The sequence below is a fragment of the Cohnella sp. SGD-V74 genome, from assembly GCF_003001675.1.
In the GTDB taxonomy this organism is placed as follows: Bacteria; Bacillota; Bacilli; order Paenibacillales; family Paenibacillaceae; genus Cohnella.
In genome coordinates, this window is sequence record NZ_PVYW01000020.1 from 1 (window position 1) to 181,377 (window position 181,377).

Sequence of the window (181,377 nt, forward strand, 5' to 3'; positions counted from 1 at the left end):
GGATTTTTTATATAATCGCCATGAAAAACACTTATATTATTACATATATAGCTAATTGTAGTTATTTTCGCGTGAAGTTTTATGCAACGCTAGTGGCGTATTCCCCGCTATGCCCGATGGCGGACGAAATCGCGTCTGCCGCCTCTTCCAGGCGCCCGCTCTCCAGCGCAATGTCGAGCCGCTCGCGCTGCCGGGACAGCAGCGTCGGCAACCTCTCTCCGGTTGGTCTCGGGCCGCTTCCCCCGCAGCTCAGCAGCTGCATGTTCTCCCCCTGGCCGATTCCGACGACCAGCTTGCGCCTCATCCGATAATACGCGACCGCGAGTCCGTCCCAGGAGACGAACGCAAGGCTGCAAATGACGGAGACCGGAAGACGAAGAAGCCGCGTGCAAATGGATTGCGCCGTCTCGAGCGTCCCGGTGACGTAGCCGGACATCGCCTCTTCGTCCCGAAACGGCCCGGACGGTTCCGAACCGTCCGGCCGCTGAAGCAGCAGCATCGTGTAATGCTCGTCCACGAACACGGTTTGCAGCTTCGCCCCTTCGAGCAGTTCGGCCATAATGTTCTCGAAGGCGAACTGGAGCAGCGTCCGATCGCTGCCGTTCATCTCCTCCGGCCATCGATCGACCCTCGCGAGTACGGGCAGCAGCTTCGAATCGGCATCCAGCGGGCATTCCAGCTCCGCAAGACGGGCCGCCGACAAGCCGGCATCCTCGGCGCCGTGCAGCAGCAGCCGGCGGAACCAGCCGTTGCGCAGCGAAGGCATCGCCTGACGGACTCTCGCCTGCGCATCCAGGACGAATTGATCGCGCCGCCATTCTTCCTGCAGCGCTTCGATCGCGCTGCCGATCGCGCGCACGATCGGCTCGTCGCCCTCCGTCTTCAGAATGTAGTCGATGCTGCCGTCCCGCAGCGCCTGGCGAACGCAGCTCATCTCGTTCATTCCCGTCAGGAAGATCACTTTGCAGCGCGGCCATCTGGACCGGATCTCCTTCAGCAGCCGCAGCCCGTCCATGCCCGGCATGCGGATGTCGCTCAGAACGATGTCGATCTTCACGCGGTTCAGCCATTCGATGGCCTCGATCGCGGAATACGCCCGGTACAGATCCATCTCGGGCAGATCGGCCTCCTGAAGCATCTCGTGAAGCCCGTCTACCGTATACGGTTCGTCATCTACGATTAACAGACGATGCATCGTCAACAACCTCCTTCGCGATCGGCAGCCGAAGCTCCGCCAACAGTCCGCCGCTATGGCCCCGTGACAGGACAAGACCGCTCCCCTGCCCGAATTTGATCTGGACGCGGCGGTGAACGTTGATCAGCCCGGTGCTCTCCGCCTGCTTGTCCGGGTCGAGCAGCCGCTGGCGAAGCTCCTGCAGCTTGCTCTCGTCCAGCTCTTCTCCGTTGTCTTCGACGGAGACGACAAGCGTGTCCGGCTCCAATCGGAAGCCGATACCGATCCAGCCGTCCTTCATCTTATTTTCCAACCCGTAATTGTAGGCGTTCTCGATCAGCGGCTGCAGGATCAGCCTGGGCACGAGACAGGTTGCCAAACCGGGCGGAAGCTCCCCGAATTCGCTGCGAATCCGGCTGCCGAAGCGAAACGACTGAATCTCCGTATACGTACGGGCGTACTTGACCTCCAGCTCCAGCGGAATTTCGTCCATCCCGTCCCGGGTAATGAACTGGAAGTAATCGCCCAAATACTTGGTAAACCTCACGATGTTGTCATGATCCTGCAAATTCGCCATCCGGTGCAAAATAAAGAAGCTGTTGTACAGAAAATGGGGGTTGATCTGCGATTGCAGATGTCTGAGCTCGGCGAGGCGGACGCGGTACTTGTGCTCGTACACTTCATGGACGAGCACGTTCAATTGCCTGACCATTGCGTTGAATCGATTAAACAGAAAGCCAAACTCGTCCTTCAGCGGGTACTGGACGACGAGATTCAGGTTCCCTTGCTCCACTTTGTTAAAAGAGCGCATCAGCGTCCGAAGCGGCCGCTGAATGATCCGATAGAGACTGAGCGAGAAGGAGACGACGACCACGACCGACATCAGCGTAAGCAGCAGCATCCACCAACGATAGCGCTCCAGCGGGCCGAACGCCGCGCTCTCCGGCATCAGAATCGTCAGAGTCGTATCCAGCTTGTCCGACGACTTGTCGATGACGAGGTAGTTTTCGCCGCCCACGGCAAGCGTCTGGCTCTGCACGGAACCGCTGTGTCTTTGTAGAACCGCCTCCCCTGCTCCGGGCAAACCGGTGTCGGCCGCGATGCTCCACGGCAGCCGATTGCCCGTCAGAATGGCCGTCTCCCCGTTGTTCGTGAACTGGCGCAAAGCGTCTCTGAGCGCCGGCTTCGACACTTCCACCGTCAGCAGAAACACCGGCTCCTTCCTGCCGGGTGCGGGCGGTTCCGGATAGGGGACGCTGATGAACAAGCGGTCCTGCCATAACAAGTAAGGCGACTCGTAACGGTTCGTCGTCGCGGACAGCGCCTTGAAAGCTTGCTCGTCGAAGGCGCTGATCGCATCGTCGTTGGACGTGACACTGCGGTTCAGAAGCGGAATGAAGGCGGTTACATTATGAACGAAGCTGTTGGACGATTTGACCAGATCGAGCTTGCTCTTCAGCGCCAGGATAGCGTCCGTTCGCTCGATGTCGGACATAACGTCGACGGCCGTGCTCAGCTTCATCAGGTCGACGTCGTTGACGTAAGCTTCGATCAGCTTGATGACCCGCTGGAAATCCGACTCGATCAGACTGACGTACAGCTCCACCTTGGCGTTCATCGAGCCTACGATCTCCTTGCGGACCGTCTCCTGCCCCGATTCGTTCATGTACAGGTTCAGCGCGTACAGCGGAATCAGCAGAGCGAGAAACGTCAGCACGATTTTCAGAAAGATGGAGCTTCGGGGCGCTCGCGTAATGACCTTCATGCCGTGCGGCCTCCTTTTAGGTGCGTAGAAGGTTGTATTCTTCCCTGCCTGTGCAACCTCCTGCCTTCGTCGACTGGCAAAAAAAACGAAAGACTGCCGGAAAACTTCCGGCAGTCCGTCCGTTACCACTCCGCTACGCTGCCGTCCTCGTGGCGCCAGAGCGGATTTTTCCAATTGTGTCCGATCGCCGCCATCTTGCGTACATGCTCCTCGTCGATCTCGATGCCCAGCCCCGGTCCGTTCGGAATGGCGACGAAGCCGTTCGTGTAGGCGAATACGGAAGGATCGACGATGTAGTCCAACAAATCGTTGCCCTGGTTATAATGAATGCCCAAGCTCTGCTCTTGAATGAAGGCGTTATGGCAAGTCGCGTCCACCTGCAAGCAGGCGGCCAGCGCAATCGGTCCGAGCGGACAGTGCGGCGCGAGCGCCACGTCGTAAGCCTCTGCCATACTCGCGATTTTCTTGCATTCCGTAATTCCGCCCGCGTGGGAGACGTCCGGCTGGATGATATCGACGTACCCGTCCGAGAGCAAGCCCTTGAAATCCCAGCGCGAAAACATTCTCTCTCCCGTCGCGATCGGGATTTGCGCGGCGCGGGCGATCTCCCGAAGCGCCTCGTTGTTTTCCGGCAGGACGGGCTCTTCGATGAACATCGGGCGGAAAGCTTCCAGCTCCTTCGCCAGCACTTTCGCCATCGGCTTGTGCACCCTGCCGTGAAAGTCGATGCCGATGCCGAAATGGGAACCGACAGCCGAACGAACCGCGGCTACCCGTTCGAGCACCTGATCGATTTTCTCGTGCGTATCGACGTATTGCAGTTCCTCGGTTCCGTTCATTTTGACGGCCGTGAAGCCTTGCGCCTTCGCCCGTGCTGCCGCCTCGCCGACATCGGACGGACGGTCGCCGCCGATCCAGGAATACACCTTGATCTTGCTGCGGCAAGCTCCGCCCATCAATTGATAGACGGGCGCTTGGTGGAACTTGCCCTTGATGTCCCACAGCGCCTGGTCGATTCCGGCGATCGCGCTCATCAGAATCGGTCCCCCGCGATAGAAGCCTCCCCGGTACATCGCTTGCCAGTGGTCTTCGATGTCCAGCGGGTTTTTCCCGATCAGATACCCGCTCAGTTCCTCAACCGCCGCTTTTACCGTATGCGCCTTGCCTTCGACGATCGGCTCTCCCCAACCCGTTATGCCTTCGTCGGTCTCGATTTTCAAAAACAGCCATCTCGGCGGTACGACGAACGTTTCCATTTTCGTGATTTTCATCATTCGCTTCCTCTCGTTTGTATGGCGTTCAGCATGTCTTGAATGTGCGCTTTCATCAACGCGCGCGCTTGCTCCGGCTGCCGCTCCTCGATCGCGATGGCGATCAGCCGGTGATACCCGGCCGCCTTCTCCCGCATGCGGGGGAGCTTATCCGTCTCTCTTCTGCCCTGCGCGGACAAATCCGCCACGACGCTCAGCATCTGCGCCAGCAGCGGATTGCCCGCTCCGTCGGCGATCTCCTGATGGAAGCTCACGTCGGTCGCGAAATGATCCTCACCGGCATTCATCTGCGCCTCCATCCGATCGCACAGTTCGCGGATGGAACGGGCCTGCGCGACGGAACATCGAACCGCGCAATAAGCCGCCAGCTCCGGCTCGATCGTCAGGCGAGCCTCCAACAGCTGGATCAGCGATCGCGTCTCCATCCCCCTCAGCCGGTCCACCGGATCGGCCAACAGCTCCGGATCGTTCGTAATGAAAATTCCCCGTCCGTGCTCAATGCTGACGATTCTCCGGCTCTCCAGCACGCGCAGCGCCTCGCGGACCGCCGTCAGGCTGTAGCCGTAGCGCGACGCCAGCTGCTGCATCGTCGGCAGCCGCTCTCCCGGCTTCCACTCCCCGGTGCGAATTCTCTCTTCCATCTGCTTCAGAATTTCTTCGTGAGCCAGCTTCTTCATCTCGGCCTCGCTTTTTCTTTGCTTTAATAAGATAATAACTTTATGTTTAAAAGATAATATCTATTTACCCTTTGTGTCAATCGGATTTATATATAAACTATGTCTGACCAATTGACTCCTATCCGCTTCAACGGAGGTGCCGACAACAAGCGGGCTTTTCGGGAGGGATTAACCGATTTTGTCGAGCATCTCCGGTCAGGCGGCGGCTTTTGGGAAGGGGAATAACCGGTTTCTTAGACTAACGCCTTCCTTCCAGGAGCGCTGACCGAGAGCAAAGTGTCCACAAGCGTGAATTAATCCCTAGGGCGTGTATGCAACCTCCGAGGAAAGCAGATGTTGCCGAATTTTCGTTCCATGCAAGGAACTTTTGTGAAGGCGTACCAGGGGTACGTCAAGCAAAAGTGACGCAACAGGGGATGATAGATGCCTCTGAGCGGGTTTGCATACACGCCCTAGTAGAGCATTCCAGAAGTAAAATGCGATTGCGCTCGAAGCCGATGCAATCTTACTCTCCAACCCGACTCCGCACGGTTGCAGCTACTCTGACGTCCCATTCGATGTTCCAACCCGACACAGCGCGGTTGCAGCTACTTTACCAGCTCATTCGATGCTCCAACCCGACTCCGCACGGTTGCAGCTACTCTACCAGCTCATTCGATGCTCCAACCCGACTCAGCGCGGTTGCAGCTACTCTGCCGCCCCATTCGATGCTCCAACCCGACTCAGCGCGGTTGCAGCTACTCTACCGGCCCTTTCGTCGCTCCAACCCGACTCCGCACGGTTGCAGCTACTCTACCGGCCCTTTCGCTGCTCCAACCCGACTCCGCACGGTTGCAGCTACTCTACCGGCCCTTTCGCCGCTCCAACCCGACTCCGCACGGTTGCAGCTACTCTGACGCCCCATTCGATGCTCCAACCCGACTCAGCGCGGTTGCAGCTACTCTACCAGCTCATTCGCTGCTCCAACCCGACTCCGCACGGTTGCAGCTACTCTGACATCCCATTCGATGTTCCAACCCGACTCAGCACGGTTGCAGCTACTCTTACATCCCATTCGATGCTCCAACCCGACTCAGCGCGGTTGCAGCTACTCTACCGGCCCTTTCGCCGCTCCAACCCGACTCCGCACGGTTGCAGCTACTCTACCAGTTCAATCGCTGCTCCAACCCGACTCCGCACGGTTGCAGCTACTCTACCGGCCCTTTCGCCGCTCCAACCCGACTCCGCACGGTTGCAGCTACTCTGACGCCCCATTCGATGCTCCAACCCGACTCAGCGCGGTTGCAGCTACTCTACTAGCAGGAAAAAACCGCCGTTGCTTGACGGCGGTCCCTTGCATCAGCCTTGTTCACTTTTTGTAGTAGTATCAATCTTCTCATAAACATGGAAATAGTAAATGTACGGATTTCTATCATTCGCAACAATCAATGAAATTTCCAAAATAAAACGTCCCAGCTCGCACACAGATCAATCCGTATATTCTGCTTCCCATGACGATTCGAATAGGCGAATAAGCGGAAGACACCTTCTTCCGCTACTCGACGTCCCCCTCCAAGTACCGCTTCAGCACGACCGCCTGATTGTGAAGCTCGTCCCTGGCGGCGTAGAGCAGCGTGACGTCCTGCTCCTTGGCCCACGACCGCAGGCGCTCTACGTGTGGTTGGACGGCTTCGCTCTTCAACTCCGCGATGTAGCTCGCCTGAAACTCCCCGAAACGCTCAGGTTTATGCCCGAACCAGCGGCAGAGCTCGGTACTGGGCGCGACATCCTTCAGCCAGACCACCGCGCCGACGCGCTCCTTGGTCATTCCTCGCGGCCATAGCCTGTCCACCAGCACCCGGAAGCCGTCGGCCTCGTTGGCCTCTTCATAGACCCGTTTTATTTTATATTGTCCCATTTCCGCACCTCCAGCGTTCTGTCATGCCGACTTCCCTTTTCGTCCAGATGTTCTAATTATAGCTGACCAGCTTTCATTTCGCAGTCCGGATGCTTGCCCTTCGATTGTGAACGCCGCAAAAAAACGGTATATTATTCATAAACATTTTTGTTAATCCCTATGCGAGCTAATCGATCCCGGAGGTCTCCTCATGAAATTGGACATATCGGAGAACGCGCTGCCCGTCTACGAAGCGCTGGCCAGTGACGTGCGGCTGCGGATCATCCATCTGTTGGCCAAAGAACCGATGAACGTCAAAGAGCTGGCGGAAGCCGTCGGCCTGAGCAGCGCGATCATGACGATGCACACGAAAAAGCTGGAAAAGGCCAAGCTGATCCGCACCGAGATGGTCCGGGGCCGAGGCGGCGTCCAAAAGCTGTGCAGGCTGTGCGTGGATAAAATAGAAATCGATTTTCCCGCGAAAGAGGAAACGAACAGGGAGAGCCATCGTACAGAGCTTTCCGTCGGTCATTATACCGATTTCGAGATTCATCCGACGTGCGGTCTGGCAACTCCGCGCAAGCTGATCGGCGAATTCGACGAACCGAGATATTTCTGGGATTCCGAGAGAGTCGACGCCAAAATATTGTGGTTCGGCAAAGGCTTCATCGAATATAAGGTTCCGAACTTCCTGCTGCCGAGCCAGGTTCCCGACGAATTGGTCATTTCAATGGAGCTTGCTTCCGAAGCGCCGGCCACGAACAACAACTGGCCCTCGGACATCGCTTTCCGCCTCAACGACGAAGAGCTGGGGACATGGACGAGCCCGGGCGATTTCGGAGACAATCGCGGGAAGTATACGCCAGCCTGGTGGCCCGACGCGATCAACCAGTACGGATTGCTTAAGCACCTGAGAATTACGAAAGACGGAACCTACATGGACGGCAACAAAATGTCCAACGTGACGCTAAGCGATATTCAAGTCCGGAACAAGCAGTGGACGTTCCGAATCTCCTGCACGGACGAAGCCAAGCATATCGGCGGAGTGACGCTGTTCGGAACGGGATTCGGCAACTATAATCAGGACATCGTGTTCCAGCTGTATTATACGAAAACCGAGCAGCCCGCATCGGGCTAGACTTCCCGTTAAGCAGGCGTCGCGGTTGCCCAATTGTTGTTCGTAAGAACGGCATGCCCCGGGCGCACTACGGCAAAAGGACCTCAACTTTCACCGCCCAAGCGGAAGTTGAGGTCCTTTGCTATCAGATTATCCGCGGCCGACTCGGCTTAGCGTGAATTCGAAGGCAAGCTCTTCGTCCGCCCCAATTTGATACTCCTCGTGCACGGGCGCTCCCCAGCTATCGTCTCCGCCTACGCCCATCTGCCGCCCGGCTACGGTCACGACCGTATAATGCGGCTGCGGCAGCTCCCACGGATGAGCCGCGTTCTCCAGCTCCAGCGCCGTATAATGGGATACGTTGCACTCCACTGGCGCAGACGGCGAAGCTTGCAGCTCCAGTCCGATTCCCGCGGCATCGGTAATCCGCACGCGGCGAACCCCTGTACGGTTGCCCGACTCCTGAGGGACGAGGTAACGGGACGCCAGCTCGTCCACCTTGCGCCGGAACGTGCACAGCCGCGCACCGTGCACGCGGTCGATATAGTTTTCCTTCGGCCCCATCGCGTACCAGTCAGTTTCTCCGTAATCGGCGGACAGCTTGAAGGACAAGCCGAACATCGGCAAGTTCGGCAATCCCGCTGCGCCGCGATACTCAGAACGTACCCGAACGCTTCCGTCGGCGAACACCGTATAGGCGACGCCAACCCGCACATCCGAGCTGATGCTGAAGGCGTAATCGAACACGACGGTTGCGCTCCCCTTCTCCTCGATCAGACGCACGCTGTCGCACTTTCGAGCCGCAGTTGCAGCAAGCCACGCCCCAGCTGTAAAAGCCTGAGATACGCCTTTGTCGTTGTCGGTCGTCGCTCTCCAGAACTGCGGATACGGAGGCGCAGCGATCATCTCCCGGCTTCCGTAGCGGAGAGAAACAAGCGTGCCCGCTTGCTTGGAGAACAGAACAGTAAACCCATCCCCGATCACTCCGATGTTCACATCGCCTTCGACGACGCGAATCGCCCCTTCCGGCGCGGACTTCTCCGCTCCGGCCAAGAGGAATATCGTCTGGCCGAAGGCGATCTCGAAGCCGGCATCCGCCCACGCGTTCGCTTCCGCAAGCACGAGCGACGCGTCGATCCAATATTCTCCAGGCTTGTCCGAAGCGTCCGGCAGCTCGATCGGTACGAAAGCCGAAGTTTGCGCCGCGACCGATACATCTGCTTGGCCGGAGGCGATCTCCGTTCCTTCATAATAAAGGCGGTAGATTAAGCTTAAGCCGTCCGTTCCCGCGAACAGGCTTTCGTTGACGATGTTGACACCGGTCGCCGACGGCTCGAGCTTATAGTTCTGATACAGGAATTTGACTTCCTGCATTTTCGGCGTGACGGTCCGATCCGCGTATACGATGCCGTTGCCGCAGAAGCTGTAATCGGTCGGGCGATCTTCGAAATCTCCTCCGTATGCCAGAAACTCCTTGCCGAAGCGATCTTTCTTCGCCAGCGCCTGATCGATGTAATCCCAAATGAAGCCGCCCTGATACATCGGATATTTGGCTTCCAGCTCCGTATATTTGTGCAGCCCGCCGACCGAGTTGCCCATTGCGTGCATGTACTCGCAGCTGATATACGGCTTGGCCGGGTCGGCTTGCAAATACGCTTCGATATCGGCCGGCTTGGCGTACATCCGGCTCTCCATATCGCTCGTCTCGTCATACTCGCGGTTGTGGAACACGCCTTCGTAGTGCACGAGACGGCCAGGATCGGCTTCGCGGAAGTAGTTCGACACCTGCAAAATGACTTCCCCGGCGTACGATTCGTTGCCGCAGGACCAGATGAGGATCGACGGGTGGTTTTTATCCCGCTCCAGCATCGAACGCGCCCGATCCATGACGATATCCCTCCATTCCGGGCGGTTGCCGGGAACGTTCCAGGAAGGCTCGACCGCCCCCATCTTCTGCCACGACCCGTGGGTTTCCAAGTTCATCTCGTCGATGACGTAAACGCCGTACTCGTCGCACAGCTCGTACCAGAGCGTCTGGTTCGGGTAGTGGGAAGTCCGCACCGCGTTGATGTTATTCCGCTTCAGCGTCGCGATATCCCACAGCATATCCTCCCGCGTGATCGACCGGCCGGTTCTGCAATTGAACTCGTGGCGGTTAACTCCCTTGAACACGATGCGTTCGCCGTTTAAGCACATGATCTTGTTCTTCATCTCGAAACGCCGGAAGCCGACCTTCTGGACGATGGCCTCCGCCAACGTTCCCCGCTCGTTATAGATCGAGATGCATGCCTTGTATAAGTAGGGGTTTTCCGCACTCCATCGCTCCACGGTTCCGGCGTCCAGCGACAGCCTTAGCCTGCCGTCTGCGAATTCGCCCTCCCCTGTCGCCACGACGGCTCCCGCAGCGTCTTTCAATTCCAGCTTGGCCGAAGCGCGAGCGGCGTTGTCCAAGCGGAGATCCGCGCTCAGCAAGCCCAGCTCGTACGAATCGTCCAGATCGGCGCGCACGAACAGATCCCTCACATGAACGTCCGGAATCGTATAGAGATACACGTCGCGGAAAATGCCGGAGAATCGCCAGAAGTCCTGATCCTCCAGCCAGCTCCCCGTGCTGCGTTGATACACTTCCACCGCCAGCTTGTTGTCGCCTTCCCGTACGTAAGGAGTCAGGTCGAATTCGGACGGAGTGAAGCTGTCCTCGCCGTAGCCGACGAACTCCCCGTTCAGCCACACGTAGAAAGCCGACTCCACTCCTTGAAAAGAAATAAACACGGGACGGTCCTTCATGTTCGCGGGAAGCCGGAACGTCGTCGCATAGCTTCCGACCGGATTGGAAGCTTGCGGAATCTCCGGAGGACGGACCCCGTCCAATCCGTCCCACGGATACATCGTATTGACGTATTGCGGGCGCCCCCAGCCTTGAAGCTGAATATGGCCCGGCACCACGATGTCGTCCCACCCGCTGCAGTCGAAGTCGGCCCGATAGAACGATTCGGCACGGCTCGCCGGATTCGCGGCGTAGCTGAATTTCCACGACCCATTCAGCGAATGGCGCATCGGCATCGCGCCGCCCGCTTCCGCTTCCTCCATCGTTGCGTAATAGCGATGATCGGAATGGGCGTCGAGCCGGTTGACGCGAAACACGCCGACATCGCTCAGCCACTCCGGACCAGGTTTATTTTCTCTCACTCGTTATCCCTCATTTTTCTGCGAAATGTACTTATCCCTTACCAAAAAAGCTCCTCGTAACCGTTCAGTTGGGCGACGCCCTCAGCGAAATAATAATCGCCGTAAATAAGCGGCACGTCGATGTTGCGGCCCTCCGGATAATGGCTGGTTCCGTGCAGAATCAGCCCTTCCTCGTCTTCACGGTCCCACGCTCCGTAATTGCGGTACAGCGACCATAGAATTCGTTCCCCGGCTCGCCGGTACAGAAGCCGCTCCTCCTCCCCGACAAGACGCGACAGCAATAACAGGCCCGAAGCGGCGCAAGCTCCAGCCGAAGAATCCCGATGCTTCGCAACGCGCTCCGGCAATCGGAAGTCCCAATAAGGAACATGATCGTCGGGAAGATTCGCCAGGAAGAAATGGGCTGCCCGCTTGGACGCTTCCAAATACCGCTTGTCTCCGACGTAACGATAAGCAAGCGCCATTCCGTAAAGCGCCCATGCGGTGCCGCGCGACCAGGCGGAGTCCGGGGCATAGCCTTGTCCGCCGAGCACTTCGGCTTGCTCCCCGGTTTGCGGATCGAAGCGGACGATATGGTTCACCGAGCCGTCCGGCCGAATGAAATGCGCGAGAACCGTGTCCGTATGCTCGACCGCTATATGCTTGTACCGGGGATCTCCGCTGACCTGAGAAGCCCAATGCAATAAGGGCAGGTTCATCATGCAATCGATAATCGCGAGTCCGGAATTGTCTTCACCGGGCTGCCACGGATTCCATGCGCGAATATACCTTCCTCTCGTATTATAACGCCCGCAAAGCAAATTTGCTGCAAGCAGCCCCCTTCGCTTCGCCGTTTCATCGCCTGTCAGCCTGTATCTTGCCACGCTCGTCAGCGTCCACATGAAGCCGATATCGTGATCGAGCTTGACGTAGTCCGTAATGACCCGGTCAAGCTGCTCCTCACAGGATTCCGCCCAATGACGCAGCTGTTCATCGTTCGTATCCCGATAAACGAGCCAGAGCAGCCCCGGCCAGAACCCGGCCGTCCACCAGGAAGCCGGCTCCAATTGGTAGCTTCCCCCCACGCTGGCATGGGGAAATGCATCGCGAATTCTCAATCCCGTTCGCCCGACTTTGTCCTTAATCTTCGACCACGCTTCACTGCGCCAATCGCCGCCGAGTCCCCTCATAGCCATTTCTCCACGTCTACTGCCGGTACGCCGCCCGCATTGAACCGCACCTTGCTGATGCACGTCTCCCGAAGCAGCGAACGAGCGGGATCGATGAGACGATGATAACAAAGCACCCATCCGTCCCCGTGCTTCGCCATGCTTGCATGACCCGTACCGAAATAACGCTCGGACGGACGAGTAACGCGATTATCCTTAGGAGCGATATAAGGACCGTAAATAGAGTCACTGGCTGCATAGCAGATCTGATATCTCGGATCCCGAGTATCGTAATTGCTCCAGGTAAGCACGTATTTGCCGTTGATTTTCTGCAGATGCGGCCCTTCATTGTATATCCCTTTATCCTCGATGTCCGGACTCCGGCCTTGCTGGCGATAGAACTCGTCCGACAGAGAGATCGGCTCTGACTTAAAGGAGACCATATCATCCGCCAGAGGAGCGATCCAGCACTTCCCCTGCCCCCATAGCAGATAAGGCTGGTTGTCGCGTCAATGAACAAGTCCGCGTCGATGCTCTGGCAGCCGTATTGATTCGCCGCAATCAAAGGTTCTCCCAGAAGGTCCCGGAAAGGGCCGAGCGGAGATTCCGAGACGGCAGCGCCGATCTGGGCTTCCGCTGAAAAGTACATATAGTAAAGACCGTTGTGCTTGTTTACTCCCGGCGCCCACGCTCTTGTCTCGGCCCATGCGACGTCAGCCAGGTCCAGCGCCAGGTACGGACCGTCCCAGTTAACGAGGTCCTTGCTGCGGAATACATGGAACTTGTCGTACAGCCAGCCATCGCTGTCTCTCGTTGGGTACAGGTAGTAATCTTCGCCGTCCTGGAGCAGGAACGGATCAGCCCATTCCCCGCTTAATGTCGGTCCAACCTTCTGCATGTCTCTCGCCTCCGTATCTGTATGCAACCGAAGTATAGAACATATGGAAGAGCGCATCCAGATTAACCTCTTGCTTTAAGTGAACATTACGGGTATATCGGCATGAACGATTATGCGATCCGTTACTGCCGCGCGTTCCGCCGGCTCTCCGGCGCCTGTCCCGAAGAAACGCAAATAAGATCACCAATCGCAAATTTGTTCATATCCAAAAGCGCTGATAATTCACATCTACCTTATCGTTCCACTGTTGTTCACATATCGGATCAAGCTATAATGAAGCGAAATCGTACCGTTAAATCTCGATTATCATCGAATAAGGGTGAATCTTCATGAATCTGAAAAAAATGAGCCGAAACCGAAAGTTATTCACGCGAATATTGATCGGGATCACACTCTGTATTTTCGTGGCGCTCATTATCTCCTCTTATGTGTACTATTACGCGTTCGCCCGAATATTGCAGAAGGAAACGTTCCAGTCCGATCTGAATCATTTACGACAAACGAGCCAGACGGTCGCCCGGACGAGCGACAACGCGCTGACGGTTTCCTCCCAGATTTACCGCAACGGTACGATTGCGAAGCTGCTCTATTATAAAGAACCGAATGCCTTCGATATTCAGGCGGCCATGCTCGACTTGGACGGTTATTTGGCCACCATGCCCTTCATCCAATCCATCTATGTTTACAATCCAGGTACAGGCTACTATATCGTCTCGCGCGAAGGACCTCAGCGCGGCCTTACTCCCGAAAACATGGTCGACGAGTCGGGAATTAACGAAATTTTGGAGAACTTCAATGAATATAAGCCTTTTACGCCGATTCCGAGAACTTTCCATTACGGCAATGAAGAACAGACGCCGAGAGGCGCTTTCACCTATCTTCTATACGATGCTATAGGATTCGACCGGCAGATCAATTCGGCGATTATCGTCAACGTATCCGCGGAGTGGGTAAACTATGAATTGGGAATCAACAATTATGAAGGCGCGGGCAAAAATTACTTCGTGGACGACCAGGACAATATCTTGTCCGTCAGCGAATTAACGGAGGTTCGGTGGAGTTCGGCAGAACGGCTTCTTATAAAGGAAACGATCCAGCACCAACGGTCCGGCTATACGATCGCCGATTTCGAAGGCGTCAAATCGCTCATTACGTACACTTCGCCGGATAAATACGGATGGCAGTACGTACGGATTACGCCTTATGAAGCGATAACCGCCGCCGTTAAGAACGTACGCTCCATGACGTTGCAGATCGCTACGGTCATTCTGGGAGTCGGTCTGCTGCTTTCCTGGCTGCTCTCCCGGTTCCTGTACGTTCCGATTCATAAAATCGAAAGCCGGGTCGAAGCCCTGGAATCGGAACGCCGCAACAGCAGTTACACCGTTCGCCAGAACATGCTGCGGAAGCTTATTCAGATGAAAGACTTCAATCCGGAGTATCAATTGGACAAGTTGAAGAGTTTGAACATCTCCTTCGACTTTACCCAACCCTATATGCTGGCCCATATTCGTATTGACGGGTTTAATGGATTAAAGGAGCAGGGACACAACGATCTGCTTACTTATAAATTCGCCATTATGAATATCGCTTCGGAGATCTGCTCCAAGTTCGTGCGGGTGGAAGCCGTCGACTTGGAAGAAGAAAGCCTTCTGCTCATGATAAACGTCTTGACCGATGAGCTGTCCGACTCCGAGCTGAAACTGATGTTTAGCGAGATGCAGCATGCCTGCAAGGAATACTTAAACCTAAGCATAACCGTTGCCTATTCGTCTTACGACAGCGATCCTCTCCAGCTGTATTACATGTTCAAGCAGGTGCACTTGGCATCTCAGCAGCGTTTTTTTGCAGGCAGGAACACGCTCATTGCGGCTTCCCAGCTGAATCTGTTCGACAGCACCGCATACGCGTTTCCGATCGGCAAGGAGAAGAAAATGATCGACGCGCTCATCGGCGGCAAGACCGACGAAGCCAAAGCGCTGATCGATGAAATCATGCGGGAGACCGCCCAGTATCCATCTGTAGTCGCGCATACGGCGGCCAAGCACCTAACGGTGTCCCTCACCAATATGATCGCGGAAATCGAGCGGAACGGATCTTTGCAGCTCGGCCTGGGGCCGGACGACTTGCCGGATATAGCGGAATACGAAACCTTGGATGAACTGACGGAACGGTATTATGCGCTATTCGATGCGTTAAAGCTCAAGCTTGTCGAGAAGCGAAGCAACAAGCAGGAGGATCTCATCCGCCGAATTACCGAGCTGATCGAAACTCGTTACGGCGACCCGAACTTAAGCCTGAATTTCATTGCGGAAGAGCTCAAGATGTCTCCTTATCACATCAGCAGAGTGTACCGCCAGCAGACGCTGAACAACATCGTCGATCGAATCAACCAGGTACGAATGGACAAAGCGAAAGAGCTTCTGATCCAGTCGGAGCATTCGGTTGCGGAGATCGCCGAATTGACAGGGTACACGAACAGCTCGTATTTCCACCGCATCTTCAAAAAGATAAACGGCGTAACGCCGTCCGAATTCCGCAAAGCGGCGCGGTAATCGAAGCAAACAAGAGCAGGTTCCAGGGAAGCTGACCCCGGAACCTGCTCTTGTTCACTTAAATCCAACTCAGATTAATATTACTGAATTCCCGATTCTTGAAGATACGCCAGCCATTGCTTCGTGTAGCCTTGCTGCACTTTCTCGAGCCCCGCTTGCTTCGCTTTGTCCATAAACGTGGCAAGCCCTTTCTCGACGTCCGCGACCTGACCCGCCAGCAGCGGGAACAGATATTGCTTCTCTACTTGCTCCAGAGCCGCGCGTTCCGCTTGATACTCCGTGTAATCCTCGGCAAAACCGGTGTAGATATCCGGCTTCTGAATCTTGTCCAGCTCGTCGAAGATGGCTTTGACTCCGTCATAGCTCGGTTCGAACAGCATGAATTCCGGATTGCGCCATGCCCAGCCCTGCATATTCTCTCTCAGGAAGCCGTTCGTGTCGGCGTTGCCGATCAGCTTGTAATAGCCGTTGTCCACTTCGTAGTTGACACCTTCGAAGCCGTATTGCGTCAAATGGTTGTAACGTTTGTCGGTAACCATCTTCTCGTAGAAGGCAAGCGCGCGTTCCGCGTTGTCGCTGTGCGCCGGAATCGCGAATCCGTTATGAATCGGATGCACCGGCGTCGCATAGCCCTTGGTCAAGCCATACGGATGATAGCCGAGCTCCCAATCCGGATGAAGAGACTTCATATTGTTAAGCGTTTGATTGTACCGGGTCGGGTTGTCGCCAAGCAAAGCCGCCGCAGTTCCATTTACGATCTTGTCCTGGTTCGTATCCTTCACGTTCAGCTCGTTTTTCGAAATGTAGCCTTTTTCCGCCCAGCTTCTGTACAGCTTCAGATCCTCGAGGTGCTCCGCGGACCCCCAATAGTTCGTCATTTGCGACGGATTGCTGTAAGGCGCGAATACTCCGTAAGGCATAGGGCCGACAATGTCGCGCGCGATGTCCAGATGAGCGTCGGACAAGGCCGCGGCTACATCCGCGCCGATCGCCACCGGCTGAAGGTTCGGCTCGTTCTTCTTAATGCCTTCCAGGTAAGCTTCGAAGGTCGCCATATCGACCGGCTTAGGCAGGTCGTACTTCTGGCGCAGATCTTCGCGCCATACGAATCCGCCTGTTACATACTCCTTGTAAGTGGCAGGTACGGTGTAAATTTTACCGTCGATCTTGACCGCTTCCCACATATCCTGAGGCACGAATTGATTCAGGACCGGAGCGGCCTTCGGAAGAAGATCGTCCAGCGGCAGGAACGCCTTTTTCTTCGCATACTGCTGATATTGCGTCCATTCGGCGGTGAAGATCAGGTCAACCTTCTGGCCCGTGGACAGCAGCAGCTTGTACTTCTGATCCCAGTCCGTCCACGTCGTGAAGTTGAACTTGACCGTTGCGTTCAAATCTTCGAGAGCCATCTTGTTGATTTCCGCCTCGACCTTCGCCAGATCCTTCGGCGCGTTGCCGAGCATGTAGAACTGAAGCTCAACCTTCTTCGAGGTGTCGATCCCTGCTGGCTCTGAGGATGGCGATTCTGACGTCTCGGCCGACGGCGAATTGGACGCTTGCGGCGAAGACGCGCTCTCCGCGGGTTTATTGTTCTTGCTGCTGCAAGCGGTAATGAGCGACAACAACAGAACAACGGATAATAACAGGCCTACTGACTTTTTCAACTTCCCTGGCATGTGAATCCTCCCTTTTGTGTTCCTTCTGAGTATATATGTTAGCCGACTCCAGGTCTCCCTGAGATCGGTTCTAACCTTTGACGGCTCCGATCGTCAGCCCCTTGACAAAATAGCGCTGAATGAACGGATAGAGCAGCAGGATCGGTCCGGTAACGACGATCGCCATCGCCATCTTCATCGATTCGGTAGGCACGCCTTCCGTTAAGACGATCCCCGTTCCGGCTCCGATGTTCCTTAAGAAATCGGAGGTGTTAATGATGTTGTACAGGTAGAACTGCAGCTGGTATTTCTCCGGACTGTTAATGTACATCGCCGACGAGAACCAGTCGTTCCAGTAGTGCAGCGCCAGAAACAACCCTACCGTCGCAAGGCCGGGTATGGCGAGCGGAAGCACAATCCGATAGTAGATCAGGAAATCGTTGGCGCCGTCGATTTTGGCCGATTCCGTCACTTCGTCGGGAACTGCGGAGCTGATGAAGCTTCTCATCAGAATGATCAGGAACGGCGTCATCAGCGACGGCCAGATCAACGCATTCATGCTGTCCGTAAACTCTAGATACTCGGTAATCAGGATATAATAGGGTACAAGTCCTCCTCCGAACAGCGTCGTGAAATAGATCACGAAGGAGAAAAAGTTACGGTATTTGAAATCTTTGCGCTGCAGCACGTATCCGGCCATTGTCATCAAGAACAAGCCAAGCGCCGTACCGACCACAGTGACAAGCGTTGTCACGCCGTAAGCCCTCAAGACTTCATCCGGAACCTGAAAAATAATCCGATAGCCTTCCAGCGAAAAATCGCGAGGTATAATATTGTAGCCTTCCCGGATGATCGACTCGTTGCTCGACAGAGACGCCGAAACGATGAGTATGAACGGCAGGATACACAACACGCTCCCCCCGATCACGACGGTATAAGCGAGCAAGCGGAACCATATGGCGGCGCTGTCTTCTCTGATTTTCATCGGTTGCCTCCCCCTAGAACAAAGCGTAATCTTTGTTGACCTTGCGAATGATGCCGTTGACGACCATGATCAGCGCAAAACCGAACAGCGACTGGTACACGCCGGCAGCTGTCGCCATTCCCATATCGAACGTGACCTTGAGCGAACGGTAGACGTAGGTGTCGAGAATGTCGGTCGTGCTGTACAGGAGGCCGTTATTCCCTACCATCTGATAGAACAGGTCGAATTGGCCTTTCATAATCGTGCCGAGCGAGAACAGCAGCAGAATGACGAAGGTACTCTTCAGCATCGGAACGGTAATGTGCCATGCTCTTTGGAAGGTGTTCGCGCCGTCTATTCGCGCCGCTTCGTAGTATTCCTCGCTAATGCCGGTAATCGCTGCAAGGTAGATCACCATGCTGTACCCGAAATTTTTCCACAGATAGAAGAAGATAATGAAGAAGATCCACAGCGCAGGCTTGTTATAGACGTCCAAGGGTTCGGCTCCGAGCCGCTCCAGCACCGTATTCAGCACCCCTTGCTCGTAGTTGAACAAGTTGAACACGATGACGCTCAGAATGACGAACGAGACGAAGTACGGCAGGAACAAGACGGATTGCGTAATTTTCTTGAACCACTTGCCTTTAAGCTCGCTGAGCAGAACCGCGACGGAGATCGACAACACGTTCCCGAGAACGATGAACGCCAGATTGTACCCGATCGTATTCACGGTCAGTTCGATCAGCTTCCCGGACTTCCATAGGAATTCGAAGTTTTTCAGTCCGACGAAGTTCATATTGAACATGCTTGTATTGAACTCGAACTGTACGAACGCGTAGTAGATTCCGATCATCGGCGCATAGTTGTTGATCAGAAAGTAGACGAGCACGGGAAGCAGCATGAGAAATAAAATTCGATTTGCGTACAGCTCATGCCAGAGCCCTTTTCTTTTCGTTTTCATGTTTCCCCTCTTTCCTCCTGTTGACTGATTAGCTTCTCCTTGGTGTTCGGTTCAGCTGCGTTGTTTGTCCGCCGCCTGAATTCAATATAGAAGAACGACAAAATCCGGTATAGTGAAAATCCGCTTCATCGTTGACCTTTTCGGCGTTTGACGGCATGAACAAATCTGACTTTCCTGTACTTGAGCAGCTTTGTTCACTATTCCGGAACGGTTATTCCACCGCTTCCGAATCGGATTTGTTCAACGTAAAACGGTTGAGCGCCTCCTTCAAAGACAAAGACAATTCCGATAAATGATCTGAAATTTCGACAAGACCGGCCCCCGCATGCTGTTGCTGCGACGCCAACGAGGCCACCTCTTGGGAAGCGGCTGAAGCCTGCTCGGACACCGCGCCGACATTGCCCATCGCTTCCGTGAGCATTCGCTCGCAGAGATGCAGCTCATGCACCGAACGGATCGTTTCGTCCAGCTTGTCCGCAAATTCGTTCATGTGCTTCTTCACATCGCCGAAGGTCGCTTCCGTGTCATGGACGGAATTTAACTGCTCCCGGAACAGAGGGGCCGCTTTCGATAGCACTCCGACAGTCTCTTCAATCTCCGACTGGATCGAGTGAGTAATCTGGCCGACGACTTCAATATTTTGCTTGGATTGGTCCGCCAGCTTCCTGATTTCGTCCGCTACGACCATGAATCCCTTGCCTGCCGCCCCGGCCCGCGCCGCTTCGATCGTAGCGTTAAGCGATAAAATGTTCGTTTGCTTCGTCATCGATTCCAATACGTCCAGAATGCTCCGAATCGATAAAGTGCTTGTTTTCAACTGCTCGATCTTCTCGACCATGGAACGGGTTATTTCTTCCGTCGCCATCGTTCTGGCTATCAGTTCCTTCATGGACGCCGTTCCCGTATCGCTGGCCCGCTGCACTTCGTCGGCTATTTTTCCCATCTGCGCGTTCAGCTCGATCACTTCGCCCATCTGCTCGCCGATCGCGGCGGTTGCTCCGCTTCCTCTCTCTGCCTCGGCGGCAAGGGTTGCCGCCCCTCCCGCGATTTCCTCGGTAGCCGTCGATACTTCCTTGGCGGACAATGCTATCGACTTGGATGCATCCGATAACGAGGTCGAGGTGTCGAATACTTGCCGAGCGGTGTTATGCGTCTGCCGAACCAGTTGATCGAGCTGTTCCATCATCTGATTAAAGCTTTCCCCCAGCTGCCCGATCTCGTCCTGGCTGCCCGGGCGAATTCGCACCGCCAAATTGCCGGTCGCCCCTTCGTTCATCAGATTCCTAAGTTGAATAAGCGGGGATGCGATCATACGCACAATGACAAGAGACAGCGCAATCGCCACGAGCGCGGAGATCGCCAGAGCTCCTATCGTAAAGTCGCGAATCTGCTTCGTATTTTTAACCAAATCGTCGACCGGGAAGCTGCCCACAACGTACCATCCGGTATGCTCCGACCGGCTGAATACGACCAACTGGCTTTGTCCCTGCTCGTCGACGACCTCCTCGCTCCCCGACAGCAGAGGGGCGCCGCTGTCGTCCGCCGGAATATGAACAAAGGATTTCGACCCGATAAGCTCGTAATCGGAATGATACTGCAGCTCCTCTTGGACGGAGAGGATCATGAATTGTCCGCTGCCGCCGACTTCCAGATCGTCCAGTTGGGATTGAATCGCCTTGATGTTCAATTCCAAGAGAACGACGGCTCTCTGTTCGACCAAGTATTTAATCACACCGAAGGTTGGAGTCGTTGACGGATCGTGAATCCCCGTGCGGCTCATATCGATCCAATAGACTTGCTCCTCTCTCTCCAGCGCTTCTTTGAACCAGACCTTGTCGCCTGCTTGCTCGATGTTTTTAACCGTCCCCGCCTTGGAGATTTTGGATAAAGTTCCGCCATTCAGATCGAACAGCGTGATCCCGACGAGATTGTCGTCCGTGTATACCATGTGCTTGATTTGATCCTCATAGGCCGTTAAGGATTCCGGATCCACTTCTTGATCGGTAGAATTCAATACGATGCCGATAATCGCCAGCGACAGCTCCCTGTCCGCCATAAAACTCGTGGCCAGATCGTCGTATTGCTTGAACAGCATATCCAGCCTGGCTCTCGTCTGAACGATCGTGCCTTGACTGGCTTGCGACACCTCTTCCTTCACGATCTCTTTCGACTTGACGTAGGACGATACGCCAACAACCGCTACCATCAGAAGAACGAAAACGAAGAAAAACAAAAACAGCTTTATCCCTACCTTGCGTGCCGGGTTTAGCTTGGACAGAGCAATGCCGTTCTTCAAAAAACGCTTCATTCTAGATGCCCCGCTTTCTTCGTAGTATGTGATTCCGTTTACCCGCTATTGTCGACACCCTTCGATTCCCGTAACAGTGAACGATTATGAGATTCGTGAACAAAGGACTAACTTCCCGATATACGGGAGTGCAGATTGTTGCTTCCGTTGAACTTTCTTTACCGAACGTAAAAAAAGCGACAGCCATGAACGCGAATCTTCGCGTCCTTGACTGTCGCATGTTCGGGCAGCGCTTAGCCGCCGAAAACGGTCTTGATCCTGTCGTATTCTTCCGCCGTAATCGGCAGCACGGTTCCGTGCTTAAATCCATACGGGAAGCTGAAGCTCTCGTCCGAGCGAACGAAGCGGCCGCTCTCCAGCGAATCGGAGACGAACGGCACATAACCCTGCCCCTCGCCCTCCACGCCGTAGAAATCGAGCATGAGACACCATTTTCCGTCTTTCAGCCGGAATGCGGTCGGCGCTTCATATACGCCCTGTCTCAGCTTGGCCATCTCCTCGTCGAACGCTTCGCTTCGAACGTAATCGCTCCCCGCAATCGAGCTTCCCTTCTCCAATATGATCGTCTCGGGATTGTTCTCGCTCTTGAGGAAACGATAGAAGCTGCCGTTCTCCTCGTAGACTGCGGAGTCGATGATCCCGCTGTCCTCCTTGCGGCATAGCAGCTCCGGAACGGTGAAGTTCTCGAAATCGCGGGTTCGCGAATAATAGATGGCTTTGGGACCGTAGTCGTTCGAAGCGTGCGACGAAGACCAGTGAAGAACGTAGTCATCTTGCCGGGGATCATAGATGACGTCCGGCGCCCACAAGCAGCCGAACCGCCCGTCTCCGAGCTGAACGAGCCGCTGCTCCGACCAGTTCGTCAAGTCGTCCGATTCCCATAGCGCCAAGCTCTTGCTGCCTTCGATCCCGATGTTCTTCCAGCTGCCCCGGTATTTGCCGTGAAAGCTGTTAGCCAGACTGAGATCGGTAGATATAATGTAAAACTTCCCGTTGTTCGCTCTGACGATCGTATGATCGCGCACGCCTTTCTCTCCAAGCCGGCTTTCCAGAACCGGGTTCCCCCCGTTCACCTGCTCCCAGCGGAAGCCGTCCGTGCTTAGCGCAAAATAGACCTGTTCCCCGTCCGGCGTTCTCTTCTCCTTAAAATGAACGAACAAATAAGCTTCCATCGCTCCGGCCTCCTCGTCGATTTCTCTTTCCCCCATTCAATCGCCCCATCGGCTCAGTATGGCCTCGTATTCGCTTCTTGTAAGAGGCAGAATCGAGCCGTGACGCTTCTTCAAGCATGATGACCTCCGTTGGAGTATCGTCGCCAGCCGATTCCTCCCGGCGCAGGACAGCTTTTATCCTTGAATTTTGCGGCGATTCTGACGAAGCATCCGCATAACGCGCACGTATGCCCTCCGACGAGCTTCGAGCAATCGCGACACAGGGTCAGCCTCTCATGATAGACGTCGTCCGGGACGCATATTCCGCTGTCGGAATGAAACATCGGCGCAGCCAGCATCCGGTCGATCCGATCCTCGGACACCTGATAATCGTCCCGGCAGCCCTTGCACGGCAGAGCGCTTCCCGTCTCCGTTCTCATTACCGCGATTGGAGCTCGAGAACCGCGACGGACATCGGCGGCAGGCCAACCGTCAGCAGCTTGTCCGCGATGGTGAAATCGGTAAACGCCGCCGGCGCGACCCGGTCGGGGCCGTCGAACGTATTGTGGCCGTCCGTCCGATCGGAGGCGAGAATCGAACCTTTGACCTCCACGTCGCCTTCAGCCCATCCGCGAAGCTCGACTTGCACGCTGGCCCCGGAAAGGTGATCCAGATTGCACAGGCTCAAGTGAATGCGGCCTTCGGCGTCGCGGGAAGCGGATGCGGAAATTTGCGGCAAAGCTTCTTGGCCGCTTCCGATCTGCTCGACGCTCTCGTGCAGGTCCAGCAATTCCGCGTCCTGATGGACTTTGAACAGATCGAACACATGGTAAGTCGGCGTCAGCAGCATGCGCTCGCCCTCCGTCAGAACGACGGACTGCAATACGTTGACTAATTGCGCGATATTCGCCATGCGGACTCGGTCGCTGTGCCGGTGGAATATGTGCAGCGTGATCCCGGCGACGAGCGCGTCGCGAATCGTATTTTGCTGATACAGGAAGCCCGGATTCGTGCCCGGCTCGACATCGTACCACGTTCCCCACTCGTCCACGATCAGCCCGATGCGCTTGTCTGGATCATACTGGTCCATGATGGAAGAGTGCCTGGAGATCAACTCCTCCATATGCAGCGCCTTGCGCAGCGTGATGGCCCACTCGGATTCCGGGAATCCGGTGGCGGCGCCTTTGTTCGACCAGGACCCCGGTATCGTATAGTAGTGCAGCGTGATGGAATCCATATAACGATGTGCCTGCTTCATCAGCGTTTCCATCCAATAATAGTCCGCCTCGTTCGGTCCGCATGCGATTTTGTGAATACGGTTGTCGCCATAGCTGCGGACATAGGTTTGGAATTGACGGTAGAGATCTGCGTAATATTCCGGGCGCATATTGCCGCCGCAGCCCCAGTTCTCGTTGCCGACGCCGAAATACTTTACCTTCCAGGGCTGCTCCCGCCCGTTGGTCTTGCGCCACTCGGCCATCGGCGACACGCCGTCGAACGTCAAATACTCGACCCATTCGGACATTTCCTGCACAGTGCCGCTGCCTACATTGCCGTTAATGTACGGCTCGCATTCGAGCAATTCGCATAGTCTCATAAACTCGTGCGTGCCGAAATGGTTATTTTCCACGACGCCGCCCCAGTGCGTGTTGACCATGCGCTTGCGGTTCTCCCTCGGACCGACTCCGTCCTTCCAATGATATTCATCCGCAAAGCAGCCTCCCGGCCATCTCAGCACGGGAATTTGGAGCTGCTTTAAAGCCTGCAGCACATCGTTGCGGATGCCGTTCGTATTCGGAATCGGAGAGTCCTCCCCAACCCATAGCCCTTCATAAATACAGCGCCCGAGGTGTTCCGAGAAATGTCCGTAAATGTTGCGGTTGATCGTGCCTTTCGCCCGATCCGCGTGAATGACAATCCGATTGGCCATGTTCGCACTCTCTCCTTAAATTAATATTTTTATTAATTACATACTAAATTCATTAACTACAATTCCTATAATAAAAGCGGATTCATAAAATCGCAAACCTTTTTTATTTAGTAAACAGACTCCTGCTCTATCGTGACGACAATTCTCAATATCCGATCATCGGGATAGATTTAGGCAGCCTGTCATAGGGCTTCATCTCTCCGTTCTTGACCTTATAGAGCACCTGTGAAGTTTCGTAAGCCGCCTCCATCAGTTCTTCGTAAGGCTGCATACAAATGTCCACCATGCCGATCTGATAATTTTCTCCGTCATATCTGCCCAGACAGAACTGGTCGTTGTATTGGAACCAGTGCGCGCCCACGCCATAGGGATGGGCTGCGACTTTCTCTACGAAATGCCTCCACATTACCCCTCGTTCCTCTTGATTGGGAACGCCCTTCAGGCCTGTGGCTGGCAGCCCTCTGTCCAACGCGCCGCAGTGGTACTCTCCAAGCAATATAGGCAGGTTCACGCCTGCATTCTTAACGAAGTCCATATCGCGAGCAGGATCGAAATCATAGCAATTGATCGAGAATACGTCGAAGTATTCCCATCCCGCCATCATGTCAAGATTGTAGGCTTTCGACCACCTTAGTCCGAGATTCAAATGGTTGGGATCAATCGTTCTGCAGGCCAGGGACGGTATCTTAATATATTCGCGAATGAGATGTACAGAGAAGTTTCGAATATCGGGTTTGGATTTAGGATAAATCGCGGAGCAATCCTTTATGGGTCGTTCAAAATCCGAGAAGCTTTCGAATTGAGAATCCCAAGCTTTATTGAGCTGATCGATCGTCTCGTAACGGTTTATCAAGTATTGAATAAAGCCCAGCCGACAATGCGTTTGAGCGGGATTGCGCAATACTTCGTCGGCAATGGCCAAGCCCTCCACGAAGTTAAACTCCGGTTCATTTCTGAGAAAATATCCGATCAGCCATACGTCATCCTTCCATGCCGCTAACTGTTGCGCATATTGCTCCGACTTTTCTTGATACTCCGGAGATAACACATCCGGGAAATCCCTGAAAATAAGCGTGTCGGTTGTCGGAAAGTTGGGCAATTCCCGAACGTAGGGCAGCTTCGCCCTGCCATTGTTGACGCCTAACCCGGGGAAATTTCCTTGCGAATTGATTCCGTTTTTCATCAAAATACGGTGAGAGATTTCTTCCCATTTTTCCAGCCACTCTTCACCATAAACTTTTTTCATATTCAGGGCAGTGAAACTAACGATTTTATATTGATCCGGGGGCATATAAGCAGCGCGCCTCATTGTCCCCATTCTGTAAAACTCCTTATACTCCGGATCTTCCGGATCCGGCAGCCAGTCGCACAGCTCTTCCAGACTGTCGACGCGGCAGCGGTCGCCCGGATTCGTGCCGCAAGGACCTAACGAGAAATAGTCGCAGCCGTCCGGGTCTACCAAATGCCATCGTCCATCCTCTGACTTGAAGGTCGAGAAAAAACCTGTGCCCGTTTTAAGCTTCCGGGTCTGATCTCCTCCCCATATGTTCCATTCGGGAAACGGATATTCCGCTCGGCCCTCGTTGGCTTTCAGTTTCTCCTTTAACTCCGCCAAGGAATGTATTTTGTTCGGCCAGTCTTTTTCCTTCCATTGACCGAATTCGTCAACCATTTTTTTCCGAGGAATCGGAAAATGAGTCGGCTGTTCGTCTGTTAAGCAGAAATTTTCGAACCGTACTTTGACGTCATGAAAAGTCTTTTCTATCCCCAGTTCAAACCGATCGACGGCGTCCAATTCGGTACGCTGCCCGTGCACGACCAATTTTAGCGTTCCTGGCGTACGGTTCGTGAAGATCGTGCTATTGTCCAAAAGATAAAGATCCAGGCAAATCCTTGTTTTAAGCTTCGGCAGCAATCCGAAACGCATGAATATCCTTTCATCGTCTTCTCCGGGGACAAAACATCGAAACATCATCGCTGCGGAGTGTTCCTCCAGCACTTCTATGTCGCCGACTATATATCGTTTTCCTGAATGTTTGACTTGATCCAGCGTAATTCCCCCGCCGTCCGCACCAAGCGCAACCACGCAACTGTCTGTATCGAGCGTAACGAATGTCGCATCCCTGGCTACCGAATTCGTAAAGTTAATCTTCATCCTATAACCTCCCAAGTATAAAAGTTAGAACTATCTTGATTCTTAAATCAAAGAGAGGATATAGCAATGCAAGATCCCATTATCTTTGTAAAATAGCGACTTTTTTTCGATATCGCGCAGAACATATCGCCCCGAAATCGGTATAATTAAAATCCCCTATTATGCGATGCTTGGAGTCGATCACTATGAACGCTATATTGCACTATCGGGTGAACGGCAGCCGATTGCCCAAAATCATTTTTATGGAGAAAGTGACGGTAACCCCTCCTCATATTCATATCCGAAGAAAAACGGAGGAGTTCATTTTGTACTTCGTGCTTGCAGGAGAAATGTATTTGAATGAAGGAGATCGCCGCTATGCGTTAAAAGCCAACGACTTGCTGATTCTTGATCCTCATCAGGAACATTACGGAACGAAAGCCGCAGCGTGCACTTACTTTTACATTCACTTTGCGCACGATCAAATGGAGGAACTGGCTAAGCATGAGGAAATTGTGAAAAATGAATTAATCATTGAGAGGCTAACCGCGTTAAAAACACATGAATGCAAGTCCGGAGAGAACGCATCTTCACACCTTGCGGTCCCAAAACTCTTTCACTCCAAGCCGAACAGTACCGTTGTAAGCCTTCTCCATAAGCTCAGAGAAGCGCACCATAACCGTCTGGAGCACTTTCAATTGATGACCGGAACCCTTCTTCTAGAATTGCTGATTACGTTGTCCAGGGAGTTTACCGCCAGCTTCCTGTTCAGTGAGCATTCCGTTTCGAAGACCCGCTCCACTCGCATGATCCATGATCTATTGTCCTATTTTCAAAACGACTATGCCTCGGACATTCGCGGAGCGACCATTGAAGACAGATACAACTGTAATTTTGATTACTTAAATCGCATGTTTAAGAAGGCAACGGATACAACCATTTTTGCTTATTTGAATGAACTTCGAATTTCAAAAGCGAAGCAAATGCTGTACGACGGGTCGGGAACTCTATCCGAAATATCGGAAAAATGCGGCTTTAAGGACGTCTACTACTTCTCTAAAGTATTTAAGAAATATACGGGGCTTACTCCTGGGGTATATTCTAAAAACAGGCGTTGGTAAAGGGGAAGAATCGTCAACGATTCGTAATGGACGAAGCTCGGCGACAAGCTCGAAGCCGCATTAAACATTGTTCAACCGGGTTCTCGTGAACGCCTCCCGATAAGCCGTCGGAGTGACGCCGGAGTGACGCTTGAACCACTTGGCGAACTGCTTCTCGTCCGAGAACCCGACCCGATCGGCCACCTCTTTGACGTACAGCTTGCTGCCCGCCAGCTGCTGCTTGGCGGCTTCAAGCTTGACGGAATGGACGTAATCCAGCAGACCGCAGCCGAAATTGCGCTTGAACAGCCGGGTCAAATACTGCTTGTTATAGCCGCTGTACGCAGCGATTCGTTCAACCGTGCATTGCTTTTCAAGGGCATGGAGTCGAATCCATTCTCGCAGCTCGGCAAGCTTAGGGTCCGGGCTGGAATTTCTCCCCTGCTCCGCCAATTCGATCAGCAGGCAAGAAAGAAAGTAATCTCCCGCGTGCGGCAGACTGTAACCGCCGCTTGCCGCATGCAGCAGCTGCCGCGCCAGAATGTGAAGCCGGTTCGGATTCGCGCACTTCGCATATAACGGCAGCCAGCTGTCGGGCTCGCGATCGTCCGCTTCAGGCTGCATGAAATGGAACCAATAGAACGATACGCCGGGCAGCGAAGGCTTGAACCCCCGATGAAACTGCCCCGGCTTAAGGATCATCGCGTCCCCCGGTTTGATTTCGAACGGCTCTCCATCAACCTCCAAGTAGACGACTTCGGACACTCCGAGCAGCAGCTCGTAATCCGCTATTTTTCTTGCCATATGGGACCAAGGTTCCTTGGCCAGAAAGTGGCCTCCCATGTGCAAGCGATAAGGCCGATGCGTATAAAACGGAAGCAATCGTCGCAGCCCCCCGTCCGGAAGATAATAAGTCACTTTTTGACACCTATTCTATCGAAACGCCTACCGACAAAGCCCGATCGCTTCGATAAGATGAAATTGCGCCCATTCCATCTTAACGGAGAGTGACTCATGAATACAACGAACAACCGGTCGGCTGCCAGCCGCCCTGTCGATCTCAAGAACATCAAAATTTCCGACCGCTACTGGCAATCGTACGTAGATCTTGTCAACAATACGATCCTTCCTTACCAGTGGGAAGCGTTGAACGATAGAGTGCCCGATGCGGAGCCCAGCTACTGCATCCGCAACTTCCGAATCGCCGCCAGGCTGGAGACTGGTGACTTCTCCGGATTCGTCTTCCAGGATACCGACCTCTACAAATGGCTGGAAGCGGTGGGCTACTCACTGGCGAACAAACCGAACGGCGATCTGGAGAAGCTGGCGGATGAAGCGGTCGAACTGCTGGCGTCCGCTCAGCTGGAAGACGGGTATTTGAATACGTACTTTACGATTCGCAATCCGCAACAACGCTGGACGAACCTGACGGATTGCCACGAAATGTATTCGGCCGGCCATCTGATCGAAGCGGCCGTTGCCTACTATCACGGAACCGGCAAGACGAAGCTGCTCGACGTCGCCCGGCGCGTCGCCGATCATATCGATCTGCGGTTCGGTCCAGGCACAGACCAGATTCAAGGCTATGACGGCCATCAAGAGATCGAGCTGGCTCTGGTGAAGCTGTACGAGGCAACGGGCGAACCTCGGTACTTGAATCTCGCCTGCTTCCTGATCGACGAGCGCGGCAAGGAACCGTATTTCTTCCATCAGGAATGGGAAGCACGGGGCCGGACTTCTTACTGGAATCCCGGCGTCGTTCAGTCCAAGCCCCCTGCGCCGGAATACCACCAAGCCCATAAGCCGGTTCGCGAGCAAGCGGAGGCCGTCGGACATGCCGTTCGTGCGGTTTACATGTATACGGCCATGGCGGACCTGGCGCTTCATAACAACGATACCGAGCTTCTGGAAGCTTGCAGAAGGTTATGGAGCAATATGGTCGACAAGCAGATGTACGTAACTGGCAGCATAGGTTCCACCCATCACGGCGAAGCGTTCACATTCGATTACGACTTACCAAACGATACGAACTACTCCGAAACGTGCGCGTCGATCGGCATGATCTTTTTCGCCCGGCGTATGCTGCAGATCGAACCCAAAGGAGAGTACGCCGACGTCATGGAACGCTCTCTCTACAACACCGTAACAGCGGGGATCGGACTGGACGGCAAACACTATTTCTACGTCAACCCGATGGAAGTATGGCCCGCGGCGAGCAGCGGCAATCCAGGCAAACATCATATTAAGGCGACAAGGCAAAAATGGTACGGCTGCGCCTGCTGCCCGCCCAACGCCGCAAGGCTGCTCGTATCCGCGGGGCAATACGTGTATACGACAAACTCGGATACCCTCTACACCCATCTCTACATCGGCAACGAGACCGATCTCGAGCTTTCCGGCCGCAACGTGCGCATCCGCCTGGAGAGCGGTTTGCCGTGGAACGGGAATGCGTCGCTGGAGATCGCAAACGCCGATGGGTCCGGCAGCTTTACGCTCGCCTTACGTGTTCCTTCGTGGTCGCCTGCGACGGTATTTCGCGTTAACGGCGCCCAGCGCGAACCGATTATTCGTGACGGATACGCCTACTTTACGGGCGATTGGCGCAGCGGCGACCGCATTGACGTTCAGTTCGATATGACCCCGCGACGAATCTATGCCCACCCGCAAGTCCGAGCCAATGCCGGACGGGTTGCCCTGCAGCGCGGGCCGTTCGTCTATTGCTTCGAAGAGACCGACAACGGCTCTCCCCTCGCTTCGCTGGCGCTGCCCGAGAACGCGGAGTTGACGAGCGCCTGGGAAGAAACCTTGGGCGGCATCTTCGTCATCGAAGCGGAGGGAGTTCGGACCGAGGCTCCCGGGGAAGAGAGCGCCGCGCCTCTGTACCGAACCTCCCCGCCCGTTCGGACGCCAACGCGCCTGCGAGCCGTCCCTTACACGATGTGGGGCAATCGGGAGCATGGAGAGATGCAGGTTTGGATCAGGGAAGATTAACTTCTGACAAGCGCGCAACAGACGGACGCCGTTCATGGCGTCCGTCTGTTCTGCTTCTCCGCTTAGGTTCCCGCGGGATCATCCCCCGCTGTTCATTGCAGGCTAAAGGTCGCGTCGTTCCTCTCCAGCGCGGTGCCGATCGGATCGATCCGCAGATTAAAGCCGGAATGACGGATGTACCTGGTCGGATAGTTGTAGGACTGGAATGAAGATTTGCCGCCGTCCGCCAAGCCCGGCACCTGGTAGAAGGTCGCGTCCGCCGCGAATACGCCGCCCGAATTAGTCTGCGCGTACAGCACGTAGTTGGCATGTCTCAAGTACACGTTCGGATTGCTCTTCAGCCGGAAAGATACGCCCGCCGAATCGGCCAGCCCCGGGACCATGATCCATTCCGAATTGGCCGCGGTCGGATTTTCCACAATCTTCGCCGTGCCGTTGTCGTTCGCGATATACCTGGCCGGATAGTTGTGAGACTGCCATCTGACGGCGTCGGTCGCCTGTCCGAACACCTTGACCTCCCACAATCTTGGCGTATACCAGTTGCCCGGATTGTTGTGAAGCTTGGCATTGACCATGTTGATTCTTACATATCTTCCGGTAGCCGAGAACGTATCGGAGGTAAAACCGTAAGTCGTATTGCCCGTTCGGTCGAGCGCCACCGTCCAGTTGACGTTATCGTTGCTCGTTTCGATTTTGTACTGGTAGTACCCTTCGGAACCGTTCATCATCCACCACGAGATTTGCACGTTACTGATTTGTCTGACCGCGCCGAGGTCGACCTTCCACCAATGCGGCCACGATACGCTAGTGCCGACCCATTCCGTCTGATAGTTGCCGTCGTTGGCGTACCCTGCGGGATTTGCGCCCAGCGCAGACTGGGCCGTTGCCGGCTTGCCCTGGGACAGCAGCGTGCCGTTCGACACGCCGTTGACGACGCCCGTTGCGGCGTCGACGGAGATCGTATCGTAATAGTCCAGCGACGCGGATGTGCCGTTCAGCGTGAGAGGAAGCCAGACATATCTGGAATCGCTTAATTGGCTCGGATTCCATCGGTCGCCAACATAGATATGGGAGGTTGCCGTACTGCCCTGAACGGTCAGAATGAACGCCGGCTGCGAGTAAAAGGTGGATTTGTTGCCGAGCGGCTGCAGAGCCGACCATGGACCGTTAATGTTGGTTGCCGTCGAATACATCGCTTGATTGGGATACCAGCCCGAGGCGCCGGATGTAATCAGATAGTACAGATTGCCTTGCTTCACGATAGCCGGCGCTTCCCGATGGGAGCCGTCGTAGATCATGTTGAGCTCGGTATCGATCCCCAAGTAATCGGATGTCAATCTGTACAGCCTTAAATTGTAGTTGTTATCCGAAGACGAGATGAGATACGCTTTGCCGTCGGTGTCCTTGAACACGGTCATATCCCTCGACTGATTGTTGTTCGGTCTGAAACTTCCATGATAGGTGAATGGGCCGGTCGGCGTGTCGGACGTGGCGACCGCGACTCTCGCAAGCGTGTAGCCCGCTCCGTCCTCGTAATGTCCCCACAGCACGTATTTGCCCGTCGATTCGTTGTACAGAACTTTCGGACGCTCGATCTTGGCGGATTGCAGCTCCGAATGCGAAGCCTGCGTCAGAGCGTAGCTTCTCCATGTCCACGTCTTCAAATCTGTGGAGGAATATACGGTAACAGCCTTGAAGTTGGCGCTGTTGTGAATCTTATCCTCCCCGTACCAATAGTAAGTAGAATCGACCTTAATAATATGACCGCCATGAGCCTGCAGCGAGGCATTGTTGACATCCTTCCACGGCGTCCCGTTGGCGATCGTTTGAGGCGCGGCCTCGGCGGCAGGAGTTTCTCCCAACACGAGAACCGATACCGCGAGAGCGACAGACAGCAACATTTTCAACATCTTTTTCATCACAAAATCTCCTCTCTTTCGATGATTACTGCATTCTCCGTTCCGAATTGCGTTCCCCGTCCCGACGCGCATGCCACTAAGTCGCGTACCTCCTCCTTCCAGAAAACACTATATTGAAAGCGCTTTATTACACTCCTATTACTAACACGAACGAACCGTTCGCGCATAGTGCACAATTCGGTACATGATTGCACTATTCGCGCATAAGGAATTGGATAAATAAAACATGATTGTAGAAAAACCAAGATTCAGATACGAAGGGAAACAAAAACCCAAAAGAAAAGAGCCGCCACCAGGCAGCTCCCTTCTCTCTCTATTATTTTTTCGCCGCCGCGGCCGCAGCCGCGTATTCGCCGGCTTTCTTCAACAGCTCTTCGTAAGCTTGCTCCGGCGTGGAGGAGCCGAACTGGATCTTCTCGACAATCAGCTTGTAATCGTTCTTGAAGTTGCCGTAACCGACCGGATCGTTCACGAACTTCTGCGCGTCGGGAGCGACCTGGTTCATGAATTCGACGCCTTTCTTGTCGCCTTCGCTGTATTCCGGGCTCAGAGCGGCGACAATCTCGCCCGATACGGGCGTACCGCGAGTCAGCCCGAGCGTCTTGCCCGCTTCCAGATCGTTGATGAACCAGTCGATGAACGCCTTCGCTTCTTCCTGATGCTTCGATTGCGCGTTGACGCTCCAGAACATGCTCGGCTTGAGCCAACCGCCGGCTTCGGAGCCTTTCGGCAACGAGGCGTACTCGTACGTCCCCGGCTTCAATGCGTCGATGGCGCCAACCTGATTGGAGAACAGGTGACGGACGATCGCGTTGCCGTTGACGACGTTGTCGAGCTGCGGATCAAGCTCCTTGTCCGTCGTCGTCAAATCCGGAGGCGTCAGAATGCCGGCGTCCCGCAGCTCCTTCTGCTTCGTCTGATACTCGATCCACGTTGCCTTATCGATGGCCAGATTGCCTTCGGCATCGTAGATATAGCCTTTGCCCATGCTGTATTGGTAAGCGGTGTAGTCGACGAGGTCGGCGCTTTGGTCGGCATAGACGTACTTGTCGTTGCCGAGCTTGGCTTTCGCTTCTTGGCCGAACGCGTAGTAATCGTCCCACGTCCAATTGAAATCGGGCGCCTTCAGGCCGAGCTTGTCGACGACGGTTTTATCGTACACCATTCCGATCGCCGCGACGCCGAGCGGCTGGGCGTACAAGACGCCGTTCACCTTGCCGGATTCCATCAGGCTCGGATCGACGTCTGCGGTATTGATGCTTCCGATATCGGCAAGCAGTCCTCTGGAGACGTAATCGTTGACATAGGCCGCGTCCATCTGAATGATGTCCGGCGCGCTGCCCGCCGAGTACTGGACCGCGAGCTTGTCGAAGTAGCCGTCCCATCCCGAAAACGTGCTCTCGAACGTCACGTTCGGATGCAGCGCCGTATACTGTTCGAGCGCTTTCTGCGTCGCGTCGTGCCGGGCCTGCGAGCCCCACCAGGCGATCGTCAGCTTGACCGGCTCACCCGCTCCTCCGGAGGCCGAAGGGCTTGCGGAGGTCGAGGCCGACGGCGAAGCGCCAGGGCTCGCCGAGCTCGCGTCTTTCGAATTATTGCTGTTGCCGCATGCCGTAACCGTTGCCAAAACCAGTAATGAAGCGACTGCGATCGACCATTTTCTTGCCATGTATGAGGTCCCCCTTCAAATTGTCGACTTGCAACTTCATACTAGCACCGGTCTCCGCGAGCGTGTAGAAGAGCATCGAACACAAATCTTTCACAATCCACCGAAAGGCCGTCATTTCGCTTTGTTTTTGAACAGATCGCTCGGGCTGACGCCGCAGTATTTCTTGAACAGCGTGCTGAAGTAAGGAACGTTCTGGTAGCCGACCATTTCGGACACTTCGTAGATCAAGTATTTCCCTTCCGAGAGCAGCGCTTTCGCCTTCTCGATCCGAACGCGGATGACATAGTTGGTGAACGTCTCGCCGGTCGTCTTTTTGAACAGCTGGTTCAAATAGTTTTTGGAGATGAACAGCTGGCTCGCCAAATCTTCGAGCGTAATGTCTTCCGCGTAATTCTCGTGCACGTATTCGATCATGAACTCGATCGCCTTGCGATGCTTCTGGTGCAAGACCGGCACCGGAGCCTCTTCCTGCCCCGCCCCGTTCGATTCGTCCTCCGTCAGCAGCCGTTTCAGCGCTTCGTCCGCGGATTCCCGTATGCCGCGCCATGAGCTCTTGGCCTCGCCCAGGGAGTAGCGGAGCTTCAAGTCCAAATATCGACCGATCTCCTCGACGAGGGCATGGCCGATCCTGCGGCATTCCTCCAGCCGCTCCGATTCGGCCATCCCGTGATCGGGATCGAGAACGACCGCCGCATGATTGCCGTACAGCCAGGCGAAGCCATGGTTCGGAACGTCCCGCTCCAAAATCTCGCAGGCGATATTGGTAATGGCAAATTTGAACAGGTTCCAGTCGGCGACGGAGATGCCTTTGACGCGTTCGGTCTTCGTCAGCTCCAGGACGAGAACGATCGGCCGGCTGTCCCGCCAGTCTTCGGGCGCCGGCTGCAGGCTGTCCATGGAGCCGGCGCCGACGATGACCGACTTCAGCCAATCTTCCTCGCTCGCAGGCTCTCCGGCGTTATCCCGGCGGCTCAGCTTCGTCTGCTCGATGCTGTTCAAGTACGAGTCCTCCAGCTTCTCAATCGTCGCAGCCAGCACCTGATGAACCTGCTCGACCGTCACCGGCTTCGTCAAATAATCTTCGACGCCCATCCGGATCGCCGAACGGGCGAATTCAAAGTCGTTGTATCCGCTAAGAATAATGAAACGTCCAGGAAACTTGCGGGCGCGCAGCCGTTCAATCATCTCGATCCCGTTCATCATCGGCATGTAAATATCCGTAATGACGATGTCCGGATTAACCTCCTCAATCAATTTCAGTCCTTCTTCACCGTCGATGGCGTCGCCGGCAAACTCCGCGTCCAGCTCCTCCCACGGAATGATGCTGCGCAAACCGTCCAGCACTTGAAAGTCGTCGTCGACGAGCGCGATTTTCCACATTAGGCGTCCTCCTCCTGCGTCTGCTCTTCGATGATCGGCAATCGAACGATCGCCCGCGTACCGCCCGTCTCCCCCGGAACCAGCTCGAAGCCGTAGGACGGACCGAACAGCGCCTCGATTCGTTCCTTCACGTTGCGCAGTCCGTATCCTCCCTTGGCGCTCCGGCTCTCGGATGCCGCGGCGCGCAAGCCGCGGCCGTCATCGGCGATCGCGATCTCAAGATGCCCGTCCGCCGGTCGAATCGCGACCGTAAGCTTGGCGCTGCGTCTGCCATGAAAACCGTGCACGAAGGCGTTCTCGATGAACGGCTGCAAAATAATTTTCGGAACGCGCAGGCGCAGCGCCTCTTCGTCGGCTTCGATCCGGTACTCCAGCCGATCCTCCCACCTGACCTTCTGGAATTGCAGATAACACTCAATATGCGCCAGTTCCTCGGAGAGGGGCACAAGCCTTCCCGTGTTCGACAGCGCCAGCCGGAACAGCTGCCCGAGCTGCGACAGCATCGCGCTGATCTTCGACTGCCCCGCCGTGATCGCCACCCAATTGACCTGATCGAGCGAGTTGTACAGGAAATGCGGGTTAATCATCACCTGCAGGCTTTTGATTTCCGCTTCTCTACGCTTCTCGTATTGAACCTCCAGATTTCCGTACAGCTCTTCGATTCGCTGCATCAGCTTCTGATACCCCTGGAACAGCCTGCCGAATTCGTTCTTGTAATCATCGGGCAGCGCATCCTGCTTCTGCGGCGAGTAGTTGCTCATCGCCTTGAGCAGCAGCCCGATCGGCTTCATGAATTGCCTGGCTACGAGCACCCCCAGCAGCAGGATCAGGAAAATTGCGGCAATGCCGAGCAGCAGAAACAGGCGGGTAATTTGCAGGCTGCTCGCGGTCATGTCCTTCCACGACGTACGCTCGATCAGCGTCCATTTGGAATCGATCGACTTCGACCACACGAGGAATTCGTCGCCCGTCCGCTTGGAGCCGGCGGCGTTCCGCTCGATCTCTGCGGCGATCCCGTCAAGCTGCTCCTGACTGAACGCTTCGTTCACCGTCTGCGTGATCAACTGGCCCGTCTCATCCAGCAGAGCGACGCTGGAGCGGCCGCCCTCGGTCTCGATCAAAGCTTGAAACACAGGCACTTTAATATTCAAAACCATTAAGGCGTAGTACTGGTTCAGGTTGTTGTACACTTTCCTCGCGAAGCTGATTACCGGGATGTCCCCGCTGTTCGTCCGGATCGTATGCTCGCTGATCCATGCGTCGTCCGTCTTGTCGATGAGCGGATACCACGTTTCTTCCTTCATCTGTTCGAACGGCAGAAACTGAACGTACTCCTGAAGGCTGTAGTTCAGCGGAAGCACGGAATAGACGTGAATCGAATGCAGAATCGGCGTGTTGAAAACGTAATTGTTGAGCTGAGAGCGGATCTCCGCCTGAGCGCGCACTTTATCGTACTTCGTCCCTGCCTGGAACCGGTTGTACGTCACGTCGAAGTTTTTGGACGCGGTGTTCGAGCTTTGTTCGATGCCAACGAGGCTCGTCGTCAGCTTCTTGTTCAGCTCGCCCAGCAGCTTCTGCTGATAATGCGACGTGTTGGACGCAATTTCCTTGGAACTGCTCGAATAGCTGATCCATACGACGACGCCGACGAGCAGCGTGACGATAAAAGCGAATCCGAAGAAAAAGACGAAATCGATTCGCAGCGTTTTGAACGGATTCCTCATGCCGACATCTCTCCCTGCCGCAAAAATGCAAAGAAAGCCGCGAGCCTCGCAGCTTTTTTGACTATTCCAAAACTGTCTGTATTCTATCCTTTCACCGCGCCCGAGGCAATTCCTTCGACAAAGTGCTTCTGCGCGAAGAAAAACACGAGGACGGACGGAACGACGGAGAGCAGCGACATCGCCAGCAGTTGCCCCCAAGGAACGGAGCCTTGGGAATCGATGAACAGCTTGAGCGCGAGGTTCATCGTATATTTGTCGACCGTGTTCAGATAGAGCATCTGCCCGAAGAAATCGTCCCAGTTCCAGAGAAAGCAGTAGATTCCCACCGTCACCAGCGCCGGCTTGATCAGAGGCAGCATAATTCTCCAATAGATGCCGAACCAGGAGCAACCATCGATCTTGGCCGATTCGTCCAGCTCCTTCGGAATCGAGCGGATGAACTGCACGAGCAAATAGATGAAGAACGGTCCGCCGACGCCCCCGGCGAGAATGTGAGGAACGTAGAACGGCAAGTAAGTGTTCAGCCAATTCAGTTCGTTGAACATAACATACTGCGGCACGATCGTCACTTGGGTCGGCAGCATCAGCGTCACGAGCATAATCGCGAACCATACGTTGCGCAGCGGGAAGTCGAGCCGACCGAAGGCGAAGGCGACCAGGCTGCAGGAGACGATGCTCGTGAACAGCACGCCCAGCACGAGCTCGAACGTGTTCATGTAGAAATGCGTGAAGGCGTAGTTCGGCACAGCGTTCCAGCCTTCCGAGAAGTTGGACCAATTCAGTTTTTTCGGGAACAAGGAGGCCGAGCTCATCTCCGCGTTCGTCTTGAGCGAGGCGCCCAGCCACCAGAACACAGGATACATCATGATCAGGCTGACGGCCAGCATGGAGCCGTGCAGGCCAAGTCGTTTCATCGTTGCGGTCATCCCCGTTTGCCTCCTTGCGTTTCATAGAATACCCAGTATCGCGACGTGGCGAACAGAACCGCGGTAAAGGCGCCGATCAGGAAGAGCAGAATCCAAGCCAGCGCGGAAGCGTAACCCATCTGGAACTTTGTGAACGCCGTCTGGTACAAGTACATGACGTACACGTACGTGGAATGGACGGGGCCTCCGTTCGTGACGACGAACGCCTGCGTGAACATCTGAAACGAGTTGATCAAAGACTGCACGGCGTTGAACAGAATGATCGGAGACAGCATCGGCAGCGTGATCCTCACAAATTGCCGCCACTTGCTCGCGCCGTCCACGGAGGCGGCCTCGTACAAATCGCGCGGAATCTGCTTCAAGCCCGCGAGGAAGATGATCATCGAGGAGCCGAATTGCCATACCATCATCAGAATCAGCGTGCCGAGCGCGTATTTCGGGTCGGCAATCCACGATTTGCCCGAGATGCCGAAGAAGCCGAGCACATCGTTCACGAAGCCGTTGCGGCCGAAAATGTTCTTCCACAAAATCGACACCGCGATGCTCGTCCCGATCAGGGACGGGAAGTAGACCATCGTGCGGTAGTAGGCAATCCCTCTGATCGGCCTGTTCAGCATCATCGCGATCAGCAGAGCGAACGCCAAGCGAAGCGGCACGGTAAGAAGAACGAACAAAATCGTAATTTTGAGCGTATGCGGGAACGTATCGTCGGTGGTGAAAATTTTGCGGTAGTTGTCCAGCCCGACCCAGTTCGGCGCGGACAGCAGCGAATAGTCGGTGAACGAGTAATACAGGGACATGCAGATCGGCCCGAGCGTCAGCAAAATAAAACCGAGGAGCCACGGCGATAAAAACAAGTAGCCCGCGAGGGGCGATTCCCAGCGCTTCTGTCTAACCTTCGTTTGCATTGATTTCCACTCCTGTCGTCTATCCGGTAGCCTGGCTTTCTTTGCGTACCCTCATTATATAGGCGCTTTCCGGCGGCGATAAGGAGAGGATCGAATGCGATTCTTTCACTATTCAACAAAAACCGGACGCCTCTCGGGCGTCCGAATTATCCGGTTACTTGGCCGGGGAAGTTGTTCCTTGGGACGTAAACAGCGCATCCAGCCGCGCGGCAAGCTCCTCATCCGGGAGCACCCGGCGGTGCGTATTCTCCAAGTAAATATACTTCTCCGTCTCGGGCATCAAATACTGCTTATACCATTGGAAGAAGTCCGGACTGTCGCCGTGCAGACGTATCCACCGCACGACCGTCTCGACGTTCTGGACCGTGCTGGCCACGTTCGTTAAGTAGTCCGCCGAATAGAAGCACTCCCATTTGCCATGCTCCGCCCGCCGCAGCTCGGCAATCCCTTCGCGATAGGCGTCAAGCGATCGCGCCGCGTACACGAACGCCGCCGGAGCGTCTCCTTCCCGGAACGCGCGATACGCCCGGCATAAGAAATAGAAGCCGCGGCAGCCGGAAGCGTGCAGGCGAATATGGAAGAGTAAGTGATCCTCGAATCTCGTCTTCTCGGCTTCCTCCATGCGGCCCAGCGTCTCGGCCGCCCGCGCCGCAAGCGACGCCCAAGCCGGAATCGCCTGCTCGCACAGCCGCTCGAAATGCTCGATTTGCCGGTCGAAGCCGGCTTCCCCGGTCGCCCACAGCAAGCCCTCGTCCGGTTTCGCCGCCTCCCCGCGGAGCCAATGGCCGACGATCCGGCGCGCCGGATGGTGATAGAACTCGTCACCGGCCTTATCTTCTTCGTGCGGGCCGTAGCGAATCGTCGTCTCCGCGTAATCGGCGAGCAGGCGCTCGATTGCCGCCCGCTGCGCCTCCGATTGCGGAAACAGCCTCGCGACGAACCGCTTCCTGTGCTCCTCGACGCCGGGGACGCCGGAGCCCCACAGCTCCGCAATCAGATCGAGCGTATAGAGATGCTGCCGGATATTGCCGCTGTTGATCAGCCAGTAATTGTGAGCACCTGCGCCAAGAGCCGCTTCAAGCTCGCCGCGGATCAGCTTGGCGGGCGACGGAAACAAGGTCAGATGATTGGAAGCCTGAAGATCGTGGAACGTCACATGGTAATAGATGCCGTGCGACTCCCCTTCCTTCGGAGCCGGCAGCGCCGGCACCCGGAGATTGACGTTGCCGTGGCGGCGGGACACCATCTTGCCGTAGCCGTTGTCCGCCCAGACGAGAATGACGCCCTCGGGCACTTGAATGTGGCCCTGCTTGTACAATTCGGCGATTTCGCCGTACATCGCCATACAGCATACCGGGTCGGCGACTTGCTCCCGGATCATCTCGTATTGCTTGCGGACAGCAAGCCCGATCAGATTGCCCCGCTTGTGCGGCGTGTCGAACGACGGATCGTTCTCCCAGAAAGGCGTGTCTCCTTGGCCGCGAAACGACAGCACCCAGACGACATTCCGATCCTTCTGCTTCTCGATCGCTTCCTCCCACAGCTTCTCGAATAGCCGGGGGTGCTCATGATAGCTCGCCGTAAAGCCTTCATAGGCGCGCAGGAACATTTCCGCTCCGAGCGGCTCCGCATGGTGATGCGTAATCCACAGTCCCATTTCAGAGGCAAGTTCGGCATGGATGCCCGACTTCGGAAGATCGGTGCCCGGAATGACCATATTGCCCCCGCAGCGCAGCAGCGCCTCGAACACCGGCTGCCATACCTCCGCCGTTGGCGGATAGGTCGGCTTCCAGCCGATCAGACACACCTCGTCGTTCACGAACCAGCCTCTGAAGCGCGTCCTCGGCCGCTTGGAGACGTAATCTCCGGCAGGCATCTCGATAACGTCCCTGGCTTGCGGCGGCAGATCCGCCCAGAACCAGAATGGGTCGACCCCCAGCACATGACGGCTGAAGTGCAGAATGCCGTAAACCAAGCCAAGATCGTCGCGGCCGACAATCTCCACGCTGCAGTCATTCACCGCGCTTATCGTGTACGCTTCCGGCCATTCCGGACATGCATCGCCGCCTGCCGCACAGCGAATACGGACGAGCGTTCCGCCTTCGGGCGCGGCTCGTCCCGTCAATGCGGGAGCTTGAAATACAGTCTCATGATCGCGATACAGCATCGCAAGCGCATGCCGCACAGCGCTCTTCGGGCGATCAGGCTCGCTGTATGTCGTCATTGCGTCAATTATAGGCATAAACTTTTTCTCCCCTGTCCGTCGTTAAGCGATCTTACCCTCTTCATTATAGAAAATAGGATAGACGCGCTTATGGGGGGAATGAACGCAGATCTTTCAGTATGTAACGAGCTTGGCTGAATGTCCGGCTCTCAGACTTAGACGGGCTTATCCCCGATGAGTTCTCTTCCTGATCCAAGTAACCGCCAGCAATATTAATGGGAAAATAAGCCCGTACAGCAATTCATATTCGAATAAATAGCGCCGATCCCACTCGATGTTCTCGACGACGTTCTCGTTCGACAAAGCCAAGCCGGCGACGATGACGGCGAGCGGAACGGCCACCCACGTTCTATCCCTCAATCCGAACAACTGGCATATGCCGCTGACCGCGCCGTGAAACGTAATCGTAATTTTCAGGAAGATGGCGGCCAATAAGATGACCGTAACCGACGCTTCCAAATTTTCGATGAGCGGGCCGATCCGGATGTCCTGCACCAGAATAAATAAAGGATAGGTTTCATGCGATGCCCGCGTCACACCAAGACAAGCGACCAAGAAAACCGTAATACAGCTCAGCAGCAGCGTCGAACTGATAATCCCCCAAACAAAGCCCCTTTTCTGCCTATTGCGGACATAGGGAACCACCATCAAGAGCACAACGCTCTCCATATAGGGAAATCCGATGATGTTCCTCGTTTCTTTCACGGTTGTCCAGAGATCGAGACGGAACGCCGGCTGCAAGCGCTCCGAGTCCCAGATCGGCAGCATAAAAACGAACATGAGGACAAACGTCAGCTTGATGATCGGAATCAGAATCTCGTTGGAGCGGGCGATCGTCTCCACTCCCTTGATGGAGGCATAGCACACGATGATCAAAATCATAATGTGAAAAACGGATATCGGCGTTCGATGCATAAACGTCGACTTCATGAAGTCGCCGAGATTGCGAACGACCCAAGCCGCCAATTGCACGAAAAAAACGACATAGCAAAAAGCGATCGCTCCGCCGACCCATCTGCCTCCCGCCTTCATGCAAATCTGGACCAAGCTTAACCCGGGATATTGCTCGGCCAGCTTCAGCCACAGGAGAGCGAGGACGATGCCGGCGGCCCCGGTCCAGAGCCAGATCATCCATGCATCCTGTTTGGCTACCGCGATCATCCCTTGAGGCCGCAGAAAAAAGGTGGTGCCCAGCAGTTGGATAAACGTCAACAAATAAAATTGCCACCCGCTGATCTGCGCTTTCTCCATGCCCTCCCGCCTTTCCTTTTCGCCGCGCGGCACCCTATAGTCCGGTCCTGTCGATGACCCAACCGATCCACAAGCTGATCTTAAACGGCCGTTCGAGGAGCGCCAGAATCCAGACGACGAATCCCAACAGCGCCAGTGTGACGAATACGGCGATTTCGTTCGGACGTTTTTTCAATCTCAGCATTAAGCCGACTGCGATCGCGAAAGAGACGAAGAAGATGACGTTAAACAAGATCATCGAATGCCCCTCCCCCTTCTATGGGTTGCCGCCCTTATACGGATCGATGATCGCGCCCATGTCCGTTACTTTGCAGCGAACCTCCGGCTCAAGCTTTGCCCGTTTCCACGCCTCCTGTTCGTTCAACGCCTCCCTCCACATCTCGCCTCTCTTTTTCCCCATCTGGTCCTCTATGCTCAGCAAGTCCCACCCCTTAGATCGGGACCATTCGAAAAAGCCGATTGCTTTATCCGCCACCTGGACGTTAAACGCCTGCTTGATTTGGTCCAAGCTGTCCATGGACAAGGCTTCGTTCTGTTCGGTATTGAGCAGCTTCAGCTCGGCATAGACGTTCAAGTGCAGGACGGGCCTGCCGCCCTCCATAGAAAGTTTCCTTCGCACTTTGAGCTTGCTCGCGCCGACATCCACGTTCTTCCCGTTGACCCTGATTCTGTCGTAGTACACTTTGGCTTCGTTTTTCATGAGATTGTACAGAGGGATTTGATCCAGCGACAGCTTCCCGATCATCCGATCCTTCTTGATGACGGCTCCGCCGCTTAACACCAGGCTTCCCTTATTGGCGTCGATATGCTCGTAGCGTCCCGTAGTAGAGGCTTGACCCGCGCCGCGCAGGGAAATGACGGGGAGAACGGTTAGGACGGAGGATTCCATATGCTCGACGACGTCTTTGATTCGTGATTTCGGATTGACTCTTCCGGATACTTTGTATTGCAGTTCGAACAAAGCGCGCAAGGAGCGCCCCGGTATCCTCTCAAACAGCGTATACGTATTCATGACATCCGCTATCGACGAATCCGTGATGACCAGGTCCAGATCGGTCCGACGATTCGTCTGCCGCTCGAGAAAGTTAAGATAAGAGTGCAGCCCGCGCCTCGCCATGCGTTCCGTCATCAAATACACTTGAAAATGATCCGGGAACAGATCCCGGGGCAGCACGTCCGTAGCCCCCAGCGCCAGCTCGGCAAGCGTCGGAGCCTCGACGCGGTAGGTGTATACCGGCGACTTGATGCCGGCGCCTTTTTGAGCGGCGAGCGCCGAAGGATTGACGATCTGATAATAGACGATCTGGTTGCCCGTCTCCGGATCGATATCCCCGCCGGCCAAGTTGCCGATCGCCAATTGGTTGATTTCCGTCATATCCCAACAGCCGGTTACCCCAAGCAAGCTGATCAACGACAGGATCAAGGCCGCTGCCTTCCCGCGCACGTCGTTCACCTTCTCCTTCTTCCCACCCGGTTCATTCGCGGGTAAGTTTTCATCCACGGCTGGGGCACACGCACCAAGATATCCTTCCAGTCCGAAAAAAAGGTCGGCGCGAGCGGAGCCAAATACGGGACGCCGAACGATTTCATTGAGGCCAAATGCACGATCGTAAACAGCACGCCGCACATAACGCCGTACAGCCCCATGAAGCCCGCCAGCGCCATATAGGAAAATTGCAGCAGACGTTGGGCGATCCCGAAGCTGTAGGAGGGCGACACGAAATTGGAGATGGCCGTCACAGCCACGACGATAACCATCGCCGCCGTGACCAAGCCGGCCTGAACGGCGGCTTCTCCGAGCACGAGCGCTCCCACGATCGAGATCGCTTGACCGGCTATGCGCGGCATGCGCAGACCGGCCTCCCGCAGCACCTCGAACGTGGTCAGCATCATGATGGCCTCCAGGAAGACCGGGAAAGGGACGCCCTCCCGCTGGGCGGCGATGTTGATCAGCAAGGGATTGGGAAGCAGTTCGTGATGATAGAGCACGATCGCGATGAACAGCGACGGCACGAAAATAGCCAACAAGAACGATAGAACGCGCAGCCAGCGCAGCAGCGTGGCGATATCCGCCCGTTGATAGTAGTCTTCCGGAGCGATAAAAAACTGAAAAAAGGTAATGGGAGCAATGAGCGCGAACGGGCTCCCATCCACCAGCACGGCGACTCTGCCTTCCAGAAGGTGCGATGTCACGACGTCGGGACGCTCGGTTCCGAGCAGCGTCGGAAAGGGGGTCAGAACTTTGTCTTGTATCCATTCCTCCACGTAGGAGCTGTCGATAATGCCGTCGGTCCGGATCGCTTGCAGTCGGTCGTTTAACGTCGACACGACCTTCTCGGGAGCAAGGTCCTGCAAGTACGCAACGATGACCTTCGTGCGCGTATTCGTCCCGATCTCGTATTGCTCGATGCGGAAGCCGGGATTTTTAAGTCTTTTGCGCAGCAGGGCTATATTCTGCCTGACGTCTTCCGTAAAGCCCTCGTGAGGACCTCGGACGGTCGTTTCCGTCTTCGGTTCGGACACTTCCCGGCGAACGAAATGGACGGCGTCCAAGAGCAGCGCCTTGTCCTCACGCGGAATCAACAATACGCAATAGCCTTCCAGAAGCGCCTTCACGCAATCGTCGAAATTCGAGGCCGATTTCGTGGGAATGGCCGACATGCTGCCGATCAAGGCTTGGGCCCGCTCCTTCGCATCGATCGAGCCGGGAAGGCTCTTGCCCTCGATTGCGAGGAAGGCCAGCCCCTTCTCGATTTTCTCTTTGTCGGCGATCGTTTCGAGGAACAGGTAATGGCCGAATAATTCGGAGGATATCGCAAAAGATTGACTCACCAGGTCAGGCGGACGATGAAGCCGCTCGGCCAGCTTGTCCGCCAACGCCTGCGGTTGAATATCCGATAACGCCTCCATGACGCGCACCCCCGATTATCCCGAATTCGTATTGGTTATCATCCCCAATTGCATTGGGGCTATGCGAATTGGCCTTCTGCAGAGTCTCTCCGGGCAGGATAATATGATCGGCTCACGAATACTTCATAAACACTATATTTGCATTGCGGCAGCAGTGAATCCAATATGGATTCATCCGCCAGTGTAAAAAATCAAATTACAGAAACCGAAAATGAAGAAAAAGCTCTAGTCGATAAATTCATGGGAAGATGGTTCAGTATTGATGATCCGCAAACATTCATAGAGCTAAAAGATAATATAGAGATCGTGGGAATAGAAGAATCAATCAAATACTCCCAAGGTGAATTTACTATTGAAGAAGTTAATATCCCAAATCAGTACATTGTTATACACATTTTCACAGAAGATTTTTCAGAAGAAAATAAAGATCATCATAAAGAAGAATATAGAAATAAACTTGAACTTCTAGATAATGACAAAAAGCTTAGATACAATTTTGACTACCTAAATAAGAATACTCAAACTGAATGGATAAGAATGTAAGGGAGGCCATCCAATGAACCTTGCTAATAAAATCACAATAGCTCGGATTTTATTAATTCCATTTCTACTCGTGTTTCTACAGCCGTATCCTGAATGGTTGGTAGACAACTCTCTTATTTTTGCTCACTTAAATCATTATGGGATTTATTATGCGGCAGTTTTGTTTGTACTAACGGCAGCCACGGATAAGTTAGATGGGCACATTGCAAGGAAGTACAACATGGTCACGAATCTTGGGAAGCTCCTCGATCCGCTTGCCGATAAGTTACTAATCTCAGCAGCTCTTATTATGCTTGTGTTTCTACATATGGTACCCGGATGGGTAGCCATAATTATCATAGGAAGAGAGTTGGTCATTACCGCAATCAGGTCAGTTGCATCTTCACAGGGAATTGCTTTGGCGGCTGATAACTACGGGAAGATCAAAATGGTATTTCAAGTGATCGCAATAACGGCAATTCTACTCAATAATTATCCTTTTGCATTTCTAACCGATGTTCCAGTTGATAACATATTGATGCTTATAGCTGTGGTACTAACTATTTACTCAGGGCTGAACTACATCATCAAGAACTTCAAAAAGCTTCAATTGATTTCTTAAAAGCATCACAGAATTGTAGTAATACCTCCTCCTGCCTATCCTAATTTGATATAATTAATTTAATATACGTCCCTCGTGCCTCCGGGACCAGGTTCGCAGGTCGGCATTGATACGTTGCTCGGAAAGGAATCGTTGATTCGGTATCCCAATCCTGGAGGAGGAGAAGTATTCAATGAGCCAAGCAACGCTGGAATTGATTCTTGATGAGCTGCGGAATTTCAGGTCGGAAGTCAATCAAGAGTTTGAGGCAGTCAGGTCGGAGATTGAGTCAGTTAGATCGGAGTTCCGTCAAGAGATTGAGACAGTTAGGTCGGATTTTAAAGCGGAGATTCAGAGTGTCAAGAAGGACCAGCAAACCATATTAACCCGGCTGAACAGCCACGAGAAAATGTATGCCCAATTGATCGGCATGGTCAAATCTGTCAAAGAAACGGTAGTGGACATCGCGAACCGGCAAGATACCTTGGAACGGAAGTTCACGTTTCAGTTCAACACGCACGCTGCAAGCATCGAAGTTCTCAATCGCGAACAGTTAATGATAAAGACAGAAGTCGAAATGTTAAAAAACCAATATTAAACGCAACCGGCAAAATCCGCTCAGGGATTTTGCCGGTTGTTTGTTTACCAGCTTCTACTGACGCAGATTCTCCGGAAAAATAGCGGAGAGGTCGATGCCCAGGCAGGGGACAGTCGGGGAGGTCAGCGTATCCCCTTCCGACAACGTCGCCGCCAGTTCGTAACGTCCTTCCCGCAGAACGAATTGGTCGACAGTCCGATAGATCGGATCGGCAAGCCAATACTCCTTGACGCCGAACTGCTCATACAGCGCTTTTTTCACCTTTTTGTCATGGCGGCCCGTGCTCTCGGACAGAATCTCTACCAGCAAATCCGGCACACCGAAGATGAATCCATCATGGATCATATCCAACCGCTCGCTCGCAATGTAGATGACGTCGGGCTGCACGATATTGTTTTCATCAAAATGCACGTCCATCGGCGCCAGCAGAATCTCTCCCTCTTGGCTGCACGAACTGTGGAAGGCAAGATAGAAATTCGTCAGCATTTTCTGATGCGCGTACTTGGGTGAGGACAGAAAATCATAACGTACCCCTCCGATGATTTCATAGCGCTCTTCAATCAGAGAGTAGGATTCCTGCTGTTCTTTTACCTTATCATTCCGAGAGCGTGCCGGGGGCTTGGATCGATTCATCGCCGCATCACTCCATCTTAGTTTCAGGAATCTGTCAAGCAGGCTCTTTTTACTGGTCACTTTCTAAAGTAAAAAGCCATATTTTCTCTTTCCGTGCAGAACTCTACGAATTTCAATAAATTCAAGATAAACAACGTAAAAGACTAAATAATTGTCAACTACTAGCATTCGGTAATTCAACAGCTGTAATCTTTTATCATTTGGAATCGGCCCACTGTGAGGAAAGTATGCAAGGGTTGATATTTTTTCATCAAACAGATTAAGGAGGTTTAGGGCAGCTGGAGGGTTATCAACGGAGATATACTCGATGATATCGGTAATATCTTGTGAAGCCGAAGGCAGGTATTTAATCGGCAACTTTTTCTCCATTAATACGACTCCTTAAAGTTTTCATAAGATCATCATGATCAATTTTCTCAACTGATGAATCTGCACTTTCTGTCTCGGCGACAGCCAGCTTTTGATACAGTTCAATAATTGCTTGCTGCTTCTCATACAATGCATGGCTCATTACTACCAGATCCTCATGTCCATTTTTTGTAATGAATACAGGCTCACCTTCAGAATGGCAAACTTCAGAAATGTAATTGAAATTATTTCTCAGATCAGAGATGGGCTTGATAATCGGCAATGAAATCACTCCCAGATGGTTTGTGTGCTGAATTTATTTTATCATAATTATGATAACCAATAAATATCGGGACAATCGCCTCTAATCGTATCGCTGCTGCTCCTACTGACGCAGATTCTCCGGGAAAATAGCGGAGAGGTCGATGCCCAGGCAGGGGACAGTCGGGGAGGTTAGCGTATCCCCTTCCGACAACGTCGCCGCCAGTTCGTAACGTCCTTCCCGCAGAACGAATTGGTCGACGGTCCGATAGATCGGGTCGGCAAGCCAATACTCCTTGACGCCGAACTGCTCGTACAGCGCTTTTTTCACCTTTTTGTCATGGCGGCCCGTGCTCTCGGACAGAATCTCTACCAGCAAATCCGGCACTCCGAAGACAAATCCGTCATGGATCATATCCAGCCGTTCGCTCGCAATGTAGATGACGTCGGGCTGCACGATATTGTTTTCATCAAAATGCACGTCCATCGGCGCCAGCAGAATCTCTCCCTCTTGGCTGCATGCACTGTGGAACGCCAGATGGAAATTCGTCAGCATTTTCTGATGCGCGTACTTGGGCGAGGACAGAAAATCATAGCGTACCCCTCCGATGATTTCATAGCGCTCTTCAATCAGAGAGTAGGTTTCCTGCTGCTCTTTCACCTTATCATTCCGAGGACGTGCCGGGGGCTTGGATCGATTCATCGCCGCATCACTCCATCTTAGTTTCAGGAATCTGTCAAGCAGGCTCTCTTTACCGGTCACATTGCAAGAGGATACACCATGGTAACGAATCTCTGGAAGCTTCTCAATGTAACTTTTTAATCATTTTAAAGTTAACTAACTTAGTACCCTTTCGTTCCACACACTGCGACTTAACTAATTTATATCCGTGATGTTCAAAAAATGATTTTGCTGTGATACTTGCGTCAGTATCCAGTTCAGTAAGACCCAATCTGCTTGCCTCGGATTCAAGTGCGTTTATTAATGATGAAGCAATTCCTTGCCTTTGAAAATCTTTGTGGACATACAGTCTATCCAAGTGTCCTTTTTGGGTCATATCAGAAAAGCCGACGATTTTGCCGTCGATTAGGGCAACAAATGTGACATTGTTACTCATAGAATCTTTCCAAGATTCCATTCTAAGCTCCTCATCATATTTGGATGCCCATGCATCAAGTTGCTCTTGCGTATAATCTTTCTTGTTTACAGAATGAACTGTTTCATAGAACAACATGACAATCTGACTAATATCCGATACATGGAACTTTCTGATTTCCACCATATATCCTCCATTGAAGTTATTTCTCAGATTAGAAATGGGGACGTTCACAAATCTTAAGAACACTTGCTGTAACCGCAGTTGCCGCAAGTTTTGCAACCCTCGACGTTCAGCAGAGAGGCCGAGCCGCAGGATGGGCACAGATCCTTCGAGGTGTAGGCGGCTATCGGCTTCTCCGATACGTAACCCGCCGAAGCGGTCGACGTCTCGGCCGCGGCTGCTTGCTCGTGATCCGAAGCAATCCCAGCATGCGCCTCCAGCGCTTGAGCGACGGCATCGGCGATCGACTCGACGCGGTTCGGACCGAAGCCGACAGCGCCGGAGCCTCCGATACCTTTCAAGTGCTTGACCAGCAATTGAACCTTGTCGCCATGATCCCCGTAGCGCAGGAACAACGAGCAGACACGTCCCAGCGCTTCCGCCATCGCGAACACGTCGGAGCCGGCTTTGCCCACGTTTAGGAAGATCTCTCCCGGCGTACCGTCCATGTCGTTAACCGTAATATAGGCCATGCCGAACGGCGTGTTGTATTTGTAGGTCGCCCCGCGAAGAATTTTCGGACGACTCTTGTACTGCTTGTCGAACACCTGTCTCTGCTGCGGAGTGACGCTCGAGTTCAGCGCAGTATCCAACGTCGCGGCCGGACCAGCTTCGGTTTGGGCGTCCGCTGCTGGCGCCTCTTCCGCCTTCTCCTCTTCCTTCTTCTCATCCTTCGCTGTGCTCAGCACTTGCACGTCCCGGCTGCCGTCGCGGTAGATCGTAACGCCTTTACAGCCAAGCTCGAACGCAAGCTCATATAATTCGGCCGTCTCTTCCACCGTAAAGTCCGAAGGACAATTCGCCGTCTTCGAGATCGAGCTGTCCACCCAGCGCTGAATGGCCGCCTGTACGCGAATATGATCCTTCGCAGACAAATCCATCGCCGTAACAAACCACTCGGGAAGTTCTTCTCCCGGGTGCGCATCCTTCCATTTCTGAGCGATTGGGACAAGCTGCTTGTCGAAGCCAAGTCGACTCTGACGGTAAAACTCAAAAGCAAAGTACGGCTCAATCCCTGTAGAAGTGCCGACCATCGTGCCGGTAGAACCGGTCGGAGCCTGCGTAAGAACGGTGACGTTGCGAATGCCGCGCTTGGCAACCGCCTCGCCCACTTCCGGGTAAGTTGCGACCATATTTTTCATAAACCCGCTTTGCAGGAATGGATCGGCCTCGAACGCCGGGAACGAACCTTTCTCCGCAGCGATCTCCGTTGAAGCGAGATACGCCTCGCGTGCCATAAAGCCATACAACTTGTCAAGAAACTCCAAGCTTTCCGGACTGCCGTAGCGGATTTCCAACTGGATCATCAATTCCGCGAGCCCCATTGTGCCGAGACCGACGCGGCGCTCGTTCTGTTGGTTTTTCTGATTTTCCGGGAAGTGATAAGGCGTCTTGTCGATCACGTTGTCCAGGAAACGAGTCGAGTAACGAACGACCTTGGACAGTTCGTCCCAGGCAACATCGTGCGCCGCAGCATCGTAAAACTTGGACAGATTAACGGCGGACAAGTTGCATACTCCCCATGCGGGCAAGCCTTGTTCCATTTTAAGTGTTATCCTACCGGCTTTTTATCCGATAGTTCTAACGGTTCGTGTTCCCGTTAGGTCGGCATATCTTTTCGCATCGCCAGCGCGATGCGTCGCGGCCTCGTGGACGGATTATATTCTGCATATCGCAGGTTCACCGTCTATGCTCTGCCCCTGACCGGACTTTTGGATTTCCGGCCTTCGGTTCGGATTAGCTTCTCAGCCTTCCCGCTTCATTCCGCGATTTTTAACGTGAGGCAAACTAGGCAACCTTACCACACGGATTCGTACAAATAATCGGGTTAAAGTACCAACTGTTGGACATCTGGTTGTAGTATTCCATGAACACGACGCCAGGCTCGGCGGACTTCCATGCGCTTTCGATGATTGTGTTCCAGACGTCGCGCGCACGAACCGTGCGATAATGTACGACTTTTTTGCCGCGCTGCTTCCATTTATCCAGATCGCCATCCCAGAGAATGTCGTACTCGGGGTCCTGCGAATCCGGGAACACCAGCTCCCAATCCGAGTCTTCCTTGACTGCCTTCATGAACGCGTTGCTTACGCAGACGGACAGGTTGGCGTTGGTCACCTGCCCCATCGTCTGCTTCACGGTAATGAAGTCTTCGACGTCCGGGTGCCAATCGTTGATCATTAGCATTAAGGCGCCGCGCCGACTATTTGATGTATAGAACCCGTTGCCGCAAAGCATGTGGACTTCATCAACCTCGAAGTCGTATACTTCGCTCATCCCTATTGGTTCGATCGACACAATGCGGTCGGGCATCGTAGTCAACATTTGTTCTACACGTTCCGCCAATGCAACCTGGCCATCCTCGTGAAGGCGATCTTTCACCCGAGTTAGCGCTCGAAATGAAATACGCGATTTCGTCGAATCCCATATCCCTTGATAATAACGCCCAGGAATGCGAAGCTGTCCCCAAACTTCACGAGGGTAACTATTGCCGTGATTGCGTAAGCCTGCATTTTTCTTGTCTTTATGGGACAACTCGATAAATTGGCTCATTCTCTCTTTGAACTCGGCCCCTGTTACGCAAAGGCGATGAATGGTTTTCCATTCTTGAGGGCTTCGATCGGTCGAATTAATATGCGACATGATGCCATTGGCAGCCAGCAATTGCTGGACGTCACGAAGCATTTCAAGACTGATACTATCGAATCCGTATCCTCCCTTGGAGCCGCGATCGCATCCATCCGCATCGAAGTATCCTGCTACGAAAGCTCCCATCACGCTCGACCGGGAGCGAAAGATCAGTTCGGGCACTCTAATGTCTTGGCTGCGGGCCTTCAACATTCGATTTTGCTCGAGCCAGTCCACCACGATTCGGGAATATACAGCTATATTTTTACAGGCTCCATCTCCTGCCTCTACAACCGGCTCAATTCCAAACAGTTCCCGTACCAATTCCACGAGGAAATCGCGAATGCCGGGACGATCGTCGGCAGTTGCGAGTTTGATCGCTTTCGGCGCCTCCCAATTGACTTTGCGCCCCCAATGTACGTATCCGTCCCCATAAAAGTAACCCATCAAGTAAGCCAAGCGTTCGTCAAGCAGCTTGGGCAATCTCACCGATTCGTTCAACATCGTGCTCATCTCGGAACGCGGGTACGATTCGGCCTGCAGCTGTACATAGGGAACTTCCTGCAAACCGTCTGCCAGCAAAGTCAAGGTTTCCGAGTCTACGGCCAAATCCCGCAATGGAATCGTCGTAACGGAACCGTTGCGGATAACTCCCATTTTGTGATCCTTTGTCACATCGACGGTAAAGCCGCGTTCCGTGGTCACCCGGAACAAAGGTTTGACGCCATTGCGAAAAGAGCAGGTAATCCGGCGCGGACCCAGATGGGTCAATGCATAAAAGCTCTCTCCATGATCCATGCGATCCGCAAGCTCTTTGGCAGGAATCAGACCGCGGTTCGTTGCGATACGCTCATTCGGTCCGAAGCACCCACCCTGCTCAATCAATCCCGTCGTATAGCTGAACAGTCCGCCCCAGGATACCGCGCCGCTGGAGGCGCCGTTCACGCCCTTGACGATTGAGCGGCGAGGACGAAGCGAGCTCAGGTTGATGCCTACGCCGCCTCCGCGGGCCATAATCTCCGTCATCTCCGCCAGCGTCTGCATAATACCGCCGCGGCTGTCATGAGGGGAAGGGATAACGTAGCAGTTAAACAGCGTCAGCTCCTCGCTGGCTCCTGCCCCCGCCGCGATCCGGCCCCCGGGAACGAGCTTCCAATCGTCGAGCAGCCAGCGGAACTTCTCCGCCCATACCTTTTGCTTCTCCGGCGTTTCTTCGACGGACGCCATCGCGTTCGCAAGCCGCGCCCACATCTCCTCCGGCGTCTTCTCGATCGTCAGCGTCAGCTTCTCGATCGTCGATTCGACCAATTCGCCGCTGCGAAGCTTGACGGTAACGTTCTTGCCCTCGCGCTTGACGACTTCCCCGACATCCTTGGAAGGAAACTTCGGGTCGTCCTTCGTCAGTACGAGCACGACGTCGCCCGCCTTCGTCTCCCCCGTGTCCGCGTTTTTCCAGGCGTAGCGATCAAGAAATATTTTCTCGCTCAGCCCCTCGAGACGTCTTTCCTGCATCGTTGACACTGCGACCAACTCCTCCAAAACGTAGTAGGCAGGGCACAATCCATGTGCAATCAGAAGGAAATGAAAATCCAGCGCTATATGTAAATTGTACAATATATTGTGCTCTCACGCCATTATACTCTCCTATATGTTGTATTTCCACTGACTTTACGACTACAAAATTTCTACCCCGGCGATCATTGCCAGACCAGCAAAGAGCCATCCGCGGAGCAGAAGACTGCCTGCCGGGATGGCTCCGAAAGCGTATTTGTTCTTACGGCGCAACGACTCTATTCCAACCTTTTTTACATCCGCGCCTCTCTGGAAATTCTCTTACTTCGACGACTGCAGCTCCTCCACATGAGCCTCGTAGGCCTCAAAAAGCTTGGCCAGTGCGCCCCGGATCGCTTCGGCATCCTTCGACTCGGCGACTTTGGCCAATTCGATCCGTCCCTGCAGCACGTCCCCCGAAGCGAACGTCGCCGCCGCAAGCGTTACGCTTCCCGTCTTGCCGGCGATCGCATGCTCGGCGTCGACAAGCTTGATCAGCGCCGGAGCGCCGGATTCGGCGGAGACCGCCTCGGTCGATACCGTGAACGCCGGCACGGAGACGCCCTGGATCGGAAGCGCTTGCGCCGTGCCGATATCCTTAATGTCGAACAGGACATCTCCTTCGACAGCTTCAAGCGTGATCGTTCCGGCTTCCGTTGCCTTGATGTTACCGGACAGGCGCCCTTCTGCGACCGCCCCCGCTTTCTCCAGCTTAATACTGACGACCGCCGGTTTCAGCGTTGCCTGCAGCGAATCGTACTTCGCCAGCAAGCTCTCCCACGCCTCGACCGTATCCGGCGCGTACTGCTTGGCAAGCTCCAGCGGATCCGGCAGCTTTACCGCCGCCAATGTTTCCGTCACGGCCGCTGCCTTAACCGAGCTCGCAGCGGTAACAACCGGCGCGGCATTCGAAGCGGGGTTAGAAGCGGCATTCGCCGCAACGGGACCGGCGGCGATCGCCGACAACATCAGTGCGGACAGGGCGACTCTTGGGACAATGCGTTTTTTTCTGCTGTTCATAGTGTAGAACACGCTCCTTGACGTTGAATTTGTTTTACAAGTACGAGTCTACCTGCCAACTGTGGCAGGACGTTGGTGAAATTGTGGAAAAACGATGGCACGAACCGCAAGCGAAAAACCGGTTGCTATAATGAAGTAACGAAAGGGGATCAGGATGATGGAAGATTATTTTATCGCCGTCGTGGACGACGACCTGCATATTCGCAATCTCGTAGAGGCTTACCTGGCCAAGGAAAACTTCCGCACGCTCGGACTGTCCTCCGCTGAGGAAGCCTGGATGCTCTGGCGCAACAATCCGCCCGATTTGTGGGTGCTCGATATTATGCTGCCCGGAATGGACGGCTACGAGCTGTGCCGCCGCATTCGGGAGGAAGGCGACGTGCCTATCGTCATCATCTCCGCCAAAGACGGCGAAGTCGATAAAATCATGGGACTGGAGCTGGGCAGCGACGATTACCTGGTCAAGCCGTTCAGCCCCAGGGAGCTGGTCGCGCGGGTGAAAAGGCTCCTGCACCGCTGGTACAAGCCGCGCCGGTCGGAAAGATCCGAAGAAGCCGTCTCCGCCCAGCCGGTCGTGGGGATCGGCCCGCTGCAGCTCCTGCCGGAAGAACGCCGCGCTTTCTGGGACAAGCAGGAGATCGATCTGACCTTCAAGGAATTTGCGCTGCTGCAGGTGTTCGCGGAGCATCCTAACCGCGCCTTCGCGCGCGAAGAGCTGCTCGTGCTCGTCTGGGGCGACGACTACTTCGGCAGCGACCGCGCGGTCGACCATCTGATCAAGCGCCTGCGCAAAAAAATCGAGCAATTGCCCGTAGAAGCGGTATGGGGACACGGTTATCGCCTGCGGACGGAAGGAGGAGGAGAAGCGTCATGAAACTGGTCCATCAGATCAACCTGGCATTCGGCCTGCTGCTCGTCGTTATTCTCGGCGCAACCGCGGTCATGATCCATTATGTGCTGCTCGATCATCTGATCGTCGCCCAGAAGAACGAGATGAAGACGCTCGGCGCCAGCGTGGCGACCACCCTGCGAACGCAAGCCGCGCCTTTGGGCGCAGCCGGCGCAATCGACGGCGTCGACGTCTTCGAGGCGACGGCCGTGCAGCTTACGGCGGGAGTGCAAGCCATCGTCGCGGACGAGCACGGCAACGTCTTGTCGCGGACGCTTCCGTTTCAGCCCGTGCTGACGGAGGCAGACGCGTCATTCTCCGCTTCGGAAGTCAAGGAAGGACTTCCAGCGATCAGCACCGAGAGCCTGCAGGCGCTGCAGTCCGGCCAGGATGACCGCTATATCGTCGAAGTCAGTGCGGTCCCGCAAGGCACGCTGACGCTCGTGACGCCGATGAGCAAAGTAAACGCGCTCGAACAGGCGCTGTTCGGGCGGCTGCTCGTCGTATTGGGCGCAGGCGGCATTCTGGTGCTGCTGCTAAGTCTCGTCATTACGAGAAAGCTGATCCGCCCTCTCATGAAGCTTCGGGAAGAGCTGAAGAAAGTGAAGGAACGCCGGTTCGCGGACGTTCGCAAAGTCCGGGCCGGCGGCGAGATCGGAGCGGTGGCGCAAACCGTATACGAGCTGGCCGGCGAACTGGACCGGTACGTCCGCGTGCAGAAGCTGTTTTTCCAGAACGCCTCGCATGAGCTGAAAACCCCGCTTATGTCGATCGCCGGCTACGCGGAAGGCATTCGCGACGGCGTATTCGAGGGCGACAGCGTGCACAAAGGGCTCGACGTCATCTTGAGCGAGAGCGGCCGGCTGAAGAAAATCGTCTCCGAGATGACGCTCCTCGCCAAGCTGGACAGCGAGGAGGACGTGTTCCATCCCGCATCCGTCCCCCTCAAGGAGCTGCTGGACGACACGATCGAGCGGGTAAATCCGATGTTGGCCTCCAGAGAACTGAGTCTGAAAGTACTGTACGAGGAGGAGGAGACGCCCGAACTCCTTACCGTACAGGCCGATCGGGACAAACTGCTGCAAGCGCTGCTGAACGTCGTCGCGAACGCCGCCAGACATGCCCGACGCTCGATCGAAGTGCGCGTCGGAACGAACAAAGACCAAGTTGTCATCGCGATCGCCGACGACGGAGGAGGCATACCGGAAGAGCTGCTCCCCCATCTGTTCCACCGGTTCGTCAAAGGAAAGGACGGCGAGAACGGCCTCGGGCTGGCCATCTCGAGAGCGATCGTCGAGCGCTGCGGCGGACGCATCGAAGCCGGCAACCGGGATGAAGGCGGCGCGATATTCTCTCTCCGTTTCCCCTCGCCGACAATGACCGCTGCCGGATAATCTCTTCCTCAAAGGTTCGGGGAGCCGCCCCGCGGCTCCCCGAACGGCTTCGGCCATCCCCGGCATCCTGTCTTCCCGAACGAATGGCAAGCCATTCCCCTCTCTCCCCGTTTCGAATCCCTCCCGGTTGCTCATACTAGAAAGTGGATACCAGCCGAGATCGCCGAGGAGGACTGCCGATTGAATACCTCTATTCCATCCGATACCGCCCCCCGCAAGCTTCACCCGCTCGTGGACATGCACGTAGACCGGAGCGCTTTCGAAGATTTGGAGCGGCGGGCGGAACGCAACGGCCCATGGGATGACTGGCCTTTGTACCAGCTTGCGTTGGAGGCGGAGGAAGCCAACCTCGTCACCGATTTCCACGCTTTGCGCTGCCTGTCGCTGCTCCCTCATTTCGAGCCGATGCCCCACCAGATCGACACTGCCCGCCGCGTGCTGCACGAGATGAGAGGCCGGGCGATCCTCGCCGACGAGGTCGGCCTGGGCAAGACGATCGAAGCCGGATTGATTCTTAAGGAATACATGATCCGCGGCCTCGTGAGGAAAGCGCTCGTGCTCGTCCCCGCCTCCCTCGTGCTGCAATGGGTGCGCGAGCTGAACGGCAAGTTCGACATTCCCGCCGTCGCCCAGCGCAAAGCCTATTCATGGGACAACGACATCGTCGTCGCCTCGATGGATACGGCCAAGCGCGACCCGCACCGGCAGACGCTGCTCGACGGCGAATACGATCTGATCATCGTGGACGAGGCGCACAAGCTGAAGAACAAGCGCACGGGCAACTATCAATTCATCAACGAGCTTCGCAAAAAGTACTGCCTCCTGCTCACCGCCACGCCGGTGCAGAACGATCTGTCCGAGCTGTACAACCTGATTACGCTGCTGAAGCCCGGCCAGCTCGGGGGCGAGGGCGACTTCGCCGCGAACTTCGTCGCGGATCGCCGCGTGCCGAAGAACGAATCCAAGCTTCATGAAGCGCTCGGCCAGGTCATGATCCGCAATCGCCGCAGCGACGGAGGCGTCGAATTCACGAAGCGGGTCGTCACCAACGTGCCGCTCCGCCTGTCCGCGGAAGAGATGGCGCTCTATGAAGGCGTAACCGACTACGTTCGCAAGCATGCCGCCTCGGAGAGCGGAGACATGGCCAGCATGCTGTCCCTTGTCACCTTGCAGAGAGAAGTCTGCTCCAGCCGCGACGCCGTATTTTTGACGCTGATCAACCTGTTCAAGAAGACGGCCGAGGACTCCCCGCTGCGCGCCCGAATCTGGGAGCTCGTCGAGCTGATCAAGCAGATCAAGTCGAACACGAAAGCCGAGAAGGCGATGGAGCTTGTCCGCAGCCTGAACGACAAGGCGATCATCTTCACCGAATACCGGGCGACTCAAGAATATTTGCTGAAGTTTTTCAGAGAGCACGATCTCGCCGCCGTCCCTTACCGGGGCGGGATGAACCGGGGCAAGAAAGACTGGATGATGGAGCTGTTCCGCAGGCGCGCGCAGGTGATGATCGCTACCGAAGCCGGCGGTGAAGGCATCAACTTGCAATTTTGCCACCACGTCATCAACTTCGACCTGCCTTGGAACCCGATGCGGGTCGAGCAGCGGATCGGCCGGGTGCACCGGCTCGGGCAGACGGAGGACGTCCAGATTTTCAACCTGTGCACGCTCGGCACGATTGAAGAGCACATCGTCCATCTGCTGCACGAGAAAATCAACATGTTCGAGTTGGTCATCGGAGAACTCGACGAGATCATTCAGCAGTTCGAGAAGGAAGACAATCTTGAGCGCCGTCTCGCCCAGCTCGTGCTGGAAACCGCAGACGGCGAGGAGTTGCGCAGAAAAATCGACGGACTCGGGGATACGCTGCTCGAGACGAAAAAACGGATGCAACTGGAGAACGCGACATGAATTCGAAACAGATCCATCGCTTCGTCGTTTCCTATCTGGAATCGAAAGAATGCCACTTTATCGAGAAGAGCCCCGGCGGGGTCACCGTTAAGCTGTCCCCCGACGCGGACCGTGCGCTGTCGAACCGGCCGTATTATTGGAGCTTCGTCGACCGGACCGGCACGCCCCCGGAGACGATGACCTATCGCTGGTCGTTCGAGAATCCGGCGATGTCCGACCGCATGAACGCTTCGCCGGTGTCCTACGTCATGACGGAATCCGGACGGATCATCCAGGAGGACGTCTACTTCGGCTCCAGGCGGCTGCACCAGCTGTTCGGCGTCGTCCAACAATCCGGGCGCTGCGTGACCTTGTTCGAGGAGCCTCCCCGCGGCCGGCTCGACCCGCTCGCTTCCCAAGCTTACACCGCTTGGCTCGGCGTCAATTTCAAAGTCGGCTACGAGTGCGACATGAAGCGGGAAGAGCTGTACCAGTGGGGCATCTCGCTGGCCACCGGCGTCATCGACGAGAGGTTCATGGATAAGCTGCGGGAGCGCAGGCTGACGCCGCGGCTTCCGGCCAACGTCCATCTGCTGAAGAACGGTCTGTCTCTGAGAAAAGGGATGGCCCAGCTCGAAGCGGCGCTCGAACGCAGGCTGCGCGCCGCCGATTTCTCCTGGGCCATGGAAGCCGAAGCGCGGAGGCAAGACGAACTGGAGAGAATTCGGCAATATTATGTTCCCATGCTGGAGCATATGAATCATCCCGACCAGAGCGAGCAGAAGGAAGCCGTCACCGCCAGATTCAATCAGCGGGAAGCCGAAATCGACTGGCAATACCGACCGCGCGTGAGCGTCTCGGTTCTGAACTGCGGCATCTTCCACCTGCCCGGCATCGATTAAGCGACGATACGCCGCAAATCGGCAAAATTAGAACCGCCGAGCACGGCGCATGCTGACACGTTCCAACACCTTCGGCGCCGCCCGTCGGCTACAATGGACAAGCGGCGCCAAGATCCAACCGGACGAACGTACACTATGAAACAGCGGGTGATAACATGATTTTCCTGAAAAGCCGTAACGGAAGTCGACTCAGATCAAGCCTTCGGTTCGCGGCGACGGTGGCCTTGTCGGCCCTCCTCTGGTCGAGCGCGATCGCGCTGCCCGCCTCCGCGGAAGTCGCGGCCGCCGAGCCGCAATCCAAGCTGGAGCGTCAAGTCGAGAGCTGGGTGGCGACGCTGTCCAAGCAGAAGCCGTTCCAGGATTGGCAGGCCGCGGATCCCCAGATTGCGGCGCTCGGCCCCGGCACCCATAGCTGGCTCGTCCTGTTCACGAAGGAAGGGCGCGACATCGGCTATATGGTCGTGCATGCGGTCACGGACGGCTCTTTCCAGCTCGGCGAGTACGGAATCGGTCCCTATTCCTTGTATTCCCTTCAGCAGCTCAAGCGCTCGCTGGTCTACAGCGGACTCCTATCCGAAGACGAGGTTGGCCTGATCGCCGCCGCCAAACAGTACGTGCACCCCTTCGCCGCCGCATGGGAAGTCCGCGTGGGAGAGCATGTCTATTGGCTCGACGCCAAAACGGCGGAGCAGCTTCCGGTGGACAAGCCCCAATGGACTTCCTTGTTCAGCGACGCTTCGCCCTTCCTTGGACAAGCCGCGTCGCCCGCCGTCGATGAGTTGAAGCTGAACGAACTGTTCGACGCATATGAGAGATTGCCTTGGCTCACAAAAGAGGCGCCATTCCCTGCGGAAGACGCCAAAAAGCTGCAGAAGCGCCTCGACAGCGGGAAGCCTCTGCGTTATGTAACGGAACCGTTCGGGGACGCGATGTTGTACGCGGCGCCGGTTATCGGCTACCAACGCTGGTCGAACGGCCGTATCGATATTGCGCTGGACATGGAAGGAACGCGCTTCATCCCTCTTGACGCTTTGCTCGAGGGCGGTCTCTTTTATCGTTAATTCGCGGACGAATTCGTTGAACGCGCCTCATGGCGCGTTTTGTTTTTCTTCTCCGCGCGATTTCCCCACCAGATCATCAGCCCCATCGGCGCCATGCCGAACCATTTGGTCAGCCACGGTTCTTTGATCCGCGGGGCGCTGATCTTCTTCTCGGCCTCTTCATCCTTGGGACGTTCCATGTAACTGACGACCCGCTCCGTTACGTATCGCAAATATTCCGATCCGTCCATTCATCTCGCCTCCTCCTCTCTAGCATGCCCGTTTCGGGATGCACTCAACCGTTCTGCATGGGGAACGGCAATTTGTGTCACGCTATAGAGCGGAGAAGCTTCGCATCGAGAACGGAGGAGACGGAATTTGTTATTTGCCATGCGTATCGTTATCATTGCCTGCAGCCTGCTGTTAATCGCGGGGGGGGCCGGACCCGGAACCGCGGAAGCCCATGATCCGCCCAACGTCAAACGCGCGCTTCCTACCGCCGACGTGCTGATCGATGCGGGACACGGCGGAATCGACGGAGGCACCCACTGGAACGGCATTCTTGAGAAAGACATCAATCTGGCCATCTCCAGGAAGCTCTACCTGCTTCTTCGCGCGCGCGGGCTTAAGGTCATCCTTAACCGAACGGGCGACTACGCGCTCAGCGACGACAACCGCTGGCACTTGAGCCGTTCGCGCCATCGGCGCGACCTGTCCCAGCGCCGCGGCTTGTCCGACGAGATCGGAGCGGCCCTGTTCGTCAGCGTTCACGTCAACTGGTCGCCCAAAGGAAGCAAGAGAGGTCCTCTGGTCATCCATCAGGCGGAAGGAGGCAGCGCACTGCTGGCCAAATTCATTCAGGACAGCTTGAACAGGCAGCAGAATAAATTCCGGCTGCCCCAAGTGGCCAATCAATATTACTTGCTGAATCGGGTTCAAGTGCCGAGCGTCATCGTCGAGACGGCTTTCCTCAGCGATCCGGCAGACCGGGCGATGCTGACTTCGATTCCCGGTCAGAACCGCATCGCCGCAGCGATCGCCAGCGGCATTATCGCCTACCGGCTGTGCAGTCCGTGAGCGGCGAAGGGCTCCGGAATCTTAAGCAATGCGGTCAGCGGCACGAAAGCCGCCTTGCCCTTCAGTTCGGGAATGGCGGAGCGCAAGGCGTCGGAGGTAGACATCCCTGAAGGTCCGACATGGCCGATGGCGATGCAGCGTTCGTTCTTGGCGAGCAGCTTCTTCACTTCCGCAAGCTGCTTCAGCACGTGATGCCGCGTATAGACGTCATCGAGGAACACGTCGTTGTGGAGCGTTTCCACGCCGACCTCCTTCGCCACCGTCGGCACGACCGTGCGATAAGACGTTCGACTGTCGAGAAAGATCAAGCCCTTCTCCTTGCACGTCTGGAGCACGATTCGCATCACCCGTTTGTCGGCGGTCGCCTTCGAGCCCATGTGGTTGTTCATGCCGATCGCATGAGGCACTTCGGCGATCGCCGCCTCCACCCTCCTGCGAATTTCCGCATCCGGCAAATCCGTCGTAATCGCTCCCGGACCGAGCCAGTTCCGCTGCCCTCTCATCGGCTCCATCGGCATGTGCACGATCACGTCGTGCCCAAGACGATGGGCTTCTTCCGCGTCCTTCTTCGTCGTCGGCAAGAACGGCATGACGGCCACCGTCAGCTTGATCGGCAAATTCAGCATTTGCTCCGTCCCCTTCATGCCGTTGCCGAAATCGTCGATTACGACGGCGATTTGACGCAGGCTCTCCCCCGATGCTCCGGGTTCGGGCGGCGCTGCGGACAGCGAATCGGACGCCGCCCCGTTCCATCCTCCCAGCAAGGCGATTCCAAGCGTAAGCTTACCGAGAAACATCTTTCTCATCCTCATGCGGCATTCTCCTTTGGCAGCTGCTGCTTCATTAGATCACTACCGCTTTAGTATGGGATGTTCTGGAAACGAATATTACATCAAAATCCCCGCCGGGCTCGGGATAGCCGGGCGGGGATCATCGTGATTCGTCGTTTACCGGGCGTCTTCGCGGCTGCGGCTGCGCATCCCCGCCAGACCGAACAGGCCGAGCAGACCGAGCCAGCCCCAGCTGAAGCCGGTTCTTGTCGTCGTCTCCATTCTTCTGACCGTGTTGTTCGCGCGAGTCGTCATGTTCGTCGTGTTGTTGTAAGGACGATACGCGTTCATTCGGGTCGAATCGTACGTGCCGTTATAGTTGCCGTTGAGGCCGAAGTTGCCGTTCGTATTATAAGTGCCGTAATTGCCGTTGTTCGCGCGATCGAATACGCCGTCCGTTCTTCCCGCGTTCGGGAAGTAAGTTCTCGTCGGCACGGGCGCGCCGTTCAGCGTCCTGCTGTCGCCGGAAGTCCCCGTCGTCCCCGTCGTATTCTCCGCGAATGCGGGAACGACGCACGCCAACGCAATACACATGCTCAATGCCAAACTAGCCGCCATTTTTTTCAAACCTGAACCCCTCCTTAAGCGATTTGATTGCCCTAATAAGGTGTCCCCGGCCTTTCAAAATATGCGATGAGGATCGTCGGCTGTCCAGCCATAAGCAGGAAACTCCGCGCGGCGCAAGCGATTGGAGCCCACTCGGGACGATCCGGCATGTGCTTTCGCCTGTTTTTGCCAAGATGGGTGAATGTACTGACCGTATCTTTATCCCGACATAAGCTACATACGTGACGATTGTCATAATAAACCGCAAGGTGGTGATAGACATGGGATATCCTGTTGCAGGTGATGTTTGCGGTCCTAAAGGCGGAGTTGCGGGAGCCGCGGCTTTCGCACTTGTACTCTTCGTCCTCTTGGTAATCATCTTGCGCGCCGGCTACTGATCGAAGAGAACAAATTCTCCCGCTGTCTTCGGTGTCGCGCCTACCGCGGCGGACCAAGGCGGCGGGCCTTGTTCTTCTTCTCGCCCGAGCCTTCTTCCTTGGACGCCAGCCATCTCAAGGAATCCGCGTAGCGCTTGGGCGAAAGGCCTTCCGTTTTTTTGAACAGCTTGCTGAAATAGTACATATCCCCGATGCCGACCAGGTCGGCGATCGCTTCGATCGAATGGGCGTTTTCCCTGAGCAGCCGTTTGGCCTCCCCGATCCGGATTCCCGTCAAGTACTGGGGCGCCGACAGCCCGGTCGCTTGCTTGAACAGCGTGCCGAAATATTTCGGCGACAAATTCGCCCGGCTCGCCAGCTTCTTCAAGTCGATCTCGGACGCATAGTTTTCCTTCATATATTGAATGGCGTCCAGCATCATATCGGCATGCGGGTGGCTGACCCGAATGCCTTCCTCGGTCGTCAGCTCGCCGTGAATGAGCCCGATCAGCTTGAGCATCGCCGCCTTCAGCCAGATTTGCGCGTCGGCTCTCGACTCCTCGAACACGCGGCACAGCTCTTTGAACGCCTCGAAGAAGTCGTGAACCCGCGCCGGATTCATCCTCTCCGGAATGTCCATGTCCGCCAGCTCGGCGTCGGGCCTCGCGCGAAGCCAATTCGCATCCGGTGTCCCCTCCTCGGATTTGCTGCCCAAATAAACCGCATAAGGGGAAAATTCCGCCGCCTCCCCCAGGAAGACGTAGTCGAAATGTACGGCAAAGCAATGCATCGGCTCCGACTGGGAGACGAGCATTTCGTTGGCGACGTGGGGCCGAATGTACAGCAGGTCGCCCGGTCCCATCGGGTGCGTTCTGTCCTCGATGCGCAGCGTCCCGGTTCCCTTCACGACGTAAATGAACTCGTGATCGTAAATGTAACGCTCAGGATTGCGCGAGCCCGGAGCAATGATGACCTCGTGCACGAAACGGACGTAAGGAGAGATCGTCCGATAATCCACTCTCGTCGACATAGCCATGCGCCGTTCCCTCCTACTTTTCGACCAATTCGCTTTTTTAACCAGTATAACATCTTGCATTCCGCGATCTATAAAGATTATTTCAATTCGACTTTTTTACAAAAATCTCGGAATTCTCTCCATCCTCACCTTCGGCTTCCGGCTGTAGGATAGAAGCATACCACCGCCGAGGAGGAATCACCCATGACAACGCCGATTACGCAAGACCATATCGATTTTTATCGTGAAAACGGATTCGTGAAAGTCGACAATATGCTGACCGAGGAAGAGCTGGAGCTGCTGCGGGAGTACTTGGAGGAAGCGATGCAGACGACGAGCGACCGCTCGGTGCAGACGGACAAGCAAGGCGGGCTCTACTACCGCGTCCTGAACCAGAAGGTCAATACGTGGCGGGATCATGCCGGAATGGGCAAATTCAGCTTCCACGAACGATTCGCCCAATCCGCGCTGCAGCTTGCCGGAGCCGGTCAAATCCGCCTCTTCCACGACCACGGTCTCTGGAAAATGCCGAACGATTCCAAGCCGACGCCTTGGCATCAGGATACGCCGTATTGGCCGATTAACGAAGCCGACCAGGGCATGCTGTCGATCTGGATCGCGCTGGACGACGTCAACGAGAAGAACGGCTGCATGGCGTTCATTCCGAAGTCGCAGAAGCTCGGCAAGCTGCACGGCATCGATTTCCTCGATCCGCAGAACATCTTCGACTACGTCGAGGGCGGACAGCTGGACGACCGCAAGCCCGTCGTCGTGCCGCTGAAAGCCGGAAGCTGCACGTTCCACAACGGCCTGACGTTCCACTACGCCCATGCCAACGAGACCGATCGGCCGCGCCGGGCGCTGGCGATCATCTACATGCCGGACGATATCACGTTCAGCGGCGCTTCCCATCCGATCACGAATGGGCTGAACCTGGAGAAGGGCGACGTGCTCAAAGGGCCGCTGTTCCCTGTGCTGGCCGTTCGCGGCTCCGACTGACCTCTTCTCCTCTGCAAAACAAAGGCTATCCCTTAGCGTCAGTGACTCGACACCTAAGGGATAGCCTTCTTTTCACGTCGACTGGACAGCTCGCTTACTTCGCTCTGTCTTCCTTACGAACGCAGCGGCGAACTCTCGCTTACTTCGCGCCGGCTTTCGTCAACGCCGCGATCATCTCGCCGTAGCCCCGGCTCCTGGCGTGTTGGAGCGGAGTTACCCCGTCGTGGTCGGCCAGATTCACGTTGGCTCCGTGCTTAATGAGCAAGTCGACGATTTCCTGATGAGCTTTGCCTCCGTCTCCGAGGATGACGGCTTCCAGCAACGCGGTCCAACCCAAGTTGTTGACATGGTCGACATCCACGTCCGAGTGTTCCAGCAGTTCGCGTACGATTTCGACGTGGCCCCGATCGGCGGCCGGAATGAGCGCCGTTCCTCCGAAACGGTTCGTAATCGTCGTATCCGCTCCGGCAGCAAGAGAAGCCTTCAGGAAGTCCATCTTGCCCTCCGCGCCCGAATACAGCAGCGGATTGTCCAAGCGGTCGTCCCGAATATTCAGGTTGGCTCCGCGCTCCGCGAGCAGGTTGAACAGATCGAGCCGATCGTTATGCACCGCGACCATCGCGGAAGTGCGGCCTCGGCCGTCCGTGGCGTCGATGTCGGCCCCTTGCTCCAGCAGCCGTTCGACGGCTTGCCGGTCTCCTTCGACGACCGCTTGCAGCAAATCCCGGTTTAACTTGTCCATCTCTCGGTTCACCTCTTGAGTCGCTTTTTGATCCCCGTCGGTCAGCAAGGAATCCACTCTTACTTCGCAGCCCGCCAGAGCCGCGGCCAGAATGATCAGTCCCAATCCGCGCAGCATCGCGAACCGCCGCCTTCCCAATAGCTTCATCGGCATCACCCGCAATTTTACAGTTTAAGCTCCGCTTGCGATTGTCCGGCCCAGTCTCCGACAGGCGCGACCGTATAAGCAACGCGCGGCGTCAGCTTCGTTCCGGCGGCCAGATCGAATACGCCTGTTGCGCCTTGGCGGCTGGAGTAACGATAAGTCGCGGTCAAGCGATTGCCGTTCCCGTCGGTCAGCTGCACGCTGCGACCGGAGAACAGCTCGTCTCCCGGGTCGCCCGCCAGAACGACTTGAATGGAGGTTTCGCCTACGGCTTCCGCGCCGGCAATTTGCAGAGGAGCGATCTCCTTCGCGGTGAATGTCGGATTGGCGATTCGCGCCCAATCCGAGGTCACCGTGTATTTCACGCCCGGCTTCAACGTCTCGCCTTCCGGCAGACGGAACTTGGGCTCCTGCTTGCCGTCCGTCGACTGCGTGAACGGCACGTACTTGGCGATTATCGGCTGTCCGCCTTCCGGCGTAATCGTCACTTCCCGCGCCTGGCCGGAGGAGATGATCTGATAGGCTTTGCCGCTCTCGTCCTTGTCGTTCTCGTCCAGCACGAAAGCGTTGGCGCCCCGGCCGCCGCTGTACGCGGCGATGATGTAGCCGTAGTCGACCACTCCGTTTGCCTTCAGCGCTTCCAACTCTAACGTATCGTTCGCCACCTGCCTCGCTTCGGTCATGTCCAGCTTCGCTGCGTTGCCCGTGAACGTGCCTGCGGCTTGGCCTTTGTAGGTCAGCGTATACGCCGCGCCGGGCTTCTGTACGGTCGTCGGGACGATGTACGTCGCCGCGGAGCCCGTCTTCAGCCGCGGCATGTTGCTGATGGCAAGCCCGTCGTTAAAGGCGAAATCCTCCTTAGCCTGTGCGAACGCTTCGTTGTCCGCTGTCAGCGGTTTGTCGAAGTCGACGATCAGCGTAATGGCGTTTAACGCGCGGATGCTCACGATGCGGGCATCCGAGGAGGGAATCGCCTCGCGGGCGGTCGAGAGCAAGTAAGCCGCTTCGCCGCGCGTCGCGCTGCTGCCCTGCGCATAGAAGTCCTCCGCCCAGTACTGAACCGATTTGACATCCCGCTTCAATGCCTTGGTTACCGTCCGGATCAGCTCGTCGTCCGTCACGACGGCTTGCGGCTCGAAGCGGCCGTCCGCCGTCTCCATCACTTGCTGCTCCACCAGTCCGGCCGCATAGTCAGCATACCATGCCTGCGGTTTGACGTCCGCGAGGCTGATCCCCGAGCCGCCTTGAATGCCGAACGCCAGGGAGACCAGCTTGGCCAGCTCCGCGCGGGTAATCGGATTGTTCTCCCTCATGCTGCCGTCCTCGTACCCGTTCATCACTTGCAGGTCGGCAAGACGGTTGACGGCTTCCTGAATGGCCTGCGCGGACAGCGGCGCGGCTGCGGCGGATTGTGCCATGAGCGGCAGCGTTCCGGTTCCAAGCGCGGCCGCCAGCGTCATAACGGCCAATTTCTTCGAATATTTGTTCATCGATAATTCCTCCTTGTAGTCGATAGGCGTTAAGGTGTTGTCTGCCTTATCCCTAGCATAAAGGAGAGAGTTAAACGGCCTAGAAACCCGGGATTAACGGATTCGAAATAAATGATAAACAAATTCTAAACTGCGTTAGGGCGTGTTTTCATACTCCGAGGACAGCAGATATGGCCGAATTTTCGTTCCATGCAAGGAACTTTTGTGAAGGCGTACCGGAGGTACGTCGAGCAAAAGTGACGAAGCAGGGGGCGAAAAGGCGGTGATAGATGCCCCTGAGCGGGTTTGAAGACACGCCCTAGACGGAAAAGCGATATCCCGCTCCCCAGACGGTCTCGATGTACTGCGGAGCGGACGGATCGACCTCGACTTTCTCCCGCAGCCTGCGAATGTGCACGGTTACGGTGGCGATGTCCCCGTTCGAATCCATGCCCCAAATGCGCTCGAACAGCTCCTCCTTGCTGAAGACACGGTTCGGATGGCTCGCCAGAAACTCCAGCAGGCCGAATTCCCGGGTCGTGAACGCGACCTCGCGGCTGCGCACCTGCACCCGGCGGGCGGCCTTGTCGATGACGAGTCCCCGGAAGCGCATTTCCGAGCCAGGTCCGGCCTCCCGCTTGCCTATCAGCCGCTCATAGCGGGTGATGTGAGCCTTGGCTCTCGCGACCAGTTCGCTCGGACTGAACGGCTTCGTAATATAGTCGTCGGCCCCCTGGTTGAAAGCCCGGATTTTATCGATCTCCTCCTTCTTCGCCGAGACGATCAGAATCGGAACCTCCTTCTCCTGCCGGATGCGGCTGCACAGCTCGAAGCCGCTCATTCCGGGAAGCTGCAGATCGACGATCACCAGATCGTAATCGCCGCCAAGAGCGAGCTGCAGCCCTTCGCTCCCCGTATGGCACAAGTCGACGCGAAAGCCGTTCAGCTCGAAGTAGTCCCGCTCCAGCTCCGCGATCGACTCCTCGTCTTCAATGATCAGAATGCTTGTCGTCATCGTCCGCCGCTCCTTCCTCTTTCGTTGCCCGCTTCAGCGTAAAAAACAGGCTCGTGCCGACGCCCGGCTCGCTGCTTGCCCATATGGTCCCTCCGTGTCCTTCGACGATCTGCCTGGCGATCGCGAGTCCCAATCCGCTGCCTCCCGTCGAGGAGTTGCGCGATCGTTCCGCGCGATAGAAACGGTCGAAAATGTACGGTATGTCCTCCCGGGGAATGCCGATTCCGTTATCCCGGATTTCGACGGCGACCCGGTCCTCGGCCGCGCGGACGGAGACGCGGATCGTTTTGTCCGCCTTGTCGGTAAACTTCTGCGCGTTGCCGATGATGTTCAGCACGGCCCGCTTCAGCTTCTCCAGATCGGCGAACACCGCAATGCCGCTCTCCGGACGGTCGTCCCACTCCAGATCGATGCCTTTCTCCTTCATTACGAAGCGCAGTTCGTCGAGGCAAGCGTCTAGGAAGCCGACAATGTCCGCATGCTCGAACTGAAACGAAACCTGCTTCAAATCGAGCTTGGAGTACAGGAACAGCTCGTCCACCAGCCTGTCCAGGTCGTTCGCCTTGGAGTAAATAATGTTGACGTACTTGTCCATCTTCTCCGGTGTATCCGCCACTCCGTCGCGAATGCCTTCGATATAGCCTTTAATGTTCGTGATCGGCGTGCGCAAATCGTGCGAGATGTTCGAGACAAGCTCCTTGCGGCTCTCCTCGTCCCGCAGACGCAGCTGGACCGATTCGTGCAGCCGCTTGCGCATATTCTCGAACGTCTCGTTCAGTTGACCGATCTCGTCCTTGGAGCGCAAGTCGAGCGAGACCTGAAGATTGCCTTCCTTGATCCGTTCGGCCGAGCCGCGCAGCAGCTCAAGCGGCTTGACGACGCTGCGGGTAATCCACCTGTACAGCAGCGCGTTGGCCGCGACGATGACGGCGACGAGCAGAATGACGAGGACGGGCAGCAGCTTGCGAACGACTTCGCCGAACGGGCTTCGCTCGCGAATGACGAAGACGCTCCCTTTGGCCCCGTCCGTGAACCGGAAGTCGAACTTCGCATAGGCGTAAAACCGTTCGCCGATGTTAAACGTATGGCGAATCTGGTTGTTGTCCAGATCGTAAGCGGGCAGATAGCCTTCCAGCTCCGGCTGGTTAAACGTGTTCGATTCGAACACCTGATTGCTCTCCCTGCGGACGTAGAGGCCGGCGCGCACCGTTCGCAGCTTGAAATCGTACTCGGTCAGCAGTTCCCTTTCCTGCAGCCGATCCGGCTCGTTTTTGGCCAAATACTTCAATTCGAGGAAGATCGACTCTTCCTCCTCCGTCAGCGGATTAAGCTGGTAGTGAACCTTATAAAAATCGCGGAAGCTGCGAACGTCCCCCGTCGCCGTAATCGCGAACAGACCGGCGGTCAGCGCAACGACGAGCAGGCTGACGACCAGCATACCCGTATAGGACAGCAGCAGCTTGATGCGGATAGACATGCGGTCAGTCACCTCGTCCCGAAGGTTGCTTCGGATGCGTAATCCGTACAAATATGCTACCATGGCGCTAAGTATATGAATAATATTAATAAAGTTGGTTTTGCTTAGCTTTTTCCTATACTAAGGGGAGGGGGGTGATCCGAAAATGGACATTCGGCAGCTGCGATATTTCATCGCGATCGTCGAGGAGGGCAAGATCTCGGCCGCGGCCGAGAGGCTTCATATTTCGCAGCCGCCGTTAAGCCAGCATCTGAAAGCGATGGAGGAAGAGCTTGGAACGACATTGGTAGAGCGGAGCGGCAAGCAGTTCGAGGTCACCGAAGCCGGAAAATCCTTGTACAAGTACGCTTTACAGATGGTCCAACTGATGGAAGAGGCGAAGCTGGAAGCGAAGGAAGCCGGGAACGGAGTAAACGGCCAGCTGAAAATAGGCGTCAACACATTCTCGGTCGCGGGACTGTCCGAGCTGCTGCAAACCTTCGGAAGCCGTTATCCGAAGGTGACCTACAAAATCCAGCAGAACGAATCGGCTCAACTATGCCAGCTCGTGCGGGATCGGGCCATCGAGTTGGCGATCATCCGCTTGCCGCTGGAGCTGTCTTCTTTTTCGGTTCTTCACCTGAAGAACGAGCCTTTCTACTTTATTGCGTCGGCGAAGCACGAGCGGTTGAAGGACGAAGTGTCGCTGGCCGACATTCACTCTTATCCGCTCGTGCTGCCGAGCACCGAAGGCTTGGGCGTGCATTACTTGATCTTGGAGGCGTTCTCCCGGTCCCGGCTGACCGCCAACCTGATGGGCGAATGCTCCGACATCGCCCTGCTGATGGACATGGTGTCCTCCGGCTTCTGCGCGTCGGTCGTTCCGGAGACGGTGCTGAAGAGGCACAAAGGCTATGCGGTCAACGCCAGCAAAGTGGCGCCCGAGACGGACGTCGCTTCGCCGATCGGTTTGATCTGGCTTAAGCATCACCGTCTGTCCCAGGCCGCGCAAAATTTCGTCGATCTGCTCCAATCCCGTCTATAACGTACCGGCGACGATCTCCCCGCGGAACAGCACCGCTTGTCTGGGCGCTCTTCTCGCCACCGCTTCCGCGGAGCAGCTTGCTTGCGCCAGCACGGCGTCGGCCGAGTCGCCGACCGCCGGCCATACGCGGTTGCCGTCAGCGTCCAGCGGAGTGACACCGCCGGTGATGAAGCCGAGCGCTTCTCCCAGCGAGCGTTCATCAACGAAGCGGTACAGTTCTGCGAGTCGGCTCGCCTTCATCAGGCAATCTCCGGTGCCGAACGGCGACCAGTGATCGGTAATGCTGTCGTTGCCGAGCCCGATCCGCACTCCTTTGTCGCGCATCGTCGGAAGCGGCATGATCAAGCCGCCGAACGGCACGGTGGAGGTGATCGAGATCCCCAGCGAGGCGAAGCGATCCGCAAGCTCGGCGGCGGCTTCGGCCTCTCCGGCGAACGCGAACGCATGGCTGACCGTTACCCGGCCCTGCCAACCGGCCTGCTCGGTCAGATCGGCGAGCCGGCTCATCGTCGCGAGGCCCGCGCCGCCTTGGTCGTGGACGTGAATGTCCACGCCCGCATCCGCTTCGACCGCGATGTCCATCACCGTCTGCAGCGAGCGCTCGATGTCGCCGTCGACGGTCGCCGGATCGACCGCGCCGACATGCGTCGCTCCTTGGCGCATCGCTTCGCGGACGAGCACGGCCGCATCCGAGCGCAGCAGACCGTGCTGCGGGAAGGCGACGATCTCATGGGACAGCTTGCCGGAAAACGTATCCAGCGCGCGCATCGTCGCCTCCATATTCCGCAGCCCGACGACCGGATCAATATTGCAATGCGTGCGGACGTGGGTCGAGCCGAAGCCGAGCACCAATTCGAGCAGCTTCTCGGCCCGCTCTTGCGCAGTCGGCAGCAGCTTCGGCAGCAGCTCCCGCTCCTCCTCGATTCTGCCGAACACGCCGTTCGCCGGTCTGACCGCCCTCCACGGTCCGCCGTAATACGTCTTGTCGATGTGAATATGCATTTCCTTAAAGGCGGGCAGCAGGAGCAGCCCCTTCGCGTCTCTCCTCGGCAGTTCGTCTTTCGGAAACCCACCATCCGCAGCCAAGATCTCCGTTATTTTTCCGTTCTCGATGCGGAGGTGGCACAGCTCCGTTTCCGTCCCGACGATCGCGCCTTCCTCTCTCCTATAGCCGCTTTCCAGCCGGACATTCGTAAGCCAATAAGCTTTAGCAGCGTTCATACGGACCTCCCCTCCAGCGATCCTGCGACGATCGCCCCTCGGTGCATGACGGCGGGACGTTTCGCCCTTCTCGCCACCGCCTCGGCCGAGCAGCTCGCCTCAGCGAACACGAGACTCGCTTCGTCTCCCGGCTTCGGCCAGACTTGCCGCCCATCCTTGTCCAGCGGCGTGACACCCCCGGTGATGAAGCCGAGCGTCTCGGCCAGCTCCCGTTCCGTTTTCCATCCGAAACGTTCTGCCAGACGCCCCGCCCTTTCGAACACGTCTCCGCTGCCGAACGGCGACCACGAATCGAAAATGTTGTCGCACCCGACCGCTGCCCGCACTCCGCGGGCATGGAGGAACGGAACCGGCGGCATCGTCCGTCCGAGCGGCACGCTCGTAATGACCGTAATGTCGGCGCGCGCCAGAAGCCCTGCCATCTCTTCCGCCTCTCCTCCCTCCATATCGCTCAACGCAAACGCATGGCTGACGGAGACTCGGCCCTGCCAGCCCGCTTCCTCCGCAAGCTGCGCGAGCCTTCGGATCGTGTCCAACCCGACGCGGCCGCCGTCATGCAGATGCAGGTCGACATCGGCGTTCGCCTCGACGGCCAGCTCCATCATCTGCTGCAGCGACCTTTCCGCGTCGCCGTCCACCGTATGCGGATCGACGCCTCCGACGAGCCCGCAGCCGCTGCGCAGCGCTTCCCTGACCAGCCCGGCGCTTTGCGATCTCAGCAGGCCGTGCTGCGGAAAAGCGACGATCTCGGCTGTCAGCTTGCCATCGAATGAAGCCAGAGCCTCTTGCACGGCCTCCAGATGACGAAGCCCCACCTCGGGATACAGGTCGACATGCGTTCGCACATGCGTCGAGCCAGCCCGAAGAAGCAGGGCGAGCAGCGTTTCCGCGCGTTCCTTCATCGTCGTGGCCAGCGCAGGCAGCGTATTTTTCTCGATCTCGAACCGCTCGAACAGGGATGCCGCGGGCCGCACCGGCCGCCAGCGATCGCCCAGCAACGTTTTATCCAGATGGCAGTGCTTCTCGATAAAAGACGGAAGCGCAAGCAAGCCGCGCGCATCGACCTGCGGCAGAGCTTCGGCGTTTGCTTCCCCTGCTCCCGCTTTCTCCGCCAGGGCTTCCCCTGCGCCTGTCCCCTCCGCTTTCTCTTCTCCCGTTCTTGCTTTCTCCGCTCGTACTCCCCCAGTGCTTGCCTCCATCGATCGTACTTTCCCAGTGCTCGCCTTCCCGGCTCCCGACCTTTCCGACTTTATTCCGTCCGGCCTATCCGCCGCGCTCACGATTTCCGCAATCGCGCCCTCTTCAATCCGCAGGTGAAACAGGTCGGTTTTCGTCCCCGTTACGTCGCCGTTCTCCAGCTCATGCCCCGTCTCCAAGCGGACGTTAAGCAGCCAATAGGCGTTAGCCATTGCGTTCCCTCCCGCATTCCCAAGATTCCAAAATCCCAAGCTCTTATGCCTGTCCGGCAGATTATCTGTATGCTAACACGGGCGGATGCATATGAAAAATATTAAAAAAGTTATGTTTTCATAGGAAAACCCTATGCAAGATCAACCTGTGGTCGACCGACCGCCGTCATGCAGCGAAACACCGTGGGGCAAGCTTATTCGGCGAACGGCGATGCGATGAAGAATAAAGGCAGCCCTCTCATCTCCTGTCTCCCCTTTCACACTGTCCTCTTCCGTCAGTGCATCTGCTTCTTCCTGCTTCACTTTCCACATCTTTTTGTCGCTATCCCCTTCCGTCAGGCCGTCTGCTTATCCCAGTTCCATTTTCCACTTCTTTTGTCGCTATCCCCTTCCGTCAGGCCGTCTGCTTATCCCAGTTCCATTTTCCACTTCTTTTGTCGCTATCCCCTCCATTCAGTTCACGCCATACCTGTCGTACCGCTTTTTCTCCCCTTTTGCCGCTATCCCTTTGAGTCAGTTGAGAGTTACGTCCAATTTCGCGCCCGCCGATTGCATCCATTCTTCCACAATCACCTGTCCAACTTACGCGTTCTTTTTCAAAAGAAAAGTCTCAAACTGAATTACTGGGACACCTAGCAAGCTGCTGAACGCTAATCCACAGCCGGGAGGATGATCCACTGATTGAAACGGGAAGCTTATCGCTAAACGCTACTAACCAGATTTCTGAGCTGTCGGGATACCGGCAAATAGAGGATAGTCACTATGGCCGATCTCCCTGGAGGCGTACGACCAACCTGACTGGACGGGATACCGGCAAATGGAGGGAAAAGACGCTTCGTACGTATTCGGAATGTCGTGCAGAAAGCTGAGTGGACGGGACATCGGCAAAAGAGCGGAGAAGGCACTACGTACATATTCAAATGTGGCGCAGAAAAACTGACTGGACGGGATATCGGCAAAAGGAGGGAAAAGACGCTTCGTACGTATTCGGAATGTCGTGCAGAAAGCTGAGTGGACGGGATATCGGCAAAAGAGCGGAGAAGGCACTACGTACATATTCAAATGTGGCGCAGAAAAACTGACTGGACGGGATACCGCTAAAAGAACGGTAAAGGCACTACGTACATATTCAGAAATGTGGTGCAGAAATGCTGAGTGGACGGGATATCGGCAAAAGAGCGGAGAAGGCACTACGTACATATTCAAATGTGGCGCAGAAAAACTGACTGGACGGGATACCGGCAAAAGGAGGAAAAAGGAGCTACGTACGTATTCGCTCAATTGGCGCTCTAACGGGGGGCGTTGTGCTAAAAAATCGAGTATCGTCGCTCAATTGGCGCTCTAACGGGGCGTTGTGCTAAAAAATCGAGTATCGTTTCCCGAATGGCGCTCTAACGGGGGGCGTTGTGCTAAAAAATCGAGTAGCGCCTCCCAAATTGGCGCTCTAACGGGGGCGTTGTGCTAAAAAATCGAGTAGCGCCTCCCAAATTGGCGCTCTAACGGGGGCGTTGTGCTAAAAAATCGAGCAGCGTCTCTCGAATGGCGCTCTAAAAAGCCGCAAGCGGCGTGCGCTTACGGCTCTCGTGTCGTTCCGGCGGGTTCGGGGACGTAATATTGGCGGAATTCGGTGGGGGTCAGGCCGATCTGTTTCTTGAACAGGGTGCTGAAATAGCGGGAGTCGGGATAGCCGACCTTGTCTGCGATCTCGTACACCTTGTTCCGCTCGTCCATGAGCAGTTCAGCCGCTTTCTTGATCCGGTAGTTGGTGCAGTATTCGAGGAACGTATACGAAGTTTTGCTCTTGAACAGCTTGCTCAGGTAGCTTTCGCTGATATGCAGATGATCGGCGATGTTCTTGAGCGAGAAGTTGCGCTCCACGTTCGCCTCGATATACGCGATCGCCTCGGCCAAATACCGGTCGTTCGGCTTCGCGCCGCCTCCGGGAGTCAGCTTGCCGGGCAAGCCGACGCTCTCCGCCGAACGTTCCCGCCGCAGCGCCAGATCGTACTTCCGCTTGCGGCCGACCGCCTCCACCGTCTTCGCCAGCACGGCGTCCAGCTCCGCGTCGTCGATCGGCTTCAGAATGAAGCCTTGCGCCCCGAGGTCTACGGCCGCCTTGGCGTACTTGAAATCGCTGAAGCCGGTAATGAGAATAAACTCCGTATCGCTCGTCTCCCGCACCTTGCGCATCATCTCGATGCCGTCCATGCCCGGCATGCGGATGTCGGTGATGACGATGTCCGGACGCAGCTTGCCGATCAACCGCGCGCCTTCCAGCCCGTCTCCCACTTCCCCGATCACCTCGCAGCCGTAATCGTGCCATGGCGTCGTCATGACCAGACCTTTGCGCAGCAGTTGCTCATCCTCGATGACCATGATTTTGATCATGCCGTCTCCTCCTTCCGGCGATACGGAATCCGCAGCGATACCCGGGTGCCGACTCCGGCTTCGCTCTCGATGTCGAGCCCGTAGGCTTCCCCGTAATAAAGCCGAATCCGGTTATGCACGTTGCTGATCCCGATGCCGCCGTGATGCGTCCCCTCGCGAATGGCGGCCAGCGTCTCTTCGTCCATCCCAATGCCGTTGTCCGCGATCTCCAGATGCAGCTCGTCCCCGCGCCTCAGGCAGACGAGGCTCAGATCGACGCTGCCGACCTTGTTCTCGAAGCCGTGCACGATCGCGTTCTCGACGAGGGGATGGAGCAGCAGCCGGGGGATGACGGCGTCCAGCGCATCGTCGTCGATGCGAATGTCGACGCGCAGCCGATCCGCGAACCGAATGCGCTGAATATACAAATAGTGCTCGATCAGCTCCATCTCCGCGCCCAGCGTCGTCTCCTCGTCGTCCACGTGAATCATTCCCCGCAGCAGCCTGGAGAGTTGAACGACGATGCCGCTGATTTCCTTCGTCTGGTTCATCTTGGCGTTCCATTTGATCAGATCGAGCGTGTTGTAGATAAAATGGGGATTCAGCTGCGCCTGAAGCGCCTTGATCTCGGCGACGCGAAGCCGCCGCTGCTCGTCCTTGGCGCTGGCGATCAGATCCTTGATCTGCGTCGCCATGGCGTTAAAGCCGCTGGCCACGATGCCGAATTCGTCGACGCGTCGGGACTCGATCCGAACCGAGAGATCGCCCATCGAGATGCGCTTCATTGAGTGCGCCAGCTCGAAAATCGGCTTGGACACGTATTTCGACAGCTTATAGGCGAACCAGAGGCAGATGACGAGACTGACTGCCGCGGCAACGGCGAACAGCGTCTGAATGAACCCCATGCTCTGCTCCACGATCGCCGCCGGAGAATAGCCGTAGACGGACAAGCCGAGCCGTTCCGAAGGCACGATCTGCAGCAGGTGGCCGCTGCCGATCTCCCCGGGCTCGCGCTCCAGCGTCCCTTCCCTCTCGGGCTGCTTCGTATGGATCACCGTGTAGGCATGTCTGTCCAGCACGACGAAGTCCATCGCGAACGGAGCGTCGTAAGCGCTTACGATGTCGGCGATCAAAGCCCGCGGAAAATCGACGATCAGGTAGCCGAGCAGCTCCCCGGACGACGAATGCAGCGTCTGAACGAGACTGAGCACGACTTTGTCCCCTTGGGGACTGTCGTACGCGTGCGGATACACGCGAATCTCGCCTTCCGCCTCATGGGCGGTGCGGAAGATGCCCCACCCGCGGTACTTCGCCGGATTGTAGATCGACGGCAGCTCCCGGGTCGAATAGTGGACGCTGCCGTCGGCGTTGATCATGTAAATGGCCGCTTTGTTTTTCTTGCCTGCCAGCAGCAGATGCATGCGCTGCTCGACGTTTTTCTTCAGTTCGGCGCTGCCGCCGAGCAGCGCCTGCCGCACTTCCGGCAGCTCGCCGATCGTATTCATGATGCCGCCGTATTCCTCCGCAAGCGCGTCGAACCTCTCCGCCGCTCCCGCCACTTTGCCGTGAAGCTGCTGGCGGTACTGTTCGAGGAAAAATCGCTTCGAGAAGCCGTACGTCATCGACCCGATGATGAGCAGCGGGATGACGCCGACCAGAACGAAGAAAATAAGCAGCTTGTTGTAGAAGCTTAACGATTTCCTCATGCGGATGATCTCCTTAGGGCGTGTATGCATACTCCGAGGATCGCAGATATGGCCGAATTTTCGTTCCATGCAAGGAACTTTTGTGAAGGCGTACCGGAGGTACGTCAAGCAAAAGTGACGCAGCAGGGGCGGTGATAGATGCCCCTGAGCGGGTTTGCATACACGCCCTAGGCGATTCTTGGCTGTCGAACGTAATTGGTCGTCCGCTGTCTTCTATTAGCAGGATAACGTATCCGCAAGAAGAAGCGCAACCGTTAACGCCTGGCAGCGGAACGCCGGAGCGTTTATCCGGCGGCTTGAATCAGCCTGGTCAGTTCGTCGTGCACGAGTCCGTTCGTCGCGATCAGCGCGGTCTTGTCCAGCGCTTCGGGCAGCGGCTTGCCCTGCCAATCCGAAGCCCGTCCTCCGGCCTCCTCCAGCAGGATCAGCCCGGCCGCTACGTCCCACACGTTCAAGTCGACCTCAAAGTAGCCGTCGATTCGGCCAGCCGCCACGTAGGCCAGGTCCAGCGACGCCGGTCCCTTGCGCTTGAGGTCCTGACAGGCGGCGAACACCTTCTCCGCCGCGCGGAACATCCTGGGCGCGGACACCTGCCGCTCGTACGGGAAGCCGAACCCGAAGATGCAGTCCCCGAGCGCGGCATTGCGCGATACGGACAGCCGCTCCCCGTTCAGCCGTGCCCCGGCTCCGGACAGCGCGGTGAACAGCTCCCCGTTAAACGGATTGTAGACGATGCCGAAGCGCCGCTCCAATCCGACGTACGCGACGGAAATCGCGACGTGCGGGTAACCGTGGATCAGATTGGTCGTGCCGTCGATCGGATCGAGAATCCATTTCGCCTTCCGTGTCGCATAGTCGTTCGTCTCGTTCTCCTCCGAGATGAACTCCGCTTCCGGCTCCAGCGCGTATAACGCCCCGTTCAGCTCCCGTTGCACCGCCAAGTCGATATTCGTGACGTAATTGGCGAACCCTTTCTCCTCGACGCTAAGCTCTTTGCTCCCATTGCGAACGATCTCACCGGCCGCACGCACGCAGGCGATCGTCTTCTCCATCAGTTGTTCCATAGTTCGTTCTCTCTCCCTCCGATGTCCACCTCTACATCATAACGCTTCTGCCGCCGGAAAATTTATTGAAAATGATCAGCGAGACGACCGTCGCCACCGACAGAATGGATGCCAGCGCCGCCGCAGTGCCGAAGCTGTCCTTGAATATTTCTGTGAAAATCGCGACCGAGATCGTGCCCGTCTTGCCCGAGAACAGAATCAGCGTGGAGCTGAGCTCGTTGATCGTCTGTACCCAGCTGAGGATGGCGCCGGAGAACAGCCCGGGCAGCATCAGCACCGCAGTCGTCTTGAAAAACGTGCGCATCGGCGGAACGCCAAGGCTGATCGACGCTTCCTCAATGCTCGGATCGATCTGGTACAAAATCGCGGTGCTCGATCGCAGAATAAACGGCAGCTTGCGGATAACGTACGACACGACGATGATCGTTACCGTTCCGGTCAGAATGAGCGGCGCCTTGTTGAAGGCGGTAATGAGCCCGATCCCGAGCACGGAGCCGGGAATGACGTACGGGAACATCGCCAGCGAGTCGAGCAGCGAGGACAGCGCCGATCTCCTGCGGACGACGACGTAGCTCAGCAGCAAGCCGACGACGACCATGATGACGATGGCGATGCTGGCGAAGTAGAACGTATTGGCGATGTTCTTCGACAGCTTGAAGCCGATCGCCCTGTAGCTGTCCAGGCTGAAGCCGCTCACGAACAGCGGGCCGCGCGTCTTGATGAAGGACGTGATGAACACGACGATCTGCGGCGTGACCGCCAGCAGCGACACCCCGAAGGCAATTGCCGTCAACAGCGAGCGCTTGCCCAGCTTCAGCTTCTGCACGGCTGGCGGGCGCAGGGCGCTCATGCGATAGTTTTTGCGCGAGACGATATACTTCTGGACGAACAGCACGAGCAGCGCGCACAGGACGATGACGGTGCTCAGCGTGCTGGCCAGGTAGACGTCGCCCCCGATGTCGCTCATGAACTCCTCGTAGACGACGACCGGCAGCACCTTGTAGCCTTCCGCGATGAGCAGCGGCGTGCCGAAGTCGGCGAGCGAGGTCATGAAGACGACGATCGCGCCGGCGCTGATCGACGGCACGATGACCGGGAACGTCAGCGTCAGCAGCTTCCGGATGCGGGACATCCCGAGATTCTCTGCCGCCTCCTCCAGCGAACTGTCCATATTGGAGAGCGCTCCGGAAACGTACATGTAGACGAACGGGAACAGCTTCAGCGTGAACACGAGAAGCATGCCTTGAAAGCCGTAGATCGTCGGAAGCACGATGCCGATTTTCTCGAACAGGTTCGTCACGAAGCCGTTGCGCCCGAGCAGCAAAATCCACGAGTACGCACCGATGAACGGCGGGGACAGCAGGCTCAGCACGATCATGATGTTGATGACGGATTTGCCCCACACGTTGAACCTCGTCATGATGTAGGCCATCGGAACGCCGATCAGCGTCGCCAGCACCGTCGTCAGCGCCGAGACCGTCAAGCTGTGCTTAAGCGTGTTGAAGTAATAGGGCGTCGTGAAAAAGTCGATGAAGTTCACGAAGCTCAGCCGGTGCGTCTCCGGGTGGTAGAAGCTCTTCAGGAACAGCGAGGAGAACGGGTAGACGAGAAACACAATCATCAGCGCAAGCAGCGTCAGGCTGACGATGATCCAGAACGACGGCTTCCTCCACCTTCTGCGCGTTCCTCCCTGCCCGATTGCCGGTCCGATCGCAGGGCTGCTCATACGATCGCCTCCCCCGTGCCGGGACGGTACAGATGCAGCTTGCCGAGGTTGAAGCGGATGCCGACCCGGTCGCCGACGGAGCGAAGCACTTCGGTATCCTTGGCGTATTCGTTCACCTCTACGGTCTGACCGCCGCCCAGCTCGACCTCGTAGCTGATGTAGTCGCCGAGGAACGTGACGAGCGTGACGCGCCCTTGCGGTTCGCCTTCGCTCGGCTCGGCCAGATGGATGTCCTCAGGACGGATGGCGAGACGGACTTCCCCGGACGCCGTCTTCCTGGCGCCGACGGGAATCGTCCCGACACCTTCGACCTTGACGACAGCTGGCTCGCCCGCACCCGGGACGCCGGTGACGGCGGAGCTGCCCGCACCGGACAGCGTGCCGTCCAGGAAGTTCGTCGTGCCGATGAAGCCGGCTACGAACGCGGTCGCGGGCTTCGAATAGATTTCCAGCGGCGTGCCGATCTGCTCGACGACGCCAGCGTTCATGACCGCGATTCGGTCGGACATCGCCAGCGCTTCCTCCTGGTCGTGCGTCACGTAGATCGTCGTAATGTTCAGATCTTTCTGAATCTTTTTGATGGCGATGCGCATGTCGATTCTCAGCTTGGCGTCCAGGTTGCTGAGCGGTTCGTCCATGAGCAGGATCGTCGGATGGATGACGAGCGCCCGCGCCAGCGCCACCCGCTGCTGCTGCCCGCCGCTGAGCTGGGACGGATCCCGGTCGCGGTACTTCTCGATATGCATCAGCTTCAGCATGTCGCCGACCCGATCCGCAATTTCCGCCTTCGGCAGCTTGCGCGCCTTTAGCCCGTACGCTACGTTCTTCTGAATCGTCATATGTGGAAAGATGGCGTAATTCTGGAACACCATCCCGATATTTCGCTGGTAAGCGGGAATGTCGTTCATGACCCGGTCGTCGAACAGAATCTGTCCGTCTTCGATCGAATTGAAGCCCGCGATCATGCGGAGCAGCGTCGTTTTGCCGCAGCCCGACGGGCCGAGAATGGTGAAAAATTCGCCTTCTTTAATGGAAAAATCAATGCCGTCTACCGCCGTGTTGTCTCCGTACCTCTTCGTCAGATTGCGGAAGGTTACGCTGTGGCTCATCTGATCACTCCTGTCTCGTAGTTGAACCAAGGATGCGTCAAGGACAGACCCCATGAAATGGAGAAAGGGAATGGTTTTGCCCGCGCCTTTTGGCTTTGAGTTGCCTACCTATGAAGGTCTTATCGATCCAAGCAACTCAAAACAACTTGTCTGAAGCCGGCAAAGCCATCCCTTTCGAAATGCAATCGGTTTGCCTTTCATTGGTTCAACCTATATGGGTTGCTGGATTACTATTACTGGCCGACCACAAATTCCTTCCACTTCTTCGTGATCATCTCTTTGTTGGCGATCGCCCATTCCATGTCGTATTCGACTTTCACGAGCTGGCTGAGCGGAACCATGCCCTTGGGCTCCTGCAAGTCCGTCCGAACCGTGCGGCGGTAGATGTCCCCGATATGGGATTGAACGTCCTTGCTGAGCAGGAAGTCGACGAACTTCTGGGCGTTCTCCATGTTTTTCGCGCCTTTGACGATGCCGAGGCCGGATGTCAGCAGCGTGTTGCCGTCGGACGGATAGACGATCTCCAGATCGGCTCCGGATTCGACGTATTTCAGCGCGCCTTGCTCGTACGTTACGCCGACGCTGTATTCGCCGTCCGCGACGCCCTTGAACGTGCCGGAGGAGCTGCTGATCAGCTTGCCGTCCAGATTGTCGACGAACCGCTTGATCAGATCCATTCCCTGATCGCGATCGGGCTTGGACAAAATCATGTTGACGACGGCTGTGAACGAAGAACCCGACTTGACCGGATCGGCGTGCGCGATTTTGCCCTTCCATTTCGGATCGGTCAGATCCTCCCAGCTCTTCGGCGCTTCCTCTTCCTTCACGAGCTTCGGATTGTAGATGATGACCATCGGCTCCAGGTTAAAGCCGTACCAAGTGTTGTTCGGGCTTTTCGCCTCGGGGATCAGGCTGTCGAGCTCGGTGCTCTTGTACGGCTCCAGCAGGTCGTCGACAACCGCGTAACCGTCCACGAAGCCGCCCCACAGCACGTCGCCCAGCGGATTTTCCTTCTCGGCGCGGATTCTGGCGATCAGCTCGCCCGTGCCGGCGCCGACGAGGTTGACCGTGATGCCGGTCTTCTCCTGAAACTCCTTCACGATCGGATCGGACCAATCCGCCGCGTGGGAATAATACAGCGTCAGCGAATCCGATTTTCCGCCCTCCTTGCCTTTGCCGTCGGAACCGCAACCTGCCGCGATTACGCTCCCCGCCAGCAGTACGGCCAGTGCTCCCGCCCATTTCTTTCTCATCCCGATGTCCTCCCTTGTTTGATTTACATGTTCATTGTAAAGCGCTTTCATTGCAGTCACAACGTAACAATCCGGCACTTTTGTTTGTAAATTCGCACACTTTTACCATCGCATAGAACTGCGCTCGCCATCCTCTCTGCCGACTTGCATGCCCATAGTATCGCCACTTCTCCGCCAGCCCCGCGTGGGACGCAAAAAAACCTGCCAACCGCGACGAAGCGGCTGACAGGTTTGATTTTCGCTGCTTAAGAAACGGCTTTCCCCGTTCTCTTGCACGTTTTGCTGTCGTGTTTGCAAGTCTGGTAGACGCCCATGAAATCAAGACGATGGTCGGTGACCTTGAACCCGTATTCGCTGGCGACGCGCTGCTCCAGCTCGAGCAGCCAGTCGTCCTGAATTTCCTCCAGCGCGCCGCATACCTTGCAGACGAGGTGGTGATGCATATGATCGTGCCCCTCCTGCCTGAGGTCGAAACGAGCGACGCCGTCTCCGAAGTTCATCTTCTGCACGATATGCAATTCCGCGAGCAGCTCCAAAGTCCGGTATACCGTAGCCAAGCCGATCTCCGGAAACTTCTGTCGCACCAGCATGAACACATCTTCGGCGCTTAGATGATCGCTCTCGTTCTCCAGCAGCACTTTTAGCGTAATCTCGCGCTGCGGCGTCAGCTTGTATCCGTTCACGGTCAACTGCCGATTGATTTTGTCGATTTGCTCCACGATATCCATCCTATGGACACCTCCGCTTCATTAGAGTGGTATTTGTCGTTACTTTCCCATCATAGCGAAATCGGGCGAAAAAATCAAAGAAAACGCCATCATTTTCCATAATCGCATTATTATACGCTTATGGTTTCTCTACAAAACGATCGGCGCGAACGTCCATAAAGTGACGACAAGAACTTCGTATGGTAAGATTTAAGCGCATCGCGAGTCCGCGTACGGCTCGCCTCCAGAATGAACGAAGCAGGTGTGTGTACCGTGTGGAAACCCGACCGCCAAAGCCTCCTCCCGCTCTACCTCCAGATCTCCGAACATTTGCAGGAACGAATCGCCGGAGGGGAATTTCCCCCGGGCAGCCCGCTGCCTTCCGAACGCAAGCTGGCCCGGCAGTTCGGCGTGAATCGCAGCACCGCCGTGCAGGCCTATGCGGAACTGCGCTCGCACGGCTTCATCGAATCCATCCCGGGAAGCAAAACGATCGTCGGCTCCGTCCATTCCGCAGCCGCGGAAAGCCGCACGCCCGAATGGCATCGTTATGCCGAGAGCGGAAGCTTCCTTCCCAATTTGCCGTTTCTGCGTCTGATCCGCGACAATCTTGCCCGCGACCCGTCCATCATCGATTTTGCCAGCGGCAAGCTGTCCGTCGATCTGTCTCCCGATCGGGAGATCGGGCAGATTATGAGAAGCCTCCCCTACCCTCCCGAGGAAGGCTATGACGGCGGGCAAGGTTTTCCCCCGTTAAGGAAGGCGCTGGCCGAGTTCCTCGGATCGCACAGGAACATTCGAACGACGGAAGCTTCGGTGCTCATTACAAGCGGCTCCCAGCAGTCGCTCTACCTGATTACGCAATGCCTGCTGTCGCCCGGGGACGCGGTGGCGGTCGAGACGCCCTCCTTCACCCGTTCTCTGTCGATGTTCCAATCCGCCGGTCTTCGCCTGTACCGTCTGCCGGTCGACGAGCGGGGCGTGGACCCGGAAGGGATACGAACGCTGCACCGCAACCACCGGATCAAAATGATTTTCGTCAATCCCAATTATCAGAATCCGACCGGAACGGTGCTCGATCCCGGCAGAAGAAGCCGATTGCTGGAGACGGCAAGCGAATTGGGCCTCCCGGTCGTCGAGGACGATCCGCACAGCCTGACCGCCGACGACGCCCCTCTGCCGCTGAAAGCCGAAGATGCGGCGTCGAACACGCTGTATATCGGCTCCTTCTCCAAGATCGCCGCCGCGGGTCTGCGCATCGGCTGGATCGTCGCTCCGCAATCCGTCATCCGCCGGCTGACCGATGCCCGGCGCCAGATGGACCTCGGCTTCAGCGTTATCCCGCAGCAGATCGCGGCGCGGTTCATCTCATCGCCACAATTTGCCCCTCACATTGAGCGGCTTAGGCAGCAGTTGATATACAAACGGGATTTGATGGCCGAAGCGTTGGAGCGCGAGGTGCCCGAGCTCGTTCGCTTCTCTCTTCCGGAGGGCGGACTGCATCTTTGGTGCAAAATAAACGCTTCTGTTAACGACAGCCGGCTGCTCGACGAAGCGCTCGGACGCGGGGTCGCTTTCGTACCGGGCAGCCTCTACGGAGCCGAAGCCGGCTACATGCGCCTCACCTATGCCCGCCCCAACGTGGAGGAGATCGACCTGGGCATCGCTCGTCTGGCCGAGGCTATTCGCTCCGTCGCGGAGTAGGCCGACATATCGGAACCGTTTCAATTTCAGGGAGGTAAGATAATGGAAAAGGAAAAATGCGATTTGATCCATCCTAACGGCGTCCAGGAAAAGGAAATGAAAGTGGTCGAGGGTTTGACGATCAAATACCACGCCAACGGAAATACGATCTGGTCGAAAGGAAAAATGGTCGACGATGTTCCGGACGGCTACTGGGAATGGTATCGTACGGACGGAACTTTAAAACGTTCAGGATATTTCGACAAGGGTGAACCCGTCGGCGAATGGATCACCTACGACAACAAGGGAAACAAATACAAAACGACCAATCGCGATAAAAAATAAACCGTCCCCGCGGACAAGGCCGAGGACGGCACATTTTTCGCGCCTTCGGAAGCTCGCGAAAAATCGATTGAATGACACGATGGCGACTTTCCCTTGCGGGGGGCGGATCACAGATCTGCTGCGCCTTCTATGCCGTTACCGTGAAATGCGGACGAACAGCACGTATGCGAAATACGGCGCGCCGATCAGCGCGGTCAGAATGCCGGCCGGAATTTCCAGCGGCGGGTGCGCCACCCGGCCGAGCAGGTCGGCCAGCGAGACGAGCGCGGCCCCGAGCAGGGCCGCGACGGGCAGCAGCCGCTTGCTGTCGGAGCCGACCAGCCTTCGGGCCAGCGGCGGAACGACCAGGCCGACGAAGCCGATCGTGCCGGCGATCGCCACCGAGCTTGCGGCCAGACCGACTGCCGTCGCCAGCAGCACAAGCCGCGCGGCCTGAACCTTCATACCGATGCCTCTGACCGTCTGCTCGTCCAGTTGCAGGGCGTTCAGGTGGCGGCTTCCGAGCAGCGCCAGCGCGCAGCCCGCCAGCGTCCACGGCCACAGCAGCTCCACGTGCTGCCAGGAGCGAGCGTACAGGCTGCCCTTCAGCCACATGAGCGCCTGGGACGAGGACAGCGCGTATTTGACGATCAGGAACGTAATCATCGCCTGAAAACCGGTCGATACCGCCACCCCGGTCAGCGCCAGACGCAGCGGTCGAACGCCTCCGCGCTGATACGCCGCCATATAGACGATAACCGCTGCCGCGACCGCTCCGACGAACGCCGCAACCGGCAGCAGCGAGCCGGAGCCGGGATACAGCAGCAGAACGATAACCGCCGCGAAGCCGCCTCCGGCGGATACGCCGACCACGTCCGGCGCCGCCAGCGGATTTCTCGTGATGCCTTGCAGGATCGCTCCCGACACAGCCATATTGATGCCGACCAGCACCGCGATCGCGAGCCTCGGCAAGCGATACTTCAGCACCAGCGGTTCGCCGCCGAGCAGCTCCTTCACGATGTCCGACAGCGATACGGACACCGCGCCGAAGCGCAGGCTGAGCGAAGCGATGACAAGCAGCAAGAGAAGCAGAGCGACGGCCGTCGATGCAAAGCGCGCTTTCTTCATCTCAGCGTTCCTCCTTGTTGCGGCGAAGCAGATAGAGGAAGAACGGCACGCCGAGGAAAGCGGTGACGATGCCGACCGGAATATCCGCCGGATAGGAAATCCACTGCGCGGCGAAATCCGCCGCCGACAGCAGAGCGGCGCCCAGCAGCGCGGACGCGGGAATGAGCCGGCGGTGATCGATGCCGACGATCCTTCTGGCCATGTGCGGCACCATCAGGCCGACGAAGCCGATCGGTCCGGCCACCGCCGCCGCGCTGCCCGCCAGCAGGATGACCATGAGGCCGAGCAGCCCGCGGGTGCGCGCCACGTTCACGCCCAGCCCTGCGGCCACCTCGTCGCCCTGCGCAAGAAGGTTGAGCCTTCCGGACAGCAGGAATGCCCCGGCCAGAACCGGCGCGCCGATCCCCCAGATCAAACGGTTGTCCGACCAATTTGCTCCGGACAGCTTGCCGGCCATCCAATAGACGATTTCCATCAGCCGGGTCTCGAACAGCAAAATAATGCCGGTCGTGAGCGACCCCATAAAGGCGCTGATCGCCACGCCGGACAACACCAGCCTGGACACGTCGCTGCCTCCGAAGCGCGCCAGCCAATAGACGAGAATTCCGCTGACCGCAGCGCCGCACAGGGCGGCGGGAAGAATGACCAGCGAGCTGTCGGAGCCGCCGAACAGCAGCAGAGCGACTACCGCGGCGCACGCAGCCCCTTGGTTCAAGCCGATGATCTCGGTATCGGACAGCGGATTGCGCGTCATCGCCTGCAGCAGGCAGCCGGCCACGGCCAGCGCCGCTCCCAGCGAGGCTGCCAATAACAGCCGCGGAGCGCGTACATGCCAGACCGTATAGGCGGCCAGTTCGTCCTTCAGGTTGCCCGAAGGCCACAGCAACGTGCGCCAATCCAAGCCGCTTACCCGATAAGTCAACGTCAGCCAGACGATTGCTGCGAACAGCAGGAGCAGCGCTGCCGCCAGCGCCCACCGGAGGGTGGCCGGACGCGAATTCGGCCGTCTATGTCCCATGCTTGCGCCCATGCCCGGTTTCTCTCCTTACTTGGATGCGGAATCCGCCGCCAGCGCGGCGAGCGTCTCGTCCAGAATTTTGCTCGCGGCGATCGGACCGCGACCCCGCGCCCATAGGTTGCGATCCACGACGATGAAGCGGCCGTCCTTGACCGATTTCAAATCTTGATACAGCGGATTGGCCTGAAGCTTATCCGGGCTGTCCCCGTACAGCATAATGTAGTCGGGATTGATCTCGTGGAGCCGCTCGAGCGTCATATGTACCCCTTCGCCCTTGCCTTCCAGGTTGTCCTTTTCTCCGTTAAAAGCGTAATCCGCCCCGACTTGGCTAAGCAGCGAGCCTACGAACGAATCCTTGACCCATACCGTAAACGTATCATCGAACAAACCGGCGACCAGAATGGTCGGAGCGCCTTCTATCCGCTGCTTGACGGCGGCGATCTTCTCGTTCAGTCCGGTCACGACCTGCTCGGCCTCCTCCTGCTTGCCCAAGATCTTGGCAATACTCCGCACGTTGTCCAGCACCTGGTCGTAGCTGACGTCGTCGAAAGCTACCGTCGTCGCGATGCCTTCCAACTCGCCGCGAATCATGCTGTGACGATCCACGCTGGCGATGATCAAATCCGGCTTCAGAGACTGGATGACTTCCAGATTCGGAGCCTTGCGTTCCCCGACATCCGCCGCATCGGCTTCCGTCACTTGATCCTGCAAGTATTCGGGGATTTTGGTCGTGCCGACGCCCGCATTGCCCACCGGCTTAACCCCAAGACTGGTCAATGTATCGATAAAAGAGAAATCCAGCGTCACGATCTGTGCAGGAACCGTTTCCGCCTGATACGTTCCCCATTCGTGTTCCACGGATACCGCCGCGGTCTGCTCCGATTCAACCGGCGCGGACTCCGACGTCGGCGTCTCCGCCCCGGAAGCCGCCTCCGTACCGTTCGGCGCTTCGGCGGACGGCTGTCCGTTATTGCTCGCCCCGCACCCTGTTGCCGTTATAATAAACAACAGCATAAAAACGATGATCGACCATTTCCTGTTCATTCCTTGCTCCTCCTCGTTCCAATCGAAAATGATAATTATTATCAATTACAGATTGTAGCGAAGGGAGCCGCCTTTGGCACCATCCAGTTTGCAAAACTAGCTTCCATCCAGTTTTGTGTGGCCTGCTTCGCATGGCCTTCACCGTTACGCAGGATCGTCTGCACGGGTCGGAGGTTCGAACGAGGCTCAGGGGCGGGGCCAAAAGAGTGCCTCCGCGTGAGCGGGGGCTGCAGGGCCGGGGCCAAATAAGTGCCTCGACGGGAATGGGGCCGCAGGGTCGAGGCCAATAAAGTGCCTCCACGAAACCGGGGCCGCAGGACCGAGGCCAAAAAAGTACCTCGACGAAACCGAGGCCGCAGCCCCGAGGCCAAAAAAGTGCCTCGAAGCTCAGGGCCTCAACCCCATGCTGCGTGATGAAGGCCAATAAAGTGCCTCCGCGCAACCGAGGCCGCAGCCCCGAGGACAAAAAAGTACCTCGACGTTCATCCACCAGCCGCCCATAATCCGTATAACCAGACAAAATGGGTCTGTTTCCCGCTTCCCTTCCCCTGCCGCTGTCTTCCGCCGTCGGTCCTCACCTTCCTCACCCAACCATCCTTCTCCTCCCACTATTAACGGCGACCCGAAGGCTTATTCCCCGCTCCCCGGCGACAACGCCAAAAACCTGCCGAACCGTATCAATCGGCAGGCAGGTCCCATGCTCTCATCTCTATAACGCTCGGTGAATCTTGCAGGCTGGTCGCCGCAATCGATCAAGGGGCAACTTCAGCCCGCTTACCGCCCTCTGGCCGCCTTGAACGCCTGCACGTACTGGGCGGCGCGAGCTGCGATCAGGCTCGGATCGCCCTTCTTGGCCGCTTCGTTCGTCAGGTCGGAGCCGATCCCGACGGCAACCGCGCCGGCTGCGATCCACTCGCCGACATTGTCCAGCGTTACGCCGCCTGTCGGCATAATGTTCGCTTGCGGCAGCGGGCCTTTGATCGCCTTGATCGCCGACGGGGTCGTGCTCGGGAACAGCTTGACAATATCGACGCCCAGCTCCAGCGCCTCCTGGATTTCCTTGATCGTCATGACGCCCGGCATCACGGGAATCCGGTACCGGTTGCACAGCGCGACGGTCGCCGGGTTAAGCGACGGGCCGACGACGAATTCGGAGCCGCTCAGAATGGCGGCGCGCGCCGTCTCCGGATCGAGCACCGTGCCGACGCCGATAATCGCGAACTTGTCCGGATCGCTCGCCGTGCTGGAATATTTCGCGGCCAGCTTCTCGATCGCCTTAAGCGCCGACGGCACCGTCATCGTGATCTCGATCGCCTTAATGCCGCCGGCGATCGCCTGTTCCGCCATTTCGGCGACTTCGTTCGCGTCTTTGCCGCGCAATACGGCGACGACGCCCTGTTCGACTATGCTTTGGATCGTTTGAAGCTTCTTCATCCGATTTTCCGCCTTTCCTGTCCCTTGGGTATGATTAGTTAGCGTTCCACATGAGCTTTATTGTTCAATACGGCGTCCGCTTCCTCGCGGGTCGGCAAGCCTTCCCAATCGCCGACCATCTGCACGACGAGCGAGCCGACCAGATTGCCCAGCCGCACCGCCTCGACCGGATCGAATCCGCGCAATATTCCGGACAGGAACCCGGCGCAGAAGCCATCCCCGGCCCCGATCGGATCGACGAAATGCTTTGCCTTGAAATAAGGAACGGCAACGACCTCGTCCGGCTTGATCACGTAAGTCTCGTCGTCTCCGCCTTTGAGAATCGACTGGGCTTTCAACCGTCTCAACCGGCCGACGATCTCGTCGAAATCGTCCGTCTCGTACAGCAGCTTCAACTCGTCGAGTCCGGGAAGGAAGTAATCCGCCTCCTCGGCAAACTCCAGCAGCGTCTTCCTGGCTTCATCGAGCCCCCACAGCTTAAGCCGCAAATTCGGGTCGAACACCACCTTCACCCCGTTGGCCTTGGCGATGCGGATCGCTTCGCGGACCGTCTCCAGGCAGTTCGGGCTAAGGGCGGGCGTAATGCCCGTCAAATGCAGAAACTTGGCCTGCGAGATGTACTCCGCGTCCAGATCCTCCAGCCTCATCCGGCTCGCCGCAGAAAACTTCCGGTAATAATAGACCGACATCTTGCCGGCAAGCTGCTCGCGCAAGATCAGTCCGGTCGGCGCGTCGGCTGCCAGCTTGGCCCGGGAGACGTCGACGCCTTCCCCGCGGATCGTCTTCACGATAAGACGCCCCATCGGATCGTCGCCGAGCAGGCCGAACCAGCCGACCCGGTGCCCGAGCCGGGCCAATCCCATCGCGACGGTGCTCTCCGCGCCTCCGAACGACTTGTCCAGGCTGGCGCTGTGCTCGATGCCTTTCGGCCCGCCAATGAGCAGTCCCATCGTCTCTCCGAACGTCACCACCTCGGGACGGTATGCCGCTTCTTCCGCTTCCTTGTGTACGCTCATTGCTCCTGCCTCCCCGAAAGTTCTATACTTGGTCATCACTTCGGCGTATCTGGGTTCAACCGGCCTAGCTCATCTGCTTGTTGCGCCCCATTCTCCACCAGACTTCCTTCATATGGAGCACGTACAGCCGCTTGATTTCATCCTCGTCTCCGGTCTTCAGCGCCTCGATCAGCGGCGTGTGGCCGACGGCGATCGACATCAGGTCCGGAAAATAAAGCTTGTTCGTAATGGCCAGAAACCGTTTCAGCTTCACCGCGATCTGCCGCCAAATCTGGAGAATCGTCCGATTGCCCGACTTCTCGAAGAAGTAGCCGTGGAAGGCCATATCCAGATCGATGAACCCGAACAAGTCGTCCTCCCGCGCCGCCCGGACCATACCTTCGTAGATGTCGGACAGCTTCCGGAAATCTTCCTCGTCCAGCCGCGGAATCGACTTGCGCACAGCATCCCATTCGATCAGCTCCCGCAAATCGTACAGCTCCTCGATCTCCTCCTGCTTGATCTCGGCGACGATCGAGCCTTTGTTGGCTTTGCCGACGAGCAGCCCTTCCTGCTTCAACCGCTCCATCGCTTCCCTGACCGGAGCCTGGCTGATGCCCAGAGCGTTGGCGATCTCCAGCACGAGCAGCCGATAGCCCGGCGAGAGCTCCCCCCTGACGATCGCTTCCCGCAAACCCAAATACACTTGCTCGCTCAGCGAAGTTCCCCGTTCGTCCAATCGAAACGAAATGGCGCATCCCTCATTTATGTTATCGATAAGATTATCGATAATTTTATCGATAGGACGAGTATAGCAGATCGATCATTTTGGCGTCAATTCGACCATCACTTGTAGCGCTTCGCTTTCGGTTACGCCTAATCCGCCTCAAAACGCGCGTTCGCGATATTTGAGCGGCGTCATACCGGTCAATCTCTTAAACGTCCGAAAAAAGTAGTTGACGTTCTCGAAACCGCACAGATAGGCGATTTCCTTCGCGCTTCCGTCCGACCTGAGCAAATATTGCTTGGCCAGCCGGATTCTGGCGCGATTGACGTAGGTGATCGGCGATTCGCCGACGACCGCGGTGAAATGGCTGCCGAACAGGCTGCGGCTCATTCCTGCCCGTCTGGCAAGCTCCGGCAGCGTGAAGCGCTCCGCAGGATTGCCATCGATTGCCGCCTGAACAGCGCGAATCGCCGCATGATGCGGCGAGGGAGACGGGGCGTGCCGGGACAACGTCTCCTGACGCAACTGCAGCAGCAATTGCAGTACCCCCGTCTTCAAGAACAGCTGATCCTCCCGCCCGCTGCGGGCGAACTCCCGATACAAGTCGTCGCACTGCCGTTCCCACACGTCGCTGTCCATCGTATCGACGATGCCGGGAAACGCCTCGACAGCCGCTGCCGCAGCGCCGGCCGTCTCCGTCCCCTCGACGCCGTACAGTTGCCCCATCTCATCCGCCTCATACAGATTCTGCTTGTTCGGATCGCGGATCAGATCGAACAAAATAAAATAAGAATGATAGGGCGCAAAGCCCTGCACCCGCATGCCCGGCCTGCGGAAAAATAGCCTGCCCCGGAACGTCTCCGAGTGAATGCCCATCGTGTCGATCCGACCTTGGCCCCAGACGATCAGCTCAAGCTCGTACCACCTCGTCGTGCGCGGCGGGAAGGCGATGCCCTCCGGCGGGCAGTTATCCCGGTTCAGCCACCCTGCATAGATCACGTAAGGATGAATGTGCTGTGCCTCGCATTGCGGTTCTGCCGCCATAAACGATTCCCCCTTCTATTCCGGAAAATAGTGCACGATCTTCGTCCATCCGTTCATTGTCCCACGTGCCTTCGTCCCCTACAGTAAAAGTAACTTCATATGATATATGGAAAGGATGCTGCTTCTATGATCCGCAACGCTGTCATTCTGTACCCAATCGACGCCTCCGTTCAAGAGCGGCTCGCCGCCCGCGAGCTCAGAAGATACATCTACCTGCGCACCTCGCGGCTGCTGCCGTTGGTGCAGGCGGACGAGCCGCCTGCGGAAGCGAACGGATACGCCGTCGCCCACGATGGCGAGCCGCAGCAATACCGCATCGTCACCCGCTCCTCGCCAGATGGCGGCCGCTGGATTCACGTCCATGGCGGCCGCGACGGCGGCATGCTGTACGCGGCCTACCGGGTCGCGGAGCACCTTGGCGTCCGCTTCTCTCTGCATGGGGACATCGTTCCAGACCGGCCGATTCCGTTCGAGCTGCCGGAGTTGCATGAATCCGGAACGCCGTGCTTCGAGCTGCGGGGTATTCTTCCCTTCCACGACTTCCCCGAAGGGCCGGACTGGTGGTCCGAAGACGACTACAAAGCGGTCATCGCGCAACTGCCCAAACTGCGAATGAACTTTTTCGGTCTGCACAACTACCCCGAGAAACAGCCCGACCCTCTATCCTACAACGCAGAGCCCGGCGTCTGGATCGGCCTGCCCGAAGACGCAGGCGACGGTGACTCCCGCGTCACGACGAGTTACCCTGCCCGCCATTTTACGACAGACAGCGAAGTGTGGGGATTCGCTCCGCGGTCTGCGGGAAGCTACTTCGACGGCGCGGCCGAGCTGTTCGACCGAGATTCGTACGGCGCGCCCTATATGTGCGGCATGACACCCTGGCCGCCCGAAGAACAGGCCGAGAACGAGCTGTTCGACCGCTTTGGCAAGCTGCTTGCCAGCGCTTTCGGATGGGCGCGCACACTTGGCGTCCGCACGTGCCTCGGCACGGAGACGCCGCTCGCCGTTCCGGACAAGCTGCGGCGGCGCTTGCTGAAGCGTGGACTCGACCCGGACGATGCGGGAACGATCCGCAGGCTGTACGAAGGCATGTTCACCCGTATCAAGCATACGCACTCGCTCGATTATTACTGGCTATGGACGCCGGAGAGCTGGACCTGGAACGGCAACACTATGGAAGAGTCGGAGGCGACACTCCGCGACATCGCGGCCGCCGCCGAGGCCGCGCAAGCCGTGCGAGCCGGCTTCGAGCTGGCGACCTGCGGCTGGGTGCTCGGGCCGCAGCAGGACAGAGCGCTGTACGACCGGCTGCTTCCCGGGTCGATGCCGTTCAGTTGCATCAACCGACAATTCGGGTTCGAATTTATCGACGACGGCTTCCGAGCGATCAGCAACCGGCCGAAATGGGCAATCCCCTGGCTGGAGGACGATCCAGCGCTGATCATGCCCCAGCTCTGGGCGGGCCGAACGCTTCGCGACGCGGCAGATGCCAACCGCTTAGGCTGCAGCGGTCTCATGGGCATCCACTGGCGTACGAGGACGATAGACCCGGCCGTGGCCGCGCTCGCCCAGGCCGGGTGGACCCCTCCGAATACGAACGACGAAGCGCCAAACGGCGATCCCCGCCGCGAAGGCGCCGTCGGCGGCTCGCCTGTCCTGCTGCCGGATGCGGGCGGCGGAGAGCTCGGCCGGACCGGGCGCATCGGTACTGAAGGCTACCGTCTGCGCATTCCCGGCGGCTTCTATCGCGTCCGCCTGCTCCTGAAGGCATGGTCGTACGATGCGCGAGGGCAGTGCGCGGTCAAGCTGTCCGTCTACGGCCAGTCGGAAGGCCAGGCCGTCTCGCAAATCGTCGAGTTGCCCGAAGCCGCTGCCTCAGACCGTTCGTTCCACTTGACGATCCCGATCCAGGTCGTCGACGGTTTGCTTGGGCTGACGCTGCGGCCGATCGGCGGCGAAAGCTGCCTATGCGCAATCGAAGTCGTCGGACGGCCGTACGAAGCCGATCCGGCGCTCGGAGATGTCTACGTCCGCACGATCAACTGCGGCGGAGCAGCCGGGGAAGGCTGGGAGGCGGACCTGGAGAAAATCGACGTGCGCAAGCGCCATCTGCCGGTCAGCGGCTTCTATCGCGATTGGGCCGTCGCCAGATTCGGCCCGGAAGCGGCTGACGACATCGCCGAGCTGTTCGCCGCCGCGGACGGCGCGCTGCCCCGCCCGGTCGTATGGGTGACCGGACCGGGCAGCACGATCGCTGCCAATCGTTCACCTTGGGCACTTGTCGCGCTTGATTATACGTTCCTCGAGCGGCTCGAAGCGCTACGGGAGCGTGTCGTCGGAGCCGGAAATCTTGAACGCTTCGATTATTGGCTGCACCAGTTCCGCTATCTTCGAGGCGCCGCTCGCATCGGCTGCGAGCTTGGCGCTTACGAAACGGCGATGGAGCGCGTGGAAGCTGCGGCCAACACGCACTTCCGAGCACAGTTGGCATCCGAGCTGCTTCTGCCGATTCGCCTTAGGCTCGTCCAACTCGTCGCCGAGGTGAATCGCCATCTGCTGGCGACCGTCTCCACCCCCGGCGAGTTAGGCACGGTCGCCAACACGCAACAACAGGCGCTGTACCGGATCATGATTCGCGACGGAGAGCGGCTGGAGAAACTGCTCGGCCGGTCGTTGCCGCCGGACGCCCGGCCTTCTTCCGCCTACTCGGGCGAGCCGCGGATGATCGTGCCGACCGTCCGAACCCTGCTGGATCGGGGTGAGACGCTGAAGCTGACCGTCCTGTTTCTCGGAGTGCGTCCCGACGGGGCAGCCGTTCACTGGCGGTCGATGGGCGAAGGCGGCTACCGCCGAATTCCGCTTGAGCATGTCAACCGAGGCGTATATCGGGCCGAGATTCCTGGCGGAGACGGGGATTTGGAATATTTCGTGCTCGATCAGGGCAGCGGACTCTGTTTCCCCGCGACGGCCGGGTCGTTGAACCAAACCGTCATACGAATACCAGACTAATCCACTTTCTCGTCTAACGTGGCACTGCAGCCGGAAGCCTTCGCGAATCGATTCGCGAAGGCTTCCGGCTGCCATGCTCTTTTCTGCTATCCGAAAAAAAGATAAGCTTGCTCCGTGTACTCTTCCCCCAGCCTTCCGCCCATAGCGGCGGATAGCAGTTCCCTGCGGTTATACGGTACGCGCTTGAACCGGATGAGACCATCCGTTATCGTCATGTACTGCGCCGCTTTGTCCGGTTCGTCCGGCACGAAACGCTCTCCCCTGTACCGGTTCGCCCGATAGGAGCAACTCCCCGGATTTAACCACAACTCGCGATCGCCCAGCCAATGAACCGCCTGATAGTGGGTGTGCCCGAACAAAAGTCGACGTGGACGATCCTGTTCCGCCCCCATTCGGTCACCCGTCTGCTCCGTCCAGAATTGCTCGAACTGATGACGGCTCTCGATCGTGGCGTAACCGTTGTAGCTGTGCTGCATGCTGTATCGAATCCCATCCATTTCAAATACGTGCTTTTCGGGCAACTGCTCCAGGAAGGCGATCTCTTCCTCGCTTAATTGCGCTGCATTCCATTCCAGCCACGATCGCTTTCCTTCGCCGGCGCCATCGAAGAACGGCTGCCGCGTCTTCTTCCAAGCGGCGATTGCCGCTTGATCGTGATTCCCTTTGACGCATACGGCCCGATGCGCGTCCATCCAGGCGATCGTCTCCTTGGGGAACGGCCCGCAATCGACCAAATCTCCCGCGCAGTACACGATATCGCTATCCTTTTCTTGTTCCCATATCGCTTCGAGAGCGCAAATGTTCGCATGAATGTCCGAGATAATCAATGCTTTCATCGATCGTCGCTCCTTATTTCTCCTTCAGCCTACCCCTTCACCCCGCCAAGCGTCATGCCTTTGACAAAATATTTCTGCAAGAACGGATAGACGAGAATGATAGGCAGGCTGGCGACAATCGTCATCGTCGCCCTGATGGATGTAGGCGTCACCTGATTCGCCGCGACTCCGCGCTGATTTCCTCCAAGCACATCTCCGATGGTCGCCTGCGTTGACGATCCGTTAGCGGTCTGCAAAATTTTCATCAGTTCATACTGCAGCGTGCTCAGCTTCGGATTGGAAGAGTTGTAGAGAAACACGTCGAACCACGAATTCCACTGCCATACCGCGACGAACAATGCAACAGTCGCTAGCACTGGTGTGCAGAGCGGCAGCACAATTTTCATGAAAATTTTGAAGTCGCCTGCACCGTCGATTTTAGCCGATTCGTTAATACCGTCGGGAATGCCTTCAATGAAGGAACGGATGATAATGATATTGAAGGCGCCGACAATGCCGGGAATAATATATACCCAGAAGCTGTTGATCAGATGCAGCTCCTTATGCAGCAAATACGTCGGAATCAGCCCGCCGTTAAAATACATCGTCAGAATAAACGCCAGAGCCACCCACTTGCGCAACAAATATTCCGGCCGGCTGACCGTGTAGGCGACCATCGCTGAGCAAAATACGGCAACCGCCGTGCCGATGACCGTGCGCAGCACCGAAATCATCAGCGAATGGAAGATCGAAGCTTCGCGCAGCACGTATTCGTAGTTATACAGAGTAAACACTCTCGGTTTGAGGAAAATGCCGCCCCGAGAGGCATCCATGGCGTCGTTGAGCGACACCGCCAGCATATTTGCGAACGGGTACAGCGTTACGACCATAAGACCGATCATAAATACCACGTTGCCGATATCGAACAGGATATCGCCTGCCGTCCGGGTTCTGGATGTCAGCTTCATATGCGATACACCGCCTAGAATAGTCTTTCCTGGCCAAAACGCTTGGCCATATAATTAGCGCCGAACAGCAGCGCGATGCTGATAACCGTTTTAAATACGCCTGCTGCGGTCGCGAAGGAGAAATTGCCCATCGCAATGCCGTACTTTAAGACGAAAATATCGAGATTGTCGGAATAATCAGCCGTTAGCCCGTTGCCGAGCAGATATTGCGGTTCGAAGCCGGATTCCAAAATGTTGCCGATATTCATAATGAGCAGCAGGACGATGATCGGCTTAAGTCCCGGCAAGGTTACGTACAAAATACGCTGCATCCGGTTGGCCCCGTCGATTTCCGCTGCCTCGTACTGGGCCGGGTCAATCGCGGTAATGGCGGCCAAATAAATAATTGTATTCCAGCCGACGTTTTTCCAAACTTCCGACACGCCCAAAATGCCCCAGAAATATTTCCCCTCGGCCAGCCATAAAATCGGCTCGTTAATCAGCCCTAGCTTCATCAGAATCAGATTGACAATGCCGGAACTGTCGATCGACAACGCTGTTACGATAATGCTGGAGGCGACAACCCAGGATATAAAATGGGGCAAGTAGCTGATCGTCTGCACAACCCGCTTGAAAAGCACACTGCGCAGTTCATTCAGCAAAATCGCCAACGTAATCGCCGTGGCAAAGCCCAGCACCAAATTAATCAAACTCATCGCCAGCGTATTGCGCATAACCAGATAGAACGCTTCCTCCTGGAACAGCAGCCTAAAATTGTCCAACCCCGTCCATTTCTGCTCCCACAATCCCGTTCCGGGCCGATAATGCTGGAAAGCGATCGTCCAGCCCCAGATTGGAAGATAGCGAAATATGAACAGCCAAATGACAAAGGGGATGGACATCAGCATCAGCGTCTTTTGATCCATCAGTCTGCCTATATACGATTTGCGGGACATTCCCTCTTCCTCCTGCCCAAATGGTCGGGGAGACCATGCGGTCCTCAGTCCCGCTGGCCTCCCCTCTCCTCTTTCTTCTACTGTTAGCCTCTGATGGAGCGGTCGGCGTTTACCGCTTCTTCCCTGCCAGACGATCCTGGATGACGCCGTTCGCCCAATCCTCATACGTCTTCACGTCAAGTTTGCGGAACTGCGCGGCATACTCCTCCCACATTGCTTCGAACTTATCCGGCTCGGCCAGAATCAGCCTGGGGAACCACTTGCGCTGCAAATCCATTTTCTTCTGCTCGAACATTTGCTCCGGCGACCCTTGCTGCTTCGCCGCGGTCCAAACCGGATACCACTTGCGCTCCTCCACATCCGCCGGCTCATGGTACACGTCGGTGAATACCTGCAAGCCATAGGCTTCCAGTATTTTTTTGTCCCCCTCCGAATAGCTGGCCGCGATCACTTCCGGCTGACGGTCCGGGAAATAGGCGTTGCCGTCCTCGTACAATCCGGCGCCCATCGGCCAATAGTAGCTGAAGTACTTGAAACCGTAAGATTGTTGAAATTCCGGATCCCTCTGTTCAATTTGCTCCTTCGTCCTGTAGAATCGGCCCTTATCATCCACCTCATACGTCTTGCCCTGTTCGCCCCAGAAGAGCAGCTTCTGGTTCTCTTCCTTGACCATATTGTCGAAAAATTGTATGATGCGCGCCGGATCCTTCGCGCTCGTCGTGATGCCGATGCCGCGATTGGTCGCGAATACCGGAGGGTCCATGTATTGCTCCCGCACCCCTTTATCCAGTACAAGCGGGAAGCCCATGTACATGCGATCATCGTCACCGGTCTGCAGCAAATTTTGCACCGCAGGCGTAATCTGCCAGCCGTAATCGAAAAATCCGAGCACGCGTCCGCCGGACAGCTTGGCGATATACTGATCGTATTTGGCGACCAGCGACTCCTTGTCGAACAGGCCGTCGTCATTCGCTTTGTTCAGCGTCTGCAGCCAACGCTTAGTGAACTCGGTGTCTCCGGTCACGTGCGCCTGCTTCGTCGCCATGTCGACGTACACCTCGCCTTCGTTCGGCAGACCGGCGAGGTTCGCGGCCGGGTTGGTAAGGGTGAAAAACCGCCAGTCGTCGGTCAGCGCCTCGAATCCGATCGTGCTTCCGCCGTTGATTTGCGGATATTTCTCTTTATAGCGTTTGATCAGGTCGAAATATTCGTCCAGCGTCTCCAGTTTCGGATACCCGAACTCCTTCAGTACCCCGCGCTGAATGTAGAACGCGCCCGGCTGGTACATGTCGGGAACGAACCCTTTACTGGCAGCGAATGGAATGATGTAGATGTTGCCGTCTTCCGCCGGCAGTTGGTCCCAATACGTCTCGTACAGCTTCTTCAGGTTCGGGCCGTACTGCTCCAACAGTTCATTGAGCGGAATGAACGCTTTGGCGTCCAGCATTTTGTCAATGCCGGCGTCCGGTACGACGACGTCAGGCAAATCTCCACCGGCGAGCATGACGCCCAGTTTCGTGTTCAAATCGCCGACCAAATGCTCGATACGGAAGTTGACGCCGGTCTGCTCTTCCAGTATTTTGCCAAGCGTCGTTTCATTCGTATTGCCGTCCTTGCCGGCCGAAGCCGCGTTGAAGTACGTGAATGTAGCCGGCTGAAGTTCCGGTGGAGCGGAGTTTTCCGCCGAAAGCGAGGCGGAGGCGGGCGCAGCGCTGCCGGAGGACGGAGCGCCATTGTCCTTGGCGCATCCGGCCAACAGGACGGCCGTGGCCAGAGCTAGCGCGAAATAACGAGTATGAGAGCCTTTCATGTTTGTTGTTCCCCCTTGAGAATGGAATGAATTTTGTTGTAAGCGCCTACAAATTTATCATAACGAATGGTTCGCCAAGGGAGAGAGCAACAAACTTTAGCGATAATTACACAAATTAAAGTCCGTGAGGAAGCCTAATCCGCACGCCTGTTCCGCATCCGGGGACGCTTGCGATGTCGAGTTGCGCCCCGTCTCCGTAGTAAAGCGCTAGCCTGGAACGGACGTTGCGGATGCCGACATGCTTTTCGTCCGCTATTTCCTCCCCGGGCCGTTCCGACAATATTCGCCGCAGCATAGACTCGTCCATGCCGCCTCCGTTGTCGCGCAGCAAGAACAACAATCCGTCCCGATCCAGCGTCAAGTTCAACTCGATGACGCCTTGCCCTTCTATTTTTTCCACTCCGTGCAAGCTGGCGTTTTCCACGAACGGCAAAAACACCATTTTCGGAATTCGGCTCTTTTCGGCTTCCCTGTCCGCCTTAATCCGGTACTGTAGCCGGTCTCCGAAACGGTACTTCTGAATTTCCAGAAATGAGCGGATCAGATCGAGTTCCTGACCGACGGTAATCCAATCGTTGCCCCATGCCAGCGATTTGCGGAACAGCTTAGCCATGTTGCGAACGATTTTGGCCGTCTCCTCCTCGCCTTTGATCAGACTGCGCATTCGCAATGTCTCGAGCACATTAAACAGAAAATGCGGATTGATCTGACTTTGCAGCGCATGGATTTGCGCCCGTCTTCGCTGCAGTTCCAAATCTTTGCGCTCGATTTCCGCTACGAGCACCTCGTCGATCAATTCCCGGATTTGCCGCGTCATTCGATTCAGTTCGGCGGACAGTTGGCCTATCTCGTCCTTCGAGTCCTCAGTCTCCTCTACCGGCATCGGCTCGAAGTTGCCGCGCTTTACCTTCTTGATCTGCCTGACGATCCGCAGCAGCCGATCGTGCAGCGACTTCGCGCCCCAGACGAGCACGAGCGTCGGCAACAGCAAGTTGACACAGGTCAAGTAAAGCGCAAGCTTGCGCGACTCCCCGGTTCCGGCCAGCGCCTGATCCTTCGGGACAACGCCGGCCAGCGTCCATCCATATAGTTCATTCGCACGCGCGTACTCTTTGGAGAGAACTCGAGATCCGGCCGGCAGCGGCAGGTCGTCGAAGCGAACCGGCTCGACGCCGCCGATTCCTTGATCGGTCGCCAGTTCGATCGTGCCGTCGGGACCTAGCAAATACAGTTCGCCCGGAAATCCCATATTGCCGAGCGTCTGCGCGACCGCATCGCGATGGAGATCAACTTTTAGCACTTTCTCGTACTCGTCCATGAAACCAAAGGCGTTTAATCTTCGCACGATGCTGAACGCCGGGCTGCCACGCTGCCCGTCATGAACGAATATCGGCATGCCGCTGGCCGCTTCCGTCACTTTCCCGTACCAGTCGGCGTGTCTGACAGTCTCGTCAATAAAGGCGACGCCGCCCGATCCAAGCACCGTCGGATTGTCGGTGTAAATCGTAAGGCTTTGAATAAAACCGTACACCGGAGCGTATTTCGCAAGACTGGAGCGCAGCGTTTCGTCATACACGTCCAAATAGGCGATCGGAGTGTCATACGCTCTCTCCAACACTTCGTTAATGACGCCGTCGGCATAAAAAACCGAAGAGATGCCGACGGCCGTATCGATGCGAGCCTGCAACTCGCTTTGAATCCGTTCGAGCGCCTGCGCCGCGTCCTTCTCCCTCTGGCTGCTGACGTTGTGCGCGGTCACCGAGTAGAAGAACAGGTTGGTGAGCACGATCGGAAAAAAGACCGACAAAAAATACATCAGCAGCAGTTTGTGGCGAAGTCTCACATTATTGAGGATCTCTTTCATCCTCTTCGCTCCTTCCCGGCGGCGCTTGGCGTTGACGGCTGCGGTACTGCGACGGCGTCATGCGCTCCAGCTTCTCGAACTGCGCGACGAAATAGTTCGGCGTGTTGAAGCCGACCTGTTCGGCGATCTCGTAGACAAGCAGATTCGTAGAGTGAAGCAGCTTCTTCGCCTCCGCAATGCGAACGCAGAGCAAAAATTCGTTGAATAGCAGCCCGAACGTGCGGCGGAACAATTGGCCCAGATATACCGGATTCATATAAAATAACGCGGCAATGCTCTTCAGGCTGATCTCTTCGCGAAAATGCGCTTCGATATAAGCTTTGACGTCGTAGATGACACCGGTGGGCGGTTCGGGGGAAGACTCTTCATCCTCCCGTTCCGGGAGGATGCCGCTCCGTTGAGTCTCGATTCCGCGCAGGGCGAAGACGAGCTCGTCCTCGTCGATCGGCTTCAGCAGATAGTCTCTGACGCCGCTGCGCACGGCCTGCTGCGCGTATTTGAAGTCTTCGTAGCCGCTGGCGATAATGAAGGACACGGGGAACGCGCATTCCTTCGCCGCCTTGGCCACCAGTTCGAGCCCGTCCAGCACCGGCATGCGAATGTCCGTAATGACCACATCGGGCCGGTGCGCCTGCATCCAGGCCAGCGCCTCCATCCCGTTGCCGGCTTCCCCGCCAATCTCGAATCCGAGCGCGCGCCAGTCGATCAGATTTCTCATCCCCTGGCGAATGTACACGTCGTCGTCCACCAGCAGCACCTTGCGCATCTTAACCCCTCACGGCGCGGACAGCCGCCATTCCGGATGGCGGGAGAGCCGCTCCAGCAGGCCGAGATACGTTCGCTTGTTGCTGTCCAGGTGCGCGTACGCGTCCCCGCCGATGCCGTAGCCCTGAAATCCGATCCACTCTTCGTACCCGAGGCGCCGCAGAAGCTGCAATAGATGGAAAATATCCAGCTCGCCCTGCTCGATGCGCTCGATCGACGCCGGCAGGCCGGCGCCGTCCGGCAGTTTGCGGCTTCCGCACAGGTTGACCGCATGCAGATAAGGCAGGCAGGCGGTCAGCGCTTCCTCCGGAGCGCGTCCGTCGACGGCGTACCAATGAAAGGAGCTGAAGGCGATGCCAAGCAGCGGATGTTGAAGCTGCCGCACGAGCCGCAGCGCGTCCTGCCAGCGCTCCATCCAGTAGTAAACGTGGTGGTACAGGGAGATTCGGACGCCGCCCGACTCGGCCGCGGCGAGCAGCCGCCGGAGCCAGGCCAGCGCCATGGCGTCCCCGGCGGGATCGGAAGGAGGCTGTCCCGCTTCGCCGGTCGTCAGGGCCAGCTCGACCCTGTCGCAGCCTTGCAGTCTTCCGAACAGCTCCAGAATGCGGGCCGCCTCCGGATGCTCGGGCGGAAGCGCAACGTCCAGCACGACGTAGACGGCGGCCACGTCCAGCCCGTAATCGCCTCGGACCGCGGACAGCCGCTCGACGTCCCGCCACGCCCGCTCGTCCCACAGCGTCAAGTAAGCGCCGTCGTAGCCGAGCTCGCGCAGCATCTCGCAGCGCGTCTCCAGCGGATAGCTGCCGAGAGAATGATAGAAAAAAGTGTCCATCGCGTAGATTCTGTTCATCGCGGCTCCTCCAGTTCGACGGACTGGGCTTCTCCCGTGCGCGCGCAATCGTAGATCGCGGCCAGGATGCCGAAGTTGAATACCGCCTGCTCGCCGACGATCGCGCGGGAAGGCAGCCCGGCCACCGCCCGGCGGAAATAAACGATCGGCTTGTCCATCATGTCCGGCGTCGCGTCGGCCAGCCGGCTCGTCTCCCGGACCGGCTCTCCGCCCTCGTCCCCGAAGCGGATCAGCTCCCCGTCCTCGCCGAAGACGAGCCAGTCCCACGAGACCCCGCCCTCCGTCCCTTCGATTTCCGTCACCGTCCGCTCCTCGCCGTGGCAGCAGGCGGCCCGCTCGTAGCGGACCGGAAGCCGGCTGCCGTCCGCCAGGTGGAATTGCAGCAGCGCTCCGACATGCTGCTCCACGTCGAACGGGGCGGCGAGCGCGACGGGATGGTCGGCGCGCGGATTGGCCGTCCAGGCGTGCAGCACGTCCACCCGCACGGGCTGCAGCGTCTCGGCCATCGCCGCGATGTCGTACGGCCCCCAATCCATCAGCGTGCCTCCCCCGCTGATCTCGCGGCGCAGAAACCAGCGGCTCTCCGGCTGGTATTCGACCCCGGAGCGCGCCCGGCGGCGGCGCTGAATCCAGCTCATCTGATAGATCCGGCCCAGCTCGCCCCGCGCCAGCAGCTCCTTCACCCGGCCGGTCGTCGGCAGGCCGGCGAAGCGCGAGCTGCAGCAGCCGAGCAGCCGGTTCGCCTTGCGGGCCGCGCTGAGCATCCGCGCGGCTTCCTCGCGGCTGACCGCCAGCGGCTTCTCGCACAGCGCGTGCCGCCCCGAAGCCAGCGCCCGGCAGGCGATCTCCGCATGGGCGACGGGCGGCGTCGCCACGATCACGATGTCGTCGTCCCTTGCCGGCTCCGCGAGCATCGTCTCCAGATCGCCGTGCGGGACGGCCTCCGGAAATTGCCGGACGAAGTCGGCGACCGCGGCGGGATTGCTGTCCGTCACATGCAGCTCCGCGGCCGCTTGCCCTTCCTCCGCTTCCTTGCAGATCGCCTTGGCGTGAAGGCGGGCAATCGCCCCCGCGCCGACCATATAAATACGTTGAACCATAGTGGGGTTCACTCCCGTTCGCGTTAGCCTTGTTGTGAGAAAACGCGTTCCCTTAAGGGAACGACGCATAGCCTTCCTTGGTCTTCCGGATGCTTCTGCGGTATTCGCCCGGCGTCCGTCCGACGCTCGATTTGAACACCTTGCTGAAATAGACCGCGTCGCCGAAGCCGCACGCGGCGGCGATCCGATCCAACGTATAGTCCTCGTTCTCCAGCAGCTGCATCGCCCGGCGCAGCCGCAGCGTCCGCAGCATCTGCTGCGACGATACGCCGTACACGCGCTTGAACAGACGATTGAAATAGTTCGGATGCAGATGCAGCATTCGCGCCAGATCGTCCCTCGTTATTCTTTGTTCCAGATGCTCCTCCATATAGGCGATCACCGGATAGAAGCGATCTCCCGTCGTCATCGTCGAAGCCGCGCGGCCTGCGCCCTCCGTCTCCAGCCAGCTGTCCAGAATGTCGCCGAGCAGCCGCAGCGAGAGCGACATCGCGCGGTAATCCCGCACCGGCGTCTGCGGGCGATGCCAGACGTCCAGCAGCTCTTCGAACGAATGCGCGTAAGCTTCCGCGTACTGCAGCGTCACGACGCGGCCGACCGGGAAACGGCGAAAAAAATCGAGCTGCGGCTCCCCTTTGACGTCGAGCAGCATCCACAGATGGACGCCCCGGCCGACCGCGATTTCCGTAAAAGGAACGTTCGGCGGGTGGATCATGACGTCCCCGGTCTCCGCATGGCTCGTCATCCCGGACGAACGCATCTCCACGCTGCCCTCCAGCACGAACGATACCGTCCAGTGCGGCTTGATCATCTCCAGGCGGAAGGAGTCGTAAGCGGCTTTCTCTACGTGGTACAGCGCAAAGTCCAACGTTTCCTTAACGCTCAGCGGCTCTCGCACGATCTTCACCCCGACGGCGAATCACTTGACCGCGGCCGCCAGCTCGCCGCGAACGAACGCGCCGTTGTCCAGCGTCACCCGATCCGGCTCCGACTCCGCGGCCGCCGATTCTTCCTCCACCATAATCCAGCCCTTGTAGCCGCTCTCGCGCAGGTAAGCGGCGATCCGGACGTGATCGATCGAGCCTTGCCCGAGCGCCGTCCACGCTCCGCCGTCCCGTTCCCAATCCTTGAAATGAACGTGCCGGATGAGCGGCCGGTAACGCTGCATCACCCGCTCCGGGTCCATGCCGCCGCGGGCGATATGGCCCGTATCCGGCGCATAGCCGCAATAACGCGGATCGAGTCCGTCGAGCAGCACGCGATAGTCCTCCTCCGTGCGGAAGACGGAGCCGGACGGGGAATTCGGATGGAAGGCGCAGCCGACGCCGGCTTCGTGCGCCCGGCGGGCGACGGCGTTCGCATGGGCGAGGGCCCGACGCTGCCGCTCGGCCAGCTCGGAGCGGTCGGAGCCGGGAAGCTGAACAAGCGTCAGCAGACTGCCGGGGAACGTCCGCATATAGCCGATGACGCGATCCGCCTCTTCGCGCTCCTCGTCCGTCTCCTCCGCCTGCCGCCAAGGCAGCGCCAGGCAGAGCGCGCCCAGCTTCAGTCCCCGGCGGTCCAGCGCCTCCAACAGCGCCTCCGGCTCGGTGCGGTAGCGGCCGAGCATGCACACCTCCGGCTCGACGCCCTCGCCGCCCGCCCGGGCGATCACGTCGAGAATATCGTCCAGCCGGTCGCGATACTTCTCGTAGGACATCTGCCACGTATACGTCTGATAGCCGAATCGGATGCTCATCTCCGCTTCGCCTCCCCGATCGCGCGGCGTATGAACGGAACCGCCCGCCGTCCCCATTCCTCGGCCTGCGCGTTAAAGCAGTAATCGACGCACCACCATTCCAGCGGCGCGACGACGGGCTCCATCGCCGCCAGAAAAGCGGGAAAATCGATGCGTCCCGCGCCGAACTCGGCATGCGTGCTCGTCTCGTCGTCGTGCAGCGTGCCGTCGGAATCGATCAGATGGAAATGTCCGATCGTATCGCGCAGCAGGTCGGCGTATTCGATAATGCCGCCGGGCAGCGTCTCCCTCTCCCCCGTCTGTCTGGCGCCGGCCACTCCGCTCATATAGGCGTGGCTGGTGTCGAACAGCACGCGGAATGCCGGATGGCCAACCGCTTCGACGAGCCGCTTAACCTCGCCCGGCTTGTTCAGCCAGAAGCCGGGCTCGAACTCCCAGACGATTCGCACGCCCCTGGCGGCCGCCAGCTCGGCGGAAGCCCGCCACGTGTCCGCCAACCGGGCAAAGCGCGCCTCGTATTCGGCGGCCGCCAGTTCGGCGGGCGGACTGACGGTGTCGACCCGGATCGTCCCGATCTCCAGGTCGACGCAGAAGTCCAAATAAGCTTGCAGCTGTGCCAAATAATCTCTCTGCGGACAGCGGTCCGGCGGAACCTTGGCGAAATCCGGCGCATAGCCGGAAATGCCGAGCCCGTGGGCGCGGATGCGCTCGCGCAGCTCGCGCCGGCTGGCCACGCTTGGATGGCTGTCCGGCGTCGGATGCGGCGCGAAGCCGTTGATTTCCACGCCGTCATAGCCGGCCTGCGCCGCATACTCCAGCACGCGCTCGAACGGCCAGGGATCGGCCGCGAACGGACCGAACGCGAACGCCCAGGAACCGATCGATAATTTCGGATTCATCGTCGTCACTCCTCGTAGGGAAAAGTAGGTTTGCTTGAAAAGATAGATTTGCCCGTAAAATAAGCCGGCTTTATCGCCGCGCCCGTCTGGCGACCAGGACGTCGTACGGCGGCAGGGCGACTTCCCCGAGCAGCGGCGAACCGTCCGGCAGCGTCTCGCCCGGCGACAGAAATACGAGCTTCTGCGGCTCAGCCGTATAGTTCAGGAAAATATAAAACTCGTCCGTCCCGCTCCGCCGCCGGACCGTCTCGACCTCGCGCGGAATCCGCGCCCAGTCCGCCAGCGGATCGGCCAGGCCGAGCGCGCTCAGCAGCTCCGGCACGTTGGCGTCGGTGAAGAACGCGCCGCAGTAGACGACCCGTCCCCGTCCGACGCGCGTTGCGACGATCGCCGGCTCCCCGCGGTAGTAGTCGGCGTCATAGCGCGCCAGCACTTCGGCTTCCGGCGAGAACGGGCGCAAGATTTCGTTGAAATGCGGGGCGGCTGCGCTAACCCCCGAAGACGCGTAGGTCATCGTCGACGATGTATCCCGCACCATCGTGAATTCGGCCGCCTCCGTCCCGGTCAGCTCGCGCAGCACGCCCGGAAACGGCAGGCTGTAGCAGCGGTTCGTCCGATCCTTGTAGCCGGCCCGCGGCCCGAAGACGATGATGCCGCCCTCCTCCGCGTAGCGGCGCAGCAGCGCGACGTCCTCTTCGGCCAGCAACTGGGCGTTCGGATAAAACAGCGCCTTGTACGGGCGAAGCCGCTCCGGATCGCGCATAGGGCGCAGCGACAGCTGGTCGGCGTTCAGATGAAGCTCGGTCAGTCCGCGGAACAGGCTTTCCTCGCTCTCCCACTCGAACGGTCCGATATAGCCTTCGATTTTGGCGTTGCTGTCGTTGTCGTAGTCGTACAGCAAAGCCGTCTCCGGGACGATCTCGCTGCCGACAAGCAGATCGCCGAGCTTGGCGATGTCGTCCGCGAACCGTCCGGCCTCCTCCACTCTGCGGTTCGGCCGGTTGCCGTAATCGTTCAACCCGTGCCACAGCGTCTCCGCGCCCGCCGTAACCGTTCTCCAGCGGAAGAACAGCAGGCCGTCGGCCCCGTGCGCCGCCGATTGCCACGCCCACAGCCGCAGTTGCCCCGGCTTGGGCGTCGCCTGAAGATAATCTCCGAAGCCGTACCGGTTCAGCGTGTTGCCCGACTGTCCTCCCGGTCCGGCCTGCTGCTCCAGAATCATGAATTTGCCCGACATGCCCCGGACCCGGCCAAGATGCTTGGACGTCATCCGGTCCCGGTAATGCGCCGGCAGATCGCCGCGCATCAACTGGAAGGCCGGATAGGAGTCGAACGACATGAAATCGAGCGCCCGCTCCGTCAGCTCGGGATTGTCAATGTTGCCGAACAGGCCGTTATGGGTCGCAAACCGATGCGGAGCGTGCCGCTTGAGCGCGTCGTATTGCAGCTTCGCGAAAGCGATCGCCGAATCCGAAGTAAAACGGTAAAAATCCAGCAAATGTCCCGGATTGTGATACGTCGGCGTCGGGCGCGGCAGGTCAACCTGCGCCCAATCCGAATACGTCTGCGCCCAGAACACCGTCCCCCAGGCCTCGTTCAACCGCTCCAGGGAGCCGTATTTGCGGCGGCACCATTCCCGGAACGCCGCGCGGTCGCTGTCCGCGAAGCTGACGTCCATATGGCAGTTCAGCTCGTTGTCGATCTGCCAGCCGATGACCGCGGGCTCGTCGCGATAATGCAGCGCCATCCGTTCGACGATCGCCGCGCATCGTTCCAAATAAGCGGCCGCCGTATAGTTGCAGTGGCGGCGCGAGCCGTGATGCATAACCTGCCCGTGGAAGTCCCGGCGCAGCGCCTCCGGATATTTCGCCGTCAGCCACGCCGGCGGCGCGTAGGTCGGCGTGCCGAGGATGACGTCCAGTCCGTGCCGCTTGCACAGTGCGATCGCTTCGTCGAACAGCTCGAAGGAGTAGCGGCCCTCCTCCGGCTCGAATATCGGCCACGCCGACTCGCCCATCCGCACCGTATTGAAGCCCAGCTCGCGCATGCGGCGAAAATCGTCGTCCCACAGCTCCCGGCGCCAATGCTCCGGGTAATAGCAGACGCCGAGCAAATAACGGTTCGTCCGCAGACGTTTGTCCGCTGCCATCCTGATTCCCCCTATTCGCTCAGCCACGTTTTCAATTTGATGCGCGGATCGGCCAGCTGCTCCGCGGGCGGCGCGGCCCGTTTCTCCGCGAGCAGCTCGGCTTGGCGGAACGGCTTGGCGATCGCCTCGCTCGGTCCCATGCCGCTGACGGCGGACAGCCGTCCGTCCGCTCCCAGATGGAAATACAAGCGACCGGCCTCGCCCAGGTCGCGCAGCACGACCGTGTCGGAAGGCTCCGCCAATCCGGCGACAAGCAGCGTCTGGTCGTATTGATCCGACCAAAACCAGGGCAGGACGGCGTACGGCTCGTCCGAGCCGAGCATCGCGGCGGCGGCGTGCGCGCCTTGATCCTTGGCGTTGCGCCACGCCTCCAGCCGAATGCGGCGGCCTCCGTACAGCGGGTGCGGGAACGAGCAGCAGTCGCCCGCCGCATAGATGTCGGGATCGCTGGTGGCCAATCTCGCATCCGCCTTCACCCCGTTGTCCAGCTCCAGTCCGCACGACGCCGCCAGCGCCGTCTCCGGCACGGCGCCGATGCCGGCCAGCGCGACGTCCGCCGCGAGCTCCGTTCCGTCGGCCAGCCGGATCGCGAGCGCGTCCCCTGCCCGGTCGATCGCGGCGACGGCGGCGCCAAGCCGGACCTCTACGCCGGCTTGGCGGTGCAGCCGCTCCACCCGCTCCGCGATCGCCTGGGGCACGCCGCGCGTCAGCAGACGAGGCGCGGCCTCCAGCAGGGTGACGGCGCAGCCCCGCGCGGCGGCGCTCGCCGCCGTCTCCAGGCCGATGAAGCCGCCGCCGATAATGACCGCGCGTGCCCTGGGCCGCAGCCGGCCGCGCAGCCGCTCGGCGTCCTCGAACCGGCGCAGGTAGAGCAGCTCTCCCGCTCCCGTGCCTTCCGCCGACAGCTGCCGGGGGCGGGCACCGGTCGCCAGCAGCAGCCGCTCGTACGGCAGCTTGCGGCCTCCGGCCAGCTCGACGAGATGATTCTCCCGGTCGATGCGAACGGCCGCTTCCCCGCCGATTCGCTCGATCCCGCTGTCGCGCAGCGTTCGATCGTCGGCGATGACGGACGGCGGAAGCTCCTCCTCCGCGACCAGATGCCGCTTGGACAGCGGCGGACGCTCGTACGGCGGACGGCTCTCGTCCCCGACCAGCGTTATCGCCCCCGTCCAGCCCAGCGACCGCAGCGTCAGCGCGGCGCGCGCGCCCGCTTCGCCGGCTCCGACAATGACCATTCCTTGTGCGTTCATGGCAAACTCCTTAAGCTTCTTCAAGCTTCCTTAAGATGGAATTCGAATATAGACCTTGTCCGCGTCCAGCTTGACCGGATACGTCGTCAAGTCGACGCAGACGGGAGCGCGCTTCGCCGCTCCCGTCGGAATGTCGAAGCGGCCGTTATGCTTCGGGCACTCGATGACGCTGCCCATCACCAGGCCGTTCGACAGGTGGAACTTCTCGTGCGTGCAGTAGCCGTCCGTCGCGTAATAGTCGCCTTTGTCCGTCCGATAGACGGCGAACGTCCGGTCGCCGTAATCGAAGCGGACGACGTCTTCCTCCTCGATGTCTTCCGCGTCGCACACCTCGACCCAGATCGGATCGCTCATAACGGTTCACTCCTTGCCTGAGGCGTCGCCTCGCGATCATATTGATAGGGCCGGGCCGTCGACGGCAGCGGCTTGACCACGACGTACGCGGGATCATGCTTCTGCCGCCGCAGCGCCCGGATCACTTCCTTCAGCGCAGCCAGAAAGCTCGGACAGGCCGCCGGGCAGTCGGCCTTCATCTCCTCGTGCAGCTTCGGCAGCGCGTGATACGGAACCATCGGGAACATATGGTGCTCGATATGATAGTTCATGTTCCAATAGAGAAACCGCAGCACGGGATTCATGTAGATCGTGCGGGAGTTGAGCCGGTGATCGAGCACGTCTTCATGCAGCCCGAGGTGCTGCGTCATGCCGAACGCCAGCACGATCGCGAAGCCGTAGAAGGTCGGCAGGCCGACCAGCATCGCGGGCAGCAGGCTGCCGGTATACAGGCAGGCCGCGAGAACGAGCAGCCAGACCAGCAGGCACAGACGCGCCTCTCGGTACACCTTGGGAAACTCGCCGGACGGAATGTATTCCGCCTCCGTCCGCTCCATCCGTCCCAGCGCATGCAGGAAAAACCGCTTGATCTCGATCGGGCCGCCGTACAGATCAAACAGCTGCATCCATAATATTTTCCACAGGGGCGGCCGCTCCGTAATAATCTCGGGATCGCGTCCGACGATAATCGTGTCGGTATGATGCCTGGCGTGGCTCCACCTCCACGGCGTCGCGGAACGCAGCACCATGAACGAGGCGATCTGATAGAGCGCTTCGTTCATCCACGGCGTCTTGAACGCCGTGCCGTGGCCGCATTCGTGCCACCGGGAATCCGCCGGCGTCGCGTACAGAATCCCGTAAGCCAGAAACGCCGGAACCGCCCACCACGTGCCCCAGGACAGACAGGCCGCAGCCCCGAATATCGCCAGCAGGCCGAACCAGATCAGCGTGTCGCGGATCGCCGGCCCGTTCCTGCGTTTCATGAGCGCCTTCATCGTCGCCCGCGGAACCGGACTGACGTACCATTCCGCCGCCACGAGCCCTTTTTCCCTCGCGCGCTCGCTCTCGGGACCGGTCAGACTGTAATCCCGCCTTTGAACAACCAATGCCATATCACTACCGCCTCCACCTTGCAGGCTGCCCGCGTGCCGTCAACGGCCCGAAGCGCGATGGCCGAGCAGAAAATCGAGCGTCCTGCGATTAAAATCGTCCAGCCGGTCCCAATGATGGGTGTGCCCGCTTCCGGCGAACACCTCGAGCTCGGCCTGCGGCATTTCCGCCGCGATCGCCTCCGTCAGCGGCAGCGGCGTAAACGCGTCGCGGTCGCCGACCGTAAGCAGCGTCGGCGCCGCGACGGCCGCCAATCTCCCCGTCGTACGATGCGTCAGGCACGCGTCGCACTGCGCGCGGAACGCGTGCGCCGGCATCGGCTCGACCTCGGTCAGCGCCGCGCGGCGAGCCGCCTCCAGCTTGTCGCCGTGCGCCTCATGATAAGCCGGCGTATAAATAAACGCCTGGAGCAGCCGCTGGAACTCGTCCGGGCGCAGCCGCTCGTATCCCGCCGCCAGCGTCTCGAACACGCTGGTCGTATACGGCCCGCACGCCTGCCACGAGCAGTTCAGCGTCAGGCTTCGCACCCGCTCCGGCGCGGCCAGCGCGACCTCCTGGGCGATGGCGCTGCCCATGGAGATGCCGGAGAGATGGGCCGTTTCCAGGCCCAGCTCCCGCATCAGGCCCAGCGCATCCTCGGCCATCGCCTTCGTCGTATAGGGGCCGGCGGGCTTGTCCGATTGTCCAGCCCCGCGATTGTCGATCAAGATGCAGCGAAAATGCCGCTCGTAGATACGAGCATGCTCCTCCCAGACGCTGCCCGGCGCGCCGAGCCCCATCAGCAGAACAAGCGGCTCGCCCGCTCCTCTTTCCGTATAATGCAGCCTGATTCCGTTCGTTCGCACGAATGGCATCCGTCCGTTCCCTCCCCGCTCCGTTTCAAGTCAAATGACGGCGAATGTACTGCACGCCCAGCCGCGCCGCGTCGTCCGGATGCGCCGCGTAATCCCGCCACAGATGCAGCCGCGAGATCAGGCCCGGAACCTGCCGGCCGAACGCCTCGATCGTCAGCCAGCCGCCGTAGCCGACGTCCTTCAGCACATCGAACGTTTCCTTCGGCACGGCATGGCCGCTTCCCGGCACGCCGCGGTTGTTCTCCGAAATGTGCACGTGGAAAATATGCTCCGCCGCCTCCCGCCACGCCCGCGGCACGTCGAGCTCCTCGATGTTGCCGTGGTGCGTGTCCGCGAGCAGGCCGACGTTCGGCAGACCGACCTGCCGCACGAAGCGGACGCCGTCCGCCAGCGTGTTGACCAGGTACATCTCGAAGCGGTTGATCGGCTCCAGCGCCAGGCGGACGCCCCGCTCCGCGGCATACTCCCCCGCCGCGCGCAGCGTCTCCACCGCATCGTTCCATTCGCCGGGCTGCGGCCCGCGTCCGCTGAAGCGGCCCAAGCCCTGGAACAGCGGACCGCACAGCAGGTCCCCGCCCATAGCGGCGGTGTTGTCGACGGCCAGCTTGAGCGTCTCCAGCGCGCCCTGCCTCAGCGCCGGGTCCGGGCTGGCCGGATCGGCGACGGCGGCGTCCAGCGCGGCGATTGCGGTGCAGCCGAGCTCAAGTTCCCGCAGCAGCGCGCCGAAAGCACGCGCATCCGCCGGCGCCATATTGTCGGCGGGCAGCTCCACGCCGTCGAAGCCCCATTCCTTGATCCGCCGCAGCAGCTCGCCATGGACGGACGGATCGGGCTTGTCCGTCCACAGCAGCAAATTCATTCCCACCTTCACGGCTCCGTTCACTCCCATGGCTTCAAAATGATTTTTCCGCTGTCCTGCGACGCCGACAGCTCGAACGCTTCCTGAATCCGGCTCATCGGGAACGTATGCGTAATGAGCAGATCGGTCAGCGGCGACCGCTCGATCACCTTCATCAGATCCGGATACAGCTTCAGGTTGTAATGCCAGGAGCCGATCAGATGAATGCCCTTGCGCAGCAGGTCGTCGCTGACGCGGATCGGCGTCTCGGAGAAGCACTCCCCGACGAACGCGACTTTGCCCTTGCGCCGGACGGCGTCAATCTGCAGCCGGTGCGCGGCGACAACGCCGGAGCAGTCGAGACCGCAGTCGGCTCCCCTGCCGCCGGTCAGCGCCTTCACCTGCGCAGCCGCGTCGGGATCACGGGGGTCGATCAGATGATCCGCGCCCATCCGGCGCGCCAGCTCCGCCCGGTAAGGATTCATCTCTACCGCGATGACCCGCGCCCCGCGGAACTTGGCGTTGACGACCGCGCCCAGACCGACCGGCCCGAGGCCGGTAATGAGCACCGTATCGAACGCGCCTACCTCCATCGCGGAGAACGCGCCGTGGGACGGCCCGAGCCCGCAGCAGGCCAGCGAAGCCTTCTCGTACGATACGCCGTCCGGAATCGGCGCGAGCAGCCACGACGGCTTGGACAAATATTGCGTCATCGTCGGCTCGTAATGGTTGAGCCCCCGCTCGCAGTGGATGAAATCGCCCGCGCGGCACAGCTCACATTCCCCGCACGGGTACTGCGGCATGACGACGACCCGGTCGCCAACCTTGACCGTGCTGCCCGGCGCGGTCTCGACGACTTCGCCGGCCGCCTCGTGCCCGAGGCAGTCGGAATGTTCGCCGCGGACGAAGCTTTTGTATTCGGCGCACATCGGCGCCGCATGCACCTTGACGAGCGCCCAGCCCTCCGGCAGGGCGGGCTTATCCCGCTCGACCAGCTCGGCGCGGCGTTCTCCCGTAATCGCGGCCACCTTCATCGTTGCTCGCCTCCCTCAATCTCTTGCTTTAACGGATCTTGCTCCGGGATGCGCCGCTCCAATTCGAGCGCCCAATGCATGCCGTTGATCAGCAGCCGCCGGAAAGCGGACAGCTCGAAATCCTCGGGATGCCCCATTGTCGTCGTAAAGACGCGGCCGCCTCCGGCGCGCGTTCTCGTCCAGACGACGGGCTGCACGCGCGGCGTCTCGCTCGTGTACGACCAGCCGTTGTCCTCCGGATTAACGGTCGCGCCGTTCAGCAAAATTTGCGCGCCCTCCGGCGGATACGGAAGCACCTGGTAGAGCCAGGAGCGGCATTCGAAATGCGTCGGTACGCCCCGCAAAATCGGATGCGGCTCCGCGCCCCAGGCGACCGACACGCTCGTCGACGAGGAATGGCCGAAATGGCGAATCCACGGCGCTCCGAGCACGTCGATGCCGAAGCCGTCGTTCCATTCGGCCAGCGGATGATCCTGCGGATATTGGAAGGCGTGCGTGCTCGTCCGCAGGCCGACGACCGGCTTGCCGGACGCCAGGTAATCGCGGATATGGCCGAACTGCTCCTCCGGCAGCTGCCGGAAGCGGATGTAGAAGACGGCCAGATCGGCCGTCCGCAGCGCCTCCAGTCCGGGGATGCTGACCGGGGACGCGGGGTCCGGGTCGGCCTGCAGCACCGTGGTCCATGCTCCGTATTTCCTTGCCTCCTCGGCCAGCAGCGGCATCGTTCTCTCCGATTCGTACTCGTCTTCGCCGCAGACGAACACGATCCGTCGGCCGCGCAGCGTATCATTCGAAGCTTCCATCGCGTTTCATTCCTCCTTCTCCCGGTAGACGAACCAATCGAAATCCGCGTGCCGCCCTGCGCCGGACAGGTCGTGGGCGCACAGGCAGACGAACGCCCCGGTAAAGCCCCAATCGGTGAAATAGCCGTCGACCAGATGCGTGGCGTATTCGTCCGATATTTTGCTGGCGTCCAGCGTCGGCCCGATTCCCTGCCAGTCCTGTCCGTCCAGCGAATAGCGGAAGCGCAGCTCGCGGCCGTTCAGCTCCAGCTTCAGATGAACGGGCGTCCCTTCCGGGATCGGAATATGCGGCTCCGTATGCTCGTCGTAGACGCCGTGATCGCCCGCGATAATCCCGATATTTTTGCCCAACGCCTCGTCGCGGCCGATGCGCAAATAATAGTAGTTTTGCGAATTGTAGTAGTACATCAAACCGGCCATCTGCTGGTACGTCTCCGGCTCGAATTCGACGACGGTCGCCGCTTCGCAGACGAACGCCTGCTGCCGGCGGCCGACGAGGCTGTGCCGGAACCGCGAGTTCGGCGACTCCATGCCGCGCAGCCGCAGGAAGCCGGGACGCTCGGTCAGCGTCGCCCAAGCTTCGGCGAAGGGTTGGCGCAGTGTCTGCCATTGCAGCCCGAGCGCTTCGCGGTCGAAATCGTCCTTGTCCGGCACGGACGGGAACGGATGGGCCGGCAGCGCCGGCCCCCGTACGATCGTCTCGGGCGTATTCCCGCCGGAGGCCAGCCGCAGCCAGCCGTCCGCCGTCCACTCGCAGCGCTGAAGCGCCGTCTCGCGCCCCAGGTTGCAGCGCCGGTCCGCGCCCTCGAGCGGCCTGCCGCACAGATGGGCGATATACCATTCCCCGCTCTGCGTTCGTACGAGACTCGCGTGGCCCGCCTTCTGCAGCGGCAGCTCCGGAGCGTGCCGTGACGTCAGCATCGGCCCGCGCGGATCGGTCTCGTACGGACCCTCCAGCGTTCGCGAACGCGCCGTCGTCACCGCATGCTCGTAGCTCGTTCCGCCTTCGGCGACCATCAGATAGTAGCGGCCATCCTGCTTGTAGAGATGGGGGCCTTCCGTCAATCCCAGCTCGGAGCCTGCGTAGATTTTGCGGGAAGGGCCGACCAGTTGACCCTCGTTGACAGAATATTCGCGCAAATAAATGCCGTTGAAGGCGTCTTTGCCTTTCCGGAAGTCCCATTGCATGTTCACGATCCATTTGCGGCCGTCGTCGTCATGGAACATCGACGGATCGAAGCCGCTGCTGTTCAGATACACGGGGTCGGACCACGGCCCCTCGATCGCCGGAGCGGTCACGACGTAGTTATGCGTGTCCTTGAACGCTCCGGCATGGCTCTTGACGTCGGTGTACACGAGGTAAAACAAGCCTGCGCCATCGTCGTAAGACAGGCACGGCGCCCAGACGCCGCCGGAATCGGGATTGCCCGTCATATCGAGCTGGCCGGGCCGGTCCAGAGGGCGGCCGAGCGGCCGCCAATGGACAAGGTCCCTGGAATGATGAATTTGCACGCCCGGAAACCACTGGAACGTCGAAGTCGCCATATAATAATCCTCGCCGACTCTGACGATAGAAGGGTCCGGGTGGAAGCCGCGAAGAATCGGATTGCGGATTTCGGCCTGCTCCCGGCTCATTTGCCTCACATCCTTTGCTGTCGGCCTCTATTATAGGATTTCTGCGAAATCGCTAACAATCAAGGAATGGAACCTGATCTTGTCATTTTGGAACCTTCTGCTTCGCTTACTTCGTTTTGTTCAGATCGGCGTCGTAGGCGCTCTGCAGAATGGCCAGATAGTCGTTTAATCTGAGACCGTCGAGGCCTTGGACGTAGCCGTCCCATTCCTTGGCGATGTCCTTGTGGCCGGTAATGAATTGCAGCATGTTCGACTTGACGTAGTCCTCGAGCGTCGCTTTGAACTGGGCGGCTTTCTCCCCGTCCTCGGCGCTGATGAAAATGTCGATCGGGAACATCTCGCCTTCCTTCGGCTCGAAGCCCTCGTATTTCTTCGTCTCCGTCACCAGGCGCAGCTCGTAGCCTTCCGGCGACATCATGTCCTGGGAGACGGCTTCCGATTCGAAGCGCTCGCGCGGCCGGAAATCCGGCCCGGCCTGATCCCATCCGTCGGTATGGATCGTCTCTGAACGGTAGGACGGATCGACCTGGTAGCTGGCCTGTTCGCCGTTGACAGTCAGTTGGCCATCGTCCGCCTTACGCCACGAATGGCCTTGGACACTGAACACCTGCCCCCATGTGCCTTCCTCGGTCCACAAGTAATCCAGCAGCTTGATCGCGGCGATCTGCTGCTCTTCATTGGCCTTGTCGGTAATGACGAAGCGTCCCTGGTTGCCGACCGACTTGTAGTAGCCGGACAGTTGCACGCCTCCCGGTCCTTTCAGCGGAGGAACCGCGACGTAATCGTAGTTGCGCGGATCGGTGCCCGCCACCGCCATCTGCGCGTGTCCGATCGCGAACGCGCCGAGGATCGTATCTCCCGGATTGTTGCCGAGCTGCTGCAGCCCTTCCGGATTTTGCGTGAACGCCTGCGGGTCGATCAAGCCGTCCTTGTACAGCGAGGCCATATAGCTCAGACCGTCCCGCCATTCGGACTGGGCCGCCGACAGCTGCACCTGGCCGTCCTTGACGCGGATGTAGGAGTAAGGCTGTCCGTCCCCGGTATTGTAAATAAAGGCGTTCATCAGGAAGCCGGTCAGATCCCCGTGCCACGTATTCAGCGCGCCGCTGAGCGGAATTTCGTCGGCGACGCCGTTGCCGTTCGGGTCGCCCGTCTTGAACGCGCGCAGTACGTCCGCGAACTCTTCGGTTGTCGTCGGCATCTCCAGATTGAGCTTGTCCAGCCAGTCCTGGTTGATCCACAGCTTCTGCGCGTACCAGCAGTGATAACATTCGTTGACCTGCGGCATCGCGTAGATGTTGCCGTCCGAGGAGGTGACCGCCGTCTTCAGGTCGGGACGCTCCGCGAAAATTTGCTTGATGTTCGGCGCGTATTGATCGATGAGATCGTTCAGCGGGAGGAATACGCCCTGCTTGCCGAATTTCATCTGCTCGGCCGGCGTGAAGTTGCCGCTGAGGAACATCGCCGGATAGTCGCCGCTGGCCATCAGCACGTTGCGCTTGTCGTTGTTGTCGTTCGGCGGACCGACCGTAAATTCGAGCTCGACGTTCGTTTTCTCCTCGACCTGCTTCGTGAACGGATTGTCCAGCGTCGTCAAATTCGGCGACTGGTTGATGAACGCGGTCAGCTTGACCCGTGCGGCCGCCTCTCCGCCGTTTTGGCCCGACGGACTTCCTCCTTGCTCCGAATTTCCGCCGTTCGAGCAGGCGCTCAGCAGCAGCGTCGCAATCAGACCCAGACCCGCAAGCTTGCTCCATTTTTTTCTCATTTCGGACACCCTCCGCAATCGTAATAGGATACAGCTTCGTTTCTCCCGGCCTATCGTTTGTCTATTTTAACCTTTCAAAGAACCGATCATGACCCCCTTCACGAAGTGCTTCTGAACGAATGGATATAGGATAAGGACCGGCAGGCTGGAGACGACGATCAGAGAAAATTTCAGCAAATCCTTCATCCCCTGTCTGGCTTCCATTGTTCGTACGTCCACCATCATCGAATTGTCGACGGAATTCTGAATGAGAATTTCCCGCAAAATCAATTGAAGCGGATATAAATCGGCGCTCTTGAGGAAAATCAGCGCGTCGAAATACGCATTCCAGGCGGTGACGGCGTACATCAGCACGAGCACCGCGATAATCGGCTTGGACAGCGGCAGCGCGATCGACCGCAGGAAGCGCAGGTCGCTGCAGCCGTCCATCTCCGCCGCCTCGTTCAGTTCCTCGGGAATCGTCTCCTGGAAGAACGTTCTGGCGATGAACACCTGCCACACCGCGATCGCCTGAGGCAGCAGCAGCGCCCAGCGGGTGTCGATCAGGCCGAGATTTTTGACGACCAGGTAATAAGGAATCAGCCCGCCGCTGAAAATCATTGTGGCGATGAGCAAATACATCAGAAACGTTCTGCCGTAAAACGTGCGCTTGGACAGCGGATAAGCGATGGCGATCGTCAGCGCGACGCTGATCAGCGTGCCGAAGCCCATATAGAAGATCGAGTTGCCGTAACCCGCCCAGATGCGCGGATTTTGCAGCACGGCCGTATAGCCCTTGAGCGAAAATTCGACCGGGAACAGCCACACCCGTCCGGCCACGACCGCCTGCGGCGAACTAAACGACGAGCTGACGATGTAGATGAGCGGATACAGCACCGCGATCAGCACGGCGAACAGCACGACGTAGATGACAATCAGCAGCGCCTTGTCCGACAACGGTTCCCTGATTTTGTTGGATGCCGCCATAGCCATATTAGAACAACCCCGTTCCCGTTGCGCGTCTTGCCCCGAAGTTGGCAAGCAGGATCAACCCCAGGTTGATCAGCGAATTAAACAAGCCGACGGCGGCCGAGAAGCTGTAGTTGGCTTGCACGAGCCCGACCTTGTACACGTAGGTCGAAATAATCTCGGACGCGCTCGTATTGAGCGGATTTTGCAGCAAATACACTTTCTCGAAGCCGATGTTCAGCAACTGTCCCATGTTCAGGACGAGCAGCAGCACCATGATCGGCATAATGCTGGGCAAATCGATATGAATCATTTTCTGCAGCCGACTGGCGCCGTCCAGCTTGGCCGCCTCGTACAGCTGCGGATTGACGCCGGCCAGGGCGGCGATATAGATGATCGCGCTGTAACCCGTAAACTGCCAGACGTCGGAGAAAACGAAAATCGTCGTGAACAGGGACGGCTCGCCGATAAAGTTGATCGATTCGAAGCCCAGCGCCGTGCGAATGTGATCGATCGCCCCGATCCGCGGCGCCAGAAACAGCAGAATCATCGACACCATAACGACGGTGGAAATGAAATACGGCGCATAGGTGACCATCTGCACAGCGCGCTTGAACAAGCCGTTGCGCAGCTCGTTGATCATCAGGGCCAGCAGAATCGGCGCCGGGAATCCGACGGCCAGCGCGTACAGGCTCAGAAACAGCGTGTTCTTAATCAGCATCCAGAAGTTCGGATGACGGAAAAACTCCTCGAAGTGCTTGAAGCCGACCCAGGGACTGCCCCAGATTCCCTGCTTCGGACTCAGATCCTTGAAGGCGATCTGCACGCCCAGGATCGGGACATACTTGAATAAAATGAAATAAGTGATCGGCAGCGCGATAACGATGTACAGCTGCCAGTGACGGCGCATTTGCCGCAGCGCGCCGCGCCGGGACGTTTGCCCAGGCGGCCCGATCCGGGCATAGGCCGCGGCCGATGCATTCGTCGTGTTGGACATGTTGCAACCCCCTCCTCGTCTGACTGATTGGTGCGATGGGGCAACTATACCGCGGAATTATCCGCTCCGGCAATTGACAAGAATCCGGCGCTTAACAAAAATCGGACCGGGCTGCAGAGCCCGGTCCGACCAGTCACTATACTATTTTCCGCGCTTAACCGGAACGCTCCCGGCGGTAATCTCCGGGCGGAATTCCGACGATGCGCTTGAAGACGCGGGTGAACGATACCGGATTCAGATAACCGACCCGCTGGCCGATCTCCTGAACCGACAGATCGCTCCCGCGCAGCAGCTCCTTGGCCAGTTCCACCCGGCGATCGATCAGAAAGTCGATGAACTTGATATCGAACTGCTCCTTGAACAAGGCGCTGACGTTTTTCGAAGGGATATCGAACTGCTCGCTCAGATGAACGAGCGACAAGTCGGGATTGGCGGCGTTCTCGTCGATGTATTCTCTCATCCGGATCGCGATCTCGCCCGCGCCGCCCTTGGCCGTCTTCTCAGCCATGACGTATTCCAACTTCTCCAGTATGCCGAGAATTTCTTCCTGCGCGTCCTCCAGCGTCTCGAACTGGTCGATAACGTCCCGCGTAATCGCTTTGTTCGTCTCAACCGCCTCGTCGTCCAGCATCGTTCCCTGAATATGCTCGAACAGATGGTATGCGAAATAATTCAGCAGGTTGACGATGTCGTCGCGCTTCAGCCGATTACTCCTGTACTGCTCGTACATCGCCGCGTATTTGGACCGCCAATCCGGCTCCATCATCCGGAAGGAATAGACGAGCCGGCGAATGCGCTCCAGGTGGGCGTACAATTCGACCGAAGCGCCCTCCTCCGTCTCCCAGTAGCCGATCGTACGGTCGCTGCCGAGCACAGCCCGGCAATTGACCGCTTCGACGGCCGACTTGTAGGACGTTTTGAGCTGCGCGACGCTGTCGGCCGCTTTGCCGACCCCGATCGTGACGGTAAAGGTCAGGTTGCTCCGAATCCACTGCAGAGCGTTGTCGGACAGCTTCAGAATGCGATCTGTCAGCGCCAGGGAATCGTCCTCCTGCACGTAGACGAACCCGCATATCTCCTTGTCGTTGATCCATTCGCTCCAACTGCGCAGCCCGTGCTTCTGCACGAGCTCGACGTACATGTTCTGGATAATGAAGCGGAACAAAATCATGTCCTGTTCCTTGTAGCGCGACAACGCGTCGGAATACTTGTCGATGGAGACGATGACGACCGCCGCCTGCTTAAAGCCTCCGGTAAAGCCGTGGCTCTCCATCTCGGCGTTCCATTCCTCGCTCGCCAGCGAACGGGAGCCGCTCATCACTTCGAGGAAAATCGATTTTTTGCGGTAGCCGATATTGAGGTCGGACTGGGATTTGAACAGGTTAAATCGCTGGACAAGGGAATCCAGCGTTGATTCGATGTAATGGAACTCGTTGCGCTCTTCTCCGCCGCGTTCTCCCGAGGCGTGCGAGATGCGGTCCAGCTTGGAGATGAGCGCCCGCAACGGCTTGTAATTGCGGTGCGTCATGTAGAAAATCGCCAGAAGGCCGACAACGGCAACGAGCAGCGCCAGCGCGATCCAGACGTTGGAGAACGCGCGCAGAAGCGCGAAGCCGCTTCCCTTCGCCAGACCGCTCTCATAGGTCCAGCCCGTATAGTCCGACACCGTCGACGCGATAGCGGTGCGGCCCGACGTCTCGTCCGCCGCGATCAAGATCGGCTCGTCCCCCTGGCCCGTCACCGTCACATAGCTGGACGTCCGGTCGATCCGCTGCGAGACGAGTTGGGCCAGAGCGCTCGCCCTGACGTTAACGATCATCAGCCCGCTCTCGCCGCGATTGGTCAAATATTTGCGCGCCAGCGAGATGACCGCCTCCTCGCGCGACGCCGGGAATTCCTTGAAGAGACGCTGGTCCGTCCAATGGTACGAATAGCCGTCCTGCCGCAGCTCGCCCACGAAATCGCGATCCGGATACCGCTCCAGCGGAGTTACCGTATTCGTGCTGAGCACGTAGCTGTCGCTGTCACGCACGAGATAGACCGAATGGATCTGCGGATTCAACTGCTTCATGTTGTTGAATTCCTTGGTCGCCTGATAGGTGAAAAAAGCCGGAGGCTGGCCCGACTGATTGAAGTAATCGAGCAGGTTGAATTCCGGGGAATTGCTGTTGCGCGTCTGCATCGTCACCATCAGTTGATCGATGGACGCCAGCGTCTGCTCGACGCTCTGCATCATTTGATTGTTCACGCTCGCGTAGATGCGCGACGTATCCTGCTGCGCGCGCTCGCTGAGCACCTGAAAGAAAATGAAGAACAAAAAAGAAATCATCAGAAAAAATACCGGCATGTACGAGAACAATAAGCGGTAATACCATGTTTTTCGCATTTCAACCCCTCCAATTTTCCAGAGCCGCCGGGGGCATAAAGTAAGCGCTTGCGAGGAAATTAGCGTCAAGTCTGCTCATTTTATCAGGAAAGCCGATGCTTTTACAATGGGGGAAAATGGAGCGAATTCGCCTGTGACTCGGACGAAACGTCCGAGGACTCCTCTGCGTTCCGCTCCGCAAGCTTCCGGTAATCCCGCGGGCCGACGCCCATCTGGCGGCGGAACAGCTCCGCGAAATGATTGTAGTTGCGGAAGCCGACATCGAACGCCGCCTCGGTCGCGGTTCTCCCGGAGTGCCCGATCAGCAAAGCCGCTTGGCGAATGCGCATCCGGTTTAACGATCCGATCAAGGTAAGGCCCGTCTCCTCCTTAAACAGATGGGACAGTCTGGAGGCGGATAATCCTACCGAACGGGCGATGTCCTCGATCCTTGGCGTTTCGCTCATATGCGCGGACAGATCATGCAGAATTTCCTCCACACGCGGATCCAGCTTTCTCCATCCGCGCTCTGCCATGATCAGAAGCACGCCGCGCAGCTCGTTCTCGCAAACCTGCTGCCAGAGAGAGCGCCGTTCCCGGGAATCCCGCAGCACGTTCCTTAGCGCGCGGTAAACGCGCCGCTGCAGATGTCGGCTTCCTAACGCCGTGACCGTCAGCTCTTCACGGGGAAAATAGCGGATTTCCTCCAGTTCCGGAAAGTGCGCCCAAATAAAGTTCCAACAGCTCCCCGGAGTCGTACCGTATTCGTGGGGTACTCCGCCGCGCAGCAAAACCGCGTCTCCGGCTCCGCAGCGTTTCTCCCCGGAAGCCGTGCGAAAATAGCCGCTCCCACCAACTGTGTAAGCCAACAGCCAATCATTCATTCCTTCCGGCCTTCTTGTTATGTAACGATCTGATTCGTTGAAATGTCCGGCGAAAATCGTGCCGTACGCCGGAGCTGCGTAGCTTCCGACGCTGTCGTACACGGTCAAGCGACCCCCTCCTTCTTCCGGCCGAAGCGCGGCCCTTCTATTATAATCGCCTGGAGGACCAGCGTCATTGGCATTTCGGAACGAATCGCAGCTCTTTGGCAGAAACGTTCGTCCCTTTTGAAGTCGAAACGCAAAGACGGCATCGGGGAAGCTTCCCCCCGATACCGCTGGATTCAACTTTGAAATCCCTTGACTTCAAACCCCCGAATAAGCCATAAACCCGCCGTCGACCGGTACCGTGACGCCCGTCACGAAACCGGAGGCGGAGTCGTCCACGAGCCACAGCAGCGTGCCGAGCAAGTCCTTGGGCTCTCCGAACCTTCTCATCGGGGTATGCGTAATGATTTTGTGGGAACGTTCCGTCAGCGTCCCGTCTTCGTTCGTGAGCAGCCGGCGGTTTTGTTCCGTCAGGAAAAAGCCCGGCGCGATCGCGTTCACCCGGATGCCCGCTTCGGCCATGTGTACGGCGAGCCACTGCGTGAAGTTGTCGATCGCCGCCTTGGCCGCGCTGTAAGCCGGTACTTTCGTCATCGGACTCGGCGCGCTCATGGAAGAAATATTGATCACCACCGCGCCTTGCTTGCCGATCATTCGTTTCGCGAAAATTTGCGTGGGGATGAGCGTCCCGAGGAAGTTCAGATTCAGCACCGAGGAAAATCCGTCCACCGTCAGGTCGAAAAACGTTTTGACGTCCGGCCGGTTCAAATCCTCCGCCTGGAAAATTTCCTTACTCGTCACCCCGTCGGGATGGTTGCCGCCCGCGCCGTTGATCAAAATGTCGCAGCCTCCGAACGTTTCCGTTACGATCTGATCCGCCTTCGCCACGCTGTCCGCGTCCAGAACATTGCAGGAGACGGAGATCGCTTCGCCTCCGGAAGCGTTGATCGCATCGGCCACGGCCTGCCCCTTCTCCGCGCTCCGGTTGAGCAAGGCCACCTTGACTCCGTATCGGGCCAGCTCCTTCGCCATCTCCGAGCACAGCACGCCGCTGCCTCCGGTGATAACGGCGACTTTTCCGCGCACCCCTTGCTTATAAGACGTCATCGGCCGCTCCCCTCCACGATCGCTTTTTTCTCCCGCACAACCGAATCCCAGACGCCCCACAAATACATGATGCCGAGCGCTCTGTCGTACAAGCCGTAGCCGGGGCGGCATTTCTCGTCCCAGATGTGTCGTCCGTGATCCGGTCTGGCGTATCCGGTAAAGCCGGTTTCGGCATACGCCCGCACGATGCCCGCGATATCGACCGAGCCGTCCCGGGTGCGGTGCGAAGTCTCGATAAAGTCGCCGTTGTCGTACACTTTCACGTTGCGGATATGAGCGAACGGGATACGGCCCGCGAATTCCTTGACCATCGCCGCGATATCGTTGTCGGGGTTCGCGCCCAGCGATCCGCTGCACAGCGTGACTCCGTTCGACGGGCTGTCCACGAAGTCCAGAATGCGGCGAATATCGTCCCTGTTTTTGACGATGCGGGGCAAGCCGAAAATGGAGAACGGCGGATCGTCGGGGTGGATGCCCATTTTAATGTCGTAATGCTCGGCGACGGGAACGACTTGCTCCAGGAAGTAGCGAAGATTGCTGCGCAAATCGTCCTCGGTCACGCCCCGGTACGCGTCGAACAATTCGCTCAGCCTGCCGAGCCGTTCCGGCTCCCAGCCCGGCATCGTAAAGTCCGGGTTGTCGGCGATCTGGCGGACGAGCTCCATCGGATCGATGTCCCGGATTTTGGCCTTTTCGAAAAACAACGCAGTCGAGCCGTCTTCCATTTCTTTGTACAAATCCGTCCTCGCCCAATCGAACACCGGCATGAAGTTGTAACAGATTGTTTTCACGCCGACGGAGGCCAGCTTCGCGATCGTCTTCTTATAGTTCTCGATATAGCGGTCGCGCGAAGGCAGCCCCAGCTTGATGTCCTCGTGAACGTTTACGCTCTCGACGACTTCTAGATGCAGGCCGGACTGCTCGGACAGCCGCTTGTAGGCCATAATTTTGTCCATCGGCCATTCCTCGCCCGCCGGTACGTCATGGAGCATCCATACGATGCCCTCCACGCCGGGAATCTGCCTGATCTGCTTCAGCGTAACCGTATCGTTGCCTTCTCCGTACCATCTGAATACCATTTTCACCGCTTGATCTCTCCTCTGGTTTTCTGGATTCTATGCCCTGAAGCGAAAATAAGCTTTTGCGTTGCGATAAGAAATATCCCGTACGAGGCCGCCAAGCCACTCCAGATCATAGGGCGCTTCGCCGTTCTCCACCCATTCCCCGAGCAAATTGCACAGAATTCTGCGAAAATACTCATACCGGGTAAAGGAAAGAAAGCTGCGGGAATCGGTCAGCATGCCGACGAAACGGCCCAGCATGCCGATATTCGCCAGGGAAGTCAGCTGCGCAATCATGCCGTCCTTCGTATCGTTGAACCACCATGCGGAGCCGAGCTGAATTTTACCCGGAATGCCGTCCCCTTGAAAAGATCCGATAATCGAAGCCAAAATGTCGTTATCGTTCGAGTTGAGAGAATACACGATCGTGCGGGGCAGCGCGCCTTCGCGGTCCAGGGCGTCCAGCAGGCCAACAAGCGGCTTGGCCAATGGCTGGTCGTTCATCGAGTCGTGCCCGGTGTCCGGCCCGAGCTTGGCGAACGCCCGGCCGTTGTTGTTCCGATGTGCATGGAGGTGAAGCTGCATGACCCATTCGCGCTTGGCGTACCCTCTGCCCAGCTGCAGCAGCGTAAACGTCTTATACCGGGCTTCTTCTTCCTCGCTGACGGCTTCTCCTTTTATCGCTTTGTTGAAAACCGCTGCAGCTTCCTCGTAGGAGGTCGCCGCGAACGGAACGTCGTCCAGCGCATGATCGGAGACGCGGCAGCCCAGCTCGTGAAAGAAATCCAATCGTCTTTCGAGCGCGGCCAGAAGCTCGCCGTAGTCCGAGATGGAGCCGTTCGTCGCCTCCTCCAGCTTCCGCAGCCAGGGAAGGAACGCCGCGGCGCGAACGTTCAGCGCCTTGTCCGGCCGGAAAGAGGGCAGAACAAGCGTACCGGTTCGCTCCTCCTTGTTGATCGCCGCATGGAGCCCAAGCGTATCCGGCCCTTCCTCCTTGCGAATCGCCGCACGGAGTCCAAGCGCCCCCGCTCCCTCCTCCTTGCGAATCGCCGCATGGTGCTCGAGCGAGTCGGCCGGATCGTCCGTCGTGCAGATGACCTCTACGTTGCTTTTGCGAATGAGATCGCGTACCGAATAGCCTTCTCCCTCGAAGCAGGCCTTCGTCTTGTCCCAGATCGTTCGGGCGTTGGCCTCGGTAATCAGGTCGTTCACGCCGAACAAGCGGCGGAGCTCCAGATGCGACCAGTGGAACAGCGGATTGCCGATCGTATACGGCACCGTGCGGGACCAAGCGAGAAACCGCCCGTAGTCGTCCGCGCCGGAACCGCCTGTCACGTATTTCTCCTCGACGCCGTTCGCGCGCATCGCCCGCCATTTGTAGTGGTCGCCGTACAGCCAAGCTTCCGCAAGGTTGGCGAACCGTTTGTTCTCCGCGATCTCCCGCGGGTCCAGGTGACAGTGGTAATCGATGATTGGCAGAGACGCCGCGTAATCGTGGTAAAGCCTGACCGCCACGTCGTTCTTCAGCAAAAAGTTCTCGTCCAGAAACGGCTTCACGCGCAATAAACCTCCTTTTCGCAGCCTTCCTATGGTATGTTATCTTCATCGGGAACTAAGGCCCGCAAGCTTCAAGCAGGGAAAGGAAAGAGCTCGGATGACCTACGTACAAGCCTTCAATTTGAACGAGATGAAGCTCTACTATGCCTATCGGCGGACAAGCGCCGACTCCGAGCAGTTTCAAGGCACGTTCCACGCGCATCAGGGCATCGAGATTTTGATCATCCATGAGGGCAGCGGAACCCTTGTCGTCGACCAGAAAAGCTATGAAGTCGCCCCCGGCATGCTGTGCGTATTCCAGCCCTATCAACTGCATCATATCCAGATGGACATTTTGCCGCACAGTCCCTTCGTGCGCACCGTCATTCAGTTCGAGCCTTCGCTCTACGAAGACTATTTCGATAAATGGCCCGGACTGCTCGCCTTCTTCAAGCAGATCCACACGAGCAAGCTTCCTTATCCGTGCCTCTACAACCTGGGCGAGGACGATCCGCTTCACGCGCTGCTTCAGCGCTTCGACCGCAAGCGCTCCTCGATCGGAAAGAGGGACGAGCCGGAGGAATTTTCGCTGTTCCTGATCGAATTTTTCCATGCCTTCAAGTCGATCTGGGAGACGAGATCCGGACAGCTCGGCTCGGGGCTCACGCGCAAGGTGCATCAGGCGGAGCGCATCCTCGTCTGGCTGGAGAGCCATTACGCCGAGCCGCTGCGGCTGAAGCAGATGGCCGCCGAGCTGCATCTGTCGCCGTACCATCTGTCCCATCTGTTCAAGGAATGCACCGGATCCAGCATCTCCGACTACGTCACGGCGAGACGCTTGCAGCAGGCGATCAAGCTGCTGACCTCGACGGATCAGGCCGTCGCCCGCATCGGCGAAGCGATCGGGGTGACGAACTGCTCCTACTTCTGCAAGCTGTTCAAATCCCATTACGGAGTCACGCCGCACCAATACCGCAAGCTGGCGCTGAAGCCGCCCGACGTTACCGCCGTCCCGCGTTCGTGACGACGATCGCGTCGCGCTGCGCGATCAGGCACAGCTCCGCCGCCTTGAACGCATGCTCCTGCGTCATCGCGTTCTCCGTGCGGTGCAGGCAGTCCAGAATAAATTGACCGAAATACGGGAACCCCGTCTGGCCGTTCACAGCAAAATGACGCTCGCCCTCATGGTTCACCAAATACACGTGATCGCCCGTCTGCTCGCGCCTGCGTCGCGAAATTGTCGACCGACGTCTTCTTCTCGTAGAAATGCGTCGCGTTCGCCTGAATGCCCGCTCTGGTGTAGAACTTGTTCTCCGGGTCCAGCGGAAGCCTCACAAGCTCGCCGGTACTGGCCGAGGCGTAGATCGCCGTAATGAGCTCCAGCGTTTGCCGGCCGCTCTCGCCGTCGATCAGCAGCTGCGCTCCGGTCTCGATCGTCGTCAGCACGTTGTCGATCTGCCCGGCGTGCCCTTCGTGCTCGACCTCGGGCAGCTCGTCGTAGAGCGACTGCAGCCGCTGCTCCAGCTCCTCGTTCGGCTCGGGGAAGCCGTTGGACGTCGAATTGGACGCTTTCACTTTCCAGGGAACGGACACTCGCGCCTTATCTCCCTGGAAAATCAATTGCTGCTCCTCGCCGTGATGAACGACGGAACTGGTCACTTGCCCCAAGGAACCGTTGCCGAAGCGCAGCAGCGCGACGGAAATGTCCTCGACCTCGGCGTTATCGTGCGAGACGTTGCTCATGAACGCCTGCACCTCCGTCGGACTGCCCATCATCCACAGCAGCGCATCGATATGATGAACGGCGTGGTTAAGCGTCGGTCCGCCGCCTTCCTTCTCCCATGTGCCGCGCCACCAGAGATCGTAATAGCAGTGGCCCCGCCACCAGAAGGAATCGACTTGCACATGACCGATCCTGCCCATCAATCCGCCGTCCAGCACCGACTTCAGCTTCATCATCGGCGTCTTGAAACGGTTCTGGGCGACGACGGACAACCGTTTCTCCGTTCTCCGCTGGGCTTCGATCATCCGGTCGCACTCTTCGAGAGAAGACGCCATCGGTTTCTCCACGATCACATGCGAGCCCGCTTCCATGAATTCCTCCGCCAGCGCCGCGTGCGTGTAGGGCGGCGTGCAGATCGAGACGAGGTCGATGTCTTCCCCCAGCAGTTCCTTATAATCGCCGACCGCTCGCGCGTTCAGTCCGAATTGCTCGATTCGTTGGCTCGCTTTGTCCGCGTACAGATCGGAGATCGCCACGATGCGGCACCGCTCCGGAAACCGCAAATAACCCTCGATGTGCGCCGCCGAAATCGCCCCCGCTCCGATGATCGCCACATTTAACATCCTTACCTGCCCCCTTCTGCTTGTTCTGGTCCTAGCATATCAAGGAAGAGCGAATACAAGTGACGCTACTTTGTACAAAAATGACGCTGCTTTGCGGTTATATCCGCCCGAAGTGTCGGTTCACGCCCTAGTCGAGATAGGCAGGCTATTCGTTCATTCGCTATAATGGAGATACGTTTCACCACCTTGTCCGATAAGGAGCATAGCGATGATCCATCTCACCCGCGCGCCCGTGGCGCACACGCAAATGCTGATCAGAAAGCCGGTCGAGCAAGTATTCGAAGCGTTCGCAGATCCGGCGATTACGACGAAGTTCTGGTTTACGAAAAGCAGCGGCAGGCTGGAGGAAGGCAAGACGATTCGCTGGGATTGGGAAATGTACGGGGTAGGCGCCGATGTCGCAGTCAAGCAGGTCGTGCAAAACGAACGTATCGTCATCGAATGGGGAGCTCCGAACGCCAGCACCGTGGAGTGGACGTTCTCGCCTCGGGACGAGGGGACGTTCGTGACGATCACGAACGCGAATTTCACGGGGAGCGGAGACGATATCGTCATGGAGGCGATCGACTCCATGGGCGGATTTACGATGGTGCTGTGCGCGCTTAAGGCGCTATTGGAGCATGGCGTCGTCTTGACCGTTGTCGCCGATCGCGCTCCGGACAGCTACGCGCAATCGTAATCCGCGTTATGCGGGGCGGTCGTCAGGACGAATAGCCGTCCAGCTCGACCGCCCCTAATCAAACCGTTAGCGCAGAATCCCTTTCGCTTTCGCTTCTCCCAGCCATAACGGAAACTCGTTCAGCAGCTTGTCGTACAGCTGTTCGTCCGTGATCGCCGCGATATCGTCGATATGAAAGAAGTTGGCGTTATCGACCACTCTTCCCGGCAGCGTATCCAGCTGGCTCAGAACTTCGAAGTCGGCGTCGCCGATGCCGACGAATTGCCAGAAGATCGGATGAACGGCCGCCTCCGCGAGCGTTCTCTTCGTCGGTCTGACCACTCCGCCGTCGTTAATGAAAATGATGAATACCGGCGTGGACTCCGGCTCTTCCTTCACGTATTTGCGGATGACGTCTTCCATGACTTGGGGCTCGTTGTTTCTCCCAAACTTGTGAATCGAGGGATCGTTCAGAATGCGGGTTTCTACGTAGCCGCCGAAATCCCGCTCCGTCACCGGGGTCAATCTGCTGAATTCATGATCGTACACCCAGACGTCCAGCGCTCCGTTATCGTCGAACCGACACGCCACCGCCAGCATCCGTTCCACGACTTCCTGAACAGTGCCGTTGCCGTACAATTTTCTCATCGATCCCGTGATATCGAGTACAAGTCCGACTCTGGCGACAACTCCGGACAGCTGCTTCTTCTCCAGCATCAGCCCGACCGTTCTCTTGCGCAGATCGATGGTCGACAGCATCAGCGGTTCGGCCGCGGCCGCCGCCTCGGAAGCGGCAGGTTCCTCCTCGCGCACTTCCAATCCGAAGCTCTCGCACAGCGCTTGCAGCCCGCCGAAGAATCCGCTCCCGACTGCACGGAACTTCCACTCTCCTTGGTAGCGGTACAATTCTCCTGCGACGACGGCCGTCTCCATTCCGAGATCCGAACCGAAGTCGAATCGGCCAATTTCCTCCCCGTCTGCCGCATCGATGAGTCTTACGTACAGTCCGGATACGTCTTTCATCGTATGGCCTTGCTTCTCTCCTTCGTGGATCGTCACCGTCAAGGCGATTTTGTCGGCGGATTCCGGCACGCTCTGCAGTGAAATCCGAATCGCCTCCCGATCCTCTCCCTCCGCCGCGGAATGCGTAACGGCGCCCCCGAAACCATGAGGATTGCCGTAGAAGACGAAATGCTCGTCCCGCTCGCACTTGCCCCGCTCCGACAACACGAACCCGGCAGCATCGATGCCGATCCGCGCATTGTCGCACTTCCACCCGAAATGGACGGCCAGCTCGCTCACGTTCCTGCCCTTTGTCACGTCGACCTTCTGCCCTTTGACCAGCACTCTACCAGCCTCCCTATCTTTCTCACCCCTAAATTATAGCAAATCAGGAATAAAAAACGACTATAGTCTTTTTCGCTGGTCACAGCTCTTTCCGAGTGAGTTATTATACCTATTGAAGCAATCATGAAGGGAGAAATCGCCATGGACGCCAACGCCGGCACTCGTTCCATCTCGGAAGAGCCCGCTTTGACGATTGATTGTAAGGATGTTCTTCTAAGGGAATTCGCCGTTGGCGATCTGGACGCTTTTCATGCGCTCACCTGGCAGCCGGAAATATATGAATACTTGCCCGGTTGGAACGTGTCTAAGGAGCAGCGGAAAGATTGGCTGATTAACTATGAGATTCCGGAGAACGAACGGTTTTTCCATGCGGTGTCGCAAGGGGAGGACGTCGGCGAGCTTCGGCTTAGATTGGCGATTATTTGGAAGAAGACGGGGGAATTCATCGGGTGGTGCTGCTCGGGGATCAAGGAGGAATTGCCGCCGCCCAACCGGGAAATCGTGTATGCCGTCTCGAAGGATCATAGAGGCAAGGGCTATGCCGCCCAAGCCTCGCAAGGAATGATCCGATATTTATTCGAGAGCGCGAACGTGGAGGCGCTCAGCGCCATCGCTCTATTAAATAACGTCCCTTCGAATAAAGTCATACACGAATGCGGCTTTAACTTTCAAGCGATTATCGAAATCGATAACGAGAAATATAACCATTACGCGCTTTGTAAAAAAGATTGGGCAGACAGACGAGAGGACGCAATGCTCCTCAGTTTGCTGCCGCAGCCCGATTGAGCGAGGTTGCAGCAGCTTCGCCATCTTGGTTACGCGACTTCCGGAACGCTCCCAAGATGCGGCCGCGAGAGTCAGCGGGGGCTTGCCGGTTCAACGCCCCGCACGCTCCACAGGGCGCAGCGGCAGCGATACAGCCAATTCGCGGCCGCCGCGCTGAACGCGAGCGTCAAGCCGGTCGGCGCTGGCCGAGATCTGCGGAGCCTCGCCGCCTTCTTCGCCGTCAACGGACAGCGCGAACAGGAACGCCGCCTGATCCAACGCGCGCAAGTCGATTCGTTTCGTTGGCCCGGCATAGATCGGAAGATCGACGAACAGCCTGCCGCCCTTCTCGTCGGACTCTACGCTCCACTCGCGCGGCAGCTCTCCGCCGAAAACCGCGTACCCGCAATTCAGCCGCAGCGTCAGCCCGCTGATGCGCACCGTCGCCAGCTCGCCCTGCACATCCGCCTCGACCCGCTCCAGACAACCGCCAAGTTCAAGCCGCAACCGGAAGTCGGCGGCTTCGATCTCCCCTTCGGTCCTATCGAGATTGGGGTGGGTATCGCCGCCGTTGGTGATGAAGCTGACGCCGAACAGCAGCTCGCCGCCTTCCTGAGCCGAGTGCAGGACGGCCGAGCAGAAATCGTAGCCGTCGTGCAGACAGCGGAAGTGCGCATAGGTCGGCTCGCCTCCGTTGTCCGCATACAGCAGCAGCGCTCGCCGCTGGTTCCACAGAATTTCCCGGCTGAAGCTGCCCAGCGCGTACGTCTCCGTCATATGGGTGACCGCCCATTTGTCGGTTTCTCCGCCGCTGGCCGGCTCGTAGCATTCGCGAATATCCCGGACTTCCGCCGTCAGAAACCGCTCTCTGAATCGTTCCGGGCAGCGGAAGCCGATGCCATACCATCCCTCTTCGTAAGGCAGCTCCTCCCATGGGAAAAAGCTCAGGGCGCCTTCCGTCGCGAGCTGCAGGAACGCCTTGTGCTCGTCGCTCAGCAGCGTCCGATAGCTGCGGCTGTGCGGCCCCGCCCAATTTCTTGTCGCCGCATGGAAATGCTCTGCCACGCTGGCCCACGCCATATCGATCAATTCGTCCGCAAGCCGCTTGGCCTCGGGATTGCGCGTCGATGTAGACAGCTTGCTCAGCTCCAACAGAGCGATATAGGTGTATGTCGGACTGTTATACTCCTGGAACGTTTGCCGATCCCGCGTAAAAGCCGCGATCCGTTCCAGCCGGCGCATCCCGTAGCTGCTGTAGTCCTCTCGCTCGTACAGCTCTCCGGCAATCAAGGTGACCAGCGTTCCCATTACGGCGATATTCGTATATTCGGGGCCGACATTACGCCGAATGATGGCGTCGCAGGCGTTCCCGATCGTCTCTTGAACCTCTTCCCGCAAGGATGCCGGGAAACGATGTCCGTGGCGCAGAACGGCGAGCACAAGCACCTTTCCGCAAAAATCGGCCCAGTTCCAGTCCGGCGGCGACATCTGCTCGAGCGGCTCCTCGTAAAACCACGACCAGATTCCGAATGTCGCGCTGGCCGGGTCCTTATCCTGCATCCCCGCAAGCTGCCCGATGATATCGAAGGCCCGCCGCTCGTACCGTTCTTCCTCCGTATCCAGCAGTCCGAGAGCGTAAACCAGCGATTTATAAGTGGAATGAATCGTCTCGGCCTGCTTGATCGTCGTATGATAGCCCGGGCTGCTGAATGGGGAACCGAGCATGCGGATTTGCGGATTGTAGCTCCCCTCCTTCGCTTCGATCGCCCGAAGCAGCATGCTATGTTGATCTATCGTCGATTTCATCCGTTAGCGCTCCTCTCCATGCTGGGCTTCGACGCCTGCGGCCGCTTCCGTCAGCAGCATCAGGGTCAGCCCTTGACCATATAAAGTAGGGTACTGGGGGATTCTATTATAAGCGTCGACCGAAGGCATGACCGGCGTTCCCCCGGATACCCCTTTCACTTCGCCGTTCGACGTAACGAGCGGCAGCAGCCCTTTGACGGCAAGCGCCGCGGAGGCCAAATATTCGGCGGGCAGCAGCCCGCCGCGAACCGCCTTGATGAAGCCGCAGGCGATGCCCGCGCTGCCGGAAGATTCCTTGTAGAAGTCCGGCCTGTCCATCACGGTATGCCATAGCCCGTCTTCGGCCTGCAGCGCTCTTAGCCCCTCCGCCATGCGGACGTAGCGCTCGCGCAGCTCGACCGACTCCGGAACCAGCTCGCTCAATTCCGCCGCGATCTCGGGGACGGCGCACGCAATCCAGGCGTTGGCCCGGCACCAGAGCGCGGCCGACAGATGATCCGCAGCGCCGCAATCCCAGCCGTGGAACAGCGCGCCCGTTCGCTCGTCCTGCAGCAGCCGCAGATGCAGCAGCGTCTGCCGCATCGCCTCCTCCGCGACACGGCGGTCCCCGGTCAGCCTGGCGCAGCGGGCGAGGAACAGCGCCGCCATGAAGACGGTGTCCGCCCACGCCTGCTCCGGGAAACTGGCCGGCTCCGTGACGGTGTGCTCGAACGCCCCTTCCCGCGTTCGCGGCGCTTCGTCCAGCATCCACGCCGCAATGCGTCCTGCCTCGCTGAGCAGCTCGGCTCTCCCGGTTCGGCGGTACAGCTCAGGATAGACGGCGAACGGCGCCATCGCGTTGACCGTCCTGGCCGACGCCGCCTTAACCCGGTTCCGCTCCACCCATTGCTCGACATACCGGATCGCGGATTCGTTCTCTCTTCCGGTTCCGTATTCCATAATCGCGATCAGGCCGACTCCGGGCACCCAATCCCAATGCTCGATATCCATGCCCCATTCCTCGTACCGTCCCGCCGTCATATAACGATAGACGCGCTCCGCCGTCTCCTTCAGCAGCTCCGGGTCAGCGCAGACCGCCGGCTCCGGAGCGACGCAGGCCGCCTCCCGCAGATCCGCGGCTTGGCTCTCATTTTGCATGCGCAATCACGCTCCCCTCTCGATTACGCCTACCCACAGATGCCGATTCTCGTCCGCGAGAGTAAAACTGATTTTGCGGCCGTCCGGACTGAACGAAGGATGGGGATGGCCGGGATGCTGCGGCCACATCGGCTGTTCGCACAGCAGCCGAGACGAGCGGTCCCGGAGGTTGATCAGCACGATTTTGCTCGTCTCCCAGTCCTCGATCGTATCCGCAACCGCCCAGCATCCGTCTGGACTAAGCGATACGTGCCAGTAGGCGTAATCTCCGTTGATGAATTCCGCTTCCCCCGTCCGCTTGTGCACGCGGTAGATTCCGGTCGGCTTCAGAGGGCTCTGCGGATATTTGACAAAATAAAGATGCTCCCCGTCCGGCGACCACATCTCGTGCCCGACGTATTCCACGTGCTCGCCGGTGTCGAGCCGGGCTTGTCGATAGCCGTTCCATACTTCCCCGCTGCCGGCATCCGCCATATAGATGCGATCCGGAATATGCTCGGTTTTGCCCTCGTGCGCGAAGAACACCAGCCGCCCGTCCTCCGGATTGACCATTGCGTGATTGGCGACCGGGTAAGGCTCGGCGAACGATGGCCTGGCCGTCTCCGTCAATCGCCCCGTCTCCGTGTCGACCGTACCGATCGCCCATTTGCTGCCGTCTCGCCAGTAGATGCCCATCGTCCGGCCGTCGTTCGTGATCGACAGCGGCCCGTAGACGACGGCGTCCTCCACCAGCGTACAGATGGTGCGGCTTGCCCCCGTCCGCAAGTCGTATTCATAGATTCGGGGACCTTCGTAATAGTAGAAGCGGTCTTGGGGCGATACGAGTCCCCGTGCCCATTCGAGCCGTTCCGCCACCGTCTCCGCGCTTCCGCTCTCCGAATCCGCCTTGACGCAGACGCTCATTTTTTCCTCGTTAATGTCCGTATACAGCACAAGATGGCGACTGTTCGACAGCCACGTCATCGCGGTGAAATAGTTATGGCCCGTGTTGGACCCGGGGTTGCCCAAGGCGCGGATAGAAACGCCCGTATGCGGGTCTTCGAAGTTTCTTATCGTCAGCATGGCTCACCTGTCCCTTCGTTGCGTGCCGAACCGCTCCCGGTATTCCGTAGGCGTAAAGCCGGTCATTTTCTTGAAAATCCGCACGAAGCTATTCACATTGGAATAGCCGACCTGCTCCGCGATGTCGCGGATTTTGCCATTCGTGCCGGCAAGCCGCTCCTTCGCATGGTTCATCCGGATTTCCATCAGACAGTCGATAAAATTGCATTCCCGCTGTTCCTTGAACAGCTTGCTCAAGTGCGAGACGCTGATATGGAATTCGCTGGCCAGCAGGTTCAGCGACAGATCGCTGCGCATGTAATTTTCCTGAATGTACAGCATCGCCCTGTCGATGACGTCGTTGCGTTCCCTGCTGCTGCGCTTGTCCTTGATCCGCTCGATGAAGCTGTCCAGCGCCCCGACCGTGAACTGCTCCAGCTGCTCCAATTGCTCGTACTGGTTCAGCATTTCAACCAAATACTGCTCGGGGAAAATGCCTTCCGCTTCCACCCCGATTTCCGCGGCGGCGGTGGCGGTCTTCATCAGGCACTGCACGACAAGCTGCATGATCATCTCTGCTGGAACGCCGTTCTCGGCGATCGAGTCGAACCATCTTCGCACCTGCGCCTGCATCTTGTCGGCGTCCGGCAGCTTCACGGAGGCGACGATGCCGTCGATCATGGCGAACAGCCTGTAAAATTGCGGGGACGGATCGGTCGAGATATCCTCCCGCGTAATGATGGAGTTGCCGCCCATGACCAGCTTATACCGCAGCGCCTCCTGCGCCTGCCGGTAAGAGTCGTGGATGTCGTCCAGATTGTCCGCAGGGTCGCCGATCCCGATCGTGATCGTGCGGCGCAAGTATTCCTGAACGAATTTCTTCAGCAAATCCGCCACGGCGACCGCCCTCATGAAATGCCGCTCCCCGTCGTCCCCGTCGGCGAAAATCATCACGACCGCGCATTTGCCGTTGTCCAGTTCGGCCGCGATGCCCCTGCTCTCGGCGTTCATCAATTCCTCGGCCACGTTGCACAAGGCGTACGCATACAGCTTCAAGTCCCGCGGAGAGGCGATCTGGTCCCGGTTGTCGAATTCGATGCTCATGGCCACGTAACGATCTCCGTCCAACCGGACGTTCAGCATATCCATATAAGGCTGCAGCACCGCCGGGTTGATTCGCCGATCGGACAGCAGCTCGCTCATCAGCCGCCACTTGATCAACGGTTTGCTCTCGATGACCTGCTTGTGCAATTGCTGTCGGTCTTCCAAAATATCTTGAACCGTCGATTCGAAATAGTGGAATTCGTCGTTGTATTTGCGAACGCCGTGCTTGGACGGCGCCGTCAGATGCTTCCCCATCGCTTGCATGAAACGGTTGACCGGCTTAAACGTCCAGCGCCCGATCACGGCCGCGGAGACGGTCGCCACGACGAACAGCACCGCCGCGAGCACGGCCACCGCATTGCGGAATAGCGTGAGCTGGCGCGTAAACTGCGCTTCGGGCACGACCCGGACGATATGCCAGCCGGTATAATCGTCTCTGACATGGAAGACGGAGGAGGCCGTCTGCTCCACTTCGGCCACGAAATGACCGCTTTCCTCCCCGCTTTCCAGAATCCGGCCGATATAGGGAAATTCGCTGATGTCCTTCCCCGGCTTGCTCTTATCGGCATGCAGCACGACGATGCCCTCGTCGTCGACGACGAACGTCTGCCCTCCGTCGTTCTCCGCGGTGCTGCGGATGAGAGTGAACAGCGCCTCCTCCTTGACGTTGACGGCGATCGCCCCCTTGCGCGCGCCCGGCGAATGGATGAGCGGATACGTGCGGACAAGCGTGACGACGTTCCGATAGATCGGATACGAGGATCGGTTCAGCATGACCTTGCGGGTCGAAATCCATTCCGCGAACCCGTCGAACTGCTGGAACCCGGATATCCATTGGAATTCGCCCGACAGATCCTGCTCGGTCAAAATATTGCCCGAGACGAGCCGCTGCTTGTCGTAGGAGTAAATATCGATCGAAAAGACGTTGTCCATGCTCTGGATCGCGTTCGTGATCTGGTTGTAGATGCGGAACGCGTTGTTGCGGGCTTCCTGCTCGTTGAGCTCGTATTCGTAAAAACGCACGATCTCGTCGCTGCTGAGCAGTTGGATGGCCGACTTGTCGATATGCTTCAGCGCGAGCTTCAGCTTATGATCCAGTTGGCCCAGCAGCTCCATGTTCGTTTCTACCAGCTGACGCTTGAGCTGCTTGTTGAACACCGAATACGTAAAGAAAAACGAGGAAGAGACAAGAAGGAACAGGACGATCGATAAAATGCCGATCGCTTTGACAAGCCTTCGATTTTTCGCCAGGTTCATGCCCGTTCCCCCTTCGTCCCGTTACGGAAGCGCCCAGCCTTCGACTAGAAGCTGCCTTTGTTCTCCTCGTACCATTGCTGGGCAATCTCTTGCGCCTTCGCGCCGCCAAGCCGATCCCATTCCTTGCGAATCTCGCCGAGCGCCCATTCTCCCGTATACTTGGCGCCCTGCGTCACCGCCGTCGCCCGCGTCTCGCGGATAAACTTATCCAGCGTCGCCCGAATCTCGTTGATTTCGTCAAAGCTCGGCTGATACGGAATGTCGCGGCGGAATTCGTTTTTGAGCGTCAGCTTCAACGACTCCACCTTGAGCGCGGCGATGCGCTGGGACAGTTCGTCGTCCGCGGCCATGGCTATGAGATCCTCGGCCTTGACGACTTGATCGCGCACGACGGCGTACTCGCCGGCATACAGCACCTCTTTGTTGAATTTATCGTCGTCCAGCCGCTTCGGCACGCCGCCCTCCAGTTTGTAATGCACGCCCTCTTCCCCGTAGGCGAGCGGGTACCAGCCTTTGTCGATGAGCCAGTCCAAATATTCGATCGCCGCCTTCGGATTTTTCATTTCTTTGTTAAACGCGACGAGAATATTCGGAGAAGCTTCCTGATAAGCGCCGTATTTGCCGTACTGCGAGGCGACCATCTCCAGCGGCTCCGGCTTCGCGTTCGGATCGTTGGCCAGCATATCCTGAATCATAATATCGTTGGCGCCGTTGCCCCATTGGCCGAGATAAATGCCGGCTTTGCCAGTTGTCCACAGCTGGGCCGCCCGCTGATTGTTGCTGTCTGTGAGATATTCCCGATCCACGAGGCCCAGCTCGTAAACCTGCTTTTCGAGAGCGACGACATCGGCGAACCGGTCCAGCGTAGCGCCGTACTGCATCTTGCCGTCCTCCAGATACCAGAGGAAGTTCATCGCGCCGAACATCGCCGAATAGATGTCGCCGGTCGTATGGCCGACGATCGGCGTGCTGTCCGGATAGCGCTCCTTAAACGCCTTGGCGACCTCGACCAGTTCCTCAACCGTTGTCGGACGCTGCAAATTCAGTTCGTCGAGCCAGTCCTGCCGAATCCACATGCCGTGGTTGGCGATGGATGTGATCGGCCGCTTCGTGGTTACGGCGTAAATCTCCCCGTTAAAAGTCATGTGCGGAAGCAGGTCGGGGTTTTCCTCCAAATATTTTTTATAGGACGTGCTGTATTTCTCGATATAATCGCCGATCGGCTGAATGACGCCCTGCGTCACCAGCTTGCCGATATAGGCGCGGTCGAACTCCCACACCAGATCCGGCGCCTGGCCGGACGCGAACAGGACATTCAGCGAATCCTGGGACTGATTGCGCGGCACCGGAACGATCGTCACGTCGATGCCGGACTGCTCGCGAATCCATCTCACCCAGCGATTGTCCTCGTACGTGCCTTCGTCGCTGGACACCTGGCCGCGATCGAACATCGAAATGCTGATCTTTCTCGGCGCGTTCGCGTACGGATCGTCGGATGCCGACTGCGACGCGCCGGCCGACGGACTGCCGCTCCCCTGCTCCGGCTTGGCGCTTGCGCTGCCCTCACCGTTGCCGCCGCTTGAGCAAGCGGACGCCAGCAGCGCCGCAAGCATAACCATGATCAGCGCCAAACTCCCCTTGGACTTATTGCTGCTTCTCTTCTGTTGCATGTTCGCCCTCCTGTTTTTTTTATTATATCAAAATGCATTTGAGAGTTTGTTCAAAAAGCCGCTCGGAATTCGGCGCCGAAAACCGGACTTGATGAACACGCTTCCAAAAGATGCATTAGATATCCCCGTTTGCTCGACTACCCTTTGACGGAGCCGAGCAGCACGCCCTTGATGAAGTGCTTCTGCAGGAACGGATAGACGCATAAGATCGGCAGAATCGCGAAGACGACGGCTGCGGCTCGAATGCTCTCCGGCGTAATGACCGCCTGCGTGACGCCCTCGCCGCGCAGCAGCTCGGAGCTGACCAGATCAATCATCTGGTACAGCTTCACCATCAGCGACATTTTGTCCGTGCTGCGAATGTAGATGAGCACGTTCATATAGGAATTCCACCAGCCGACCGCGTAAAACAGCGTCAGCGCGGCGATGACCGGCTTGGATAAAGGCAGGATGATGCGCGTAAGTATCGTGAACTCGCCGGCTCCGTCGATGGAGGCGGACTCTTCAAGCTCCTCCGGCAGCCCTTCCAGAAACGCCTTCATCACGAACATGTTGTAGACGCTGATCAGAGCGGGCAGCCAGAGCGCCCAGTACGTATTGACAAGACCGAGACTGTTCACGAGCAGGAAGTTGGGAATAAGCCCGCCGCTGAACAGCATCGTGAACAGAATCGCCATCAGCATGAAGTTGCGGCCTCTGAGCCGTGCTTTGGACAGCGGGTACGCCGCCATAATCGTAAACAGCATGTTGAGCGCCGTACCGACAACGGTAATGAGCACCGTGTTCTGCATCGCGACGATCAGTTGGCCGTCCCGAATCAAATTGTGGTACGCGTCGACGTTGAATTCGATCGGCCACATGAACACTTCCCCGGCGTTAATCGCCCGGCTGCTGCTCAGCGACGTAGCGATCACGTTCACGAAAGGAAACAGCGTGGCATAGGCGCACAGCGCCAAAAATACGTTGTTCAGCCATCTGGCAGGCGAGTCCGGGCGCCCTCGTCTTGCGGATGCGGGCGGGCCGCCCTTGTCTTTACCCATCGTTACCATAAGCCTCGCTCTCCCATCGCTTTAATGATGCGGTTGACCGACACGATCAGAATGAGGGCAATCAGCGACTGGAACAGGCCGAGCGCCGTCGTGTAGCTGTACTGCAGGCTGACCAACCCTCTCGTATAGACGAATGTGCTGATCACTTCCGCCACGCTCGTGACGGCATCGTTGCGCAGCGTGTACACCTGCTCGAAGCCGACGTCCATCATTTTGCCGACCTGAAGAATGAGCAGGATCGCGATCGTACTGCGCATGCCCGGCAGCGTGACGTGCCAGATTTGCCTCCGCTTGCTCGCCCCGTCGATCTTGGCCGCTTCGTACAGCGTCGGGTCGATCGAGGACATCGCCGCCAAATACAGGATCGTGCCGAAGCCCGCTTCCTTCCATATGCCCGAGACGATAAAGCTGACCGGCCACCAGAACTTGTCGGCCATAAAGTAGATCGGCTCCATGCCGAACGCCTTCAGCACAGTGTTGACCACGCCGGTGGACGGCGACAGCAGCGCGATGACGATGCTGCCCAGGACGACCCATGAGATGAAGTGGGGAATGTAGAGCAGATTTTGCAGCGTGCGCTTGTACCATTCCGCCCGCACCTCGTTCAGCAGAATGGCCAGGACGATCGGCACGGGAAAAGCGAATACGAGATGGTACAAATTCAGCAGCAGCGTGTTCCTCAGCACGATGTAGAAGTCGCGGCTGGCGAACAGCTTCTCGAACTGCTCGAAGCCGACCCAACTGCTGCCCCATATGCCTTCGGACAGACGATAGTTTTTGAAGGCGATAATCTCTCCCGCCATCGGCGCGTATTTAAATAAGATCAGATAGATCGCCACGGGGATGAGCAGCGCGTACAGGAAGCGATTGCGGGAAATCTGCTTCCATAGAGTCGGCGCTCGTCCCTCGCGTGCTCCGCGTGTTCCCGAAGGCGGCTTCCCCAAGGATGTCGAGTTCGTAACCATAATTCTCTCCTTTTGCTCCGTGGCCCCGGAATGGTGGATGGCTGTTGCTGTTGCTGTTGTCTCGGCCTGAGCCTATCACGGAACGACGCCGGTCCGATACGGACACTTTTTGCGAGAGTACGCCTTCCTTCCCTGCGGGGATCTTCTTTTTTTGTGACAACACTCCTTTTCGCGGATTCGGACGCAAAATGACGCTAATCGGGCTGCAAAACTCGTGGATAAGGGATGTAAATGTTCATGGACCGGGTTGCCGGTGGGGTGGATTGGGAGTTCATTATTCGCGAACTTTGGGGGCACTGAGGGAGGGGCCGTGCGGGATCATTCATCAATGCGCTGTATATCTTTTGCTGGACTGCGAGGATGGGCGAGTCAAGGATGCCGGAGCCGGGGGGCGCCGCCCTCTGCGCCCCGCACCCGGGTTTATCCGCCGGCAAGCCGCGCCGCAGCCGCCGGCTTCCTGCCGATGTTCAACTGAAGCGCCATCATCACGACGACTAGCGCCGCCAGCCCTCCGAGGGCGGGAACGTAGCTGTCCGCGGCGTCGTGGACAACGCCGACGAACAGCGGTCCGAGCGAAGCGATCGTATAACCTCCGGATTGCGTCATGGCGGACAGCGCGCTTGCTTCCTCCGCGCTCCCGGTCTCGTCGATGGGCAGCATAAGCGCGATCGGGAACAGACCGCCTGCTCCAATGCCGATCAGGGTCGCAACAAGCCAAGGAGACGACTGGGCCAGCAGCAGAAGCAGTCCGGCCAGCTCGAGCGAGGAGAAGGCGACCAGCCAGATCGCCTTTCCCCCGTACCGGCTGACCAGAAGCGGTACGAGCAGGCCGAGCGGAATCTGAATGAGCGTAAACAAGGTCAGCGCGGAGGCTGCCGTCTGTGTGCCGTAGCCCATCTCTTCGATCATCGGGGCCAGCCAGGCCGTCATGGAATAGAACATAATGGACATAATGCCGAAGAAGCCGGTCAGAAGCCAGGCGCGCTTGCTGCGCAGCAGCGTTCGGGCATTCGATGTCCCGCTCGCGCGTACAGTGCCCCGGATGTTGGTCGCCCCTTGAACGGGCGGAGCTCCTTCAAGCGGCTTAACCGGCCTCCACCAGAAAAACAGAGCCAGGAAAGCAAGCGCGGCCCAAGAGGCTGCCGACGCTTGCCAGGATTGAAAAGCCGTCTGCAGCGGCACGGCCAGCCAAGCGCCCATCCCGGCGCCGATCACGAGCGACATGGAATACACGCCCACGATCGCTGAAGGATTGGGGAAATGCTTCTTGATGAAGCCGGACAGCAGCGGTCCGGTCACGGCGATGCCGACTCCGATCATAAGCGCCGTCGCGAGCATCAGAGCTTCGGTGGAAGCCGCGTATCTCGCCGCCGTAGCCGCTCCAACCAGCAGCAGGCTTAACGAGACGGTTCGCTCGATCCCCCAGCGCGAGCCGAGCTTGACGGCCGCCGGAGCGAAGAACCCCATGCACAGCACGGGCAGAGACGTAAGCAGGCTGGCCGCCGTGCCGCTCATTCCCAGCGACTCCCGGATCGTCCCGAGCAGCGGGGACACGGAGGAAATCGCCGGGCGCAAATTCAAGGAGGCCAGAAAAAGGGCGGCAAGCAAATAAACAAATCGCATCGTATGTTCATCTCCGTCAATCATAGTTGCCGTAGTTCAAACCAGGTGTTAACAGTGTATAGCGGAGCATACGATTGATCAATACTATTATTTCTATTAATATCATTGGTAAAACCAATGATAAAGAGGCGATTCCATTTGGAGATCCGACAGCTTCATTATTTCATGGCCGTGTGCGAGGAAATGCATTTTACGAAAGCGGCGGAGAAAATCGGCATCTCCCAGCCGACGCTCAGCCAGCAAATCCGCGCCCTGGAGGATGAGCTGAATACGCCTCTGTTCGACAGGCTGGGCAAAAGGATCGCGCTGACCGAGGCCGGCGCCATGCTGCTGCAGTACAGCTCTCAGATCGTCCGCGATCTGCAGAACGCCAAAGATTCGATCGACGATCTGCGCACAGCGCAGCGGGGAACGCTGCGCATCGGCGTGCTTCCGTCCGATCTCGACTATCGCATTACCGGGCTGTTGACGGAGTTTCATCGCCGTTTCCCCGGAATCAAGCTGCAGGTGTTCGCCTCGGTCGACATCCTGCAGCTCGTGCTGAACAACCAGATCGATATCGGGATCGACATCGGCAGCAGTCTCGGAGATTATACGGACGAACGGCTCGTGCGGATTCCGCTGTGCAAGGAGGATTACGTGCTTGTCGTATCCGACGGCCACCCGCTCCGCGGCAGGAAGGAGCCCATCCGTCTCGACGAGCTGAGGACGCTGCCGACGATTATGTACCCGGAAGGCTACATCGGACGGGATCTAGTCGAACGCTTTACCCGCAGGCGCGGCTTTACGCTGAATACGACGCTTGAGACGACGTCAGCCACTTCGGTGCTCAGCCTGGTCAAAGAAACTGCCGGAGCGACCGTCCAGCCTTATCCTCTCATTCGGCAGATCAACGATCCCGGGCTGCATTGCATCCCGATCGCAGAGGAGACGCCGTACCGGAGCCTTGAAATCCTGTACCGTTCCGACCGCTATCTCGGACAAGCCGCCAAAGCGTTCATGGAGCGGATTATCGCTTTTTTCTCCGAATAAATCCTTGTTGCCGTAACAAAACAGGGGGATGCCCCTCGCTCGCGAGCGAAGACATCCCCACCGTATCCGCATTTCCCTCTCTTAGGAGCCGGCAGCTTCAAGCAGCTTGTCCAGCAGATATTCAAGCTGATTGTCCGCCGAATAAATATCGTTATGGTAGAACAAGTCGAAATCCAACGGGATCACCTTGCCGTTCTTGACGGCTGGCAGCGTATCCCATACCGGGTTTTCGGAGATCTTGTCGACATCGCCGGACAGCAAAATATAATCGCCGGCATATTCGGGAAGCACTTCCATGGATAGCTCGCGCCACTGCTCTCCTGCGATGACTTCCTTGCGAACAACTTCCGGGGCTTGCAGGCCGAGCCCGTTGTAGACGATGTCTCCGCCCCGTCCGAAGCTGTCGCCGTAGACGTAGAGGCCGCCCCATATAAATTCCAGAATGCTGAAGGTTTGACCCTCGAAGGCGCGGTTCGCTTCCTCCAATTGCCGCTTGGCGTCCGCGATTTTGGCGTTGTAGTCGGCCAGCACCTGCTTGGCCTCCTCCTGCTTGTTCAGCACGTCTCCAAGGGCGGTGACTCTATCCTGCGCGCTTAGCTCGAAGAATGGGAACAGAACCGTTGGCGCGATTTTCGAGAAGGCGTCGTATTGCTCCTTGCTGTACACCAAGATGAGATCGGGCTCATAGCTCGTTACCAGCTCGGGATTCAGCTCCTTCCACAGGGGAACGGGCGCTGCCAGTTCCCGATACGCGATCGTATTGGCTTCATGCTCGGGAGCGGCGATCGGCGTTACGCCCAGCGCGATCAAGTCGCCGATCAGATTAGTCGTCAGCACTCTCTGCGGATTTGCGGGAACTTCAACCTCCCCCGTCGAAGTCGATACGATTCTTGTCTCGCTCTCGCTTGCCGACGGTTGGGCGTACGCCGATTGGGACGGCGAAGAGACGGGCGATGCGGCATTGGGAGACTCGGAGGCGACCGGTTTGGCCGGAGCAGATGAGCAGGCGGACAGCAGCGTCAGTCCGAGCGCCAGCGCCAACAAGGATTTGTGCTTCATTTTGCTGTGCATGGAACGTTCTATCCCTTCTTTGAGTTGAGTTATGTCTGCAGAACTAAACTCATTGTAGGGAGATTGATAATCATTATCAATGTATGGATTTCTCATCCGGAATGCAAGATTTCTTCTGAACGCGATCGGAGTTAATCCATACCAGCGCTTAAAGGCATGGCTAAGCTGATATTCGTCGTAAAAACCGACTTCCCGGGCGATTTCCCTGAGCGTCACGTCTTGGCGAGTGAGCAGTTCCTTGGCTGCGTTTAACCGGACGTGCATCAGGTATTCCTGAGGCGTCTTGCCGGTTTTCTTCTTCATCAGCCGATTAAGCTGCGCCGAGCTGATATGCAGCAGCTCCTGCAATTGTTTGACCGTAATATTGGAACGATAGTGCTTGTCGATGAAACGTACGGCCTGGGCGGCGATGTCCGGTTGGAAAACGTGGATGTCCCCCCGCCCGATCGCGGAATAAACCTCGTAAAACAGCCGATGAAGCGCGGTCTTCTCGTAAAATTGTCGAAGCGGGTCCGCAGACTGCCACTGCCGGTACATGTCGGGCACATGACGTTCGAAAAACAGCGGGTCTCCCGGCGCAAAGCCGTACCTCTGCCGGAACGGATCGAATTGGTCCAGCAAACGCATAAGTTCTTGCTTATAAGCTGGCGGGAAGTCCGCTTTATATAGAAGCAAATAAATATCCAGCTCACCCTTATCGGTGCGAATGGATACCTCCGTTCCCTTGCCTCCGTGAAAAATGCCAAAGCGTTCGGCATGGTAGACAGCCTGATCAAGACTGACCTCCGCATGCCCGCCCCTTGTATAAATTAACGTGCTGGCTGGCAGCGCGTAATGAAACGGCTCTTGTTCGCCCATATGCCGGCAGCGTATGTCGACGAGTCTTACCGAAGCCAGGGCCCACACGCGCGCAACGGTCTCCAGGCGCTCGGCCGTAAACAAATCCAACGAACGGTTGCCGGCGTCCACTGCCCGCACCTCCTCATAGCTTCGATTTAGTCCCGTGTTCTGCCCATATTACGAAAAGATCCCTTATTCCCACTCGGCGTTGCGGTCGATCCAGGAAGCGGCCCTTCCCAGAATGCTCGCCTTCAGCAGCACCAGCTCCTCATAATCGTAGAAGAAGCGCACTTTGCGATCCGCCAGCGAGTCCCCTTCAGGACGAACGGTCATGACGAAATAAGACCACGACTCGGCAAAATCCTCATAGATGCTGGTCATCGCATAGTCCGTGACGTAATCTTCCTCGTCCTCGCTGACGGCCTTTTTCCAAAATTGCTTATAGAACTGGTAAATATACGAATCCGGATACGGGCAGCCCTCGTCCAGCATGTACGTATCGCATTCGTCTTCGTCCGCGTACGGATCGACCTGCTCCGCGTTCAGCGACAGCAGATGGCCGAACTCGTGAATGTCCGTCATGACGCGCTCCGTCTCGTAGGTCGATTGGATCTGGTTGGCTGCGTAGGTCCAATTCTCGTAATCCTCGTCGTCTTGAATGACGTAAGCGAGCAAGTCAGCATGATCGTACAGCTCGAAGGTCGTCACCATCTGCCTGCGGTCGGAAGGAATTATCCAGGCGAAGCGCTCCCACAACCAGGCGTAATACTCCTCGTCTTCATCGGACGGCATCAAGTCCAGCTCATTGTCCTCGACCTCATAGGAGGCCAGCACTTCCGCCTCTTTCTGACTGTCCAGCTCGTCCACGTCCCAGCCTTCGGAATACGTCAGATCGCCCAGCCACTGCTCCATTTCTTCGATCATGCGCTCGGCCCATGCCTCGCACTCGTCGGCGTCGTGGCAATCGACGATATAGCTGCACACGCCCGGCTCCGCTTCTTCCTCGTAAGCCTCGCAGACCGCCCGCTCCTTGTCCGCTGCCGGATTTGCCGTTTCGGTCACTGCTTTCGGCGTCTGATCGCTCGAGAACGACGTCTCCACCTCAAAGCTGCAGCCCGACAGAGCCGCGGCGACAAGCAGCAGGAGAAGGCAAGCCAGCTTGGTCCACCCGTTTGTTTTTTTCCACTCCGCAGACTTATGCCCCATACGTTCAACCTCATCCCGTCCGTAGTTCTAACCTAATTCGACGCGACCCGGCAAAAAATCCTTGTATCGGCAGATCCGGCAGCCGCCTACCGGTCTCTGACTCCCACCAAATATACGAGCTGCTCGTTCATATATTCCGGGCTGTGGGAGAAGCCGTCCTCGTTCCACTGGATGAGCAGTCCCATGATCGCATTGGCCTGATACGAGACAAGCATCGACAGATCCTGGATGCCGGGCGGATAACGCTCGGAATTGTCCAGCATCAGGCTTTTGATTTTTCCGAACAGCGAATAGTAGTAAGACAGCGAGGAGTTTTTGTCGAACACGATTTCGTAGAACGACTGGTACTTCTTGACATGATGGAAAATACGGATCGTCGAAGGATCGAGCAGACGCGGAACGAGTTCCGGAACGAGACGGTACGGCTCGTAATAGGATTCTTCCAAGTCCTGAAGCAGATGGCGGAGGTGCTCGTCGAACAGGGCGCTTACGTCCTTATAATGAAGATAGAACGCCCCCCTGCTGACTTCCGCTTTGCGGCACAGCGTCGATACCGAGATCGATTCGAGCGGCGCATTTTTGAGCAGCGCCAGCAACGCTTCGTGCAACGCCTTCTTTGTATTGATGACTCGCAAATCGTTCGGATTCATATCTCCCATTCCCCGCTTGTTATCCCGTTTATAGTGAACAATTCTTTCAACATATGTCTAATATCCAGATGGCAACCTGTATTATATAACGGGATCGGGGAAATGTAAAAAGGCTGCAAGAAGATTCGCTCTTCTTGCAGCCTTCCGGCCGACCGTAACTTAGAAGCCCGCCGTCCAGCCGGCGTCGGCCGCGATCACAGCGCCGTTCACGAAGCTGGACTCGTCGGACGCCAGGAACAACGCCACTTGCGCGATTTCCTCCGGTTGTCCGGCGCGCGGAATGACGCCTTGCGTCACTTTCGTCCGCGACGCTCCGAATTCGTTGATGTTGGTCATCGTCGAGGCGATATTGGTGATCGTCGCGCCCGGAGCGATCGCGTTGCAGCGAATGCCCTTCTGCGCGTACATGAAGCCCGTATTCTTCGTAATGCCGATGACGGCATGCTTGGAAGCCGTATAAGCTGCGCCCGCATGAGCGCCGCTGAAGCCGCCCGTGGATGCCGTATTGACGATAACGCCGCTTCCCTTCTCGAGGAAGATCGGCAGCGCCTTGCGGATCGCGCGCATGACGCCTTTCGTATTCACGTCGAAAATCAGATCCCATCTATCGTCGTCTACATCTCCGACAGGCGCCATATTATCCATAATGCCGGCGTTGTTGACCAGAATATCAAGCGTGCCGAACTCGCTGACGGCTTTGTCGATCATCGCGTTGACATCGTTCAAGTTGCCGACGTTCGTCTTGATCGCGACAGCTTCGCCGCCGCTTGTCCGAATGCCCGACACGACCAATTCCGCGCCTTCGACGTTCAGGTCCGATACGACGACTTTGGCGCCTTCCTTCGCATATAACTCCGCAATCGCTTTGCCCATACCCGAAGCGGCGCCGGTGACAACCGCTACTTTGCCTTTTAATCGCATCATGAATCCCTCCGCAATTTTAATGAACAACTGTACAATAAAATTATAAGGAATAGACGCGCTGCTGTCAAACGAGCCTCTCCAACCGGTGCCGCGGCTTCGTTGCAGTCGTTAGCGGATACGCGTACGGCGGGCAAAGCTTCCGCAGATTCTAGCCGTACATAGACAGATCCTGCAGCCGGATCAGAACTTTGCCGAAGCGGCCGCCCTGTCTGACGGATACCGTTCCGGACGGGCAGGTGCGCTCCAGGTAATCCTGAATCGTGCGGCGAGTCTGCTCATCGGAAGGCAGGCCGCGGCCGCGCAGCAAGTTCATCGCCTCCTGAAGCGCCGCTTCCCGGGACAGCTCGGCCGTTTTCGTCTCCTGCGTGACGATCGATTGGTAGGAGTAGCCTTTGAGGTACAGCAGATGCAGCAAATACCCCATAGCCGTAGGCGCCGGCTTGAACGGCTGGCCGACAATGAGCGGCCAAATCTCGCTTGCCAGACTATGCTCCGCCGAACCGACAGGCAGGCTGATGTAACAAAACCGGCCTGCGCAGCCCAGCACCTTCTCCACGCTCTCCCAATCGCGTATGACCGGGCACATCGAGACGAAAACCAAGTCGAACTTCCCGCTCCAGCCCCGAGCCTCCACGTCGACGTTCTCGAACGGCTCCGCCACGATATTCACCCGGTCCGGGCCGACCCCGGCCAGGTTGGCGTTCAGCAATTCGACCAGCGGGGGAGAGGACTCTACGGCCGTAACGTAAGCCCCCCGCTCCGCGAACGGCACCGAGAATACGCCGGAGGCGGCGCCGACGTCCAGCACGGAGGCTCCATCGAACGCTACGCCTTGAACTTCCAGCCAATTCATAATTCGCGCGGTCCGCCGTCTTCCCTCTTCGTTAAAGGACTGCTCGTTGAACGTCTTCGCCTTGGAATCGAAGGAACGGGACGGATCGACGCCGGCGCCTGCCAGCTTGTTCGCGACCGAGTCTCCGTGATCCTTCCACTCTTTCTCCCACGCCGCCTCATCGTAAAAATGATTCATTCGCTTCTCCCCCAAGCTTCGGCGTTCAGCTCGCCGTTTATCATCGCTGCGGCAACCGCGCCCATCGAAGCGGCGGCGATCGCCTGATGCATCCGCGAGGCCGCGTCCCCCGCGCTGTAGACGCCCGGCACGTTTGTTTTCCCGAAAGCGTCGACCGCCGCCGTTCCCATTTCCGTCATCGCGCATCCGAGCGTTTGGGGCAGGTCCGATCCCAGCGTCAGCTCCGGTTTAAAAAAGATCCCCCTGCACGGAACGACCGCCCCGTCCGCAAGCACGACCTCGCGCACGATTCCGTCATCGGATTGGATGCGACGAATCGGCGAGTCGAGCAAGGGAACCCGGTGCCGCCGAAGCTCTTCGCGCTGCTCGTCCGTCAGCTCATCGGGGCCGTTCGTGCAGATCGTAAACCGGTCCGTCCAGCCGGAGATCAGAGGCGCGAAATGCATCAGCTCGGCTCCCTTGTTAATGATAACCAGCGGCTGATCCCGTAATTCCCAGCCGTCGCAATACGGACATACGAACGCGCTCTTCCCGTAAACGTCCGTCAGTCCGGGGATGTCCAGCGGGCGATCCTTCATGCCGACGGCAAACAGCAGCTTTTTGCTAAGCAGAGTGACGCCTTGTGCCGTCGTGATTCGGAACCGGCCGTCCGCGCCCTCGATCGACACGGCTGTATCCGCCAGGAAGGACACCGACGGATAGGCGCCGATCTGTTCCTTGGCGATTCGCCGAAATTCGCCGGGACTGACTCCGTCGCGGGTCAGAAACCCGTGGGTCTCGTGCGTTACCGCGTTGCGGGGACGTCCTTCGTCGATCACCGTCACGTTTTTCCTGGCTCTCCCCAGTACAAGCGCGGCGTTTAAGCCTGCCGGGCCGCCGCCGATAATCGCCGCATCGAGCAGTTGTTTTTCCATTTTTCTAATCAACCTCCATGGATCTTTAATGTCCATAATTAGTGTACAAGAAGCTCATCGCTTCTTGGCTGCTTGAAACCCGCCGCGCTGCAGCGCCTCATCCAGTACCGACTGGATCGTGTGCTCCCGCAAATATTGGTGAAGCTGCTGCTCCGCGCCGTTCATCACTTTCTCGACCAAACATTCGCTCCCTCTGGATGGCGCCGGCTCCCGACCGTCCTCTTCTTCCGCCAACAGCCGATGCTGCCGCGATCGCGAGTTCGAGCATTCGAACATTTGCTGCCTGCCTTCGATGACTTGGACTACATCGAGAAAAGAGATGTCCTCGGCCGGTCGCGCCAGCTCATAACCGCCGTTCGCTCCCGGCACCGCGCGAACGAGTCCGTCCTGTCGCAGCTTGGACATGATCTTCGACAGATAGCTCTCCGAAACTTCCAGCATTCCGGACAACTCCTTGATGCCGACGTTATTCCGAAGCTCCGGACGAGCGAGATGAAGCAGGGCGTGCAGGGCGTAATCCGTGCTTTTGGAATATTGCATGCTTTCCTCCCCTCCGCAAACCTATTATGGACCTGTGATGTCCATAATATCCGATTTGCCCTCGAATGGCAAGTCGATTGCTAAAATAGATCGTGAGCGCCCCCGTTGCCGGACTTTCCAGCCCCGCGCGTGAAATACTCGTGCTTGCCGAATCCGGACAGCGCTTCGCGGTTGGATCGCCATACCCACTCATCGATCTCGGTCTGGCAGCGATGGGCGCGGAAGGCGGCCAGCTTTGCCTGCAGGTGCCTGCTCACGTCGACCCGGACGACGTCTTCGCGGGAATAGCCGTAGCGCTCGGGCTGCGCCATCATGTCTCCGAAGCTGATAAAGTAGAGCGAGCCCCGGACCGCTGTGCGGCGAAACGCGGCCGTCGTCGCCTTCCCGATCGCGCAATGGTCGGGATGCCCGCCCAGCTTCTCGTGGAAGGTCAGCACGACGTCCGGCTCCAATTCCCGGATAAATTCCGCTACCCGCTCCGTCAGCACGGCCTCGTCGATAAATTCCACCGTCTTGTCGCGGATGTCCAGAAAATGCAGCGAGCGCACGCCCAGATGCGCGCACGCTTCCCGCAGCTCCGATTCGCGGGCGGCTCCCATCGATTCCCGGTTCAAATACGGCGGATTGCCCATCCGGCGCCCCATCTCGCCGCGCGTTGCGCTGACCAGCGTAATGTCGACGCCTTCGGCGGCATATTTCGCCAGCGTCCCTCCGCATATGAAAGTCTCGTCGTCCGGATGGGCGAACACGGCAAGCAGCTTGCGCTGCGTTTTCGAATTTTTCATTCCGGGAACGGCTCCTTTCCCAAGTGAAGCGCGACGTTCATCCGTCCTCTGTCGTCATATCCGGCAAGAAGCAGACGGCCCTGCTCCTCCGCCTCATAATGGGTGAGCGCCTCCATACGAAGCCAACCGTGCCCGTCGAATCGGAGGGCGACGCGATACGGCCCTTCTCCGGCGACGAAAGCCTCGGTAATTCTGACCTTGAAATTACGCGCGAAAATATACGATGTCGCTTCGCTATGGATGTACGCATCGGCTCCTACGAACTTCCGCAGCTGCTGTTCCGCATCGGATCTAATAATCGGGATCATGGCGGTCTCCTTTCGCTTGACCATCGATAGATGGCCTTATGGACACTTTTAACAACTCTATTCATTGTACCTTAGCTTTCTTGAGAATGTAAAAAGCTCTTGAACCGTCGCCAGGACGAATTCAAGAGCTTCCTGCTTAGTTAAAAGGAGTCTGTCGTGAGGAGTCGAGCTTGGTTCAAGCCAGCACTTGCCCGTCCCGCAGCATTTGCGCCCGCAGCGCGGCGTAATCCACCGCCTGCACGGGGATATCCGCTTCCAGCGCGAGCGCCGCGGCGGTCGCCGCGGATTGCCCCAGCACCATGAACACCGGCTCCATGCGGATCGAACCGTATGCGATATGCGAGGCCGACAAGCAGACGGGCACGAGCAGGTTGACGCACTCTTCTTCCTTGGGCACGATGGCGCGGTAGCTAATCGGATACGGACCCTTCAGCTTGATCTGCACATCGCCTTCATTGACCGCGAAGCCTTCCGCGCTCACATGCCTTTGCACATTGTGCGAGTCCATCGTGTAGGAGCCTTGTCCGATCGCGTCCACGACGGGCGAACGCAGGAAAATATGGTGTTCGTTCATGACGAAGTCGCCCGCCATTCTTCTGGCTTCCCGAATGTAGAGCTGCGGCGACCAATGCCCGTTCTCCTCGAATTCGTCCAGAGGCAGCCCCCACGGCGCATAGAATGCGCGCAAGCTTTCCGGCACCCGCGGATGGTGCTGCAGCGTCCAGATCAAGCCTCGCTGGTGGCGCTCGTGCGCAGCCGCGATCAAGTTCCGTTCGGCGTACGACGCTTCCGGATAATCGTAGTTGCAGCCGATGTAGTCGGTGGAGAAGCCCTTGTCATTGTTCGAATCCGTCTTGCGGTTCGGCACCTTGTTCAGCTTGAAAAAAATACGCTCCCCCTGCTCGATCGCCCGGAACAACAGCTCGTAATTCCGCTCGTCGTAGCCGTCCGGTTGCTCTACGAACACCCGGTTGGCCGGATCGTCCGTCAGGCACATCCGGTAACAGTAGGCTTGAATTCTATGGTCGCCCTGTCCGTCGGGGCCGCCGGCGTCCGGATTGACGCCGGGGAGCAGGCCGCTGGACGGGTCGCCTTTCACCACATAGGGATCGACGCCGTGCGGCAGCTGATTTTTCACCGCGTTGGCGGTCTGAATGCCGTTGTACGTTTCCCCGTATACGCGGTTGGACTCGCGGCCCGTCGCGTAGGACACGCCCGCGGCTTTCATCAGATCTCCTTCGTACCCGGCATCCATATACATCCGCCCGCTGAAGCTGCGGCCGGATTCCATCCGGATCGCCGCAATGCGGCTCCCTTGCTTGACGAGCGGATCGATCGGGTCGAGCCGTTCGCCGAAGCGCACGTCGAGCCCGTATTCCTCGACCCATTCCCGGAACACGGCCAGCGCCTCCTTGGGCTCGAACAGCCATGCTGCCGCATTATCCGTGCCGTACCTGCGGCCGAGCCTCCGGTAGAAGTCCAGCGATAATCCGCCGATCGCGCTTTTGTCTCCGAAATCGGTGTCGCCGAGCCCGCCCGAGCTCAGCCCGCCCAAGCGGGCGGACGGCTCCAGCACGACCGCGCGCAGTCCCAGCTTGCCCGCCTGCACGGCGGCGGCCAGTCCTGCCGACGTGCCTCCGTAGATCACCAGATCATACATCATTCGCCCATCCTCCACCCGTCGCGGGACCGCCCGGACCGTCCTTCAGGCACAGGGCGACGAGATCGTCCACATGCGCGGTCGCCAGACACTCCACCGTGTCCGCGGCTCCGTAATAGATTTTCACTTCTCCGCTGTCTTCAAGAATCATGCCGCCGGGGAAGATCACGTCGTTGCGAAATCCGCCCGCGACCTCATAGGAAGCCTCCGGCGCCAGCAGCGGCGCGCGGGAGCGGCCGATCACCTTGCGCGGATCGTCCAGGTCGAGCAGCATAATGCCGGCGCTGTAGCGCTTGGCCCACTTCGGCTCCCAGCCGTTCTTGCCGCGCGCTGGATCGATATCGACGGCATGGAACGTCGTCAGCCAGCCCTGCTTCGTGCGAACCGGCGGCGCGCCGGGACCGATCTTGTCGTTGGCGTACGCGACCTGCTCGACGCCCAGCACGAGGGATGACTTTCCCCAGTAGACCAGGTCCGGCGATTCGGACAGCCACAGATCGAACCGGTCGCGCCCTCCCCGGCTGTATACCGGCATCGGCCGCTCCAGCCGCATGTAACAGCCGCCGATTCGTTCCGGAAACAGCACCATGTTGCGATTGTCCGGCACGCTCAGACTGATTACGTCGAAGCTCTCGAAATCTTCCGTCGTCGCAATGCCGCCCCGCAATCCGTGTTTCGTATCCATCGCGAAGCACAGATACACCTTGCCTTCGATGACCGTCAAGCGCGGATCGTACACGCGATCCACTTCTTCATCGCACCACTGCCAGACAGGCGAAGGCCGCACCTCCCAGTTGACGCCGTCGTCGCTGAAGGCCAACCCCAGATTCGTCGTCCGGCTGGCGTGCACCCGCTCGGCCCGTTCGTCGCCGTAGTCGTTGCGGAACACCATCGCGTATTTGCCCTCGTACTTCGTTACGCCCGCGTTGAACACCATCGCGGGACCGTACGGCACTTGACGGGGCGACAGCACGGGATTGCCCTCATACCGATGAACAACCGCCGCCGATCGCAGCGGAACGCTGGCTGCGCCGCTTGCTCCGGAATTCGCCATCCTTGCCACTTCCTCTCCGCTTTAACCGGACTTTATTTACTCGCGTACCAAACGCTCACTTCCTGGGCGACTTCTTCTCCGCCCGCGCCGTTCCAGGCTTTCTGCAGGCTGGCGATCGAGTCGTCCGATACGCCGTCCACGATCATCTTGATCAGGTAGTCGTTCACGGCGCTGTCCAGCTTGGCTCCGTTCGCCGAATACTTCGGCAAGTACGGCGCGAACGCCAGCACGTCCTGATGGATTTGCTCCTTGGGGATGTTGTTGACGAGCTGGAAGTTGTCGAACATCGCTTTGCTCTTCTGCAGGCGCGCTTGCCAATACGTCACGAAGTTGGCTTCGTCCATGCCGATCACGAAGTTGTTCGCGGAGCCCCTCTGCTCGAAGAACGCCGGTTCGATCGGCATGTAGTTGCCGTTCTCGAGCGTGTAGGTGACGCCTTCCTCGCCGACGAATATCCCTTTGAACGTCTCCGGGTCCAGCATCGCGTTGACCATCTTCACCACGTCTTCGGGATGTTTCGCCGACTTGGGCACGAACGTGATTTTGTTGAATCCTCCGATCTGCGTAAACCCGCTCTGTCCGTCCGGACCTGTCATCGGCGGAATGAATTGATAAGCCGCGTCGGGGACGTTCTTCTTGATCGCTTCGTCGTATCCGGGAATCGACGACCAGCGCGCCCAGATGACGCCGGCGCGACCGCTGGTGAACTTCTCCGCGGATGTCGCCGATTTGTTCGTGGCGAATTCCTTGTCCAGCAGTCCCTGCTCGTACAAGGAACGCACGAATGAAGCATAATCCTTCAACGCCGGATGGCTCGATACGTTAACCGGCTTGCCGTCCAGCTCGTTCCACTGGCCGTAAATGCCGAACGCGCCCATGATGTTGTCCACCAGCCCGATGCTGTCGATCGTGAACGGAATGTTGTTCTTCCCGTTGCCGCCGGGGTCCTGCTCCTTAAACGCCTTCAGCACATCGACGAACTCGTCCAGCGTCTTCGGCATCGCCTTCCCGACTTTGTCCAGCCAATCGGTGCGGATCAGCAAGCCGTCCCTCACGTAGCTGACGTTAAGCGTGGGAATGCCGTATATTTTGCCGTCCACCGTCGCGCCCGCCAGCGATTCCGGAGAAAGCGCTTGCTTAATATTCGGACCGAACTGCTCGATCAGCGGCGTAAGATCGGTCAGCGCGCCGTTCTTCGCGAAGTTGAAGAAGTCCTGCGTGTTCATCGCGTCGATGAAGTCGTAATCCGCGCCGGAAGCCATAATCAGGTTCAGCTTGTCGCCCGGTTTCTCCTGCGGCAGCATGTCGTTTCGAACCGTGTAGCCCGTCTTTTCCTGGATGTACTGATTCACCGGGTAGCTGTTGTAATCGTCCTGCATGTAGTTGCGCAGAGCTTTCAGAACCGGCTTCTCTTCCGGCGCGGCCGCAGAGCTTTCCGGCGCCTTGGCGCTTGCGCTCGGCGAAGCCGGGCTTGCGCCGGAATTGCCGCCGGCGTCCTTGTTGTTGCCCCCGCATGCCGCCAGAATCGTCGCGAACGACAGCAGCAGTACGAGCAGTGCGGCGAGCCCTTTTTTCCTCGACATATCTAACCCCTCCAGTAAGCTTTATTATAAATAAACCCGCTGCGCTTTGCCGCAAATTGGTGCAAGCTTGCCGCGATCCAAGCGCAAGGGATTATTCCGTCCGGCAAGGCCGTCCCGGCCCGGTCAACCTTTAACGGAACCGATCAGAATCCCCTTGATAAAATACTTCTGCAGCATCGGGTAGACGAGCAGAATTGGGATCGTCGATACGATGATCGTCGCATTGCGAATGCCCTCCGGCGACAGATTGAGCAGCGCGTCGATGTCCTGGTTGAGCAGATTCTCGTCCGAAGCCTGCAAAATAATGTCCCGCAAATACAGCTGCAGCGGCTTCAGCGAAGGATCGTTCAAGTACAGCATCGGGTGAAACCAGTTGCTCCAGAAGTACACCGCGTAGAACAGGCTGATCGTCGCGAATACCGGCGCCGAGATCGGAATGACGATGGAGAGCACGATTCTCAGGTTGCTTGCGCCGTCAAGCTTGGCCGATTCCTCCAGACTTTCCGGCAGGCTCTCGTAGTAATTTTTCATCAGCAGCAGGTTGAACACATTGATCAGAGCCGGCAAAATCAGCGAGGCCAGATTGTCCATCAGATGAAGATTTTTGATCAGCAGGTAGGTCGGCACCAGCCCGCCGTTGAACAGCATCGTGAAGATGTAGAGCAGCAAAATAAACTTGATGCCCGGCAGATGCTTCTTGGACAGCGGGTACGCGGAGACGGCGGTAAACAGGACCGCTCCAAGCGAGCCGACGACCGTGACGAAAACCGAGATCAGGAACGCATTCTGAAACAGTCGGTCGCGCAGGACGAACATGACGTTCTCCATCGTGAAGGCCACCGGCAGCAGCCCCACCTTGCCGGATATGATCGCCCAGTTGGCGCTGAGCGACTTGGCAAGCACGTTCAAGAAGGGAAACAGGCAGAGAATGCCCGAGCCGATCAGAATGACGTACACCGCTCCGATATAAATCTTCTCAGACCACGGCCGTTTGATTGAATGTTCCAACTTCGTCCGCCTCCTTCGTTACCATATGCTCTTGCCCGTCACCCGCTTGGCCATCCAGTTGCCTCCGATGACCAGGAAAAACCCGATGACCGATTCGAACAGCCCGACGGCGGTGGAGAAGCTGTATTCCATCGAGGTCAGCCCCATCCGGTAAATGTAGGTGCCGATGACGTCGCCCGTCTCGTACACGGTCGGGTTGTACAGCAGCAAAATCTGTTCCGTTCCCGCCTCCAGCACATGACCGATCCGCAAAATGAACATCAGCACGATGGTCGAAGCGATCCCGGGCAGCGTAATGGTGAAAATCTGCTGAATCCGGCTGGCCCCGTCCAGCTTCGAGGCCTCGTACAATTCGGGGTCGAGCCCGGCGATCGCGGCGATGAAGATGATGGCGTTCCAGCCCGCTTCCTTCCAGCCGGCCGTCGCCACGATCACGCTGCGGAAATAGTCGTTGTCCATGAAGAAGTTGATCGGTTCGCCGCCGAAAAATTCGATCATATTGTTCACGATGCCGTTAGAGGGCGACATGATGTTGACGAACAATCCGGCGATGATGACCCACGACAGAAAATGGGGCAAGTAGATGATCGTCTGAACCGTGCGCTTGAACCACATTTTCCCGACTTCGTTCAAGAAAATCGCGAGCGCGATCGGAATCGGAAACAGGATGACGATCTTGTACAGGCTGATGAGCAGCGTATTCGTCATCACCCGGCCGAAATCGTCAGAGGAGAACAATCGCTCGAACTGCTTAAACCCGACCCACTCGCTGCCGCCAATGCCCTTGAAAATATTGAACTCCTGAAACGCGATGACAAGGCCGTATATCGGGGTGTATTTGAAGATCGCCAAAAATACGAGTCCCGGAATAAGCAACAAGTATAAATCGTAATTGCGTCTGACTTGAGAAGTCCATTGAATACGGCCCTTCATGCTATCCCTCCCCTCCAGCGTCGCCGCTTGATCCTGGTTTTATCATAGCGGCCGGAGGCGTTCGGTCGTGAGGCACATCGTTCAACCGTACTGGTCCATTCTTCAGGTCAAACGCTGCGGCAAGCGCAGCAAAAAAAGGCCGCCCCGGCCCGGCCTGCTTGCGGCCTTGCGGGACAGCCTTGTCTTATCTTGCCTCGTCATTCGCCGGTTACTGCGAGCCGCCTGGCTCCGCGCGCTCCGGCACGAACAGGCTGACGGTCGTCCCCGCTCCCGGTGCCGACCGAACATGCAGCCTGCCTTCGCCGCCGGTGAACAGCCGCACGCGCTCCCATACGTTGTACAGACCGTAGCCAGACGGCGAGGGCGACGGCGGGGCGTCCAGGCTGTCGTACAGCTGCGCCACCTGTTCCTCGTTCATGCCGTTCCCGTCGTCGGACACCCGGATCACGAACCCGCCGCCGTCAACGATCGGCTCCGCCTCCACCCGAATGCTGCCGTAATGCCCTTCGACGCCCTGAATGCCGTGCAGAATCGCGTTCTCGATCAGCGGCTGAATCGACAGCTTGGGAATAAGCCGGGCGGACAGAGTCTCCGGACACTCCACCGCGTAATCGAAGTTATGGAACCGCTGCTTCTGGATTTCCAGATAGGCACGCGCCAGATTCATCTCGTCCTCCAGCGTCACGATGTCCTTGCCCTTGTTCAAGGTCAGCCGAAAATACTGCGCCAGCATGTTCAGCATCCGGCTGATGTCGTGCGCGCCCTTGGTCAGCGCCATCCAATTGATCGTATCGAGCGCGTTGTATAGAAAATGCGGATTGATCTGCGCCTGCAAAGCCCGAAATCTCGCTTCCTTCTCCTGCTCCTTGACGCGGTAATTGTCTTCGATCAGATGCTGGAACGTCGACAGCATGTGCGCCACGCTCTTCTCCAGCCGAATGACGACGCCGCTGTGATGGGGAATTCCTTCTTCGATCATGGCGGCGCCGCGCTCCCGCAATTGCTCGGTAATATGGCGGACGCGATTGATCGTGCCGCGGGTGACATGCACAAACACGAGAAAAGCGCCGAGAATAAACAGCAGCGCCAGCGACAACGTCAAAATAAGCGAAAATCCGAAATTGAAATCGTTGTTCATATGGTTGATCTGACGGGCCGGCAGCAAGGACACCACGCTCCACCCGCCTGCGCCCAGCGCGGCGTGAATCATGAAATAGGGCTGCCCGTTCATCGCGAACTTCTCGATACCGGACGGCCGATTGCTAGGCACGCCGACGGCTTCCGGCACGGGAAGCTTGCTGCCGATCTTGTCCGGCTGCCCGTGGGAGACGATGACGCCGTCTCGATCGACGACGTACATGTTCCGATTGGAGACGTCCAGCTCGGCGTCGTTCAGAATAGCGGCCAGATTGGCTTCCGGCATGTCCAGCATCAGAATGCCGATCACGCGGGCATATTCGTTCGGGTCCCGAATCATCCGGGCGGACGAGAAGACCCGGACCTCGCCGGGCGAACTGATGTAATTCTCGACATGCGTCGGTATCCACTCCACTGCGCCGTTGCGTCCGATCACCGCGTCGTACCACGGCATCTCCCGCGCAAGGTCGAGGCTGAAGAAGTTGACGTGCTCGCCCGCGTACATTTTGTCGGCGTTGACGTACAGCTTGATTTTCAGAATGTCGCTGCCTTGGAGACTGCGGATCAGATTGCCCAGCTTCTTCTCCTCTTCCACTTGACTGAACCGGGTGCCGACCAGCGGATCGAGGGCGAGAATGTCGTACAGATCGGAGTTGAGAATGAGCGCATCGGAAATATCGCCTACCTTGGACAGCCGGTAATCCAGATTGATTTTCACCTGTTGGACCGATTTCAGCATCGACTCCGTGACCTGGCGCTCCAAAATATCGGCCGATTTCTCGAAATAGTAATACAGCATGACGCCGGCCGGCAGCAGCACGACCAACAGATAGAGCAGCAGCATCTTCCGGTAAGTGAGCCACAACAGCTGTAATTTACGCCAAATCCCCATTGCTCCGTTTACCTCCCGCCGTGAAGCCGTCTCTATCCTGTCGCAGCATCCGGGTCAAATCGCGCCCAGGAACGAAATGGCCGTATCGGCGATGCGCCGGAAACCCGCCTCGTTAGGGTGGAGTCGGTCGCTCGTGAAGGCATCCAGCGTCAGCTTGTTGAAGCCGCTGACCGTGTATAGATCCAGCACCGGCAAAGCGTACGCCTGTCCGACCCGAAGCGCGGCGGCCGCATAATCGGCCAGCAGGCAGCCGACTTCGTTGCGCCTCTCGCAATCGTATCCGTCCTTGTCCCGCTGCAGCGGCGTCCACAGATTAATCCGGCTGAGCGGATAACGGCTCTGCAGCTGCTCTACCAGCGTCTGATAGGCGCCGAAAAAAGTGCGATCGTCGAAAACGCCGCCCGCCGGCCGCAGCTCTCCAAGCGGCATACTCAGCCGATAATCGTTCGTTCCAACGAATATTGTAATGCAGTCGTACGGCTCTTCGAGACGGCCGCCCATATGAACGGTCGCCCCCTCGTCCCGGTCGCTGCCTGCGGTCAGCGGGCAGCCTCCGCGCCCGAAGTTGTCCGCCCGGGCGAAGCCGAGCGCCTGCTGCACGAGCGGTTGATACCCGCCGGCCGCCGTGATGCTGTCCCCCAGCGTCGCCCAGCCGGCGCCGCGCCACCTGTTCCCGTTCATCCGTCCGTCCTCCTGTGAATGTCCCGATAGTCGCTCGGGTTCATGCCCGTATATTTGCGGAACTGCTTGGTGAAATAGCTGGGCTCGGCATAGCCGATCGCCGTGCAGATTTCCGCCAGCTTGCGGTCCGTGCCGTTCAACAGTTTCTTGGCTTGCTCCATTCTAACCCTTGTTATATATTCGTTGATCGTCTCACCGGTCTCCTGCTTGAACAACAGGCAAATATACGTCTTGGCCAGATACACCTGCGAGGCAATGTCAGCGATCGTCAAGTTTTCGGAGTAGCGCTCCTGAATGATGCGCATGATCTCCGTAATGACCTCCGGGATTCTCCTGTCCTCCCGATGCTCGATCCGTTCACATACTTGCGTTAAATACACTTTCAGATGATGGCTCATATCGTCCAGCGTCTCCAGCTTCATCAGCTGCGCCCAGGCTTCGGACTCCCGTTCGCCCAGATCGCCCGCGCGAATGCCGGACTCGGACAGAAACTGCGAGGCGACGAGCAGCACCTGCAGCCCTATCCGCTGACAATCGATATAGCCGATGCCCGAGCTTTCGCGCAATTCTTCGAACAGCGCGTCCAGCCGCAGCGACACCTGAACGGCGTCTCCCGACTTGAGCGCGGAGGACAGCGAGGTCATTCGCTCGTTGACGGCGCGGTAATCGACGTCCTTGCGCGCCGCCATCGCGTCGAAGGTGACGACCTGGTTTCTGCCGAGAAACAGCTTGCGCTCGATCGCCCCCGACGCCATCTGGTAGCTGTCGGCCAATCGTCCCAGATGCTCGACTGTGCCGCCGATGCCGATCGTCAGGCTGATGCCGCCGATCATCCGATTCAGAAACCCGTTCAGACTGGCCATCAATTCGCTCACCAGAGGAAAAATAATCTCCTCCCCTTCATTCTCCGGCAGCTCCACGATCAGCACGTATTCCCCCCGCTGATGCTCGAACGCGCTGCCGGAAGCGCGCGCCTCCACGACTTCCCGGCATATATTTTGAATGGCAAAGGAAATCAGCTGCGTATTCTGCTCGGGCATCTTCTCGAACACGGTTCGCGGGTTGTCGATGCCGATGATGATGACGCAATAAGGCGCCTGGTAGGGCAGCCGCAAGTCGAGGAAATCGATGCGCTTCTCCGTCGAGGCGCGGTCCATGTTGCCGTCCTTGATCAGCTGGATGAAGAACTTCTCCCGCAGCAGCGGAATGCTCTCGTTCAGCTTGGCGGACAGCCGCTGCAGCATATCCTTGCGGTTCTCCTCCCGCTTGGACATCGCCATGATTTTATCGATGACCGCGGTCAGTTCTTGCAGATTAACGGGCTTCAGAATGTAATCCACCGCATCCATCTTCATCGCGGATTTCAAATATTCGATATCGTCGTACCCGCTGATAAACACGATTTTCGTATCGGGATGGCGTTCCTTCAACCGTTTCACCATCTCGATCCCGTCCATGCCCGGCATCTTCACGTCGGTCAGCACAATGTCCGGCCGGACCCGGTCGGCCAGCTCCAGCCCCTTGCTGCCGTTCTCGGCCTCCCCGGCGACTTCGATGCCGTAATCGAACCAATGGATGCAGATTTTCAGACCGTTGCGCGTCGAATACTCGTCATCCACGATGATCAGCTTGTACATAAGCTTCCTCCCCGATGAAAATGCCATTGTGCGAATAGGCCGCGGCCTGATTATTCTATTATAAGCGGTTTATCGTCTCTCTTCGCTAAGACAAGCTTATGGAAAGATGGTCGAATCTTCAATAGATTCAGGGGAAAGGAGCGGCGCCGGAGCGGTTGTCGTACAGGGGACTCCAAGAGGGGAGATCGGATTGCGGGCGTTCACAAAAGCAGCGGCCGTATAGAACGGCTCGCTGCTTAGGAATACAACGCTTATTGTAGCAGAGCATCCAGTACGTCGTCTACTTTCATGTCGGAGGCGATTGCGCCGGAGGTCATCCAATGCCCCATATCTACTTCGTGGATATTTCCATTCTTCACTGCCGGAAGTTCCTTCCACAGCGGGCTGTCGTAAATCTCCTTCAACTTCTGTTTGGAGTCATCGGATTCATAGACAGTGATGAATAAATGGTCGGCATCGATATCGGGAATAAGCTCCATGGAAAACTCCGAGACGGGATTCTCGCTTTGAACGAGTTTCTTGACGATTCCCGCAGGATTAAGTCCAAGCTCCGTATAGAAAACAGTGCCGACATAATCCGTCAGGTTCCCGTACAGGGTCAGATTTTTATCCTGAATTCGAATAAACGCGACCGTTTCTTCTCCCAAGGCGGCATGCAGCTTCACTCGACCGTCGGCTACCTTTTCTTCGTATTGTTTAATGAATTGCTCCGCCTGCGCCTGTCGACCCGTAAGCTCTCCTACCAACCGTAAAGCGGACCGCCAGTCTCTCCATTCTCCATCATCAAGAACATAAGTTGGCGCTATCTTGGAGAAGCTGTCATACTTCCCCTCTGCGATATGGGGAAACGCCAGTATAATCAAATCGGGCTCTGTTGTCATCAACGCCTCGAAGTTCATATTGAACGGATCGACAACGGTGGTGCTGCTCATTCTGGATTGCAAGTAATGCCGGTCATAGAGCCCCGACAAAGAATCGACGACCGAGTCCGTTCCCAGCGCCAATAAATAATCCTCCATCCAGAAGCCCGCTATTCTTTCAGGTTGAATAGGAACTTCAATCTCTCCGAAAGAGTGCCGAAAGCGCTTGGTCGAAGCCGGAGACTCCTGACTTGCCTGCTCATGTTCGGTTACTGCGCTGCTGTTGACCGCGCTCGGCGTTTGGTTATTTCCGCCATTCCCCCCGCTTGCTCCGCCGGTGCCGGAACAAGCGCTTAGCAATAACGCCATGCCAAGTAAAAAGGCGGTTGCCCTGAAGCCTCTGTTACTATTCATTTCAATATCCCCGTCTCCTTGAAATTTAACTAGGTTGTCTAGTTCTTTCTCATTGTAGGAGAGGTGAGAATCGTTATCCATATCCAAAGCCTGCATGCGTGCTCTCTCTATTTTCCGAAATTCACTGGGCGTCGTTTTATAATGCCGCTTAAACATCCGATTCAAATTCAATTCATCGATCAGTCCGCATCCCAACGCAATCTCTTTCACGGTTGCATTCGTATGCAACAGATGGCGCCGGGCTACTTCAAGTCTTTTGAGCGTTAAATAGGCCTGCAAGCTTTTCCCTTCATTTTTCTTGAACAGCCGTGTCAATTGCCCACCGCTGATCCCGAACATATCGGCTATATCCTGAAACAGGATCGGACTCATGTAATGTTCGTCCAAATATCGTTTGGCCGAGACGACCGGGTCCGGTTGAAGGAATCTGGCTTCTTTGCGTTCAAGGTCTCTATAGATTTCATGCATCGACTGATAAAACAAACTTGTGGTATGAAAATGATTCATCGCCGTTGCACGACTCCAGCTGTCCAGCATCCGCTGAAACACATCCATAAACCAAACCGGAGTGCTTGGCGAAAATCCGTATAGTTGAACGAAGGGATTCATCTGCTCCAGCAAGCGCTGCAGGTCTCTTCTGAAAAACGGCGGCGCCTCCGCTTTGTAGAGCACCATAAAGCTTCCCAGCGTCTCACTCTCAGGAGAGATGCTTAACGTCGTTCCCTTCCCGCCATGGAAGACGCCGAACCGTTCCATCCCAAAGAGCGTTTGGTTCAGTTGAACGTTGGCCGATCCGCCATAGGCATAAACCAGCATGCTGCTGGGCATTCGATAGTTTTGCAACGGCTGTCCCGGTCGAATAAATTGATGACGCACATCCATCAATGAAATGGAGGCGCGTGTCCAAATACGGGCCATTGTGTCGATCATTTCCGGCGTAAATACTTGTATACATTCAGCATCTTCTCGCATAGGTCCGCACTCCCTCGTCAAGCTTGTTACTCTGTATCGTAATTTAATTGAGTATGATTATCAATATCATTTAAAGTGAATACCCGTTGAACGAGGGCGCGTGAATGCGAACAAGGCCTCTCTGAAAATAAGAGAGACCCTGCTTGCAAAGCGTTATTCCAATGACTTGTTTAGTTCGGCGAAAATTTCATTATGCGACGATACTTCTGCTCTCCGTTTGGCATACGGATCCAGATAAAGCTTGACGTGATTAACTGCCGTCACTGCGTCTGCGAACGCGGTAGCGATCAACCGGACCTTCGTGGGGTATCCCGCAATATCACCCGCGCAGAACACCCCCGGCAAATCCGTTTCCATTTTTTCACTTACAGGGATGGGCCACGGCCATGCCTGTTTCCCCCATTGGGTTAATTTCCCCAAGTCATTGCGCAAGCCATGATTAACAATGACAGCGTCGACCGCTATCTTATCTTCAATGCCGGTTAACGCTCCATCCTCTCCCAATCGAATAATCGAGACTGCTTCGATCGCGCTTCTGGATGCATTGGCATGTAAACTGGAGATCACAAACGGAGTGCGAATCGCGACGGTCGACCGCTCCATCCTTCTGACACTTTGTTCGTACCCTCCGAAGCTTTGACGACGATGCACAATGGTTACCTTCGCGGCAATCGCTTCGAGTTCATTGGCCCAGTCTACCGCGGTATCCCCGCCGCCGGAAATCAGCACTCGCTTATTGCGAAATTGTTCCAAGCGCTGGACGGTGTAATAGAGATTGGAAACTTCATAACGCTCCGCGCCTTCGATTTCCAGTTTGGCTTGTCGAAATACGCCGCACCCGGCAGCTATTAAAACGGCTCTGGTCCAGTGCAACTCCCCCGTCTCGGTTTTAAGCAGCAGGGTTCCATCGCTTAAGCGTTCGCAGTCGGCTATGCGTTGCCCCAATACAACGGTTGGTGAAAACGTTAAGGCCTGATCGACCATTCTCTGAATGAATTCCTGAGCGCGAATGGGCGTCGTCCCGCCTACATCCCAAATGAATTTCTCCGAAAAGGTTTGCAGCACACCGCCCAATTCATCCGCCGCTTCAACAATCTTGGTCTTCATTAGACGCATACCGCTGTAAAAAGCTGCATAAAGTCCCGCCGGGCCGCCGCCAATAATGGTCAAATCATAGAGCTCCCGATCCGGCATGTTCGACCTCCCCAACTATTTGGATGTCAACCAATTCGTCAATTCCTCTGCCTGCGCAAGAGTAGATAATGGGTCGAAGTACCACCCGTGAATGCTTGACCAAATATACACTCGGTCATTCTTGACCGCATCCAGACTGCTCCATATCGGATCTGCCTGTAAATCCTGCAGCGTCAGTCTGTCCGATGTCAGCACAATATAATCCCCCACATAATCGGCCAACGTTTCCCATGAGAGCTGAAGCATCTGCTGCTCCATAATTTCCGCTTCGCGCTCTGCCGGGGGCTTAAGCTGAAGTAACCGATATACAGCTTGTCCGCCACGACCGAAATTATCGCCAAACACCGCGACGCTCTTCTCTCCCCAATCCTCAATAATCGAGAAGGTCGCGTTTGCGCCCACTGCGCTTTCGACCCTTTTCTTCATTGAAGAACGCCGTGTCTCGTAATCGGTCATCCAAGCCGCCGCCTCCGCCTCAAGACCCAGGACCTCGCCCAAATAGGAAATTTCCTCTTGATCCGTTTTCAGTTCTCCATACGGAATCAGAATCGTAGGCGCGATCTTTTGGTAGCTTTCGTACGCCTTCTCGTCTCCGGTTATAATGACATCCGGCTGCAATTCAACCACTTTTTCAAAAGAGATGCTCTTTTGTTCGCCAATATCCTCGACGGATTTAAGAAGTTCCGGATAAAACGGGTTTTTCAGAAATTTCGTAGGAGTTCCAATCGGGGCAATACCAAGGGCAATCAAGCTCCCCATATACGTATCGGCAATGATTCGTCGCGGATTTGACGGGATCTCCACCTCTCCCTTTACGGTATGGACAATTCTGGTTTGCGAAGACGTCGACTCGGTCTCCTTTGTCTCTATGCCTGGCGTCGATTGTCCCTGCTGAGTCTGCGCAGGCGCAGTATTCGACGCCGCTCCGTTATTCGCCGGCATATTCGATGCGCATGCCGATAATAACAGCATCAAACTCATTGCCGTGGCTAACAGCATTTGCTTGCTTCTTTTTTGTCCAAACATGGTTAACTCTCCGTCTCTTTGAGATTTGACCAGACCCGCTAGTCCTATCTCATTGTAGATTCGTTGAGAACCATTATCAATAATACATTCCTGCATGGACAGTGTACTTATTTTCCGATAATCAATGGGCGTCATTCTAAAGTGTTTCTTGAACATTCGAAAAAAATTAACTTCATCGGCAAACCCGCACCCTATGGCAATTTCCTTCACGGTGGCGTTCGTGTATTTCAAGTGGCGACGGGCATCCTCAAGTCTCTTCTGTATAGCGTACTCCTGCAGGCTTTTCCCTTCCCGCTTTTTAAATAAACGCGTTAACTGACCGCTGCTTATCGAAAATAAGTCAGCCAACTCCTGAAACATAATCGGTCGCATGTAATGTTTGTCCAAATATCGTTTTGCCGAAAGAGCGGGATCCGGTTGAAGAAATCTGGCTTCACTTCGCTCAAGATCCCTGTAGATTTCATGTATCGACTGGTAGAACAAATTTTTGGCAAACAAATGATTCATTGCCGTCGCCTGATTCCAACTCTCTAACATCTGCTGATAGATGTTAACCAGCCCGACCGGGTTGCCCGGCACTAATCCATATAGCTGGACAAACGGATTCACCTGCTCCAGCAAGCGCTGCAGGTCTCTTCTGAAAAAAGGCGGCGCCTCCGCTTTGTAGAGCACCATAAAGCTTCCCAGCGTCTCCCCCTCAGGAGAGATGCTTAACGTCGTTCCCTTCCCGCCATGGAAGACGCCGAACCGTTCCATCCCAAACAGCGTTTGGTTCAGTTGAACGTTGGCCGATCCACCATAGGCATAAACCAGCATGCTGCTGGGCATTCGATAGTTTTGCAACGGCTGTCCCGGTCGAATAAGTTGATGACGCACATCCATCAATGAAATGGAGGCGCGTGTCCAAATACGGGCCATTGTATCGATCATTTCCGGCGTAAATACTTGTATACATTCAGCATCTTCTCGCATAGGTCCGCACTCCCTCGTCAAGCTTGTTACTCTGTATCGTAATTTAATTGAGTATGATTATCAATATCAATGAATTTCGGTCCGTTTCCGCCCCAGGAAATTAAGAAGTTCTTCATAGATTCGATCATTGGATATTAAGATTTTCCAATTATAATGAGAGGGAGTCAGCCGGTACATAAGGGAGAGAATCAGATGGAACAACGCGTGGTGCTGGTCGTCGACGACGACAAAGAAATACGCGACGCAATCGAAATTTACTTGAAGCAGGAAAACATATCCGTCCTGAAGGCGCAAGACGGCTTGGAAGCGCTGGAGATGTTGGAATCCAGCCAGGTTCATCTCATCATCCTGGATATCATGATGCCGCGGCTTGACGGCATTGCCGCAACGTTCAAAATCCGCGAGCATCGCAACCTCCCTATCCTCATCTTGAGCGCCAAGAGCGAGGACAGCGACAAAATACTCGGCCTCCACGTAGGGGCGGACGACTATGTGACCAAACCGTTTAATCCGATGGAGCTCGTCGCCCGAGTGAAATCTCTGCTGAGGAGATACGTCGTCTTCGGCTCCTACGAAGGCGGCAAGAAAACGATCGATCTGCGCGGTCTCGCGCTAAACGCGGAGGGCAAGGAAGTTACCGTGAACGGAGAACCGGCCAAGCTGACGCCTATCGAGTACAAGATCGTAGAGCTGCTGATGACGAATGCGGGGCGGGTGTTCTCGATCCAGGAAATTTATGAACGCGTCTGGAAGGAGCCGGGCTACAACGCCGAAAATACGGTTGCCGTCCACATTCGCAAAATTCGCGAGAAGATCGAGATCGATCCGAAAAATCCAAGATTTCTGAAAGTGGTGTGGGGCATTGGATACAAAATGGAGAAGTAGCGCGCGGTTTTTCCTCTATGCGCTCTTGTTGGCGATTGGCCTGAGCGGACCGTTAACGTTAATGAATCAGAGCGACCGTTACTTTCATCACGATTACTATCGAACGCAGGAATTCCGGCAGCAGTTGGATCAATTCGCCGCTTACCTGAATTTGTTCGAGCTCAACTCTCTCTCCGAGCAGGAAGCGAAATCCTCCCTTACGGTGGAAGAAGCGGACATTGTCGAATACCGCAATGAGTTGGCCCCTCTTACGGAACAGCTCTATTCGATTCGCAACAAATACGATCCGCTCATTCAGGAAGCTCTTGCCGATAACAACGACAAGGTGGCCGATTATTACGTTGCCCAGAGAGACCGCGAACAGGAAGACCTCATGAAGCTATTCAAGGATGACGATTATATCATCGCTCTCATCCGCAAGAAGAAGGAACAACGAATAGACAGCTACTACAGGCAGAGAGAAACTCACCGATCCGAGTACAATCTTCTGCGCAATCAATTCGACTACTACTTTCGCAGCCCTTCCACGGGTTTCGTGCATTCGAATATAAACATCCCGAACGATCAAACTGCGCGTTACGAATTGTTTGGCGACGGTCATGTCTATGCTGCGGACTATACGATAGACATCTCCAATTCAATTCACTACTGGTTCGGAGCGCACGAGCTGCTGACCGACTCCCTCGCGCCTTATCAAGGCTTGATCGCGGTGCCGCGGGACAGCCCTCTGAAGGAAAATGCCAACCGATATAAGCTGGAACAGGGGATATTGTTCGCTTATGGCTTGGCAAGCACCGTTCTGCTAGTCATAGCTGTGATCCGCTTCAAAGGCGTCTTAGTCGCTCGAGCAGAGACAAGCCGCTGGGCGGCCTACCATCGCAAGCTGCCTTTGGATGCCAAAATGTTGTTTTTCGCCGGCACGGCCGCGCTGACGCTCTGGTCGCTGGCGAATCTGGCAGACCGTTACTCTTCCCTATTCGAGACGCCCTTGATTTACGGCGTGAAGCTGCTGATTACACTCTCGATCGCGTCGCTTGGCATGGCGGCGACCTTGCTTCAATGGCAGTTTCTTGTGAATGAGCTGCACAGCTGGAGCGATGTCCGAAGAGAATGGTCGCATTCCTTGCTGAAGCGAGGCGGTATGCGCATAAGAGCCGGCTTCGCCCAAACGATGAATCAGGTGAAGGATTCCTTTATTTATAAGAGCGCAGGCATCCGCCTGCTCGTTCTCGCGTTGATCTGGACGGGACTGGGCTTTATCGGAGGATGGAAGGCCTTATCGTTCCTTCAATACAACGACTTCTCGATCGTCGTCTTCATCCCGATCGCGGCGATCGTCGGGATTGCGGCCTTTCTCCTAACGACTCGTCAGCTCGGGTATTTGAACCGGGTCGCCCAAGCCGCGGACGAGCTGGCAACCGGTCGAACGCCGAATGAGCTTCCCCGATCGGGAAGCGGCGTCATCGCTTCGCTGGCGTCCAATATGAACGCCTTGAGACAAGGCGTCAAGATGCTTCAGAACGAACAAGCCAAGAGCGAGAGGCTGAAGACGGAGCTCATTACGAACGTCAGCCATGATCTGCGAACTCCTCTGACCTCGATTATCACCTACGCGGGTCTGCTGAAGGCGGAGGACGCGACAACCGAGGAACGGGCCGCCTACGTCGAGATCATCAACCAGAAGTCGAAGCGGTTAAAGACGATGATCGACGATTTGTTCGAAATATCGACGATGACAAGCGGCAATGCCAGACTGCTGCGGGAAAAATCGGATCTCGTCCAGCTCATGCAGCAGGCGCTGGGAGAATACAAAGAGGTGATGGACGGTTCCGACATTCAATTTCGCGTGTCGTTGCCGGAAGGACCGATCTATGCGCTCGTGGACGGACAGAAGCTGTGGCGCGCTTTCGACAACTTGATCGGGAACATGTTGAAGTATTCGATGAGCCATACGCGCGCGTATATTTCGATGCAGCTATCGGAACGCCAAGAAGTCGCGATTACATTCAAGAACGTGTCAAAGTACGAAATCAGCGACAATGCCGAGGAGTTGTTCGAGCGCTTCAAGCGCGGAGATACATCGCGTCACACGGAAGGATCGGGCCTCGGACTCGCGATCGCGAAGTCGATCATCGAGCTCCATGACGGCCGCCTCACTCTGGAGACCGACGGGGATCTGTTTAAGGCTTCGGTTATTCTAAAGGTCCAGGATTCTTCTGGGGAGGGTTGATAGAAAAAGACTGCGGCTGACGAATTCGTGTACATCGTAACCTGCGAAGAGACCAGGGGCTCGAACCCTCTGGTCTCTTTCTTGCTAGAAGCGCTCTTCCCGTTAAGTCGTGCAAAATATCACCATCAATACAATCATGGATATTTTTTGTAACCAACATAGTTTCGAATACGTCTATGCTTATAGTTGGCTTTCTTAAAAAAATGGAGGGAACGGCATTGAAGATTAACAAATTAAGCCTCACAATTGTTCTCATTCTTATCTTCATTATGGTGTTATGGTTTGTTCAAAACCAATCTAAACAAGAATCAGATGGCGTTCAGTTGTCGCAGGACGAATTTGAACAAAATCTTCCTCAACCCGAGGGGGATAATCTTAAATTTGTATATGAACTAAGAAAAAATCATGCTGATCAGTTCGCAGGGGCGTATCTGGACGATCAAAACGTTGTAAATATTAACCTGGTAAAGGGAGTTGCCCCTACGGAACTAAATATTGATAGCTCAAGAATAAAGGTCCATCACGTTGAGTACTCTTACAAAGAATTGAACGACGTATTCGAACAAATCCTATCACTTACTGAAAATCACCCCGTACAGAGTATAGCTATAGATGAAGTAGAAAACAAAATAAACATTACAATACATCGGGACAATAAATCGGTTGAAGATTTTGTTAGAAAAGCAATTGATCTCCCTTTTATTGAGTACCATATAACCGACGCGCAAATTCAATTATGATTAGCAGCAGCTTAGATACAATAAAAAAAACAAAAAAACCCCCAATCTGTTAGAAGCAGATTTAGAGCCTGTCATCAATGAGATGGTGCGGTCGAGAGGACTCGAACCTCCACGGGGTATTAGCCCACACGGACCTGAATCTTGCTCGGCAAAGGGAACCAAGCGAGCGGAAGCTATGTTCCTTTAGGGAAGCGAAAAGCCTATAAAATCAAGGGATTTCGGTGTTTCACATTGCCCTTCCCAAGTGCCACAAGGCGTCTCGGGAAATCATCAAAAAGTAATCGAAATTGCACGTTTGAGAGAACTCGGAGAGAACGACACTCAAATCAGCCCTGTTCTACTAACATCGACAAACCAATTCCAATACGGTTGATTTAGGAAAAGGATTCTCAAATCCTTTAGGGTGGGTATTGAGCAATTGATGGATTGCCGTAATTCTTGGATTTTTTATAGAGGTTTTATTTAATGGTGCCCACCTTGTCGGGCAGAAATACCACATATGGTATACCATGTCGATCCTCGCGACCGTCTAAGAACTGAGAACCATGAAACTTACACAACGTAGAGCATTGGATCGACTGCTGATTTCAAAGGCGTCATGCAGACGCTCAAATCGCAATCCGCTGTCCGCATACGCGCTGTACAAAGAGATGATGTATTTGCGCATCTTGAGCGTTACGCCTGATACTTCATCTAGATCGGATCGAGATCACTTAAATCCTTTTACGGATTTTCCTGAAATTGCGGATCGTGGTGAGAGAGTAACGAAGGAACAACCGGGGAAAACACCTATACAAGAAGGTCAACACACCTACATAGGACGGGAAAGTAATGATTGCGCGATTTTTCTCGACTCCCCGCAGTACGAGACGGGCTGCTTGCTGCGGGTGAACCATTTTGGCAGGGATTTGCGAAATGACATCCGCAGGGTCGGCGTTGAAAGTGCGCATGTTGTCGATCATGGATGTTTGAATATAACCGGGGCAAATAACGCTCACTTTAATGCCCAGATCCAAGCCTTCGCAGCGCATGGTCTCCGACAACCCGACAACACCGAATTTCGCCATCGTATACGGCAGATTGGTCGGACCTGGCACAAGTCCGAAGCCGGAAGCGGTGTTCACAATATGCCCATATCCTTGTTTTTCCATGATTCGGAAGGCATAGTGAGCCCCGTGAAGAATACCGGTCAAATTGACGTCCAATACCTTCTTCACTTCATCAAGCGGCAAGTCCCGAAACTCGCCAACTACCGTTATGCCCGCATTGTTGAACATATAATCCAATCTTCCGTATTGCGCCAATGCTGCCTCAATAAGCGCTTCAATTGATTTGGGGTCTGTCACATCCACATAGGAAGCGATCGCCGTACCGCCATGGTTCGAAATCTGCTGTGCGACATCGCGTGCGGCTTCTTCATTCAGGTCGGCAATGATCACGCAAGCTCCCCGATCCGCTAATTGGCTGCATACTTCCCGACCAAGTCCAGACCCGCCGCCTGTAACCAAACAAACCTTCTCGCGAAAGATACTCATTTGCATTCCTCTCCCCTACTGATTTTGTTTCGCTCATTCGAGACATACTCCCATTATTATACACGGAACACGAGTAAGCTGGGCAAACATCTAAAGCATCTTGGCTACAGTCCAATAATTTCGCCTGCCCTGTCATGAGCAGCACCTTACAAATCCCAACCACGCAAAAAAGCTCCCGAACCGTCGCAAGGACAATTCAAGAGCTTGTTCATTGTAAGGTATGGTGCGGTCGAGAGGACTCGAACCTCCACGGGGTATTAGCCCACACGGACCTGAACCGTGCGTGCTAAAGGGAACCGGGCGGAAATCATGTCCCTTTAGAGGAACCAAAAAACCACTTAAAGCCTATAAAATCAAGGGATTTCGGCGTTTCACGCCCCACTTTCTTAGTGCCACAAGGCATCTCGGGAAATCATCAAAAAGTGAGCAAAATTGCACGTTTGAGAGAACTCGGAGAGAACGAAATTCAAATCAGCTCTGCTCCACTACCATCGACAAATTTTAGCGGAGCAAACAACTTGTAATTGTTCTATCAAGTCAACCTAACCGTTCAAGACACAGTGGCAACTCCTCTATGTGTCATTCCTACTACTTCTTCAGTTCAAGATTCAAGAAAAAAATATAGCCCATTAGCGGATTGCAGGGTAATGGTTCGGCTAGTTCTCATGTCGATTACATCAATCGGGTAATTATTATTGCGAGGAGAACGCCTTAAATTCGTCAAAACTGCTGTAATTTTTAATGCCTTTTTTCTTATTTAGCTTTCCAACTATGGTGGTATCGATCCGTTTTTGAAGAAATGCACAAAGCTTCTCAAAAAGTTCAGTTGGCGCTTCATCCCATTTATACTTGATCTCTCGCCTTATCGCTTCATGAATGATAGCATACTTCATATTTTCTTTTTGGTTTGCATAATCGGCTCTTTTGTAATCTTGATATCGTTTGATGAGATGGTTAACGTACCCACGTTGATAAGTATCGTTACCGATAGTCCCCTCCAAAAACTGTTTTTTATTCTTGGTCGCTGCTTTATTCGAGGGCTGTTTTGGCTTTGGGATAAATAATTGGGGGTAAAGTTGCTCCAAAGTTTTCGGCGATGTCAGAAGTAACTCGGCAACATCTTCCCAAAACAAAACGTCGATGCCAAATACTCCGTCAGCGATACGTTGTTGATTCAATAAATTTATTTGTTCTTGCGTTCGCGCATCTCGTTTGGCAGTAGTCGCTATGTAATAGTGTTTGAGTACAGGTTTGAAATTTTCTGCTTTTTTGATTTCCTTCTCCACTACTTTAAATGGGAGACTGTCGTTTATCGTTTTTTTACATTGGATGCCAACAATTTCGTTTACATCCGTTTTAATATAAAGATCGACGCCATGTTGAGTTTGACCGTTACTGCCAAAAGTTGCAACATCAAGACCTTTCCATCTAAGCCTTGCATATTGTTTTATAATCCGTTCGAATTCTTGCCAATCTGAAGGCTTTGGTAATTCCATAGCTTGAAGAACAGGCATTATATCTTCCTTCCTATTATTAGAATTCGTAAATTTATCCTAACTATTATGATATGGAAAAATAATGGAGGTTTCAATCCAATTTGTATCACAACTGGTGACAACATCAGTCACTATAACGCAGAAATAGAGGCTGTCGATTCATTGTGAATAATTTTTAAATTGCTTCTTAGATGTGCTTAGATCGATTTTGAGAGACGATTTTAAAGCAAAGAAATTGTTGTCTGCACTAACCATTACCTTATTTCTCTTCCCTAAGCTCCCAAGAATCGTCTTAATGAAACTGCCTTCATTTTGATGAGTACCCACATAACTTGCAATAATTGCATTGAACGTCTCCATACGTGTTTTGTGAAGTCTCTCATCCTTGAGAACATGTTTTATGGCGAATTCCGCTGCACGAAAGAACTCCTGAGCATGTAGTGAACGTTTGTAAACCTCGTATTCTAACCGCATACATTCAGCTTGGAAGAAAGGCCAAATCCGAACGAGCAGAAAAGCCTCTTTTTCATTGTGTCTATTGATATGAGCGCCATAAAGTATACTCCTACTTTCTTAGTCTCATGTGGAGAGCGTTAACTATCTAATTTCATTATGGGAAAGCTCATTATCACTCGCTAACCATCGTTTAAGTCCGCTGAGGGCGGCAGCGAGCTCGATTATAACTGACGTAACAAATCCGATATGCGAAGCATTAAGACTCTTCCTATTTTCATGAGGTGAGAGTCTAAAACCATCATAATTTGCTTTCCGTTTGTTTCAGTGCTTCAAGCAAATCCTCTGTTAGTCTTACATGAAAAGAAGTCCATTGATCTGGTGTTATGGGTTCACCCCCCAATTGTTGGAACTCTTCTTCTACTATCCGCCTTACTTCTGGATCCGAAAGTTTGGAATGAAGATAATAATGACGGATACATCTTATTCGATCAATTACTGCAAGTAATTCAGGGTACTGGCTTTGAATGTGACTAGCTGGAGCACGTCTTTCCTTAAATATTGGCTCATAAAAAAGTTGTTGTAAATGATTGATAAACGTCTCAAATTGTGATCGTTCTCGACTTAATGTCATTCTGACTAGATTAGTAGCATTCACGATCATATTGAGTTCTGAAACATAAATATCTGGCAATGAATTTGCTTTGCATTTTTCAATTATATCCTTTTGCAATTTCACACTTAAAACTAGCTTTTCTTGATATTCCTCGTTAATCGGAACATGAAGTAAATTATTTGCTGTCCTAAGTGCTGATTCAACATAATGGTGTCCTGGAGTATTAGTTTTATAGGAATTCAGTATGTCGTCATATGATACATGCAAAAATTGTATATTAGGTATCGTTGGATTCCTATCGATAAAATCGAGTAGAGATGATAAGACAGTTTGTAATTCCGTTTTTCCTTGCAAGGCAATATGAGTCATAACATTGAGTATTTCTACATCCAAGCGTCTAAAACGGTCGGTTTGAAGATGATTTACCATCGCCTTATTTAGTAATTCAAACAGCACTGGTAGGGCTTCAACTGTACGAATTAAGGAGAGAGGTCTATGTTCAAAATAATATGAATCGAATTTTTCAAAGTGATTGCAAAAATACTTTATACCTTGCATATTTTGTCGTTCCATTAGCAAATAAGCTGAATTCACAGTATATCTAGAGTCTTCATTTACATACTGCATTAACAAACTTTCAACAGTATCATTTCCAACAGCAAACAAATGCTTCCCGATTTTGAAGAATACTTCAAAGTCAGTTGTTGACTTCATGACGGTTATAAGATAGTGATCGTCAATTCCATAGCTTAGCAATACTTCAAAGGCTAAAATTCGTTCAGCGCTTTCTGCTGTATTATCTTCTAAATATTTTTTGATTACATTAGTTCCACTACTTAAATGATGCTTTAGGCAATATTGCAAATGATTTATTAGTACTCGTCCTTTAATGCTATATTGCTCAAGATTTTCAAGAACTCTTGCAGAAATTTTTTCACTTTCAACACGATCTTCGATATAAGAAGTACCCAAATAATCATGTCTATGGTAATGATAATCAAAGGAAAGAAGATCCAGTAATACTGATTCTGGATAATCGAGATTCAATCTTTGACGGATATACCACAGACTGATTGTAATTATTGGAATAGTTTCGTTTTGTTCTTGATACTTGATGGCATTTCGAAAACTCACACGATCCAGCATCTCGTAGCAAATTGAGCTTATTATTTGACTCTGTTGTTCCGTCAATATTACTTCTGAATTATTATTGAGTAATTCATAGATCTGCAAAAGAACAAAGGTATTGTAGTCCCAACCATTGATCTCTGCCACCACTTCATCAAATGTGTATGAACGATGCACCAGCAAGTCCTCAAGTATCGAAATAATATATTTTTTGTATTTATAACGCCCTAAAGTCGTATCCCACAATAGTTCAAAGTCTAAATTCTCTTGTAATAAGCTATCCTTGCCCTCTCCGCTAAAAACACCAAATATTTCATTTATCAATTTCTCCCTCGAAAGAATGGTATCTATTCGCTCAGAAAGTTCTGTTTTTCTTTGTTCTGTGTAATCTACTTGTGCAGGCAAAGCTATATTGGTTCTATCTATAACATTTACCTTAAAATTTTCACTTTCATCGGGATTAGAAATAGATACGCCGATGCCAATTCGTTTAATTTGATCCGTTGTTAGTTTATGGTCATTATAGTCCTTCAGGATATGACTTGCTAATGACGAGCTCATGAAAAGCCCAACTATTAAATAATCCAATTGAGTATCTATATAAGTTGAACGCGCGCCTAGCCAAGTTAGGCACAACTAGCTGATGAGAGTTCAGTCGGGGTAAAGACCAAGCTGCCCCGTAGCTAGCAGG

Annotated in this window: 145 protein-coding genes and 4 pseudogenes; 25 read left to right on the top strand and 124 right to left on the bottom strand. The window is 56.8% G+C overall.

Translation table 11 applies throughout. The features are described 5' to 3' along the window. Positions 1–79 precede the first annotated feature (79 nt). The 5 genes from B0G52_RS26070 to B0G52_RS26090 all read right to left on the bottom strand — a co-directional run bounded on the left by B0G52_RS26070 (position 80) and on the right by B0G52_RS26090 (position 6,784). Complete coding sequence (locus B0G52_RS26070) at positions 80–1,195, bottom strand: response regulator (RefSeq protein WP_094048773.1); 1,116 nt, start codon at positions 1,193–1,195, stop codon at positions 80–82. Beyond that, positions 1,170–2,939, bottom strand: coding sequence for a sensor histidine kinase (locus tag B0G52_RS26075; protein WP_094048775.1), 1,770 nt, complete (start codon positions 2,937–2,939; stop codon positions 1,170–1,172). The genes B0G52_RS26070 and B0G52_RS26075 overlap by 26 nt, the downstream gene beginning before the upstream one ends. Positions 2,940–3,061: 122 nt before the next feature. Beyond that, the gene (dgoD, locus tag B0G52_RS26080; protein WP_094048777.1) at positions 3,062–4,210 is read right to left on the bottom strand and encodes a galactonate dehydratase; all 1,149 of its coding nucleotides are present in this window, start codon (positions 4,208–4,210) and stop codon (positions 3,062–3,064) included. After that, entirely contained in the window at positions 4,210–4,887 is a 678-nt protein-coding gene (locus B0G52_RS26085; protein ID WP_094048779.1) for a FadR/GntR family transcriptional regulator, read from the bottom strand. The genes dgoD and B0G52_RS26085 overlap by 1 nt, the downstream gene beginning before the upstream one ends. A 1,534-nt stretch (positions 4,888–6,421) precedes the next feature. Then, the gene (locus B0G52_RS26090) at positions 6,422–6,784 is read right to left on the bottom strand and encodes a DUF488 domain-containing protein (RefSeq protein ID WP_094048781.1); all 363 of its coding nucleotides are present in this window, start codon (positions 6,782–6,784) and stop codon (positions 6,422–6,424) included. Positions 6,785–6,974: 190 nt separating this feature from the next. Here B0G52_RS26090 and B0G52_RS26095 point away from each other — a divergent pair, with 190 nt between their 5' ends. Continuing rightward, entirely contained in the window at positions 6,975–7,901 is a 927-nt protein-coding gene (locus B0G52_RS26095) for an ArsR/SmtB family transcription factor (RefSeq protein WP_094048783.1), read from the top strand. Positions 7,902–8,030: 129 nt separating this feature from the next. Here B0G52_RS26095 and lacZ read toward each other — a convergent pair whose 3' ends face one another. The 3 genes and pseudogenes from lacZ to B0G52_RS36555 all read right to left on the bottom strand — a co-directional run bounded on the left by lacZ (position 8,031) and on the right by B0G52_RS36555 (position 13,172). After that, complete coding sequence (gene lacZ / locus B0G52_RS26100; protein ID WP_233163062.1) at positions 8,031–11,069, bottom strand: beta-galactosidase, LacZ type; 3,039 nt, start codon at positions 11,067–11,069, stop codon at positions 8,031–8,033. A 38-nt stretch (positions 11,070–11,107) separates the two neighbouring features. Further along, positions 11,108–12,238, bottom strand: coding sequence for a glycoside hydrolase family 88 protein (locus tag B0G52_RS26105; protein ID WP_094048785.1), 1,131 nt, complete (start codon positions 12,236–12,238; stop codon positions 11,108–11,110). Continuing rightward, positions 12,235–13,172 (bottom strand): annotated as a pseudogene (locus B0G52_RS36555) (family 43 glycosylhydrolase). Before B0G52_RS36555 ends, B0G52_RS26105 begins: the two are co-directional and overlap by 4 nt. Before the next feature lie 272 nt (positions 13,173–13,444). Here B0G52_RS36555 and B0G52_RS26120 point away from each other — a divergent pair. After that, a complete protein-coding gene (locus tag B0G52_RS26120; RefSeq protein ID WP_094048789.1) occupies positions 13,445–15,670 on the top strand; it encodes an AraC family transcriptional regulator in 2,226 nt (741 codons plus the stop codon). 80 nt (positions 15,671–15,750) lie between these two features. On the opposite strand, the gene B0G52_RS26125 is transcribed toward B0G52_RS26120, so the two are convergent. The 8 genes from B0G52_RS26125 to B0G52_RS26160 all read right to left on the bottom strand — a co-directional run bounded on the left by B0G52_RS26125 (position 15,751) and on the right by B0G52_RS26160 (position 26,794). Continuing rightward, positions 15,751–17,346, bottom strand: a complete 1,596-nt coding sequence (locus B0G52_RS26125; RefSeq protein ID WP_094048791.1) for an extracellular solute-binding protein — start codon at positions 17,344–17,346, stop codon at positions 15,751–15,753. A 70-nt stretch (positions 17,347–17,416) separates the two neighbouring features. Next, complete coding sequence (locus tag B0G52_RS26130) at positions 17,417–18,310, bottom strand: carbohydrate ABC transporter permease (RefSeq protein ID WP_094048793.1); 894 nt, start codon at positions 18,308–18,310, stop codon at positions 17,417–17,419. Positions 18,311–18,323: 13 nt separating this feature from the next. Further along, positions 18,324–19,250, bottom strand: a complete 927-nt coding sequence (locus tag B0G52_RS26135; protein ID WP_094048795.1) for an ABC transporter permease — start codon at positions 19,248–19,250, stop codon at positions 18,324–18,326. A gap of 211 nt (positions 19,251–19,461) precedes the next feature. Continuing rightward, positions 19,462–21,558, bottom strand: coding sequence for a methyl-accepting chemotaxis protein (locus B0G52_RS26140; RefSeq protein ID WP_094048797.1), 2,097 nt, complete (start codon positions 21,556–21,558; stop codon positions 19,462–19,464). A gap of 233 nt (positions 21,559–21,791) precedes the next feature. After that, positions 21,792–22,766, bottom strand: coding sequence for a glycoside hydrolase family 43 protein (locus tag B0G52_RS26145; protein WP_233163064.1), 975 nt, complete (start codon positions 22,764–22,766; stop codon positions 21,792–21,794). A gap of 74 nt (positions 22,767–22,840) precedes the next feature. After that, positions 22,841–23,149, bottom strand: coding sequence for a DUF6171 family protein (locus B0G52_RS26150; RefSeq protein ID WP_094048799.1), 309 nt, complete (start codon positions 23,147–23,149; stop codon positions 22,841–22,843). Continuing rightward, entirely contained in the window at positions 23,149–24,639 is a 1,491-nt protein-coding gene (locus B0G52_RS26155; RefSeq protein ID WP_094048801.1) for an alpha-N-arabinofuranosidase, read from the bottom strand. The genes B0G52_RS26150 and B0G52_RS26155 overlap by 1 nt, the downstream gene beginning before the upstream one ends. A gap of 145 nt (positions 24,640–24,784) precedes the next feature. Further along, complete coding sequence (locus B0G52_RS26160) at positions 24,785–26,794, bottom strand: beta-galactosidase (protein WP_094048803.1); 2,010 nt, start codon at positions 26,792–26,794, stop codon at positions 24,785–24,787. A gap of 185 nt (positions 26,795–26,979) precedes the next feature. On the opposite strand from B0G52_RS26160, the gene B0G52_RS26165 reads away from it, so the two are divergent. Then, positions 26,980–27,894, top strand: a complete 915-nt coding sequence (locus B0G52_RS26165; protein ID WP_158223873.1) for an AraC family transcriptional regulator — start codon at positions 26,980–26,982, stop codon at positions 27,892–27,894. Positions 27,895–27,954: 60 nt separating this feature from the next. Here the strand turns inward: B0G52_RS26165 and B0G52_RS26170 are convergent, their stop codons facing one another. Beyond that, positions 27,955–28,677: a helix-turn-helix domain-containing protein gene (locus tag B0G52_RS26170; RefSeq protein WP_158223874.1), complete on the bottom strand. Its 723-nt coding sequence runs from the start codon at positions 28,675–28,677 to the stop codon at positions 27,955–27,957. Positions 28,678–28,887: 210 nt separating this feature from the next. Between B0G52_RS26170 and B0G52_RS26175 the strand changes: the two genes are divergently transcribed. Then, positions 28,888–30,864, top strand: coding sequence for a glycoside hydrolase family 127 protein (locus B0G52_RS26175; protein ID WP_094048810.1), 1,977 nt, complete (start codon positions 28,888–28,890; stop codon positions 30,862–30,864). Between the two features lie 92 nt (positions 30,865–30,956). Here the strand turns inward: B0G52_RS26175 and B0G52_RS26180 are convergent, their stop codons facing one another. From B0G52_RS26180 to B0G52_RS26230, 11 genes are all read right to left on the bottom strand, one after another. Beyond that, positions 30,957–32,783, bottom strand: coding sequence for an AbfB domain-containing protein (locus B0G52_RS26180; protein WP_094048812.1), 1,827 nt, complete (start codon positions 32,781–32,783; stop codon positions 30,957–30,959). 316 nt (positions 32,784–33,099) lie between these two features. Then, positions 33,100–34,452 (bottom strand): ABC transporter substrate-binding protein, encoded by a 1,353-nt coding sequence (locus tag B0G52_RS26185; protein ID WP_094048814.1) that lies wholly within the window; start codon positions 34,450–34,452, stop codon positions 33,100–33,102. A 111-nt stretch (positions 34,453–34,563) separates the two neighbouring features. Next, positions 34,564–35,832 (bottom strand): response regulator, encoded by a 1,269-nt coding sequence (locus tag B0G52_RS26190; protein WP_094048816.1) that lies wholly within the window; start codon positions 35,830–35,832, stop codon positions 34,564–34,566. After that, positions 35,832–37,556: a cache domain-containing sensor histidine kinase gene (locus B0G52_RS26195; protein ID WP_094048818.1), complete on the bottom strand. Its 1,725-nt coding sequence runs from the start codon at positions 37,554–37,556 to the stop codon at positions 35,832–35,834. The genes B0G52_RS26190 and B0G52_RS26195 overlap by 1 nt, the downstream gene beginning before the upstream one ends. Before the next feature lie 83 nt (positions 37,557–37,639). After that, positions 37,640–38,482 carry a carbohydrate ABC transporter permease gene (locus B0G52_RS26200; RefSeq protein ID WP_233163066.1) on the bottom strand — a complete coding sequence of 281 codons (843 nt, stop codon included), beginning with the start codon at positions 38,480–38,482 and terminating at the stop codon, positions 37,640–37,642. Next, on the bottom strand, positions 38,479–39,390 hold the full coding sequence (locus B0G52_RS26205; protein ID WP_094048820.1) for a carbohydrate ABC transporter permease: 912 nt from the start codon (positions 39,388–39,390) through the stop codon (positions 38,479–38,481). The genes B0G52_RS26200 and B0G52_RS26205 overlap by 4 nt, the downstream gene beginning before the upstream one ends. Positions 39,391–39,544: 154 nt before the next feature. Further along, the gene (locus B0G52_RS26210; RefSeq protein WP_233163068.1) at positions 39,545–41,632 is read right to left on the bottom strand and encodes a glycosyl hydrolase 115 family protein; all 2,088 of its coding nucleotides are present in this window, start codon (positions 41,630–41,632) and stop codon (positions 39,545–39,547) included. 147 nt (positions 41,633–41,779) lie between these two features. Further along, on the bottom strand, positions 41,780–42,865 hold the full coding sequence (locus tag B0G52_RS26215) for a GerAB/ArcD/ProY family transporter (RefSeq protein ID WP_094048822.1): 1,086 nt from the start codon (positions 42,863–42,865) through the stop codon (positions 41,780–41,782). A 34-nt stretch (positions 42,866–42,899) separates the two neighbouring features. Beyond that, a complete protein-coding gene (locus tag B0G52_RS26220) occupies positions 42,900–43,103 on the bottom strand; it encodes a hypothetical protein (RefSeq protein WP_094048824.1) in 204 nt (67 codons plus the stop codon). A gap of 18 nt (positions 43,104–43,121) precedes the next feature. Continuing rightward, a complete protein-coding gene (locus B0G52_RS26225; RefSeq protein ID WP_158223875.1) occupies positions 43,122–44,318 on the bottom strand; it encodes a Ger(x)C family spore germination protein in 1,197 nt (398 codons plus the stop codon). Continuing rightward, complete coding sequence (locus B0G52_RS26230) at positions 44,315–45,775, bottom strand: spore germination protein (RefSeq protein WP_094048828.1); 1,461 nt, start codon at positions 45,773–45,775, stop codon at positions 44,315–44,317. Before B0G52_RS26230 ends, B0G52_RS26225 begins: the two co-directional genes overlap by 4 nt. A gap of 165 nt (positions 45,776–45,940) precedes the next feature. Here B0G52_RS26230 and B0G52_RS26235 point away from each other — a divergent pair, with 165 nt between their 5' ends. The 3 genes from B0G52_RS26235 to B0G52_RS26245 all read left to right on the top strand — a co-directional run bounded on the left by B0G52_RS26235 (position 45,941) and on the right by B0G52_RS26245 (position 47,496). Continuing rightward, entirely contained in the window at positions 45,941–46,318 is a 378-nt protein-coding gene (locus tag B0G52_RS26235) for a hypothetical protein (RefSeq protein WP_094048830.1), read from the top strand. A 13-nt stretch (positions 46,319–46,331) separates the two neighbouring features. Beyond that, positions 46,332–46,919 (top strand): CDP-diacylglycerol--glycerol-3-phosphate 3-phosphatidyltransferase, encoded by a 588-nt coding sequence (gene pgsA, locus B0G52_RS26240; protein ID WP_094048832.1) that lies wholly within the window; start codon positions 46,332–46,334, stop codon positions 46,917–46,919. Between the two features lie 172 nt (positions 46,920–47,091). Next, on the top strand, positions 47,092–47,496 hold the full coding sequence (locus tag B0G52_RS26245; protein ID WP_094048834.1) for a hypothetical protein: 405 nt from the start codon (positions 47,092–47,094) through the stop codon (positions 47,494–47,496). Positions 47,497–47,550: 54 nt separating this feature from the next. Here B0G52_RS26245 and B0G52_RS26250 read toward each other — a convergent pair whose 3' ends face one another. From B0G52_RS26250 to B0G52_RS26290, 8 genes and pseudogenes are all read right to left on the bottom strand, one after another. Beyond that, positions 47,551–48,129: a Uma2 family endonuclease gene (locus B0G52_RS26250; protein ID WP_094048836.1), complete on the bottom strand. Its 579-nt coding sequence runs from the start codon at positions 48,127–48,129 to the stop codon at positions 47,551–47,553. Positions 48,130–48,192: 63 nt separating this feature from the next. Then, positions 48,193–48,498, bottom strand: a complete 306-nt coding sequence (locus tag B0G52_RS26255) for a type II toxin-antitoxin system RelE/ParE family toxin (RefSeq protein WP_094048838.1) — start codon at positions 48,496–48,498, stop codon at positions 48,193–48,195. Next, positions 48,476–48,760, bottom strand: coding sequence for a type II toxin-antitoxin system prevent-host-death family antitoxin (locus B0G52_RS26260; protein ID WP_094048840.1), 285 nt, complete (start codon positions 48,758–48,760; stop codon positions 48,476–48,478). The genes B0G52_RS26255 and B0G52_RS26260 overlap by 23 nt, the downstream gene beginning before the upstream one ends. Before the next feature lie 102 nt (positions 48,761–48,862). Then, on the bottom strand, positions 48,863–49,441 hold the full coding sequence (locus B0G52_RS26265; RefSeq protein WP_094048842.1) for a Uma2 family endonuclease: 579 nt from the start codon (positions 49,439–49,441) through the stop codon (positions 48,863–48,865). 103 nt (positions 49,442–49,544) lie between these two features. Beyond that, entirely contained in the window at positions 49,545–50,018 is a 474-nt protein-coding gene (locus B0G52_RS26270) for a GNAT family N-acetyltransferase (protein WP_094049043.1), read from the bottom strand. 56 nt (positions 50,019–50,074) lie between these two features. Beyond that, a pseudogene (locus B0G52_RS26275) lies at positions 50,075–51,598 on the bottom strand (TSCPD domain-containing protein); the annotation flags it as partial. A gap of 247 nt (positions 51,599–51,845) precedes the next feature. Continuing rightward, positions 51,846–54,197 carry an LAGLIDADG family homing endonuclease gene (locus B0G52_RS36310; protein ID WP_369827142.1) on the bottom strand — a complete coding sequence of 784 codons (2,352 nt, stop codon included), beginning with the start codon at positions 54,195–54,197 and terminating at the stop codon, positions 51,846–51,848. Between the two features lie 321 nt (positions 54,198–54,518). Beyond that, positions 54,519–55,256 carry a hypothetical protein gene (locus tag B0G52_RS26290; RefSeq protein ID WP_094048844.1) on the bottom strand — a complete coding sequence of 246 codons (738 nt, stop codon included), beginning with the start codon at positions 55,254–55,256 and terminating at the stop codon, positions 54,519–54,521. A 154-nt stretch (positions 55,257–55,410) separates the two neighbouring features. Between B0G52_RS26290 and B0G52_RS26295 the strand changes: the two genes are divergently transcribed. From B0G52_RS26295 to B0G52_RS26315, 5 genes are all read left to right on the top strand, one after another. Continuing rightward, positions 55,411–56,130, top strand: coding sequence for a response regulator transcription factor (locus B0G52_RS26295; RefSeq protein WP_094048846.1), 720 nt, complete (start codon positions 55,411–55,413; stop codon positions 56,128–56,130). Continuing rightward, entirely contained in the window at positions 56,127–57,539 is a 1,413-nt protein-coding gene (locus B0G52_RS26300; protein WP_094048848.1) for a sensor histidine kinase, read from the top strand. Before B0G52_RS26295 ends, B0G52_RS26300 begins: the two co-directional genes overlap by 4 nt. 237 nt (positions 57,540–57,776) lie before the next feature. After that, entirely contained in the window at positions 57,777–59,447 is a 1,671-nt protein-coding gene (locus tag B0G52_RS26305; protein WP_094049045.1) for a DEAD/DEAH box helicase, read from the top strand. Beyond that, entirely contained in the window at positions 59,444–60,328 is an 885-nt protein-coding gene (locus tag B0G52_RS26310) for a YqhG family protein (protein WP_094048850.1), read from the top strand. The genes B0G52_RS26305 and B0G52_RS26310 overlap by 4 nt, the downstream gene beginning before the upstream one ends. Before the next feature lie 155 nt (positions 60,329–60,483). Further along, on the top strand, positions 60,484–61,389 hold the full coding sequence (locus B0G52_RS26315; RefSeq protein WP_094048852.1) for a hypothetical protein: 906 nt from the start codon (positions 60,484–60,486) through the stop codon (positions 61,387–61,389). On the opposite strand, the gene B0G52_RS26320 is transcribed toward B0G52_RS26315, so the two are convergent. After that, a complete protein-coding gene (locus B0G52_RS26320) occupies positions 61,386–61,619 on the bottom strand; it encodes a YqzE family protein (protein WP_094048854.1) in 234 nt (77 codons plus the stop codon). The two genes, B0G52_RS26315 and B0G52_RS26320, sit on opposite strands and share 4 nt — an antisense overlap. A 127-nt stretch (positions 61,620–61,746) precedes the next feature. Between B0G52_RS26320 and B0G52_RS26325 the strand changes: the two genes are divergently transcribed. Then, a complete protein-coding gene (locus tag B0G52_RS26325) occupies positions 61,747–62,445 on the top strand; it encodes an N-acetylmuramoyl-L-alanine amidase family protein (RefSeq protein ID WP_233163072.1) in 699 nt (232 codons plus the stop codon). Here the strand turns inward: B0G52_RS26325 and B0G52_RS26330 are convergent. The 3 genes from B0G52_RS26330 to B0G52_RS26345 all read right to left on the bottom strand — a co-directional run bounded on the left by B0G52_RS26330 (position 62,424) and on the right by B0G52_RS26345 (position 65,234). Next, positions 62,424–63,251 carry a divergent polysaccharide deacetylase family protein gene (locus B0G52_RS26330; protein ID WP_369827143.1) on the bottom strand — a complete coding sequence of 276 codons (828 nt, stop codon included), beginning with the start codon at positions 63,249–63,251 and terminating at the stop codon, positions 62,424–62,426. The two genes, B0G52_RS26325 and B0G52_RS26330, sit on opposite strands and share 22 nt — an antisense overlap. Positions 63,252–63,392: 141 nt before the next feature. Next, a complete protein-coding gene (locus B0G52_RS26335) occupies positions 63,393–63,833 on the bottom strand; it encodes a WGxxGxxG family protein (RefSeq protein WP_198960735.1) in 441 nt (146 codons plus the stop codon). A 426-nt stretch (positions 63,834–64,259) separates the two neighbouring features. Then, on the bottom strand, positions 64,260–65,234 hold the full coding sequence (locus tag B0G52_RS26345; RefSeq protein WP_158223876.1) for an AraC family transcriptional regulator: 975 nt from the start codon (positions 65,232–65,234) through the stop codon (positions 64,260–64,262). 183 nt (positions 65,235–65,417) lie between these two features. Between B0G52_RS26345 and B0G52_RS26350 the strand changes: the two genes are divergently transcribed. Continuing rightward, positions 65,418–66,212 carry a phytanoyl-CoA dioxygenase family protein gene (locus B0G52_RS26350; RefSeq protein WP_094048864.1) on the top strand — a complete coding sequence of 265 codons (795 nt, stop codon included), beginning with the start codon at positions 65,418–65,420 and terminating at the stop codon, positions 66,210–66,212. A 139-nt stretch (positions 66,213–66,351) separates the two neighbouring features. Here B0G52_RS26350 and B0G52_RS26355 read toward each other — a convergent pair whose 3' ends face one another. The 4 genes from B0G52_RS26355 to B0G52_RS26370 form a co-directional block, all read right to left on the bottom strand. Further along, on the bottom strand, positions 66,352–67,101 hold the full coding sequence (locus B0G52_RS26355) for an ankyrin repeat domain-containing protein (protein ID WP_369827137.1): 750 nt from the start codon (positions 67,099–67,101) through the stop codon (positions 66,352–66,354). A 17-nt stretch (positions 67,102–67,118) separates the two neighbouring features. After that, positions 67,119–68,588: an S-layer homology domain-containing protein gene (locus tag B0G52_RS26360; RefSeq protein ID WP_094048866.1), complete on the bottom strand. Its 1,470-nt coding sequence runs from the start codon at positions 68,586–68,588 to the stop codon at positions 67,119–67,121. A 298-nt stretch (positions 68,589–68,886) separates the two neighbouring features. Next, a complete protein-coding gene (locus tag B0G52_RS26365; RefSeq protein ID WP_094048868.1) occupies positions 68,887–69,582 on the bottom strand; it encodes a response regulator transcription factor in 696 nt (231 codons plus the stop codon). After that, positions 69,557–71,059: a sensor histidine kinase gene (locus B0G52_RS26370; RefSeq protein WP_094048870.1), complete on the bottom strand. Its 1,503-nt coding sequence runs from the start codon at positions 71,057–71,059 to the stop codon at positions 69,557–69,559. The genes B0G52_RS26365 and B0G52_RS26370 overlap by 26 nt, the downstream gene beginning before the upstream one ends. A gap of 145 nt (positions 71,060–71,204) precedes the next feature. Here B0G52_RS26370 and B0G52_RS26375 point away from each other — a divergent pair, with 145 nt between their 5' ends. Continuing rightward, entirely contained in the window at positions 71,205–72,083 is an 879-nt protein-coding gene (locus B0G52_RS26375) for a LysR family transcriptional regulator (RefSeq protein ID WP_094048872.1), read from the top strand. On the opposite strand, the gene B0G52_RS26380 is transcribed toward B0G52_RS26375, so the two are convergent. The 10 genes from B0G52_RS26380 to fur form a co-directional block, all read right to left on the bottom strand. After that, on the bottom strand, positions 72,078–73,304 hold the full coding sequence (locus tag B0G52_RS26380) for an amidohydrolase family protein (protein ID WP_094048874.1): 1,227 nt from the start codon (positions 73,302–73,304) through the stop codon (positions 72,078–72,080). The two genes, B0G52_RS26375 and B0G52_RS26380, sit on opposite strands and share 6 nt — an antisense overlap. Then, complete coding sequence (locus B0G52_RS26385) at positions 73,301–74,713, bottom strand: amidohydrolase (RefSeq protein WP_233163074.1); 1,413 nt, start codon at positions 74,711–74,713, stop codon at positions 73,301–73,303. The genes B0G52_RS26380 and B0G52_RS26385 overlap by 4 nt, the downstream gene beginning before the upstream one ends. Before the next feature lie 141 nt (positions 74,714–74,854). Continuing rightward, positions 74,855–75,025 (bottom strand): hypothetical protein, encoded by a 171-nt coding sequence (locus tag B0G52_RS35720; RefSeq protein ID WP_158223877.1) that lies wholly within the window; start codon positions 75,023–75,025, stop codon positions 74,855–74,857. 1,260 nt (positions 75,026–76,285) lie between these two features. Continuing rightward, on the bottom strand, positions 76,286–77,101 hold the full coding sequence (locus B0G52_RS26390) for a response regulator transcription factor (RefSeq protein WP_094048876.1): 816 nt from the start codon (positions 77,099–77,101) through the stop codon (positions 76,286–76,288). Beyond that, the gene (locus tag B0G52_RS26395; protein ID WP_158223878.1) at positions 77,098–78,786 is read right to left on the bottom strand and encodes a cache domain-containing sensor histidine kinase; all 1,689 of its coding nucleotides are present in this window, start codon (positions 78,784–78,786) and stop codon (positions 77,098–77,100) included. Before B0G52_RS26395 ends, B0G52_RS26390 begins: the two co-directional genes overlap by 4 nt. 284 nt (positions 78,787–79,070) lie before the next feature. Next, complete coding sequence (locus B0G52_RS26400; protein ID WP_094048880.1) at positions 79,071–79,850, bottom strand: inositol monophosphatase family protein; 780 nt, start codon at positions 79,848–79,850, stop codon at positions 79,071–79,073. Positions 79,851–79,881: 31 nt separating this feature from the next. Then, positions 79,882–81,576 (bottom strand): ABC transporter permease, encoded by a 1,695-nt coding sequence (locus tag B0G52_RS26405; protein WP_094048882.1) that lies wholly within the window; start codon positions 81,574–81,576, stop codon positions 79,882–79,884. Further along, positions 81,573–82,685, bottom strand: a complete 1,113-nt coding sequence (locus tag B0G52_RS36505; RefSeq protein WP_094048884.1) for an ABC transporter ATP-binding protein — start codon at positions 82,683–82,685, stop codon at positions 81,573–81,575. Before B0G52_RS36505 ends, B0G52_RS26405 begins: the two co-directional genes overlap by 4 nt. Before the next feature lie 233 nt (positions 82,686–82,918). Continuing rightward, positions 82,919–83,938, bottom strand: coding sequence for an ABC transporter substrate-binding protein (locus B0G52_RS26415; protein ID WP_158223879.1), 1,020 nt, complete (start codon positions 83,936–83,938; stop codon positions 82,919–82,921). A gap of 245 nt (positions 83,939–84,183) precedes the next feature. Next, positions 84,184–84,666 carry a ferric iron uptake transcriptional regulator gene (gene fur / locus B0G52_RS26420; protein WP_094048888.1) on the bottom strand — a complete coding sequence of 161 codons (483 nt, stop codon included), beginning with the start codon at positions 84,664–84,666 and terminating at the stop codon, positions 84,184–84,186. A 252-nt stretch (positions 84,667–84,918) separates the two neighbouring features. On the opposite strand from fur, the gene B0G52_RS26425 reads away from it, so the two are divergent. Beyond that, on the top strand, positions 84,919–86,349 hold the full coding sequence (locus tag B0G52_RS26425; protein WP_233163076.1) for an aminotransferase-like domain-containing protein: 1,431 nt from the start codon (positions 84,919–84,921) through the stop codon (positions 86,347–86,349). 42 nt (positions 86,350–86,391) lie between these two features. Continuing rightward, on the top strand, positions 86,392–86,673 hold the full coding sequence (locus B0G52_RS26430; RefSeq protein WP_094048892.1) for a toxin-antitoxin system YwqK family antitoxin: 282 nt from the start codon (positions 86,392–86,394) through the stop codon (positions 86,671–86,673). A gap of 135 nt (positions 86,674–86,808) precedes the next feature. Here B0G52_RS26430 and B0G52_RS26435 read toward each other — a convergent pair whose 3' ends face one another. From B0G52_RS26435 to B0G52_RS26465, 7 genes are all read right to left on the bottom strand, one after another. After that, on the bottom strand, positions 86,809–87,780 hold the full coding sequence (locus tag B0G52_RS26435) for a FecCD family ABC transporter permease (protein WP_094048894.1): 972 nt from the start codon (positions 87,778–87,780) through the stop codon (positions 86,809–86,811). 1 nt (position 87,781) lies between these two features. Further along, complete coding sequence (locus B0G52_RS26440) at positions 87,782–88,810, bottom strand: FecCD family ABC transporter permease (RefSeq protein ID WP_094048896.1); 1,029 nt, start codon at positions 88,808–88,810, stop codon at positions 87,782–87,784. 15 nt (positions 88,811–88,825) lie between these two features. Further along, positions 88,826–89,842 carry an ABC transporter substrate-binding protein gene (locus B0G52_RS26445; RefSeq protein ID WP_094048898.1) on the bottom strand — a complete coding sequence of 339 codons (1,017 nt, stop codon included), beginning with the start codon at positions 89,840–89,842 and terminating at the stop codon, positions 88,826–88,828. A 774-nt stretch (positions 89,843–90,616) separates the two neighbouring features. Continuing rightward, the gene (locus B0G52_RS26450) at positions 90,617–91,276 is read right to left on the bottom strand and encodes a bifunctional 2-keto-4-hydroxyglutarate aldolase/2-keto-3-deoxy-6-phosphogluconate aldolase (RefSeq protein ID WP_094048900.1); all 660 of its coding nucleotides are present in this window, start codon (positions 91,274–91,276) and stop codon (positions 90,617–90,619) included. Between the two features lie 38 nt (positions 91,277–91,314). Beyond that, the gene (locus B0G52_RS26455; protein WP_094048902.1) at positions 91,315–92,292 is read right to left on the bottom strand and encodes a sugar kinase; all 978 of its coding nucleotides are present in this window, start codon (positions 92,290–92,292) and stop codon (positions 91,315–91,317) included. 64 nt (positions 92,293–92,356) lie between these two features. Then, positions 92,357–93,010 carry a GntR family transcriptional regulator gene (locus tag B0G52_RS26460; RefSeq protein ID WP_233163078.1) on the bottom strand — a complete coding sequence of 218 codons (654 nt, stop codon included), beginning with the start codon at positions 93,008–93,010 and terminating at the stop codon, positions 92,357–92,359. A gap of 147 nt (positions 93,011–93,157) precedes the next feature. Further along, the gene (locus tag B0G52_RS26465; RefSeq protein WP_094048906.1) at positions 93,158–94,042 is read right to left on the bottom strand and encodes an AraC family transcriptional regulator; all 885 of its coding nucleotides are present in this window, start codon (positions 94,040–94,042) and stop codon (positions 93,158–93,160) included. Between the two features lie 126 nt (positions 94,043–94,168). Between B0G52_RS26465 and B0G52_RS26470 the strand changes: the two genes are divergently transcribed. Next, positions 94,169–97,051 carry a hypothetical protein gene (locus B0G52_RS26470; RefSeq protein ID WP_094048908.1) on the top strand — a complete coding sequence of 961 codons (2,883 nt, stop codon included), beginning with the start codon at positions 94,169–94,171 and terminating at the stop codon, positions 97,049–97,051. 86 nt (positions 97,052–97,137) lie between these two features. Here B0G52_RS26470 and B0G52_RS26475 read toward each other — a convergent pair whose 3' ends face one another. The 28 genes from B0G52_RS26475 to B0G52_RS26610 form a co-directional block, all read right to left on the bottom strand. Beyond that, positions 97,138–97,887, bottom strand: a complete 750-nt coding sequence (locus B0G52_RS26475) for a metallophosphoesterase family protein (protein ID WP_094048910.1) — start codon at positions 97,885–97,887, stop codon at positions 97,138–97,140. Positions 97,888–97,916: 29 nt separating this feature from the next. Next, on the bottom strand, positions 97,917–98,834 hold the full coding sequence (locus B0G52_RS26480) for a carbohydrate ABC transporter permease (protein WP_094048912.1): 918 nt from the start codon (positions 98,832–98,834) through the stop codon (positions 97,917–97,919). Positions 98,835–98,848: 14 nt separating this feature from the next. Next, positions 98,849–99,769: an ABC transporter permease gene (locus tag B0G52_RS26485; protein ID WP_233163080.1), complete on the bottom strand. Its 921-nt coding sequence runs from the start codon at positions 99,767–99,769 to the stop codon at positions 98,849–98,851. A gap of 109 nt (positions 99,770–99,878) precedes the next feature. Next, positions 99,879–101,579, bottom strand: coding sequence for an ABC transporter substrate-binding protein (locus B0G52_RS26490; protein ID WP_094048914.1), 1,701 nt, complete (start codon positions 101,577–101,579; stop codon positions 99,879–99,881). 115 nt (positions 101,580–101,694) lie between these two features. Next, positions 101,695–103,443: a sensor histidine kinase gene (locus tag B0G52_RS26495; RefSeq protein ID WP_094048916.1), complete on the bottom strand. Its 1,749-nt coding sequence runs from the start codon at positions 103,441–103,443 to the stop codon at positions 101,695–101,697. Beyond that, entirely contained in the window at positions 103,424–104,209 is a 786-nt protein-coding gene (locus tag B0G52_RS26500) for a response regulator transcription factor (protein ID WP_094048918.1), read from the bottom strand. Before B0G52_RS26500 ends, B0G52_RS26495 begins: the two co-directional genes overlap by 20 nt. 9 nt (positions 104,210–104,218) lie before the next feature. Further along, a complete protein-coding gene (locus B0G52_RS26505; protein WP_094048920.1) occupies positions 104,219–105,058 on the bottom strand; it encodes a sugar phosphate isomerase/epimerase family protein in 840 nt (279 codons plus the stop codon). Then, entirely contained in the window at positions 105,055–106,158 is a 1,104-nt protein-coding gene (locus B0G52_RS26510; protein WP_158223880.1) for a Gfo/Idh/MocA family protein, read from the bottom strand. Before B0G52_RS26510 ends, B0G52_RS26505 begins: the two co-directional genes overlap by 4 nt. A gap of 52 nt (positions 106,159–106,210) precedes the next feature. Beyond that, entirely contained in the window at positions 106,211–107,065 is an 855-nt protein-coding gene (locus tag B0G52_RS26515) for an AraC family transcriptional regulator (protein ID WP_094048924.1), read from the bottom strand. A 12-nt stretch (positions 107,066–107,077) separates the two neighbouring features. Next, the gene (locus B0G52_RS26520; RefSeq protein ID WP_158223882.1) at positions 107,078–107,896 is read right to left on the bottom strand and encodes a sugar phosphate isomerase/epimerase family protein; all 819 of its coding nucleotides are present in this window, start codon (positions 107,894–107,896) and stop codon (positions 107,078–107,080) included. Then, positions 107,893–108,795, bottom strand: a complete 903-nt coding sequence (locus B0G52_RS26525) for a sugar phosphate isomerase/epimerase family protein (protein ID WP_094048929.1) — start codon at positions 108,793–108,795, stop codon at positions 107,893–107,895. The genes B0G52_RS26520 and B0G52_RS26525 overlap by 4 nt, the downstream gene beginning before the upstream one ends. 70 nt (positions 108,796–108,865) lie before the next feature. After that, the gene (locus B0G52_RS26530) at positions 108,866–110,944 is read right to left on the bottom strand and encodes a beta-galactosidase (protein WP_094048931.1); all 2,079 of its coding nucleotides are present in this window, start codon (positions 110,942–110,944) and stop codon (positions 108,866–108,868) included. An 11-nt stretch (positions 110,945–110,955) separates the two neighbouring features. Further along, entirely contained in the window at positions 110,956–112,194 is a 1,239-nt protein-coding gene (locus tag B0G52_RS26535; RefSeq protein WP_198960733.1) for an NAD(P)/FAD-dependent oxidoreductase, read from the bottom strand. A gap of 30 nt (positions 112,195–112,224) precedes the next feature. Continuing rightward, positions 112,225–112,548, bottom strand: coding sequence for a MocE family 2Fe-2S type ferredoxin (locus B0G52_RS26540; protein WP_094048933.1), 324 nt, complete (start codon positions 112,546–112,548; stop codon positions 112,225–112,227). Then, positions 112,545–113,639 (bottom strand): fatty acid desaturase family protein, encoded by a 1,095-nt coding sequence (locus B0G52_RS26545; protein ID WP_094048935.1) that lies wholly within the window; start codon positions 113,637–113,639, stop codon positions 112,545–112,547. The genes B0G52_RS26540 and B0G52_RS26545 overlap by 4 nt, the downstream gene beginning before the upstream one ends. 39 nt (positions 113,640–113,678) lie before the next feature. Then, positions 113,679–114,491 (bottom strand): alpha/beta fold hydrolase, encoded by an 813-nt coding sequence (locus tag B0G52_RS26550; RefSeq protein ID WP_094048937.1) that lies wholly within the window; start codon positions 114,489–114,491, stop codon positions 113,679–113,681. Between the two features lie 25 nt (positions 114,492–114,516). Further along, the gene (locus tag B0G52_RS26555; protein WP_158223883.1) at positions 114,517–115,362 is read right to left on the bottom strand and encodes a sugar phosphate isomerase/epimerase family protein; all 846 of its coding nucleotides are present in this window, start codon (positions 115,360–115,362) and stop codon (positions 114,517–114,519) included. A gap of 8 nt (positions 115,363–115,370) precedes the next feature. Beyond that, positions 115,371–116,363 carry a zinc-dependent alcohol dehydrogenase gene (locus B0G52_RS26560; RefSeq protein WP_094048941.1) on the bottom strand — a complete coding sequence of 331 codons (993 nt, stop codon included), beginning with the start codon at positions 116,361–116,363 and terminating at the stop codon, positions 115,371–115,373. Next, a complete protein-coding gene (locus B0G52_RS26565) occupies positions 116,360–117,166 on the bottom strand; it encodes a ThuA domain-containing protein (protein WP_094048943.1) in 807 nt (268 codons plus the stop codon). Before B0G52_RS26565 ends, B0G52_RS26560 begins: the two co-directional genes overlap by 4 nt. A 6-nt stretch (positions 117,167–117,172) precedes the next feature. Then, a complete protein-coding gene (locus tag B0G52_RS26570; protein ID WP_094048945.1) occupies positions 117,173–118,801 on the bottom strand; it encodes a glycoside hydrolase family 43 protein in 1,629 nt (542 codons plus the stop codon). Positions 118,802–118,907: 106 nt separating this feature from the next. Next, positions 118,908–120,569 (bottom strand): ABC transporter substrate-binding protein, encoded by a 1,662-nt coding sequence (locus B0G52_RS26575; protein WP_094048947.1) that lies wholly within the window; start codon positions 120,567–120,569, stop codon positions 118,908–118,910. A 66-nt stretch (positions 120,570–120,635) separates the two neighbouring features. Continuing rightward, positions 120,636–121,541, bottom strand: coding sequence for a carbohydrate ABC transporter permease (locus tag B0G52_RS26580; RefSeq protein ID WP_094048949.1), 906 nt, complete (start codon positions 121,539–121,541; stop codon positions 120,636–120,638). A gap of 1 nt (position 121,542) precedes the next feature. Continuing rightward, complete coding sequence (locus B0G52_RS26585) at positions 121,543–122,514, bottom strand: ABC transporter permease (protein WP_094048951.1); 972 nt, start codon at positions 122,512–122,514, stop codon at positions 121,543–121,545. A gap of 154 nt (positions 122,515–122,668) precedes the next feature. Then, a complete protein-coding gene (locus B0G52_RS26590; RefSeq protein ID WP_094048953.1) occupies positions 122,669–124,900 on the bottom strand; it encodes a helix-turn-helix domain-containing protein in 2,232 nt (743 codons plus the stop codon). 101 nt (positions 124,901–125,001) lie between these two features. Further along, positions 125,002–125,865 carry a helix-turn-helix domain-containing protein gene (locus B0G52_RS26595; RefSeq protein WP_233163091.1) on the bottom strand — a complete coding sequence of 288 codons (864 nt, stop codon included), beginning with the start codon at positions 125,863–125,865 and terminating at the stop codon, positions 125,002–125,004. 201 nt (positions 125,866–126,066) lie between these two features. Next, positions 126,067–126,915: an SDR family oxidoreductase gene (locus B0G52_RS26600; RefSeq protein WP_094048955.1), complete on the bottom strand. Its 849-nt coding sequence runs from the start codon at positions 126,913–126,915 to the stop codon at positions 126,067–126,069. Beyond that, positions 126,912–128,000, bottom strand: a complete 1,089-nt coding sequence (uxuA, locus tag B0G52_RS26605; protein ID WP_094048957.1) for a mannonate dehydratase — start codon at positions 127,998–128,000, stop codon at positions 126,912–126,914. Before uxuA ends, B0G52_RS26600 begins: the two co-directional genes overlap by 4 nt. Before the next feature lie 30 nt (positions 128,001–128,030). Continuing rightward, positions 128,031–129,533, bottom strand: a complete 1,503-nt coding sequence (locus B0G52_RS26610) for a glucuronate isomerase (RefSeq protein ID WP_094048959.1) — start codon at positions 129,531–129,533, stop codon at positions 128,031–128,033. Between the two features lie 97 nt (positions 129,534–129,630). Here B0G52_RS26610 and B0G52_RS26615 point away from each other — a divergent pair, with 97 nt between their 5' ends. After that, positions 129,631–130,536: a helix-turn-helix domain-containing protein gene (locus tag B0G52_RS26615; protein ID WP_233163081.1), complete on the top strand. Its 906-nt coding sequence runs from the start codon at positions 129,631–129,633 to the stop codon at positions 130,534–130,536. On the opposite strand, the pseudogene B0G52_RS26620 reads toward B0G52_RS26615, so the two are convergent. Together B0G52_RS26620 and B0G52_RS26625 are read right to left on the bottom strand one after the other, a co-directional pair. After that, positions 130,514–130,735 (bottom strand): annotated as a pseudogene (locus B0G52_RS26620) (Gfo/Idh/MocA family protein); the annotation flags it as partial. The gene B0G52_RS26615 and the pseudogene B0G52_RS26620 overlap by 23 nt on opposite strands. Beyond that, complete coding sequence (locus tag B0G52_RS26625; protein ID WP_094048961.1) at positions 130,695–131,858, bottom strand: Gfo/Idh/MocA family protein; 1,164 nt, start codon at positions 131,856–131,858, stop codon at positions 130,695–130,697. The pseudogene B0G52_RS26620 and the gene B0G52_RS26625, both read right to left, overlap by 41 nt. 208 nt (positions 131,859–132,066) lie before the next feature. Here B0G52_RS26625 and B0G52_RS26630 point away from each other — a divergent pair, with 208 nt between their 5' ends. After that, on the top strand, positions 132,067–132,537 hold the full coding sequence (locus B0G52_RS26630) for an SRPBCC family protein (protein ID WP_094048963.1): 471 nt from the start codon (positions 132,067–132,069) through the stop codon (positions 132,535–132,537). Between the two features lie 66 nt (positions 132,538–132,603). Here B0G52_RS26630 and B0G52_RS36330 read toward each other — a convergent pair whose 3' ends face one another. Continuing rightward, positions 132,604–133,275, bottom strand: a complete 672-nt coding sequence (locus tag B0G52_RS36330) for a vWA domain-containing protein (protein WP_233163093.1) — start codon at positions 133,273–133,275, stop codon at positions 132,604–132,606. Positions 133,276–133,350: 75 nt separating this feature from the next. Beyond that, positions 133,351–133,863: pseudogene (locus B0G52_RS36335) on the bottom strand (TerD family protein); the annotation flags it as partial. A gap of 141 nt (positions 133,864–134,004) precedes the next feature. Between B0G52_RS36335 and B0G52_RS26640 the strand changes: the two are divergent. Continuing rightward, positions 134,005–134,649: a GNAT family N-acetyltransferase gene (locus B0G52_RS26640; RefSeq protein ID WP_094048967.1), complete on the top strand. Its 645-nt coding sequence runs from the start codon at positions 134,005–134,007 to the stop codon at positions 134,647–134,649. A 90-nt stretch (positions 134,650–134,739) separates the two neighbouring features. On the opposite strand, the gene B0G52_RS26645 is transcribed toward B0G52_RS26640, so the two are convergent. The 8 genes from B0G52_RS26645 to B0G52_RS26680 form a co-directional block, all read right to left on the bottom strand. Continuing rightward, a complete protein-coding gene (locus B0G52_RS26645) occupies positions 134,740–136,434 on the bottom strand; it encodes a hypothetical protein (RefSeq protein ID WP_094048969.1) in 1,695 nt (564 codons plus the stop codon). Between the two features lie 3 nt (positions 136,435–136,437). Then, positions 136,438–137,571: a glycoside hydrolase family 88/105 protein gene (locus tag B0G52_RS26650; protein WP_233163083.1), complete on the bottom strand. Its 1,134-nt coding sequence runs from the start codon at positions 137,569–137,571 to the stop codon at positions 136,438–136,440. A gap of 6 nt (positions 137,572–137,577) precedes the next feature. After that, positions 137,578–138,633 carry a TolB family protein gene (locus B0G52_RS26655; RefSeq protein ID WP_094048971.1) on the bottom strand — a complete coding sequence of 352 codons (1,056 nt, stop codon included), beginning with the start codon at positions 138,631–138,633 and terminating at the stop codon, positions 137,578–137,580. A 3-nt stretch (positions 138,634–138,636) separates the two neighbouring features. After that, entirely contained in the window at positions 138,637–140,973 is a 2,337-nt protein-coding gene (locus tag B0G52_RS26660) for a helix-turn-helix domain-containing protein (protein ID WP_094048973.1), read from the bottom strand. Positions 140,974–141,017: 44 nt separating this feature from the next. Then, on the bottom strand, positions 141,018–142,643 hold the full coding sequence (locus B0G52_RS26665) for an extracellular solute-binding protein (protein WP_094048975.1): 1,626 nt from the start codon (positions 142,641–142,643) through the stop codon (positions 141,018–141,020). Positions 142,644–142,780: 137 nt separating this feature from the next. Then, complete coding sequence (locus tag B0G52_RS26670) at positions 142,781–143,692, bottom strand: carbohydrate ABC transporter permease (RefSeq protein ID WP_233163085.1); 912 nt, start codon at positions 143,690–143,692, stop codon at positions 142,781–142,783. Next, positions 143,686–144,657 carry an ABC transporter permease gene (locus B0G52_RS26675; protein WP_094048977.1) on the bottom strand — a complete coding sequence of 324 codons (972 nt, stop codon included), beginning with the start codon at positions 144,655–144,657 and terminating at the stop codon, positions 143,686–143,688. The genes B0G52_RS26670 and B0G52_RS26675 overlap by 7 nt, the downstream gene beginning before the upstream one ends. A gap of 420 nt (positions 144,658–145,077) precedes the next feature. After that, complete coding sequence (locus B0G52_RS26680) at positions 145,078–146,280, bottom strand: MFS transporter (RefSeq protein WP_094048979.1); 1,203 nt, start codon at positions 146,278–146,280, stop codon at positions 145,078–145,080. 138 nt (positions 146,281–146,418) lie between these two features. Here B0G52_RS26680 and B0G52_RS26685 point away from each other — a divergent pair, with 138 nt between their 5' ends. Further along, positions 146,419–147,312: a LysR family transcriptional regulator gene (locus tag B0G52_RS26685; protein ID WP_094048981.1), complete on the top strand. Its 894-nt coding sequence runs from the start codon at positions 146,419–146,421 to the stop codon at positions 147,310–147,312. An 81-nt stretch (positions 147,313–147,393) separates the two neighbouring features. Here the strand turns inward: B0G52_RS26685 and B0G52_RS26690 are convergent, their stop codons facing one another. The 20 genes from B0G52_RS26690 to B0G52_RS26785 form a co-directional block, all read right to left on the bottom strand. Further along, positions 147,394–149,352 (bottom strand): AraC family transcriptional regulator, encoded by a 1,959-nt coding sequence (locus B0G52_RS26690; RefSeq protein ID WP_094048983.1) that lies wholly within the window; start codon positions 149,350–149,352, stop codon positions 147,394–147,396. Positions 149,353–149,415: 63 nt separating this feature from the next. Further along, the gene (locus B0G52_RS26695) at positions 149,416–150,429 is read right to left on the bottom strand and encodes a hypothetical protein (protein WP_094048985.1); all 1,014 of its coding nucleotides are present in this window, start codon (positions 150,427–150,429) and stop codon (positions 149,416–149,418) included. 86 nt (positions 150,430–150,515) lie between these two features. Next, on the bottom strand, positions 150,516–151,079 hold the full coding sequence (locus B0G52_RS26700) for a TetR/AcrR family transcriptional regulator (RefSeq protein ID WP_094049061.1): 564 nt from the start codon (positions 151,077–151,079) through the stop codon (positions 150,516–150,518). A gap of 159 nt (positions 151,080–151,238) precedes the next feature. Next, entirely contained in the window at positions 151,239–152,000 is a 762-nt protein-coding gene (locus B0G52_RS26705; protein WP_094048987.1) for an SDR family oxidoreductase, read from the bottom strand. Between the two features lie 151 nt (positions 152,001–152,151). Continuing rightward, positions 152,152–153,033, bottom strand: coding sequence for a class I SAM-dependent methyltransferase (locus tag B0G52_RS26710; RefSeq protein WP_094048989.1), 882 nt, complete (start codon positions 153,031–153,033; stop codon positions 152,152–152,154). Beyond that, positions 153,030–153,947: an NAD(P)/FAD-dependent oxidoreductase gene (locus B0G52_RS26715; protein WP_094048991.1), complete on the bottom strand. Its 918-nt coding sequence runs from the start codon at positions 153,945–153,947 to the stop codon at positions 153,030–153,032. Before B0G52_RS26715 ends, B0G52_RS26710 begins: the two co-directional genes overlap by 4 nt. A gap of 54 nt (positions 153,948–154,001) precedes the next feature. After that, positions 154,002–154,487 carry an RrF2 family transcriptional regulator gene (locus tag B0G52_RS26720; RefSeq protein ID WP_094048993.1) on the bottom strand — a complete coding sequence of 162 codons (486 nt, stop codon included), beginning with the start codon at positions 154,485–154,487 and terminating at the stop codon, positions 154,002–154,004. A gap of 80 nt (positions 154,488–154,567) precedes the next feature. Beyond that, on the bottom strand, positions 154,568–155,272 hold the full coding sequence (locus B0G52_RS26725; RefSeq protein WP_094048995.1) for a PIG-L family deacetylase: 705 nt from the start codon (positions 155,270–155,272) through the stop codon (positions 154,568–154,570). Next, entirely contained in the window at positions 155,269–155,580 is a 312-nt protein-coding gene (locus B0G52_RS26730; protein ID WP_094048997.1) for a DUF1806 family protein, read from the bottom strand. The genes B0G52_RS26725 and B0G52_RS26730 overlap by 4 nt, the downstream gene beginning before the upstream one ends. A gap of 175 nt (positions 155,581–155,755) precedes the next feature. After that, complete coding sequence (locus tag B0G52_RS26735) at positions 155,756–157,243, bottom strand: FAD-dependent oxidoreductase (protein ID WP_094048999.1); 1,488 nt, start codon at positions 157,241–157,243, stop codon at positions 155,756–155,758. After that, positions 157,233–158,294, bottom strand: a complete 1,062-nt coding sequence (locus tag B0G52_RS26740) for a glycoside hydrolase family 130 protein (RefSeq protein ID WP_094049001.1) — start codon at positions 158,292–158,294, stop codon at positions 157,233–157,235. Before B0G52_RS26740 ends, B0G52_RS26735 begins: the two co-directional genes overlap by 11 nt. A gap of 32 nt (positions 158,295–158,326) precedes the next feature. Beyond that, positions 158,327–159,877 (bottom strand): extracellular solute-binding protein, encoded by a 1,551-nt coding sequence (locus B0G52_RS26745; protein WP_094049003.1) that lies wholly within the window; start codon positions 159,875–159,877, stop codon positions 158,327–158,329. 123 nt (positions 159,878–160,000) lie between these two features. Next, positions 160,001–160,885 (bottom strand): carbohydrate ABC transporter permease, encoded by an 885-nt coding sequence (locus B0G52_RS26750; RefSeq protein ID WP_094049005.1) that lies wholly within the window; start codon positions 160,883–160,885, stop codon positions 160,001–160,003. An 18-nt stretch (positions 160,886–160,903) separates the two neighbouring features. Further along, entirely contained in the window at positions 160,904–161,818 is a 915-nt protein-coding gene (locus B0G52_RS26755; protein WP_094049007.1) for an ABC transporter permease, read from the bottom strand. A 208-nt stretch (positions 161,819–162,026) separates the two neighbouring features. Next, positions 162,027–163,847 (bottom strand): cache domain-containing sensor histidine kinase, encoded by a 1,821-nt coding sequence (locus B0G52_RS26760; RefSeq protein WP_094049009.1) that lies wholly within the window; start codon positions 163,845–163,847, stop codon positions 162,027–162,029. Between the two features lie 54 nt (positions 163,848–163,901). Then, positions 163,902–164,528 carry an SGNH/GDSL hydrolase family protein gene (locus B0G52_RS26765; RefSeq protein ID WP_094049011.1) on the bottom strand — a complete coding sequence of 209 codons (627 nt, stop codon included), beginning with the start codon at positions 164,526–164,528 and terminating at the stop codon, positions 163,902–163,904. Then, entirely contained in the window at positions 164,525–166,165 is a 1,641-nt protein-coding gene (locus tag B0G52_RS26770; protein ID WP_158223884.1) for a response regulator, read from the bottom strand. Before B0G52_RS26770 ends, B0G52_RS26765 begins: the two co-directional genes overlap by 4 nt. Positions 166,166–166,416: 251 nt before the next feature. Continuing rightward, positions 166,417–168,411, bottom strand: a complete 1,995-nt coding sequence (locus tag B0G52_RS26775; protein WP_094049015.1) for an AraC family transcriptional regulator — start codon at positions 168,409–168,411, stop codon at positions 166,417–166,419. A 153-nt stretch (positions 168,412–168,564) separates the two neighbouring features. Beyond that, on the bottom strand, positions 168,565–169,605 hold the full coding sequence (locus B0G52_RS26780) for an NAD(P)/FAD-dependent oxidoreductase (protein ID WP_094049017.1): 1,041 nt from the start codon (positions 169,603–169,605) through the stop codon (positions 168,565–168,567). A gap of 15 nt (positions 169,606–169,620) precedes the next feature. Continuing rightward, positions 169,621–171,603, bottom strand: a complete 1,983-nt coding sequence (locus B0G52_RS26785; RefSeq protein ID WP_094049019.1) for an AraC family transcriptional regulator — start codon at positions 171,601–171,603, stop codon at positions 169,621–169,623. Positions 171,604–171,795: 192 nt separating this feature from the next. On the opposite strand from B0G52_RS26785, the gene B0G52_RS26790 reads away from it, so the two are divergent. From B0G52_RS26790 to B0G52_RS26800, 3 genes are all read left to right on the top strand, one after another. Then, a complete protein-coding gene (locus B0G52_RS26790; RefSeq protein WP_094049021.1) occupies positions 171,796–172,488 on the top strand; it encodes a response regulator transcription factor in 693 nt (230 codons plus the stop codon). Beyond that, entirely contained in the window at positions 172,466–174,718 is a 2,253-nt protein-coding gene (locus B0G52_RS36850; RefSeq protein WP_143762654.1) for a sensor histidine kinase, read from the top strand. The genes B0G52_RS26790 and B0G52_RS36850 overlap by 23 nt, the downstream gene beginning before the upstream one ends. Positions 174,719–174,936: 218 nt before the next feature. Next, complete coding sequence (locus B0G52_RS26800; RefSeq protein WP_094049025.1) at positions 174,937–175,458, top strand: hypothetical protein; 522 nt, start codon at positions 174,937–174,939, stop codon at positions 175,456–175,458. Between the two features lie 713 nt (positions 175,459–176,171). On the opposite strand, the gene B0G52_RS26805 is transcribed toward B0G52_RS26800, so the two are convergent. The 3 genes from B0G52_RS26805 to B0G52_RS26820 form a co-directional block, all read right to left on the bottom strand. Continuing rightward, on the bottom strand, positions 176,172–176,993 hold the full coding sequence (locus B0G52_RS26805; protein ID WP_158223885.1) for an SDR family NAD(P)-dependent oxidoreductase: 822 nt from the start codon (positions 176,991–176,993) through the stop codon (positions 176,172–176,174). A gap of 692 nt (positions 176,994–177,685) precedes the next feature. Continuing rightward, positions 177,686–178,507 (bottom strand): restriction endonuclease, encoded by an 822-nt coding sequence (locus B0G52_RS26810; RefSeq protein WP_094049029.1) that lies wholly within the window; start codon positions 178,505–178,507, stop codon positions 177,686–177,688. Positions 178,508–179,243: 736 nt separating this feature from the next. After that, a complete protein-coding gene (locus tag B0G52_RS26820) occupies positions 179,244–181,247 on the bottom strand; it encodes a hypothetical protein (protein ID WP_143762655.1) in 2,004 nt (667 codons plus the stop codon). Positions 181,248–181,377: the final 130 nt, after the last annotated feature.

What these genes read in the sequence shown, in the direction of transcription:
- B0G52_RS26525 (WP_094048929.1), bottom strand. Translation starts at nt 108,795, where the DNA reads ATGAATCCGAAATTATCGATCGGTTCCTGGGCGTTCGCGTTCGGTCCG.
- B0G52_RS26195 (WP_094048818.1), bottom strand. Translation starts at nt 37,556, where the DNA reads ATGAGGAATCCGTTCAAAACGCTGCGAATCGATTTCGTCTTTTTCTTC.
- B0G52_RS26625 (WP_094048961.1), bottom strand. Translation starts at nt 131,858, where the DNA reads ATGTTAAATGTGGCGATCATCGGAGCGGGGGCGATTTCGGCGGCGCAC.
- B0G52_RS26735 (WP_094048999.1), bottom strand. Translation starts at nt 157,243, where the DNA reads ATGATGTATGATCTGGTGATCTACGGAGGCACGTCGGCAGGACTGGCC.
- B0G52_RS26565 (WP_094048943.1), bottom strand. Translation starts at nt 117,166, where the DNA reads ATGGAAGCTTCGAATGATACGCTGCGCGGCCGACGGATCGTGTTCGTC.
- B0G52_RS26570 (WP_094048945.1), bottom strand. Translation starts at nt 118,801, where the DNA reads ATGAGCCGGGAGCAGGCCGAAATCCGCAATCCGATTCTTCGCGGCTTC.
- B0G52_RS26805 (WP_158223885.1), bottom strand. Translation starts at nt 176,993, where the DNA reads ATGAGTATCTTTCGCGAGAAGGTTTGTTTGGTTACAGGCGGCGGGTCT.
- B0G52_RS26245 (WP_094048834.1), top strand. Translation starts at nt 47,092, where the DNA reads ATGAGCCAAGCAACGCTGGAATTGATTCTTGATGAGCTGCGGAATTTC.
- B0G52_RS26655 (WP_094048971.1), bottom strand. Translation starts at nt 138,633, where the DNA reads ATGCTGACGATAAGAAACTTCGAAGACCCGCATACGGGCGTTTCTATC.
- B0G52_RS26660 (WP_094048973.1), bottom strand. Translation starts at nt 140,973, where the DNA reads ATGAACCTGGCGAAAAATCGAAGGCTTGTCAAAGCGATCGGCATTTTA.
- B0G52_RS26385 (WP_233163074.1), bottom strand. Translation starts at nt 74,713, where the DNA reads ATGGCTAACGCCTATTGGCTGCTTAACGTCCGCTTGGAGACGGGGCAT.
- B0G52_RS26495 (WP_094048916.1), bottom strand. Translation starts at nt 103,443, where the DNA reads ATGAAAGAGATCCTCAATAATGTGAGACTTCGCCACAAACTGCTGCTG.
- B0G52_RS26675 (WP_094048977.1), bottom strand. Translation starts at nt 144,657, where the DNA reads ATGGTTACGAACTCGACATCCTTGGGGAAGCCGCCTTCGGGAACACGC.
- B0G52_RS26630 (WP_094048963.1), top strand. Translation starts at nt 132,067, where the DNA reads ATGATCCATCTCACCCGCGCGCCCGTGGCGCACACGCAAATGCTGATC.
- B0G52_RS26645 (WP_094048969.1), bottom strand. Translation starts at nt 136,434, where the DNA reads ATGAAATCGACGATAGATCAACATAGCATGCTGCTTCGGGCGATCGAA.
- B0G52_RS26160 (WP_094048803.1), bottom strand. Translation starts at nt 26,794, where the DNA reads ATGAAGATTAACTTTACGAATTCGGTAGCCAGGGATGCGACATTCGTT.
- B0G52_RS26150 (WP_094048799.1), bottom strand. Translation starts at nt 23,149, where the DNA reads ATGAGAACGGAGACGGGAAGCGCTCTGCCGTGCAAGGGCTGCCGGGAC.
- B0G52_RS26175 (WP_094048810.1), top strand. Translation starts at nt 28,888, where the DNA reads ATGAATACAACGAACAACCGGTCGGCTGCCAGCCGCCCTGTCGATCTC.
- B0G52_RS26695 (WP_094048985.1), bottom strand. Translation starts at nt 150,429, where the DNA reads ATGGGGCATAAGTCTGCGGAGTGGAAAAAAACAAACGGGTGGACCAAG.
- B0G52_RS26215 (WP_094048822.1), bottom strand. Translation starts at nt 42,865, where the DNA reads ATGGAGAAAGCGCAGATCAGCGGGTGGCAATTTTATTTGTTGACGTTT.
- B0G52_RS26295 (WP_094048846.1), top strand. Translation starts at nt 55,411, where the DNA reads ATGATGGAAGATTATTTTATCGCCGTCGTGGACGACGACCTGCATATT.
- B0G52_RS26200 (WP_233163066.1), bottom strand. Translation starts at nt 38,482, where the DNA reads ATGACCGCAACGATGAAACGACTTGGCCTGCACGGCTCCATGCTGGCC.
- B0G52_RS26390 (WP_094048876.1), bottom strand. Translation starts at nt 77,101, where the DNA reads ATGATCAAAATCATGGTCATCGAGGATGAGCAACTGCTGCGCAAAGGT.
- B0G52_RS26165 (WP_158223873.1), top strand. Translation starts at nt 26,980, where the DNA reads ATGAACGCTATATTGCACTATCGGGTGAACGGCAGCCGATTGCCCAAA.
- B0G52_RS26170 (WP_158223874.1), bottom strand. Translation starts at nt 28,677, where the DNA reads ATGGCAAGAAAAATAGCGGATTACGAGCTGCTGCTCGGAGTGTCCGAA.
- B0G52_RS26375 (WP_094048872.1), top strand. Translation starts at nt 71,205, where the DNA reads ATGGACATTCGGCAGCTGCGATATTTCATCGCGATCGTCGAGGAGGGC.
- B0G52_RS26710 (WP_094048989.1), bottom strand. Translation starts at nt 153,033, where the DNA reads ATGAATCATTTTTACGATGAGGCGGCGTGGGAGAAAGAGTGGAAGGAT.
- B0G52_RS26290 (WP_094048844.1), bottom strand. Translation starts at nt 55,256, where the DNA reads ATGAACAGCAGAAAAAAACGCATTGTCCCAAGAGTCGCCCTGTCCGCA.
- B0G52_RS26545 (WP_094048935.1), bottom strand. Translation starts at nt 113,639, where the DNA reads ATGGCATTGGTTGTTCAAAGGCGGGATTACAGTCTGACCGGTCCCGAG.
- B0G52_RS36330 (WP_233163093.1), bottom strand. Translation starts at nt 133,275, where the DNA reads ATGCTGTCGACCATCGATCTGCGCAAGAGAACGGTCGGGCTGATGCTG.
- B0G52_RS26320 (WP_094048854.1), bottom strand. Translation starts at nt 61,619, where the DNA reads ATGGACGGATCGGAATATTTGCGATACGTAACGGAGCGGGTCGTCAGT.
- pgsA (WP_094048832.1), top strand. Translation starts at nt 46,332, where the DNA reads ATGAACCTTGCTAATAAAATCACAATAGCTCGGATTTTATTAATTCCA.
- B0G52_RS26725 (WP_094048995.1), bottom strand. Translation starts at nt 155,272, where the DNA reads ATGAAAAATTCGAAAACGCAGCGCAAGCTGCTTGCCGTGTTCGCCCAT.
- B0G52_RS26465 (WP_094048906.1), bottom strand. Translation starts at nt 94,042, where the DNA reads ATGGCGGCAGAACCGCAATGCGAGGCACAGCACATTCATCCTTACGTG.
- B0G52_RS26355 (WP_369827137.1), bottom strand. Translation starts at nt 67,101, where the DNA reads ATGAAGCTATTGGGAAGGCGGCGGTTCGCGATGCTGCGCGGATTGGGA.
- B0G52_RS26530 (WP_094048931.1), bottom strand. Translation starts at nt 110,944, where the DNA reads ATGGCAGCGGACAAACGTCTGCGGACGAACCGTTATTTGCTCGGCGTC.
- B0G52_RS26490 (WP_094048914.1), bottom strand. Translation starts at nt 101,579, where the DNA reads ATGAAAGGCTCTCATACTCGTTATTTCGCGCTAGCTCTGGCCACGGCC.
- B0G52_RS26370 (WP_094048870.1), bottom strand. Translation starts at nt 71,059, where the DNA reads ATGTCTATCCGCATCAAGCTGCTGCTGTCCTATACGGGTATGCTGGTC.
- B0G52_RS26125 (WP_094048791.1), bottom strand. Translation starts at nt 17,346, where the DNA reads ATGCCAGGGAAGTTGAAAAAGTCAGTAGGCCTGTTATTATCCGTTGTT.
- B0G52_RS26600 (WP_094048955.1), bottom strand. Translation starts at nt 126,915, where the DNA reads ATGACGTCTTATAAGCAAGGGGTGCGCGGAAAAGTCGCCGTTATCACC.
- B0G52_RS26335 (WP_198960735.1), bottom strand. Translation starts at nt 63,833, where the DNA reads ATGGCGGCTAGTTTGGCATTGAGCATGTGTATTGCGTTGGCGTGCGTC.
- B0G52_RS26470 (WP_094048908.1), top strand. Translation starts at nt 94,169, where the DNA reads ATGATCCGCAACGCTGTCATTCTGTACCCAATCGACGCCTCCGTTCAA.
- B0G52_RS26770 (WP_158223884.1), bottom strand. Translation starts at nt 166,165, where the DNA reads ATGTACAAGCTGATCATCGTGGATGACGAGTATTCGACGCGCAACGGT.
- B0G52_RS26095 (WP_094048783.1), top strand. Translation starts at nt 6,975, where the DNA reads ATGAAATTGGACATATCGGAGAACGCGCTGCCCGTCTACGAAGCGCTG.
- B0G52_RS26590 (WP_094048953.1), bottom strand. Translation starts at nt 124,900, where the DNA reads ATGCGAAAAACATGGTATTACCGCTTATTGTTCTCGTACATGCCGGTA.
- B0G52_RS26255 (WP_094048838.1), bottom strand. Translation starts at nt 48,498, where the DNA reads ATGGAGAAAAAGTTGCCGATTAAATACCTGCCTTCGGCTTCACAAGAT.
- B0G52_RS26740 (WP_094049001.1), bottom strand. Translation starts at nt 158,294, where the DNA reads ATGGCGAATTCCGGAGCAAGCGGCGCAGCCAGCGTTCCGCTGCGATCG.
- B0G52_RS26210 (WP_233163068.1), bottom strand. Translation starts at nt 41,632, where the DNA reads ATGCCTATAATTGACGCAATGACGACATACAGCGAGCCTGATCGCCCG.
- B0G52_RS26585 (WP_094048951.1), bottom strand. Translation starts at nt 122,514, where the DNA reads ATGTCCAACACGACGAATGCATCGGCCGCGGCCTATGCCCGGATCGGG.
- B0G52_RS26550 (WP_094048937.1), bottom strand. Translation starts at nt 114,491, where the DNA reads ATGCCATTCGTGCGAACGAACGGAATCAGGCTGCATTATACGGAAAGA.
- B0G52_RS26120 (WP_094048789.1), top strand. Translation starts at nt 13,445, where the DNA reads ATGAATCTGAAAAAAATGAGCCGAAACCGAAAGTTATTCACGCGAATA.
- B0G52_RS26205 (WP_094048820.1), bottom strand. Translation starts at nt 39,390, where the DNA reads ATGCAAACGAAGGTTAGACAGAAGCGCTGGGAATCGCCCCTCGCGGGC.
- B0G52_RS26505 (WP_094048920.1), bottom strand. Translation starts at nt 105,058, where the DNA reads ATGAACAGAATCTACGCGATGGACACTTTTTTCTATCATTCTCTCGGC.
- B0G52_RS26415 (WP_158223879.1), bottom strand. Translation starts at nt 83,938, where the DNA reads ATGAGAAAGAAATGGGCGGGAGCACTGGCCGTACTGCTGGCGGGGAGC.
- B0G52_RS26190 (WP_094048816.1), bottom strand. Translation starts at nt 35,832, where the DNA reads ATGTGGAAAATCGCGCTCGTCGACGACGACTTTCAAGTGCTGGACGGT.
- B0G52_RS26315 (WP_094048852.1), top strand. Translation starts at nt 60,484, where the DNA reads ATGATTTTCCTGAAAAGCCGTAACGGAAGTCGACTCAGATCAAGCCTT.
- B0G52_RS26330 (WP_369827143.1), bottom strand. Translation starts at nt 63,251, where the DNA reads ATGAGAAAGATGTTTCTCGGTAAGCTTACGCTTGGAATCGCCTTGCTG.
- B0G52_RS26720 (WP_094048993.1), bottom strand. Translation starts at nt 154,487, where the DNA reads ATGCAATATTCCAAAAGCACGGATTACGCCCTGCACGCCCTGCTTCAT.
- B0G52_RS26400 (WP_094048880.1), bottom strand. Translation starts at nt 79,850, where the DNA reads ATGGAACAACTGATGGAGAAGACGATCGCCTGCGTGCGTGCGGCCGGT.
- B0G52_RS26305 (WP_094049045.1), top strand. Translation starts at nt 57,777, where the DNA reads ATGCACGTAGACCGGAGCGCTTTCGAAGATTTGGAGCGGCGGGCGGAA.
- B0G52_RS26235 (WP_094048830.1), top strand. Translation starts at nt 45,941, where the DNA reads ATGGATTCATCCGCCAGTGTAAAAAATCAAATTACAGAAACCGAAAAT.
- B0G52_RS26140 (WP_094048797.1), bottom strand. Translation starts at nt 21,558, where the DNA reads ATGAAGCGTTTTTTGAAGAACGGCATTGCTCTGTCCAAGCTAAACCCG.
- B0G52_RS36310 (WP_369827142.1), bottom strand. Translation starts at nt 54,197, where the DNA reads ATGCAGGAAAGACGTCTCGAGGGGCTGAGCGAGAAAATATTTCTTGAT.
- dgoD (WP_094048777.1), bottom strand. Translation starts at nt 4,210, where the DNA reads ATGAAAATCACGAAAATGGAAACGTTCGTCGTACCGCCGAGATGGCTG.
- B0G52_RS26455 (WP_094048902.1), bottom strand. Translation starts at nt 92,292, where the DNA reads ATGAGCGTACACAAGGAAGCGGAAGAAGCGGCATACCGTCCCGAGGTG.
- fur (WP_094048888.1), bottom strand. Translation starts at nt 84,666, where the DNA reads ATGGATATCGTGGAGCAAATCGACAAAATCAATCGGCAGTTGACCGTG.
- B0G52_RS26310 (WP_094048850.1), top strand. Translation starts at nt 59,444, where the DNA reads ATGAATTCGAAACAGATCCATCGCTTCGTCGTTTCCTATCTGGAATCG.
- B0G52_RS26820 (WP_143762655.1), bottom strand. Translation starts at nt 181,247, where the DNA reads ATGAGCTCGTCATTAGCAAGTCATATCCTGAAGGACTATAATGACCAT.
- B0G52_RS26640 (WP_094048967.1), top strand. Translation starts at nt 134,005, where the DNA reads ATGGACGCCAACGCCGGCACTCGTTCCATCTCGGAAGAGCCCGCTTTG.
- B0G52_RS26760 (WP_094049009.1), bottom strand. Translation starts at nt 163,847, where the DNA reads ATGGGGATTTGGCGTAAATTACAGCTGTTGTGGCTCACTTACCGGAAG.
- B0G52_RS26380 (WP_094048874.1), bottom strand. Translation starts at nt 73,304, where the DNA reads ATGAACGCTGCTAAAGCTTATTGGCTTACGAATGTCCGGCTGGAAAGC.
- B0G52_RS26180 (WP_094048812.1), bottom strand. Translation starts at nt 32,783, where the DNA reads ATGAAAAAGATGTTGAAAATGTTGCTGTCTGTCGCTCTCGCGGTATCG.
- B0G52_RS26070 (WP_094048773.1), bottom strand. Translation starts at nt 1,195, where the DNA reads ATGCATCGTCTGTTAATCGTAGATGACGAACCGTATACGGTAGACGGG.
- B0G52_RS26670 (WP_233163085.1), bottom strand. Translation starts at nt 143,692, where the DNA reads ATGGTAACGATGGGTAAAGACAAGGGCGGCCCGCCCGCATCCGCAAGA.
- B0G52_RS26430 (WP_094048892.1), top strand. Translation starts at nt 86,392, where the DNA reads ATGGAAAAGGAAAAATGCGATTTGATCCATCCTAACGGCGTCCAGGAA.
- B0G52_RS26445 (WP_094048898.1), bottom strand. Translation starts at nt 89,842, where the DNA reads ATGAACAGGAAATGGTCGATCATCGTTTTTATGCTGTTGTTTATTATA.
- B0G52_RS26700 (WP_094049061.1), bottom strand. Translation starts at nt 151,079, where the DNA reads ATGAATCCGAACGATTTGCGAGTCATCAATACAAAGAAGGCGTTGCAC.
- B0G52_RS26520 (WP_158223882.1), bottom strand. Translation starts at nt 107,896, where the DNA reads ATGAGCATCCGATTCGGCTATCAGACGTATACGTGGCAGATGTCCTAC.
- B0G52_RS26730 (WP_094048997.1), bottom strand. Translation starts at nt 155,580, where the DNA reads ATGATCCCGATTATTAGATCCGATGCGGAACAGCAGCTGCGGAAGTTC.
- B0G52_RS26575 (WP_094048947.1), bottom strand. Translation starts at nt 120,569, where the DNA reads ATGAGAAAAAAATGGAGCAAGCTTGCGGGTCTGGGTCTGATTGCGACG.
- B0G52_RS26765 (WP_094049011.1), bottom strand. Translation starts at nt 164,528, where the DNA reads ATGAACGGGAACAGGTGGCGCGGCGCCGGCTGGGCGACGCTGGGGGAC.
- B0G52_RS26810 (WP_094049029.1), bottom strand. Translation starts at nt 178,507, where the DNA reads ATGCCTGTTCTTCAAGCTATGGAATTACCAAAGCCTTCAGATTGGCAA.
- B0G52_RS26145 (WP_233163064.1), bottom strand. Translation starts at nt 22,766, where the DNA reads ATGGGGGAAAGAGAAATCGACGAGGAGGCCGGAGCGATGGAAGCTTAT.
- B0G52_RS26220 (WP_094048824.1), bottom strand. Translation starts at nt 43,103, where the DNA reads ATGATCTTGTTTAACGTCATCTTCTTCGTCTCTTTCGCGATCGCAGTC.
- B0G52_RS26755 (WP_094049007.1), bottom strand. Translation starts at nt 161,818, where the DNA reads ATGAAGGGCCGTATTCAATGGACTTCTCAAGTCAGACGCAATTACGAT.
- B0G52_RS26785 (WP_094049019.1), bottom strand. Translation starts at nt 171,603, where the DNA reads ATGCGAGAAGATGCTGAATGTATACAAGTATTTACGCCGGAAATGATC.
- B0G52_RS26500 (WP_094048918.1), bottom strand. Translation starts at nt 104,209, where the DNA reads ATGCGCAAGGTGCTGCTGGTGGACGACGACGTGTACATTCGCCAGGGG.
- B0G52_RS26345 (WP_158223876.1), bottom strand. Translation starts at nt 65,234, where the DNA reads ATGGCTATGTCGACGAGAGTGGATTATCGGACGATCTCTCCTTACGTC.
- B0G52_RS26560 (WP_094048941.1), bottom strand. Translation starts at nt 116,363, where the DNA reads ATGAAGGTGGCCGCGATTACGGGAGAACGCCGCGCCGAGCTGGTCGAG.
- B0G52_RS26185 (WP_094048814.1), bottom strand. Translation starts at nt 34,452, where the DNA reads ATGGCAAGAAAATGGTCGATCGCAGTCGCTTCATTACTGGTTTTGGCA.
- B0G52_RS26405 (WP_094048882.1), bottom strand. Translation starts at nt 81,576, where the DNA reads ATGAGCAGCCCTGCGATCGGACCGGCAATCGGGCAGGGAGGAACGCGC.
- B0G52_RS26745 (WP_094049003.1), bottom strand. Translation starts at nt 159,877, where the DNA reads ATGTCGAGGAAAAAAGGGCTCGCCGCACTGCTCGTACTGCTGCTGTCG.
- B0G52_RS26715 (WP_094048991.1), bottom strand. Translation starts at nt 153,947, where the DNA reads ATGGAAAAACAACTGCTCGATGCGGCGATTATCGGCGGCGGCCCGGCA.
- B0G52_RS26510 (WP_158223880.1), bottom strand. Translation starts at nt 106,158, where the DNA reads ATGGTTCAACGTATTTATATGGTCGGCGCGGGGGCGATTGCCCGCCTT.
- B0G52_RS26105 (WP_094048785.1), bottom strand. Translation starts at nt 12,238, where the DNA reads ATGAGGGGACTCGGCGGCGATTGGCGCAGTGAAGCGTGGTCGAAGATT.
- B0G52_RS26450 (WP_094048900.1), bottom strand. Translation starts at nt 91,276, where the DNA reads ATGAAGAAGCTTCAAACGATCCAAAGCATAGTCGAACAGGGCGTCGTC.
- B0G52_RS26775 (WP_094049015.1), bottom strand. Translation starts at nt 168,411, where the DNA reads ATGCGAGAAGATGCTGAATGTATACAAGTATTTACGCCGGAAATGATC.
- B0G52_RS26350 (WP_094048864.1), top strand. Translation starts at nt 65,418, where the DNA reads ATGACAACGCCGATTACGCAAGACCATATCGATTTTTATCGTGAAAAC.
- B0G52_RS26790 (WP_094049021.1), top strand. Translation starts at nt 171,796, where the DNA reads ATGGAACAACGCGTGGTGCTGGTCGTCGACGACGACAAAGAAATACGC.
- B0G52_RS26665 (WP_094048975.1), bottom strand. Translation starts at nt 142,643, where the DNA reads ATGCAACAGAAGAGAAGCAGCAATAAGTCCAAGGGGAGTTTGGCGCTG.
- B0G52_RS26580 (WP_094048949.1), bottom strand. Translation starts at nt 121,541, where the DNA reads ATGGCTATGGCGGCATCCAACAAAATCAGGGAACCGTTGTCGGACAAG.
- B0G52_RS26780 (WP_094049017.1), bottom strand. Translation starts at nt 169,605, where the DNA reads ATGCCGGATCGGGAGCTCTATGATTTGACCATTATTGGCGGCGGCCCG.
- B0G52_RS35720 (WP_158223877.1), bottom strand. Translation starts at nt 75,025, where the DNA reads ATGTGGAAAGTGAAGCAGGAAGAAGCAGATGCACTGACGGAAGAGGAC.
- B0G52_RS26130 (WP_094048793.1), bottom strand. Translation starts at nt 18,310, where the DNA reads ATGAAAATCAGAGAAGACAGCGCCGCCATATGGTTCCGCTTGCTCGCT.
- B0G52_RS26360 (WP_094048866.1), bottom strand. Translation starts at nt 68,588, where the DNA reads ATGAACAAATATTCGAAGAAATTGGCCGTTATGACGCTGGCGGCCGCG.
- B0G52_RS36505 (WP_094048884.1), bottom strand. Translation starts at nt 82,685, where the DNA reads ATGAGCCACAGCGTAACCTTCCGCAATCTGACGAAGAGGTACGGAGAC.
- B0G52_RS26395 (WP_158223878.1), bottom strand. Translation starts at nt 78,786, where the DNA reads ATGAGGAAATCGTTAAGCTTCTACAACAAGCTGCTTATTTTCTTCGTT.
- B0G52_RS26480 (WP_094048912.1), bottom strand. Translation starts at nt 98,834, where the DNA reads ATGAAGCTGACATCCAGAACCCGGACGGCAGGCGATATCCTGTTCGAT.
- B0G52_RS26230 (WP_094048828.1), bottom strand. Translation starts at nt 45,775, where the DNA reads ATGGAGGCGTTATCGGATATTCAACCGCAGGCGTTGGCGGACAAGCTG.
- B0G52_RS26265 (WP_094048842.1), bottom strand. Translation starts at nt 49,441, where the DNA reads ATGAATCGATCCAAGCCCCCGGCACGTCCTCGGAATGATAAGGTGAAA.
- B0G52_RS26365 (WP_094048868.1), bottom strand. Translation starts at nt 69,582, where the DNA reads ATGACGACAAGCATTCTGATCATTGAAGACGAGGAGTCGATCGCGGAG.
- B0G52_RS26250 (WP_094048836.1), bottom strand. Translation starts at nt 48,129, where the DNA reads ATGAATCGATCCAAGCCCCCGGCACGCTCTCGGAATGATAAGGTAAAA.
- B0G52_RS26615 (WP_233163081.1), top strand. Translation starts at nt 129,631, where the DNA reads ATGACCTACGTACAAGCCTTCAATTTGAACGAGATGAAGCTCTACTAT.
- B0G52_RS26435 (WP_094048894.1), bottom strand. Translation starts at nt 87,780, where the DNA reads ATGAAGAAAGCGCGCTTTGCATCGACGGCCGTCGCTCTGCTTCTCTTG.
- B0G52_RS26485 (WP_233163080.1), bottom strand. Translation starts at nt 99,769, where the DNA reads ATGTCCCGCAAATCGTATATAGGCAGACTGATGGATCAAAAGACGCTG.
- B0G52_RS26535 (WP_198960733.1), bottom strand. Translation starts at nt 112,194, where the DNA reads ATGAACGCACAAGGAATGGTCATTGTCGGAGCCGGCGAAGCGGGCGCG.
- B0G52_RS26680 (WP_094048979.1), bottom strand. Translation starts at nt 146,280, where the DNA reads ATGCGATTTGTTTATTTGCTTGCCGCCCTTTTTCTGGCCTCCTTGAAT.
- B0G52_RS26135 (WP_094048795.1), bottom strand. Translation starts at nt 19,250, where the DNA reads ATGAAAACGAAAAGAAAAGGGCTCTGGCATGAGCTGTACGCAAATCGA.
- B0G52_RS26475 (WP_094048910.1), bottom strand. Translation starts at nt 97,887, where the DNA reads ATGAAAGCATTGATTATCTCGGACATTCATGCGAACATTTGCGCTCTC.
- B0G52_RS26090 (WP_094048781.1), bottom strand. Translation starts at nt 6,784, where the DNA reads ATGGGACAATATAAAATAAAACGGGTCTATGAAGAGGCCAACGAGGCC.
- B0G52_RS26540 (WP_094048933.1), bottom strand. Translation starts at nt 112,548, where the DNA reads ATGAGCGATCCGATCTGGGTCGAGGTGTGCGACGCGGAAGACATCGAG.
- B0G52_RS26075 (WP_094048775.1), bottom strand. Translation starts at nt 2,939, where the DNA reads ATGAAGGTCATTACGCGAGCGCCCCGAAGCTCCATCTTTCTGAAAATC.
- B0G52_RS26085 (WP_094048779.1), bottom strand. Translation starts at nt 4,887, where the DNA reads ATGAAGAAGCTGGCTCACGAAGAAATTCTGAAGCAGATGGAAGAGAGA.
- B0G52_RS26155 (WP_094048801.1), bottom strand. Translation starts at nt 24,639, where the DNA reads ATGGCCAATCGGATTGTCATTCACGCGGATCGGGCGAAAGGCACGATC.
- B0G52_RS26650 (WP_233163083.1), bottom strand. Translation starts at nt 137,571, where the DNA reads ATGCAAAATGAGAGCCAAGCCGCGGATCTGCGGGAGGCGGCCTGCGTC.
- B0G52_RS26440 (WP_094048896.1), bottom strand. Translation starts at nt 88,810, where the DNA reads ATGGGCGCAAGCATGGGACATAGACGGCCGAATTCGCGTCCGGCCACC.
- B0G52_RS26705 (WP_094048987.1), bottom strand. Translation starts at nt 152,000, where the DNA reads ATGCGATTAAAAGGCAAAGTAGCGGTTGTCACCGGCGCCGCTTCGGGT.
- B0G52_RS26300 (WP_094048848.1), top strand. Translation starts at nt 56,127, where the DNA reads ATGAAACTGGTCCATCAGATCAACCTGGCATTCGGCCTGCTGCTCGTC.